Genomic DNA, 230,686 nt, shown 5'->3' with positions numbered 1-230,686 from the left:
TTATTGTCAGCCGGGTGCTGCAGGGGGGTAAATTCCAGGATATCGTGATCCCGGGGCACAACTATAAGCCCGCCCGGATGCTGCCCGGTAGTTCTTCTTACTCCGGTTATACCGGCAGCCAAGCGTTCAACCTCTGAGTTTTTGAGCGTAATCTGTTTTTCTTCGGCATATTTTTTTACAAAACCGAATGCAGTTCGCTCCGCAATGGTGGAAATGGTACCGGCCCGGAATACATTCTCGCTCCCGAATAATTCTTCAACATACTGGTGGGCGTGACTCTGGTAATCCCCGGAAAAGTTCAAATCGATATCCGGTACCTTGTCACCCTCAAAGCCCAGGAAGGTTTCGAAGGGTATGTCAAAACCTTCATTATGCATAAGGCTGCCGCAGATCGGACAGTTCTTGCGCTCCAGGTCGGCCCCGCATCCCACTGATGCATCGGCGACGATTTCGCTATGCTTGCAGGATGGACAAAGGTAATGGGGCGGGAGCGGATTAACCTCGGTTATACCAGTGAGATAAGCCACCACCGAAGAGCCCACCGAGCCTCTTGACCCTACCAGATATCCGTCCTGGTTGGACTTTTTGACCAGTTTATGGGCGATAAGGTAAAGAACGCTGAATCCGTGCCGGGTAATAGAATCAAGCTCCCGCTCAATTCTGGCTCTTATCCGGGTCGGCATTTCCTCCCCATACCGGTCATGAGCCCCTTCCCAGGTCAGTTTTATGATATCTTCTTCGGCCGAATCAATTTTAGGCGGGTAAAAGCCTTCCGGAACGGGTTGAATCGTTTCCACCATTTCATTAATCAGGGCGGGATTATCGATAACCACTTTGCGGGCATCAACTGCTCCCAGGTAAGAATACTCCTCCAGCATTTCGCCGGTAGTCTTGAAATACAGGGGGGCTTGGGCTTCGGCATCCTGATAGCCCTGTCCGGACTGAATTATCCTGCGGTAGACCTCATCCTGGGGATCCAAAAAATGCACATCGCCGGTGGCTACCACCGGTTTGTCAAGTTTCTTTCCCAGTTCGACAATACGCCGGTTCAGCTGCCGCAGTTCTTCCTGGCCTTTAACCCGGCCTTCCCGGATGAGAAATTCGTTATTGGCCAGGGGCTGGATTTCAAGATAATCATAAAACCGGGCGATTCTCTCCAACTCCTCTTCACTGCCTCCATTAACCAGCGCCCGATATAATTCTCCGGCTTCACAGGCCGAACCCAGGAGTATCCCTTCCCGCTTCTCTTCCAATACCCGGCGGGGAATGCGGGGCTGGCGGTAATAATAATCCAGATAGGATACGCTCACCAGACCGTACAGATTCTTCAGACCAATCCGGTTGCGGGCTAATAATACAATATGGTGGGGGGTCTCTTTTTTATCATCTTCAATCAGGTAGCCTTCCACTCCATATATTATTTTGATATTGTGTTTTTGCGCTGCCTGATAAGCCTCCGGAAAAGCCTGGATGCAGCCGTGATCAGTTAGCGCAATGGCCGGGTGTTTCCAATCGGCAGCCCTTCTGACCAGAGCGGTAATATCACATAAGCCGTCCATGGCGCTCATCTTGGTGTGGGCATGCAATTCGATTCTTTTGTGCTCGCAATCATCGTTTCGAGTTTTTTTCTCCGCGATTTGATAGTTATCCAAAAACAGAACCAGTTCATGGGCTATATCATCATAACGCAGGCTTCCGCCAACTCTGATGGCATCGCCCACATTTATCCGGTCATCTTCCAGGTTATCCAGAAATGTTTTTATTAGTAGAGTATCGGTATAATCGGTCAAATAGTAAGTAACGACATATCTGTCGCCCCGAATACTGCTTATCTCTTTATTCCAGACCTCCCCTTCCGCCACCAGGTTCTTCAATCCTTCCTGCACCTCGCCCAGCGGTACAGCTTTCTGCTGGTCAAGGTCTAAACGGTGCCTTTCCCTTTTCCCTGACGGCCGGGGCGCACGACTGTAGTCCCTTATTTCCAGGACCTCCGCTTTAGTCCCGCTAATGGTGAGCTCAACCGGGAGTTGTTCCTGATTGCCGGTGGCCAGAGCTCGTACCAGCACCCGCAGGCTGTATTGTTCCAGGAGCCAGTCGGCCAGATGATTGCACACCTCATGTTCGATCAGATAGTTAAAGGTTTCTTCGTCTTCAGCTATAAGATCCAGGCGTTCATCTTTGATCATCCACTCAATCCGCTCGGCGATTTGCTCCTGGTTGAAAAAAGAGGAGTTTATCTCCTCCTTCCTGGCGGCAACAATTTCATTTATTTTATGGGCGGGCTCAGCCAGCAGGGGAACTATTTCCAGGTGATCCAGATAGGTTATGCGCTCATGCAATTCCTTGGCGGTTTGGCGTACGCTCCCTGCGTTAAGAGTATCACTGACCCCGACATATATAAACCAGGCTTTACTGCTGGAATGGACCTCAATTCTGTGTATCCTTGCTTGCTGCCATACAGCCAGCGGCTCCTTCCCGGTAATTTCCCGGTAAAAGGAAGCAAACTCACGCTTCAATTACAAATCCTCCCTAATGATTGCAGCATTTTTAATTCAGCCGGTCGATGCTGCGGAGTCCTTTCATTTCTGAAAGTTCGTCAATTACCTGGGATATCTTCATTCCGCTGGGGATTTCCATTAATAATTCTACTTCCAGGTCGTCTGAATTTTCCACCCGGTTTAGCTGAATGTTTTTTATCAAAACTCCCATGTCACCCAGAATGGAACCAATGGTTCCAACCTGCCCGGGCCGATCCTCCACCACCATAACTAGGCCCTTGTATTCCCGCATGCCGGTAAACAACTGCTCAAACTTGATAAAGTAAATAAGAACAAACAGTATAAGAATAGTCGTAGATACGGCTGGTATGTATAACCCGGCGCCAACCGCCAGACCTATGCAGGCTACCACCCATAAACCGGCGGCAGTAGTCAGTCCCCTTACGGAAGCTCCTTCCCGCATAATGGTTCCCGCCCCCAGGAAACCGATGCCGCTGACCACCTGAGCCGCAATTCTGCCCGGATCTGCATTCACGGTCTGATAATACTGCAAGTAGATATCAATAGATACGATCATGGCCAGGGCTGAGCCTACGCAAACCAGGGTGTAGGTACGCAAACCGGCAGGGCGGTTCAGGCTCTCCCGCTCCAGCCCTATCATCCCCCCCAGTATACAGGCCAAAACCAGCTTGAATATTATCTCATATATTGACATATTATTCCTTCACATCCACCCTCGTTTTTATCCCCTGATGATTTTAAGCACCTTTTCCCTTACCAGGTCTATATCTGTAAGTTCAACCTCTTTTTCCCATCTTTTCTTCACTTCGACCTTGTTTTCCTGCAAGGCTTTGGGACCAATCGTTATCCTCACCGGTATGCCAATAAGGTCGGCATCCTTAAACTTGACTCCCGCCCTTTCATCCCGGTCATCAATTAATACCTCCAGTCCATCCTCCTGCAGAAGCTGGTAGATGGATTGGGCAGCTTGCATTTGCTCTTCATTTTTACTGTTTACCGGCACGACTATTACATGATAAGGAGCTATGGGAATCGGCCATATTATACCATTTTCATCATAGTTCTGCTCCACTGCGGCCGCCATGGTTCTGGAAACACCTATGCCGTAACAACCCATTACAAAAGGACGCGCCTGGCCGCTTGGGTCTAAAAAAGTGCCCCCCATGGCCTCTGAATACTTGACCCCCAGTTTAAATATATGTCCTACCTCAATACCCCGAACCATATTCAGCTTTCCATCGCATACCGGGCAGGGATCACCGGCCACCGCATTCCTGATATCAAGAACGGCTTCCGGGACAAAATCTCTTCCCATATTGACGTTCTTAAAATGATAGTCATCTTCATTGGCGCCACAGGCGAAGTTATGCATAGCAGCTATTTCCAAATCAGCATAGATTTTAACATTCATACCCACCGGCCCCAGTGAACCAAAGCCTGCGCCAGACAACGCTTTTACCGCCGCTTCATCTGCCATCAGCAGTTCGTTGCATCCCAGGGCGTTTTTGAGCTTGATTTCGTTCAGCTCCCGATCACCCCTGATTAACGCTGCAACGAGTTCCCCGTCAGCACTGTACATCAGGGTTTTTACCTGCTCTCCTGAGGGGATGCCAAGAAAATCGGCAATATCCTGAATGGTGCGCTGTCCCGGGGTATGAACTTTTTCCATTGCCAGCAGGGCAGCCTTTGCTGCTCCCCCGGCACTGCAGATTGCCTTTTCAACATTGGCGGCGTAATCGCAGCTATCGCAGTAGACAATTTCCGATTCACCCGTTTCCGCCAGCACCATAAATTCATGACTTTCATTGCCGCCAATGGCGCCGCTGTCGGCTTCCACCACCCGGTAACGCAGACCCATCCTCTGAAATATCTGATTATAGGCATAGTACATCTTGTGATAGGATTTATCCAACCCCTCGTAATCGCTATCAAAGGAATAAAGATCCTTCATAATGAATTCCCGCCCCCGCATCAAACCAAAGCGAGGCCTTATCTCATCCCGATACTTGTTCTGGATTTGATACAGCAGCAGGGGTAAATCCCGGTAGGAGTGGATGTCGCCATCCACCAGGGCTGTAATTATCTCCTCATGGGTTGGTCCCAGAGCAAAATTTCTCTTATGGCGATCCTGAAGGCGAAACATTTCTTCGCCGTAAACCTCCCAGCGCCCCGACCTTTGCCATAATTCGGCCGGCTGGACGATAGGCATTAGCACTTCCTGCCCCCCGGCCCGATCCATTTCTTCCCGTACTATGCTTTCAATCTTTCTTATTACTCTATAGGCAAGGGGGAGGTAGGTGTATACCCCGCCGGATGCCTTACGAATAAATCCAGCCCGCAGCAACAGCTGGTGGCTGATTATCTCGGCTTCACTGGGAATTTCCCTTAAAGTCGGATAAAACAACTCCGAAGACTTCAAATCAGTCTCCCTCCTTAATTTCGGTTAGTTTCTCTATTTCTTCAAGCAGTGCTTCTACCAGCATTTCCTCCGGCACTTTCTTGATGATCTCCCCATGTTTAAAGAGCAAACCGGTTCCTCTCCCCCCGGCAATACCCAAATCGGCTTCCCGGGCCTCTCCCGGGCCATTGACTACACACCCCATTACGGCAATTCTCATAGGCTTATCCAGATGCCGGATCTGCCGGTCGACTTCTTCCGCCGTCTTTATCAAATCAATTTCACAACGCCCGCAGGTAGGACAGGAGATAAGCTCTGCCCCCCGTTCCCGCAGGCCCAGACTGCGTAATATTTCGTAGGCCGCCCAGACTTCATCCACCGGGTCAGCCGTAAGAGATACCCGTATGGTATCTCCTATGCCTTCACTGAGCAGCATGCCGATTCCCATAGCGGACTTTATCAAGGCCCGCTCCCGGGTGCCAGCCTCAGTAATGCCGACATGGAGCGGGTAATCGATTCGTTCCGCCATCATGCGGTAAGCTTCAACCGATAGTGTTACCGATGAAGCTTTGAGAGAAACCTTTATCAGCCCAAAGCCCATGTCTTCCAGGATATGAATATTATCCTGCGCACTCTCAACCATGGCTTCCGCGCAGACCCCGCCGTAACGGGAAAGAAGCCTCTTATCCAGGGATCCTGCGTTAACCCCTATCCTTATCGGTATCTGCCTTTCCCGGCAGCTCTTGACCACTTCCCGCACCTTCCAGGCTTCGCCTATGTTGCCGGGATTGATGCGTAAACCATCTGCACCGGAAGCAATACTCTGCAGAGCCAGGCGGTAATCGAAATGGATATCAGCAACAAGCGGTATATCAATCCGTTCCTTAATAGCTCCTATCGCCCGGGCCGCTTGCTGATCAATAACCGCCACCCGCACCAGCTCGCAGCCGGCTTTCTCCAGCAATCGTATCTGCTTTGCGGTAGAATCAATATCACGGGTATCGGTATTGGTCATGGACTGCACTATCACCGGATTATCCCCGCCTATAGCAACGTTTCCTATCCTTACTACCCTGCTTTTCCTCCCCATAAGCACTATCCCTTTATCAGCCTAACGATATCATTGAAGGTCACCAGTACCATAAGCGAAATCAGGAACAGGAATCCCAGCCAATGAATAAAACCTTCCCGTTCCGGTTCCAGTGGTTTCCTCCTGATCGCTTCCACCAGGGCAAAGACAATCCGGCTTCCATCCAGGGCCGGGATCGGCAAAAGATTCAAGACCCCCAGATTTATACTTAGAAAAGCAGTAAAACTGAGCAGCAACACTATACCTACCTGGGCCGCTTCCCCTATCATTTTGGTGATACCTACCGGACCGGCCAAATCACCTACCGAAGCTCCGCCGCTGAACAGCATCCCCAGTGATGATAACAGCAAAACCGTCAGCTCGTAAGTCTGCTGAAAACCAATTTTGATTGCATTTATTACTCCCTGTTTATCATAGGTCATAGCACCCATAACCCCGATGCTGGCTTTGCTGGTCTGCTCATTCTTCACCGGGTTGATGTCAAGGTTCACTGTCCGTCCGTCACGTTTTACCTGAAAATGCAGGGTTTGACCTGCTTTTGCACTTGCTATCCCGGCTGTAAGCTCATCCCAGCTGGCTATCGGCTTCCGGTCTATTGCCAGAACCAGGTCATTCGCCTTAAGTCCTGCCTTTTCAGCCGGCGTACCGGCTACCACCTGGCCGATCAAAGGCTGTTCCGAAGGGTGGGGTATTCCCACCACCGAGTAGACATAGACAAATATCAAAAGCGCCATAACAAAATTCATGAACGGCCCGGCAAATGCGACCCCCATCTTCTCCCACGGTTTACGGTTGTTGTAGCCTTCAGGGTCATTGGCATCACCCGGTTCCTCCCCGGCCATGCGGACATACCCGCCGAGCGGTATAATCCGCACCGAAAAATCGGTGCCGTGCTTTTTCCAGCCAAACAGGCGCGGGCCAAAGCCGATAGAAAACTCCCATACCGGTATACCGATTTTACGTGCCGCCATGAAATGGCCCCATTCGTGTACCAGAATGAGAACAGCTATAATCAACAGAGTTATAAGAATTGTCACGCCGGTATTCACTCTTTATCCTCCTTGCCATGTTAATTAAAACATACTCCTTCGGTCGCTATTAAGGGAGTCAGACTACCCTGATTAGCACAAACTGTATTAATGTTTGTGCCCATCGGTATGCCTCTGAATGTTTACAACCAAAAATCCTTTATGGGGAAATTGGTGTTCCCTTAGCAATACCCTCCCTTTTCAGCACTGATTTGTCTTCTTCACCTGGAAAATCCGTGTATGCTGTGATTTCTTATCACTTCTCACCGGTTAAGGTTACCATACTGAGACAGGTTTCCCGCGCCCAGGTATCTGCCGCAAAGATTGTATCCAGGCCGGGTTCCGGGACCACATTGTGCCGGTTCATGGTTTTTTCCACCAGTATGGGTATATCCGTAAACTTTATTTTATTACTCAGGAAACTGCTTACCGCTATTTCATTGGCGGCATTCAAAACCACCGGCATGGTTCCTCCCAACCTGCCGGCTTCATAGGCCAGGCTTAGACTGGGAAATAAAGAATCATCCACCCGAGAAAAGTGTATACTTTTTAGACCGGCAAAATCAAGGCCACGGGCTGGAGACTCCAATCTCCGGGGCCAGGTTAAGGCATATTGGATGGGAATCCGCATATCGGCTGCGCCCAGGTGGGCCAGGAAAGAACCGTCGACCAGTTCCACCATGGAGTGAATGACACTTTCCCTTTGCACCAGTACCTCGATCCGGTCATAATCTACCGCAAATAAATGATGGGCCTCAATAACCTCCAGTCCCTTATTCATCAGGCTGGCGGAATCGATAGTAATTTTAGGCCCCATAGACCAGTTAGGGTGTTTTAATGCCATGCCAACGGTAACCGCTTCCAGTTCCTGCCGGGAAAAATCACGGAAGGGTCCTCCGGAAGCGGTGAGCCATATTCTTTGCAGGAAGCTCTCTTCTCCCTGCAAGCACTGATATATGGCGGAATGCTCACTGTCTACCGGGATTATATCCACTTGCTCCTGCCGGGCCATCTTCATTACAATATCACCAGCCGCCACCAGAGTCTCCTTGTTAGCCAGAGCAACACGCTTGCGGGCTTTTATGGCCGCCAGGGTAGGCCTTATTCCTACTGCCCCGCTTACTGCTACCACAACGGTGTCAGCCTCCGGCAATGAACTGAGCTCAATCATGCCAGCCAGGCCAGCCGATATCTGACACTTACCGGCTATTCTCTCTTTCAGCTCCCGGTAAGCGGCAGGGTCGGAAACTGCAACCGCTGCCGGCCTATATCTATTGACCTGTTCTTCCAGCTGGGCTGCTTCGTCGCGGGCGGCAAGGGCAATTACCCGAAAGCGCTCCGGATGTTTATCCACCACTTCCAGTGCCTGCCGCCCAATGGAACCGGTCGAACCCAGTATTACTATATTATTTATCATTTCGCTTTCTAAATCTTCTTTCAATCCCGTTTCCTCCATCCCAGGCCATCAAAGATGCCCACCCGGTAACAGGCCATTACAATGACCACCAGCACCGGGCCCATTATCATTCCTATAATTCCTCCCAACTGCAAACCGGCATAAAGCGATATCAGGGTAGCCAAGGGATGCAGTCCGATATTGTCCCCCACAATTTTAGGTTCCAGGAACTGCCTGACTACCGAGATTAGAACATATACTATCAACAGGCTTATGGCCAAACGGGTATTACCGGTAATGAAATGCCAGGTAATCCAGGGTACAAATATAGTCCCCGGACCCAGAACCGGCAAAATGTCGCATATCCCAACTATAATGCCGATGGTCAGGATATAGTCCAGCTGCAGGACTTTTAAGGAAACAATGGTAATAATGGCAGTAATAGTTATAAGTATGCTATAGGCCTTGAGGAAACCAATCAACGCCCGAAATAATTCGGTAATGACTTTTATGGTCTTGGACTGCGCCGTTCCCGGGATAAAACGCATCGAAAAATTCACCAGGGCTTTACGATCCTTGGTGATAAAGAAGGTAGCAACCGTAGCAATCATCAGGAATATTAAGGCTCCCGGCAGCATGGTCAGAGTTTGCACCAGGGCATTGATGCTGCTGTCCAGCAAAGTTTGCAGGGTTTGCAGGCTCCTTCCAAGGTTTTCCTGTATGGCCGTCTCCACTTGCGGCGGCAGGTTCAAACGCAAATAAAATAATTCAAAGTCACTGAAGGTTGCAATAACCCGGCTTATTATTTGGTCGGAATAATGCACCACCTGAGGATACAGCCGGGACAGTTCCTTTATTATTACCGATATTATGGCCGATATCAGGTATATAAATCCTCCTACCACCAGAATCAGGCTGATAACCACAGCCCAGGCTCTCTTTATTTTAGCTTCATTCTCAAAGAATTTTACAACCGGTTCTATAATTAAGGCGATTACCAGCGCCAGAATAAAGGGAAGGAAAATTATGGGCAGATAGGACAGTATTTTACCCAAAATAGGGAAAACGTAAGTAAACAGCAGGTATATAGCAACCAGCGCCATAACCAGTATTGACAGACGGATTAATCTTTTGAGGCTTTTTTGCAATTCGGGATCCATTTCTTTCCCCCGTTTCCTTAAAAAATTTATGCGGGTTTCGCGATTTATTTTGAATCTCGCCGCTCTTCTCAATAGATGATGTAAAGGGCATAATAATAGACCAGCGGAACTACCAGTAGAAAACTGTCAAAGCGATCCAGGACCCCGCCATGGCCGGGAAGGATCTTCCCGGTATCCTTGACCTGAAAATACCTTTTCGCCCCGGAAATAAATAAATCTCCCAGTTGAGCCATTATACTCGCGCCCACCCCTAATGCTAAAGCATATGCAGTATTAACCTCAGCCATATCTGTTATCGGGAAAAAGGCCAGCGCCACTGCCGCAGCAAGGGCCAGTCCTCCCGCAGCCCCTTCCCAGGTTTTGTTAGGGCTCAGAGCCGGCATCATTTTATGCTTTCCCCATAATTTACCGGCGCAATAGGCTCCCGTATCGCTGGCCCAGGTGAGAAGCAACGCCAGCAGCATAATAAGAAAGGGCTGGGGCAGGGTAACCACATCAATGGTATAGCTTAGCAATAGACCGATGTAGGCAGCTCCAAACAGGCTGACGGATAAATTCATGATATTCAATAACGGATATTTTAAGATAGTGATAATCACCGCCAATACCAGAATAGCGAATATGCCCGGATAAAGATAGGGGGCGGGTTTAAAAAGGAGCAGCAAGATTAACAGTATTCCTGGCGTAAATAGTGGTTTTATCTCAATGTTAGCCATCATACGGGCATATTCATAAAAAGCCAGCAATGCCACCAGACCAAAAAACGCCTTCCAGTATAGTCCTCCCCCATAGAGTACGCCCAGCAGGATCGGAATACCAATAATCGCCGTAACCACCCTGGCTTTAAACACCTTCACTACCCTCTTCCAGTGTACTTAGAGCTCCAAATCTCCTGTCTCGCTGCTGATAGTCCGCTATGGCGCTAAGAAAATCCTCCCGGCTGAAATCGGGCCATAGGCGGTCGGTAACCCAGATTTCAGTATAGGCCAGCTGCCAGAGAAGGAAGTTGCTTAAACGCATCTCCCCGGCGGTTCTTATTAAGAGGTCGGGGTCGGGTAATCCAGCGGTATATAGTAATTCGGCCATGCTGTCTTCGTTTATGGTATCGGGTGACATCTCACCCTTTGCGATTTTAGCCGCTAATTTTTTAACCGCATCAGTTATCTCGGTTCGGGAACCATAATTAAGGGCGATGTTAAAGACCAGTCCCCCATTCTCCCGGGTGGTTAGCAAAGCCTGTTCGATTTCATCCCGGCATTCCCGGTTTAAAACCGTATAATCTCCGATAACATTAATTCGAACCTGGTTTTCATGGAGCTCCGCCAACTCTTTATGGAGAAATTCCACCAGCAGTTTCATCAGGTATTGGACTTCATTTTCCGGCCTTTTCCAATTTTCAGTGGAAAAGGCATAAACGGTAAGAACCGGGATTTTCAGCTCGTCACAGGCTTTAACCACCCTTTTTAGAGCCGCCATGCCCGCACGGTGACCCATGGTACGCGGCATCAGCCGCCGTCTCGCCCATCTGCCGTTGCCATCCATAATAATGGCGACATGACGGGGAAGAGTATTACTATCTTTTAATCCGCCTTTTTTCTTTAGCAAGATAGCCCTTCTCTCACTAAATTACAAAACCCCCCGGACAGGGGGTATTTTGTAATAATTATAACCATACTCAGTTTTTATTTAAACTCAAAAAAGCTAGACTTCCATAATATCTTTTTCTTTGGTCTGCATGATGGCATCTATGTCCTTGATATATTTGTCGGTTAATTTTTGAATGTCGTCCATGCCCTTCTTACTTTCATCCTCGGAAACCAGTTTCTCTTTCTCACTGGATTTAAGCAAATCATTCCCCTCACGACGGATGTTTCGCACTGCTACCCGGGCTTCCTCAGCTCTTTTCTTCACTACTTTGACCAGATCCTTCCTTCTTTCTTCGGTAAGCTGAGGAATAGCGATGCGCACAACGTTACCATCGTTGTTAGGGTTGACCCCCAGATCTGATTTCATAATAGCCTTTTCAATATTGGCCATGCTCCCTTTATCCCAGGGCTGAATCACCAGCAGCCTGGCTTCCGGTACAGTAATATTAGCCAACTGATTGAGCGGGGTCGGTTCGCCATAGTAGTCCACCATAATCTTTTCCACCATGGCCGGGTTAGCTCTTCCTGCCCGTAAACCTGCCAGATCCCGGGTAAAATGTTCAATGGTTTTTTTCATCCGCTCTTCCGCATCACTCAAGATATCCTTTATCATTGCCTTACCTCCCCTACGTAGGTACCAATGTTTTCGCCCATAACTGCCCGCAATATATTGCCGTCCTCCATCAAGTTAAACACAATAATAGGGATTTTGTTGTCCATACATAAAGAAGCCGCTGTGGAATCCATAACCCCCAGTCCCTTGTTAAGAACATCTATATATTCAAGAAAGCTGAATTTCTTGGCATCAGGGTTCTTAACCGGGTCCGAGTCATAAACCCCGTCAACCTTTTTAGCCATAAGAATAACCTCGGCTTCGATTTCAGCCGACCTTAAAGCAGCGGCCGTATCAGTAGAAAAATAAGGATTTCCGGTTCCAGCCGCGAATATGACCACCCGGCCTTTCTCCAGGTGGCGGATAGCTCTCCTTCTTATGTAGGGCTCAGCAATTTCTTTCATTTCTATGGCCGTCATGACTCTGACCCCCAGGTTCTGTTTTTCCAGGGCATCCTGCAAAGCCAGAGCATTTATTTCCGTCGCCAGCATTCCCATGTAATCTGCAGTGGCCCGATCCATGCCCTGGGCACTACCAGCTACTCCCCGCCAGATATTACCTCCACCTACTACAATAGCGACTTCGACCCCTTTGGCTACAACATCCACTACCTGCCCGGCAATAGATACCAGGGTTTTGGGGTCTATACCATAGCCACTGCTACCTGCCAGCGCCTCTCCGCTAAGTTTCAGCACAATTCTCTTATACCTGGGGTTCTGCAAGCGATTTCCTCCTTGCCGTCACCATAATTACGGTGTTATTAACCACAATGAAGCTGCGTTTATTCTTTTATCTGGGCCATAACCTCAGCCGCAAAGTCACACTGTTCCTTCTCTATGCCTTCACCCAATTCGTAGCGCACAAATCTTCTGATGTTAATATTTTCACCGATTCTGGCTATATTTTCGTGAATCAGTTCCTGCACGGTCCTGTCCGGGTCTTTAATATACGGTTGCTCCAGCAAGCAGCGCTCTTTGTAGAATTTATCCAGGCGGCCTTCCACCATTTTGTCGACCACCTTTTCCGGTTTGCCTTCCTCCAGCGCCTGGGCTCTTAATACTTCCTTTTCATGTTCAATAACACTGGCAGAAACTTCTTCCCGGCTGATAAACTCAGGATTGGAAGCGGCAATTTGCATTGCAATATCATAGGCCAATTGTTTGAATTCCTGTGTTTTACCCACGAAATCAGTTTCGCAGTTCACCTCTACCAGGACCCCTATCCGGCCGCCGCCATGGATATAGGATATAACCACGCCTTCGCTGGCTACCCGGCCCGCTTTTTTGGCCGCTTTGGCCAATCCCTTGGTGCGCAATTCGTCTATGGCTTTCTCAATATCACCATTGGTAGCTACCAGTGCTTTTTTGCAATCCATCATACCGACACCGGTTCTCTCACGCAGTTCTTTTACCATTTCAGCAGTAACCACTGATTTAAACCTCCTAAATTATTTTTATTCATAGAAAAGGGGTGTCATCAGGAAAACATCTCCGATTACACCCCTTGTTTTGTTAAGCTGTAACCTGTTCTCCCTGTTTTCCTTCCAGCACAGCATCCGCAATCTTAGACGATATTAGCTTAACCGCTCTTATAGCATCATCGTTTCCCGGTATAACGTAATCTATTTCATCCGGGTCACAGTTGGTATCAACGATAGCCACCACCGGAATATTGAGTTTTCTGGCTTCCGCTACGGCTATCTTCTCCTTGCGCGGGTCAACTACAAAAACGGCCCCCGGAAGCTTATCCATGTCCTTGATGCCCCCCAGGAATCTTTCCAGTCTTTCCCGCTCGTTGAGCAGACGCGCCACCTCTTTCTTGGTCAGTACTTCAAAGGCTCCCTCGTTCTCCATTTTCTCCAGTTCTTTAAGGCGAAATACCCTTTTGCGGATAGTTTTATAATTGGTAAGCATACCTCCCAGCCAGCGCTGGTTTACAAAGTACATCCCGCATCTGGTGGCTTCATCCCTAATTGTTTCCTGAGCCTGTTTTTTGGTACCGACAAAGAGAACGCCTTTGCCATCTGCAACCACTGATTTGATAAATTCGTAGGCATCGTCAAACTTCTTGACGGTTTGCTGGAGATCGATAATATAGATACCGTTTCTCTCCATATAAATATAGGTGGCCATCTTGGGGTTCCACCTGCGGGTCTGGTGTCCGAAATGTACCCCTGCTTCCAGGAGCTGTTTCATAGTAATTACTGACACCGATATCCCTCCTTTCAGTTTTAATCCTCCGCAGTTTCATCCTGTCTGAAAGCTGAAGTCAGCACTGTTCAGAAAGTCAAGCTGCGTGTGTAATTACCAAGTGATAATATAGCATAAATTTACCTGGTTTTGCAAGCCAGCCGGGAATCATCTCAAAAAAAAACCTGAAGTAATAACCTCCGGTTTTTTTACGCTCTTTTTTTGTTTAACAGGTTAAGTATCAAACCGACTTCACCCTGCCCCCGATTCAGAAGCTTGGCAATCGCTTTAACGGAATATCCCTGATCCGCTAATGTTTTAACCGCCAGATAAGGGTGCGCCTCTTGCAAAGCTTCTATCCGGACTTCCGCTTCCTGATAATTATCTGAAGCTGATCCATGGTCACAGCTTTCAGCTGCATCCGTAACCCCGGGCTCTATAATCATCTGATTATTATCCCGGGACTCTAACCGGATATCCGGTGTTCCCGTCCGAAGCATGAGCCGCTCCTGGATTTGCGCCGCTGTATTTTCATCTACTGTATTCAGGGGACTATTATAGGCATGACCCATAGCCTGCAGCTTGGCCAGGAGTTCTTTGCTGTTTATGCCCAGGGCCCGGGCAAGCTCATAAATCCTTATTTTCCCCGATCCTCTTTCACTATCTTCGGCCGGAGACGGATTAAGCTCTTCAATGGTTTCTCCTGGGCCGGTTCCAGCCATTCTGCTGTCAATACTATTCACGATTTCCCGGGAGATATCCAGACTCTTCTCCAGCATGGAGTTTAAATCATCCCTGACCATGCGGGCCTCAGATATGGCGCCTTTTAATTCCTGGAAACTATTGGTCAAACCTTCCCTTCTAACCAGAACGCAGGCGGCCAAAGCCAGGATAATAATTCCCAGAATGATTGCTGCCGTTATCTTTATCACCTACCTTCGTGAAGTCCAGCGCGCAGGTTATGGCTGCAGCATTACATCCGCCCCACCAGCTAGACAATAATGTCCAGTTTACTGCCGCTCCCGCTTGGAGCAGGATTTGTCTTGTCTCCCGGTTCTTCATGGTCTTTCTTGCCGCCCCGGTACCTTTTTTGGGATTGTTTCTCTTTTTCCTCTTTTTCATCAACCTTTTTATGCCGGCTTTCCCCTGGCTTATTAACGGTTTTACTATATCTATCCGTTTCCTGATTGATATTTTTGATAAATTCTTCCTGCCGGTGGTTGTTCCCGATCTGCTGTGCCTGCTGTATCTTTGCCACATCGCCTACTTTTTGAACCAGGACCTGCATATCAATGCTTTTGATGGTCATAACGGTCTTCCCTTCATTTTAACGCAGCGACGTCAACCTCACTTCTCCCTGATCCAGTATAAACTCGGAATATTTTATAGGGTCATTTACTATATAAATGGACTGGCCGATACTGATGCGAACACCCGGATATACCACTTCCAGTACCCTAACTTTAGCTGCCTGGGTTTTTTGGAATTCGTTCTCTAAAAACACTATTCTCTCGGTGATCTGCTCCAGTTCCTGGCGTAAGCTTTTAAGGCTGTCCAGCATCTTGATTAATTCCATTTTCTTTTTCTCGCTCAGATGCTCCGGAGATATCCCACTCTTCTGAAAAACCTGCAGGTTATGGTTGATGGTATCCATCGTCTTTTTTTTGTCATTCTTCACCCGGTTTAACATCTGATATTCATCTCGCAGGTGAGGGTTTACTCCAACCTCAACTATGGTCTGGGTAGCAAGCTGGGAGCCAATGACCTTGGCCTCAACTTCCCTCCCGGCCTGTATAGTGCCGCCTACAATAAGGGCCTTGCGGTCACTTACTTTTATGCTTCCACCCGCTTTTATATAGGATTGCATTACGGCTTCCCTGATTATTACATCCCGCCCCGCATCCAGCCTGGAGTTTTCAACAAAATGAGCATAGATGCTTTCTTCCGCTTTGACCAGGGTCTTCATACATCCGGTAATCCCGCCTTTTACCATGATGCTTCCCCGGGCCGCAACCTCGGCCGCCTCAATAAAACCTCTGATTTCAATATCACCACCGGACCTGACCTTAAATCCTGAGTTTACACTGCCATTTATAGAGATATTCCCGACAAAATCGATATCACCGGTAGAGTAATCCACATCCCCGGAAACAGTAAGCACGGGATTGACGGTTACTTTATGGTCAACTACGGTAACATGACCATCTATGGTAGCATACAGATTAAGCTCATCTTCGTCCGCCACCGTATTACTGCCTCGGGGCAATCTGATATCCTTGCCTTTTTTAGGCGGCAGTTCCATCCCCAACACACTGGTACCAGGAATTCCATCATCACCAGGTATCTTTTCTACCAGCAGCTGGCCCATTTTAACATTATGGATCAAGCCCAGGTCATGGTAGTTTACACTGCCCTTTTCATCAATCTTGGGTCCCCTCCGTTCCGAGGGGAGGGGGAATTTGTAAATGATTTTGGCATCCTTGCCGTTTACTGCCGGCTTGCCTTCAGCCACCAATATCTTGTAACCCCAGTTCTTTTCTTCCAGCGCTTCTTTAAGGTAATCTTCATTGACGCCGTATACAACCTGCTTATCAGCCAGAGCTTTAGTTACCGTTTCCAATGTACATTGATTTCCACCCTCGGTCGGAGGCACTATCTCCACATATGCCTTCAATAAATCCTTATCAATGAAAACATTGGCTTTGCTATCGATACTGAAGTTGTTGTCAGCCATATTATACCCCCTTATATAACCAGGTTTTTTTTCTTGCTCAAGCTTCCTCTTAACCTTAGAATAGCCTTGGTATGTAATTGCGATATCCGGGATTCGGATAAGCCAAGCACCATGCCTATTTCCTTTAAGGTTAGTCCTTCATAGTAATACAAATGTACAACTGTTTTTTCCTTTTCCGGAAGTCTTTTAATCGACCTGGTCAGTAAATCTTTGACTTCCCCCAATTCCAGTAGCTCCAGGGCATCGCTGGCATTATGGTCTTCCAGAAGATCCACTATGCGCTTTTTTTTATCATCACCATCATCACCTGGAATGAAGTCATCTAAAGATATTATCGTATTAGCCGCAACTTCCCTTAATAGAACCGAGAATTCATCAATATTGATACCCAGTTCCCGGGCTACTTCCGCATCAGTTGCCGCCCGCCCCAGCTTGCTTTCCAGCGCAGTATAGGTTTTTTCCAATTCCTTGCTTTTTTGCCTTACCGATACCGGCACCCAATCCATAGCCCGGAGCCCGTCAATCATGGCCCCTCTAATCCGGGTTATGGCATAGGTTTCAAACTTGATATTACGCTTATGGTCAAATTTTTCTATGGCATCTATCAGGCCTTCAATTCCGTAAGAAATCAATTCATCAACTTCAACCAGCGAAGAAAGGTTTATTGCCAATCGATTGGCAACATATTTTACCAGATGGGCATAGTGGATGATTAAATCATCCCGGGCTTCAATATCGTTTTTTTCCTTGTATTGAACCCAGATAACACCCATATCCGTTTTCATTAAATGATTCTCTCCCCATGTCCTATGGTTCTGACCAGCAAGTCGCCGGTTTCCGGGTCAAATGTAATGGTACGGCCGTAGTTGCCTCCGGTATCTCGGGCTAAAAGAGGAATTCGATGTTTTTGCAAATTCTCCTCCACCGCAACAGCATTGCGTTCCCCGATTTTCATGATGTCGCTTTCTCCGGAGAACTTGAACATCTGAGCCCCTCCGGCTATTTTTGCCTGTAAGCGGCTGCGATTAGCCCCGCTCTTTATCATCATATCCAGAACCAAATCAATTGCGGTGTCAGCAAATTTCGCCTTGTTTTCCGGGTTTTTAGCCTGCACGCTGGACGGCAGCATAATATGCGCCAGGCTACCCAGTTTTATGGCTTTGTCATATATGCAAATACCGATACACGAACCCAGACCTGCTGTCATAAGTTTATCCGGCGCCGTAGTCATCTTCAAATCTGCCATGCCCACCTGAATTATCTTAGCCATCAGTAACTCACCCCAAGCGCCTTTAGAATTGTATTCAGAGAGCCCGGTTCAGGAAGAAGAAAGAAATGTCCTACCACCTCGTCTTCATCCTTGGTAAACTCGGTTTCAAGCAGCAGCACATGATCTGCAATCTCCCCGAATTGAGCCAGTATGGCATTAAGAATGGCTCCCGCCATATCTATCCCCAGGGCTGGTACCGACGGGACAAATTTCAACTGGGTAAACATGGACATGGCATTAAGATAGGTAGCGGACAGAATGTTTCCCAATTCCATCATGGCCGACATCTCTATTTCATCGAGATTATTAATATCGGTTGCTCCATTGGGGCGAAGCAAAAGCATGTCTATCAAAAAACCCGCTTTTTCTGCCGAAAGTATGAACAGAATACTGTTAGGCGCCGGGCCGGTGACATTAAAATATATGCCTACCACATGGGCATCAGCCCCACCCAAAAGATCAGGTACCTCGGTAAAGGGAAGAATACTTACCCGGGGTACAGTCATATCAATTTTAGTCTGAACCATTTGGGCCAATGCGGTGGCCGCATTCCCTGCGCCAATGTTTCCTATTTCCCTTAAAGCGTCAATCTGTAAACCGGATAATTGGGTAAAGTCTTCCACTTGGTTTCACCTGCCTAATTTTTTTACGACTCCAGAATCTTTAATAAATCCAATAGGATAAGAAGTCGGTCATTTACTTTGGCAATACCCTGTATATGCTCGGCATTTATAGAACTATAAACCTTAGCTGTTTCTTCAATGTCTGCTTTAACCAGGCGAAGCACTTCCGAGACTTCGTCGACTATTATCCCCGCTTTGAGATCATCAAACTGGAAAACGACTATACGTTTATCCTCTTCCTTGCCCGCAGGCTGGAGATTAAATTTCTTATGCAGGTTGATGATGGGGATTATATTGCCCCTTAGATTAACCACCCCTTCTATATGGTTCTCCGCTCTGGGAACCCGGGTAATATTTAACAGACGATTAATCTCCTGAACATTCAGGATATCTACTGCATATTCTTCTTTTCCCAGATTAAACGCAACTACCTGGATTTCTTCATCCTGGCTGTATGAGCCCTGGAAACGCATATTTGCCGTCTCCTCCATAGATACACCTCCTTAAAAAAGCGTAGTTATATCAAGTATTAGTCTTACATTGCCATCGCCGGCCACAATAGCCCCTGCCAGACCTGGAATCCCGGTTAGTAATCTGCCCAGAGATTTGATCACTATTTCCTGCTGTCCTATCAGGCTGTCCACTACCAGACCGATCTGCCGTTCGGCCTTACGCACTACCACCACATACATCTCTTCAGCCGCGGCAGAGCCCTTTGTATCAAGCAGATGCGCCAACCGGTAGAGGGGCAATACACTCCCGCGCAGCATTATAACTTCCTGGCTCTGCACCATTTTAATATCGCCAGCCGTTATCATGGTGGTCTCATCCACCGAACTCAGGGGAACAGCATATATTTCATCCCGCACCGATACCATCAGGGCTTGGATAATAGCCAAGGTTAATGGTAATTTGATGCGAAAACGGGTACCCGAGCCCGGTTTGGAGTCGACAAAGATTTCTCCGCTGAGGGACTCAATTTTAGTTTTTACAACGTCCAGCCCTACTCCCCGTCCTGAAACATCAGTAACATTACTGGCTGTGCTGAAGCCGGGGCTGAATAGCAATTCAATGGCCTCTTCCCGGCTTAGCTGGTCTGCTTCTCTGGCGGCAAGCATTCCTTTTTCTACTGCCTTTTCTATTACCCGGGCAGTGTCTATGCCGGCCCCGTCATCTTCAACCTCAATATAAACGTTATTGCCCTCATGCCGGGCTCGAAGCATAACCGTCCCCTTGGAATTCTTGCCATTTTTTATCCTTTCCTGGGATGATTCCAATCCATGATCTATGGCATTGCGCAGAAGATGAACCAGAGGATCTCCAATTTCGTCGATAACCGTGCGATCAAGTTCCGTTTCCTTTCCCTCTATGAGGAAGTCGACTTCCTTGTTTAAATCACGGGCCAGATCTCTGACCATACGGGGAAAACGGTTAAACACCTGTTCAATGGGAACCATGCGTACTTTCATCACTACCGCTTGTAAGTCAGTACTGATACGGTCTATCTGTTCAATGGTCTCGTTCAGTTCATTGATTTTACGGCTGAAACCAATCTGCTCCAACCGACCTTTATGCATAACCAGTTCGCCTACCAGATTCATGAGGTTATCCAAACGGTCTATATCGACCCTTACCGTTTGTTTCACCTTATGGGTACGGGGATTATCAGCAGTATCGGCGGAAGATTGAGGTTGGCTGCCGGTATTGCCCGGTATCTGTTTCCCCTGCCCGGCAGTTATAGAGTCAACATTAATTTCCCGGATTCTCAGTACACTTATTTCGGAAATACCGCTCAGGCGTTTTTCCAGTATCTCAGCTGTGATTCTGGTAATAAGAAAGATTTCAAAATTACTGTCGAATTTGCCCTCATCCAGATCCTGGGCACTGGGAAGAGATTTGATTATTTCTCCATCCTCTTCCACCGCTTTAAATACCATAAAAGCCCGAACCGATTTCATCAAACAGCCCTGGTCCACAGCTATTTTCACATTAAATATAGTGAATCCCCTGCTGACAGCTTCTTTGAGAACCGTAATATCGTATTCATTGAAAGTAAACGATTCCTGGTAATCGTCGGCATCTTTCCCCAATCGGGCTGGTAATGTCAATTCTTGTTCCACCGCGGCAGCCGCTTCATCATAATTACCGGTTTTAATGTTTTCCAGGACAGCAATAAGGTCGCTGTTATCCATGGCTCCCGAACCTTTAGATTCAATACTGTCGATCATAAACTGTATCCGGTCAAAGCACTTAAATATGACATCTACCACGTTGGAATCAACTGCCAGGATACCTTCCTTTAAATCAGAAAGTACATTTTCCATATGATGGGTAAGATCAGCCAGATCATCAAACCCCATGGTCGACGACATGCCTTTAAGGGTATGGGCAGCTCGAAATATTTCATTAAGAGCAGCAATATTTCCCGAATCCTTTTCCAGTTCCAGCAAGCGCTGGTTCAGACTCTCCAGATGTTCTTTGCTTTCCTCCAAAAAAACGTCCAGATACTGGGACATATCCATCTTCATTGTACTAACCACCTCCTAAAATTTATCGTTTCTGATTAATTGCACTAGGATTTTACAGCATCTTTAAGATTTCCTCGCTAATACCATGAAGGGGTACGATTTTATCAACCACACCTGTTTCTATGGCCGCTTTGGGCATGCCATACACGATGCAGGTGGAGGGATCTTCAGCAATAATGCGAGCCCCCCTGGCTTTTAATTGTATTACTCCAAGAGCTCCATCATGACCCATTCCGGTCATAATTACACCTACCATGTGGGACCAGAATTTTTCGGCAGCTGACTCCAGCAACACATCAACGGCAGGTCGGAGCCCGCCCCGGGGGGGAGACTGTTCCAGACTTATGTATAGTTCTTTAACCGCTTTTTCCAGGCCCTTATTACTAAGCGCCATATGGTAATCGCCCGGTGCTATGTACACGCACCCCGGCACAATTTTTTCACCTTGCTCAGCTTCTTTTACCTTTATTGCCGACAAAGAATCCAGACGCTCGGCCAGAGATCTGGTAAACCCCGGCGGCATGTGCTGGACAACCAGAACGGCGGCGTCGATTTCAGCCGGCAAACGGGGAATGACCTGATATAACGCTTTTGGCCCCCCGGTGGAGGTCCCGATTAAAACCAATTTGCTCAGGGCTTTGTCTCCGGGAAAATATTTGGCGCCCGTGCTTTTACCGAGCACTGGAATCTCCGGGCTACTATTAAAATTCATTAACTTTCGTCTGGTACCTGCAACGGCAATTATTTTTTTTACGATATCTTCACTTACCTGTTCAATATCAAGTGAAATCTGCCCGGACGGTTTGGCAATAAAGTCTACCGCTCCCAGTTGCAGCGCCCGCAGAGTCTGCTCGGCTCCTTTCCGGGTCAGGCTGCTGAGCATTATAACCGGTACCGGTGTTTCCCTCATTATGCTTTGCAGCGCAGTAAGCCCATCCATTTCCGGCATTTCGATATCCATGGTCACCACGTCAGGCTGTAATTCTTTTACCCTATTAACGGCATCCCTGCCATCCCGGGCTTTGGCAATAACCTCCATTTCCGGGGAGCTATTGATAATATCGGTAATCATTTTACGCATAAAAGCGGAGTCATCCACTACCAGAACCTTGATTTTAGCCACTGAATACCTCCTTCCTTAGAGGATTCCTTTCTGTATCCACTCACGCTGTTTTTCAAATATAAACCTGAAGATTCTATCTCTTTGGGATTCGCTGATATCATCGTATTCAATTGCAACCCGAACCGAATTTTTCTCGTGCTTGCCCCTTTCAAAAACCCTGATGGCATGGGCCTGGCTGAAGAAAGATTCTTTGTCGGAAAGCTGCAGTTCCATCTCTATTTTCTGCCCGGCTTTTATATCCGCCTGGGTAGAAAACAATATTCCCCCAGCACTGATATCAATGGTCATCCCTTCTTCAATCGGACCCCGGTTATCTCCATCGACAACCCGGAAACGCACAGATAAGTTAACCTCCAGTCTTACGAATTCACGCTTCTGGTTAACGCTGATAAATCGTTCCGGCTTATCAATTATCAGATAGGGGATAGGTTCCCTTCTTCGCCCCGCTATCTTGGTGAAAAAACCAAAAGTGCCGTTTTTTTGGCGTAAAATAATCTTGATTTCCTCACCCAGGCGCATGGGTAGGAGAGCTCCCTTGCGCATCGGCATCGATATGTATATATATTTTTCCTTGATTTCTTCGATTCTGCTGGGTAAGTATTCAGTTTTTTCATCCTGGTTTACTTCTATCTCAATGAGCTGGTTTATTTTTAAATCCTTGACCTTCACAGCTTACTCCCCCCTTAACGGCTATTGCATCAAACCCATAATCTTCTTAAAAAAATGTTTAATTCCGCTATTGTTAACAACTGCGCTCCCACCCGCATCATTGGCCCTTATCAGATTAGCGGCAATGGAATTGATGTTGCGGGCCGCCACACTACGGGGAAATATCTCTATAAATGCCTGTTGGCGCCTGATACCTTCCCCCACCATGGGCTCATTGATTACATGCCCCAGGATATTAATCTTGAGGTTCAGAAAGCGCTCACATACCAGTTTAAATTTCTCTGCCACCAAGACCCCCTCGGTGCTGTCGGCTGCGCGATTTACCACCAGGTAAAGGACTTTGTCCTCAGATTTTTTCGCAACTGCTTTTATCATCCCGTAGGCATCAGTCATGGAAGTGGGCTCCGGGGTGGTGATAAAAATCACATCGTCGGCCGACAGTAAAAATGATAAGACATTGCTTGATATGCCCGCGCCGGTATCAATAATCATGTAGTCGAAATCTCCATCCAATTTGCCCAGCTCTACCATTATCCTTTTTAAGTCGATTTCCCCCAAATCGGCCAATTCAGCAATACCCGAGCCCCCGGGAATAATACTCAAACCACCGGGTCCGGCGATAATGATATCTTTTAAACTTTTCTTCCCTTGTATCATATGGTGGATATTGTATTTAGGAACCAGACCCAGCATTATATCTATGTTAGCCAGCCCCATATCGGCATCCATCAGTAAAATCCTTTTACCCCGGAGGCACAGGCACAAGGCAATGTTAAGAGCCAGGGTGCTTTTGCCTACCCCGCCTTTGCCGCTGCTGATCACAACTACCCGGGTGCGTTTAAGCTCACGGGTCATCTCCCGCTCAATTTGCTGTTTAACATCCAGAGCCATTTGCCTTAGCTTGTCTGCCTGATCGTTCATAGGGCTTCATCCCTTCTTAAGAGCATCTGGGCTAAACGCAGCGAATCCGGTATTTCTATATCATCAGGAACGTTTTGTCCCGTAGTAAAATAGGCCAGAGGTTTTTTGATCTCATGCAGCGCGTTCAATATGGGGCCATAATTACAGGTCTCGTCCAATTTGGTAAATATTATTTTATCCACCCCAATATTCTGGAACCTTTTATAAATGTTGATTAAATCATTGCTGTCCGTGGTAACACTTAAAACCAGAATAGTCTCGTCGGGTCTGGCGGCATTGGTAAACTCTTGCAGTTCTTGCATTTGTTCCGCATTGTAGGGACTGCGTCCGGCGGTATCGACAAAAATAATATCCTTTTGCCGGTACTGTTCTACGGCCAGCAGGAGATCCTCCGGCGTAAATACCACGCTTATAGGAATACCGATTATTTCGGCAAAAGTCCTTAATTGTTCAGCCGCCGACACCCGGTAGGTATCCAGAGTAATGAGGGCAACGTTTTTACCTTCTGCAAAGGTGAGATTAGCTGCCAGCTTGGCAATAGTAGTAGTCTTGCCCACCCCGGTAGGCCCTACCAGAAATACTATCATTCCTTTGCGCTCCGGACTAAGCTTGATCGGCTTTATCTGATGTATGGATTCCTGCAGGGTATGCAGACAAACATCCCGGGCCCAGCTGCCATCACTGAACCCATCTTTAGGAAGTCTGGAAGCAACATGGTTGACTACATTCAAAGCGATATCACGGTCAACATTGTTATGCACCAGCGTTTCATAGAAATGCTGCACCTGTTCCGGCATACCTTTAATAACCTCGACTTCATACATCCGGGATTTAATATCCGTCATCAGGTTCTTCATTTTCTGCAGTTCCAGCAGTACTTCATCTTCCCTGCCGGTGTTCTCGCCGGAACTTGCCGCCAGTGAGCCGTAAGGGTTTTCTGTAACCGCCGCTGATTCAGTTTTGGCTGCTGCCGGAGGTAAAGGCATATTGGTCCTGGCCCGGTCGGTATTAACCTGCAGGTTGTCGTCCACCACCACCGTTATTTCAACCCGGGGGGGATAAAGCAGACCCAGAATCCCGCCTTTTTTTATCTGCCGGGTATGTAATATAATCGCATCCCGGCCCATCTCTTCCTTGGCTCTCTGGATAGCGGTCTTAAAATCTTTGGCCACATATTTTTTGATCTTCACGATGACACCATCCCTATAACCTCAACATTAATATTGGAGTCAATCTCGTTATAAGACAGTACAACCAGGTTAGAGATAAAGCGCTCTATCAGGCGTTTAAAATAAAGCCTTAAAATGGGGGCGCAGATTACTACCGGGGTAATCCCCCTTTGACTCCAATCCTCGTATTGCTTGGCAAGCTTGTCTATCATACCCTGGGCAACATCCGGGTCCAAGGCCAGGTAGGAGCCAAACTCGCTGTGTTGAATGGACTCGCGCAGTCTCTCTTCCAGGGACGGATCCAGAGTCAGCACGCTGATGGTTTGCTTATCCCCGCCATACTGTTTGCTGATTTGCCTTTTTAAAGCCTGGCGTACATATTCGGTCAAAACATCGGCATCTTTAGTTATTTTGGCGTAATCAGCCAGGGTCTCCATAATAGTAATCATATCCCGGATGGAAATCTGTTCCTTCAGCAAATTGGCCAAAACCCGCTGCAAATCTCCCAGTGACATAGGATCAGGTATTAATTCATCCACCACCGCTGAATTATGTTCCTTGATAAAGTTGATGATGTTTTGTATTTCCTGCCTTCCCAGTAATTCATGAGCATGGGACTTTATTATCGAGGTGAGGTGGGTAGCCAGTACGGAAGCAGGGTCAACCACGGTATAACCCTTCATTTCCGCCCGCTCCTTATCGGCCGTATCTATCCACCGTGCCGGTAGATTGAATGCAGGTTCCAAGGTGTCTACCCCCATTATCTCGTCGTCATTTTCAATTTCCGGCCCGATGGCGAGATAATTGTCCAGCATCAATTCTCCGGCCGCTATCTCGGTTCCCTTAATCTTTATTAAATAAGCGCTGGGTTTAAGCTGCATATTGTCCCTTATGCGTACCGGGGGGACAATAAAACCCATTTCCACCGCGCATTGCCTTCTGATCATAATAATCCGGTCCAGCAAATCACCTCCCTGCTCCGAGTCTACCAGGGGGATAAGGGCGTAACCCAGCTCCATCTCCATCTTCTCCACCTGCAGTAATTCTACTACGTTTTCCGGCTTCTTAATTTCCTCTGCCTCCACTACTTCTTCCATATCATCTACCTCCTCCGTTGGGGGGGCAGAGGTTCTGGAAGTGAAAAACAGCAATCCAAAGAAAGCTGCCAGCGAATACATGGGCAGGCGGGGCAAGCCGATAGTTCCCAGAACCAGCAGGATAAGGGCAGCCAATCCGAGGGCTTTCGGGTAGGAGAATACCTGCAAGGTAAGTTCATGACCCAGGCTGGACTTGGACGCACTCCGGGTAACAACTATACCGGTGGCAGTGGAAATCAGTAATGCCGGTATCTGGGTAACCAGTCCATCCCCCACCGTCAGTATGGTATAAACCTGCATGGCTTCATTCATGGGCATACCCATCTGCGCCATCCCAATAACGAAGCCGCCAATAATATTAATAATTATAATAATGATGCCGGCTATCGCATCACCCTTGACAAACTTGCTGGCGCCATCCATGGCCCCGTAGAAATCAGCTTCCCTTTGGATTTTCTGTCTCCGCTCCCGGGCGGCCTGCTCATTTATCAATCCCGCATTAAGGTCGGCATCGATTGCCATCTGCTTGCCCGGCATGGCATCCAGGGTAAAGCGGGCCGCTACTTCAGATACCCTTTCCGCTCCCTTGGTAATTACGATAAACTGTATTACCACCAGGATTAAAAATATAACCAGCCCTACAACCGTATTGCCCCCCACCACAAATGAGCCAAAAGACTCAATCACCTGGCCGGCATCGGCATAGAGCAGTATTAAACGGGTTGAGGATATGTTAAGCGAAAGCCGAAACAGGGTCATAACCAGTAAAAGAGCCGGAAAAACCGAAAATTCCAGGGGATCAGTATTAAACATGGATACCATTAATATGACCAGGGCAAAACTGATATTAAAGGTCAGCAGCACGTCCAGCAAAGCCGGTTTCAATGGTATAATCATCATCATAACAATGCTGACCACCAGAAGAGCTATAACTATATCACTGTGCGCCATCAGCCTGTTTAATAAACCGGACCTTTCTTCCATTTCCTGTCCTCCCGCCTACATAACCTTCTTTTTTTGTTTATAGACAAAGGCCAGCACTTCGGCTACGGCCTGGTAAAGTTCTTCGGGGATCACATCTCCGATATCCGTGCTGTAGTATAAGGTTCTGGCCAGCAGGGGATTTTCCACAATGACTACCTCATTTTCCCGGGCTATCTCTTTGATTTTAAGCGCCACAAAATCCTGTCCCCGGGCCACAACCACCGGAGCCTCCATCTCTTTGTAGGTATATCTTAAGGCCACCGCAAAGTGCGTAGGATTGGTTATAACCACATCTGCCTGCGGTACTTCAGCCATCATTCTGCGCATGGCAAACTCCCTTTGAATTTGCCTTTGCTTGGACTTGACCAGAGGATCTCCCTCGGTCTGCTTGTATTCCTGTTTAACATCATATTTGGACATCTTTAGTGATTTTTCATATTCATACCACTGATAAAGATAGTCCACTATCCCTATAATTAAAAAGACCAGCCCGACTTTCAATGCCATTTCAAAAATCATGACACTTAAAACCTTGATACTGAAGGCCAGCTCCATATCTACAAAGCGGGGGAATACATAAAAATACTTCCTTAAAACCGAATACACTATATATCCGGTGACTATAACCTTAAATAAAGCCTTGGCCAGTTCTACCAGAGCCCTTTTGGAGAATACCCGCTTAAAGCCCTCAATCGGGTTCAAACGCTCCAGTTTGGGGGTCAGGGCTTCGGCACTGAAGATAAAGCCCACCTGCAGATACGTTATCAGCAAAGCGGCTACAAAGGTTGCCAGTAAAACCGGCAACAGGACCTTGCCCATGAGCAGGAGCACCTCAATAAACATGGCATAAATATATTCATTGCTAAAATCATGGAGAGTTCGGTCCAGAATATATAAAGATGTAAAATTTTCCAGGCTTTTAATCATGTAAGTCATGCTTGCATAGAGAACCACGGTTCCTACCAGCAAAATAACCGCTGAATTCAGGTCGGCGCTCTTAAACACCTGGCCTTTTTTACGGGCTTCTTCGCGGCGCCGGGGGGTAGCCTGCTCGGTCTTTTCGCCGGTGTCTCCATCACCGGCGAAAAGCTGCAAATCAAATATGTAGTTTTTGATTAGCTCGTCCTGCATAAAGTCACATTCCCATTAATCTCAGGAGTTGATCCAGGTATTCAAAAAAACGGGCAAAAAGCTGGTTGAACACCCAGATATAAATCGGCATCATTATCAATAAAGAACCCAGCCCCACCAGTATCTTCAGGGGCAGGCCCACAATAAACACATTCATTTGGGGAACGGTTCGGGCCACAAAGCCCATGGCAATGTCAGCAGTCATAATAGCGATAATTATGGGCGCCGAAATCTTTACGGCTATAATAAACATATAAACGCTTACCTGGATTATTAAATCGGTTACCTTACCGTTCAAACTCAAACCCAGGACCGGAATGACCTTATAGCTTTGAACCAGAGCCTGGAACAGGTAATGGTGGCCGTCAATAGCCAGGTACAGCAACAGCGCCACCGTCTGGGTCAGGTTTCCCATCAGAGGGATTTGGGTACCCGACTGAGGGTCAACCACATTGACAATGCCGAATCCCATCTGCATATCCATGATCTGTCCGGCCAACTGTATGGCGCCAAAGACCATGTAGGCAACAAATCCAATAGTGTATCCTATCAGGATCTCGACCGCCAGGGCGGCAATAAAATAAGCCGGACTGGTAATCTCCTGCGCATAGGCAACAGGAACAAAATAAGCCATCATAGCTGCCAGGGCCACAATAACCAGAATCTTTACCCTGACCGGCATCATACGGCTGCTAAGTATGGGAGCACTTAAAAATAGTCCCGATATTCTGCTTATCAGCAGTAAAAAACCCTCCAGCGCAAAAGGCATAAGCTGCTACCACCTGTCCTACATAGCTAAGAACTGAGGAATACTGGCATAAAGGCTCTGGGTAAAGTCAGTCAGAATATTGAGCATCCAGGGGCCAAAAATAACCGCAACCAGCAGCACAATAACAATCTTAGGAACAAAGACCAGGGTCATTTCCTGGATTTGGGTAGTTGCCTGCAAAATACTTATCAGCAATCCTACCAGTAGAGCCGCACCCAGAATGGGGGCCGAGATTAAAATCACTGTAAATACCGCTTCATTTGCTATCCCCATAACTATGTTTTCGTACAAAGCAATAACTCCTCTCTATTTGAAACTGAGTATTAGTGATTGAATCACCAGATTCCAGCCATCTACCAGCACAAATAAAAGAATCTTGAACGGCAGTGAAATCATCATGGGAGGCAGCATCATCATACCCATTGACATCAAAGCGCTGGCCACCACCATATCAATAACCAGAAAAGGCACAAATATGACAAAACCAATCTGAAAAGCGGTTTTCAGTTCACTGATTACAAACGACGGTATAAGAACATAGTTGGGAATATCATCGAAGTTGCGTGGCCGTTTCATCTCTGACATTTTTACAAACAAGGCCAGATCCTTTTCCCGGGTTTGCTGAAACATAAACTCTCTTAAGGGCTGCATACCTTTTTGAAAAGCGGCTTCTTGGGTAATTTTGCCTTTAAAATAAGGCTGCAGGGCCTGATGATTGACTTCTTGAAAAGTAGGCGCCATAACAAAAAAAGTAAGGAATAGAGCCAGTCCTATCAGTACCTGATTAGGAGGCATCTGCTGGGTAGCCAGAGAAGTTCTGATGAAGCCCAGTACGACAATAATCCTGATAAAGGACGTGACCATGACCAGTATAGCTGGAGCCAGTGCCAGTACGGTAAGGAGTATTACCAGCTGCAGGGCAGTTGATAGATTCTGGGGATTATTACCGGCCTGGTCGCCTATCTGCAGGTTAATATCGGGTATTTGCAAAGGCTCGGCAAATGCAGGAGAAACCAATACAGCTGCCAATACCATAACCAGCATCAGCACCAGGACAAAACGGTATGTAAAGGTAATTGCGGGTTTATACATGGTCATCACTTCTTCTGGAGCCGCCCCCGGTATCCTGGGTACCCCGGTATGATATTTCGTCCAGCCTCCTGGCCTGTTGCTCTATGAGGGTATGGAAATTATCAGGAACTTTTTCCACCGATTTACGCGGTTTTAAAATACCGGCAACTACCTCTTTCCAGTTGTTCCATGCCAATGCAGTTTCGGTATCAACTACCGTAATATTGCTTCGGCTTATTTCTTCCAGCAGCTTCGGGTTGTCAACCTCAAACAGTACCGAGATATTGTGGTCGGTAACACCAATGGCATAAACTTTTTCACCGGCTTCACAGAGTACAATACCTCGATTTTGCCCCAGCATAACTTCATCAACCACATGAATCCAGGTACCTTGGAGCCTGGCACTTGCTTTTTTACCAAAAAGACGGATAATCGACCAAGCCGCCCCTATGATTAATGCCAATATAAATATCAGTTTGACAAAGTTGAAAAACAGGTTCGGAGCCTTGGCCTTTTCCACCTTCTGACTATCAATAGCCTTCTCCACTGCATTGAAGTCTTCAACCGCCAGAACATTTACCGCCAAAATTGATATAAGTACCAGAGTTATGATTAAAATGCTTATATACCTGTGTCTGACAGAAAGCATGGGCTTCACATCCACTTAGTTAATCTATGGCTTTACTTACAGCTTCGATGACCCGCTCAGGCTGAAAGGGTTTGACAATAAAATCTTTGGCGCCTGCCTGGATGGCATCAATAACCATGGCCTGTTGTCCCATGGCACTGCACATAATAATTTTGGCAGCGGCATCGAAGGATTTGATTTCCCGAACGGCTGCAATACCATCCATATCCGGCATAGTAATATCCATAGTAACCAGGTCGGGCTTCAGGTCTTTATATTTTTCTACCGCAACTGCGCCGTTCTCTGCTTCGCCGACCACATCGTAGCCGTTTTTGCTTAAGATATCCTTAATCATCATCCGCATAAACGCAGCATCATCAACTATTAGAACCGTCTTTCCCATCGTTGACCTCCTCACATCCTATTGTAATCTGTTCATCCTATCCATAGGGCTTATAATCGTAGTTATGCGAATACCGTAGCTCTCATCAATTACTACTACCTCACCTTTAGCAATCAGTTTACCGTTGACCAGCATATCTACCGGTTCTCCGGCCAGTTTATCAAGCTGTATTATCGCTCCCTGGTGCAGTTCCAGTATCTCTTTGATGGTTTTGCGGGTTTTGCCCAGTTCTACCGCTATGTCCAGAGGTACATCCATAATCAGACCGATATTGTTGGGCCCGCTTCCTGAATCACTCTCCCTCAGCGGTGCAAACTGTACCGGCTGTACCGTATACGGAGCACCTTTTTTTATTCCTGAAGAGCCGTCATTATAAGCATTGCCGCTCCAATTATCAACCGGTGCTGGTTCAGGCTGATTGCCAGGATGGGCAAACGGCTGGGGTGCAGCAACCGTCTCCATCGGCGGCGGAGCAGACTGTACCGGAGCGGTTTCTACCACCGCTTCCAGTCCCGATTCCTCAATGGTATTACCCATTAGGGCATTAATCATGTTTTTAACTGCTTCCATGGGAATTATCTGCATGATTTCGCTGTTGATCAAATGCTCGATTTCCATTTTGAATTTAATTCTGGCCATTTCCTCATATTGGCTGGAAAACTCAAAATTCTCTTTACCAAAATCCATAATGGTCAGCCGGGGTGGAGCAATATCAATCCTGCGATTAAACATGGAGGATAAACTGGTGGTAGCCGACCCCATCATTTGATTCATGGCCTCCCCCACCGCACTGAGTTCCAGTTCACTGAGGGTATTGCTGCCCGCCTGGCCGTCCCCGCCCATCATCAGATCGGCAATGATGCAGGCATCCTCCTCCTTGATCACCAGAATATTGGAACCATACAGACCTTCGGTATACTCAACCTCAACCACTACGTAAGGCAAGGGATAATCATCCTGCAGCTGTTTGCTGGTGGTTATGGAGACGTCCGGGGTAGTAATGGCCACCTTTTTACGCAATAAAGTGGACAAGGTAGTAGCAGCCGTACCCATGCTGATGTTGCCAATCTCCCCCAGAGCATCTTTTTCAAAATCACTCAGGCCTATCCCGGAATCAGCTTGGGGTTCAGTTGAGTTCCCTCCCTTTAACAGGGCATCTATTTCCTCCTGGGATAGAATTCCATCACTCATCTTCATTTCCCTCCTCTACTATATGGGAAACCTGAATCGACATCCGGTTTTCTAACACTCCTGGCTTGCCAAGAAACTTGGCCCGCTGTCCTATAACCACTTCCAGGTCTTTTTTGATACTTCTATCCAGTTGTACCACGTCCCCAATATTAAGCTCCAGCAATTCCTTAACGGTTATAGTGGTAGTACCGAGAATAACCTTTACCGGAACCCTGGTGTTCTCCAGCTTATGCCGGATATTATCTATGTTCTCCTGAGTTGCCTTCTGGCTGCTGGAAGAATAATAATAATGCACACTCAATTTGTCGAGTATAGGCTCCAGAACCAGAAAGGGAATGCAAATATTTACCATGCCCAGAACATCGGCCATCTGGGTCTCCAGCGAAACTATCATCATAATCTCGGTGGGAGAAACCAGTTGGGTAAACTGCGGGTTGGTCTCCACCCGTTCCAGGGAAGGTTCCAATTCAATGATACTGCCCCATGGTTCCTGGAGATAATCCAGCATTCTCTGAGCTATTCTTTCAATAACCGTTTGCTCTATTTCGGTCAGAGCTCTGATCTTGGGAGGAGCATAGCCCGGTCCGCCCAGAAGGCGATCTAAAAAGGCAAAACCCAGGTTAGGGTTAATTTCCATAATAGCACTGCCTTCCAGTGGATAAAAGGAAAAAATATTCAATATGGTCGGATTGGGTATAGAGCGAATAAACTCTTCATAGGTCAGCTGCTCCACTGATAAAACTTCCATCTGAACCGGCGCCCGCAGTTGAGCAGACAGATAAGTTGCCAGGGAGCGGGCATAGTTTTCATAGATAACCTGCAAAGTATGTATCTGATCTTTGGAAAACTTGTTGGGCCGCCGAAAATCGTAGACCTTGACTTTCTTCCGGGTCTGTTCCTCTTTCAGCTCATTGGCGTCAACCGAGCCGCTGCTCAGAGCGGATAGGAGCGCATCTATTTCCGATTGTGACAGTACCTCACTCATTATAACCCTCCCTTCAGGTTATAATTATTGCATTATAAAGTCGGTAAAGTAAACGTTTTTTACCAACTCTCCTCCGATTTTGGCATTGATGTCGAGCTTGATTTGAGCCTTGAGATTATTGCGGTTACGCACATCCAGATCAGCCAGGCTCTGAGATGCCAGAATGCCTAAAATGCTGTCCTTGATTACCGGCATGTACTTAGTTATAGTCTCTTGCGCCTTTTTGTCGTCAGCCGATACTTCAACCGTGACCTTGACCTTTAAAAAACGGGTACTTCCAGCCGCATTGATATTGGTAGTAAATTCTCCCACCTCAACCAGATTTCCCGAAAGCAATTCCTGCTGTTTTTTATTGGTCTCAGGCACCAATGGTGCAATAAGGCTTCTCATTACAAAATATGTAACGCCCATGGCAACTAGAAATAATAATAAGCCTATCAGTATAATGCGAAAATCAAAGCCTGGTTTTTCCTTAATCTCGGTGCCCTTTTCATCTGCCAACTGCATTCCCCCCTTTTACACTATGCTTTTAAATTGGTACAGGTTCTTTTGCGAAATTTTATGATATCCTCCCGGATCTTATTGACCGGTTCCCTTACTACCAGCTTTTTGCCGGTGGTCAGGGTGACAATCGTATCCGGGGTTTCCTCCATTATTTCAATCAGGTCAATGTTAAGTACTATCCTTTCTCCATTCAGCCGGGTAAGGTAAACCACTCTGCCACCTCTTATTCAACCCCGGGGGCATGATCCCCCGGGGAATGCAGTTTATTATCTCTTCAGATTGACCAGTTCCTGCAACATCTCATCTGATGTGGTGATAATGCGGGAATTGGCCTGGAATCCCCTCTGGGTCACTATCATATCGGTAAATTCCTCCGATAAATCCACATTGGACATCTCCAGGCTGCTGGGCATAATCTTGCCCAGTCCCTGAGAACCCGGTGCACCGATATGAGCATCTCCTGAGTTGCTCGATACGGCAAACAAAGTGCCGCCTATCTGCTGCAGGCCGGAGGGATTTTCAAAGGATGCAACGGCGACTTTTGCCAAATCCCGATTTTGGCCATTATCATATATACCCGTAATGGTGCCATCGATACCCACGGAATAACTGGTGAGACTGCCCTGGGCATAACCGTCCTGGCTGCTGGCCCAGGCTGATGATTCCCCTGCCCGCTGGGTAAGCCCGGCAAAATCAATGGTACAGCTTATATTGGCAGTTCCATTGCCCGGTGGCGGTATCTGGCGGTTGATATTATAATCGAATTTAGCCAGCTTAGGGTCTTTAATATTCCCCATATTATCGAATGGAATATTATATACCCGTAGAACCTTATCCCCGGTGCCGGCAACTGCTCCGGTCGCCATATCCATTGCTCCAAAATCGGTATTGGCCAGATAACCAGCCTGTTTGTCAAACAGCGGGTCGGTAGAGATATCGCAGGCCCAGCGGGTAACCGGGTCAGCCACCGGAGTTACACCGGGAGCGGAACCGGGCGTTATTTCATATTTAAAGAAACGGTAATGAACGGTTACCTTATTGCCCTGGGAGTCATAAACATCCTTGGAACCGGAAACCACATTCTCCGGGTAGCCGGCCGCCAGCCCCTGCGTGGCCGTAAGCACACTGCCCGCGCAGCCTCCTGCATTGGCAATTACCAACTGATCAACATTGGTTCCGGCTAAAGCGGTATTAAACTCAATGCTGTATTCTCCACCTGATGTCGGTGGGGGGCCGCCTGCCGGTGCTGTCGTCTGGGTTACGGTCACGTTGCCCTTTAAGGCCGGGATTGTATCAATCGCAGTCTGAATATCGGCCAGGGAAGCATTATAAGCGATCGGCGCGGTAGTAAAACCGCCGTAGCTTAAAGTAAACGTACCGCTACCGGAGGTGGTAAGATTGAGAGTCTGAATCTCATTCCTGGGGATTACCGTCGTAGGCTCCTGTCCTTCAGTAATGGCGACTATAGCAGCCGTACCGCCATCATACGGCGCTCCTCCGGTGGTAATAGTCAGCGCCGGCAGGTCCATGGCTGACAATACTCCCTGGAATTTAATATCATATCTCTGTCTCACAGCATCCCAGGTAACCGCTACGTTGCCGGAGCCGATATTGGGCAGAGCTTCAAGAGCGGCCTGGATGTTGCCCGCAGTGGTGGCAGCATCAGCGCCGACCGCAATATTACTTGTCGTATATCCATCAAAAGTAAGGGTGAAAGCTCCCCCTGCCGTTCCCCCGTAAGGAATTGCGCTGAAGGTCAAGGCCTGCCATTCATTGCGGGCGGGGACAAAACCCAGCCCGGAATCCAGATTGCCGGTAAACATCATTTTCGTGGTAGCCTTGGCGTTCAGACTTTTATAAGCCGATATGTCTATGCTGACCGGGTCGCCGTTGGTGCTGAGATCCCAGGTCGACGCATTAGCCAGCCAGCCCTGTACCTTATAGCCATTGGCTGTCTCCAGGTTGCCCTGCTTGTCAAAATCAAAAGCCCCGGCCCGGGTATAGTATCGGTTACTGCCGTCGTTGACTACAAAGTAACCATTACCGTCAATAGCCATATCGGTCAGCTTGGCAGTGCTGCTGGTAGGCGATCCGGTATGAATCTGGTCGATGCTGGACAGCGCCATACCCAGCCCCACCCCCATGGGGTTGGTTCCGCCCCGGGAACCATCCGGGCTCGAAGCTCCCCTGATATTCTGGTAGAGCACGTCTTTAAAGACTACCCGGCTCTTTTTAAACCCGGCGGTATTAACATTGGCAATGTTGTTTCCTATAACATCCATTCTGGTCTGGTGGTTCCGCAAACCCGAAACCCCAGAATACATGGAACGCATCATCTTTTACATGACCTCCTTTACCTGTAGGTATTTGGTAATTTATCCGGATGCTTCCGTCATTCCGCATCCCAAGGCTTCCTGCTAAGAGGTCCAGCCCTATACAATAACGGCGCTGTCGATATTGGTAAAGACATTCTCTTTGAGATTTTGTTCATCTACAGCAGTAATTACGGTGTTGTTCCTGATGCTTACCACCAGGGCTAAATTATCCATCAGAATCAGAGAATCCCTGGCGCCCTTCTCCCGCGCTTTGCCCACCGCATTTTCCAACCGAGCCAGTTCCTCTTCTCCCAGTTCGATATTACGGGACTGCAATCTCTGCCGGGCATGCTGGGAGAATTTCAGTTCACCCTGGAGTTTTTTCTCCAGCACTTGCCCGAATGAGGCCTTTTTAGCATCCGGGGTAGCGGGAGTATTGGTTTTGGTGGCAGGAGCCAGCGGTTGAATGACCTGCTGGGGGAAATAGACCTTATTATTCACCTGCTCCACCTTCCTCCGGGGTAATCAGAGTCAGCAAATCATCCAGCCGGTCTACCAGCTGGTCTAGCTGCTTATTATCAGAAACAACCGGACTGCCTATTCCGGACAGGTACTTCATGTCGACCTCTTTGCCATTGATAACGCAATAAGCGGTGCCGTTCTTAAACACTACCGAACTGACTACGCCTTTTAATAGTTTGGCTTCGCTCGCGTCGGGGTCCTGATAGCTGATTTCCCGTCCTATCAGATTGGTAGACTGCTGTATCATGAGAGCAGGGATTAAAAAGTCATTTATACTGGCGGCCAGCTTTTCAAATCCGGTATTCAGATTTTTCATCTGTTCCAGGGAACTGAAGTTGGCCATCTGGGAAATGAATTCCCTGTCTTTCATGGGTTCCAGAGGATCCTGGTATTGCAGTTCGGTTATCAACAGTTTCAGAAAGTCATCCTTATCCAGTATCGTTTTGGAAACCGGGGTCGTGGCTTTAGCCGCAGCCGTTTCCCGCAGCCAGGGGACCGTTTCGGTTACTATGTCTGCCATCAATTTCACCTCCTTAAACCAAAAAGCTGAGTTTGCCGTTTTCGTTAAATCCGGTTTCGTTTTCAGCCATTACGGCAGAAATCATCTCTTCAGGGTATATAGCCTCATCGTAGTTATCCCCCGGGTAGGCTTCACCTTGATGCCGTCCGGGTGACTGGCCTTCCTGCCATAAATACTGACGGCTGCCTTCGGAACCGTCAAACATACCTCCGTTATTCAGAGCCACATTGACTTCAGCCCGGTCCACCCGGAGTCCTTGCGCTTCCAGATTTTGCCTGAGGGTAGGCATATTATTCTCCAGCAAATGCCTGACCTGTTGATTTTCGGCGATAAAGCGGGCGGTTACAACTCCCTCTTCCACCATGACCTTTATGGTCAGTCGGCCTAAAAATTCCGGCTTCAGGTCTATCTTGAGCTCTGATAACTTATGACTAAACAAGAGTTCCGCCTTTTGTACCACCTGAGCCATTATTTCCCTGGCGCTGGGTAAATTCCTGCTGCTTTCCCCTCCCGGGGCGGCTGTTTTTAAGCCGTCCGCGCTATTGCGGGCAAGTTCACTTATAAACCCTTTGCCTTCGTCGCCGGCAGCTTGAGCCTTGCCCTCTGCAGCCGTTTGGGGTTCCGAACTCAGGCGCCTGCCATTAAGTCGATGGGACTCAAAGTCTATCAGTTTTTTGACATCAGTGGCAGGAACCGTTCTGCTACTGGCAGCAGCCCCCCTGTCCGCATGCGTTTTTTCCTCTGACCCGGAATCTGGCGCTGCCTTGGATTTTATCCTTTGGTCTGACCATAGCTCCTTAACCCATTGTTTGATCTCTGGTGCTTCTTTTGCCGCTTTGTCTCCGGCCGATACGGTCTGCCCCAACCTGACTTCCTGCTTCGCTTCTCCCTCTGATCTGCTGTGATCTTTGGCCAGCTCATCCTTCAGGGCTGGTTCAGCTTCCTTCCCACTACTGCTGATTGCCGGGGTTGCTGGCGTATTGTCTTCTGAAAACACTAAACCGCTTTTCCCGTCAACAACTGTGATTTCCTGACCCGCCCCTGCAGGGGTTGGCGCCGTGCCAATTTGCGGTTCCCTGGCAGCGGCAGGCGAAATATCGCTATCGCTGTTTGGCGGTCGCACCTGATCTTCGAGCACGGGTTTGCCGTCAATTGTGGCTAAGGATGCATCCCAATCCCCTGCCGGAGCCGTACCGGACGCAGCGGGCAAAACCATATCCCCTTCCTCTGCCACCGGTGCCTCAGACACAAACATTACGCTCTTTACCGGGTTTTCAGCATGCGCATCGTCAGTAGAGACTGCCTCGGGATTAAGGGCTGATTGCCCGCCCTCCTGTTCAGGTAACGCTGCCTGACGGGCGGTAGGGAAAAGTTGAACGAATAGCTCCGCAACAGGTAGGGCCTCTGCTTCTCCCGTCCCCCTGTCATCTCCCCGGGCAGCGCTATTGCATTCCGTGCTGGCGCCGGATTCCTGCGGGTTGGTTCCGGCCAATCCTCTGGAATCAGGTTCATACTTTTTACTTCCCCCGGCGGCAATCGTTTCTGTCCCGTCATCGGTCTTAACCTCGTTTGAACCCGGTTTCCATGAGTTATTGCCGGGATTGTCCGCAATTATATCTTTTCCGGGCTGGCATTTCGGTCTCTGGCTCATTTGTTTTAATTGTTTGTAGAAACTGCCGCTGCTGTTATTGCCAGGTAAACGTTTTTCTGCCGGACTTGCCTTTTCTTTGGCTCCTGCAGCAATCATTGCCGGCATGTTTATGCTTGTCACTGGTTCACCTCCTTTCGTTCCCTATTATTTATAAGATGAAGGCTACGAATCGGTAACCAGCATCTTTTTGGTTAGTGCGGCGGCTTTGTCCCGATCCATTTTCTGCAGCATCTCTGCCACCACATCCTTAGGCATCTCATTAAAAATGCCGATAATATCTTCATCTTTCAGTCGGGACAGGATATCAGCCGCATCTTTGCTTTTCATTTCTATGAAATAGCCTGCCATATCCTTATAAGCCCCCTGTTTGTCGCTTCTGGTGGTCTTAAGATTTAATATCTCTTCGTTTAGCCGCGCTACTTCAGCTTTTAGCTGATCACCATCATCTTCGCTGGTTTTAAACCCCTTCTCCATATCATTGAGCTGGTTCTGCAGTTTTTTCATTTCCTCCTGTTTTTCCGTAATCGTATTCTTGAGGCTGGCGTTTTCCTTTTTCGCCTTCTCAAGTTCAATTATCTCCGGCGGAATCTTCTCCTTTCCTTCAATTAACAGATTATTGACAACAGGAATGTAGGATATAAAATTAGGGGGTTCAAGTATTTTAAAATACAGCAACGCGAAACCGGCTCCAGCCAGCAAAATGATAGTCAACAATGCAATAAAAAATATCTTCAAGACCTTTTTCATCAAAAATACCCCTATAAGTCAGCCAGTCAAAGGCTTTTTCTATGATGAGCCGCACCCGCCACCTCATCAATGTGTTTTTGTTCTTCCAGCAGGAATTCATGCAAATACCGACGCCATGCTTTGTCCTTCAGTTTTTCCAGAGTACTGGTCTCGCGCATCCTTTCCATCAGCACCAGCCTGGCCTCTTCCACTTTTTGCTCGGCTAGGACCAGATTATCTTCGGCGGCTTTAATCTCCTGCTTTAGTACCGGTATGTATTGCCGGTTGATCACAATTCTGGGGAATTGACCCTGACGGCCGTTAAGTTCACGTATGGAATCTTCCACCGACTGAAAACGGTTCTCCAGCAGCTCCAGTTCCTGCACAATCTGATTCCGCTTTAAAATCCGCCTCTGCATCTCTTCACGCACCACCTGCTCCTGCCGTTGACAAATATCCAGTTTGGTCTGCAGCCTGAAATGAAAAGCCTTCATGAAACCTCCTATGCTTCAAGACTCTGAATATACTGTTTTTTTCAATAAGGAACAAGAGCGATCTTAATATCATTAAATGTAACCATTACTGCACCCCGAAAGGGTATTTTGATCCAAGATTTACATCTCACGAAATACTTTCATGCAATGCTGCCAGTGTATCCGCAAAAGCGGCTTGTTCATAGATGCCTTGGCGGAGAAAACCATGGCATCGGTCTATAAGTGCCATAGCCTCGTCTATTCGTGGATTGGACCCTTTTTTATAGGCTCCGATATCAATCAGGTCCCGGGCCTCCTCATAGGTGGCGAGGATGCTCCTGAAACGGTTGGCATCCGCCATGTGCTCAGGGGACGCCACATCAATCATTACCCGGCTTATACTCTGACTTACATCAACCGCCGGATAGAGATTAAGGGCAGCCAAATTTCGGTTCAGGGCAATATGCCCATCCACTATACCCCGTACTGCATCGGTTACCGGTTCGTTAAGGTCGTCACCTTCTACCAGAACCGAGTATAGGCCGGTTATACTACCCTTTTCGGCAGTACCCGACCGCTCCAGTAATTTGGGCAGCAGGGCGAATACGGAAGGGGTATAGCCCCGGGTAGCCGGAGGCTCACCTATCGCCAGACCCACTTCCCGCTGAGCCAGAGCAAATCTGGTCAGAGAATCCATCAAAAGCAAAACATCCATACCTTGATCCCGAAAATACTCGGCTATACTGGTAGCCACAAAAGCTCCTTTCAGCCTGATCAGTGCCGGTTGGTCAGAAGTTGCAACTACCACTACCGACCGGGCCAGTCCCTCCGGGCCCAGATCCTTTTCCAGGAAATCGCGCACTTCACGTCCGCGTTCTCCTATAAGGGCAATAACGTTGATATCTGCTTCCGTATTACGGGCGATCATACCTATCAGGGTGCTCTTCCCCACCCCGCTCCCCGCCAGGATTCCCATGCGCTGACCCTTGCCAACTGTAATTAAGCCGTCAATCACCTTGATGCCCACCGGCAGCTCGCTGGTGATGCGCTGCCGCTTAAGCGGATTAGGCGGGGTATTTGCTACCGGATAGGTCAGCTCTGATTTTATGCGCCCCTTATCGTCAATTATTTCCCCCAGGCCGTTTAAAACCCGGCCTCTCAGTTCCATTCCCACCTGCACCCTCAGGGTAGTGCCGGTGGCCAGCAACTCGCTGCCCGGGCCCACCCCTTCCAGATTTCCCAATGGCATAAGCAGAATTTTCTTGTCTTTGAATCCTACCACTTCAACCGGTATCAATTGCCCTCCGGCATAGTTAGTCTTGACATAACAAAGCTCCCCCAGCCTGACCCGGGGACCGGTTGCTTCCAGGGTAAGTCCGATAGCCTGCGATATTCTGCCTTTGAGCTGGCAGGTTGAGGCCTTCTCCAGTACATTCATATATTTTTCCAACTGCAAACCGGGGTGTTCAATATTCATCTGCAGTCACTTCCTGAACAGCATTCAGTACGCTTGCGGTTCTGGTCTCCAGTTGTGCGTCTACTGAACCGGCATCACTTTCCAATAAGCATCCCCCCGCACTAACCCGATCATCACCTTTGAGCCCTATGCTTAGGTTGTTACTTCCAATATCGGTCAAACTGCCGTGGTTCATTACTTCTAAAACGCTTTCCATGTCACGGGGATTTACATAGACGGTAACGTTCTCCGGTCTATCCAGATAGTCTATGGCTTCCTGCACCACATTAACAATTATACCGGGATTGGTTTGCAGTTCACCGGCTATCACCTTTTTAGCAACGGCTATGACCAGACGGACCATATCGGTTTCACTGGAACGGAATAGTTTTATCTTGGTCTGCCGGGCTTCCTCCAGTATTTCCTGACTCTGCCGCATGGCCATCTGACGGTCGGCTTCAATTTCTTCGTGAGCCCTTCTAAGACCCTCTTCATATGCCTCTTTCAGCGTCTGCTGTCTGATTCGGGCTGCCTCTTCCGCAGCCTGCGCTTTAATAACTTCAGCCTCTTCCCGCGCGTTGCTGATAATATCACGGGATTCATCCCGGGCTTTCTGCAGTAGCTCCATAACCATCTGTTCGGTCTCAGCCAGGATACTTGAGCTTTCCTTTTTTACCCGCTCCAGTTCCTGTTGCTCGATATCCAACAGGTTTATACTGTTATCGTCAGTCACCAGCGCTAATTCGTTCTCACTTTCTTCTTCTGTGCCGATTAACTCAGTCAGGTCTATAACGATAGGTGGAGAAAGCAACATTTCGGCATTTTTTATTACCCTAGACAATTACCTCATCTCCTCCCCCGCGCGCAACCACGATTTCACCGGTTTCCTCCAGTCTCCTGATAATATTGACGATACGCTGCTGCGCTTCCTCAACATCACGCAACCTGACCGGCCCCATGAATTCTATATCTTCCTTCAGCATATCGGAAGCCCGGCTGGACATATTGCCGAATATCTTCTGGGACACTTCGTTGCTGGAGCCCTTGAGAGCCAGAGCCAGATCCTGGGATTCGACTTCTCTTAAGACCCGCTGTACCGAACGGTCGTCAATCATGACAATATCTTCGAATACAAACATTAGTTTCTTGATTTCCTCGGCCAACTCCGGATCCTGAACCTCCAGAGCCTCCATTATGGTCTTTTCCGTCCCCCTATCCACCCGGTTGATAATCTCTACTACCGATTTGATGCCGCCGGCAGCAGTAAGTTCCTGGGGAACAATAGAAGATAATTTGCGTTCCAGAACCCTTTCCACTTCTTTAATAACCTCAGGCGAAGTAGTATCCATTATGGCTATCCGCTTGGCCACCTCGGCCTGGCGGTCAGGCGGCAGGGCAGAAAGTATGGTGGAAGATTTCTCCGGTTCCAGATAAGCCAGTATCAGGGCAATGGTTTGAGGATGCTCGGATTGAATAAAGTTTAACAACTGGGCCGGTTCCGTCTTGCGCATAAAATCAAAGGGGCGCACCTGCAGAGAAGCGGAAATGCGGCCGATAATTTCCACCGTTTTTTCTTCTCCATAAGCCCTTTCCAGAACTTCTTTGGCGTAGGAAATCCCTCCCTGACCAATAAACTGACTGGCCAGAGCCATTTCATAGAATTCCCGAAAAATTTCATCTATCTTATCTTTTGAAACCTGGCGTACATTGGCTATCTCCAACGTAATCTGCTCTATCTCTTCTTCGTTTAGGTGTTTAAATATCTGGGCCGATTTCTCCGGGCCCAGGAAAATAAAGAAGTTAGCGGCCTTTTGCTTCCCGCTCAAGCCTTTTTTGGTGGTTGCCACCATTGTCACCTCACATCTTCAAGTAACCATACTTTGATTACCTGTGCAGCATTTTCCGGGTTCTCATCTATTAGTTTATCGACTTCCAGCCTTATCCTTTGCCTTTCCTTTTCTTCCGGGGTCAGGTTCTGGTCAATGATATCGGCAATATTTATGCTTTCTTCAACAATAGCTTCAAAGCCGTCAGGCTCTTCCGGTTCCAGTTCAAGCGTTTTCCGCCCTCTGCGTTTTATCAGCAGCCAGATCAGAGCAACCAGCAACATGGCCAGCAAGGCCATAACCCAAGGAGCGTAGGGAGCAGCTGCAAACCTCTGCAGGGCTCCCTGGGGGCCCGCTTCAGGTTCCGGTTCGGTATAGAAATCTATAAAGGCTACTGAGATATTGTCCTGTAAGCGAACATTTTCGTTCGCGCGATTCTCCCTTAACCCACAGGCAGTAGCGACTATACTCCTTACTTTCTCAATTTTTTCCCCTTCATTCTCACCGATATTGGCATTTTCGGTGCCAGCTCTATTGACGAAAACCGAAACGGTCAGATAGTCGTATTGGACATCCCCCAGCGAAAAGCGAGTCATCGTCTGAGTTTTATTGATATCATAATTAACCGTTTTTTCGCTTTTATCCCAGCTCGAGGTTCCCCCTTCGGTGTTTACCTGTTCATATTGGGGTATATTATTATCGGTACCAGGAATCCCGGGTTGAGTGGTTTTGGTCTCTGTTCCCGAATCTTTTTTAACATGCTCGCTAACCACAAAGGGCCCGTCGGGGTCATGGGTATAATGTTCATCCACCTGTTCTTTATTATCAAAGTTTAATTCAGCATTCACCCTGACCACGGCATTATCCTTGCCCAAAACTTTATCCAGCATGGTTTGGATAGCCTCTTCTTTTTCTTTTTCAAACTCCCTTTTCATGGTCAGTTGCATTTTGACTACCTCGCCGACGTTGGCAACATCAACCGGAAGGTCGTCGGATACCAGGTTGCCGTTCTGGTCGACAATAACCACATTTTCAGGTTTGAGGTTTTTTACACTGTTGGCCACCAGATTGGTTATAGCTTGAACTTCTTTCGGGGTCAGCTTTTTGTCATCCCGGGTATTTATCACCACCGAGGCTTTGGTTTCCTGCTCATTATCTGAAAACAGTGATTCTTCAGGCAGAGCCAGATTTACTTTGGCTGCCTTGATTTTTTCCAGGCTCTGTATACTCTTGGCCAGTTCACCCTGTAGGGCTGCCTGATATTTGACCTTTTTATCAGTCTGAGTCTCGCCAAAACTGCTTTCTTGGAATAATTCAAAGCCGGATTCGCCCCGGGGAATATTCTCCCCCGCCAATCTTAGCCGGGTAGAATCCTTAACCTCGGGAGGTACCATGATGGTGGCACCCTTGTCCTCCAGCTTGAATTTGATTTTCATTTCATTCAGTTTTTCTACCACCGCAGCAGCGTCTTTATCATCAAGTTCGGTGTAAAGTACCTGATAAGGCTCCTGTCTTCCGACATTAGCCGCCATAACCGCAATTGCCGCCAGGACGAGCAATATGACTCCGGCAAATAACACCTTCTGGTTCAAGCTCAGGTTGCTCCAGGTGTTTTTAAGCATCTCTCCCCGTTGCTTGACATTATCAACAAAACTTCCCATTGTCTAACTCCTCAGCGTCAAGTTACATTTGCATGCGCATTATTTCCTGATAGGCTTCTACTATTTTGTTCCGAACCTCAATGGTGAGCTGTAAAGCAAGATTTGCCTTTTCGTATGCAATCATGGTGTTGTGTAGATAACCCTCTTCACCTAAAGCCAGCTTTTGAGCGCTCGCTGCCGCTTCCTTTTGCAGGTTGTCTACTTCTTGAAGTGCATCGTTAAGGTAAGAAATAAAGTTGGTTTTATTACTGTCGGCTTTTTCCGAGCCGGAAGTAAGACTTTGGTTAAAGTCAGGTTTAAGCCCTGTGATAGTGCTATTTTCCCCGATTCCTACTGTCACCGCTACCTTCCCTACCTTCCAATATCCAGGGCTCTCATGGCCATGCTCTTACTCGCTTCGATTACCTTAGCGTTAGCCTCGTAAGCCCGGGTCGCGGAAATCATGTTTATCATCTCTTCAACTATGTTGACATTGGGATAATTTACATATCCCTGTTCATCGGCATCAGGATGGGAAGGGTCATAAACCCTTCTTAAAGGAGCCTCATTTTCACTTATCTGTCTTATTTCCTTTACCCTTACGCCAGAACCCATGGCTTCAATTTGTTGCTCCAGCATGTTATCGAAACTATTGCCGGCGGTTCTGGGAGTGCGGGCCTCAAAAACCACCACCTGCCTGCGATAAGGTCCGGCTCCATTTTGAACCCGGGTGGTTTCTACATTGGCCATATTATTGGCTATGGTATCCATACGCAAGCGCTGGGCGGTTAGCCCGGAGGCACTGATATCGATAGTATCCAGAAATCGCATGGTTTACCCCCTTCCGGTTATTGCCATTCTCAGCAGACGAATCTCGTTGCTCATACTCTGACCCAGGGCATCGTAAAACACCTTGTTTTTAGCCATTTTGGCTGTTTCCACATCGATATCGACGTTATTCTCGTCATTGCGGTAGCTTAAATCATTCATGATCCTTATTTCTGGCTCTAATTGATTATACGCCTGTGATTCCATAATTTGCATGTGCCGTGAATCAGTTATCTTTAGTTTATCATGAATTTCATCTTTTTCTAGGACTTTTTGTATGTTTTCTTCGAAAATTACTTCCCGGCGCTTAAATCCGGGAGTGCTGACATTGGCTATATTATCGGCGATAACCCTATTCCTGACGCTCGCCGTATCTAAACCCTTATTGAGCAAAAATTGGGCTGGGGAATCAAAAATTTTTTCCAGCAAAATATCACCCCTAGCAAGATTTTCCCTTATCTTTTCTACCTAAGCTGCCAATATTCCTTCAATCCGAACAAATTTTATAAAATTTTCTGTTATTTTTGCCATAAAAAACAACCGGTCTTTGCCGGTTGTCGACAACCCATTAAATGGGGCATGAAGCTACCGTTGAAAGACAGAGCCTTTAAAATTTAAAACAAAATCAGCTAAAGCGATAAAAATATTTAATAGCAGCAGACCCGGCATCGTAGATATCTGTGATTGCTCTATCCTAATTACATTTCGGCTATTTCCTGAGTTCCTCGAACAGATAGTCATTCAGAACTTTTATGTAAGTGCCTTTCATCCCCAGCGACCTGGATTCAATCACCCCGGCACTTTCGAATTTTCTGAGCGCGCTTACTATCACCGACCTGGTTATCCCTACCTTATCGGCTATGCGGCTGGCTACCAGCAGCCCTTCCTTGCTGTCCAGCTCGGCAATAATGTGCTCTATCGCTTCTTTTTCGGAATAGGAAAGGGTTGCCAGGGCTATCTGCACCGAAGCTTTTTTGCGCGCCTCTTCTTCTATCCTTTCCGACCTCATGCGCATTATTTCATTGGCTACTACTATGGCTCCGTATTCAGCCAGAACAATATCCTCATCACAGAATTGCTGGTTGCGCCTCACCAAAATAAGGGTGCCGATACGCCTGGCTCCGCCAAATACAGGGGTAATGGACCAAATGCGACGCGAACAGTCGCAATCATTACTGTTTATGTTGAAGACACACTTGCGTCCTTCTTCCAGGACAATATTGGTTTTGGTTTCCTGGATGCTTATTAATTCCTGGTTGAAGCTTTCGGGAAAACGCTCGGCATGACTCATCAGATACTCTACCTGGGTGCAATTGGCGCCTTCGGTAAAGGCATACCCCCCTATCTGGCCCCTCCTGCCCACTATGAAGACACTGCATTCCAGATTTTTCGCCAGAACATCGGCAATCTCATAAAAATCGACCGGATTGCCCCCTATTTTTTGCAGTATCTTATTGATTGCTCTTGACCTTTCCAGTAATGATTTCTGCACCTTTCTGCCCCCCTAGAGAATATATCTGCTAAGATCGTCATCGTCTACGATCTTCTTCAGTCTTTCTGCCACATAACTGCTGTCAATGACTATCTCCCGGCCCTGCATGTAGGGAGCGTCGAACAAAAGATCCTCCAGAACTTTTTCCATTACCGTATGCAGGCGCCGGGCGCCGATATTTTCAGTTCTGGTATTTACCTCATAGGCTATGGCAGCAATGTAATCTATAGATTCATTATCAAAGCTGATGGTTACCCCTTCGGTGCTTAAAAGAGCGCAGTATTGCTTGATTAGGGAGTTATGGGGTTCAACCAGTATCCTTTTTAAATCGTCGCGGCCTAAACCTTCCAGCTCTACTCTGATGGGGAATCGGCCCTGCAATTCCGGAATCAGGTCGGAGGGTTTGCTGACATGAAAAGCTCCCGCAGCTATAAACAGAATGTGGTCGGTCTTCACCGGTCCATATTTAGTAACTACGGTCGAGCCTTCTACTATGGGAAGAATGTCTCTCTGTACCCCCCCACGGGAAACATCCGGCCCGTAAGCCCCTTCCCGGCTGGTTATCTTATCAATCTCGTCCAGGAATATTATTCCGCCTTCCTCGGTTTTGCGGATAGCCTCCCGGTATACCTCATCCATGTCAATCAAGCGCTGGGCTTCCTCAAAGGTTAATATCTTCCGGGCTTCCTCCACAGTCACCTTGCGTTTTTTCTTGTTTTTAGGCAGCATCTGGCCGAACATATCCTGCAGGTTGATACCCATCTCTTCCACTCCGGAACCGGAGATTATTTCCATGAAGGAAGTGTTTTTCTCCTCCACTTCTATTTCAATAACCTGCTTATCCAGTTCATAACGGGATACCTTTTGCTTGATTATCTCCCGTTTTTCTTCAACGCTTCGGGTTTTCTGTTCCAACTCCTCTTCATTTTCTTCATTTTCAGCCGCAGGCCCCAACAGAAACTCGAGCGGATTCCTGGCAGCCCGGCTTTTTTTCCGGGGCAAGGGTAGTATAAAATCAACTATGCGCTCTTCGGCCAGCTCTCTGGCCTTATCCTCAACCACCTGCATTTTCTCCTGTTTTACCATCCGTATCGATGTTTGCAGGAGATCCCTGACCATGGAATCAACATCCCGTCCCACATAGCCCACTTCGGTAAACTTACTGGCCTCCACTTTGATAAAGGGAGCATTGACCAAACGGGCCAGGCGCCGGGCTATCTCAGTCTTGCCAACACCGGTGGAACCAATCATGATAATATTTTTAGGATAGATTTCTTCCCGGATTTCTTCGGGCAGGTTCTTCCTGCGGTAACGGTTTCTGAGGGCAATAGCCACCGCCTTTTTAGCCTTTTGCTGTCCCACTATATACTTATCCAGCTCTTCAACAACTTCCCGGGGGGTCAGATTTTCCAATGCGCTTCGCTCCTTCGCAGGATATTAGTCAATTACCTCAACATTAATATGCTCATTGGTATAGATACATATCTCGGCTGCAATCTTCATTGACTCCAGGGCGATTTCCCCGGCGTCCAAATCGGTGTGGCGAGCCAGAGCCCGAGCGGCAGCCAGGGCATAGGCTCCTCCCGAACCGATAGCCGTAATTCCGTCATCAGGTTCAATTACCTCGCCATTACCGGAGATTATAAACATTTTTTCTTTATCAGCTACTATGAGCAAGGCCTCTAATTTTCTTAATACCCGGTCAGACCGCCATTCCCTCGCTATTTCAACCGAAGCTCGGGTTAGGTTGCCCCCGGCCTGTTTAAGTTTTTCTTCAAATTTGGCGAAAAGGGTAAAGGCGTCAGCTACCGCTCCGGCAAAACCGGCAATCACCTTACCATCGTAGAGACGCCGGGTTTTATTGGCGTTGCTTTTCATAATTGTGTTCTGCCCAAAAGTCACCTGCCCATCGCCGGCTATGGCGGTATGGTCACCCTTCTTTACGGCTATAATGGTCGTTCCTTTAAACATGCAATTACCTCCGTGGATGGGTTTCATTATGGATATTTTTTATATTTTCCCGGGTTAAATGGGTATATATCTGGGTGGTGGAAAGTTTCACGTGACCTAGCAGCTCCTGAACGGAGCGCAGGTCGGCGCCGTTGTTAAGAAGGTGAGTAGCGAAAGAATGGCGCAGCATATGGGGATTAACTTTCTGATTTAAAGCTACCTCTTCCACATATTTGTTGAGTATGTTTCTTACACTTCGTTCAGAAAGGCGCTGGCCATATTTATTCAAAAACAGCGCGCTAACAGCCTCCCGGGACTTGCGGGCAAAACCGCCCCGGGCTCCGTTAATATACGCTTTCAGAGCCTCCCGGGCTTTACTGCCCAGAGGAGTAATCCTCTCCTTGTTGCCCTTGCCTTTCACTTTAACCATGGCATTGGCCAGATCCATGTCTTTCAAATCGATTCCCACCAATTCACTGACCCGTAATCCGGTGGCATAAAGGGTTTCCAGTATTGCCCGGTCCCGCTTTCCCGCATTCGATGTCAAATCCGGAGCTAACAACAGGGCTTCTATCTCAACCGGATAGAGAAAGCGGGGCAGTTTTTTGTCCTGTTTGGGAGTGGCGACAGCGGCAATAGGGTTGCCCGGCAAAATGTTTTCCCGGCACAGGTACCTGACAAATGAGCGCAAAGATGCCAGTTTTCTGGCCATGGTGGAACGGCTTAACCCGCGTTGTTGCAGGTGCGCCAGATATTCTCTTACCAGTCTGTGGTTGAAAAACTCAGCAGTGATTTCTTCCCGGGGGGTTTTGTACTGATCAGCAATAAAATCGAAAAACTGGCATAGATCGGTGCGGTAACTCACCAGGGTCAGGCTGGATGCACTTTTTTCAACCCGCATATGGTCCAGGAAACCATCAATATGTTGAAATAACATAATTCTCCTGCATCCTATCTTTTTTAAGGCAATGCTAGCATAAGGTAAATACTTTTACAACTGTTTCAGAAACAATTCTGAAAATTTATCCATTTCCTCCAACGACCTTCTTACATAAGCAGCGTATCTGGCTTTCTTATCCCGTACCGACGCCGCCAAGGGAGGGAGCAAGCCAAAATTGGCATTTACCGGCTGAAAGCTGTTCGGATCGGATTGGGTTATAAATTGCAGGAGCGCACCTATCATGGTCGCCGAAGATAAAACTGCCGGGCTCTTGCCTTCCATTATTCTTAGGGCATTGATGGCAGCAACGATGCCGGTAGCCGCTGACTCCATATAGCCTTCAACCCCGCTGATCTGCCCGGCAAAAAGGATCCTTTCATCCGGTTTAAACTGCAAGGTCGGCATTAATACCGCCGGGCTGTTGATATAGGTGTTGCGGTGCATCACTCCATAGCGGACAAACTCGGCCTTTTCCAAACCTGGTATGAGGCGGAAAATCCGGTCCTGCTCCCCCCAGCGCAAGCGGGTTTGGAAGCCAACCAGACCGTATATCCGTCCCCCTGCATCCTCCTGCCGCAATTGCACCACCGCATAAGGCCTGGGTTTTTCTCCTCCGGGATTAAGGCCCACCGGGCGCATAGGGCCAAACCGCAGAGTATCTTGTCCCCGGCGGGCTATCACCTCCACCGGCATGCAACTATCGAAAAAAAGCTTGCGGTCAATACTGTGACCTTCTTTAGTATCTGCATTGACCAGTTCCCGATAAAATCTTTCGTATTCTTCCCGGCTCATCGGACAGTTGTAATAGTCGTCGCTCCCTTTGCCATAGCGCGATGCCTTGAATAGCTTGCTTTTATCAAGACTTTCAGCAGTAACGCTGGGGGCTATGGCATCATAAAAATAGAGGTGCTCCTCTCCGGTGAGCCTCTGCAATTCCCGGCTGAAACTCTCCGAAGTGAGAGGCCCGGTAGCTATAATCGAAATGCCGCCAAGCGGAATCCGGCTGATTTCTTCTCTCACCACCTCAATCAAAGGGTGAGCCAGAATCCGGTCCGTTACTGCGGATGCAAATAAATCCCGGTCGACCGCCAGGGCTGAACCGGCAGGCACCCTGGTTTCATCGGCGCATTCCAACAACAGAGAGCCCAGGGCCCGCATTTCTCGTTTGAGCAAGCCCTGAGCACTATCTTCCAGATCGGATTTTAAGGAATTGCTGCATACCAGCTCGGCCAGTTGCGAGGTTCGGTGGACAGGGGTGGTCTGCACCGGTCTCATTTCATAGAGCCTTACTTTCTGCCCCCTGCAGGCTATATGATAGGCGGCTTCACACCCGGCCAGACCACCGCCTATAACATTAACCCATTGCTGCGAACTCAGAGTCTCATCTCCTTACTGTATTTGCATTCGGGGTTGTGGCAGACGGCTGCGCTGTCTTTGCTGCGGTTCTGTTTTTCCACCAGTATGTCCCCGCAAGCCGGGCATTTTTCGCCGGTAGGTTTGTTCCAGGAGCGGAACTCACAGTTGGGATAGTTGCTGCAGCCGAAGAAGCGCCTTCCCTTCTTGCTCTTAAGAGCAACAATCGCACCACCGCAGAGGGGACACTCCACTCCCACTTCTTCATTAAAGGATTCGGTATGGCGGCAGTCAGGAAAACCTGAACAGGCCATAAATTTGCCGAAACGGCCATGCTTAATCAGCATCGGTTTGCCGCATTCCGGGCAGTCCTTGCCTGCTTCTTCATCCTTGATTTCTACCTTTTGCACCAGAGCCGACGCCTTCTCCAAATCTTCGGCAAAGGGGCGATAAAAACTATCAACTGCTTGCTTCCAGTTCAGTTCGCCCTCCTCTATCATATCCAGATTCTCTTCCATGCGGGCGGTAAACTCAACATCCACAATCCCCGCAAAATGTTCCTTAAGTAAATCAACCACGATAAATCCCAGCTCTGTAGGCACGAACTGCTTGTTTTCCCGTTCCACATAGTTCCTTTTTAGGATAGTGTCAATTATAGGGGCATAAGTACTGGGCCGGCCAATATTTTTTTCCTCCAGCAATTTAACCAGACTGGCTTCACCAAAACGCGGAGGCGGCTGGGTAAAATGCTGCTCCGGTTTTAGGGCGCGCAATTCCAGTTGGTCTCCTTTCTCCAGTTCGGGTATATAATTTTTACCCTCTTCCTCCTCGCTGTCGTTGTAGACCTTCTTATATCCGGCGAATTTTAACTGGGAACTGCTGGCCCGCAAACCGTATTGGCCTGCACTTATCTCCACACTTACGGTATCAAATACCGCCGCCGTCATCTGGCTGGCCAGAAACCGTTCCCAAATCAGTTTATATAAGCGGTACTGGTCCCGGCTTAAAAATTCCTTAATGCTTTCCGGGGAACGGGAGGCTGAGGTGGGTCGAATGGCTTCGTGGGCATCCTGAGCCCCCTGTTTGCTTTTATACTCGTTGGCAACAGCGGGCGCAAATTGAGCGCCGTAGTGAGCACGAATATAATCAATAGCCTCTGTCTGGGCCACGCTCGCTACCCGGGTGGAATCAGTCCTGAGATAGGTAATAAGGCCTATGGTTCCTTCCTTGCCAATCTCCAAACCTTCGTAGAGCTCCTGGGCTACCTTCATGGTGCGTTTGGAGTAGAAATTAAGCCGACGGGCAGCTTCCTGCTGCAGGGTGCTGGTTATAAAGGGCGGAGAAGCTTTTTTGCGTTTCTCCTTTTTTTCAACCCTATTTACCATTAATCGGGCTTGTTGTATATTTTTTACTATCTCGTCTTTTTCGGCTGCAGACCCTATTTCGATTTTCTGGTCGCCCTTACTGGTCACCCGGGCTGCAAAATCTTTACCTTGGCCATTTCTCAGAACTGCTTCTATCGTCCAGTATTCCTCGGGAACGAAATTTCTGATTTCCTCTTCCCGTTCACAGATCAAGCGAATCACGACGGATTGCACCCTTCCGGCCGAAAGCCCTTTACGGACCTTGCTCCAGAGCAGCGGGCTCAGATTATATCCCACCAGCCGATCCATGACTCTCCTCGCTTGCTGGGCATTGACCCGATCCAAATCTACCGGCCGCGAATTCCTAATCGCATTCTTGACCGCATCCCGGGTGATCTCGTTGAATTCTATACGACATTTTTCTTCCGGAGCCAATTTTATGGCATTCTGAAGATGCCAGGCAATGGCTTCACCTTCCCGGTCAGGGTCAGTTGCCAGCAAAACCCGCGAAGCCTTCTGGGCTTCCTCCTTGATCTCTTTTAAGAGACTGCCTTTGCCCCGTATGGTTATATATTGGGGGTCAAAATTATTTTCCAAATCAATTCCCAGCTTACTCTTGGGCAAATCCTTAATATGACCAACCGAAGCCTTTATTTTGTAGCCTTTACCCAGAAACTTGCCTATGGTTTTAGCCTTTGCAGCAGACTCAACTATTACCAGGGTAGTTGCCGCCAAAAATATCACCTCTCCACAAATTGTGTTGTATTTAGATTCTCACATAATAATTACCCGGTAAGGATTTAATTATACCTTCCATCTCAAGTTTCAGCAAAAGTGTGCTCAATCTGCCTATATCCAAGCCGGTAGCTTCAAGCACTTCATCGAAATGCAGAGAATTGGGCTCCAGCAGATCCAGTATCTGTTTTTCGCTGTCATCCAGCCAGACCAGCCGCCCCTGCTCCGCTTTCCTCTGCGTACGATTGATATCATAATATTCTTCGAGAACATCTTCAATACCTGTTATAAGTTTGGCCCCCTGTTTAATTAAATTATTGGGCCCGGCGCTGGTTTTACTGTTGATCGGCCCCGGAAGGGCAAACACATCTTTTCCCTGCTCCAGAGCAAAATCAGCCGTTATAAGGGCACCGCTTTTCTCTTTAGCCTCAATCACCAATACTCCTTTGCTCAGCCCGGAAATTATGCGGTTGCGCAGGGGAAAATTATGCGGTTCAGGGGCGGTATGGAGAGGGAACTCGCTTATGACTGCTCCTGAAGCTATTATATCCTGATAGAGTCCCCGGTTTTCCGACGGGTAGATTACATTGGGGCCGCTTCCCAGAACAGCTATGGTCCTGCCGGATTCCAGCGCCCCCCGATGGGCCTCACTGTCAATTCCCCGCGCCAGGCCGCTTACTATCACCATCCCGGCAGCAGCTAACTCTCTAGCCAGTTTCTGCGCCGTAGTTTTTCCATAGAGAGTAGCAGCCCGGGAGCCGACTATAGCCAGACAGGGCTGGTCGGTAATCCCCAGATCCCCCCGGTAGTAAAGGACATAGGGCGGGTTGCTTATATGCTTTAATTTCTGGGGATAGAGAGGTTCGTTCCAGCATACTATCCGGATATCATGGGACTCATATGCTTCCAGCAAGCGCTCGGGGGAAACCCTTCTTTGCTCCAGAATCGCATCAATCACGGCGGTATCGATAAACGAAGCATGCAAGACACTCCGATCAGCCTGGTAAAAAGACTGGAAACTGCCGAAAGCTTCTTCTATCTTATGCAGGCTTCTGCTGCCTAAACCCGGTAGGGAGTGAAGATTGCAGACAATAGCTTTTTCCAACCTGTCCATGTTCATACATCCATTCTTTCTTAAGGTGTTTTGGATAACCCGATATACCAGGAAGAACTGGGATAAAGCAAATGCAGCTTGGCTGCCATGCTGCATTTTTTCGTGCCGTATAAGCATAGCGGCATCTTCAGATAGGGGATTCCACCTGCTTAAGACCGGCGCCGGCAGGTTTAATTTCAGGGCGACCTCAGCCCCAATACTTTATTCGGGACTCCTGCCGATAGTCTGACCTACAGTCATTGATAACACAAAACCGGTTGGCAGGCAAGGATAAAAAGTTTTTATTTACATTTGTGTTATCTTTTACTATTTATTTTTGCTCACACATATACCGGTATCTTAACTGGATTAAAGAAGTGGTGGGAAATTTTTCGTTTCTAAGCTCAATTAAACCCGGGAAAGATAAACAAAACAATTTTATATTTTTGTGAAAGGGGTGAAATCATGTTATCAGGTATGATGGACTATAAGAACTCCATAAGTAAAAAATTACTGAATCAGGATAAAGTGGATCCGGGAACCTTCAGTTTCCTGGAACCCGGATGGTGGGCACTTCATGCAACTGCCATTACAGCCGTATATATACTGGGCACCATGACGGCTAAAAAATCACGGGAGCAGATGTAAAGGGGATTAAATGATATTATACAGTATTGAGCCTATACGGGATTTGAACAACCGGTTAAGAATACCCACCACCAGTCATTATATCGACGACGATGATACCTATGAAGATGTTTGGCTGCCGATTGGTGACGATAAAGAAGCCGATATAAGCAGTCTTATTCAGCAACAGAGGTTATACCGCGATTAATAGGAAAATAGACGCAGATCCATGCAGACTCATTATTATAAAAGAGACGCGGAACTCGCGGAATCTTGGAAAATACGCGGAATTTATTAAAGTTTTCTTCCGCATTCTTTCCTCTAAATTCCCTGAATTCCGCGTCGAAAACCGTGGATGCAGGGGTCCGGGCTATGGGGCTTTGCAGTTGCGGTTATCCGTATTGAAACACCCGCATACAGCGGTCTCCGAAAATATCATGCACTCTTATAGCTACAGCCCCCGATTCCCGGCGGGGAATCAGCACGCTGGCCGAAGTCGGCAACGATTCGTCCCATTTCATTTTATCCCGCATAATCTGCAACTGAGAGCGGAAAATATCGCCGCGGTAATCAGGATCCAGTTCCCAGAACTGGATTTGGGTTTGAAAAGAAGTCCCCAGGCCAGTCTTTTGGTCCGGAGTATACGAGATTATATCGACATCAATCCTGGAGTACTCATTATTATGAACCTGGTTGTTAAACTTCACCTCAAGGCTGTTATGGCTAAACCGTGATTCTACCCGGTTTAGCACATGCCAAACAAACGGCCGGGAATTTATCCGCACCATCCGTTGGATGGAAATGCTGGTTGCCAGCGGACTATAGTCACAGGCTAGCCATTGGCGGTTTAGTTTTTCACAGGCGGCGGCCGTGGTGCCTGAACCGGAATAAAAGTCGGCTACCAGGCTATGCGGATGGGAAGCGGTAGAGATCAATCTTTCTAGCAGAGCTTCCGGTTTCTGGGTAGGGAACTTAAGATTTTCATAAGCGGTAGGACTCAATATTTTATTGATATCAATCCACCAATCCTGCATTAACGCCCCCTCCCGATGCAAACGATATTTGCCTCCTTTGACCCTGGTTAATCCTCTTTCTACCGTTCCTTTGCTGTACGGGCGACGCTGAGGATTAAAAATGTAGTCCGCGCTTTTGCCATACCAGAATATAAGATCATGTTTGCGGTGGAAATGACGCTTGCTGCCACTGCCTCCGCCATAACACCATACTATTTCGTTAATAAAATTACGGGAGCCAAAGATTTCGTCCAGGATAATTTTCACATAGTGGCTTACATGCCAGTCAAGATGCACAAAGATGCTTCCCCGGGGACTTAGCAGTTCTTTCATTAACTTAATGCGGGTGTATAGTTCATCCAAATAATTATCCAGATTTTCCTCACCCTCATCTACAAACGCCAGACGCTCCAGATTTTGGTATCTGTCTTTATCTCCGAGCTTAATCTTGGAAGAATATTTTTTGCGGCTTAAATAAGGGGGGTCAATATATATAAGATCAATCTGCTCCCGATAGCCTTCCCCTACCAGCAGCTGCAGAGCCTCCAGATTATCTCCCTGGATTAATCTTCCCCGGAAGTTGGCCTGTCCTGCGGCAGCCGATGCGAATGGATGAGGGAAAAGCTCCCCGCCTTGGTGGGGGTGGGCAAATATGTACTGCTGTTCTATATTTATAGATTCAGGCCGGTCCGGTTTTTCCTGCTGCTTATTTTCCCAGACCAGGCTTACCCGATGCTGTTTTTCCATAGCTTGCAATTCTCCCGCTAATATAATTCCCTACCAATCTTAACACAAAAAAGCCCTGCACTAACAGGGCTGCCATAATCATAGAGGGCGGTTGCTCGCGTCGGTTGTCTAATAATGACTGACTACTAATGAACCAGTGAATTCATGCGCACCAGATTATCTGCGGTAAAGGCCTGCTCAAGGGAATAGAAATGGGTAGTCACAGGTATCAACAGGGTCAAAATCACTCCGACCAGCAGCATAATAATTAACTTACGCCCCATATTGAAGCCTCCCTTCCGCAATTTCTGCGCCTACATTTAGATATACTTTTTCAATTGCTTTAAAGCTGCCTTCTCCAGCCTGGAAACCTGAGCCTGGGAAATCCCGATTTCATCCGCGACTTCCATTTGGGTCTTGCCGGCAAAGAAACGGAGACTGACTATGTGTTTTTCCCTTTCGCCCAATTTTTTCATGGCTTCTTTTATAGCTATCTCTTCCAGCCATAACTGATCCGTGTTTTTATCGTCACTGATTTGATCCATCACCAGTATCGGGTCGCCGCCATCATTGTAAATGGGTTCAAATAAAGAAACCGGTTCCTGTATGGCATCCAGGGCAAATACCACTTCTTCCCGGGGGACATCAAGGTATTCAGCTATTTGCATTACCGTAGGTTCGGCTGAATTATCCGATATCAGCTTTTCCCTTACTTGCAGAGCCTTGTAGGCTATGTCTCTTAACGACCGGGATACCCTTACCGCATTATTATCCCGCAGATACCTCCTTATTTCGCCAATGATCATAGGAACGGCATAAGTTGAGAATCTGACGTTCTGGCTGAGATCAAAGTTGTCTATGGATTTAATGAGCCCGATACATCCGACCTGGAACAAATCGTCAACATACTCGCCCCGGTTGCTGAACCTCTGGATAACACTTAATACCAGCCTCAGATTACCCTGAATCAGCTTGTCACGTGCTTCCGTTTCGCCCGCTTGCATAGCTTTGAAAAGGGTGCGCATTTCATCGTTTTTCAGCACTGGAAGTCTGGAGGTATTGACGCCGCAGATTTCTACTTTGTTAATCACCGCTTCACCCCTTCCCCGGTATTTAAATCTTTTTCAAATTATTTACTAATCGCGCTAATATTATTCGAATTATTCAATCTTGCGGATTTCTCTCTGCAGGCGTTTCAGTATGCGCTTTTCCAGGCGTGATATATAGGACTGGGATATACCCAGAATGTCGGCAACTTCTTTCTGAGTCTTTTCGCCCGCGTCGCCCAATCCAAAACGGAGCTGAATTATGGTTTTTTCCCGGGCGCTAAGCTTATGCATTGCCTGCCAGAGCAGGCTTTTTTCCACTTCCCCTTCTATTTTTTTATAAATCATGTCGCTTTCGGTTCCCAGAACATCTGAAAGCAGAAGCTCGTTGCCATCCCAATCAACATTTAACGGTTCATCCAGGGAAACTTCCACCCGGTTTTTTAGATTCCGGCGCAAATACATCAGTATTTCATTTTCTATGCAACGGGAAGCATAGGTGGCCAGTTTGATATTTTTCCTGGGTTCAAAGGTGTTGACCGCCTTAATCAATCCAATCGTCCCAATTGAAACTAAATCCTCTATGTTTATCCCGGTATTTTCGAATTTTTTAGCTATGTATACTACCAGCCGCAGGTTATGCTCAATGAGAGTCGATTTTACTGCCATGTCTCCCTCGGCCAATTTACTGATTAAATCGAATTCCTCTTTTTCACGCAAAGGCGGCGGCAGAACCTCGGTTGATCCAATATAGTGAATCAGCTGGGGTAATCTCTTTCTTAAATAGAACTGCAATAGATACAGCCGCCAACTCTCCAGCCTGGCGATTAATCCCATAACCCATCCTCCTATCCGTTGTTCATAATTTCAGATGGAATCAGCATCTGGTAGCTTCCGTCCCGGCTCAGTTTCTCCCGATAAATGCCCACCACCACATTATTGTGCGCCACATCGCTTTTACCCGTGTCAACCAGTACGGTATCAGCCCGGATCCCAACTAAAATACCATTTCTTCTCCCGATTGAGCTGAACGGTATAATCCGCAAGCGATTAGCCCAACTGCTGCGGCTCAGACCGTCCAGCATATCGTTCTCGTTCTGGCAAATATCCAAAACCTGCTTAAAGTCTTCCGGCAAACAATTACGGATTAATTCGTATTCAGCCACTACCACCGGCCGGTTGGTCAGCGGGTCTCTTAAGCCATTGCCGGTATCCAGAAACCCCTTTCCATTACAGCTTCTGGTTCCAAACCGCAGTTCCACCCCAAATTTTAATAAGTCGGGCACAATCCTTTTAAGCAGGTGTTTTTCCCCGTAAATACCCAGTAAAACGGCAAACCCGGCGCCTGCCGCCAACCATAGATAGGAAAATTCGAATCCCTGCTCCGGGGCGGTGGCTAAATAGGAGACAGCTATAGTAGCTCCGGCAGCAGCAAAACTTATGGCATAAAAATAGAGTAAAGCCCTTTTAAACTGCCGCCAGTTTTTGGGCGCCAGACCCAAAACCAAAATTATACAGGAAAACAATATCTTGGCCGGGAGACTGTACCACACCGCCATGGAAGGAAAAAGATAGATTACGGAATATATTGCACCCAGTAGTGAAGCGACGGTCAGCCTGGAGATAATAATTTTAGTTCCGGCCAGTCTGGCTGTAGCCCAGAGTATGATAAAATCCATAATCAGGTTTATTACAAATGTTAAATCGCCGTAAACCTTTGGCCCATCCACCCTATCACCATACTTATGTTTTATTAACCAGGAAATGGTTAAACCCTGACCATAATTCCGCCAGTCCAATTTTATGAAACCGAGGGAGCATTCATGACTTCCAAATTATACCACCAGTCTTGACGGGAATTTGTCTTAATAAGGACAGGGAAAAGGTTAAATTACTCCTAAATGTCCTGTATAAAGCTACTAAAATAAAAAAACCGGGAAACATTATATCTCCCGGTCAGCTATGGATGCTTAATTTTATCTTATCTTCGTCTCAGGAACGGCGGTATGTCCAAATCGCCTTTGTCCAGGAAGGAAGGCGGAGAATCCATTCCCCGCCGCTGAGTATGGGTATGGGTTTCGTTCAGCGGCTGACTTCTGGGGGCGCTGAACCCGGTAGCAATAACCGTGACTCTGACCTCATCATCCAGGCTTTCATCAATATTGGCCCCGAATATGATATTGGCCTCCATGTCGGCAGCCTGGTGAATTATCTCGGCCGCCTCGTTGATTTCAAACAGGGTAAGGTTATTGCCTCCGCTGATGTTAAACAGCACGCCTTTGGCACCTTCGATAGACGTTTCCAACAACGGGCTGGAGATGGCCATGCGAGCCGCCTCAGCGGCACGATTTTCACCACTGGCCATGCCTATCCCCATCAAGGCGGATCCGGTGTTTTGCATTATGGTCTGCACGTCGGCAAAATCGCAATTAATTACTCCAGGTACGGCAATAAGGTCAGAGATGCCTTGCACCCCCTGGCGCAAAATGTCGTCAGCTATTTTAAAAGCATCATTAAATCCGGTATGTTTGTCAACCACCTGTAATAAACGATCATTAGGGATGGTTATCAGGCTATCAACTTCGTCTCTTAAGGCTTGGATACCGTTATCAGCCTGCTGGTTACGCTTACGTCCTTCAAAACTAAAAGGCCGGGTTACCACCCCTACGGTGAGTGCTCCTACCTCTCGGGCTATCCGGGCTATGACCGGTGCACCTCCGGTTCCGGTGCCGCCGCCCATGCCGGCTGTAACAAATATCATATCGGCTCCCTGCAGGGCCCGCTTTATCTCATCCGCAGTTTCCTCTGCCGCTTTTTTGCCGATATCGGGATCAGCGCCGGCCCCTAACCCCTTAGTGAGTTTTTCCCCCACCTGAATCTTTTTCTCTGCCTTGGAAAGATATAGGGCTTGAGCATCAGTGTTAACGGCTACAAATTCGACCCCTTTGAGACCGGCCTCAATCATGCGGTTTATGGCATTATTACCTCCGCCGCCTACACCTATTACCTTGATATCAGCAAACTGCTGCATTTCCACATCGAAATCTAACGGCATTCCGAAACCTCCTCTGCCTTAACTGAATAGATCTTTTAACCAGTAATTCACTTTTTGCACTATACCTGATAACGCCTTATCCTCATGATTTACTGCCCCTTTATATTGGGCAGCGTAGATAACACCTCCAAGAACGGCAGCATACTGCGGCCGATTCAACTCTGTCGGCAGGCCCTGTATATTTTCGGGCATCCCCAGCCGAACCGGAATACCTAGGTATTCTTCCATAACATCGGCTGTTCCCGCCAGTTCAGCTCCGCCCCCGGTAAGGATCATCCCCCCCGGAACACTTTCCAGCGAACCGTATCGCTTAATCTCTGCATATATCATTTCGGCCATCTCAATGATCCTGGCATTGATAATTTCTGCTATAACTTGCTGGGAGACCTGTTTGACTTCTTTGCCTTGAACATTTTTAATGGCTACCATTTTATCGCCGCTTATCAGTCCGGGGCTGGCTACCCCATACTCTTCTTTTACCCTGATAGCTTCTTCAATCGAGGTTTTTAAAACTATCGCCAGATCCCGGGTTATATATTCATCACCCAGCGGCAACACCGAGGAATGAAGTATGCTGCCGCTCTGAAACAGTGTTACCTCCGTTGTTCCTGCTCCCAGGTCTATCAAGACCGCTCCCATTTCTTTCTCGGCTGGAAGAAGAACAGATTCGCTTACCAGCAGCGGGTTATAAACCAGCTTATCTACCTCCAGGTTGATCCTGGCGGTACTGCGCTGCATATTCTGGATAGCGGCGGCGGCAGCAGTTATTATAGTAATTTCCGCCTCCAACCTGCTTCCCACCATGCCCACCGGGTCTTTTACGCCGTCATATCCGTCTACTATGTATTGTCTCTCGATGGTTTGCATGATAATTTTATCGGGCGGCAGAGTTATGTTGCAGGCTGACTGCAAAACCCTTTCTTTATCGTCGCGGGTAATCTCATAACCGGGATTACCGACCGCTACTACGGCGCGGTTATTGACTGCGTTTATACTGGCACCGGAAAAGCCCAGAAGAGCACTATATATTTCTACTCCGGTCAATCTTTCCAGCTCGTTCAAACAGTTGTCAATGGCTTTTGCAGTTCCTTCTATATCAACTATATTGCCTTTTTTTAAACCGGAGGAGCCTACTTGGGTGATTCCCAGGATACTGACAACCTGACCCAGGGCAACTTCCGCCAGGGCCGCTTTTATAGTGCTGGTTCCGATATCCAGACCGGCCACCATATTTCTTTTTCTAATCCTCACGCACCCCTTACAATATCTCCTACATAAAAATACCACAAAGCCAGCGTTATTCCTTTAAAAATCATATAATTTTGTTTAGTACTTTTTCACTAGATATCGACGTATTATAGCTAAATTCTGGAATATGCGGGCTCCAAAAACCACCACCGCGGCCAGGTATAATTCAACTCCCAGCTTGTCCCCGATATAGGCCAGCCCGGCGGCTAAAAGGGTATTCACAAAAAAACCGCTGACAAAAATCGTATTATCAAAACCATCGTCCATATAAGCCCGAATGCCTCCAAATACCGAGTCCAGAGCTGCTAAGATAGCTATCGACATGTACTTGGCAAGTATCACGGGTAGCAGAACCGGCATTTGAAAGCCAATAGCCAGGCCTATTAACAAACAGAATATTATAAGTAACCACATATCCTTAATCCGCCTTCTCTTTGTCTGATGGTAGCCCGCTGTATTCCAATCTGATGGCACCGCTGTACGGTGGTATCTGTACCTTTTCTGCTTTCTGCATTTGGATCTGGTAACCCCATTGTTTCATAATACCCAGCCATCCACCTTTAATGGTCATACCGCTCTCCAGCATGTCCGGATTACCGGTGGCTTTAATCACAAAGGGTGGACCGATGCGCCTGGTGTTTACCAGAATCAGGGTGGAAGCGCACCTTATCTCCGACATGGCGGTAATCCGCTGGTCATTAATGGATATGGCCTCAGCTCCGCTGGCCTTGAGATCATTTACCAGGGTTTGCAGGTCGGTATCATGCACTATATAACTGTTGGGATCTTCGCCGGCCTGCATAATGCGCGGGATATCATTGACCGTCAGAATAATCCCCGGACCTTCTACCGCCGTCAAACCCGCCATCATATTGGATTTCTGCAATTCACCTTGTAAATCTGCCATAGCCTGGTCATTTTTACGGACATTGCTGAGCTTTTCCCGTAAAGATACGACTTCTTCCGCCAGCGCATCGCGTTCCTGAGTTACGGTATCTAATTTCTGGGCGACATCCTCAACCCGGGCAGGTAAATTAGCGTCATTGCTGCTGGCGGTGGTTTTAAACTGAATAGCCAGCATTATACCCAATACCAGGCTAACTATCGCAATCGATATCTGTGCATTTTTGCTGCGCATTAATAATCACCCCTATGTTTTCTGCTCCTGCGCTTGCATTGTGGTTTTAACTACCGGTTGTCCTTTAAAACGCAAATCCACGTAGTCCAGAGCATCGTTGCCCTTTTCCTGCATGTCTTGCTCCAGGCCCAGCATTTGTTTAAAATAAGCCGCCTTTTCTTCCGTACGGTCCGCCTTGCCCCACCTTATCTCGGTACCGCAGTTGGTAAAGATTAAAATTTCTTTTTCCTGGTTCCGGTAGTGCATTTGCGATATTTCTTTTTGTTGTTTGGGTTCAAGCGCATCCCATATCTTTCGGGCTAATTTTACTCCGGTTTCATCGACAACCTGTCCCAAGGTAACATACTCCGGTACTTTATCCATCGTTATCACCGGATAGTCGGTCATAGAAAAATAATTGAGTTTATCTATACATATGCCCTCCTCATCAACACAGAGCAGGCTCCCCTGATAGGGGATCAGCGCCCAGATCTTTCTTTCTTGCACTTGTATTTCTATTTCCCTGGGCAGATGCCTTATTATTATACTACTCTTAATCAGCGGATGGATTTCAATTGCCTGACAAGAAAGTTTTTCATTAATAATAAAAACATTCATTCCCGTAGAAAGGCCTGATAGCTTTATGACCTCGTTTTGAGAAACATTATGCAGGCCGCTTACGTAGATTTTATCAATCGCAAAAAAAGAACTATGTAGAAAAAGATAGGCGCAAACAAGGATGAGCAAAATAAATACGGAAACCCTGAAAAATCTGCCAGGTCTGCCTTGACTCATAATACTCTCCTAAATCCGAAAAGAACTGTGATGATTATAGCAGAATTCTTAATGAAAATCATTATTATTGCTTATTATTAGACTCTGGTAGGAAATAAGGGACTGAAGGTTCTAGTCCTTCAGTCCCTTATTGATCTCTGCGCCTATCTCCCTGAGCTTGCAATCGAACCTTTCGTAGCCCCGGTAGATATGTTCCACCCGGATTATGGTTGTTTCTCCTTCGGCAAATAAACCGGCCAATACCAGCGCAGCTCCGGCTCTTAAATCGGTTGCTTCCACCAGGGCGCCTTCCAAACGCTTTTTCCCCTTAATTATAGCTACACGGCCTTCCACTTTAATATCCGCACTCATACGCCGAAGCTCCTGGACATGCATGTAGCGGTTCTCGAATATGGTCTCGACTATTATACTGGTTCCCGCTACCGTTGATAGAAGCGCCATCATCTGGGGCTGCATGTCGGTTGGAAATCCAGGATAAGGCATGGTTTTAATATCCGTCGGCTTGATGTCGTGATTACCTATCACCCGGATACCGGAACTCCATGATATTATCTCAATGCCTATCTCCCGGAGTTTGGCTATAAGCGGTTGAATATGTTCCAGTACCACGTTCTCAATATGGACATCGCCTCTGGTAATGGCAGCGGCTGTCATAAAGGTACCCGCCTCAATCCGGTCCGGAATTACTTTGTGCTCAACCCCTCCCAGATTATTTACACCCTCGATCCTGATGGTATCAAGGCCGGCGCCCCTTACTTTAGCCCCCATACGGTTGAGGAAATTCTGTAAATCCACTATCTCCGGCTCCCGAGCCGAGTTCCTGATCATAGTAGTTCCGGGAGTCATACTGGCAGCCATCATGATGTTTTCTGTTGCCCCCACACTGGGAAAATCCAGCAGTATCTCCCGGCCGGCCAAGGCCGACCCTTTGCCTTCCATGAAACCGTATTCATCGTTTATCTCATAGCCCAGATTTTTAAAGCCTTTGACATGCAAATCCATCGGTCTGCTGCCAATAGCACAACCTCCCGGGTAAGCTACCCGGGCGTGATGGAATCGCGCCAGTAAAGCTCCCATAACCAGATTGGAGGCCCTCATCTTGCGCGAAATATACTCCGGCACTTCCACCGAGTTTATGCTGCGGCTGTCTATTATAAGGACATCGTTCTCTCTTCGTACTTTGGCCCCCAGTATCGTTAGCACTTCAGACATAACATTTATGTCTTCGAGGTCAGGAACACCTGACAGGACGACTTCCCCTGAAGATAATAAGCTGGCTGCCATAATAGGAAGCGTAGCATTTTTCGACCCGCTGATTTTAACCTGCCCTTTAAGAGGTTTTTTGCCTCTTACCGCTAAGGTTTCCAAGTAAACACCTCCGCCGGGATTAAGCCTGCGGTATAACTTCCGGTAGTCTCTGCATCAGATTAATACCCAATCTCCATATGTCGCCTGCACCCATAGTAATTATAAGATCATGGTTTTGGACAAATTGAAGGATAAAATCCTCTATCTCCCCCAGGGATGATAAATACTCCGCATTACATCCGGCATTTATCGCCGCTTCATAAACCACCCGGCCCGTAATTCCGTTTATAGGTTTTTCACCTGCCGGATAAATATCGGTCACTATGACCTTATCCACACCGGCTAAAGCCTCTCCCAGCTGCCGGCCCAGCATTTGGGTCCGCGAAAAGCGGTGGGGCTGAAAGACGGTTAAAATGCGGCCTTCATGATGGTAATTGTGGGCTGCTGCAATAGTAGCCTTGATTTCGGTAGGATGATGAGCATAATCATCAACTATGCGAATATTGCCAACCTGCCCTATCAACTCAAATCTGCGCTTGGCCCCTTTAAAGCTTTTCAAAGCCCTGGCCGCCTTATCGAAATCGAGGCCAATCTCATTGGCGGCGGCCAAAGCTGCCAGGGCATTCAGGGAATTATGTTTTCCAGGTATAGACAGCAATACCTGCCCCAGGCGCATCCCCTGGTGATAAACTGCAAATTGTGAACCTGTGCCTGCGGCCTGCCAGTCCTGCATATAATAGTCGCAGTCGGTTTTTTCGCCATAGCTTATCACCCGGCTTCGGGTATGGGCTTTAATTCCTGCTACACCACTGTCGCCTGCATAGAGCAGGGCAAAGCCTTCCGGCTTAACCTCATCAATAAAGAGTTTAAAGGCTTTGCGGATGTTTTCCAGGGATTTGTAATAGTCCAGGTGGTCATCCTCAATGTTGGTAACCACAGCTATATAAGGTTTGAGATCCAAAAAGGATGCATCACTCTCATCGGCTTCTATAATTGAGTACTCGGCCGTGCCCAACCTGGCCCCCAGGTTATTCTCCTGCATCTCTCCGCCTAAAATAAAAGTGGGATCCAGACAGCAACTGTGAAGAGCCGTATATAACATAGATGTAGTGGTGGTTTTGCCATGCGCCCCGGCAACTGCTATAGCTTTGCCGTCATTTACAATATGAGCCAGCATTTGTCCCCGCTTCAAAACCGGAATGTTCCTTTCCCGGGCCAGCCTAACTTCACTGTTGTCCTGGGGAATTGCTGAAGAAACGACCAGCAAATCAACTCCTTCCTTGAGGTTGGATGAAGAGTGACCCCGGTAAATTTCAATACCCATTTCCTCTAGTTTTCGAGTTGTGTTATTACACTGTAAATCAGAGCCGCTTACCCGGTGACCCTGCTCTACCAGTATGGTTGCTATGTTGCTCATGCCGGCTCCGGCAATTCCCACCATGTGAATCCGCTGCTTTGATTTGGTGGTCACTTCCTCATCTCCTTCTCCTGTGTTTGCATTACACTGTATAGTATGCACAATTAACAAAAGTGGTTACACAACTATGACTTGTCCAGGAAATCCAGGGCAAAACTCATAAGAAAAAACCGCACTGATTGACACCGTTCTGATCAGCACCGACTGGAGCCCAAATTGTAACCGCAAATCTGTGTAAACCAGTGGTTTTCCTGATCCCGGCATCCTTATCAAGGACTCACCTTCCGTGGGTTAACTCAATACAATATCCGCTATGTCTTTAAGCGCATCGGGTCTTGCTTCCCGGCGTATATTGCTGCTCATTTCCTTCAGCCCGGCTTGATCAGACTTTAATTCACTTACTTTCTGATAAAGAGTATCCCCATCTAAAAACTCATCAATAACCATGGCTGCTGCGTTTTTGTTCAGGAGGGCCCGGGCATTCATTTCCTGGTGGTTTTCGGCTGCATAGGGATAAGGTACAAGAATGGCAGGCAAGCCTACTATCGCCAGTTCACACAAAGTACTGGCGCCAGCCCGGCAGAGAGCCAGGTCGGCTGAAGCCAAGGCCAGGTTAATATTATCCATATACGGTAGCAGCTGCAGCTTGCACCGAAAAGAGTCAATATTAACCTTATCGGCTAAAGCGGTTCTTATCTCCCGGTAACCGCTTTCACCGGTCAACCATATAATCTGTATATCCTCCTTCCGCAGTCTTTCCATGGCATCAAGCATAGCTCGGTTAATGCTATAGGCTCCGCGACTGCCGCCGAAAACCAGCAGGGTAAACTTTCCCTCCATGAGTTCCAACTCCTGCCTTGCCCTGCGGGCGTTGACCCCGATCATGTCTTTTCGCACCGGCAAACCGGTAACCTTAATTGACTTGGCTTTTAGATGCTTTTCGGCCTCGGGAAAAGTAAGCATAACGCAATCGACCCTCCGGGCCAGGCTGCGATTAGCCAGACCCGGAAGGGCATTTTGCTCATGGATATAGGTTTTGCCGTCTAAAAAAGTTGCCGCCAGTACTACCGGGAAGGAAACGTACCCTCCGGTACCTATTACTATGTCGGGTTTGAAGTCCCGCACCACTTCCCAGCCCTGGAAAAAACTGCGGGGCAATTTACTTAATGAACTTGATGCTTTAATTAAAGATGAGCGGTTTATGCCGCTGATATCAATGGTTTGAAAATCAAATCCCGCCCGGGGTACTATGGCGCTTTCCATGCCCCCCTTAGTGCCGACATAGAGTATGGCAGCATCCGGCATCCGCTCTCTTATTTCCTGAGCTATAGCTAAAGCGGGATAAATATGACCTCCAGTCCCGCCGCCGCTGATAATTATTCTCATAGCCAATTCCCTTCCAGCAATATTATTAGGAGCTATATCTGGATATATTAAGCAGTAATCCAACCCCAGCCATAGTCAGCAATAATGACGAGCCCCCATAGCTGATAAAGGGCAGGGTTATCCCTGTAACTGGAAGCGCCCCGGATACTACTCCGATATTGATGAAGGCCTGAAATACAATCATAATTGTTATCCCTGCCGCCAGTATACTGCCAAAAGTATCCGGGGCATTGATAGCAATTTTAAAGCCTCGCCAGGCAAAGAGAAGGAAAAGGGCGAGAACCAGAAGAGCGCCCATAAAACCAAGTTCTTCCCCCAGGATAGCAAATATAAAATCGGTATGCTGTTCGGGCAGGTAGAAAAACTTCTGCCTGCTTCTTCCCAGCCCCATGCCAAACAGACCTCCAGAGCCAAGGGCATACAGCGATTGAATCACCTGGAATCCCTGATCACTAGGGTATTTCCAGGGGTCTAAAAAAGCCAGAAAGCGCTCAGCCCGGTAAGGCGCAACATATATTGCCAGAGCTACAGCACCTGCTCCGGTCACGGCCAGAGCACCCATATGCGACCATTTGGCCCCTGCGATCAGCAGCATACAAAAAACCGTTCCCGCCACCACAAACGAGGTTCCCAGGTCAGGCTGCTTCATTATTAAAGCGCAGACAAAAGCCATTATCAGCAGATATGGCAGTACCCCGTTCTTAAAAGATTTTATCTTGTCCAGGTTTTGCTCCATTACCTTGGCCATAAACATTACCATGGCCAGCTTAACCATTTCAGAAGGGGTAAAGGTCAGGGCGCCTACCCCCAGCCATCGGGTAGACCCTTTGGCGCCGATACCCAGCGGGGTAAGAACAAGTACCAAACATATCAAGGCTATTATCATCGCCGGAAAGGCTAAATCCTTCAACCGATAATAATTGATTCTCATAATTACTATCATTGTTACCAAGCCTATAGCAGCCCATATCAATTGGCGTTTAAAAAAATGATAGGCATTATGGTATTCCAGATTGGCGGTTACCGCGCTGGAGCTAAAGACCATGATCAGTCCCACGCCAACCAGAGCCAGTGTGGTAATAAATAAAATAAAATCCGGCGGCCCTTTTTTCAGCCTCAAAACCTTATCCTCCTTGGCATAATTAAATTCAGATTATGCATGTAGGGAAGGAACAACGACGTTTTTGCCAAATACAGCCTAGAGCACGAAGCATTTCGCCAGTAATCCATAACTATAGTCAACCCTTTTTCATGGCCGAAACGATTTCGCAAAACAGATCTCCCCGGTGTTCATAGCTTTCAAACATATCCCAGCTGGCACAGGCGGGTGACAGCAATACTACATCCCCGGCTGTTGCCAGCCGCCGGGCTGTTTCTACCGCCGTGTTAAAATCATTTACCTCATGTATATTCTTAAAACCGGCCTCCATGACTGCCTTCTTTATCTCTTCCCGCGCTTCCCCCAGCAACACCAGTTCTTTTACTTTGGTATTCACAAATCTGGCAAATTCATAGAAGTCGGAACCCTTGCTCCTTCCTCCGGCCAGGAGGACAATGGGTTCGGTAAAAGATTCCAGAGCCTTTATAGCCGATTCCGGGTTGGTAGCCTTGGAATCGTTTACATAGAGCACCCCATCCACAACCCCCACCTCCTCAATCCGGTGCCGGACGGCGGCAAAAGTTTTCAGGGTTTCCCGTATGGATTCCGTTTTAGCACCGGCAATTGCAGCAACCGCCACCGCACAAAGGATATTTTCCAGGTTATGCTTGCCCCGCAGAGAAACTTCGTCTACCGAACATATCGTCTTGGCCTGCTGGTCAAAAGCAAAATAAATCAGGTCATCCCTGACAAAGGCCCCTTCTTTTAAAACCCGCTCCGTGGAAAAGTAAACTATCCGGGCCGGGCACAGCTCTGCCATTTTCCTGATATAGGCATCTTCATAATTTAAAACGGCATAATCATCCCTGTTTTGCCGGACGAATATTTTAGATTTGGCTTCCATGTAACCCTGCATGGTCTTATGGCGGTCCAGATGGTCAGGGGTTATATTTAACAGAGCGGATATACGGGGCCTGAATCTGAAGGTGGTCTCTAATTGAAAGCTGGAGGCCTCTACCACAATCACCCCGGCGGACATGCCGTCAACCAGGGTGCTGAGCGGGATACCGATATTCCCCCCAGCCAGCGCCATCTGACCATCATGGGCTAAAATAGCCTGCAACAAAGAAACGACTGTAGTCTTGCCGTTAGTGCCGCTGATGGCATACATTTCAACTGCAGAGGATTTCAAAAGATAAGCCAATTCCAACTCACTTATTATTGGGAGGTTAACCTTGCGGGCTGTTTTCAGGGGTTCTATATCCAGCGGTACACCCGGACTGGCAATCAGCATATCATAATCTTTACGGCTTACCGGTGGATAACCCCCGGTATATATTTCTATCCCCAGTTCAGCCAGTTCCTGCAGACTTTCTCCCAGCTCAGCGCCGGTCTTGCGGTCGCAGGCCGTCAGCAGCGCTCCTCTTTTAACCAGGACCTTGGCGGCAGCGGTCCCGCTCCGGGCTATTCCTACTATTAAAATCCTTTTTCCTGCAAACTCCAATCCATTTACACTTCCTATCTAATTCCAATCCCTTTAAAGGCCAGCAGGCCTAAAACCACAAAAGCCAGGGAGGCCAGGGAAAATACCTTGACTACTTTAGTCTCCGGCCAGCCCTTCAATTCAAAGTGGTGATGCAAGGGACTCATAAGGAATACTCTTTTACCGGTGGTCTGGAATGATATTACCTGTATAATCACACTCAAGGCCTCTATCACATAGACCCCGCCCAGAATAAGCAGAGCCACTTCCGAACGGGTTATGGCAGCTATTGCCGCCATAGCCCCGCCCAGAGCCATAGACCCGGTATCACCCATGAATACACGCGCCGGATAATGATTGAATATTAAAAAGCCGACACAGGCGCCCACCAGGGCAGCGCAAAAAACCCCAAGCTGGTAATGCGATGTCATGAGGCAAATCAAGACAAAGGCCAGGGCTACGAAAAAAGTAACCCCGGAAGCCAGACCGTCCAAACCATCGGTTAGATTCACCGCATTGGATGTGGCAATAAGAACCAGGATAAGAAACGGGACATATATGTATCCCAAATCGATAACGGTACCGCTAAAGGGAATAATTATCTCCGTCCCCCGGTGGAAATAGTAAATCAGCAAAATCCCAAACAGAAGGCCGATTAAAAGCTGGAGCAGCAGTTTTTCCCGCGCTCTCAAGCCCAGTGACCGCTTAAGCACCACCTTGATATAATCGTCCCAGAAGCCTATGCCCCCGAAAGCTGTCATTACTAATACGGCAGCCAGGACTTCGGCATTACTGCCTGCCATGATGAAGGCAGCAAGCATTACCGCCGTAATAATGATTATTCCCCCCATGGTTGGCGTTCCCGCCTTGGCATAATGCCTCTGGGGGCCTTCCTCCCTGATGTTCTGCCCAACTTTGAGCCGCTGCAAAAACGGAATCATAAACGGCCCCATCAAAGCGGAAACCACTACTGCAATTACTGCCGCTATTAAAATGCTTATTACGTATCCCTGCACCAGGCTACCTCCCCGGACTGATTATTGTCTTCTCTAACTCATCGACCATAGTTTCCAATTGCATGCCACGAGAAGCCTTAAAGAGCATAATCCAGCTGTTATCAACTCTGGTCTGCAGATATTGCATGCCCTCCGCTTTGGTTTTAAAATAGTGCACCTGATTGGGATCCATCCCTGCTGCAATTGCGCCCCGAGCTATATCCCTTGCCTTTTCCCCTACTGCAACCAGCAGGTCCACTCCCGCCGCGTGTGCCTTTTGACCCACAATTAAATGGCCTTCCTCTTCCAATTTGCCCAGTTCATACATATCTCCCAAAACAGCGGCATACTTACCGGGACGGGCCAATTGCCGGCCGGTTTCGAGGGCTGCCGCCATAGAAACCGGGTTGGCGTTATAAGTATCGTTAATGATAACTCCTCCGGCTTCAAGGCTGATGATATGTAAACGGTTGCCACTGGGCCGGTAATCACGCAGACTGCTTCTTATAGATGCAAAGTCTATGCCCAGGAGACTGGAAAGAGCAGCGGCAGATACCACGTTTAAAGCTAATCCGGCGGCAGGAAGAGGGAAAAATAGTTCTTCCCCCATGCCGTCAGGCAGCCGCATCCGGATCTGCATGCCTGAACCCGCAATTCTGCATTCCCGGGCCTGAAAGTCACACTCTTTATTATAACCAAAGGTATATAACGGGCAAGGGTACTCTGACGCCGCTTCCACCAGCAGTTTATGGTCGCCGTTGATTAAAGCGAAACCATCTGCGGGTATTGCCGCCAGCACCTCACATTTTGCCCGGGCTATATTCTCCATGCTCCCCAGCGTCTCCAGGTGCACCGGCTCGATATTGCTTATTAAAGCAAAACTCGGCCGGGCAATGGCTGCCAGCCGCCGTATCTCTCCCAAACCCCGCATGCCCATCTCTACCACCGCAGCCTGATAACTATCATCCATCTGCAACAAGGTCAGGGGAAGGCCGATATCATTGTTAAAATTTCCTTCGGTTTTGAGGGTTTTCCAGGTAGAAGAGAGGCAGGAGGCAATCAATTCTTTGGTGGTGGTTTTACCTACACTGCCGGTAACCGCTATCACAGGCAGTTTGAACTGCATACGGTAGGAGGCAGCCAAATCCTGCAAGGCCTGCAGAGTGTCATCTACCAGAATAACGGCTGCGTCATCAGGGACGAACCCAAGATCAGCCGGTTTTCGGGATACAACCGCTGCTCGGGCGCCTTTATCCAAAGCCTGGAGGACAAATTCATGTCCATCGAACCTATCCCCCTTAAGAGCGATAAAGAGCGACCCCGGTTGCATGCTGCGGGAGTCGGTAGTGATAGCAGTTATAATACCTTTATCATTTCCGTATATAATCTTCCCACCAATACTACGGGAAACAAATTCGAGATTTACCTGCACTACTTGCCCAATCCTTTCAAAATTTCAATAGCCACCTTTTTATCATCAAAATCAAGCATTTTATCTTTTATCAACTGGTAAGTTTCATGCCCCTTGCCGGCGATTATTATCAGGTCTCCTTTCCGGGCCAGATAAATAGCATGCCGTATAGCTTCCCGGCGGTCACTGATAATGGCATAGCGCGAATCTTTAACTTTGTCCAGTCCCGGCACAATGTCGTCAATTATAGCTTCCGGGTCTTCACTGCGCGGGTTATCTGACGTAACTACACAAAAATCGCTGTAACTAGCAGCAACCTCTCCCATCAGAGGTCTTTTGCCGCGATCCCGATCCCCGCCGCAGCCAAAGACCGTTATCAATCGGCTCTCAGTCAACTCGCGACCGGTGCGCAGGATATTTTCCAGCCCATCCGGAGTATGGGCATAGTCGACTACCATGGTAAAGTCCTGTCCCGCATCCACCTGCTCAAACCTGCCCGGTACCCCCTCTACCTTTTGCAATGCTTTCTTTATAATATCGGGGCTGACGCCTTCAGCTAATGCAACCGCAACAGCCGCCAGAGCATTATACACGCTGAATAAGCCGATAAGTTTCATTTTTATATTAAAAGTCCGGTCCTGATAGCAAACCGTGAAACTGCTCCCTTTGAGGCTGTTCTTTACATTTATTGCTTTTACATCACTTTCATAATTTATAGCATATGTTATAATCGGTGTTTTTGCCGCCCGGATGAAATCCCGAGCATAACCGTCATCTGCATTTACTACGGCCAGGTTCCCCTCTTGGGGGGGTATCATGGCAAAAAGTCTCTGTTTAGCCGCCATGTAATTTTCCATGCTGTCATGGTAATCCAAATGATCTTGAGTAAGGTTGGTGAAAACCGCAACATTGAAGTCTATTTCGCTTACCCGGTAAAGGGCAAGGGCATGAGAAGACACTTCCATGACCGCATAACGAGCTCCACTGTCCAGACCGGTTCTCATAAAGCCTTCAATTTCCAGGGCTTCGGGAGTGGTACGGCCAAAATCCACGGTCTTGTTATCGACCTGAGCATATAAAGTTCCCATTATGCTTGTCTTTAAGCCTGCCTCTTGCAAAATGGCTCGAATCAAATGAGTGGTAGTGGTTTTACCGTTGGTTCCGGTTACCCCTATTACCCGTAAATCGTGGGTCGGCCGGCCATAAAAATTGGCCGCTGCAACTGATAGGGCCTGCCGGCTATCGGCAGTTTTAATAATGGTCAGGTCTTTGGGAAAATCGATCTCTCTCTCTGTCAGGACTGCCGCGGCTCCGTTTTTTACTGCCTGTTCAATATAGAGGTGTCCGTCAGTTTTGAAGCCACTGATACAAATAAAAAGGCAACCCGGTTTAACCCGGCGTGAATCATAGGCTATGCCGCTGATATCCACCTCAGGGTCGCCGGTAATGATACTATACTGGATTCCCCTCAGCAATGCATCTAATAGCAAACGCTTCTCCTCCCTTCAGCATTTTATCCCCCAACATGACCTTTGCCGCCAACTGAAGGCTTATTCCCCCACCGGTTGAAACTTTACTTTAATGCTTGAACCTCGGCTTACAACCTTCCCGGCGCCAGGGGACTGTTCATAGGCTAGGCCATACCCCTCGGGAATAAGATGCAGACCCAAATCAGAGAGAATTTTAGCTACTTCCCGCATAGATTTCCCCTGTAAATCAGGTATGGTCACTTCGCCATCTTTATCTCCCTTGTCAAAGGGAGACAGGGATATTATTACCTGTGTATTTTTCTGTACCCTGGTTCTTGGTTTAGGGGTCTGCTGCCATACAATATTACCGTCACCGCTAACCTTTGCTTTCAGTCCCCGGCTGTTTAAAACAGAAAGCGCTTCTGCCAAAGGTAAGTTTACCACATCGGGAACCAAAACATTTTCTGCTTTCTCTAGCGTTTTGCCATTCTCTGCCGGTTTATACATAGGTACTTCCAGATAATGAAGTGCGTCCTGCATAATATTTTTAAATACCGGGGCAGCTACCCAACCGCCATAATAAGGATACCCCTTCGGCGCATCAACTATAACCAGGCAGACCAGACGGGGGTCGACTACCGGTGCAAAACCAACAAATGATGCAATATACTCACTTTTCATGTAGCGGCCATCAGCGCCTACTTTTTGCGCGGTTCCGGTTTTCCCCCCCACCCGGTATCCTTCTACGTAAGCATTTTTTCCGGTACCGTTTACGACTTCGCCTTCCAGTATCAAACATAATTGCTGGGCCGTATTCTCCGATATGACCCGTCTAACAACGACCGGATCATATTTCTTGACCACGTTCCCTTTATTGTCTATGACCTGCTTCACCAGATGAGGCTTCATCAGCTTTCCATCATTAGCCACCGCCGCTACGGCTGATGCAAGCTGTATCGGAGTAACCGCATTAGCCTGCCCCATAGCCATAGTGGCCAGGTCAATCTGTTTGGCACGCTGTTCAGGCACTAATATCCCTTCGGCTTCTCCCGGCAAATCTATGCCCGTCAATTTGCCAAAGCCAAAAGCATTAATATAGTGGTAGTATTTTTCCAGCCCTATATCCAGTCCTACCTGAACGAAGCCGACGTTGCACGAATTTTCTACTATCTGGGCGAAAGTTTGGCTGCCATGAGCCTTGCCATTAGCACAGTTAATAGTTTCCTTGCCCACTTTTATATGCCCGGGACAGAAAAAGCGGCTTTGGGCATCAACTACTTTTTCCTCCATAGCCATAGCCGCAGTAACTATTTTCATGGTAGAACCGGGCTCATAAGCATCATTTATAGCAAAGTTCCTGCGGTTGGAAGCCGGGTATTTACCAAAATCATTGGGGTCGAAAGTAGGGCGGGAAGCCATTGCCATAATCTCTCCGGTCTTGGGATCCATTACAATTACCGCCGCCGCCTTGGCCTGGCGTTCCTTAAAAACCTTATCCAGTTCCCTCTCGGCAATATATTGTATAGTCTCATCAATGGTCAGAATAAGATTAGCCCCGTCAACCGGACTGATGTATTTATGCGTAGCTTCAGGTATCGGCCGGTTGGCCGCATCCTTTTCCACCACAATCCGGCCTTTAGTTCCCCCCACCAGTTCATCGTAGTAATGGTCTATCCCTTCCAACCCGGTATTATCCACTCCCGATATACCCAACACATGGCTGCAGAATATGCCATTGGGATATTGCCGGTGGCTTTCCTCGGTGAGCCGGATTCCGGGCAAATCCATTTCCCTTATTTTTTGGGCTTGCTCAGGCTTTATCTGCCGTTTAATCCATACAAATGAAGTCCTTTTGGTCAAGGTTTTCAACATTTTTTCCTCGTCCATATCCAGCAGAGCAGCCAGCTTACGGGCTATCTCCTCATGCCGCTCGGAAGCTACAACCTCGGCCGGGTAAGCGCATACGGAGTCTGCACTGACCGATATCGCCAATTCATTACCTTTACGGTCGTAAATAATCCCTCGTTTGGAGGCCACCGGCTCATCCCGCATACGATTCTGCTCCGCCCGGGCGGAAAGCTCTGCTCCCCTGACGAATTGAACCCAAAAAACTCTGCCGCCCAGCAAAAAAATACCCAGCGTAAATAAGAAAAAAAGCGTTGCTATACGCTTTCTTACCAGCAAACTCGTAGTTTGCATATAATGCACCTCATTTTTGCTTAAATTACCTTTTTTCTGCCAGCAGCATCAAATTGCTATACAGTTTTTGCAGTGACCGTTCACCAATGCTTTTGTTCTCCATTTTATCAACAGTTGTCTTCTGGTCTGCAATCTGAACCTTTTCCGGTCGGGAAGCCGTAACCGCTATAGCCCTGTTGGAATCCAACTTGCACATTCCCAGCTGCTTGGTTGCCACCAGTTCTATTCTATCCAGGGAAACCTGCTCTGCTATCTTGAACTCCAGCATATGGTTGGCATCCTGCAGCTTGGCAATATCTTTTTCCAAATGCACCATCTGATACCCCATATTAGAGACGGTTACACAAATATAAACCAGTATAATTGCATAGGCAAATCCTGCCATACCCACCTTAATCAGAGTTCTTTTTCCGGGGTTAGACTTTTTGTATACCCTTCTAACTTTCCCCGGCGATTGCGCCTGACCGGCAGAATAGTCGTAACTATAGTCAAACTCGGCCTTGCGAGCCTGGCTCACCTGTACCATATTATTCTTCCTCCCCTGATATTAGAACTATAACTTCTCCGCTACCCTAAGTTTCGCACTTCGTGCCCGGGGGTTGCTATTACACTCCTCCTCCCCCGGCAGTACCGGTTTGCGGGTCAATACTTTCAGATCGGCATGGTGACCACAGGTACATACCGGAAAACCCGGAGGGCAAATGCACTCCCTGGCCTTTTCCTGCATAAACTGCTTAACTATTCTGTCTTCCAGAGAATGAAAGGTAATTATACATAACCTGCCTCCAGTAAACAGGTGGTCAAGGGCAGCGGGCAAGATTTCCTCCAGGGCATCCAGTTCCCTATTGACGGCAATCCTTAAGGCCTGAAAACTACGTCGCGCCGGGTGTTTTTCCCGGCTGTAGCGGGCAGGAACCGATGATTTTATAATATTCACCAGTTCAAGAGTAGTGCCTATCTCTTTTTCCCGGCGGTACTTTACGATGGAACGGGCTATGCCCCTGGCATATCTTTCTTCGCCATACCTATATAGGATTTTGCTTAGCTCCTCTTCACTGTACTGATTTATGATATCTCTGGCGTTCAGAGCCTGGTCGGTATCCATCCTCATATCCAGGGGAGCATCCTCATGATAACTGAAACCACGCGCCGCAGTATCCAATTGCATTGAGGAAACCCCCAAATCAAGCATTATGCCATGTACTTTATCAATGCCTAACTCTTTTAATATTCGCGATAAATGGCGGAAATCCTCGCGTACAAAAGCAATTTTGGGGAAATCCACCTTTTGTCTGGTTGCTGCAAGCGTTTCCCAATCCTTATCAATGGCAATTATATGTGCCTTACCGCCTGCAGACCGGATCAATTGAGTCAGATGTCCGCCCCCGCCCAGGGTACAGTCTACATAAATCCCATTAGGATCAGTCAATAAATAGTCTATGGTCTCATGCAACAGAACCGGTTGGTGCAAGCTTCATTTCCTCCTAAATGCCTAGATCCACCAGGCTCTCAGCTATTTCTTCGTAGGATGATTCCGCATCCGAAGTATATTCTCCCCATCTGTCTGCGGACCAAATCTCAATTCTGCTGCCAACTCCAATTATGATAAGTTCTTTATCTATAGCGGCATATTCCCTCAGATTAAGCGGAATGAGTGTTCTCCCCTGGCGGTCGATTTCCAATTCCGAAGCGCCTGAAAAGAAAAAACGCGCAAAAGACCGTACATCTGCCCGGGTAAACGGCAATGACCTTAATTTTTCTTCTATGATTCCCCATTCTTCCATAGGATAAAGGAAAATACAATCATCCAGGCCCTTGGTGGCAACAAACTTATCCCCCAGCTGCTCACGGAATTTTGAAGGAACTGTTATTCTCCCCTTTGAATCAAGGGAATGTTGATATTCTCCAAGAAACATCCTTCTCCACCCCGTTAATTTTTTTGGGATTGCTCTCCACTTTCACCCACTTCACACCACTTTATTCTACCCGTTCCTACCGGTTCCCTTCTTTGTGAAAATTGTAACATTTAGACCTTTTTCAGCATTTTCTGCTTCATAATCCATTTAAACCCCTTAAAATTAACGATTTCCCTCTTTATGATGATTATCAGCCCTTTTAAAAAATGAATCCCTGGTCCCAGATATCCTGTGACCTATAAAGCAATTGCCTGCAGCTGAAATCAGGAACCTAGGTCATGCTTGCAGGATTATATGTCGGATGAGATTTAAGTTGTTATCTTAACACCCAGATAGGATTACTATATATCCAGGGATGAAAACGGTGTTTGTCTTTTAGATGTGCTTCTATGCGATATATGCCCGGTTCAATTCGGGTAAAACGGTGCTGTTTTCCCATACTGACCTTCATGCGGTGTCCGTTGGCTATCAGAACAACTTTAGATTCGCCCGGAGTCTTTACGTCAATGTATAATCCGGGGCGGTATTTTACCCGGCTTCCCACAGGCCAGTTCCGGGATTCGTGGCGCAGTTCAAACCTGAAGCCATCACTTCTTCGATAGTAGTCACAAGCAATCCAGGAGTGTCCATTGCCCAAGGCCTGGTAAATCGTATGCTTATCAGCGGCCGGCTCGCCGGAAAGCTCTCTACCGCACAGGACATGCATATTGATTAGCTTAAAACACAGTTCATATGGTGAAACCGTAATACTCCACCTTCCCAGCCTGGTCTTTATTCCGTGCGCATCTGAGCCCCCATAAGCAAATACCTTCTTCCCTTCCAGTTGCAGCTGGTCAAGTTTCTTTAAGGCTTGAAAACTGGGCGGGCTTAATCCTGCGGCCGGATTCAGGAGCAGGCATATGCCTTTCCGGATACCGGTAAATGCATCCCGGTACTGCGAAAGATAGTTCCATACCTCGATTCCCTGAAAACCATCAACATCCCAGTCCTTCCACTGGAAAGTGCGTCCGTCCTGATAACAAGGCGAGCCTTTTTCAAAGGGGTGGGCAATAATGCCAATGCCTTTTTGCCGGTTGACTTCATCGATAACCTGCTGCGGGTCATTATCGTTATTTGCCACCGTTTCCTTTACTCCTAAGGCCAGGTAATGGTTAAAATCCCCATTTACCTCCATTCCTATTAAAACCAGTACACCGTTGTGATACCCCTCCTCGCCGTTGGACATCCCCTCCAGGGTAGAATGATCGGTAATTACGATAAAATCCAGTCCGGTCCGAGAAGCAGGCGCTGCTATTTCCCCAATACTTCCTCCCCCATCCGAATAGCGGGAGTGTATGTGAATATTACCCGTATATTCAAACATCTTGTTCTCTCCTCAATCGATTTCTGACTCGCATACTATAACTTTATCGGAGCACTGTCTATATTATACCTCCGGGAATTAATAAACCCGGGGCATAAGCCCCGGGTAAAGGTTAAGTATTGAACCAACATTATAAGCAATCTCGGCACATTTCCTGCAGACAAGATCGGCTATCAGAGAGATTTATTAGCTGACTACCTTTATGGTGAATGTCTTTTCACCTTTGTCAAATTTAATAGTCAAGGTCAGCGTGGTATTGTCAGGAACTGCAGTGATAGGTATCGGCAGTAAATCGGTCAGCTGAGTCTTAATCGTTAATACCCCGGTACCGTCGCCATTATCCTTAACCGTATAATGTTTGCCTTCTACCGGGCTAATAGTCAGTGCACCAGCCATGGCCGATCCCTTGATCTCAGTTATTTTAGTTGCGCTGCCCCAAGTAATATTAACGGGAATGTCGGCGGTTTTATTCTTGTTAAAATCACTGGCAGCGGGGCTGATGGCCAGCTCAGCAGCAGGCTTCGGCTCTTCTTTTTTAGGTTCTTCTTTCTTGGGTTCTTCCTTCTTAGGCTCCGGTGCTGCCGCAGCGTCACCCAGAATTACGGTACGGGTATCATTGTTCCAGTCAACTTTGACTCCCAAGGCATCTCCGACGGCTCTTACCGGCAAGTAGGTGCGGTCATTGTATATAATCGGATACAGAGCAGAGCCATCAGCATCTTTTGGGGCCCAGGCCTTTCCTTTTACGGTAAATTGAATATCGGTGGCCAGGTTGGCAGAAATCTGTTGTACTACCGGGGCCGCTACCACACCGGCGCTGAATGCAAACAGCATTACTACAGCAAGCATTACTATCCATTTTCTCTTCATTACTGTATTCCTCCATTCATTTTTTAAGCATGTTCAGCCGGAGCTTCAAAGGCCTGTTTGGGTGCTCTCCCAATCGCTGCAAACAGGATTAAAGCTACGACGGCTACAACCAGTCCATACTTCATTGCATTTGCTTCTTGGCTGACCTCAGGGGTCTGGAATATATAAGCTACCGTTCCGGTTGCCCCTGCGGGTTTGCCCAGGAAGGTATCGGCCTGGCTGGCATTTTCCTCCAGAACCGAGACTATTGCCGGGATCGATTCGAACGTTGCCAGACCACCACTGATAGCCTCTTTGGCGGCACCGGCCCCGGAGCCGATTTTCCCTGACCCTTCCTGCAATTTGGCTATCCCCGGTATCATCTGTCCGTCTATAGTCCCCTGCATATAGGATAGAGCATAAAGAACGGTACCTGGTTTCCCATTGACCACTACTTTGGCAGGCACCCCATTCTTATCCACCGGACCCATTCCCAATTCCATCATAGCCAGACCGCCTTCAACTTTTTCCAAGGCGGCCAGGGTTGAGGCACTTCCTTCTTCCAGGGCTTTTACACTGGCTGGATAAGGCATGGAACCAGTCGATGTCGTTATGCTGCCGCCATCTTTGAAGACCCTTATGTTACTGGCGAGACGGTTAAGCTTGGGTTCGATGCTGTCGCTGATAATCTTTTGCTGCGGCGCCGGGACCTGACTCTTTAAATAAGCGACATCGTTCATTATACTTGTGCTGGCATCAGGCTCCTGAACAGCATCACCGCTTTTGCCAACGCTCTGTTCCAACAGGTTGAGCACTACCGCTTGCAATTTGTAGGCCGGTAAAGCCCGTTCCTGTACTCCTGCCTTAAGCATTCCTACCGCGTCTTTCACTCCAGGCTTATTGCCGCCGGCATCCGCGCCGGTATTGGCATTATAAGTGGCAGGGTTAAAAGCAGGATTAGCTATGCCAAATCTGACCATCTTCACTTTGTCAATCAGGGCGCCCAGGCCACTGCTGAGTTGCCCCATGCCGTCTTTAACCGCCGCTAGGCCAAACAGTATGGTGGCATCCTTTTCTCTAGCCCCTACGCCATTCTGAATCTGGTCAAATCCGTCATAGAGTTTGAGGAAACTTTCATGTATGGTCGGTATATTATCGATTTCAGAGGTAATAGGCACTATGGGTATAACCGCAATTTTAAAGCTGGGCAGCGCCATATTCTTACCGTCCGCTTCCAGAACCGCATACTGCTTGGCCGGATATTTGGGCGGTACCAGAGGAACGCTCCAGGTAACCTGAGTAATACCCTTTACGTTGACTATAACCCCCTGGGGTGACTCTCCGGCTACACCGGGAGCCTTGATGTTGGAGAATTTACGGTTGTCAAATTCCCAACCCGACAGGGAAACTACATAAGGTGTATAAACAGTGGTCGCCTTTTTGGCCAGGTTTCCTTTGGAATCCTGGTATTCTACCTCCCGGTCTACTCCGGTGGTATTTTCCAGGCCGCAGACAATCTTCAGATGACCGCTTTTACCATAGATCTGTGATGGTTGAACTTTTTTACCATCCAGGTAATAATCAACCTGAACCCTGACCGGCATTTTTATCCTCGGTATTTCTTTCTTGTCGATATTGGCCAGATAGTATAAATCCTCGTATGAGCTTCCAGTTTGTGGCGAAGTTTTAACGCTTAGGCTATTGTCCTTCTGGCCGATCTTTACTGTGCTGTAAAGGTTTCTTACCGAAGAAACGGCATATTTTTTACCATCTTCTATGGTTGAAACGCCCCCGCCGATAATGTGCAGATTGTTTAGCACCTGAATATTGTCTATTTGCCCGTTGTCTCCCAGTTGGGTTACTACCAGTTCGTTGTCTTGAATGGCCCCTGAGCTGCCTTGCCCGTAGACACCGGCTACCGGTGCTAAAACCAGCATCAACACCGTCAAAAGGATTATAAAGTGTCTAAATCTACTGCGTTTCAACAAATCTTATCCCCCCTTTCCCCTAGTTACTGATTTACTGCCATGGCAATCTTTATCACCAGCAGCGACATAAAGAGGCCCAGCAGCAAAGATACGCTAACCCCTACAGCGGCCGGCAAGGCCAGGGATGCCATAGCTGGAGCATTGGTAGTATAGGTGCCAAATACTGCTGCCAGATATGCCGCCCACCCCAGGAACATGGCGTCTATTCGCATACCTGCTGTTGATATCAAAATCAGCAGGAAAAGCGACACCCCCGAAATTATAGCGACAAAGAGTAGATTGTCTGGCGGCAAGGGCATTTTCGCCGCTAAAATTATCATGCCGGCCAGCGCCACTACCACCCCTATCAAAATGGCGATAGCGGTTTTCAGATAGTCCCCGAAAGGTCCCAGAACTGTAAACATAGCCATCGATACCGCCGCCATATAGAATGCACTGGCCCCCAGATAATCTTGTAAAAGAACGAATATTGCGAAAAATATTGCTACAAGGAGACCGAGACCAACAGCCTTTTTCATGGTTTCACCTCCTTTTTGTTTCAATTTTTCGAAAATTGCAGGGATTAAGACAGGTCTGCTGGTGAGAATACATGTAGGAAATCCAAAATGAAGTGTTGTCACAGATAAGATGTAACAATTGGAGTGTTTATCAAAATTAATTATGAAGAACAAATACTCTCCAATACCGGGAATGAAGTATCTGGAGTGCCTTGTTCAAGGCACTCCAGTCCCATTACAGCTCATACAGCTGTTTCTCATCAATAAATTTTATCCCCTTTTCTTTAAAAGTATTACAGGCTTTTTCCAAGTCCTCAACCTTAAAAACTACCAGGGCATCTTTTTCCGAGGTACCCAGAAAAGCATATAAATACTCAATATTGAGGTCGGACTCTGCCATCTGCTCCAATACTGCTGCCAACCCTCCGGGAGAATCAGGAACCTGAACCGCAACCACTTCGGTCTCGCTAACGGTAAAATCAGCTTCCTTTAATATGCGATAAGCCTTGCCCGGGTCATTAACAATAATACGCAGAATGCCAAAATCGGATGTATCGGCAATGGAGAGGGCCCTGATGTTTATTCCGGCATCCCCGAGCACCCGGGTAACATGGGAGAGACGGCCTGCCTTGTTCTCCAGAAAAACTGATATCTGCTTGGCCATTTTGTCTGCCTCCTTTAAATATTTCTTCGGTCAATAACTCTCTTTGCCTTGCCTTCGCTTCTTTGTATAGACTTGGGCTCAACCAAACGGATTTTCGCGTTGATGCCCAGTGCGCTCTCCATTTCTTTCCCGATTACGGCACCCAATTCCTCCAATTTTCTGACTTCATCACTGAAAAGTTTTTCCGATACCTCGACCTGTACTTCAAGCTGGTCCAGATTGCCCTTGCGCTCTACAATGAGCAGGTAATGAGGTTCTACTCCAGGTATGTTTAGCAGGACACTTTCCACCATGGACGGGAAAACATTTACTCCCCGGATGATAACCATATCATCCGAGCGTCCCAGAACCTTGCGCATTCTGGTGTGAGTCCTTCCGCAATCACAAATATTGCGGTCAAGTGCAGTCAAATCACGAGTGCGATAACGTATTATAGGCAGAGCTTCTTTGCTGATGGTAGTTATAACCAGTTCGCCCTGGCTGCCGTCATCCAATACTTTTTCACTGAGAGGGTCTATTACCTCGGCAATAAAATGGTCTTCGGCTATGTGCAGACCTTGTTTGCAAGCACATTCTATGGCCACTCCCGGGCCTATTACCTCGCTTAGACCGTAAATATCATAGGCTTTGATTTTTAGCTTGTTCTCGATTTCCCGGCGCATGTTCTCCGACCAGGGTTCGGCCCCGAATATTCCGGCTTTAAGTTTGAGATCGGCAGGTTCAATCCCCATTTCCTGCATTATTTCATACATAAACAAGACATAAGACGGAGTACAGGTCAACTCGGTGGTCCCAAAATCCTGCATCAGCATTATCTGCCTTTTGGTATTGCCGCCGGAACTGGGTATTACTGAAGCCCCTATTTTTTCGGCTCCATAGTGAACCCCCAATCCCCCGGTGAAGAGGCCGTAACCATAAGCATTTTGAATTACGGAGTAGCGGGTGGCTCCCGCACTGGTAAGAGCCCGGGCCATTAATTCGGACCAAGTGTCAATGTCCTTTTTGGAATAACCTACTACGGTCGGTTTTCCGGTAGTACCTGATGAGGAATGAATTCTGACTACCTCACTCATGGGAAGAGCGAACAACCCGAAAGGGTAATTGTCGCGCAGATCCTGCTTGGTGGTAAAAGGCAGTTTCTCCAAATCCTCCAGGCATTTGATGTCATCAGGCCGAATTCCCGCCTGATCCATTTTCGCTTTATAGGCAGGGACAAAAGCATATACCCGGTACACCGTTTCCTTCAGCCTTCTCAGCTGCAATTCCCTCAGTTGTTCACGAGGCATACACTCTTTCTCTTTATCCCAGTAAGACATTCATTCTACCTCCTTCAGTATTTTTCCTGCAAGTGAGTCAAATATTTACAAAAATTTAAAATCGGGCATTCCTGGCAACGGGGTTTGCTCTTTTTGCAATACCCGGCCCCCAATCCCACCAGAAGGGCATGATATTCATTGTAGATATATAAGTCGGGGGGAACGTTATCCTCCATAAACTCCTGCATCTCCTGATAGGATACAGCCTCGCCGGTCAATCCCAGACGATGAAAAATCCTTTTGGTATAGGCATCAACCACAAAAGTCAACTTATCCCCGGCATAGAGCAGAATAGAATCTGCCGTCTCCGGCCCGATGCCCCATACCGCCAAAAGTTCTTCCCGTAATTTAGGCAATGGTTCTTGAAACATAAGGTCAAGGTCGCCATCATATTTGTCAGCTATATAGGCCATAATGGCTTTTAGCTTTTTGGCCTTCTGCCGATGGTATAGGGCAGGTTTGATATGGCCGGCCAGAATCTCCAGGTCGATATCCAAAAGGGCGTCAATATCTATGAGCCGGGCAGATTTTAGATTATCGATGGCTCTTTTTACGTTTCTCCAGGCTACCGCCTGGGTGAGGACAGCCCCGATTATAATCTCCAGTCGTGAATCTCCCGGCCACCATCCCCGCGGGCCAAAGTGTTCCAGCATTGCTTCATAGATTTGTCCAAGAGTGTTCCGGTTTGGCTGCATAAAACACCCTCCCCCCTTACTGCGCCAGCAGATCGTTAATAACTACTGAGGCCAGAAGCATACCGGCGCTGGCAGGAACGGTAACTATACTGCCCAGTTCCCCGGATTCGCCCGGTGCCGGTTTAAGCGGCGGTTCAACCGAAAACACCACCTTGAATCCAGTATAAATTTCCTCTTTATGCAGTTCCCTTCTCAACCGGCGTGCCAGCGGACAGACACTGGTATCTTTAATATCGGCAACTCTTAAGAGCAGGGGATTGAGCCTGCGAGCTGCACCCATCGAGCTTATCACCGGGATGTTTTTTTCCAGGCAGGATTTAATCAGATGGACCTTATCGGGCAGGGAGTCAATCGCGTCGATTACATAGTCAAGCCTTGGGGAAAGAATTTCTTCGCTGCTTCCGCTGTTAAAGGCTGCGATATGTTTATTGATTATCAATGAAGGGTTTATATCCGTCAAACGGGCAGCTACCACATCAGCCTTATACCTGCCCAGGGTGGAATGCAGAGCGGGAAGCTGGCGGTTAATATTGCTGGCTTCAATCCGGTCGTAATCAACTATGACCATGGTTCCTGCCCCGCACCGGGCGATAGCCTCGGCCGCATAGGAACCCACTCCGCCCAGACCGATGACCGCAATTGAACTTTCCTGTAGTTTTTCCAATCCGGCACTACCCAGTAATGCTTCCGTCCGTCTAAAAGCCTCTTTCATCAAGCATGCCCTTCATTAATAGTTGTTTTTACAAACAGAAACCCCACCGAGCCGTGGCGCCGTAGTTTAAACCTGCATCGCAGGTGGGTGCCCTCCTCCGTGATTAATGTTTCCCACTAACATATGTGGGTTTACAGCCTCACGCAGAGCCAGGCTCCCTGGTTTTTGGTGTTGGCAAAAACTTAACGGCAATTCACACGTACACAGCAGGGATTAACTTTAAAAGCTTTACTTTTGCTAACTTGAATATAGCACAGATTAAACGCTTCTTCAAGAAAGTGATATACACCACTATGCACCATTTCTGGCACTTATGCTACTTTTCTCTGATCCTGAGCGCGAGTTCCCGCAGCTGTTTGGGGCTTACCCCGGAAGGAGCTTCAGTCATGGGACAGGATGCACTCTGGGTCTTGGGGAAGGCCATAACGTCACGAATGCTCTGGCGGTCGGCCATTATCATCAGCAGACGGTCAATACCGAAGGCTATTCCCCCATGGGGAGGGGTTCCATATTGGAAGGCTTCCAATAAGTAGCCGAATTTATCTTCCGCTTCTTCCGGGCCGATATTAAGCAGGGAGAACATTTTTTCCTGCCAATCCCGGCGGTGTATCCTGATGCTTCCACCGCCGACTTCGGTTCCGTTAAGAATCAGGTCATAGGCCCTAGCCTTGACTCCTCCGGGATTGGTGTCGAGCAAATCATAATCCTTTACCTGGGGAGAGGTAAAGGGATGGTGTACCGCTACGTAACGCTTCTCTTCCTGATCATATTCGAGCAGGGGGAAGTCCACCACCCAGGCAAAGTACAAAATATTATCATCGATCAGGTTAAGCCGTTTTCCCAACTCCAGGCGTAAATTACCCAACACCCGGGCTGCTACCTCAGGCTGGTCAGCAGCAAAGAGCAGGAGGTCTCCAGGCTGGGCATCCAAGGCAGCCAGCAATTCCTGCATCTTTTCCGCGCTGAAAAACTTGGCAATGGGTGATTTCAGTTCATTTTCAGCCACTACTATCCAGGCCATACCCCGGGCTCCGTTCTGTACCGCTATTTTGCCCAGATCGTCAATCTCCCGGCGGGTAAAGGAAGCACAGGTTTTGGCATTGATAGCGCGCACCACTCCGCCGGCCTGAACGGCGGCCGAGAAAACCTTGAAGTCCACTCCTTTGACTATTTCGGTTATATCCTGAATTTCCAGGCCAAAGCGCAGATCCGGCTTGTCGCTGCCGTATTTCTTCATAGCTTCATCATAGGCTATGCGGGGAAAGGGGATATTGACCCGGCGGCCGATCCCCTGGCTGAATATGTCCTGCACCAGTTGTTCCACCAGAGTGAAGATATCTTCCTCGTCTATAAACGACATTTCCATATCCAGTTGGGTAAATTCCGGCTGGCGGTCGGCTCTTAAATCTTCATCCCGGAAACAGCGCGCAATCTGGAAATATTTTTCCATGCCTGCGACCATCAGCAACTGCTTGAATATCTGGGGCGACTGCGGCAGGGCATAGAACTGCCCCGGGTGTACCCGGCTGGGAACCAGGTAATCCCTGGCGCCTTCGGGAGAGCTTTTGGTCAGCATGGGGGTCTCAATCTCCAGGAAGCCGTTTTTATCCAAAAAATCACGCATTAATTTAATAACCCGGTGGCGCAGAATGAGATTATCCCGCATTTCGGGGCGGCGCAAATCCAGGTAGCGATACTTGAGCCTCAGGGTTTCATCCACATCGATATCGTTTTCAATATAAAAGGGAGGGGTTCGGGCGGTACTCAAAACTTCCATTTTATCCGCATATACTTCAACTTTACCGGTTTTCAGGCTGGGATTTTCGGTTTCCTGCGGCCGGCGGCAGACCTTTCCCTTTACTCCTACCACATATTCACTGCGCACCTGTTCGGCCAGGTGGAAGGCTTCCCGGTCAACCTCAGGGCTGAATACTATCTGGATTAAGCCGGACCGGTCCCGCAGGTCAATAAATATCAGCCCGCCGTGATCCCTCCTGCTGTTGATCCAGCCGTTGAGTATGATCTCTTCCCCTACATTCTGTATGTCAAGTTCTGTTGCCCTATGAGTTCTCTTCATCTGCCCGCATCCTCCTCTAAGCTGTCGCCAATCTGTGCTTTACCGAATTGATGATGTCCTGACCGCCAATCTTAGCCTGCTCTTTGCCCCGCATATCTCTAAGGGTATAAAATCCTTTTGCTATTTCCTCTTCACCGATAATTATAGCCAATCGGGCTCCCAGCTTATCCGCATATTTCATCTGTGCCCGCCCGCTTCGTCCCATGTAATCCTTCTCCGCCCTGATGCCGGCCAGGCGCAAGCGGGTCAGCAATTCCAGCGCCTGCTGCTCATAAGCGTCATTCATTATAGAAATAAAAACATCGGTCTTGCTTTCGTTAGCCTCTCCGCCGGCCAGGGTATCGACGGCCAGCAGCAAGCGCTCTATGCCCATGGCAAAACCTATCCCCGGCAGATCGGGGCCACCGCATTCTGCTACCAGACCGTTATACCTTCCCCCTCCGCCGACGGCACTTTGAGCGCCGATACCCGGGATGTGAATCTCGAAGGCGGTATTGGTATAGTAATCCAATCCCCGCACCAGGTTATCATCATGCTGGAAGACAATATGGCTGGCCTTTAAAGCTTCTTTTACCGTCGCATAATGCCGGGCACAATCATGGCAGAGGTGCTCAAAAAGGGTGGGATAACCGGCTATGGCCCGGTGACAGGCATCCTCCTTGCAATCCAGCACCCGCAAAGGATTCTGCTCATATCTGGTCTGGCAATCAGAACACAGCTTATCCTTTACCGGAGCTATATGTTCGACGAGTTTTTTCCGGTATACCTCCCGGCATCGGGGGCAGGCAACGGAATTGATATGGAGTTCGTAGTCATTTAAACCCAGACGCTTTAATACCTCCACCAAAAGGATAATAACCTCAGCGTCAAGGTAGGGGTTGTTGCTGCCAAAGGCTTCCACCCCGAACTGATGGAACTGCCGGTACCTTCCGGTTTGAGGACGATCATAGCGAAACATCGGTCCTATGTAATACCATTTAGCCGGCAGTATCCCGCTGTAAATGCTGTGCTCAATCAAAGCCCGGGCACAGGAGGCAGTGTTCTCCGGTCTCAAGGTGAGACTGCGGGAAGACTTGTCCCTAAAGGTATACATCTCTTTGGTCACTATGTCGGTACTGGTCCCGACCCCGCGCTCAAATAATTCGGTATGCTCAAAAATAGGCGTCCGTATTTCCCGATAGCCGAAGTTTTCAGCGGTTTCCTTCAGTATCGCTTCCACGTGTTGCCATTTTCCGGTATCAGGCGGCAGAATATCATATGTACCCCGAGGGGCTTTAATCTGCATGGTTTCTCCTCTTATTCCACCGGAAGCCGGTACCGGGCTTCCGGAAATTAGTACTTGAATAATTCTAAGGTAAGGCCTTAAGCTTGTCAACTTTACGCCGGATGAGGGTTTCCACGTTCTCTACATAGCTGTCGGGATTCCTCGGATTGTACAGAGAACTGAGTGACCAATCCCCGGGATTAACAAATTTACTGGCGCCACCTCCTCCCAGCCCGACTATGGTCTGCCTTTCCTCCATCATCTGGATATTGTATAAACACAGGTGCCCTTTAAGGGAGTAGCCGGTATTTTCCATACTGGCCCGCATATATTTCTGCCGGTACAGATAATAAGGCAGATATCCGGCCTGCCGAAAAACGGCGGCAAAGCAGTCCACTCCCTGCCGGACTTCTTCCACCCTTTGGGCGCTGTCAACCGCTTTGCCCATCTCGGCCATCCGGGAGCCGCGTTTTATAGCCAGAGTATGGACGGTAATATTTTCAGGATGCAAAAGTAAAATTTTTTCTGCTGTGTACATGTTTTCCCGGAGGGTTTCCCCGGGAAATCCCACGATAAGGTCCATATTAATATTTTTAATCCCTGCTTCTCGAGCCCATTCTACCGATCGCACCACTCCTTCCCTATTATGATTCCTTCCTATCTGCAACAGGGTGAAATCATTCATGCTTTGAGGATTGATACAGACCCGATCCACCCCCAGCTTCTCCAGCTGCCGCAGTTTAGCCGGGTTCAGGGTATCGGGTCTGCCCGCCTCTACCGTAATCTCTACCGTTGCCGAGGAAATATACCTATGGTAGAGCAGTTCGAACAGCCTGCTCATATCCTCCGTAGAGAGCACGGTAGGGGTGCCTCCTCCCAGATATATGGATTGCACCTTAAAGCCCAGGTTATTAATCAGAAGGCCGATTGCCTCCATCTCTTTTCTCAGGGCGGCCAGAAATGGCACTAACTCGCTACGGTAGTTGTGCAGCACCGCCCCGCTGAAGGAACAGTAATTACACCTGCCAGGGCAATAGGGTATGCCAATATATATGCTGACCAGCCTGCGAGCGCTCTCCGGGTCCAGCAGACAAGGCCTTTCATTGCCGGCCACTTCCACCAGCAAATCAGCTTTTTCCCTTTGCAGCCGGTATTCATGTTCAAGCCGGCTCACTATATCCTGTTTTTGCATCCCCTGATCCAAAAAGCGGTGAATCAGCTTTACCGGCCGCATTCCCGTCAGAATACCGTAGCTATTGACCGGCTGCCCCAGGTGTTTTTCCAGCAATCGCAGCATAAAAGTACGAGCCCGTTTTTTAATTTCATTTCTGCGCCCATCTTCGCCCATCTCCAGCTCAAAGCCCTGCTGCTCAGCAGTCGCCCGGGTACCTTCTTTTATGCTTCCCTGGACTGATACAATATGAGTACGCTCTTTCAGGTTAACCGCTATTTCCATATCAGCTGGCCCGGTATTATCCCGCACCAAGGCGGCATCAGGATAGGCCATGCGAATCAGTTCATGCAATGCATCGTACAGGTATTCCGGCTGGTAACTAAAATAAATAATCATTCTTAACCTCCAATTTACCGTCTGCTTCTGTCGGAAGGGCTTTAAGGTATGAGCCCAGGTATTTTATATAGCGGCATAGTGGCTCCATTTCCTCAAGCACCGGCTGCAGATCTTCCCCGGCAGGAGTATCCGCTTCGATGTAAAAATTATAACCGGCCCGCGCATTCCGGCCGGGATAGGATTCAATTTTGCTAAGATTCAGATTCCTGCGGGCGAAGATTCCCAGAACCTCATATAAGGCGCCTGCTCTGTCCGCCAGGGAAAAGATGATACTGCTTTTATCCCCTTTAGTTTCTCCTTTTTCCCGGGCAATGTGAATAAATCGAGTAACATTATCTTCACCGGCGATATCCGGGCATATTATCTTCAGGCCGTAAATCATGGCCGTCTGGCTGTTGCCTATGGAAACCGCTTTTCTGGTTTCCTGGCGCAGCATCGCAGCCGCTCTGCTGGTACTGGCGCAGATTTCAGTTCGCACCGCGGACAGATGCCGGGCAATAAAAGCTTGACACTGGAGGAGAGCGATCGGCTGGGTAATCAACCACTCAATTTCGTCCAGACTGTATTGTTTGCAGGCCATCAGGTCCTGTCTTATAGTAAGATTCATTTCCCCCCGTATTCTGATCCGGCTCTCCTGCAGACACTGTATGGTTTCTTTGATCGAACCGGCCAGGGAGTTTTCTAACGGCACCAGGGCTTCTTCTACCGCACCGCTGCCTACCAGCGCAAAAACCTGGCTGATAGTGGCGGCCACTACCATGTCATCCCGCTTCCCCCAGTAGCCGCAAGCGGCTTCCTCACTGAAGGTTCCTCTGGGACCCAGTACAGCGCAAGCCATCAGCGTACTCCCCTTCCCACCGCCCGGGCAACCGGTTCGATCGCCCGCATTAATTGGCTGAACCCTTTAGGAGTGAGGGACTGCTCCCCGTCTGACAGGGCTTTTTCCGGATGGGGATGGACTTCCACCATAATACCGTCAGCCCCGGCGGCGATAGCAGCCTTGGCCATAGGGGTAACCAGGCTGCGCACCCCGGTGGCATGGCTGGGGTCAACCAATACCGGCAGGTGGGACAGTTCCTTAACCAGTGCCACTGCAGACAAATCCAGGGTGTTGCGGGTCCAGGGCTCAGCGGACCGAATCCCCCGCTCACACAATATTACCTGGTTGTTACCTCCGGTCAGAATATATTCGGCCGCCAGCAGCCACTCTTCAATGGTGGCCGCCAATCCCCGCTTCAATACTACGGGTTTATCTACTTTTCCCAACTTACGGAGCAGGGCAAAATTATGCATATTCCTGGCTCCAATCTGGATTATATCCGTATACTCGGCTACCAATTCAATATCTTCGCTATCCATTAATTCTGTAATTACCGGCATGTTCATGTCTTCACCCACCCGGGCCAGAATCTTCAGACCCTCTTCACCCAGTCCCTGAAAGCTGTAGGGCGAAGTGCGGGGTTTATACGCTCCCCCTCTTAAAAAAGCCGCTCCACACCCTCTGACCTTGAAAGCGGTTTCTTTTAATATTTCCTCGCTTTCAACCGCACATGGCCCGGCTACCACTGCCAATTGCTCTCCTCCGATAATGCATCCCCTGACTTTTATTCGGCTGACTTCCTCCTGGTTTTTTCTTGCCACCAGCATTTCGCCGCCTTCGCGACTGGCTAATTTAATCATGCCAACACCTCCTGATAAAAAATAAACCCCTCATCCCTATTGGGACGAGAGGTTGCTGAAAACTTCCCGCGGTACCACCCAGTTTACCTTGCAGTCGCTTGATAAGGATACAGGCTTAAAACCCATCATCCATAAAAAAAGCTTCACATCCCTATGGGACGAGAAGCTTGTTGCTTACCCGCGGTACCACCCAAATTGCCTTATCAGGCCCGCTTGATAAAAAGATACAGGTTTATCCGATATCCCCTCCCTTTTAACGGTGGGAGTTCCGCCGCGACCTACTTGCATTCGTTTCAGCCGGGTGCTCCAAAGTGAACTTCATCGGGCTTCGTTATAGAGATGCTTACAGCCGGTGGCATCTCCTCTCTGCATAACTCCGCGCAACTACTTTACTTTTTCATGGCATTTGAAATATTGCGTAAATATTAGCATAAAACTTAACTAAAGTAAAGCCGATTTTATAGAAAGGGATTGTTTTGCCTTTCAAATCCGATGCTGGTGGCGGGACCATGACCGGGATATACCACTACCTCATCGTCATAGCAGAGCAATTTTTCCTTGATATTGGTTATAAGCTCCTTGTATGAGCCTCCCGGGAAATCAGTGCGTCCGATGGAGCCGTAGAAAAGAGCATCCCCGGAAAAGATTATATCCCCCGTCTTGAGCGCTATGCTTCCGGGGCTGTGCCCAGGCACTTCAATGACTTCCAGCTCCACCGTATTGCCGACCTTAATGATATCCCCTTCTTTTATGAACTTATCGGCTGGAGGGCTGGTCACCTTTCCGCCCATCAGAAACGAAAAGTTGGACACCGCATTGGTTAGCATCTTGGCATCCTTCTGGTGAATCATGATCTTAGCTCCGGTTATTTCCTGCAATCCCTGGTTGCCCCCGATATGGTCGATATGACCATGGGTGTTGATAATATAAATTGCCTTAAGGCCTTCTTCGTCCAGCAGCCGCTTGATACCCTTAGGGTTGCCGCCGGGATCTATTACGGCTGCCTCTTTAGTTTCTTCGCAGCCGACAATATAACAATTTACCCCCATATTGCTTATTTCCAGACCTTTTAAAATCATTCTTCAATAACCTCCTTATCAAAACAGCTTCTCACTATCCAGCAAGATGGTACAGGGCCCGTCATTATCTATTTCCACCATCATATCGGCGCCGAATTCACCGGTTTGAACCTCTATTCCGGCCTGGGTAAACAGCCTGGCCGAATATTCAAACAGGGGTAAGGCCAGCTCAGGCAACTCCGCATCAGAAAAACTGGGGCGTCTTCCTTTACGGGCATCTCCGCAAAGAGTAAACTGACTGACCAGCAATACCTCCCCGGCAATACCCAAAAGGGATAGGTTCATTTTATCATTTTCATCCGGGAAAATCCTTAAATTTATTATTTTATCGATAATATAGTCGGCATCCCTGGTATTGTCACCCTTTTTTATGCCCAGCAGAACCATCAATCCTCTGCCAATCCGGGCTATCTCTTTTTCTTCAGCCATTACCCGGCTGCCGGTAGTTCTTTGCACAACCGCCCGCATTTACTGTTCACTCCTGATTTCCCCCGGCATAGTCCGTCTGACCTCCAGGATATCCTGAATCTGTTGAATACGCTGAATTACAGCCTGAAGCTGGGTAATATCCTTAATCTCCAATTTAAAGTTCATAACCGCCAGCTGGTTTCTGGTTACCCGTGAAAATACTGAGTTGATCTGGATTCTGGTATCGGCAATAACGTTCATAACATCGGTAGTCAGCCGGGGCCGGTCAAAAGCCTTGACTTCGAGCTCCACGATGTAGGTGCCCCGGTTGTCAGCCCATTCTACTTCTATTATCCGGTCCTTTTCCTGGCGCAGATAATTCTGCAGATTAGGGCAATCCTCACGATGCACCGAAACCCCTCTGCCCCTGGTGATATAGCCCAGCACCTCGTCCCCGGGCAGGGGATTGCAGCAATGGGCCAGACGGATAGCGACACCATCCACGCCCCTGATCCTGAGAGCACTGGTCTCCTTATCCAGGGCTGCACCTGGTTTGGTATTGACCGGAATACTGAGGATGTCTTCCACCTGGGCATCCTGGAAATACATCTCTTTAAGCCGGGTTATTACCTGATGGGCACTGATGGCTCCATCCCCAAGAGCGGCATAGAGGTCATCGACCGATAAAAAGCTGAAGCGTTTGGCTACTTCCTGCAAGCGGTCTTCCTTAAGAAACTCCTTGATGTTCAGGTGCTTCTTCTTTAGCTCCTTCTCCAGCAAATCATGGCCTTTGATTATATTTTCTTCCCGTTTTTCTTTCTTGAACCACTGCTTAATTCTGCTTTTGGCGGAAGAGGTTTTGACAAAGTTCAGCCAGTCCCGCGAGGGCCCGGGAGAGTTCTTGGAGGTAATAATCTCGACAATATCCCCATTCCCCAACGGGTAATCCAGGGGGACTATGCGGCCGTTAACCCGGGCGCCGGTACACTTATGCCCTACCTCGGTATGCACCCGATAGGCAAAGTCAACCGGGCAGGCCCCTTTGGGCAATTCTACTACCGCCCCCTTAGGAGTGAAAACAAATACGGTATCATCAAAGAGGTCAATCCTTAACGACTCCATAAATTCCCTGGTGTCTTTGATATCCTGCTGCCATTCCAGTATCTGTCTCAACCAGGACAGCTTTTCATCAAACTTCTTTTCTTTGGGGCTGCTGCCTTCCTTATAGCGCCAGTGGGCAGCTATTCCATATTCGGCCGTACGATGCATATCCCAGGTGCGGATCTGCACTTCAAACGGTTCCCCGCCTTTTCCCAGCAGGGTAGTATGCAGCGACTGATACATATTGGGCTTGGGGGTGGCGACATAGTCTTTGAAACGCCCGGGCAGCGGTTTCCACATGGTATGAATTATCCCCAGCACCCCATAACATTCCCTGATTTCGCTCACAATAACCCGGATAGCTATTTTGTCATAGATTTCATCTATGTCCTTCTGCTGTTTGACCATTTTTTTATATATACTGTAGATGTTTTTGGGTCGGCCCGCGATATCCGCTCCTATACCTATTTGTTCCAGACCCGTTTTAATCTGTTCTATAATTTCATGGACGTAGTCTTCTCTTTCCTTGCGCTTGCGCTTAAGCCTCTTAGCTATCTCATAGTACATTTCGGAATCCAGATAAGCAAAAGCCAAATCCTCAAGTTCCCATTTGAATTTGAAGACCCCCAGCCGGTGAGCCAGGGGAGCAAAAATCTCCAGGGTTTCCTTGGCGATTTCTTTTTGCTTGCGTTCATTCTGGTAGTTGAGGGTTCTCATATTATGCAAGCGGTCGGCCAGTTTAATGAGTATAACCCTGATATCCCGAGCCATGGCAATAAACATTTTACGCAGGTTTTCGGCCTGCGCATCTTCGCGGGAAGCGAAGTCCAATCGATTTAATTTGGTCACCCCATCCACCAATAGGGCGATTTCCTCCCCGAAATCATTTAATATATTTACATAGGTAAAACTGGTATCCTCCACCACATCATGAAGCAGGGCGGCACAAAGCGACGGGGCGTCCAGTTCGATTTCGGTCAGTATCAGGGCAACTTCCACCGGGTGGATTATATAGGGCTCGCCCGATATCCTTTTTTGCCCGGTATGCGCCATGCGCGCATAGTTGTACGCCTGTTCAATAAGCTCAAAATCTGCATCCGCATCGTATCGTTTTACTTTTTCAATTATCAATTGTACTGCAGGAACCATCGTACTCACCACGATAACATATTATTCAATTCCCTCTCCCAGCGGCTGAATTCCTTCTTCTCCACCTGACCTTCCAGATAATAGAGCGAATTTCTCAGATTAACCGCGGAATTATCGGACTTGACAAACTTTATTGCCATAATACTACCTTTTTTCGTGAAGTCGCACAAGCCCAGATCTGCTATGCTGTCAAGAACTCCCATGAGGTCCGCCGGTTTGAAATCTTTTTGCAGATAAGCCCCGACCGCAGAGCTTAATTGGTCGATACCCGCTGTCAGCGGGCGATATTGCCTGGTCTTGAAATAGCTCCAGGCTCCTTTAAGGAGTTCTATACCGGGATAGCGGCGCTCCAGGTATCGGCGGTTAAACTGCAGATCATGGCGCGCAAAAAGAATTGTGGCCTCCCTATCCTCCCCCGCTGCCAGCTGATTCATCACCATCTGGGCTTCGTAAAGGCTATAGGGGGCATCCGCAAAAAAAACGTCGGTATCGTCCAGCCCGGCTACGCCAGTATGAGCTCCATCAGATATCAGTATTCCCCCCGATTGCATAAAACACCGGCGTATAGCCTTTCTTTGCCGAATATCGTTTATTCCTGCTTCCACATTTAACCTGTCCCTGTCTGCAAAAGCCTGTAGGGTGGTATTACGGTTGGCATACAGGAACACGCGGCGTGCAGGATCAAAATCTGCCTTTCCGGTTACAATCCTGGGTTTGCTGTCTTTTTGCAGGCTGATTATGTTGCAGTCTTTATAATATTCCTGCATTTCCCGGGTTGGCTGATCCGGGTAAAAGGTAAATACGCAGCTTAATTTTTCCGGCGGGCGGCAGTTTCTGCGATAATAATGATCAAAAGCTGTCGTTACCAGAAATAATCGATTCCGGCCCTGGGCAAGCTCATTCATAAGATTGCGCCTTTCCCGACGATTTATGTGGCCGTGAACTTCCTTTAAAGCCGCCCGGCGTAAAAAGCTTAAAAACATCGGTTTATGCTTGACCAGGCTTCGGTAGGTGGGAAAGATAAAAAGCACCGGCCGTCCCGCATAGACCTCGGCAATACTTTTATGGATGGCCTTCAGCAGCCCCCGTCCATACTCATTGACCGCCCCCTTATCGTCCGGCCAGCAGCTGCTCTTCATATCACTTAATTTTAGCTGCACCCTTTTTATCCCTCGGAACTCATTTTTCTCCGGTTCAAATAATATATCCTGCAAACAGGTATCCAGAGGGTGCTTTATCAAATCGGAACGGTTAAAGGCAATAATATCGACTCCCCCCGGCCCCAAACGAGCACGGAAATGCTCATTTTGCCTGCCCAGCAGGACGGCCGCATCCACCTCAACTCCCCTGATTACAAAGCGGGGTGAGGGGTTGCCCTCACCAAAGGGTTCCAGTTTTTCAAGCTCTTGCAGCAGACTATCGTTTATCTCATCCGGATCCAGCTCCGCATCCGCCAGTGTCCGGGCCGTTAATTCCTCCCTGCTAGTGTTATCTTTTACCCACCGTTCCAGGGCCTGGCGAAAGCTGTCAAAGCTGGCTCTGTTTATACCTAATCCGGCAGCCGCCTGATGCCCTCCAAACTGAAGCAGATGAGAACTGCAGGCGGATAGCGCCCGGTAGATGTTTAACCCCGGAAGGCTGCGGCATGACCCCCGTCCCTGCTCCCCTTCCCAACTGATCATTATGACCGGACGCCGGTATTTTTCACATAGACGGGAAGCTACTATGCCGGTAACTCCTTGGTGCCAGCCTTCACCTCCCAGTACCAGTACCGGATTCTCGTCCAGGTTAACCTCTCTTTCCACTTGCTGCAGAGCTTCCTTGTGCACGGTTTCCTCAATTATTTTCCGTTCATTATTGAGACTGCATAGCAGTACAGCTAGCTCCCTGGCTTGTTCTGCATTTTGGTTCAGCAGCAGTTCCACGCTGCTGCGGGCGCTCTGCAGACGTCCGGCTGAATTCAGGCGCGGAGCCAGGACAAACCCAACATGCCAGGAAGAGAGTTTTTTGCCCGTGAGCCCGCTTTCCTTGAGCAGGGCTTGCAATCCGTCATTAACAGTTCCAGGCAATCTTAGCAGGCCGTATTTAACCAGAATCCGATTTTCACCCTTTAATGGCACCACATCGGCTACGGTGGCCAGAGCAGCCAGTTCCAGCCAACCGGAATCTTTATCCAGCGCCCAGTCGGGACACAGAGCCTGGCAGAGCTTAAACACCACCCCGGCTCCGCATAAATCCTCCAGTTCTTTAGGGTTATCCAGTTTAGGGTTTATAACTGCCAATGCCGGAGGCAGTTGGGCTGCAGGGGTATGATGATCGCTGATTATAACGTCCATTCCCAGGTTATGAGCTGTTTGGGCCTCGGACACCGAGGTTATGCCGCAGTCTACGGTAATTAAAAGTTTAAAGCCCTGACCGGCAATCTTTTCCACCGCCGGCCGGTTAAGTCCATAGCCTTCCCTGAACCGGTCGGGAACATAATATTCCGCTATAGCTCCCAGCCTTTCCAGAGCTTGTTTAAGCATTGCCATGCTGCATATGCCGTCAACATCGTAATCACCATATATGGCTATCCTTTCACCTTGCTCAATGGCCTGCCTGATTCGGGCCAAGGCCGGCTCCATGCCGGTTAAACGGAATGGGCTCTGTAAATCATCCAGTCCGGCATTAAGAAAATAGTGCGCCTCTTCGCAGGTGTCAATTCCCCTTTGCAGCAAAAGCTCCGCCATCAGGGGGCTCAGGCCCAGCTTTTGGCTCAGGATCCGGGCCAGCTGGTAGTCACAGGTTTTTATTTCCCATATTCTTGCATCATCCATTTTATTTTCAGCTCTTTCGACCAGATTGTCTTCCCTTATATTTCCGCCTTATATTGTACGATAAATCCAACATTTCTGCTCAGCAAACTTATAAACTGGGATTAATAAAACCATAATCACAGTCACAATCTTTCCAGAAAAAACAAAAGCTCGCCCCCTGATATATGGGACGGGAGGGAGCGAAAGCCTATGAAATCGACGCGTCCTTTGTCATTGCGCTGCCGGGCTACGCCGGGCAGCACCAAAGTCTATTATTTTATCGTCTATTACCCCGCCTTTCCTTAAATGGTTTCTTATGCTCAACATTTTTCTGTCTGTCTCTTCCAAAATGTCAATATAGCGTTTTTCCTCCTCGGATAATATTATGACTTTGCTGATTCCCCCGTTTTTTACAACCAGCCTTTTGCCTCCCATAAGCGCCAAAACAGGGTCGTGGGTGGAAATTATAACCAGTTTTTCTTCCTTAACCAATAATTCAATGGCATTTCTTCTATCTATGCCGGCATTTTCTATTTCATCAATAAGCACGATAGGGGATAGACTTAAGAGAGCGGTGTCCGCTATCATCAAGGCACGGGATTGTCCTCCGCTTAATTGCGTCAGAGGAGTATCCTGGTCAAACTTCTCTCCCGCTAAATCATTGGCACAGCTTACTATTTCTTGAACAATTATTTCTACGTGGTCAATCATTCTACTTTCTGCATGCAGCTCGATAAAATCCCGAACCGAAAGATCCATCACAAAATTCATATTCTGTGACAATTGAGCCACCAGTTTGTTCTCAATAGAAAGCCTCCGATTTTTATCCGGCACCTCTCCGTTGAGCAAAATCCGTCTATTGGTAGGGGTATCTCTTTGCGCCAGGCATTCTATATCAGCCAAAAGCCTGCTTTTCCCTGAGCCTGTCGGCCCTACTACCGATATCACCTCTCCTACCTTTAATTCGAGGTTGATGTTTTCAGCATTTCCAGACTTGTCATTTCCTCCTATTATCGTTATCGATTCGACTATGTTGCGGGATGTCTCTTTTAATTTTTCCATTTTATTAATAAAAGCCAGGAAGTTAACTATTAACTGTTCTCTGGCAAGACCGGCATCTTCCAGCAGTTCGTGGTTTATATCCAAATCCCTTAAGGCACGGTTGGCATCAATATCGTTTATGCCAATGGATATGAAAAAATCTCTGGCATAGGGATATTTTGCCAATATTTTTCCCAGCTTAAATGAAGCCAGATCTTCCTTTTCCAATATTTTACCCCTTCCGTAACTAGAGCTTTATTTTCCTTATGTTGCCGGTCTGATACCTTTCTCCTATTCTTATCTCTCCCGTGCAATAGGAACACACTGCCGCAGGCATCGAGAATCTTAGTTTTTTATCTTCAACGCTTTCATACTCATTGGCTTCTTTCAGGCGCAGGCTCAAATCATAGGCCCCCTGACCGGTAATGCCATTTATGAAAATTATAGAAGCCCTGGGGTTGGATTGTTTTACTCTAAATGCAAACACTTCCCGCTCGGCCTGAGATACTATATCCCCTTTGGTTATTGCCACAATATCCGCCAGTCTTAACATAGGCCCGATTTTTTTGGGAGTATTTATACCGGACAGGTTATCTATAACGCATATTGCCAAAACACCTCTTATATGCGGAGAACAGCGGTTGCATAAGCCGGCGCTTTCGCTTATGAGCATATCCAGGTTTTCGCTGACCCCCCACTTGACACAATCCTCTATATTGGTCATGTAGTAATGGTCCGGGCAAATATTGCCGGAAAGGCCGACTTTGACTTTTACCCCTATTTTATGGTACAGCTCGTCATCATAAGTTGATAAACTGTCAAATTTAACTACGCCTATCTCCAGGTTGTCCTTTTTTAGGTACTCCAAGGCTTTTGTTATAACTGAAGTCTTTCCTGATGAGGGCGGCCCGGAAACCGTAACGATTTTCAACTATTACACTTCCTTACGGCTTTTTTTATCCCAGGCTTTGTGAAATTCTTCGTGCAGTTTTTCCCCCAGAGCCGGAATGTTGTTTGACCTTATATAATCCCAGCCCAACCATTTCAGCTTGGTTCCCTGGGGAATTTTACTTTCAATACTGGTATTGAATACGGCGGCATTTATATCGGCACACATTTGTCCGTAGCCGTTTAGCAAGAGATCAATGAGGTAATCCAGCTCACCCGCTTTATCTTTCTTGACCAGAAAAGCGATGGGAATTATCAATGCCCCGTCTTCGGGGAAAACTATGGAAACATCCTTGTTTTCACAAAGCCCGGCAAAGGTCAGCGGCATATAGTATATAGCACCTGCTTCCCTGCTGTCGGTGCCTGCCAGCCTAGCTGCTTTGGCGGCGTGTTGGATTCCTTTTACATTACGGGCTAGCTGTTGCATGCTTTCCAGGCCAAATTCTTTGTAGAAATAATATAAAGGATATTCGAATATTCCTTTGGAGTCATCCCCAAACGCGATTATGCTATTCTCATAGATGGGATCAAGTAAATCTTCCCATTTTCGGGGATTGGGCAAATCCCCCAGTTTTTTCTCATCTATTAAGAAAACCATTGCCAGTCCGGCATTCAGCGTGTAACTATCGTCCAGGCATTCCTGCAGATTCATCTGTTCTACATCCAGCATACTGGTAAAATACCCTCGGCTTACATATTTGTCTATGAAACGCTTGTCATATATTTCATCAAAAGACATGGACATTATAATATCCGGCAATGCATCAATACTCTCTGTGTCATGGAAATTTTCAAATTCATGCGGCGCATGACAACCATCTACAATAAATACATTGGGAGTCTCTCCGGTCGTCTTTTGGCGCGCCTTCAAAATCCCGGTCAATTCTTCCTTAAAATGCTCGCTGACCGCACATGCCGTTTTTACCAGCAGATTCACCGGTAAATCCGGATTGTAAAAATCGTATTGCAGCCCCTCCATTTGGCATCCATTGTTAATTCTTGCGTTTATCATGCTCGTAAACAGCTTTACATTTATCCCTTTTACTATTAAAGCCGTCCGCAGCATGGTATCCTTTCCCAACGAGCTAACCAGCTCTTCCGCAGAATTAAAATTAAATCCGCTCTCCCAAAACGCTTCATATAATTCAGGGTAGTTGTTCAAAATATCACCGATCGTATCTTCGGCAACTATCATCTTCATTTAATGCACCCCTTTTCCAAAAATCAGACATCCATTCAGGCTCTTTACCGGCTATATTAAAACGGCGTGCGCCCCGACTATCTTAAGGCCAGGGCGTTATTGGTGAGTTCTTCGAAATCCTTATCTGATAAATCATAGGAATAGAAGGTTTTATAAAATTCTTTGGTCTCTTTTTTAATGTCATAATTGAATTCTTCCGGATAAGTTAAATTACCCAGCCATTTTATTCCCAATATACGAGCTACTGATGGCGGCTGCCCGAACCAACTGAATGGGGCGCATGGTATTTCGTATATTTGTCCATTCTTTACCGCTTCCAAATTATTAAGGGCGCTGTTTCCTAATATCTTGTCCCGCAAAGATGCTGTTTCCCCTTCTCCTCCCCGGGCTGCCGCCTTATTAGCTATTATTATATCCGGGTTCCATTTTATCAATTGCTCCATTGATAACCGGGAATTCTGGTAAGGACTCCCCCCCTTGGTACCGGCAATGTTTTTCCCTCCCACTATGTCAATGAGTTCTGCATGCAGATTCCCTGCGGCATATGTCATTAAACCGTCTTCACCACAGGCATAATACATCCTGGCTTTTTTCTCTTCCGGTATTTCGGCAGCTATTTGTTCAGCTTCATTAAGGGTTTTTTGGCAGTACTCACCTAATTTTTGCGCCTTTTCCTCTTCTCCTAGCAACTTGCCCAGGAATTTATAGGCCGCCGGCGCGCTCTTAAGGTTTCCGTCTACCATAATAACCGGTATTCCCAACCTTTTCTGGGCCTCATCCACTTTAGTTTTCCAGGAATCATCTATAAAACCGGCATATATTATTACATCCGGAGCCAGCTTTAATATATCTTCCTCATTGGCCGTATCACCCATGATATAAGTACCTAACACAGGTAAATTGCGGTACTCCTCTGCTGTATACTTCTTCTCCAAATCTGATAATTTAAAATTCTTGGCTGCAAGTAGGTCCGGGTTAATTGTATACAACAGGACAGTCCCAATAGGAACTGCCGAATATATTTTCTTAATCTCTTTCGGAACAACTACCTCCCGCCCTGCCATGTCAGTTACCGTAAGGGTAGTAATTTCCGGTTCAGAACTGGTTTGGCCAGCCTTTTCAGTACTGGAACAGCCTGCTATCCCGGTGACTATTAACATAATTGATAAAATAATTGAAACAGCTCTATGGGTAAAATGCTTCTTAGCCATATAAAAACGGCCCCCTTTCATTGCAATTAAAAAATATTTAAAGAAAAACAATGTCACGGCGCCACCCCCAACGAGTTCAGACCGAAAACCCCTGATCTGCAAATACCAGAGGCTTGGGAGACTTATACCCCGGAAGCGTCAAACCGTGCATTTCCTAAACGAACCTGATGGTATCTTTTTACCGGCTCACAGTAAAACACCCGTAGAAAAGCATGGAACTTTATGTTTGTTTCAGTATGTTATGGTTGGTTTTTGTTTGTCAGCTTAATAATAAGATACCATTAATAGTTCATTTTTGTGGTTTATTATTTAATTCTATGGCAATAAAGATAATCCTGCTAAAAATCCAAAGATATTCTTATAAAATACTAAAGAATTACAAAATATGACCTTTAGGAAGAAAAAGTCTGTCCCCAAGCCAGGAAAGGCTTCTGTTCTTTTATATTTTTGCCATAATAATCCTGGGAGGAATGCGGTACAGCTAACATATATAAGTAGAAATAATTGTTGGAAGGTGAAACAGATGCCGAAAATCAGGAACTTATTTCCGGGCGGTAATACCTGTTATGGGTTTTATTCATTTTACGATTATATGGTATCGCCCGCGGTCGAACGTAAAATAATCCTCAAAGGCGGACCCGGGGTAGGGAAATCTTCGTTCATGAAGAAAATGGGCGAAGACTTCCTGGCCCAGGGTTATGATATTGAGTATCACTGGTGTTCATCCGATAACGAATCCCTGGATGGAGCAGTCATTGGCAAGCAGCAGATCTGCATTCTGGACGGTACTGCTCCTCATGTAGTAGATCCCCGTTTCCCGGGAGCGGTAGACGAGATAATAAATCTGGGCAATTACTGGCACCAGAAGGCTATAAGAAAAAACCGCCCGGCTATAATCGAACTGACCCAGATTATCAGCCGCTGTTTCAAACGGGCCTACCAGCGCCTGGAGGAGAGTAAAATAGCGTGGGAGGAGTGGGAATCCTACTATCTGGAAGCCCGCGATAATGAGGCCGCTAATCGCAATATCCTGGCTTTGGCCCGGGACCTTGTTTCCGGCCTAGGTGATGACCGGCAGAATATCAGGCACCTTTTTGCCGCAGCTATAACCCCCGGGGGTGTGGTCAGCAAAATTGACAGTCTTATCGATAACGGTTATTCCCTGTTCGCAGTGAAAGGAAACCCGGGCACCGGAATTAAAGAGTTGTTCACCTATACCTGGCAAACCATGAATCTGAGCGCGGCTGAGGCCGAATTTTATCATAATCCGTTTGACCCGAACAGCATTGATATTATCGTACTTCCTTCATCCAGGTCGGTTTTGATAGACGTATCCGGCCACCTGTTTGATTATGCAGCTTTGCTCCCCGGTATCAGGCAACGCCGCTTCCTGGATTTCGACCAACTGGTGCGCAAATCTGTAATCGATGCTCATGAAAAATATATCGTTTCCGCCCGGGAGCGCTTTCACAGCGGCATAAGGGATGCAATAGGCTTTATCCGCCAAGCCAAGGAATACCATGACGAACTGGAATCGTATTATGTTCCGGCTATGGATTTTGACGCTATGGAAGCAATGCGTCAGGAACTCTGCCAACAGCTTCTGCAGACCCTGGGGCGGTAAAACGACAGAGAACGGCTGTTCTATCAGCTTTATGCCCCACTACTTGAGCAATAACGCCCTTACGGCATAACCTTTTTTACCCTGCTCCGGTTCGATATCCAGTAACAGAGGGATTTTCCCTCTGTTTTTCATGTTTGCCCGTGGGACGGGCCAGCAGAGCCCATGAAGAACAGCCAACACTGCAGCCCGGTCTGGATTCGATGCTGCGATTTTTTCACTCCACCGCCGCCTTGATCTCCTGCAGACTGTCTAAAAATGATGCTGCCGACACCGGCATGGGTATATATCCAGCGCCCGGGTAATGAGTCTGGATATTATTACGACATGCGAAGAAAGTTATGATCTCTGCGTTTTGCCTGACTTGCTCAATGAGAAGAAATTGGATATCCTATTGCGAATCCTTTCCGCAGAAGAGTTTAAGCAAAGGCTTAATACGGACAGGCGGATATAATACTGATTTAACCGGCAAAATCATTTTTGAAAATTGCCTATAATTTTTGTTTATGTCTCTCATAAATAATCATAATATGAGACTTGGGTGTGTAGTTTTGCAAGGATTTTTATACCATGATGTCGAAGTTACTGGAAGTTACTGATTGTAATAATTAGAGAGAGTGTCAAAACACTCGAGGGGAGGAAGAGATTGGTGATTAGTGTAACTCGACGTGGCTTTCTTAAGCTTTCAGGTCTTTCCATAGCCGTTGTGGCCAGTGGCCTGGGATTAGACCTTGAAGCAACAGCAGCCCAGGGGTACGCATTAAAGCTTGAGGGATGTGAAAGGATACCTAGTATCTGTCACTTCTGTTCGGGTGGATGCGGTTTGCTCCTGCATGTTAAAGATGGCAAGCTGGTTCACCTCGAAGGGAACCCGGATAACCCGATTAATGAAGGAGGACTTTGTCCCAAGGCAGCCAGTCTGGAACAAGTCGCCTATTCGTCGGATCGTCCCAAATCACCGCTGTATCGCGCACCAGGAGCTGATAATTGGACGGAAATCTCCTGGGATGAGGCCATTGAGCGTATTGCCAAGAAGGTCGTTGAGGTTCGGGACAAAACCTGGAAGAAGACTGATGAGATAACCACTAAAACCGGGGAGAAAAAAATCGTTCCGGCCAACCGGGCCGAAGGAATCGCCATGATAGGATCGGCTGAGGTTGATAATGAAGAATCTTATCTGCTATCCAAGTTTGCCCGACTGATCGGTACACCGTTTCATGAACACCAGGCCCGTATCTGACACGCGCCCACGGTGGCTAGTTTGTCACCTTCGTTTGGCCGCGGTGCTATGACCAACTCCTGGCAGGATATGATGAATTCTGAATGCTTCCTGATTGCCGGCAGCAACTGTGCCGAAAACCATCCCATCGCCATGAAATGGGTAAACCGCGCCAAGGCAAAGGGCGCCAAGATAATTGTGGTCGACCCCCGTTTTACCCGTACCGCGGCAAAGGCTGACATATTTGCTCAGATTCGTCCGGGAACCGACATTGCCTATCTGGGGGCCATGATTAATTATATAATTGAGCAGAAGCTTTACGATGAATTCTATGTTTTAAACTTCACCAATGCACTTTATAAGATTAGCAAGGATTTCAAATTCGACGACGGTCTTTTCTCCGGGTTCGATGCCGAAAAGAAGAAATACGATTATACAACCTGGTCATATCAGCTCGATGCTGAAAATAAGCCGATAAAAGCTGCTAGTCTGGATGATCCGGACTGCGTATTCCAAAAAATCAAAGCCCACTATTCCAGATATACCTTTGACGTGGCAGCAAAAATCACCGGTATCCCCGCTGATAAGATTAAGCTGATCGCCGATACCTTTGCCGCAGCCAAACCGGGCAATATCTTCTATGCCTTGGGCATGACCCAGCATACCACCGGTGTTCAAGGTATTCGCTGTTATGCTATTATCCAGTTGCTGCTGGGCAACGTAGGCAAAGCCGGCGGCGGCATCCAGGCCCTGCGCGGTGAGCCCAATGTTCAGGGCTCTACCGATATGGCCAACCTCAATGCGAACCTGCCGGGATATATTCCTTATCCCACCAATGCACAGGTAACATTACACGATTTTGCGGTTAAAAACGGTAACACTCAGCTAAAACCAATGGTTGCGCTGCTCAAAGCCTGGTTCGGTAAAAACGCCACCGCCGAGAATGATTACGGCTATGGATGGCTGCCCAAGAACGACCCCAACAATATGCCGATCCAGCCCCAGTTCTTTAACTGGATGGAAAAGGGCCAGTTCAAGATGCTCTTAAACTGGGGCTCCAACTCCACCGTTTCCATACCGGACAGAAAGATGGTAGCCAGAGGCCTTTCCAAATTAGAAATGCTGGTTGTAGCCGACATATTTGAGGTTGAAACTGCCCAGTTCTGGCGGGAACCAGGCCTCAATCCCAAGGAAATCCAGACCGAGGTTGTCTTCTTGCCGGCGGCTTTCGTTTATGAAAAAGCCGGGACCATGACTAACTCTTCCCGCCTGGTGCAGTGGAAGGAGAGAGCTCTTAAGCCGCTTAATGACTGCTTACCTGACCTGGATATGATAGATTTTATATTTAAGAAGGTACGCGAGCTTTATGCCGGAAGCAACGACCCCAAGGATGAGCCGATTCTGAAGGCCAATTGGGACTATGGCCATGAACCCAGCCCCTTGAAGGTCTTGCAGGAACTCAATGGTTATAACGACAACACCGGACAGCTTACCGCCAGCATAGGAGAATACCTGAATGCACCGATTGGTACGGTTTCCACCGGGTGCTGGATATATGCCGGGGTAACTCCTCCGGGTAAAAACCTGGCTGACCGTCGGGATGACTCCGACCCCACCGGCCTGGGCCTGAACCGGGATTATGCTTTTGCCTGGCCGGGAAACATCCGCGTTCTTTACAACCGGGCTTCCTGTGATGCCAATGGTCAGCCCGTTGATCCCAAACGCAAATTGATCTGGTGGGATGCTGCTGCAGGAGTCTGGACCGGAGTTGACGGCCCGGATGTAGTGGACAAAGCCAAAGGACCTAATACCCCCGAAGGAAAGATTGCTTTCAAACAAGCTGCTGAAGGTGTAGGCCGCTTGTTTGCGGCCAGTTATACCAGTGGTTTACCGGTCACCGGGGTTCCGACCGAAAGTGTTGCTGCTATCCCTGTGCGCGGAGCCGGAATGACGGTTGACGGACCGATGCCTGAATTCTATGAACCTATTGAAAGCCCGACTGCTAATATGTTGCATCCCAAGGTGCAGAGCAATCCCTGTGCCAAGATCGTTTCCACTGAGTTTGGCGATCCCAAGGATTATCCCTATGTTCTTACTACCTATGGTGTCTGCGAGCACTTCTGCGCCGGCGGCATTACTCGAAACATTCCCTATCTGAATGAGATTATGCCCGAACCCTTTGCAGAAATCAGCAAAAACCTGGGTAAAAAGCTGGGCATCAAAGACGGGGACAAAGTCGAGATATCCTCAATTCGCGGTAAGCTGACGGTGCGCGCCCTGGTTACCGATCGTCTCCAAACCCTGAAGATAAACGGGAAGGATACGGAAACCATCGGCATGCCCTGGAGCTGGGGCTTTGCCAGCATAAATCCCGGCCCCAGTACGAATAATGTGACAATGAATGCATGTGATCCGGGAGCAGGAACTCCCGAGTATAAATGCTGCCTTGTCAACGCAAGGAGGGCTTAACAATGACGACAAAAAAAATGGTTTTTGTTGATACTTCATTATGTACTGGCTGCAAAGCCTGCTCAGTAGCTTGCAAAGCCTGGAACGATCTCGAGGCTGAGAAGAACCAGTTGATTACGAGCTATCAGGCGCAAGCAGGGACTACGCACAATACCTGGACCTATATCAGTATGCATGAGAAGTATGAGAACGGCAAAATGGAATGGCTGATGTTCAAACACCAGTGCTACCATTGCGAAGATCCTTCTTGTATGAAGGCTTGTCCGGTTGAAGCGATTTATAAGACGGAATCGGGATATACTCTGATTGATCATGATAAATGCATTGGTTGCGGATATTGTGTAGCTAACTGCCCCTGGAGTGTTCCCAAGACAGATCCAAATCTGAAAAAGACCTTTAAATGCACGGGGTGCATTGACCGGATCGAGAATGGTCTTCAACCAGCATGCGTTTATACTTGTCAAACAGGTGCACTACACTTCGGCGAGCGTGACGAAATGATACAATTAGCCAACACTCGCCTGGAAGGGATCAAAAAAGACCATCCGAAGGCACAGCTGTATGGTGATAAGGCCATGGGCGGGACCACTTATCTCTATCTGCTGTTAGAGGATCCGGCATTTTATGGATTGCCGGAAAACCCTACTACTTCGGCATCGTTGGTTGTCTGGAAGGATTGGGTACAGCCGTACGGCATCTGGCTGATTCCCTTGGCCCTGGCCGCTTCGGCGGGCAGCTTCTTCTCCACCAGGATAATCAATAACTTAAGCAAGTCGAAAGGAGGGGACATTCATGGATAAAGAACGCATTGTACGTTTCAGCGGCAGTGCCCGATTTGCGCATTGGGGTCACACAGTAACCTTCCTAGTCTTGCTGTTTACTGGCCTGATCCTTTTTACCCCAGCGTTGGGGAATGTTTTGGCCCCCATATTTGGAGGTCATGTCAATGCCAGCTTGATTCACAAGATCATGGCGGTGGGTTTTACGGTTATACCGCTGATTGCTCTGGCTATCAATTTCAAAGGGTTTATCGAATGGTGGAAAGATGTCTTTTCCTTTGGAACGAACGATATCAAGTTCCTCATGAAGTTCCCGCTGGAATTCTTCGGTTTCAAAGTGGAAATACCGCCGCAAACCAAGTTTAACGGTGGTGAAAAGATGAACTCTGTAATAACCACCACTTCCTGTGTATTTTTGGCTTTAAGCGGTTATGTCATGTGGTTCAAGGCTGCCTTTCCACCGGTTTTAGTCCAGTGGGCTTACCCGATCCACGGTATATGTATGATCCTGGCCACCTGCATGGTGTGCATGCACGCCTACCTGGGTTCTTTCCATCCAGGTTCCGGCGAGTCCTTCTGGGGTATGTGGAATGGTACGGTACGGTCCGACTGGGCGGCTCACCATCATGCAAAGTGGTATGAAAAGGTAAGCAAGTCTTAGAACGGAATGATATAAAGGAGAAATTTTAGATGGTTGCAAAAAGAGGCAAATTGGTCACAACAGAAGATAACGGAACCATTGAACAAGCTTTTCAAAAGTACAACCTTTTGAAACAGGAAGTCGTTCATTGGCAGCAAGAACGTGGCGCATATTGGCTCAAGATGCTTAGTCTGGCTGAAAGCCCTCCATATTTGCCTATCCGGGATTTGCCACTGGAAGCGATTATCGAGCTTTGGCAAAGACTGAATAGCCTTGCCAATGTAGAAATCTCGGATACAGAACTTAAACAAATGTGGCAGGATTTTTGCGAAAGCCAAAGTCTGCAAAACGTAATAGACGAACAAATGTCTACCCGTTTTCAAATGGCAGTGCGCGGTGTGGCACAACTTGCTGCCAGAGTGGTTAATGACAAAGCTGCGCAAGGTTTGGTTTCCCTAGATTTTTCCCGTAATAGTGCAGTTTGCCCGGTTTGTGGTGAAATTGCCTCACTGGCGGTGGTAACACCACCCGATGGAAAAAGAATGATGCACTGCAGCTCCTGTGGCTTTGAATGGATGGTTAAACGCATTATCTGTTTGCACTGCGGAAGTGAAGATGCAAAGCAGCATATTTATCTCAAGAATGAGGCCTTTCCCGGTATTGATATGGTAGTGTGTCAACTCTGTGGACAGTACTTCAAAGAGATAGATGCGCGTGAATTGCATGTGCAAGATTATATGTGGGAAGATTTAAGAACTCTACCGTTGAATTTTGCAGCCGAACGCTGGTTATCAGAACATGCGATAAAGGATAATCAGATTCATTAGGGAATAACTTCCGGGGTAAACATCATAGAGAGGGGGTGCCATACAGGTACCCCCTTTATACTGGTTTAATATAGTTTCGCTTTCACTATATCTCCTGTTTCCCCCTGTCCGGCCTGGAGGTCCAGGATTAAGGGATTATTTCTGACATTATTATTATTTCTGCTTACAGGTCGGGCATAAACGCACCCCTGTTCAATGATCATTTCCCCCCTATACAGGCTTCGGTCCGGCTTAATGTTTTTTATCGGACTTCCAAGTTGTATGTCAAACCATTCCCGTGCAGAAAATAGATCTCCTTTCAATCTTAGCAGGGCCGGCTTAATTAAAGCTTCGAATAATAACCCTGCCGAAGAAGTGTTGCCAGATAAATTGTACAAGATTTTGCCATTAAAAAGTGCGGCGCATGTTCTCTTGCCGGGAATAATATTTATGCCTCTGAAAAGAAGTCTGGCGTTTAAATGCTCAAACGCGCAATAAACCAAATCGCAAACTCCGTTGCCAGTCCCTCCACTGATTATTACCATGTCAGAAATAAGTGCTGCCTTCTCAATCCCATTTACAATTGCCTGCAGATCATCTTCAATAATTGAATCCGCTGATAACGGCATGGCGCCGACACGTACTATTTTGCCGGATATTAGGCTTCGATTGCTGTCATATATTTGTCCGGTTCTGATAGGAGCCCCGGGTAAAAGCAATTCGCTTCCGGTGTTAATAACCGATATGCGGGGAATTTTATGAACCAGGATTTTTTCGATACCGCAGGTAGCTATTCTTTCCACAATCTCTGCTTCTAGAACCTGCCCTTGGGCAGCTACCTTATCTCCTGCCCTTAATTCGTGGCCTGTTCTTTGGATATTCTCACCCTGCTCCCAGACCCCGCAGGCAACGATAAAATTTCCATCAGTTTTTACGTCTTCCTGCTTTACAACCGCAGCGCAGCCTTCGGGAAGCAAGGCGCCAGTCATTATTCTATATGTTTCCCCGGTTCTGATCTGCTTGCTTTCTATGGAACCTGCTTTGATGGTACCAGTTACCTGTAAAGGCAGCGGGCGGCCAGTTTTTAGTTTTTCCATATCAGCCTCGCCAATTGCGTAACCATCCATTAAAGAACGATCAAAATGAGGTACATCGATGAAGCTTACTATATTTTCAGCGGTCACCCTCATGAAGGCATCATCAATATGTACGTACTCGCTGCCAAGTGGTTGAATATTTTCACAGCTGATAGAAACAGCTTCTTCTAAACTCTTATATACAGCCAATTTATTCTCGCCTCTTTATTTGCACTGTCTAATATTTCTGGTATCTGCTGGGCCGTAAACATTAAGAATCGGCTTGCTGTTAATGCTTATTACGAGGGTTGCCCCTTTATTTGGTAGCTACAGCCGTAATTGGGCCCCAAATACCGTTTCTGCATAATCCGCCTTATAATTTATTCAATACGCCAGGGGATCCTTCCTTCCAGTTTATTATAATTATAAACGTTGTTCATGCCTGATATAAAACAACTGGGAATCAACCCAGCCTGTTAAAAGAATTAGCCAATATAACTACACGTCCATACTTACAAACATTATCAAAGACCTTTATAAACCAAAATAACCCAAGATAAAATTTGCAATCTCCTTCTGCTGGCTAAAAGCAAAACAGGGTGTCGGACCTTCAAGGGGGAAATCTGCGACCCGGGCCACTACATTATCTATATTCAAGATAGAGGTGCTGATTTCTTTCCTCAGTACCTCTATCTTGGGAAAGGCTTCGGTTTTAAAACCCTCACTTATGACAAGGTCAACATCCTTACTTATCTGACGGTAAACAGTCTCCAGCTTAACATTGTTTTCTCGGCGGTAGAGCAGCGATAATCCCGGTGAGACGGCGCAAACCAGGCTGGCTCCGGCCTGAAACAGGCGGTCCGAGTCCCGTTCCCCGGTTAAATCCAGCCCACTGCTGGCATGTTTTACCACTGCAGTTTTAATTCCCTGCCGCTCCAGTATAGAGACTATGGCAGCAAGCAAGGTGGTCTTTCCCGAGTTATGCTTGCCTACAAATGAGATAATTGGTGCCATATCATCGCTCCACCTTTGCTATATATTTAGGTATCTTTATATATCCCTTAAAGCCTTCAGATAGAGCGCCTAGGGGGCCTGGCGGATTCAAGCTCAATATCGATCATAAAATTGATCGCGTAATTTTTCCTTTATTTCCCCACCAAGCGCAGGGCGCATTCCTTTACTTTGGCCAGGACTTCTTCTTCGTCGAAAGCCTTTATCACCCGATCTTCCATGAGGATATTGCCGTCTACTATCACTGTTTCCACATCTGCCGCCTGGGCTGAATAAACGATATTGGATATCGGGTCATAGACCGGCAGCATATTAGGCTCTTTCAGGCCCATGATGATCATATCCGCCTTGTAGCCCGGCTTTAGCTGTCCAATCTCATTGTCCAGCCCCAGTGCCCGGGCTCCGTTGGCGGTAGCCATTTGCAGGGCCTGCCGGGCCGGAATCACGGTGGAATCCATCAGGTGTACCTTCTGCAGAAAGGAAGCGCTGCGCATTTCCTGCAGCATATCCAGATTGTTGTTGCTGGATGCCCCGTCGGTACCCAGAGCCACTGTTATCCCGGCATTAAGCATCTGCCGTATAGGAGCGATGCCGCTGGCCAGTTTCATATTGCTCTCAGGATTGTGCGCTACTCCCACCTGTTTCGCCGCCAGTATTTCTATATCTTCAGCATTGACGTGAACACAGTGGGCCGCCAGAACCTGGCGTTCGAACAGCCCCAGTTTATCCAGATGAGCTACCGGGGTATTGCCGTATATCCTCATAATGTCCTCCAGTTCAACCCTGGTTTCAGCTATATGTATATGCAGGCCTACCCCCAGTTCATCACTCAGCTGCATAACCCGCTCCAGGTAGTCGGGCGGACAGGTATAGGGAGCATGGGGCCCCAGTCTGCAAGTAATGCGCCCCTTGCAGGCGCCGTGCCATTTTTCCACCATATCCCGGCTTTCGCCAAAGGCTATTTCATTCTCCGGTCCTACTCCAACCATACCCCGGGATAGTACAGCTCTGATACCGCTGTCTTCCACCGCCCGGGCTGCAGCATCCATGAAGAAATACATGTCGGCAAAACATACTGTGCCTGATTTCAGCATCTCGCTTATGGCCAGCATGGTTCCCCAGTAGACATCATCAGCACTTAGCTTTGCCTCCAGCGGCCATATCTTGTTTTCCAGCCAATCCATCAGGGGCATGTCGTCGGCATAGCCCCGCAGCAGGGTCATGGCAGCATGGGTATGGCTGTTGACCAAACCGGGCAAAACCACCCGGTCTTGCCCGTCAATGATCCGGTCATATTTTCCGGCAGGGGCAGGGCCTTGCCCCATTTCCTTTATGAATTGCCCCTCTATCATGAGGTAACCGTTTTCAATATAAGCCTCCTCACCCGTCGGTATTAAGCCGATATGGTCCAATAGAATCCTCACTTTTTAAAGCCCCCTTTTTATAACTCCTCCGCAGGAGAGTAATTATTTATTTTGCCCGTAGCTTTTAAAGTTCTGGTTCAGGATAGCCGTATCCTCCTTTGACAGGGCATGTATCGGCCCCAGGGTACTGGCGCGCAGGGCGATCATGGCGGTTTTTTCGACGATGTAACATACCTTCAAGGCTTCGGCCATATCTTTCCCCACTGCCACCAGCCCATGGTTGGCCAGCAGAACTGACTTCCTATCGGTACCCAGAGCTTGTATCACGTTATCCGCCAACGCCTGCGTACCGCAATGGGCATAGGCTGCTGATTCGATTTCATGGCCTACTATCTGGGCGGTCTCTTCCAGGATGACCGGAATGTTGCGGCGGGCCACGGCAAAAGCCACCGCATAAGGGCTGTGCACATGCACCACGGCATTGACATCGGGCCGCTGCCGGTAGATTCCCAGGTGCATGGGAGTTTCAACCGAAGGGCGGTACGCTCCTTCCACCACCTTGCCGGTGAAATCAAGCAGCACCATGTCCTGCGGTTCAAGCAGGCTGTAATCCATCCCGCTGGGGGTTATAAGCATAAGTTCCCGGTTATCTGCTCTGACACTGACGTTGCCCCAGGTGCCGGTAACCATGCCGGATTTATATATTTCCCGGGCGCAGTTTAGAACTGATTCTCTCTCTGGCTGGCACTGCATCTATTCCCACTCCCCTGATATTTATTTAAGGTTTCAAGATAAGGCGGTCTTAACACCCCTTTTTCCGTAATTATTCCGCTGATCAGATGCTGGGGAGTTATATCAAAAGCAGGGTTAAATACATCTGCCCCGGGAACCGTAAATTGAGCTCCCCGATACTGACGGATTTCATCCCCTGACCGCTCTTCAACCGGTATATCGCTTCCCGCCCTGGTCTGCAAATCCAGGGTCGAGAGCGGAGCTGCCACATAGAACGGAAGGCGGTGGTAAGCGGCCAGAACAGCCAGGCCATAAGTGCCGATTTTATTGGCGGTATCGCCATTGGCAGCAATACGATCGGCGCCGACTATGACCGCATCAACCTGCCCCAGCTGCATAACATAGGCGGCCATGTTGTCGCATATCAACGTCACCGGGATCCTGTCCTCCGCCAATTCCCAGACCGTAAGACGGGCTCCCTGTAACACCGGCCGGGTTTCGCAGGCCCATACCCGGTTGATTTTACTCCGGCGGGCTGCGGCCCGGATAACTCCCAGGGCCGTGCCGTAACCGCAGGTTGCCAGGGCTCCGGCATTGCAAATGGTCATTATGCGCGAACCCGCTGCCAGAAGCTCCTGGCCATTTTCCCCCAGGGCCTGATTGGCCGCAACGTCTTCGGCAAACATCTTGGAGGCTTCATCCTTGAGCAGTTTCCCGATTTGCTCCCGGCTGCCGTTATTATATGCCTCTTTAAAGACCCGCTCCATTCGTTCCAAGGCCCAGAAGAGATTAACCGCCGTAGGTCGGGTGGAAGCCAGTTGCGCTCTGGCTCTTTCAAAATGCTCGGGCATTGTGCCCTGGCTGTTTTCATAAGCAGCCAAGGCCATGGCCAGGCCAAAGGCAGCAGTAACTCCGATAAGCGGTGCCCCCCGAACCTTTAAGTTTTTAATGGCCCCGGCCACATCGGCAATAGTACGGCACCTTACATATTCCACCTTGTCCGGCAGCAAGCTCTGATCCAGTATCACTATCCCATCATTATCAAAATCAAGTGTTTTTATCATTTCATTACCCCGGGTTCATTTAAGATCTTGCGGCAGTCACATGAGTCTTGGGTTTCATCAGCCAGAATATATTTTAGACTGCCCATAAGTACACGTTGCACCCCGGTTATATTCCGTTTCATCATATCCACCACTTCACTGTGGGTTAATATCCCGGGGGAAATGCCGGCGGCAAAATTGGTGACAATGGAGATGTTGGCATAGCACATACCCAGCTCCCGGGCCAGGCAAACTTCGGGGACGCTGGTCATCCCTATCAAGTGCCCCCCGAGCTGCTTGAACATGGCAATCTCGGCCGCCGTCTCGAAGCGCGGCCCTTCCGTACAGACATAAACTCCGCCATTCTGTACTTTGATCCCCTGGTCACAGCCGCCTTGAACCATCGCCTGGCGCAAACGTGAACAATACGGTATAGTCATGTCGCAATGAACCACCCCCATTTCTCCGCCCTCATAAAAAGTGTTCCTGCGGGTACGGGTGAAGTCTAAAAACTGGTCGGCAAGTATATAGCTGCCGGGTTTAAAATCAAAATGCAGGGAACCTACGGCTGCAGTAGCCATGATGTTCTTGACCCCCAGCATATGTAACGCCATGATATTAGCCCGGTAATTTATCAGATGGGGAGGAATGCTGTGACTGCCCCCGTGGCGGGGAATAAAGGCAATCTCTTTACCTTCATAGGTTCCGGTCATTACGGTTGCTGTGCCGTACGGGGTTTCTTGCCCAATCTCTCTGGTATTGTCCAGGAGTTCCGGGTCATATACCCCGGTACCTCCAATTATGGCTGTGGTTAGCATGTGATTACCTCCTGTTTAAACTTTATTCTTCGAAAAGGGCGGCGGTAAAAATCGCTGCCGAGAAATCACGCAGGTCTTCCATCGATTCTCCCAGTCCCACCAGCTTTACCGGCAGCTTCAGCTCCTGGGCGATAGCCAGGACTATACCTCCTTTGGCGGTTCCATCCAGCTTGGTCAATATGATGCCGCTGACTCCGGTGGCTTCTTCAAATATACGAGCCTGGCTTATCGCATTTTGCCCGGTGGTCGCATCCAGCACCAGTAATACTTCATGGGGGGCTTCAGGTATTTCCCGTTCGATTATCTTCCTGATCTTGCCTATTTCCTTCATCAGGTTGGCCTTATTATGCAGGCGGCCGGCAGTATCGATAATCAGCACATCGGCCTTGCGAGCCCGGGCCGCATTTAAGGCATCGTAAACTACCGCCCCCGGGTCAGAGCCTTCCTGGTGTTTTATTATTTCTACCCCGGTCCTGTCAGCCCATATTTGCAACTGGTCAATAGCCGCTGCCCGGAAGGTATCCCCTGCCGCCAGAACAATTTTCTTGTTTTCTTTCTTAAAGCGATAGGCCATCTTGGCAATCGAGGTGGTCTTGCCGGCGCCATTAACCCCTACCACCAGAATTACCGTCATTCCTCCGCTGTTCATAACCAGGGAACTGTTATGGGCTTCCAGCATAGTTTTGACTTCGTCCCGGATCAAGGCCATTACTTCGGAGCTGTCGCTTATCTTCTTTTTGCGGGCACTCTCCCGTACCCTTGATACCAGTTCCACTGAAGTGGCAACGCCTACATCAGCTTCTATCAAGACTTCCTCCAATTCCTCCCAGAAGTCCTCATCCAGCTTCTTATTGCTTCTGACCAGGGTTGTTATCTTGTCGCTGATGTTATTTCGGGTCTTGCTCAAACCGTGTTTAAATTTGGCAAAAAGACCTGACTGATCTTTCTTCTTATGCGCTTTATAATTTTCAGGAGCCGTCTCGTCACCCGCCTGTTCCCTTCGCTCCTGCAGAAGCGGTGGGGATAACTCTTTTTTATCCGGGGCAGCCTCTTCATCGGCAGAGGATGTATCTACGGGGCTGGTATCCTCCTCTGCCCTGTACTGATCTATCTGCTTTTTGCTTTTAAACCTATCAAATAAAGCCATTGCACCATCCCGCTTTCCCTATTTTTTTATCTTAACCAGCCAGACTTTCTGCTTCCTGCAGGTCGAGGGTCAATATGGAGGATACGCCTTTCTCCGGCATGGTTACCCCATAGATATTGCCTCCGACTTCTATAGTTGCCTGGCGGTGGGTTATAACTATAAACTGCATCTGGGCTGCCATCCCCTGTAAAAAAAGAGCGAATCTGGTTAGATTAATCTCATCCAGGGAAGCGTCAATCTCATCCAGTAAACAGAAGGGTGCCGGTTTCAGGCGCAGTAATGAGAATATGAAGGCAATACAGGTTAAAGCCCGCTCACCGCCTGACAACAGGCCCAACAGCTGGGTTCGTTTACCCGGGAGTTTTACCTCTATGTCCACCCCTGCCTCCAGTCGCTCTTTCCCATTCTCCATCCGTAAACAGGCATCGCCGCCGGCAAATATTTCCTTAAAGGTGCGGTTGAAACTTTCATTAGCCATCTGTAAAAAATGAGAAAAATTTTTCAGCATCAGTTTCTCGGTCTCACCCAGCAGGCTGTGCAGAGATTCCCGGGCCTGAAGCATATCACGGTATTGCTTGTCGAGGAAGTCGAACCGCTCCTGAATTTCATCATATTCACGAATGGATTCGGGGTCAACCGGCCCCACCTGCTCTAATTCGGCCTGCAGTTGCTCGATGCGCAGTTTGCCCTCTTTTATTTCGGTGTAGCCCGGTACCTCTGCCTCCAAGTCAATTTCATCATGAAACTTCTCTTTCCACTTTATATTGAGGGCTGACAATTCCGTTTCCAATCGAGCTACGGCAAGCTCAAGGCTGCGGCACTGTCTTTCCAATTCGCTCAGCTGTTCCCTTCCCGGCAGCAAATCGCGGCGCAGCTTGCGGATATTTACATTGCGTTCCTCTTCAATAATTTTAAGCTGAGCTATTTCCTCGGTCAGAGATGCAACCGCCGCCTTGCCTTCCTCCATTTTCCGCTTCAATTCCTCCACCCGCAGCTCTTCCCGTCGGTTTTGAACTACCATCTGCTCACCCAGCTGTTTGGCTTCCTCGGCCGACTGCTGGTAGGATTGCTGCACCTGTTCAAACTGAAGCGTGTTTTTCTTTATATTGTCCAATTCTCGTTTTTTCATTGCCAGTTGCTCTTGCTGGGAAGAAAGTCTCTCCCGGCGAACTTCCAGATTCCTTTGCTGGAGATCCAGTTGTTCCCTCAGTTCTTCCAAAAGGGCGGCGGCCTTTTCACTCTCCCCATGCATCCCCCCCAATTTTTCCTGCATCCCGGCAATATCGCTCTGCAGCTTGATTATTTGCTGTTCCAGCTCCCTGGCTTCCCGCTGGAAGCTTTCCGTCAGCTCGGAACCCTCACTGATACTTGCGGAGATTCCCTTAATTTGCTTTTCCCTTATGTCCAACGCCATGCTGTTCTCCAGCCTTTTTTGTCTTACCGCGTTTATTTCCGTGGCAGATTGATCCATTTCACCCTGCAGGGCTATCAGCTCTTTTTGTCTGCGGCTTTGAGCCCGGTTGTTTTCATCCTGCTGTTTGAGCAAACGCTTCTCTTCTCCCCGGCGTATAAGCGGGCTGTTGCCATGGGACGAAGGCTTGACTCCCCCGCTGACCGCGCCGCTCACATTGACCAGATCGCCTTCCAGACTAACGATGCGCAGTGGATAGTTAATACTTTTAAATATACCAATCGCGGTATTCATATCCTCTACTATCAACACCCGGCCCAGCAGGTATTCCATTGCCACCCGGTAGCGGGAATCAAAACCTACCACCCGGGAAGCCAGACCCACTACCCCCTGCTGGCACTCCACCTGCTGTACAATTTTTTCGGCTGCCGGCTGGGCTTTCAGGACGTCCAGAGGAAGAAATGTAACCCGGCCCAGCTTATTGGCCTTTAAAAACTCAATCGCCTGACGGGCGTGTTCCACCGTGTCGGTAACGATATTTTCCAGCCCCCGGCCCACCGCTATCTCTATCGCCAATTCCATTCCCGGGGGAACGTCCATGAATTCTCCCGGTATCCCCATTATTCCATGCAGGCTTCCAGCCGTCCCCGCTTTCATAAGTGCTTTAATCGCACCCGAATAACCGCTCAGATTCCGGGACATTTCCTTCAGCCCCTGCAGGCTGTTATTAATTTTTATTCCTTCCTGATTTAGTCTGGCATAGTCCGCCTCGGCCTTTTGATATCCTGCCTGCAGTCCTTTTCTATGCTCTTCCCTTTCCGCCAGCTGCCGGTCATTATCTGCCAGCGAGATTCTATAACTGGTGATCTGGTTTTGCAATGCTTCATAATCACGGTTATGCTGCCTGATTTTATTCTTATACTCATCCAGTCTGATCAGCAGCCGCTCTTTTTTTTCCCCCAGTTTTTTAAGCTGTTCCTCACGCTCACTTATTCGGTTTTTCAGGCGGCTTTCTTCCTGCATCTGGTCAAAAACCCGGGTCTTGCCCTGGGCAAATAAATCCCGGTTTATATGTAATTCCTGCTCCAGTTCGGTGATTTCCTGCTGCAGGCGTTCACAATCCCCGGTCCGCTGCCGGTAGTCTGCTTCCTGGTGGTGATAATCCTGATGCTTTAAGGTTAAATCCTGTCTGAGCCGGGTCAGCATATCATTGTATTTGATTTCATCGGCCCGGCATTGCTCCATACGATCCTGCCGGTTTTTAATCCTTTCGGAACAGAGCTTAAGCTCCCCCTGCAGCGAATTCAGCTCGTTTTGAGCCCGGTACGCCTGGGTCTGCTTGCTGTTCAGCTGTTGCTGCTGGGTCTGCAGCCTCTGTTCTTCCTCTTCCAGTCGGTGCTCCTGCCCGGAGAGGCTCTGCTGCAATAATGAACTCTCATTCTGGTACTGCAGCAGCCCATCCTTTTTACGCTGTAAATCCTGATCAGCCTTCAAAATTTCAGCCGATAGGACCTTCTTTTCCAGTTGCCGGTATTCCCGATTTAGCTGCAGATAAAGCCGGGCTTTGTCTGCTTTATGGCGCAGTTCTTCCCTGCGCTCCCTGACCTCGGTTATGATATCACCCAGGCGCAGCAGGTCATTACCGGTGTTTTCCAATCGGTGTTTAACCTCATCTCTTTGCTGGCGGTATTTTATTATACCGGAGGCTTCTTCCAATATCAGCCGTCTGTCCAGAGCCTGACCGTTCAATACCTGCTCCAATTCGCCCTGGCTGATTATCGAATAACCCTTTTTACCCAAACCGGTACCGGTAAACAAATCGCTGATATCCTTCATGCGTACCCGGGCCTTGTTGATATAAAATTCACTCTCTCCGCTGCGGAAAACCTTGCGGCTGAGGGTTATCTCGCTATAATCAAGGGGCAACAGCTGATCGCTGTTATCCAGTTCTATTTCCACCTGGGCCATCCCCAGGGCTTTTTTCACATCGGTTCCGTTAAATATTACATCTTCGCTTTTGTATCCCCGCAGGTGACGGATATTGGCTTCCCCCAGCACCCAGCGGATAGCGTCCACAACATTGCTTTTACCGCAGCCGTTGGGGCCGACTATTATGTTTATTCCCGGTCTCAAATTGATTTCCGTGCTGTCGGCAAAAGATTTGAAACCCTTGATCTCCAGTCGCTTGAGATACACCGTTTTCCTCCCTGCTAGTTAACTACCCGGACGTCTCCGGTACTTATGCGTGTCCGGCCACCCTGGTTCTCTATTATTAAATTTCCCATTTCGTCAATATCACTATTTATGCCGTGAATCTTTTTTGGCCCTTGAATAACCTCTATTTCTTTACCCAGATGCATACAGAGGGATTTGAACTCCAGCCGAATACCGGCAAAGCCGGAGTGCAAAAATTCGCGGTAATACCGATTAAGCTCTTTTAGTACCGATATTAGCATATCATTAGCGGCTATCGCCTTGCCACCCTCTTCCATCAAAGAAGTGGCATCCAGGGCAACACGCCCGGGAAAGTCCCCCTGTTTTATATTAAGATTAAGACCGATGCCCACAATAAGATAATCAGCACTGTCAATTTCGCCGCTCATCTCCAAGAGGATGCCGGCTATCTTTTTATCCCGATAATATACGTCATTGGGCCATTTGATACATACCGGCCCCAGGTTATCTAGGCTCCTGGCCAGAGCTACCGCAAATGTCAGTGACAGCAAAGCAATCTGGGACATAGCCAGATCCGGGTGCAACAAAAAGGAGAACCACAGCCCTCCGGCAGGTGATTCCCATCTGCGCCCCCGGCGCCCCTTTCCTTGCTCCTGCTTTCCCGCCACATAAACCGTACCTTCTTCTATGGCCTGGTCTTTCAGACTGCGCTTAAGGGCTTCGCTGCTGGAATCCAATCGGGGATAATAGAGAATCTCGCGGCCAATCAGCTGCCCGGCAAGACCGGCTTTAACCGTTTCAGGCATTATTGCCCCTTTATCGTTAAGCCGGTAACCTTTGCCGCTGACACCGTTGATCTCATAGCCTTCTGCTTTCAAAGCCTCAATATGCTTCCATACCGCTACCCGGCTGATTCCCAGCCGCCCAGCCAATTCACTTCCGCTGATATAAATGTCCCGGTTTTCTAAAAGTTCTTTTAATATCTTTTGCCGCATAAGCATGTCCTTCTCATAAAAATCAATAATATATGTATTATACACCGGACTTTTAATACCTTTTCGCAAAAACCTATATAAAACCCGCAATTGCTCAAAAAAAAGCCAGAGTATGTTATTCTCTGGTGTAATATATGCGATTAAGTGTCGATTGGAGTAAATCATCCCCGACTCTTTACAGATAAAAATTCTTTCCTGGTCAAGGTAAAAACCGGGTTTGAGTCAGTTGCCGAAGCAACCGCGACGGTATCGCGGGCTAAATCGGGATGAGCTTTTACCTTCAGGCTTTCCAGTTGAAACCGGTTCTTCAGAAATAACAGGCTGCTTTTTCTGTGGCCCGTCATTTTGGATATGTCCTTTTCATGAACCATCAGCGCCAGTTCAGGTTTTAGCCCGGCTTTTTCTCTATAATCATATATAGCCATGCCGGCCTGCTCCTTGAACACTTCCTGTTCTACCAGCTCCCCGAAAGACGGATGAAAAGGACCCGCCACTACGGTGCCGGGGCTGCGTAATTCTTCTCCCGGCTGCAGCCCCATACGGATAACATCGATGCCATGCTGCTGAAAAACAAGAAACATGTCCTTGCAGATGGCAATCGCCTCCGGAAGGCTCAAAGGCACATATTTATGTTCATAAAACAGACGCTCCAGCGGGGTATCGGCTATAACCAAAGTGGGATATATCCGTACCAGGTCGGGATTCAAGGCGGCTGCCTGACGGGCGCTGCCCAGATCACGTTCATAATTATCCCCCGGCAGCCCTGTCATCAACTGCAGCCCCAGTTTAAAACCCAGGCTCTTTATATGATGACTGGCTTTAAAAACATCGTCACGGCTGTAGCCGCGGCCGGATGCTTTTAAAACCTCATCACATAGCGACTGTGCTCCCAGTTCAATAGTCTTCACTCCATAGCTGCCCAGGAAGTTCAGGATACCGTCATCGATATAATCCGGGCGGGTAGATATGCGGATACTGCCGATCCTGCCGCTTTTGAGGTAAGGCTGTACGGCTGCCAGATATTTCTTTTGCAATTCGTGGTCAATGGCGGTAAAGCTTCCGCCAAAAAAGGCTATCTCGGTGTTCCCGCCATCGTCAGCAATAGTGGACAGGTGCTCGTCAATGATAGCGGTAAGGCCGCTTACAGCCGGTACTCCCTGGGACGAAGCAATCTTGTTCTGATTACAGAATATGCATTTAAAAGGGCAGCCCAGGTGGGGTATAAACAAAGGAATATTATAATGTCGTGGCACTGTATTTTCCCTTGCCGATGTTTTCTACCATAGCCCGGTCTCTCAGCACCTTACCGGCGGCATTCTGCTCCGCTTCCTTTTTGCTTTTGCCCTCACCCGTAGCCAGAAGCTGATCCTGAAAATATACCCCGGCGATAAAGCTTTTGCAGTGGGCCGGGCCGCTTTCTTCGATGATGGTATAGTGCACATTTTCCTTGTTTTTTCCCTGTACCAGTTCCTGCAGCCGTGATTTGTAGTCATAGTAGTTGCCCCTGGCGCCTTCAACTATATAATCCTCCAAGTGTTTCAGAATAAAGTCCCTGGCCTTGCTATACCCCTGATCCAGATATATCGCACCTATAACCGCTTCCACCGTATCTGCCAATATAGATTTTCGCTTCCTCCCTCCCGACATTTCTTCGCCTTTTCCCAGCAGTACATATTTGCCCAGATTAATTTTCCCCGCCACATTCAGCAGCGATTTCTCACAAACCACCCTGGCCCTGATTTTGGTCAATTCACCCTCAGCCTTGTCCTGGTAATTATTATACAGATACTCGGCAACCACAAAGCTTAATACCGCATCCCCCAGAAATTCGAGCCGCTGATTATTATGGGCAGAATTCTTTTCCTGGGCATAGGAAGGGTGAGTCAATGCCATAGCCAACTGGTCGGGATTGTTAAACTCGAGCTGGTTATCACTTATAAAGTTGCGGGCGGCGGTTTTCTCAGGACTCATTTTGTGCCTGCTTAAGATACTCATACAAGGCTTTTACCAGTGAACCCATGGTAGGATACTCTTCCAAGTCCTCTTCGGGAAACTCGACGTCATAAATGTCCTCCAGCGCCATTATCATTTCCACAATGTCAATGGAATCGGCATTAATGTCTTCGAATTTAGTATCCATATCAATATTTTCCAGCTCGATTTCCAGTTGCTCGGCCAGAATCTTTCTGGCCTGGGCATAAAATTCCTGCATTACCAGTACCTCCAGTATTTTAATTGATTATATTATACACCTGGTTAAGAGGCTAGATGCCTGCTATGTTAAGATTTTCAGCTTAACTCTGCAGTTCCTGCAACTGCTGGGCAACAATATTATTATTGATGCACTCGGCTGCAATTGCAAGCCCGGCACAAACCGCTTCCCTTCTGGAACTGCCATGACAGACGATACTGATGCCGTTAACCCCCAGCAGCGGGGCCCCCCCTATCCGGGTGTAATCAAGCCGGGCAAAGGCTGATGGTATGGCACCCAGTTCCTGCTTTACGCCCGCAGCCAGGTAGATGGCCATGCCTTCCATCGCCTTAAGCAATATGTTGCCGGTAAAACCATCGCATACTATTACATCACTGCGATCATTAAACAGGTCGCGGCCTTCCAGGTTGCCTATAAAATTTATATTCTTTTGCTGACGCAGGAGCTCGTAGGTCTGGGTGGTAAGATTATTCCCCTTGCCCTCTTCCTCCCCATTATTAAGCAGGGCAACCCGGGGATTTTCTATGTTAAGCACTCCCTTGGCATAAGCCCGTCCCAACCGGGCAAACTGTACCAGCTGCATCGGCCGGCAATCCACATTGGCTCCAACATCTATCAGTAAGGTCGGATGTGCTCCCCGGCTTGGAATGGCAGCAACAATCGGCGGCCTTTCAACACCTTCCATCCGTCCCAGAATGAATATGGCGGCAGCCATTTGAGCGCCGGTACTGCCGCAGGAGACTACAGCATCGGCCCGCCCTTCCTTGACCAGTTGGGTGGCCACTACTATGGAAGCATCTTTTTTTCTGCGCAGCGCCGTTGCCGGTGATTCGTCCATTTCTATCACCTGGCCGGCGTTTACCATCATAAGCCTCTGACTATCGTAGCTGTAGCCGGAAAGCTCTGCTTCCATCATATCCTGCTTGCCCACCAGTATAACCTGACCGGTATTATTCTCATCAAGCCATTTAAGCGCACCAGCCAGCAGCTCTTTAGGTGCGTTGTCTCCTCCCATAAGGTCTAAAGCTATTTTCATGCCCGAAACCTCCTCATAATAAACAAAAAGTAAGCTACCAGTCTGTTGTCAAAGACTTTATACCTTACTTTTTGACGAGTTTTTATAGAATTACATAACGTTTTTGCCCTTATAGAACCCACAATTTAAGCATGCCCGGTGAGGCATCTTCAGTTCGTGACACTGAGGGCATTCAACCAGACCCGGTTTTTCAAGCTTGGCCCATTCGGAGCGGCGCTTGTTCTTCCGAGCGTGAGATTGTCTTCTTTTAGGAACTCCCACTATGTAACCTCCTTCCCTGCCTTGAGATTTTTAAGTTTATCCCATCTGGGATCGGTATTCTCATACAGGCACTGGCACTGAGCCATGTTCCGGTTAATACCACACTGCTGGCAAATCCCTTTACAATTAGGACTGCAAAGGGGTGTCAGGGGGATTTCAGAAAAAATCAATCCTTCCACGTACGGCTGTATTTCAACCTCATCCGAGCTGAAAAATACAACGTCTTCGTCCCGGAAGTATTCCGCCTGATACTTGGATTCCACCAGGTTAAGCTGAAACTGGGCAACCACCGGATAATAAAAACTTTCCAGACAGCGGGAACACTGCAACTCCAAAGCTGTTTTCACCTGGCCGTGAGCCCGGTAATGCTTGCCCGACTTTTCCACCAGTCCTTTCACCTCGAGGTTCTCCCGGTATTCGCCCCCCGATTCCTCCAGATACCCATCGCTGCCCGGGGTATCGAAATAAAACTCCTGGCTGTCCCGGGAGCCAAGCCTTTGCCTTTCCAGGTTGATTTTCATATTTATCACCCCATAAAAACACCAGATTAATTATAGTCTGCCCTTCTTAGCATTGTCAACCGGAGGCTGTGATAACCACCCTTTGCAGCAGAAAAAATAAACAGAGGCGGGAAGAATCCCCGCCTCCTGAATAATTACTTTTACTTGGAAAGCCGATAAGTGTCGCGGGCAATAACCAGTTCTTCGTTGGTGGGAATAACAAAGATTTTGATCTTGGAGTCGGCGGCAGCTACATCAACCTCTTTACCCCGTACTTTGTTCTTTTCAACATCCATCTTGATACCCAGATAGTCCAGGTCTTTACAGATGTTTTCCCTGATATCAATAGCATTTTCACCTACGCCGGCGGTGAATACCAGACAGTCGCAGCCGTTTAATTTGGCCATATAGTTGCCAATGTAACCCTTGACCCGGTTGTAATACACGTCCAGAGCAATCTGGGCTCTCTGGTTGCCGGAAGCAGCAGCTTCGAGAATATCTCTCAGGTCATTGGATACACCGGACAATCCCAGCATACCGGATTTCTTGTTGAAATAATTGTTGGCTTCGGCGGTGCTTAAGCCCAGTTTCTCCATCAGGAAGAATACAATGGCGGGGTCAATGTCGCCGGAGCGGGTTCCCATAACCAGACCTTCCAACGGGGTAAAGCCCATGGTAGTATCAATAACCTTGCCGTCCTTGATGGCGGCCATACTGGCGCCGTTGCCCAGGTGCAGGGTTATGATTTTGCACTGGTCAAAGGGCTTGCCCAGCATATCAGCAGCCCGGTGGGATACATAGAAATGAGAGGTTCCGTGGAAGCCATATCTTCTTACCCGGAATTTTTCATAGACTTCATAGGGTAAAGCATACAGGAAATTGGACGGTTCCATAGTCTGATGGAAAGCGGTGTCAAAAACAGCCACATGTTTTACATTGGGCATCAGTTCCTGACAGGCTTCGATTCCCATCATATTGGGGGGATTGTGCAGGGGAGCAATGTCGAAGCAATCCTTGATAACCTTTTTAACCCGGTCATCAATTACAACCGATTCGGCAAACTCTTCTCCGCCATGAACCACGCGGTGGCCTACCGCCCCGATTTCGTCCATGCTCTTGATGCAACCGTATTCTTCATTGACCAGAACCTCAAGCACCAGTTTCATACCTGCGGTGTGGTCAGGCAAATCCTTCTTAATCAATACCTTGTCCTTACCAATGGGTTTATGCTCCAGGGTAGTACCGGGGATACCCACGCGGTCAACCAGACCGACAGCCAGGACGCTTTCATCGGTCATATCAACGACCTGATACTTGATAGATGAACTACCCGCATTTACAACCAGAACCTTCATTTAATCAATTACCTCCTTATTTTCTTAAAATATTAAGGTACAGATCCCCCCACCTTAAGCTTAAGCTCTTACTGCGGTCATGGCTACTACGTTAACTATATCCTCTACACTGCAACCGCGGGAAAGGTCATTGACCGGCTTGGCAATGCCTTGCAGAATCGGGCCGATAGCTTCAGCTTTACCGAGTCTCTGAGCAATTTTGTATCCGATATTGCCCGAGTTGATATCCGGGAATATCAAAACGTTGCACTGTCCGGCGACGTCACTGCCCGGGGCTTTGGAAGCGCCCACCTTGGGCACTATAGCGGCGTCAAACTGGAATTCTCCGTCGATTTTTAATTCGGGATATTTTTCTTTGGCTATAGCAGTAGCCTGGGTTACTTTATCCACCATGGCATGGCTGGCACTACCCTTGGTGGAAAAGGACAGCATTCCGATATGGGGTTCTTCGATTCCGCACAGATCGGTAGCGGTAGCGACGGAGGCTTTAGCAAATGCAGCCAGTTCTTCAGCGGTGGGGTCGATAGTTACGGCACAGTCAGCAAACACGAAGGTGCCGTTAGCTCCAAACTCACAGTCGGGTACGATAACGATAAATGCACCGGATACCGCAGTTATTCCCGGAGCAGTCTTAATAATCTGCAGTGCCGGTCTAAGCACATTTCCGGTGGTATTCTCGGCGCCGGCGACTTCTCCGTCGGCTTTACCCATTTTAACCATCATGGACGCAAAAAATAGCGGATCCAGCATGGTTTTTTTAGCCTTGTCCAGGTCGACTCCTTTACTTTTACGCATTTCATAAAACGCCTGTACAAAATCATCAAAGAAGGGGGCTCGCGCTGGATTAATGATTTCCGCACCGGTTAAATCAGCGCCAATCTTACCGGCCATTCCTTTAATTTCACTTTCATCGCCCAAGAGAATGGGGGTGGCTATTTTCTGGTCTATTATGCCTTTAATAGCCTGCAGGGTTCTTTCCTCGGTACCTTCGGGCAAAACGATGGTTTTACCCAATTTAGAAGCTTTCTCTCTAATTTCTGCTAACAGACTCATCCTTCTACCTCCCGTTTCTTTATAACAGTTTACTTTGCTTTGCTCAGGCCGCAATTCTCTAGTTAATTCTAGCATAAATAGAATATTTAGTGGTAATATTTATCAAATCACATTTTTAATTAAAAGGAGTTTACCATGGCTATTATAGGCATCGTGGCTGAGTACAATCCTTTTCACAACGGTCACCTGCACCTGATTACCGAGGCAAAACGGACGGATAGTTCCTCTCCCGTCGTCTGTGTGATGAGCGGCAATTTTCTGCAACGGGGCGAACCGGCTATCTGCAACAAATGGGCTCGGGCTGAAATGGCCTTGAAGTCCGGCGCAGACCTGGTCATAGAGCTTCCCTTTTGCTTTTCGGTCAGAAGCGCATACTATTTTGCACAAGGTGCACTTAAACTATTGCAGCGCAGCGGCGTAATCACACACCTGGCCTTCGGGGCTGAAAGCGACAGCCTGCAGGCATTAAACTCCATAACGGAAATACTTGCGGCTGAACCGGCAGCCTACTCCAAGCTGGTCAAAAAGAACCTGGCCGGCGGCAAAAGTTTTCCCCTCGCCCGCTCACAAGCTTTGCAGCAATACCTGGGTAAGCGTTCTGCCGAGCTGCAAGCTGTTTTATCCGGTCCCAACAACATCCTGGCTATAGAATACCTTCGCGTCATCAAGGAGGAATCCCTGGCCTTGGTCCCTATCCTGATAAAGCGCATAGGCTCCGGTTACCACGATACCAACTTGTCACCCTTTGCCAGCGCCACCGCCATCCGGAATCATCTGCTCACCAATCACGGCCTGAATGATCTTGGTGGTTCAATGCCTCAGGCTGGCCTTAAGATACTGGAAAGAGAGATTTCTCTCGGACGCTGCCCAGTATCATTAGACCCACTGGAAAGAGCTGTTCTGGTTAAACTCAGGACTATGTCTTTACAGGATCTTAGAGCCATCTACGAAATCAGTGAAGGCCTGGAATCCCGTTTCAAAGAAGCCGCCGGCTGCTCGGGCACCCTGAATCAGCTTCTGGAATCCGTAAAGTCCAAACGTTACAGCTTTACAAGAATCAAGCGTACTCTGATGTACATACTTTTTCAACTTACCCATGAACAAATATTAAGTTTTGATCAGCATGGCCCAATGTACTTACATATTCTAGGTTTTTCGGCAAAAGGACAGAAAATCCTTCAAGAAATTAAAAATAAATCAGAACTTCCGATCTTCAGCCGGGGTAAAGACATGAAAAAAGCCCGGGACGAGAATCCCGGGAGCAGCTTGCGCGATATGATTGATCTGGAAGTACGGGCAACTGATGTTTACACCCTGCTCTACCCGGAGCCGTCAGAGCGGCAGGCCGGAAAAGATTTTACTACGTCGCCGATAATTGTATATTAATAGTTTCCGCTGGCACCCAATCAGATTGTAAGCTTATTGCTTTCACACACAGCCAATTTCACTTCCTGTTTTTATGAAGGGTTTATCTCCCCCGCTGAACCTCCGCACTTCTTTACGTTTTTTTTACTCGAACGTCATCTTTCTTTTCCCCTTTTTTACACTGAACCGATTTATCATTGCAGACAGGAAGATTTTAAAGCCAGAGCGGTTTAACCCCGTTTAAGGCGGTTATTAAAATCCTTCCAGTAGCAGAAAGCGAGAGGTGATGGATTATGGATTTGGTTATTAGTGGCCTTGTAGGTTTGGGACTACTGGTATTTTTGTTCTATTGCTTGATGAAGGCGGAGGAGCTGTGATGAAAATTATCGATATTATGCAAATGCTTGTCTTCCTGCTGGTGCTGATGGCCCTGGCCGTTCCGTTGGGAAGCTATATAGCCCGGGTTTTCAATGGAGAAAAAAATTTTCTGGATAGTATTATGGGCCCGTTGGAAAACATTTTATACCGACTCAGCGGGGTAGATGCCACAAAAGAGATGGATTGGCGGCAGTACGCCAAGGCCCTAATCTTGTTTAATTTTTTCGGTATGCTCTTGCTTTTCCTGATACAGATGCTGCAGGCTTGGCTCCCCTTTAATCCTCAGAGTTTTTCCGGGGTAAATTGGGATTTGGCTCTTAATACTGCCATCAGCTTTATGACCAACACAAACTGGCAGGCCTACGCAGGGGAGAGCACCCTGAGCTATTTCACTCAAATGGCCGGCTTGACGGTGCAAAATTTTCTGTCTGCAGCCACCGGTATGGCGGTGGCGGTGGCTCTAATAAGAGGCTTAACCCGGCGCAGCGCCGTAACCATCGGTAATTTCTGGGCGGATATGACCCGCTCGGCCACCCGGATATTATTGCCTGCCTGCTTTGTATTGGCTTTTGTCCTGGTTTCGCAGGGAGTTATTCAGAACCTTCATCCCTACCCAACTGTACAGACCCTGGAGGGCGGAAGCCAGGTACTGGCGCTGGGGCCGGTTGCTTCACAGGAAATCATTAAAATGTTGGGAACTAATGGTGGCGGGTTTTTCAACACCAACTCGGCCCATCCTTTTGAAAATCCCAATGGCATAACCAATTTTTTGGAAATGCTGGCCATTTTGATTATTCCGACCGCCCTGCCTTTTACTTTCGGGCACATGAGCGGTGATAAAAGACAAGGAAGAACTTTATTTGCCGCTATGCTGCTGCTTTTTGTTCTGGCTCTGGGGGTCTGCTACTGGAGCGAGACAAGCGGCAATCCCCAAATAAGCGCTCTGGGCATACAGGGGGCTTCAGCCCTGGAAGGTAAAGAACTGCGTTTCGGGGTAGGCAGTTCATCCCTGTTTGCAACGGTGACTACCGCTGTTTCATGCGGGGCCGTGAATTCCATGCATGACAGCTTCACTCCGCTGGGTGGGATGATGCCGCTGTTACTTATAATGCTGGGTGAAATTGCTTTCGGGGGCGTAGGGGCTGGCTTATACGGAATGCTGGTTTTCGTAATCATTACGGTTTTTATTATCGGCCTAATGGTGGGGAGAACCCCGGAATACCTGGGTAAGAAGGTCGAGTCCCGGGAAATGAAAATGGTTACCCTGGCGGTGCTGATCCCGGCAGCTTCAATCTTGCTGGGCAGTGCAGCAGCCGCAGCAGTCCCGGCAGGAACCAGTTCATTATTGAATGCCGGGCCGCACGGTTTAAGCGAGATACTCTATGCTTTTGCCTCCTGTACGGGTAACAACGGCAGTGCCTTTGCCGGGCTAAATGCCAATACCCTGTTTTATAATTTAATGCTCAGTGCGGCTTTGCTGGCAGGCAGATTCGGGATTATACTGCCGGCTCTGGCGATAGCCGGCAGCATGGCGGGCAAAAAGGCGGCGCCCGCAGGCCCGGGAACCGTTTCCACCAGTGGCGGCCTGTTTGTCGGCCTGCTGGTAGCTACGGTTATTATTGTAGGCGCCTTGACTTATTTTCCAGCTCTGGCCCTGGGGCCCGTTGCAGAGCATCTGATAATGCTGGGCGTATAAGGCATAAGGAGGAAATTACAGAATGGCAATTATCCGAGGGACATCTCACCGGAAACGTAAAGAGCAACCTCTTGGCGCAGCTATTTTAAAGCAAGCGCTAGGGGAAGCAATTAAAAAACTCGATCCTCGCCTGCTGTGGCGTAATCCGGTTATGCTCGTGGTGGCGACCGGGGCTCTTTTAACTACTGTCTTTGTTTTACGGGACGCATTGACAGGACAATACAACAGTATCGGGCTCAATTCGCAAATAGCCCTCTGGCTCTGGATTACCGTTCTTTTCGCCAATTTTGCCGAAGCGGCAGCCGAAGGAAGAGGCAAGGCCCAGGCAGCCGAGCTGCGCAATACCCGTACGGCAACTATCGCCCAAAAAGTGTCCGGTTCCATTCTTTTAAAAATACCGGCAGCAGAGTTGGCCAAGGGGGACCTGGTTAAGGTCGAGGCCGGGAACATCATTCCCGGCGACGGCGAAGTGGTGGAAGGAATCGCTTCCGTGGATGAAAGCGCCGTTACCGGCGAATCAGCTCCGGTAATCCGGGAGTCGGGCGGGGATCGCAGTTCAGTTACCGGAGGAACCAAGGTGCTCTCGGATTGGATTATCGTAAAGATTACGGCTGATCCGGGAGAAACTTTCCTGGATAAGATGATCCATCTGGTAGAAGCCGCCCAACGTCAGAAAACCCCCAACGAAATCGCCTTAACGATCCTACTGACAGGCTTGACCATTATCTTTTTGATAGCTGTGAGCACGCTGGAATCCTTTGCCCTCTATTCCAGAGCCGCCGTATCTGTACCGGTGCTTGCTGCCCTGCTGGTCTGCTTGATTCCTACCACTATCGGAGGACTGCTGAGTGCCATCGGCATTGCCGGTATGAACCGGCTTTTCCAGCACAATGTACTGGCTATGTCGGGTCGAGCCGTTGAGGCGGCCGGGGACGTCGATGTCCTGCTTATGGATAAAACCGGCACTATCACTTTGGGTAACCGTATGGCTGTGGAATTTATCCCCGCTCCGGGAATAAGTGCCCGGGCATTGGCAGATGCTGCCCAACTGTCATCACTGGCGGACGAAACCCCTGAAGGGAGGAGCATAGTAGTCCTGGCTAAAAATCAGTACGGTTTAAGGGAACGGGACATTATAGCAATGGGCGCCCAATTTATACCTTTTTCCGCCCATACCCGCATGAGCGGAGTAAAATTAGAAGGTCGCGAAATCTGGAAGGGAGCCGTTGATGCTATTAAAGGCTACCTGCAATCCCAGGGCAAGGAACTAACCCCTGAAATCGGTAATATTGCCAACGGTATTGCCCAGAGAGGCGCTACCCCGCTGGTGGTGGTAGAAAACCAACAGGCTCTGGGCGTCATTAACCTAAAAGATGTGGTAAAGGGCGGTATAAAGGAGCGTTTTGCCCGGCTGCGGCGCATGGGCATCAAGACCATCATGATTACCGGTGATAACCCGTTAACCGCAGCCGCTATCGCTGCCGAAGCCGGAGTAGATGACTTCCTGGCTGAAGCCACTCCTGAGACCAAGCTGCAATTAATCAGGAAACATCAAGCTATGGGACACCTGGTAGCCATGACCGGAGACGGAACCAATGATGCCCCGGCATTGGCCCAGGCCGATGTGGGGGTAGCTATGAACAGCGGTACCCAGGCAGCTAAAGAGGCCAGCAATATGGTGGACCTTGACAACAACCCCACCAAATTGATTGAAATTGTTGAGATCGGCAAACAGCTGCTTATAACCCGCGGCTCACTGACAACCTTTAGTATTGCCAATGATGTAGCCAAGTATTTTGCCATCATTCCGGCTATTTTTGCCGGCACCTATCCCCAATTGGGCCGGTTGAACATAATGAATCTGACCACTCCCCAGAGTGCTATTCTGTCAGCGGTAATATTCAATGCCCTCATTATTATTGCGCTGATTCCCCTGGCTCTGCAAGGAATTGGTTATCGGTCTCTAGGCGCTGACGCCATTTTGAAACGCAACCTTCTGATCTATGGACTGGGTGGGTTAGTAATACCTTTCATCGGCATTAAACTAATAGATCTTGTCCTGGGTATGCTGGGTATGGCTTAAACCAATAGTATTTCGGGAAAGGAAGACTTAAGACCATGAGCAAAGTAATCAAGAACTCATTTTTGATGATAGTTATAATGACGCTTCTATTGGGAATCATCTACCCCCTGCTGGTAACCGGAATTGCCCAAATGCTGTTTCCCCGCCAGGCCAACGGCTCAATTATCTATCATAAGGGTAAGGCGGTAGGCTCGGAACTGATTGGGCAACCGTTTAGCCGTCCCGGATACTTTCATGGCCGCCCCTCGGCGGCCGGGGGCGGCTATGACGCTGCAGCTTCATCAGGCTCTAATTTGGGCCCCACCAACCCGGAGCTTTTGTATAGGATTGCCCAGCAGGAAAAGATGGTTCGCAGCGAGAATAAGCTTGCTGAAAATCAGAAGATACCTGCAGATATCCTGACTGCTTCGGGCAGCGGTTTGGACCCCCATATCAGCCCCCAGGCAGCCTACCTGCAATGTGAACGGGTGGCTGCAGCCAGAAAAGTACCTGGGGATAAGGTTAAGGCGGTGCTGGTCAAGCAGATAGAAAGCAGGGAATATGGAATACTGGGTGAGCCGAGGGTAAATGTATTGCAGCTCAACCTGGCACTGGATAAAGAAATCAGGTAAAAGGGATGGTATACATTGAACAATAAACGAATCGATCCGGATGCCCTGCTGGCCAGCCTAAAAACCGAGGGCCAGGGCCGATTGACCGTATTTCTGGGCGCGGCGGCCGGGGTCGGCAAGACCTATGCCATGCTGGAAGCAGCCCGGGAGCGCGTCAGTGAAGGTACGGATGTTGTCATAGGCTGGGTGGAAACGCACGGCCGTAAGGAGACCGAAGCCCTGCTTCAAGGCCTGGAGATTTTGCCTCCCCGGCCGATGGACTACCGGGGCAAGCATTTTCAGGAACTGGATCTGGACGCCGTGCTGGCCCGCAGGCCGGATATAGTCCTGATCGACGAATTGGCTCATACCAATATTCCAGGTTCCCGCCACATCAAGCGCTGTCAGGATGTGGAAGAAGTCCTGGCTGCAGGCATTGACGTCTATACTACGGTCAATATCCAGCACCTGGCAAGCATGAATGATATTGTAGCCCGGATAACCGGTATATCCGTACATGAAACCGTACCTGATACGGTATTGAAGCAAGCGGAAATACAATTGATTGATATTCCCACCGAAGAATTGCTGCAGAGACTGCATGAAGGCAAAGTGTATGTTCCTGATCAGGTAGCCGAAGCGGTAAAAAATTTCTTCCGGGCCGGCAATATAAATGCCTTACGCGAAATGTCCCTGCGCTTTACTGCGCAAATGGTGGATTCACAGATGGAAACCTACATGCGGGCTCATGCCATTGAAGGCCCCTGGCCGGCCGGGGAAAGGGTAATGGTCTGCATCAGTTCCAGCCCTTTTGCTGCCAAATTGATTAGGGTCGGCCACCGTATGGCAACGCGATTGAAAGCTGAATTGCTGGTGGTTTATGTGGAAACCCCGGAATCTGGCAGCAGCAGTACGGCCAGGGATCGTTTGTTTGCCAACCTGCGTTTGGCGGAAGAACTGGGCGGAGAGATAATAAATACCAGTGGAACCGATATTGCTGCCGAACTGCTTAAAATTGCTTTATCCCGCAATGTGACCCAGGTAGTTATCGGTAAGCCGCTGCGCTCGAGGTTTATGGAATTATTGCGAGGTTCAGTAGTGGATAAAGTCATCCGCCGCAGCGAGGGTTTCAGTATCCATGTCATACCGGGTCAGGCTGTTCAGGATAGTGACGGCGGCAATTGGCTGCCGGAAAAGACCGGGAATATCTTCCGTCTTCTCCCCTACCTGAAGGCAGCTTTAATGATAGGGCTTACTACCGGAATAATAAAGCCGTTTATTGAGCAATTGGGATTGGTAAACGCAGCTATGATCTATCTTTTGCCGGTATTGTACAGTGCAGTCAAATGCCGGCGCAGGGTGGCCCTTACCGCTGCCGTATGTGCCACCCTGGCTCTGGATTATTTCTATATTCCGCCGCAGCTTAGTTTGTCAGTGGCTGATCTGAGATATCTCTTAAGCTTCTTCATTTTTATGCTGGTCGCCTGGGTTACCAGTACCATGGCCTCCCGCTTACGTCGGCAAATCGACCATGCCCACCAACGAGAGGCCATGATAGGCGCATTATACAGCCTGAGCAGGGAAATCGGAGCCGCTGATGGAATAGATGAGGTGATGAGCACAGCGATCAAAAAAATTACCGAAGTAACCGGAGGTAAGGTTGTTATACTGATGCCGGATGACGGGAAGCTGGAACTGCGAGCCAGCAGTCCAACCTTATCCAAGGATAATTTGGCAGACAATGAAAGGGCCGTAGCAAGCTGGGTGTTGGAACATGGCAAAACGGCTGGTAAGGGTACCGAAACCCTGACAGGGGCTGATTTACTATACTTACCCCTTAATATTGAAGGCGGCGCTATTGGTGTCCTGGGTATCAAAGCTGCTGAAAGCGAAGACAAGTTGCTCCGGGAAAGGAAACGGTTCCTGGAGGCGCTGGCTAATCTGACGGCTGCGGCCATTAACCGCATCCAACTGGCCGAACAGACACGGATAGCCCAGCTTACGGCAGAATCGGAACGCCTCCGTACCGCCCTTTTTAACTCGCTTTCGCATGATTTGCGAACTCCGCTAACCTCAATTATTGCTGCCGTTACCGGCCTTCTGGAAGAGGAAGATATATATGATGCCCAGGCCAGGCGCGCCCTCCTGGAGAATATCCGTTACGGAGCCCTGCGCATGCACCGGCTGATCAACAATCTCCTTGACATGGCCAGACTAAAAGGCGGTTTCCTGCAATTAAACAAGGAATGGTGTGATATCCAGGATATCATCGGGGTAGCAGTGCGGCGAGCAGGATCCTTGCCACCATTTCATTGCAGCATAGAGCTTGAACCGGGATTGCCCTTGATAGAGGTCGATTTTGTCCTGATCGAGCAAGTATTGGTTAATATTCTTGATAATGCAGTTAAATACGGGGGGATTGATGCTGCCATCCATATAATGGCCGGTCAACATAAGGGAGAGCTAAAGGTAGCTGTTATTGACCAGGGGCCGGGCATACCTGAAAACGAGCTGGAGCAGGTTTTCCATCCCTTCTATCGTTTGCAGACTTCCGGGGATGTCAGCGGAACCGGCCTGGGTCTGGCTATCTGTCAAAACATTATCGAGGCCCATGGGGGACGCATACGTGCCCGCAATAATTCACCCCGGGGAGCAGTTCTGGAATTCTTCCTGCCCATGACTGGTACGGAAAACAATAAGGTGGTGCAAGATGACACAGGAAAATGAAATGGAAACCGGGGGGGCGCGAATACTTATTATAGATGATGAGGAACAGATGCGCCGATTATTGCATGTGGCTTTACAAGCGCACAATTACATTACCGAACTGGCTGCCAGCGGAGCTGAAGGCTTGCGTCAGACCACGCTTTTCCGCCCCGATCTGCTCCTGCTGGATATGAGCCTTCCCGATATGGATGGCCTGGAACTGGTAAAAAATATCAGGGGCTGGTCCCAGGTCCCCATTATAATCTTGTCCGTGCGGGAAGCTGAGCAGGACAAAATCGCCGCCCTGGATGCCGGAGCGGACGATTATGTTACCAAGCCATTCAGTATGGGCGAACTGCTGGCTCGTATGCGTACTGCCCTGCGTCATTCTGCCCCAAGCGACAGTGAACCGCTACTCCAGTTCGATGATCTGCAAATAGATTTTGCCCGCCGTCAGGTTAGAGTAGGGGGAAAAGAAATCAGATTGACTCCTACCGAATACGATTTACTGAAGATACTTGCCGCTAACGCAGGCAAGGTGCTGACCCATCGGCAACTCCTGCGCATGATATGGGGTCCTGGCTATGAAAAGGAGACTCATTACCTGCGGGTTTATGTACGTCAGCTGCGGCATAAAATTGAAAACGACTCCAGCCGTCCCCGGCATATAATAACCGAACCCGGAGTCGGTTTTCGATTGCTTTAGCCACCGGTATAGGGGGCTGAAAACAGAGCATTTTTTCTATATCTCTTGGGCGACTTGATTGAGTTCGTGCATAAGGCTGGTTAATTCCTGAATCTGGGCACTAACCTGCTGACTTACCGCTGCCTGCTCTTCGCTGGCTTTAAGGGTTGTCTGCGAACTGGTAGTTGCAACCGTTATGGACTGGTTTACACTTTCAACCAGCGATTTTATTTGGGATGCTGTTTCTTTGGAGGAATCTGACAGTTTCCTGATTTCATCGGCTACCACGCCAAACCCCTTGCCCGCATCGCCAGCCCTGGCGGCTTCAATCGCAGCATTAAGGCCAAGCATTTTGGTTTGGTCAGCGATATTCTTTATTTCTTCAAGTATCTTGATTATTTGATCAGCATTATTTTGAATAGAAATTATATTCTGGTGCAGGTTTTGCTGGCTATTGCTGATATTGCTTGCAGCGGTAGCGTTTTCTTCAATGGCGGCAGATATTTCAATCATACTTTGTTGATAACTCTGCGAGAGCTTCTGTAAAACGAAGGCATTTTGCCGCGATATTGCTACTGCATAAGTACCGGCAATTTTGTCCGGTTCATCATCATCAAAAGCGGGCGCAGTTATGACTTTTACCGCGGTCCCGTAATGACTGTCGTCAAGGTCAAAGGCACTTACGGTCCGGTTTTTAATTGTGGTGTCGGAACCCAGGCCACGGCCGAAATTATTGCCTACCTGTACACCGCCCAGTTTAAATTTGGTATCATCAAGATAGGTGAATTTTTCCAGGTCAGTTGTAACAAAGGCTAAATCCCAGGGAATAACCCTTGCCATGGCTTGCGCTATTTGAGGGAAGTTATCCAGAATCCAACTGCTCATGCTCAAATGCCTCCTTTAATTATTGCAGGTTCCAGTTTGCGCTTATTTCTGCACTAATATCCGGAAAAAAGCAAGGTCGAGTGCATCACCTAAGCTGACTTGCTGACCACTGGATATTATTGTACCAAATGAATCAGATAAAGTGTATTATTTTTCGACATTTTTCGCGGAATGCTGCACTACATATTGTTATTAATATATTCCTCTGCCGGTTCCTGACGGTTTGATGAAAGGCGGAAGGAAGCGAAATACTATCTTTAGCCACTTGAGTCCCCTTGTATCAAGTTCTAATCATCGCCATATCTGCTTATCTTCTCCCTTATCTCCTCCAATTTTTCTTCTGCCGCCTGCCGGCCCAGTTCAATCAATTCCTGTGATTTTTCAAAATCGCGGGAGGCGAATCCGCTCACAGCAGGTTGGATAAGGATATCTGCCTTATCGTATATCAAATCGAATTGTTTCTTCTGCATTATATCTATAGCAGTCAGAATTACATCCATGGTATTGTTTACACTGACTATCCGGCCGTCACCAAAGGTAACGTCCACCGCGATAACGATGTCCGCACCCCGGTCACGGGCTACTTCCACCGGCAGCCGGTCCACCACGGCGCCATCCACCAGGATCATCCCGTCACGCTTTATCGGATGAAAGATTCCCGGGATGGAGATGCTGGCCCGAACTGCTTCCGTAATTGAACCCTCCTCCAATACTACTTCCTGCCCTGATAGCAGGTCAGTGGCCACTACCAGCAACGGAATACAGGTATCCTGAAATTCCTTGCGTTTGGTCAGCAGATTGAGCAACTCCATTATTTTCTTGCCGGAGATAAAGCCCATGCGCGGGAGCTGTACGTCATAAAACAGCCTGGCGTCCAGATTGCTGACCATGCGGCCCAGCATTTTCATATCCGCTCCACAGGCGTATATCCCTCCTACCATTGCTCCCATGCTGCTCCCCACAATAAAATCAAAGGGAATATTATTTTCCTGGAATACCTGTAATATCCCAATATGGGCCAACCCACGGGCGCTTCCCGCACCCAGCACCAGGGCAATCCGAGGCCGGTATCCCATGCTGCCACCTCCGGTAATAGGTATTGTTCTTCTAAACCCCAGATCTAAAAACATATATTGGAGTAAGGAGTCAGGGGTGACGTTAGGTGTGATTGCTTGCGCCCCTCATGCCTTGCTCACCATGCCTCTCGAATTGGGGTTGTTTATATTGGGTAACTATTCCCGAATCTTTTTCCTCATTATAATATTAATTCTAACCGCTTTCATGATTATTAGCCCGCAAGAAACGGTAACTGCTGCCGGGATGGGCTGTAAACTCTGGTTTTCAATTCTCTTGCCGGCTTTGCTGCCCTTTTTTATCGTAGCCGAGCTTATGGTCAGCCTGGGTTTTGTCAGCTTTATAGGCGTTATCCTGGAGCCGGTTATGAGGCCCATTTTCCGCTTGCCCGGCTGCAGTTCTCTGGTAGTGGTGATGGGTTTTGCTTCCGGATTCCCTATCGGCGCTGTCCTGAGCCGTAAATTATATGACGAGAACCTGCTGACTGCTGACGAAACCGAAAGGCTGGTCTCTTTCACCAATAATTCCAGTCCCCTTTTCATACTGGGAGCCATAGGGGTAGGCATGTTCGCCTCTCCTATAACGGGATACCTGCTGGCCTTTTCCCATTATCTGTCCAACATCCTGCTGGGCATTATCTGGCGGTTTCGTGCCTCTCCCTCCAGCAGTTGCATAACCCGGCACAAGCAGTCCCGGTTGGTCGAGGCCTGGCAAGCTTTCCTGCAATACCATAACCCTCGGGGTATTGGGGCCTTGATGAGTGATGCCATAAAAAACAGCCTGAACAACATTTTCGCTATTGCAGGCTTTGTTATAATATTTTCGGTTTTAACCCGTATGCTGGCTGTTTGGGGAGCAATGGATGCCGTAGCCGCCATGCTCTCCTGTATGTTTAATTTCCTGTCCCTTCCTTATCAGGTGGCCTATGGTCTCGGTATGGGCATGTTCGAAATTACCCTGGGTACCCGGACAGTAGTCCTAGCCGCCCAGGCCGACTTCGTTTATAAGCTGCTGGCAGTCAGTGCCATCCTGGCCTTTAGCGGTTTCTCCATTATTGCGCAAGTTATGGGCGTTATGGCAGGTACACCGGTACGTTTATCCTTTTATATCCTTTCCCGCCTTATTCAAGTCATTCTATCGTTAACCATCACCATCGTTACCTATAAAGCCGTCATCGCTCCCCGCTCGGCCATCGGGGCTTTCACCATCCCTTACTATAAAGCCCTGTATTCCTTTGATGCCTGGCATGTTTCCCTCTCCTGTCTGGTCATCGGTTTGATTTTAATTGGGCTGATGATGTTGGTAAGCCTCTGTTGGCAAAATCAATAATCCTCCGCCTGGGATTCCCTTATTTCATCTTTCCCCCGGCTGATAGCCTCCAGGCCTTTTTTTAACACAATTTCCATATGGGTGAGAACCCCGTCCGCATATTCGTTGGCATCACGGCGAATCTCCCGTGCCATCTCTTCGGCCTTGGCTACTATTTCCTCTCCCATTTGCATCGCGTTACGGGTTATCTCATTATCATCCACCATTTGTGCTACCTGATGACGCGACTGTTCCACATAATCATCTGCCTGAGCACAGGCTTCCTTGACGATGCGTTCTTTTTCGCTCATGATCAGACGGGCTGTCTCCAGTTCTTCAGGCAGGATAGCCCTAATGCGGTCTACCCTATCCAGGAACCGGTAACTCTCAATTACAACCTTGCCACTGGAAAGAGGCACCTTTTTGCTGTCTTTTATCATAAGCTCGAGTTCATCCAGTATCCGGTAAATTTCCATCATTATCCGACTACCTCCTTAGAGTACATTTAGGTATTAAAAATATTTTAGCCTGGGAGCCGAACTGCCAGCTCCTTCAGGTTTATTTGCCAGCTCAGATTAAACGGTAGTAATGCAGAGTCGATTCCCCATAGTTGTTTACTCGATATTCTTGAAGCGATTTTAATTTAAGGGGCAGAATCATCCTCCTGGGACTGCGTATTATGAGGCTTCCATCCGGCGCCAGCAAAGACGTTCTGTCCAGCGTTTCCAGAAGAGGGCCGAAGATAGCCTCCACAGTAAATGGAGGGTCAGCGTATATATAATCAAACTTCGTTTTCCGCCTGGCTAGTATCTCCACAGCCCGAAAAACATCGTTGCGGTATAATTCAAATCCCTGGGTAAAACCGCAGTTATTCAAATTATCCCTTATAACTCGAACTGCGTTATGGCTATTGTCGATAAATACTACCTGCCGGGCTCCCCGGCTTAAGGCTTCTATTCCCACACTGCCGCTGCCGGCAAATAAATCCAGCAGGCTGGCACCGCCTATGCCGCTCCCCAGCACATTGAAAAGAGCCTCTTTAATCATGTCGGTTATAGGCCGGGTATCCGTTCCTCGAGGGGCCTGCAGGCGTTTCCCCCGGGCTGTTCCTGATATTACACGCACAGTTCTTCTCCTCTGTCATATATTCGCCGATTTTCGGCCGGCCCCTTTTTTGCTAGAATCATTTTATCATAGAAAATTTTTTTTAGTATGGTGTATATTATCTCTCCCGCTGGGTAATGATATAAGTACCAGAGAGAATCTGGTAACAAACCCTCCCCAACAACTTTACAAAATTCTCCTCTCCCCAAATGGCGACTTAACAGTCGCCATTTTTTATGTATAAATAGGATACGGTAAACGGATAATAAATCCAAAGGAGGTTTAATTTCATGCTGCTGAAAGACTTTAATACTTACGTAGATATGGCGATTGAAGCCCGCGACTTGGTTCGAGGCGCTGCCAATCAGGAAATACCCGGAGTCAAAGAAGACGTTGAGCAATTGGAACATATCAAAGTCACTACTATTACTGTTCTTAACCAAGCCGGAGCCGACCAGTTGGGCCGCCCTATAGGCACCTATGTCACCATTGAATCACCGCCGCTGAAGATAAATGACCCTTATGTCCGGGATGAAATAATTCAAACCATGGAAAAAAGCATGCACGCTATGATCGGGGATTATCTTAAACCTCAGGATACAGTGCTTCTGGTCGGACTGGGCAACTGGAGAGCGGTTGCTGATGCCCTGGGGCCAAAATTTATTGAATACAGCCCTATTACCCGGCATTATCACAGTTATGCCCCGGATGCCCTGGTTCAGGGTATGAGACCCATTTGCGGCATAGCTCCCGGAGTGCTGGGAATTACCGGCCTGGAAACCTTTGAAGTGATCAAGGGTATTGTAGAAAAGGTCAAACCGGCCTTGCTGGTAGTAGTCGATGCCCTGGCAGCCCAAAATGTTGAACGCATAGGAACCAGCGTGCAGATGTCCAATACCGGTATTCAGCCAGGCTCAGGCGTAGGCAATGCCCGCCACGCTATCAGGCAGGAGGATCTAGGAGTTCCGGTTATAGCAATTGGCTGCCCTACCATAGTAAGCGCCGCCGTTATTGCCAATGAAGCGGTGAAAAAATTCTGCTTGAACAGCGGCGCCTCATATAACGAAAACGCCTCATTAAATTCCATCAAGGAAATACTGAGCCCATTTGGCGGGAGTATGGGAGTTACCCCCAAGGAAATAGATGAAATAATTGAAAACAGCGCCCGAATCATCTCCATGGGCGTAGCTCGTTCCCTTTTCCCCGGCATCTCCGAGGAGCAACTGGTATTGTATGCAACTTAAACGGCTGCGCTATTCTGCGGTCAACCTGGTGACCATAAAGGTAGCTGTTCCAAAGGCCACCAGTTGGCCGGTGCCATCTTTGATTTCACCTTTGCCGACAATAATTTTTTTACCTTTCTGGATAACCTCTCCTTCCGCATACAGTATCCCTTTATTTACGGAACGCAGGTAATTCAACTTCATTTCCACCGTTGATGCCCCTTCATTTTCGTCCAGTTTTTGATTGAGAGCTACTGCAATGGCGGAATCCAAAAGACCTGCAAAAACCCCTCCGTGAACATTGCCGTAGATCTGCAGCAGGTCATCCGTTATTTCCAGGACAACTCTGATCTTTCCGTCACTGCCTTCGACGGCTTTCATACCCATATGCTGCCAATAAGAACCGGCTGCTAATTTCGCAATCTGAACCACTATCCATAATCTCCATAATTATAATTATGTTTATATCATAAGCCTTTATCAGATTCCGATAAACCTATAAATTGGGGGGAAATCACCGACCAGGCATAATCGCTCAAATTGAAAACAAGCGGATATATAAAATCCGCTTGTTAACGATAGTATGATTAGAGTTCAGGTAATATTAGTACTGCTGATTCTGCTGCTTGATGGAACTCAGGTCTTGAGTCATGCTCAGTCCCTGACCCTGTCCACCGGCTGCTCTCTGCTGGTAATCATAGATCATTTTCTTGACCATCTGTCCACCTATGCTTCCAGCCTGGCGGGAAGTGAGGTCACCATTGTAACCCTGTTTCAGGTTTACGCCTACTTCCTGAGCCGATTCAAATTTGAACTGATCCATAGCTGCTCTGGCCTGAGGAACCAAAATCTGATTGCTGTTGGTTGCCATTTAAAATTCACCTCCTTCACCTGGTCTAGTCTTATTTTTTCCCTCTCCAAGCCTAATATGCTAGAAGTATTTTCAAGACTTTTTAAATTTTTTCTTGCCATCCTTGGATTTATCCGGCGCAGCAATACCGCATTCCTGTGCTACTTCAAATTTAAGCCGGTCAACATGGTTACCCTTTTTCTCCTTACCTTTCATAGTTCGCAACCCCCTAAGCTCTAAATAAAAATACTGCGAAAAATCCTTCCGCAGTATTATCATTTATAATTTTGAGTTGATTTATTTAAACAGATTTATACAATTAATTAGGTGCTACCTGATTGGATTTATTAAATTTTAAATTTATATACTTTTCTATTGTCATATCGGTATGGCAGGACATTAACTCCCGGGACAGCTGCCTGCTTATCTCCACCAGCTTCAGGTCTTTGCTTAAATTAGCCACTTTCAGACCGTCCAGCCCATGTTGTCTCACTCCCCAGAACTCACCCGGCCCCCGTATCTTCAAGTCTTCTTCCGCCAGTTGAAACCCATCCGCAGTTCTTTCTATAGCCCGGAGCCTCTCCACAGCTTCATCAGTTTTGGGATTGGCAATCAAAAAGCAATAGGATTGCATCTGTCCCCGGCCTACCCGCCCCCGCAGCTGATGCAGCTGGGAAAGGCCAAAGCGTTCTGCCTGTTCGATAACCATGATAGCAGCATTGGGAATGTCTACCCCAACTTCAATCACACTGGTGGAAACCAGGATCTGAATCTGACCCTGTTTAAACATCCGCATCGCCATTTCCTTATCCGCCGGTTTCAAGCGCCCGTGAATGAGTCCTACGTTTAAGCCCGGAAACAGGCGGGTATTTAATTCCTCATAAAGTGATACTGCTGCTTGCAGGTCCTGCTTTTCCGATTCTTCTACCAGGGGACAGACCACATAGGCTTGAGCCCCTCTGGTTAGCTGCTCCTGAACATAATGATAGACCTTGAGGCGATCCTCCGGCTTCACCACCCGGGTTTTAACCGCTTTGCGGCCCGGCGGCAACTGATCTATAACTGAAAGGCTCAGATCGCCATATACGGTTAAAGCCAGAGTCCTGGGGATTGGGGTGGCAGTCATGACCAAAACGTCAGGAGCCGTGCCTTTACGGCTCAAGGCTGCCCTTTGCCGCACTCCAAAGCGGTGTTGTTCATCTATGACCACCAGCCCCAGGGAGTCAAACACTATATCGGCTTGAATCAGGGCATGGGTGCCGACCAGAATATCTATCTCCCCGTTTTTAACTCCTTCCAGTATTAAACGGCGCTCACCGGCGGGAGTTCCGCCGGTGAGGCGGGCAACCACCACTCCCTGTGCGCTGAAGATGTTGTCCATAGTCAGGTAATGCTGCTCCGCCAGAATCTCGGTAGGAGCCATAATGGCAGCCTGAAAACCACTGGCCGCCGCTTTAGCCATGGCCAGAGCCGCCACTACCGTTTTACCTGCCCCGACATCACCTTGAAGCAGGCGGTTCATGGGGCAGGGCGCTTCCATATCCGCAAATATCTCCCTCACAACCCGCCGTTGAGCCGGGGTAAGCTTAAAGGAAAGACGGTCTGTTATTTTACCCACCAGTTCACTTTTTTCCTTATGTACTACATAGCCTTCCGCTGCTGCCCGCTTTTCGGCCTTTCCAATCTGGAGTTGAAACAGCAGCAATTCCTCCATTGCCAGCCGCCTTCTGGCCTGCCGGTATGACTCCCTGGTCTCAGGGAAGTGGATATTATTGAAGGCATAGCCTATCGAGCAGAGCTTATACTTCTGCTTTAACTCCTCGCTCAATATCTCGGGATAAAAGCCTATATATTCCCTTAAGCTGGTGAGGGTAAGGCTGCGCAGCAATTTCTGACTGAGGCCTTCAGTTAGACCGTATACGGGCAGTATTTGAAAATGGGGATCGTCATCTGCGATTACTTCGTATTCGCTTACCTGCAGTTGGACGCCATCATAAGATAACCTGACCCTACCGGTCAGAAAGACCTCCTGGCCGGATTTTATGACTCCTTTCATAAAGGGCTGGTTGAACCAAACCGCTGTAGCCGTTCCCGACTGATCCTGTACCAGAGCCTTAAAAATAATCATGCCGCCACGGCTGCGGCTGGTTGCAGTGACACCGACCTTTCCCCTGATACTTGCCGGTTGGCCGTTCTGCAAACAGGAAATGGGAGTGGTATTGCTCCGGTTAAAATATGCCCTGGGAATATTCCATAACAGGTCAAAAACAGAATCCAGGCCCAAACGGTGTAATTGCTTGCTTCTTCTGGGCCCTACTCCCTTAATATACTGCAGGTCATGTAAGAGCCTGTCCATAATAACCTCCCCGGATATTCAAAAAGGCAGAAAATACTTGATTTTCTGCCTTTAATACCAGCAACAGCAGCCGGTTTTTACTCTACCGATACCAGGTAGCTATAATGGGGTTGACCACCATAGTGGTATTCCACATCGCAATCAGGGTAGTGTTCTACTACGATGTCCCTGACCCTGCCGGCATCGTCCTCATCAGTTTCATCACCATAGAAAAAGGTAATCAGGCTGCTATCCTCGGTCACCATTAACTCCAGCAGCTTCAGCAGAGCATCTTCCGGAGTGCTGCTGGTGACCGTAATCTCATCACCTAAGATACCAATGATATCGCCTTCGGCTATAGTCAGTCCGTTTATGGTTGAATTCCTTACCGCATAAGTTACTTCAGCGTATTCAACCTGTTCCATCTCTTCTATCATGGCGGCGGCAATTTCCGCTATCTCTCCTGCCGGGTCATAGGCTATCAGCGCGGTAATGGCCTGCATCACAGATTTACTTGGAACCACCGTCGCCTGTTTAGCACAAAGTTCCACCACCTGGCGCGCTGCCATAATTATATTGCTGTTATTGGGAAAAATTATGACCGACTCGGCATTAACCTTATTGCAGGCGTTTAAGAGGTCTTCGGTACTGGGATTCATAGTCTGTCCGCCTTCAACCACCTCATCCACGCCCAGGCTTTTCAATACCTCTATAATCCCCTCGCCTACACCTACCGCAACCAGGCCCAGTTTTTTGGCCGGGCCGGCATTTACCGCCCGGGGGGCGTTATCCCAGTTGTTAATATGCTCATGAACCTCTTCCAGCATATTATTCACCTTGATATCGCTTAATTGTCCCCATTGCAGACAGGTCTCGAGCACCTTGCCGGGGTGGTTGGAATGAATATGAACCTTAACCAGTTCCTCGTCTCCAACTACCAGCATGGAGTCTCCCAACGGCCGGAGGTGGTCCTTGATATCATCCACTGCCATGCTTCTGCCCTTAATCAGAACCTCGGTGCAATACTGAAACTCGAGCTTAATATCCTCTTTGTTCACTCTGTCTCCAGCCACTGGAGCCATCTTTTCCCGATAATCGCTTAATTCTATCTCCTTTTCCTGAGCCAGCCCTTCTACAACGCCCTCCAGGAAGTATATCAGCCCTTGTCCCCCCGCATCCACCACTCCCGCCTCTTTCAAAATAGGCAGCAAAGACGGAGTCTTTTCCAGCGTGCCGTAACCAGTAGCTATTCCAGCCAACAGGGTGGCAACAATATCGCTATCCTTGCGCGCTTCGTTTTCACAGGCCAATGCTATCTCTCGTATTACCGTGAGTATAGTGCCCTCTACCGGCTTCATAACTGCCTCATAGGCAGTCTGCGATCCTGACTTGAGGGCCAATGCCAGATCCAGTGCACCGGCTTTTTGTTTTCCCTCCAGCGTACGGGCGAAACCTCGAAAAATCTGGGAGAGAATAACTCCGGAATTGCCCCGGGCTCCCATCAAAGATCCCATCGAAACAGCTCTGGCCACCTTACTGAGAGGCTGATTAAGGTTTTTTTCGCCTTCTTTTACGGCCGATAACAGGGTCAGATACATATTGGTTCCGGTATCGCCATCAGGCACCGGGAACACATTCAGCAGATCCACCCTATCCCGATTATGTTCAAGTTTGATGCAGCCTGCTTTAATGCTTCTGACCAGATCATTCCCATCAATATAGACCAAACTCAAAATGCATTATCCTCCCCTATTTCTCTCCTAGAACCCTTACTCCTTTGACATTGACATTAACATTAGCAACATTGAGGCCGGCATTATTGTTCAAGAAATAGGTCACCTTCTGCATCACATTGTAGGCCACTTCCTTGATCTTCACACCATATCCGACTATAACATATACATCCACAATTAGTCCATCCTCGGAGCTTCGTACTGAAACGCCCTTACGGATGGATTCAATACCCAGTATACTGCTGAGGCCTGATTGGATATCCTGAGCCACCATCCCTACCAGTCCATAGCAGTCCATAGCTGCCAGACCGGCCAGGGTTTCCACCACTTCTTTTTCCACTGTGATATTTCCCAGCTCATTTGTTTTTATATTGTACATAATCTTTCCCTCCTGTTAATAAAATTGTTTATTCTACACGCTAATATTTATTCCTGCTTCTTGCCCTTTGCCGGTCGTTCTGGTAAAATATTTAAGTGCACTTGATTGAGAGGGGGCAGAGTTAATGGCAAAATGTGAAATCTGCGGGAAAAGCGTAGCCTTTGGCAAAAAATACAGCCACTCCCATATAAGAACTAACCGTCAATGGAAGCCAAATGTACAGCGGGTTAAGGTAATAGCTAACGGGACTCCCAAAAAGATGTACGTTTGCAGCCGGTGCCTGCGGTCAGGTAAAGTTCAAAGGGCAATATAACTAACCCGGGCCTTAGATAAAAATCTAAGGCTTTTGTTTTTTCAATTCTTCGATCTCCGCCCAATCATAATGATAGACTTCACCGCAAAAGTTGCATGATACCTCCAGCCTGCCTGTCTGTTCTGCCGTTTCCGCTAATTCTTCCCGGGAAAGATTAGCCAGTATAGCCGCCAACCGCTCTCGGTCACAGGTACAGCGGAAAGCCAGAGGACTTTGGCCGATGATATCGTAGCCCATATCACCCATCAAAATCTTCAAAACCGACTCCAGGTCTTGACTCCGGGCCATAACATCACTGATACTGTTCAGGCTCAGGATATTGTTTTCCAAGCTTTCCAGAACAGCATCTTGTGCACCTGGCATGGCCTGTACTATCAGGCCTCCAGCCGCTTTGACGCTGAGATCGGTGTCCACCAGCACCCCCAGGGCAACCAGCGAAGGAATCTGCTCCGACAGCAGGAAGTAGCTGGTCAGGTCTTCCGCGATTTCCCCGCTTACCAGGTTTACCCTGCCTATAAAGGGTTGCTTCATTCCTGTGTCCCTGATGACTTCCAGATAGCCCTCACGCCCTACCAGTTCCCCTACCGCCAATTTTCCCGGATGACGGGACGGCAAATCGGCCTGCGGGTTGGAAATAAAGGCGCGGCCATTGCCATGCGAGTCAACCGTCGCCACAATAGCCCCCCCTATTCCCTCCCCGTTGATTCTTAAGGTAAGGGTATCCGATTCGTTTTTTAAATCACTGCCCATAAGGAGGGCGGCAGTTAAAACCCGCCCCAGAGCAGCCGAAGCGGTTGCTGAGGTGTCATGCCGGCGATGGGCTTCCTCTGCCAGAGCAGTGGTGTGAGCTATAGTAATTCTCACCGTTTTATCTTTATCTATGGCCTTGAGCAAATAATCTTTCGTAATCATACCGTGTACCTTTCTATCTGTTTCTCTAGTAATTATACCCAGAAATCCGCCAGTTTCAAAATAGAATCCTGCTTTTGAAAACAAATACTAAATATTGAGGCAGAAATGACAAAATATCTTATAATTATAAAACAGGAATTGATTTAGGCTGCAGCGGCTTAAATCCGCAGGCGGCGGTAATTAATAAATACTATACCAGCGCGTACAACCTGAAACGGTTCCCGTTGCATTCAAGATATTATAACGATTGGAGGAGCTTTGGCATGCCCATCTATGAGTTCGAAGGCAAGCGTCCGGCGATAGGAAAAGACTGTTTTGTTCACCCGCAGGCGGTAATAATCGGTGAAGTGGAACTGGGCGAGCGCTGCTACGTTGGTGCAGGAGCAGTGATCAGGGGTGATTACGGAAAAATCGTTATCGGCAGCGGCACTAATATCCAGGAGAACTGTATTATTCACTCTGAACCGGAAACTATAGCCATAATCGAGGAGAACAGCCTTATAGGGCATAGTGCCATAGTTCACGGCCCCTGCCTGGTGCAGCAAAATGTCACCGTCGGCATGGGCTCCATAATATCTTCCGGCTGTGAGCTGGAGAGCGATAGCCTTCTGGCCGCAGGCAGCGTGCTTCCTCCCGGCCGCACGGTACCTAAAGCCAAGATAGCTATGGGTAATCCTGCCCGGGTAGTCAAAGATCTGGACGAGCAAAATAGAATTTATAACCAGATCGGGGTGAAATTATACCAGGATTTAGCACTGCGCTGTATTCACGATTTAAAACTGGTCACAGAATAATTAGCGCTTGATTATCCTTAACTTGCAGGATAGAGACTGTTGTTGGCTGTTATGCGGTTTGGCCCGCCATTGGCGCATAATACCATCAGACAGTTACTCCCAGCATCTTTATGGTTTATAAAACATTTGCCGGAACAATAACTGCTCAGCTTAAATTATCCCATGCACAGTAAAAATAACCGGTTTGTCCCATTTAGGCTTCTTGCTTACAATTAGGCCATATTTGGTTTGCTGCCTTGCTAAACTGCTATTAATGCCTGACCAGTTTATGCCAGAAACAAAAAACAGTTTAGAAAGGAGTCTTTAATGCTAAGCAAGAAGATTATTTTTCCCCTTCTAATGGTAATGTTGCTCTTTACAGGACTAATACTAGTAAACGCCCAGCAAGCTGTAGCTGCAGATCCTAATCTGTCCATAGGTTCTCGGGGGAATGTTGTGGTACAAGTACAGCAAGCCCTCAATTCTAAAGGCTACTGGTGTGGAAATGCCGACGGCATTTTCGGTTCCCAAACATATTCTGCGGTAATCAGATTCCAGCGTGATGCCGGATTGGGCGTAGATGGCATCGTAGGACCCCAAACCCAAAAGGCTTTAGGTTTGCGCTTAGGCTCTCCTGCCTATGTTCCGTCTCGCGGAACCAGAACCATTTCATTGGTAGCAACCGGATATTGCCCCTGCGCAAAATGCAACTACCCTTATGGCGGACAGCCTTCTTACCTCGGATATCCGTTAAGGAAAGGTATAGCCGCGGTAGACCCTCGGGTAATTCCCATGGGCAGCAGGCTGTATATTGAAGGCTATGGTAGCGCTATAGCAGCCGATCAGGGTAATGCTATTAAAGGGAACAGGATTGACCTCTGCTTCTCTACCCACCAACAGGCACTAAACTGGGGAATCAGAAAAGTACGGGTGACTGTCTATTAGTAAAAAACGGGACTACCCTATTGGTAGTCCCACTTTTTACAGATTCAGCTGCCTCCGCTTTTCTTCCAGCCCCTTCTTTACGACCTCCGGAACCAGTCCATTTATATCCCCTCCCAGCAGGGCGGCTTCTTTGATGATACTGGAGCTTACGAAAATATATTTGCTGTCCGACATTACAAAAATGGTATCTAATCCCGGCATAAGCTTTTTATTTATCATTGCCATGTGCATTTCATACTCAAAATCAGCTACCGTCCTCAAGCCTCTGATAATGGCGCAGGCATTTTTCTCACTAAGATAATTTGCCAGCAGGCCGCTGAAGCATTCAACTTCAATATTAACCAGGTGTTTGCTGCTTTCTCGAATCAATGCTACCCGCTCGTCGAGTGTAAATAGCGCCTTTTTACTTACGTTGTGTACTACGGCGACTATTATTTTATCAAAGATTTTGCTGGTTTTCTCCAAGATGTCTATATGACCATTGGTAACCGGGTCAAAACTCCCCGGATAGACTGCCAGCCGCACCTACACTCCCCCTTTGCCAAGTCCTCTATTAGAAAGTACTTTTCTATTCCCATCTCATATTTCCCTGCCAGAACTCCTAATTTCATTATAAATAAGAAAACGGGATTACTCCCGTTTTCTAGTATAGGGCTAATTACCTCTTTTTAGTACTCGTAATTGAAGATGTCACCGCGCTTCAGGCAGTTGGCAATGGTCAGCCTCTGAATTTCATTGGTGCCTTCATAGATTTGGGTGATCTTGGCATCACGCATCATTCTTTCTACCGGATAGTCACGGGTATAGCCGTAACCGCCCAGTACCTGCACCGCTTCAGTGGTTACCTGCATGGCCACATCTCCAGCAAAACATTTGGCAAATGCCCCCTGCTTCTGGTAGGAGAGGCCGGCATCTTCCCTCCAGGCCACTTCATAAACCAGGTTTCTGGCAGCCTGAACCTTCATAGCCATATCGGCCAGTTTGAAAGATACCCCCTGGTTGGCAAAGACCGGTTTGCCGAACTGCTGCCGCTCCAGAGCAAAGGCTAAGGCATGACGGAAAGCTCCTTCGGCAATTCCCAGAGCCTGGGCAGCTATCCCTACGCGACCGCCGTTGAGGACCTGCATGGTCTGCTTGAAGCCGTCGCCTTCATTGCCAATCAGGTTTTCGGCAGGTACCCTGCAATCCTCAAATACCAATTCGTAGGTAGCCGAAGAGCGGATACCCATTTTCTTTTCCTTCTTGCCGAAGGTAAAGCCGGGAGTTCCTTTTTCCACTACGATATAACTGCTGTTGCCGTGCTTCTGGTCTTTGCTTCCGGTACGGACCAGGTTGACATAGATGTCGGCATAGTAGCCGTTGGTGATAAATATCTTGGTGCCATTCAGTATATAGGAATTACCATCTTTGACTGCGGTCATCGCCGTAGCGCCTACGTCAGAACCTGCTCCCGGCTCGGTCAGGCCCAGAGCTCCCAGGCTTTCACCTGATGCCAGCCGGGGCAGCCATTTCTGTTTCTGCTCTTCATTGGCCAGATGCAATATGGGCCAAGTGCACAACGAAGTATGAGCTGACAGGGTTACGCCCATGGAGGCACAATTACGGGATATTTCCTCGACGGCCATGGCATACACCAAGGCGCCGGCATTGGTGCCGTCATATTCTTCCGGTACAATCAAGCCGGCCAAGCCCAGTTCGGCCATTTTTCTCCAGCATTCCTCATCAAACTGTTCCTTCTCATCCCGCTCTTCCGCTCCGGGGGCTACAACCTCATCCGAAAAATCGGCAAAGGTTCTTTTGAACATTCTCTGTTCGTCGCTTAAGCCAAAGTCCACCAATACTCCCTCCAATATATCTCTCTATTTGATGTTTTTTGACGCCAACCCTCGGGTATTGCCGGTTTATGTCAATGCTTAATAGAGACTATACTGCCTTGGGTAATTTATATCAACCCATTTTTAGATAAAATTCCTTTATCTAGTTATTACAGTTTCTAATAAAATATATTCGTGCTCTGCCCTTTCCCGGCTAGATTCTCTCTACAATCAAGGCAGTTCCCATACCGCCGCCTATGCACAGGGTAGCCAGGCCGTACCTGGATTCGCGCTTCTGCATTTCATACAGGAGAGTGACCAGTATTCTGGCGCCGGAAGCCCCGATCGGATGGCCTATGGCGATAGCGCCGCCGTTGACGTTGACTTTATCCATTTTGTTCGCCCAGCCCAATTCCCGGGCTACGGCTATGGATTGCGCCGCAAAGGCTTCGTTGGCTTCAATCAGGTCCAGGTCGTCCACGGTCAGTCCGGCTTTCTCCAAAGCTTTGCGGGTAGCCGGTACCGGCCCTACTCCCATGATTTTGGGGTCAACTCCGCCGGAAGCGTAGCTTATTACTCTGGCCATGGGCTTGATACCCAGTTCATCAGCTTTTTCTTTGGACATAACGATTACGGCGGCGGCACTGTCGTTGATACCGGAGGCATTGCCCGCGGTTACACTGCCGTCTTTTTTGAAGGCCGGCTTCAGTCCGCCCATTTTGTCCAGGGTAGACTGGCGCGGATGTTCATCCGTGTCGAATACCAGGTCGCCTTTTTTGCCGGGAATGACTACCGGTACTATTTCATCTTTGAATCTGCCGGAAGCAATGGCGGCGGCAGCTCTTTCCTGGCTCTGGAAACCGAACTGATCCTGTTCTTCCCGGGTAATGCCGTAAAGGTCATTGACGTTTTCAGCGGTAATTCCCATGTGATAGCCATTGAAGGCTTCCCACAGCCCGTCTTTGATCATAACGTCGACCAGGGTGCCGTTGTTCATGCGATAGCCGTAGCGGGCTTTGTCCAGGGCAAAAGGAGCGGCGCTCATGTTTTCCATGCCGCCCGCCAGGACGATATCGGCATCGCCGGCTTTTATCACCTGGGCCGCCAGGCTGACGGCTCTTAAGCCGGAACCGCAAACTTTGTTGATGGTGAATGCGGTTGTTTCCTGAGGAATACCGGCATGGATCATAGCCTGCCGGGCAACGTTCTGACCCTGGGCGGCCTGGAGAACACAGCCGAATATTACCTCATCCACCTGCTCGCCTTTAATCCCAGCCCGCTTCAGGGCTTCGGCCATAACTACCTTACCCAGGTTCACTACCGGGGTATCCTTAAGGGCTCCGCCAAATGTACCTACCGGGGTTCTGCAAGCTCCAACCAGCACAACTTCTCTTGACATTAATCCACTACCCCCTAAACCTTAATATATTATATTAAAACCTCCAGGCTCTAAAATGAGCTCAGACACCTTAACCCCCTTCCTCATAAAATATTTCTTTTGCTCTAATAAACTAACCTAATTCTATTAGAAAATCAACAATTCATTCTATAAAAAAGGGAACCCTTGAGCAGGGTTCCCTTTTTATGGTTGGTTGTTATTCCATAGCCTTCCAAAGTATTTCGGCAACATCAAACACTTTGGTCTGTTCTTCTTTTTCTGCTGCTTTTACTCCGTCAGATATCATGGTAAGGCAGAAAGGACAGTTGGTTACTATCATTTCTGGCTCGGGAACCAGCAGTTGGTCAGTTCTGGTATCATTGATACGTTTGTAGCCTTCTACTGCTTCTTCCTCCAGCCACATGCGTCCGCCGCCGGCACCACAGCAGAAACCAAAATTCTTGCCTTTTTCAATCTCAACTACATTGCATCCTGCCGTCTTAAGAACCGTTCTGGGCTGCTCATATACGTTGTTATGGCGTCCCAGGAAGCAGGAATCATGATAAGTTATCTTGGCAGCCAAGGATTTATTGGCTTTAAGCTTACCTTCGGCTATTAACTTGGCCAAAATTTCAGTATAGTGGTAAACTTCGAAGTTTCCACCCATTTGCGGATATTCGTTTTTCAGGGCAGTGTAACCATGGGGGCAAACGACTATGATCTTCTTGACGCCATAGTTATTAAAGGACTCCAGATTCTGCTGCACCAAGGTCTGATAAAGGTACTCGTTGCCTAATCTTCTAGCCGAGTCTCCGCAGCAGTACTCCTCGGTGCCCAGATAACCAAAGCTTACCCCGGCCTTATCAAGCAGTCTGACCAGCGCTTCGCCAACCTTCTTATATCTGTCATCAAAGGATACTGCACAACCGGCATAAAGCAGATATTCAAATTCTTTGCCGTCTTCCGGTAAGAGGTTTACCATTTCTCTAACGCCTCTTTCCGTCAACCACCCGGCGCGATTAGCCCAACCTACCCCCCAGGGATTGTAATTGCGCTCCATATTAGTAAAGGCCATCTGGGCTTCACCCAGCATATCGCCCTGCCACATAACCAGGTTACGGCGCATTTCGATTATTTTGGGAATGTGCTCTATAAACATGGGGCAATGTTCCATACATGCCCGGCAGTTGGTGCAATCCCATATAACGTCAGTAGTAACAATATCATAAATCAGGCTGGCTTCCATGGGATTGGTGGCCTCTGCTTCTTCCGTCATCGCCATTTCTTCCACCTCAGCCGCTCCACCGGCTTTAGCCTCTAAGAGATACGGAGCTTTGGCATCCAGGTGATTTTTCATGGCCTGAATAAGGGTGACTTTAGGATTGAGATGTTTACCGGTGTTAAATGCGGGACAGTTCTCCTGACACCTTCCGCAACGGATACAGGCATCCAGGTCAAGCAGATCCTTCCAGCCAAATTCTTCGATGTTCTCTACCCCAAACGAAGTAGCTTCCTCAATATTGTATACCATACGGCAGGCGGACGGTTCGAGATCGCGGAAAGCATAGTTCAGCATGCTGGCAAAAATATGCCACAGCTTGGTAAAAGGGACAAGGGCTATAAAAGCGAATGCAATAGCCATGTGGAACCACCAGAGAATACGGTGCCACATTAGAGCGGAATCGACGGTCATACCGCCAAAAAGGCTAGCAAAGAGCCAGCCTATAGGAGATGCCAGCTGTTCGTAGGCAATCTGATCCAGGGTGGCTGACATTTGGATTTGAGCAGATATTCTTAAACCTTCAATAAAGTAACCGGTAAGCAGAATAACGAATATCAACAGAATCATCCAACCGTCTTCAGCCCGGGTATCATTGAGACGCTCCGGTTTCTGTATATATCTGATTGCTGCCAGAACCAGGATACCAATCAGGGCTAACAAGCCAAGTATATCAACTACAGCTGAAAAGCCGATATAGGAAGACCCTTCGATATGCGGCCAGCCCAACCAGAAATGGGAAGCATCCACACCCGCTGCCAAGGCCAATACCAGGAATCCCCAAAACAGGAAGGCGTGCATCCAACCGGCCAATGGCTTACGAATAACTCTGGCCTGAGCAAAGCTGAAAACCAACCAGGAGACAATACGGGCACCAGCCTTGTCATTTCGATGCAACTCTCCCTTGGCCAGATACCATACCCTCGCCCTCTTATAAAAACCGTAAAGAAAAATTCCTATGGGGATAAACATTAAAATATAAATAAGCCATTCGTAGGGAACATTGGCCCCGACTACCCGCATCGGGACATCATAGCCGCCTTGTAATTTTTCAAAGCCAAAAATCATCGATTCATTCCCTCCTCAAAAACACAACCAGGTAATTTACTGGATATACATAAGTATACCCAGTAAACACCATTCCCGACGGAGGCCAACTACTTCTTCAGTTCAGCAACCAGAAGAGGAACAACCTTGAACAAGTCGCCGACAACGCCAAAATCGGATACGTTAAATATAGGAGCTTCGGTATCAGTGTTAACCGCAGCTATAAACTTGGAGGAAGACATGCCCGCCAGATGCTGGATAGCTCCGGAAATACCGCAAGCAACATAGAGGTTGGGGTTAACTACCTTGCCGGTTTGCCCTACCTGGAGTTCATGTCCCAGCCAGCCGGAATCAATGGAGGCACGTGATCCGCCGACTGCAGCTCCTAGCAGGTCAGCGAATTCTTCGACAATTTTGATTCCTTCGGGGCCTTTGCATCCGCGGCCGCCGGATACCACAACTTCAGCTTCGGTCAGTTCCGGACGAGCTGAAACCGTGGGCTTGAATTCTTTGACTACCTGATAAACATCGCCTGCACTGGCGGCAACAGCGGGTTCTACCACTGCACCGGCACCGGCACCTTCGGCTACGCCGAATACGCCCGGGCGAATAGTTGCCAGTATAGGACTGGTTGTAACTTCTGCCTTGGCCAAGGCTTTACCAGCGTAAATAGCCCTTGTGAATACGCCCTTGCCCGCACTGATTTCAGCGGCAATAACGTCAGTTGCCAATCCTGCTTCCAATTTCTGAGCCAGGCGGGAAGCAAAATCCCTGCCGTTAAAGCTGTGGGCAAACAGAACTGCGTTGGGCTTAAACTCATTTATCATAGCCACCATCTGGGCTACATAGGCGCCCGTATTATAATCTGCAAATATGTCGCCTTCGACAACGTATACTTTATCCGCACCGAATTTGGCAAATTCCGGAGCCAGGCCTTTAACACCCTTACCGAAAACAACGGCACTTACTTCATCACCGTATTTCTTAGCTTCTGTGAGCATTTCGAATGTTACTTTACGGATATTCCCATCTCTTTGTTCTACAAATACCCATGTTCCTGCCATCGATTACCCTCCTTATATAATAAGTAAAAACTTATTCATAATTATTTTATTTCTATTTTAACAACGTTCTTCATCCAGTCGGCCAGCTTGGCAGCAGCTACATCGGGGTCTTCTTCGATCTTGATGCCGGCTTGTTTTGCTGCCGGTAAAGAATACTCAACTATGGTTACTTTATTGTCAGCCGCAGCAGCAGCAACTGTAGCCACCGGTTTTTTCTTGGCCTGCATGATACCCTTCATGGAAGGATAACGGGGTTCGTTCCAGCTTACCTGACTGGATATTACTGCAGGCAGGCTAACTTCGGTTATTTGAGTTCCGCCATCAGCTTCACTGGCGGCAACAGCCTTGCCGCCGGCGATATCCAGGCTGGTTATAACGTTTACATGAGGTAAGCCAAGGATTTCTGCGATGCGGGTGGGAACCTGGGAAGAGCCGTCATCAGCAGCGACATGGCCTGCCAGTACCAGATCCGGATTCTCGTCTTTGATAGCAGCGGCCAAGGCAACTGCCCGGGCATATTCATCGGCACCTGTGTCCTGAGTAACCAGTATGCCCCTGTCTGCGCCCATGGCAAGAGCGGTGCGGATGGCGTCCATAGCCTTGTCAGAACCAGCGGAAACAACCACTATTTCCTTGGCTACGCCCTTTTCCTTCAACTGGATAGCACCTTCAACTGCTACTTCGTCATAAGGATTAATAATCAGATTAATACCAGCGTCGGCGATTTTGCCATCCTTTAATTCAATTTTGGCCTCTGTGTCAAATGTTTGCTTAACACATACTAGAACCTTCAAGTTCATTCCTCCTTTTCAACTAATAGTTTTTAACTGTGCTTAAACTGAAAAAGATAACCCACCGAGAAGCAAAACTAGCTCTCTCCATCACCCCCATGATCAAGATCTATATATTTTTGCCCACGGCAACATTACCGCCAGGGTTAAAAATATAATTAAAAGTTCAAAAAAAATAGGCATATCAATAATAACGTTCGATGTTGATGTGTTTTTTCCTGCTTTTTTAAGTTAAATGATAAAGATTTTGTTAATTTCGTATCAATCCTATATTTTTTGATAGAAAAACGTGGCAATCGACTGTAAGCCCAGTTCCCGGGCTTGAAATATCTGTTCCGTACTCCCGATGAAGAGAACCCCCCCGGGACGCAGGGCATCGCAAAATTTCCGATACAGCCTCTGCTTGCTCTCCTCAGTGAAATATATTACCACATTGCGGCACAGTATGAGGTCAAAAGCTCGTCCGAAGCTGTCTTTAAGCAAATCCTGCTGCTGAAACCGAACCATTTTTTTAAGATTGTCCTTAATGCGGTAAAAGCTGCCCTCCGGTACAAAGTATTTCTCCAGGTAACTAGATGGCAACGATTGCACTGCCTTACCGGAATAAATGCCCAGAGCCGCCTTCTCCAGCACTTCATTATCGATATCCGTGGCCAGGATAGGGTCGCTTAAATCAATATGGCTTTCACTGCACATCATAGCCAGTGAATAAGCTTCTTCACCCGTCGAACAACCGGCGCTCCAGATTCTCAATTTTTTATTGTCTTTAAGCAGAACCGGGGTAATCTGCTTCTCCATTATCTCCCAATGATTGGTATTACGAAAAAACTCTGATACATTGATGGTTATATGGTCTAAAAATTTCCGATATACTTCTCGATTACTGCCTAACAGGTCGATAAAACTCTTATAATCACCCGCATTCACAGTGCGCATAAAACTATTGATACGCCTCTCCATCTGCGGTCTTTTATATGATTTCAGGTCGATTTTACTGAGAGTTTCAAATTTACGTATAAATAAATCCCAGTCATTTTCCAAGCAAAATCCCCCCCGGAGGCATTTGTAAAATAATTAGGAGAAGGTGTTCAGCACCGTCTTTAGATAATCCTCTCCAAAGCCCGGTTAACTGCAGCTACGGTTTTCTCTATATCGTCCAAATCATGGGCACACGATAGGAAGCTAACTTCAAACTGAGCCGGGGGCAGGTATACGCCCTCTTTTAGCAATTCACGGTAGAATTCCGCATATTTTCGGGTGTCGCAGTTCATTACCGTTTCATAGCAGTGAACCTCTTCATTGGTAAAGAAAACACAAAACATCGAGCCCAGCCGGTTTACGCTGTAATAAAGATCATGGTCCTCAAAAGCGCTTTTTACCTGGGTGGTCAGGACATAAGTCATTACTTCCAGGCGGTCGTACCAGTCGCTGTCCTTAAGTATGCGCAGAGTGGCAGCTCCGGCAGCCATGGCCAGAGGATTTCCGGAAAGGGTTCCCGCCTGGTACACGTCTCCGCTGGGAGCTACCCGCTCCATAATATCTTTCCGGCCGCCATAAGCCCCGACCGGTAATCCCCCCCCGATTATTTTGCCCAGGGTGGTCAGATCGGGAGCTATATTGCAGTAGTTCTGGAACCCGCCATAGCAAAGACGAAAACCGCTTATTACTTCATCAAATATTAACAGACTGCCATTAAATTCAGTAATGCTGCGCAATCCTTTTAGAAATTCCCCATCAGGAAGCACCAGCCCCATATTGCCGGCAATGGGCTCAACGATTACCGCAGCTATATCCCGGCCCCACTCTTTAAACAGTTTTTTAACCGACTCCAGGTCATTGTACCGGGCAATCAGGGTATCCTGCACAACCGCCTCCGGAACGCCCGGACTGCTGGGAACACCTGCAGTCAAAAGACCGGAACCGGCCTTAAGCAAAAAAGCATCGGCATGTCCGTGGTAGCAGCCCTCAAACTTGATTATCTTATTTCTTCCGGTATAGGCGCGTGCCAGCCTGACGGCGCTCATGGTGGCCTCGGTTCCGGAATTAACCATACGTATTCTCTCTATTGACGGCATGGCTTTGGTTATAAGCTCGGCCAGCTCGAGTTCCCCTTCACAGGGAGCCCCGTAACTGGTTCCCCGTTGTGCGGCCTGGCATATGGCCTCTATTACTTCAGGATGACTATGGCCCAGAATTAAAGGGCCCCATGAACCTACATAATCGATATATTCATTTCCGTCTGCATCATAGATTTTAGAGCCTTTTCCAGCTTTGATAAACACCGGATTCATGCCTACCGCCTTGAAGGCCCTGACCGGACTGTTTACCCCGCCTGGTATTAAGCACTGAGCCCTGGCAAACAGCTGTTCAGATTTTTCCCTCGCCATTTTTTATTTCTCCTTATAATCGGTATTTACCCGCAATTTTAAATATACCTAAAATACGTTGCCTAACCCTTAACGTCCGAAGGGTACGACCCGTAAAAAGGCCCTCTGCTTTCTTTCGGTGCGGAATACAGGAAATGCAAGGAACGCGGAATTATAATTCATATTCCATACTAACTTTTTTCAGTTCCCGGACACTCCTGATAATAATATAATCCTTAACGCCTGTCTGCCAAGCCATATCTTCCACCAGTCTTTCCATCTGCTCGTCGCTGCCGGCATGTATCATGGTGAAAAAGTTGTATCCGAATTCCTCGGGCACATCCCTCAGATAGCAGTGACTTGCCTGATCATAGGAAGCCATTATCATTCCTACCTGGTCGGCGTCCTCCGCTTCGACTTTCCAGGCCACCATGGCATTGGCGGTAAAACCAGCCCGGTAATGAGCCAGTATGGTGGCAAATCGTCTTATTATACCACGTTCCTGCCAGTGCCTGATACGGGTAATTATTTCATCCTCGCTTAAATTAAGACTTTGCGCCAGGGATAAAAAAGGACGGGGCTCCAGCGGAATATCACCCTGAATAAAATTAATTATCTCTCGATCCAGGTCACTAATCTTCATGGCTATCTCCCATATTTAAGCTTACTTTAATCTTGTACGGTTTTAATGTCGGCATGGAAAGAACCTTAACCCCGGTAGATTTCTCAATATCATATATAGTGGTCATTGCCTCTTCATATGAGGAGACAGTCAAAGTAAACCAGACATTATACCGATGATCACGCACATAGTTATGAGTTACGCCCTTCCGGGCGTTTATCACCCCGGCTACTTCATCTATACGTTCGGCTTCAACCTTACAGGCGCAAAGGGTAGAATAATAACCCATTCGGCGCGAATCCAAGATAGCGCCGGTCCGCCTGATAACCCCATCTTTTTTCATGCGCCGAATACGCTCTAATACCTCAGTCTCGCCGATGTTCAACCTTTCAGCCAAATCCAGGTAGGGACGGGGGCTAAGAGGAAAATCGTTTTGCATAATATCGAGAAGCTTGCAATCCAACCTATCCAGACTATCCATGACCTTCACATCCTTTAGGCCGGTAAAGGCACCATTCGTCTTCAGCCATATAATCACCGCCGCTGTAATAATAGGCTCGGGCCCGGCATCCCCCGCAGCGATCGTTATAATCACAAGCCCCGCATTTGCCTTTATATTCAGTGGTGCGCAACTCCTTCAGCAGAGTGTTTTCATGCCAAATTACATCAAAGGGCTCGTCTTTAACATTACCCAGGCGAATATCCATATAGGCACAAGGCTGAACATCCCCCCGGGGACTTACGATACAATAGCTGATACCTGCCAGACATCCGCGGGAAAAACGCACCGGTATCCCTTTTTTATCTGCCACCCGCATAAACTGGGGGGCGCAGGTAGGTTTTATTTCAATATCGACCTGCTTCTGCTTCTCCATCAAACGGGCGATAGTCTTTTCATATTCCGCCACCTTCAAGGCCTCATCCTCTATATTTACTGCTCGTCCGGTCGGTACCAGGAAAAAGATATGATGCGCCATGGCGCCAATCTCCACCGCAAAGTCGGTAATACTCTCCAGTTCATTAACATTCCAGTCCATAACGGTGGTATGGATCTGAAACGGGACACCTGCAGCTCTAAGGTTTTCCATACCCTTCAAGGTAAGTTCATAAGCCCGATCCAGCTTGCGGAAGGAATCATTTTTTCCTGCATCCAGGCTGTCCAGACTCACCCCGGCAGCCATAAAGCCTGCCTTTTTCAGCTTGGCCGCCGCTTCGGGACTGATCAGGGTACCATTGGTTCCCAGTACCGCCCTTAGGCCCTGTTGGGCGGCATAGGCCCCGAGTTCGTAAATATCCTCCCGCATAAGAGGCTCTCCGCCGCTAAAAATCATAATGCGGAAGCCGGCTTTTTTAATTTCCCGGATAAGCTTTTTGGCCTGCCCGGTATTCAGTTCGTCCGCCAGCCGGGCACCGGCTTCCCGGTAGCAATGGTCGCAAAACATATTGCATTGATTGGTTGTATTCCATGATACCAGCATACTATCGACTCCTATTCTGCGGTTCCCCGGACCATACTCCCGGAAATCTCTTCTTCCCTCAGATAACACGCCGGATCTTCCGCCCAGAGGTCGCCATAAACAGCTCGTGCCCTTATCCGGCAGCCTGAACACAGGCTTTTGAAATCACAGGCGCCACATTTCCCCTTGACGTGTTTTTCTTTTACCCGCAGCTTTATCATCAGTTCATCATCCGAAGTCCAGATCTGACTAAACGGTTTTTCCCGAACATTGCCTACCGTATAGTCCTGCCAGAACTGGCAGGGGTGGACATTACCCTGGGGATCGACATTGGCGAATTTGGTTCCGGCTGAGCAGCCGCCGTGCATCTGCAGAAGCCGGATGATTTCGTCGGCCCGTTCCGGCTGATGCTTTTTAATATAGTTATACAGGTAAATGCCGTCGGCGTGATTGTCGGTGGTCAGAATTTCCACTTCAACTCCACGGCGGTAAAGTTCTATGGTCTTGCGGCTGACCATTTCCAGAATGGCTCTTTTCTCTTCCCGATCGGTATCAAGCTCCGCCATTTGTTCTCCCCTTCCCGCATACACCAGGTGATACATACAAAAGCGGGGTATGGATTCTCTCTCAATAATATTAAATATCTCCGGCAAGTCGGCCTGATTCAATTTGTTGACGGTAAAGCGTATACCCGTCTTAACCCCATTTTTCATGCAGGCTTTAACACCCTTTAACGCATCCGCAAAGGCTCCGGGGCGATTCCTGAAATCATCATGGGTAGCAGGGGCTCCATCGATACTGATGCCTACATATTGAAATCCGGCCTGCTTAATCTTTAGAGCCATATCGTCATCAATGAGAGTGCCGTTACTGGATATAACGGGGCGCAAACCCAGCTCGGCAGCCAATCCGCCTAATTCCATAATATCCTTGCGGATCAGGGGTTCACCGCCGGAAAAAAGCAATACCGGCGCTTTCATGGCAGCCAGGTCTTTAATAAATATTATGGCCTCTTCCGTCGTTAATTCGTTTCTGTACTGCTGATCCTCGGCATTGATATAGCAATGCTTGCAGCGCAGGTTGCAGCGGTTGGTTACATTCCATACCACCAGCGGGCGATTGCTGTCTGAAAACTGGAGCAGCTGCGGCGGCAGATTTTGCTGACCGCTGTATTTTATAACATCAGAGACGGTTGCCGTACCGCATAGTAATTTAGTACACCCAATCATATTTTATAAACCTCCCTCTCCCTGGTAAATTATCTATTACGGCTGTCATCTATAATTGCTGTCAGGAGGCCATTGATAGTATATTCCCGGGCTGTAACATCCACCTTAAAGCCGTGGGATTTGGCCGTCTCCGCCGTAACTGGCCCTATACAGGCAACCCTGGTCTTGTTATTCAGGCTTAAAACTTTATCCTTCCCCACCATTCTAACAAAATTACTGACCGTTGACGAACTGGTAAAAGTTAAGTAATCTATCCCGTCCTCAATTATTTCGGTCATTCTGGTCTTGCCTATCCGCATATCAGGTACAGACTCATAGAGTATAACTTCATTTACATGAACCCCCCACTGCCGGAGAGTCTCCGGCAATATTCTTCTGGCCCCCCGGGCACGCGGTAAAAGTACCCATTGCCCCTTTTTGACTTTGTTTCCCAGTTCCTTCAGTATGCCTTCAGCCCTGTATTCCTCCGGCACCAGGTCTACTTTGAGGCCTTTGTCCTGCAGGCTGTCTCTGGTGGCCGGGCCAATAGCGCAGAGGTTAATGCCGTGCAAGAAGCGAATATCGATGTCTTCATTTTTCATCTGCGCAAAGAATAGGTCGACAGCATTAACACTGGTAAATATAATCCAATCGTAGCTGTCCAGATGCTGATAAGCGTTGTGCAGGCCGCTGAGGTCTTCCTCCGCCTTAATAATTATGGAAGGAAACTCGATAGCCTCTCCTCCCAGTTCATTTATTTCTTCCACCAGTCGGCTGGCCTGCGCCCTCGCCCTGGTAACCACTATTCTTTTGCCCCAGAGGGGCTTGTACTCCAGCCACTTCAGTTCAGGACGCAGTTTTACTACATCGCCTACAACAATAACGGCCGGCGGCTTAAACGAAGCCTCCCTTGCCTTGATGTTTATATCTTCGAGCGTACCGGTCAGCACCTGTTGCGACGGAAGCGTCCCCCATCTGACCAGAGCTACCGGAGTGCTGCCGCTCCTACCGTTTGCTGTCAGTTGCCGGCAGATGAATTCAAGATTCTCCACACCCATCAGGAAAACCAGAGTGCCTGTACCCTGCGCGAGTTCCTTCCATTTAATTGAGCTGACCTCTTTATCCGGCTTCTCGTGACCGGTTATGATAGCCAGGCTGGAGGCAGCATCACGATGGGTAACCGGAATACCGGCATAGGCCGGTACCGCAATAGCGGAACTGATTCCCGGTACCACTTCAAAATCATATCCACGTTCCCTTATATAAAGGGCTTCTTCCCCCCCCCGGCCGAAAAGAAAGGGATCTCCCCCTTTAAGCCGTGCAACTATCTTGCCTTGGGCTGCTTTTTCGACCAGCAAAGCATTGATCTCATCCTGGGAAAGAGCATGTTTGCCAGCGATTTTCCCCACATAAATATATTCCGCTTCAGGATTGCCCAACGCCAGTATGCTGTCGCTCACCAAGCGGTCATAGATAATGACTTCAGCCTTTTCCAGTATTTTTTTCCCTTTCAGGGTAAACAGCCCGGGATCACCCGGTCCGGCTCCCACTAGATATACCAAAGCTTTTTTCCTCATTATCCTACTCTCCCGTATTCCGGATATCAGCCAGAACCTTGGCCGCACCCATTTGCAGTAATTCCAAAGCCAGTTGTTCCCCCACCAGCGAGGCTTGGTCGCAGCTGCCCCTTTTGCTGCCGCGAAATACCTGGCGGCCATCGAGAGAAGCTACCAGCCCTTCAATGAGAATGTGGTCTTTCCGAATTTCGGCATAACAGCCGATCGGCACCTGACAGCCGCCTTCCAGTACCCGTAAAAACGATCTTTCCGCCCGGGTAGCCAGAAACGTCTTATCGTGATTAATCATTTTTAGAAGCTGAAGCTTATCACTGTCTTCTTCCCTGGCTTCGACGGCTATGGCTCCCTGCCCGACCGCTGGCAATACTATGTCGCGGGGTAAAAAATCGCTTATAAGCCCTTCAAAGCCCAATCTTTTTACTCCGGCATAAGCCAGGACTATGCCGTCCAGTTTCTCTTCCTGCATTTTCCGGATACGGGTTTCCACATTACCCCGCATGTCCACCAGTTTTACATCGGGTCGCGCCCTTCTTATCTGGGCTATGCGCCGCAGGCTGGAAGTGCCTATAACAGCACCCGCAGGCAAATTTTCAAAGCTGAGACCTTCGCGCGCCAGCAAAACATCCCCGGGATTTTCCCTTTCCAGGACGGCGCCCAGACAAAGGCCATTACCCAGTGCAGAAGGTAAATCCTTCATACTGTGTACAGCCATATCGATTGAACCGTCAAGCAGTTCTTTTTCAATTTCCTTGGTAAACAGGCCCTTGTCTCCTATGCGCGAGAGGGATACATCCAGAATCTTATCCCCGGTGGTCCTGATGGTTTTAATGTCAACTCTCAGCCCGTGACATACCCTCTTAAGCTGAGCAGCCACATATTCTGTCTGCCGCAGGGCCAGCTTGCTACCCCTGCTCCCCAATATCAGATGTGCCATATTTATTCAGCTCCTCTACATCGATTTGCAGACCAAAAAGGTTTTTAACCACTTCTGCATATAAGTGCCCCTGACTGCTGCCCGCCATTTCTTTCAGGTTTATCATCGGAGAATGCAGAAGCTGGTTAATAATCGTGTTGGCCATGGAGCTGATAACTCTTTCTTCCTGTTCGGATATTTTTCCCAATCGATTAAAAGCTCTCCTGAGCTCTTTTTGCTTAATATCTTCACCACGGGCCTTTAAAGCCTTTATGACCGGAACCACATATAAACTGTCGAGCCATTGGTTGAAGCCGCTTATCTCTGCAGCAATAATCCGTTCGGCTTGACGAATAGATTTTTGTTTTTCCAGATGGTTAGCATCAACCACGTTCTGCAAATCATCAATGTCATACATAAACACACCGTCGATATCTTTTAAACCCGGGTCAATATCCCGTGGTACGGCGATATCAATCATGATTATCTTTCTTCCCTGCCGCGCTTGCAGCACCGGTCGGCAATTATCCTCACGAACCACATAATGGCTGGCAGCGGTACAGCTGATAACAATATCAGCCTCGTTCAACTCCGAAGCCAGAAGGTCAAAGCGAACTGCGCGGCCATTAAAAGCACTGGCCATAGCCAGAGCCTTGTCATAAGACCGGTTCGATACTATTACCGTTCGGATCCCGTTTTCCATCAAACACTGGGTAGTAAGTTCACTCATTTCACCGGCGCCAATCACCATTACCGTTTTCCCCTGTAAATCACCCAGTATCTGCCGGGCCAGTTCAACGGCAGTAAAGGGGACTGATAAGGGGCGCTGGTCGATTCTGGTTTCAGTTCTGACCTTCTTGCCGATGTAAATGGCTTTCAGAAATAAGGAGTTGAGCACCCCATCGGAAGCATGAGCTTGAACCGATGCCTGATAGGCATCTTTCACCTGGCCCAAAATCTGGGCTTCTCCCAGAATCATGGAGTCCAGGCCGGCTGTGACCCGAAACAGATGTGATATGGCTTGATAGCAATTGGGCTGATAAAGGTATTGCTCTAATTCTTGATTAGTCATCCCGCTGTAACCTGACATAAACTGTCTTAAAACCTTCATACCGCTTTCAATATCGCGGGAAGTTGCATATATTTCGGTACGGTTGCAGGTGGCGAGTATTACCGTTCCTTCGATTTCAGCCTGATCTTTAAAATACGCATAAGCATGGTCAAGACTAGTTCCACAAAAAGCAAACCTCTCCCGTATGCTTACTGGAGCCGTCCTGTGATTTAGTCCCGCCAGGAGGACATACATTCTTCCATCCGCTCCTTTACTCTCTCTCCATCCCCCAATTTCAGCAAATCCAGAATATCGGAATCCACTAGGGCTTGAAATACCTTCTTGCGCGTTTCTATATCAGGGATAACCTGCTTTATATAGTCGCGCTGTTCCCCCAAGATATCTACAAATTGCCCATATTCTTCACCAATAAGCTCTTCCAGTTGCTCCCGCAGTTTCCTGGCGAACATGGGGCTTTTGCCTTCAGTGGAAATCCCCACTACCAGTGAATTTCTCCGGACCACAGCCGGTACATAAAAATCGCAATTAGGCGGGTCATCAACCGCATTTACCAGAATTCCCCGTTGCCGGCATTGCTCGACAATCCCCCTATTAACCAGGACATCATTGGTGGCCACAAAAACCAAAAAAACATGGTCCAGATCGCTGTCAATAAACTCCCTGGCCTGCCAATCAATTAAGCCCTGATTGAACCACCGGCGCATGTTCTCTCCAGCTTCCGGACTAATTACCATGATATTGGCATCATAGCTGAATAAATTCTCTACCTTGCGCTCTGCTACCTGGCCCCCGCCTATCACCAGGCAATTTTTTCCGGCCAGATTGATGAATATCGGAAATAAGTGCACCATCTTTTCACCCTGCCCATTACTGTTAAAAAAAGGTCTGAACCCAGACCGGTTATTTATCCTTTTTTTCCTCCAGTTCATCAAATTCTTCTTCTTTGGCCTTCCTGAAATTCTGCAGGGCTTTGCCCAGAGATTGTCCCACCTGCGGCAGTTTTCCAGGACCTACTATTATTAACACTATGACCAGAATCAAAATTAGCTCCCAGGGGCCGAAATTTCCAATTAACCCAAACAAGATTTTCCCTCCTTTATTTAACATGACAACAGCAATTACCCGCCCTCAATTTACCCATTCTTTAGTGTAATTATGACAAAAAGCAATTGCTTTGTAAAGGACAAGCCAGATGCCCCAAATTCAGGAACAATGCGCTTTTCAATCACCGACTTCGTCGGGTTCAACCCTCACCTTCCTAGGTTTGGCAAACTTGGACACCCATATGCTAATCTCATAGAGCAGGTAAACCGGACCTGCCATCAGCATCTGCGAAATCGGATCCGGCCCCGGGGTGAGCGCTGCAGCCAACACAACAATAACCAGCAGGGCATACTTGCGATTGCGGGCCATCGCTTCGTAGCGTACAATTCCCAGCTTGCTCAGGAAAAAGACCACCACCGGCAACTCGAAAACCAGACCGAAGGGAATCGTAAATGCCAGTACAAATGAAACATACTGGTCAACTTTGAACATAGTGTCCAGATTTTCGCCGGCAATATATATGAAGAAATTTAAAACCAGCCTTAAGATCCCAAAATAGGCGAACAGGACTCCAACCGTAAACAGCCCTACTGCCAGCGGTATGAATATATAGACATACTTTCTTTCCGAAGGATACAGGGCCGGCTTCAAGAATCGCCATAGGGCCCAGACGACTATAGGAAATGCCAGAACAAAACCGCAATAAAATGACAGCTTGAGCTTGACAAAAAAGGCCTCGGTTACTCCGGTTACAATCAAGCTTTCATTTAAAGAGCGCAGAGGTAAAGTGATAACGGCTAAAATCTGTTCGCTATAGTAGAAGCAGAAAATTGCTGCGATAATAATTGCTGTCGCCCCTATTATGAGGGATGACCGCAATGCTTCCAGATGTTCGATTATGGTCTGTTTATCTTCTGCTGACAAATCGCTTAAAGCCACGTTTTATCACCTTTTTCTTAAAATTCTCGAGCCAAAACAAAATCGGCCAGATCATACAGGGTTTGTTTTACGGGTGCATCCGGGAGCAAGTCCAGTTGTTTTTGAGCTTTGAAAGCAAAATGCTGGGTAACCGAATAAGCATAATCGACGCCGTCGGAACCGCTAACAATCTCAATAATGCGCAGGGCATCCTTTATGCAGGCTTCCGGCGAAGACAGCAGCCGTGCCAATTCTTTCCGCCGGGGGTCATATCTCAAGGCATATAACGAAGGCAGGGTAATCACCCCTTGTCGTATATCACTGCCCGTAGGCTTTCCCAGCATCTTCTCATCGGCAACGATATCTAAAATATCATCCGTTATCTGGAAACCCATACCCAGATAATAACCGTATTTTCTCAGAGCCATAATTTCAGGGGCGGGAGCATTGGAAATCATCGCCCCCAACTCGCAGCTTACTGATATCAATAAGGCGGTCTTGCGTTCGATTCGGCGCAGATAGTTCTTCAGACCAAGATTGACATTATAGCAGCTCAGCATCTGTATAATTTCGCCTTCACAGATCTTCATGCTGGCCCGGGCCAAAACATCCAGCAAATCACTGCGCTGATAAGCAGATATCAATGAGAGCGCCCGGGCAAAAATATAGTTGCCGGCATATATGGATACCCGGTTTCCCCACGCGCTCTTTACGGTTTCCGTACCCCGGCGTATGGATGAATCGTCAATTACGTCATCATGAACCAAAGTCGCCATGTGGATTAATTCCAGGGCTACGGCAGCGGGAATCACCTCGTCCAACTCGTCCTGGTAGAGCTTGGCCGCCAGCAGGGCAAACGCTGGTCTTAACCTCTTCCCCCCGGCCTTAATCAAATGTACTGCAGCCTGGTTCATAAGATTTAGGGAACTATCAAGATTTCCAGCCAGGCAGGACTCGACCGTGGCCAGCTCTTTTTCAATCGGTTGAAAAAATTTCAGCTCAGGCATATATCTCTCCTCAGAGGCGCAATTAATTCTATTATAAAATCAAATGGGACAGATTCCAACAATATCTGTGTCTTAACGGTAACGTTCAAACAGGTGGTTTTCAACCTGAAATAAATCCAAAACCTTGCCTACCATAAAAGCAACCATATCATCCAGGTCTGCAGGCCGGTGATAGAAAGCTGGCATGGCCGGAACTATCTGCACGCCTATCTCTGACAGCGCCAGCATATTGCGCAGGTGTATAGTATTCAGGGGCGTCTCCCGGGGAACCAGAACCAGTTGTCTCCGTTCCTTGAGCATTACATCGGCTGCCCGGGTTATTAAATTAGCGGCGCTGCCTTGAGCAATCGCGGACAAGGTAGACATGCTGCAGGGCATAACCAGCATCCCGTCGCTGATAAATGAACCGCTGGCTACCGGGGCTGCAATATTGGTATTATCATAGTAGGACAGATTATCTCCGGGAATATGGCGGCGGAAAACCTGCTCCCGCCCGGGAGTGAAGTCCCAGCCTAATTCCTGGTCAAGCACGATGCAGGCAGCATCGCTGGCTATCAGGTGGACTTCGAAATCCCTTAACAGCAGCTCCCGGGCCATGCGAACCCCATATATCACGCCGCTGGCTCCGGTTATAGCCAGAATCAATCTCTTCAACAGCTTATCCCCCTGTGAAATTAATAACTTCCTGCTTGCGCCCGCTACCCTTCGCAGCCTCAGCCTGCAATCACGTACAGCAACGGGTAGATTCAGCCTCCTGTCCCGCCGCTGCCAGGAAGCTCTGGAGTATCAATGTGGTAGATTAATTCTAAATTATTGTTATAGTGTTTCCTGCTTCATAGAAAAATGTCCATAAGGGTGGCAATAAAAATCAGGATTCCCACATAGCGGTTTATTCTAAAGGAGGCAAAGTTTACCCGGCTCAAATCTCCCGGTTTTACAATCAGGTGCTCATAAATCAAAACCATTCCGGCCAACAGCACGCCAGCATAATAGAAAAATCCCAGTTCAAGGATTATACCGGCCATAACTAAGAAAACAACGGTACAGGCATGAAATCCGGCGGAAAAGGCCAAGGCCCCCCTTTCTCCAAAACGGGCGGGAATGGAATAAAGCTGGTGCTCCCGGTCAAACTCAATATCCTGACAGGCATACATGGCATCAAAGCCTGCAATCCAACAGGCAACCGCCAGGCCTAAAACCAGGGGCTGCAGGTCGAAGGTTCCGCTTATGGCAAACCAGGCGCCTATCGGCCCGATGCCAATAGCCAGTCCTAGAATAAGGTGGCACCACCAGGTAAACCGCTTGGTATACGAGTATACCCATAAAATCACAACTGCCAGCGGCGCCAGTTTAAAACAAAGGGGATTGAGCTCTGCCGCAGAATAAAAAAGCAGGGCCAGTGAAAGCAAAACCATAACCCATACCTTGTTAAGAGCAAGCTTCCCCGAAGGCAGCACCCAGTTGGAAGTACGGGGGTTGGCCCGGTCTATCTCCAGGTCTATCAAACGGTTAAGGCACAGCGCGGCTGTCCTTGCCCCTACCATAGCCAGAGTAATCCAGACCAGCTGGGAGACAGCGGGCATCCCTTTGACGGCCAGAAATGCCCCCAGATAAGCGAAAGGGAGCCCGAACAGCGTATGGCCAAAATCCACCATGTCCAAAACATATCTGATTCTAGTCAATGCCGTAATCACTCCATTTTTGATCCACCAGAGCAATTATTTCCTCGCTCATCCTGATATCTTCCGGCCATTCCCGGTTATGCCCCTCCGCCGGCCATTTTTTAGTAGCATCAATGCCCATCTTGGAGCCATAGAAAGGAAGCGGGGCCGAATGATCCAGCACATCCAGCGGGCCTTCCACTATCATGGTATCACGGCGAGGATCGACGTTATTAAATACCTTCCACATCACCTCGGAAACATTCTGTACGTTAACACCTTCATCCACCACCACAATGAACTTGGCAAACATCATCTGTCCCATTCCCCATAGAGAACTCATTACCTTGCGGGCATGACCGGGGAAAGCCTTTTTTATGGAAACCAGTACACAGTTATGGAAGACCCCCTCCATGGGCAAATGCATGTCCACCACTTCGGGAAGCTGAAATTTCAGCAGCGGCAGAAATATGCGCTCGGTAGCCAGAGCCATATAGCAGTCCTCCTGCGGCGGCTTACCTACGATTGTAGCCGGATAGATGGCATTTTTACGGTGGGTAATACACTTAACATGAAAAACCGGATACTCATCCGCCAGCGAGTAATAGCCGGTGTGATCTCCAAAGGGCCCTTCGATTCTCCGCTCCACCGGATCGACATAGCCTTCCAGCACTATTTCCGCATCTGCCGGCACTTCCAGATCTACGGTCCGGCAACGCACCAGGTCGACCGGTTTTCGGCGCAGGAACCCTGCAAATATAAGTTCGTCAATATCCTTGGGCAAAGGAGCAGTTGCGGCATAGGTTATAGCCGGGTCCCCGCCCAAAGCCACCGCCACTTCCGTAGCCCGGCCCCGGCTGGCATTTTTTCGATAATTAGATGCGCCGTCGTGGTGCATATGCCAGTGCATGCCGGTGGTCCGGCGGTCAAAAACCTGCAGCCGGTACATGCCCACATTTCTCTTGCCGTTTTCCGGGTCTTTGCTGTATACCTGAGGCAAAGTTATAAACCTCCCGGCATCACCGGGCCAGCACTTCAGTACCGGTATTTTGTCCAAGGAAGGATTATCATCCACTACTTCCTGGCAGGATCCGTTTTTGGCCATTCGGGGCATAAATGAAGACAGTTGGGCCAGGCGGGGTAAAATCTTTACTTTATCCAGCATTGACTGGGGTGCATTGTCGGCAATCTGAAGTATATCGATAATCTCTGCGGCTATATCATCTAATCGTTCCACCCGCAAACTCATGGCCATACGTTTTTCACTGCCAAAAGCATTCATCAGCACGGGCATGCTTGAACCCCTGACATTTTCAAACAATAACGCCGGTCCGTGCTTTTTGCTTACCCGATCGGTGATCTCCGCTATTTCCAGCTCGGAATCCACTTCTGCGTTGATTCTTCTGAGCTCGCCTTCCTTTTCCAGCCTTTGCACAAACTCATGCAAATCCTTATAAGCCATTTTTCACTCCCCCAAAACAGCGATTGAAATTATAGATGTTTACCCTGCGGGTACTTCTGATGCCCGCTGTATTACGGCTAAGATTGCGGTTTCTATCATCGTTCAACGTTTCGGCCACTGTATCGCGGTTTCAACGTTTGTTTTCCTGCTAATCTCCTTGTGGCCGGAGGCCATAACTCCAAGGCATACGCAGCCGCGTACGAAAATAGCAGGCAGAAACTTTATTGCTAAATAATTAGGGAAAACATCTGTTTTCCCCACCGGTGGATTATTTCTTTTGGCTGCCTGCTGATGTATCAAACCACGGCAAATTCTCCCAGGTCGCAGAAATGACAATGCAAATCCCGGATAGCCCTTTCCAGATTACTGTTGGCAATATTATCACGTTGGTTCAGTTTTATAAAAAGCTTCTCGCATTCATGAACATGGAACTGAGCCTGCTGTTTTAAAGACGGGTCTTGTCCCAGTTCAACCGACATGCCGAAATGAAAACCCATATTATGATATACCTTGCAGGTCTCACGGTCATAGCCTGCCAACTGGGCGGCAGTCAAAAAGGCAGTTGCATAAAACGGCGCCCTGGTTTTTTCCGCCACCTCTTCACAACTCCCGTTTAATTTATGCTTGACCAGCATTCCCTGGTTGACCTCAGCAATCATTTGGGTAAAATCGTCCACCTGGCTGTCAGCCCTGGTGTCAACCAGCGCTTTTAAAACATAGCCAAATAAATAATCGCCGATCAAAATGCTGAACTGTAACTCCTGGTCATGCTGCTGCCCTTCCTCATCGTCCTTAACCAAGGCGTGGATGCGGTGGGCCAGATAGCAGTTGCGGAAAATGTTGGACATAGCTATCGACAGCTGCCGATTATGTCCGGTGTATTTATATATGCTCATAACCACAGGGGGAAGAATAGTCCAGGTAAAATCATTCTTCAGCCTATTGACATAATTATCGATATTATCCCACCAGGGTAGAAGGCTATGCTTGAAAACCTGTTCCAGATCAGCCAGTTCAGCTTTCAAGTCCCTGGTAAAAATGAGATTCATTAGCAAAGCTGCCCCCCTCACCTAATCTTAGAGCCTATACTATCATTCTACAGAATAATGACGGTTCCTGCTCGAGAAACTTTTTTCCTTAATCCTTTGCATAATTCAGGCAGCTATGAAAAAGGCGTCAATCTCTGGTAAATATATAGAAGTGCAGATATTAAAGTGCTTTATTAAAATATTAGGTACGATAATAAATTCCACAGCATTTAAATTATAGTCACAATTGTGCAGTCAAGACAAGTAGTAATAAATAAAGCAAGGCCTTACTTGCATTTTCCAACAAATAAGGCCCACTAACCAACACTGTATTGCATTTTAAAGCGTCTTCGGTCTACTAAAATAGTATCCCTCCTAAATATTTGCCACCAAGCGCTCCTCCTGGTCTTGTATAATTCCCCTCTTTATTTCGGATGCACTCACATAATTCGCACCGAACATATGTTCCAGATACTTGCAGGCATCCCAGGGATCTACTTTTTCACCGCAGGTAAACACATCTACGGCGGCATATCCCAATTCCGGCCAGGTGTGAATTGCCAGGTGAGATTCTGATATCACAACTACTCCGCTTACTCCTTGAGGGCTAAACTTGTGAAACACAAACTCCCTAATTTCTGCTCCAGCCTCCAAAGCGGCATTGACCATGATATCCTCAACTTTTTCGATATCATTCAATACCTCGAATCGACAGCCATACAATTCGGCTAACACATGTCGCCCTAAAGACTGCAATAAATGCGCCTCCCTTCAAATTTTAGATATAATCCCAAACCTCCCTTACCCAAAAAGATACATGTAGAATTTTAGCATATTTCTGTTACATGTCAATGATTTATAATACAATCCATATTAGAAAAGCAGCGCAGCATAGATCGCATTATTGCGATTTAAAACCTGCCGGTTAAACTATAATATATACTTATGCAGGAAAGATTATCATGGTAATAGAAATTAATATCCTATTTCAATCAGGAGGAAATTCCATTTATGAATAAATTGCGATGCATACTGGCGCTACTTTTAATTAACCTGGCATTGTTTTGCCTGGTCCCCCCTTTTCCGGCAATGGGACAGAGTGGGCATCAGGATGAAAAAAAGGTTGTAATTCTTATTTCCGACTACATAGGTACCGGCGATCTTATCAATTCCCATACCCCCAACCTGGACGGTCTTCTGTCCCAAAGCGGGTCAGGATTAATGAATATCCGTTCCAAAAACAGGTATCCTTCCAGTTCCTATATGTCCCTGGCAACAGGTGCACGGGTGGGTACTATTGAAAATGCCGGATTGTCTTATAATAGTACTGAGGGAGTTGATTTCGTATTCGGCCTGTTGGATAATTCAACGGCTTCATCCCTGAATGCCGCTAACCTTTTCTCTCTTTTCACGGCGGCCAAGCCGCCTGATGAGGGGGTTGTCAATCTCTTTATCGAACCTGCCAGGAAGTACGCCAGCAGTTATAACCCACCTTACCAGGTTGGCAGCATGGGTTGGGAAGCTCGCGAATTAGGTTACCGCTTAGCGGTACTGGGGAATTCCGATACCCATCAGCTGGTCAACCGCAATTCGGTTATACTGGCTATGGATGAAAAAGGCATCGTTCCCCAGGGCAATGTCAGCCAGGATCTGCTGGAGGTTAACCCGTCCAGCCCCGGGGGCCTGCAAAGCAACCATGACCAGATTATAGACAATATGCAGCGCCTGCTGGCAGTCGCCGATATACTCGTTATGGACCTGGGAGATACCAGCAGAGTGGAAACGAACCGGGAAAACACCTCTGATTATATAGTGGTGGAGCAACGTAAAAATGCGGTGGAAAGAAATGACCTTCTGCTGGGCAGGATAATCAACAGTATAAATATGGAAAAAACTATGCTGATCATACTTTCTCCCAACCCCAATAAAGAGATGCTGGCTGCAGGCAATTTTGGCCTTACCCCAGCCATCATATACACCCCGGGGTCAGAACCAGGCTTGCTGACCTCCGCTACTACCCGTCGTCCCGGCCTGGTCAGTAACGCTGACCTCAAACCCACGGTATTTTCCTTTCTGGAGCATAATTACCCTGTCCGCGGAATAAGTACTATCAAATCAGACAACAGCCTGCAAAAACTTGATCAGCAGGTAAACCTGTTTACTCAATTACGGGTAAGCCGCAATCCGCTGCATTATATGTTCATGTTTTTTGCGGTGCTGGGAATCGCAGTCGGAGCCCTGGCCTTCATTGCCGGCCGCAAAGAATTCTTCCGCCATGTAAATTATACGGTATATTGCGCCTTAAGTATGCCTCTGGTATTCTTGTTCATCAGCTTTAGCCAATATTTTTCACTAGGGTGGGTTATGCTGCTCAGTTTCGGCTCAGCTATGCTAATGGCAGCTCTGGTGCACTTCTTATTTAAGGACCCGTTTGATGCCTTGCTGTTTCTTACCTTAACTACCGCCATACTGCTGGCATTCGATTCATTTACCGGCTCCAGATTGATGCTGGTATCGCCCCTGGGCTCCGATGCTATTGCCGGGGGACGCTTTTACGGAATTGGGAATGATTATATGGGAATACTGTTGGCCTGTACTATAATATCCTCTTTACTGCTGCTGGATAAGCTGAAACATTTGTCACTTAAGCCTTCACACCAGGCATTAATGGGATTATTGCCGTTAATCGTGGTCAGTGTCGCCATCGGTCACCCCAGTTTCGGTACTAACATGGGTGGATTTATAACGGCAGTAGTAAGCATGGGCTTCTTCTACGTTATAGTCAGAGGTCATAAAATTTCGCTCTTTAAAATCTTATTAATCCTTTTTCTGGCTATAATGGCCGTATTCGCCGTAGCCCAACTGGATGCTCTGCTTAATCCTACCCCGTCCCATGCCGGCAAAGCTATAAGCAGTTTCCATTCCGGGGGTGGCCTGGCCGTTCTGCTGGCGATGATAAAAACCAAACTGGGAATACTGGGAAGCACTATTTATCACTCCATTTGGAGCTTGATTCTGCTATTGCTCATTGCCGCCCTGATTATGTTAAAACACAAGCGCCCCAACCTCATGTTGCAACTTTCGGTACATGACAAGGTCATAAGTCAGACTGTCAAAATACTGCTTATCGCTGCCGTTACTGTTTTTTTGGTAAATGATACTGGTGTTATCGCTGCCGCAATTATTGTATTATACCTGCTGGATAGTCTCTGGCTCACCCTAAGCCGGAGCAGTTATCAAGGACGGTGGTAGAAAACCATGTATAAAAAGCTGCTGGCAACCCTGGGAATATTGCTTCTGCTCCTTGCCTGCCCCGATTCCATCCAGGCCCAAACTGACAAAGAGCAGCCGCATCAGCGCGTCATCATCTATATGATTGATAAACTGAATTTGAGCGATCTTGACCCTGATATTACCCCCCATCTCTGGTACATGCAGAGTAAAGGCGGATTGGGGCTGCTTAACACTCTGAGTGCGGGGGAGAGAACCAGCAAGAATGTTCCCTGCACCATATCGGCTGGGAAACTGGCCGTGGGCAGCTTTAATGCCGACCTTAATTTTAAGGCCGCCGAGGTAGTAAACTACGAAAGGGCCGGCGATGTGTTTTTTCGTAATACCGGTTTTTTACCTGCCGACCATAATGTGGTGGTAAGCAGTATCGAGGTAATTAAAAAGAACAATGAAAAACGGGGGCTGGGCCAGCCAGGAAAGCTGGGTGATGAACTGCATGCTATGGGACTTAAAACCGCTGTAATCGGGAATGCCGATTTACCCGGACATTATTCCCGCAGCGGGGCTTTAATAGTTATGGACTCAAACGGCATAGTGGATAATGGGCTGGTCGGCAGAGAAATGGTCAGGAAATCCAAAAACTTCCCTCAATCCAGTAATTACGATAAGATACTGGAGGCTTTCCGCCAATTTCAAGCCTACGATCTTATTTTAATCCAGTTTGGAGATCTGGCCCGATTGGATAATGTAGGCAGCATGTACTCCGGTCAGCAGTTGCAGGTGGAAAGAAAGAACCGGCTTATTCAAATTGATGCCTGCATCAGCCAATTACAGAAAGAGCTCGATAGCAGGGATGCGGTATACGTTATAAGCCCGACCCCGTCATATGATGCCGCGCTGCAGGGTGAACTCCTGACCCCCATTATTATAGACCAGCCAGGGGCAAAAGGAGTTTTAACCAGTTACTCCACCCGCCGCGAAGGCATAGTTTCAAGCATCAGCCTGAAAAACTCAATCTTGCATTACTTTAACCCCGCTGTCCTGGACACTATTTATGCTAGTCCGGCTAACAGCATAATTGACAGCCTTAAACACATAAATCAGCGGGTAGCATTTGAATACCTTAACCAGGCCTGGATGGTTACCGTTCACGTTGCCCTGATATTTCTCCTGCTGCTTGTGGCTCTGGCAGCACGCTTAAAGAACATCTACCCTGAAATTGCTGAATTCCTGATTTTATTTGCGGTGGCCATGCCTCTAAGCCTGTTGCTCATGGGTAATTTTGATGTGTTCAGCCGCTGGCTCTTCCTGCTTATTTCACTGGGGTTAAACCTGTCTCTCAGCCTTTTTTGCCTGCTTGCCTCCCGGATGGGTAAAACCAGTGCCCTGGGCATACTGCTGCTTTTGACCATAGGCACCATTGCCTTGGATCTAGTCTTTGATTTGGGCATGCTCAAACAATCAATACTTAGTTACCGTATTATGAGCGGCTCGCGCTACTATGGCCTGGGCAACGAATACATGGGCGTATTAATCGGATCTACCATAGCCTTATCTGCCCTGGTATTACAGCAAGCCTATTCCAAGCGCAGGCTGTTTATAGTGGCCCTACTATTCAGCCTGGTTGTATTCTTGATTGCCTATCCCCTCTTTGGCATCAATGTAGGGGGAAGCATAACCGCTTGTATAGGTCTGGGATATACCTATATGCATTATTCCAAGCATAAAGTAAACCTTACCAAGGTATTCTGGCTGGTTTGCGGCACTATTGTTTTGGTATCGATTATGGCGGTAATAGATTTAAAACAGCCCCTGGAGATACAATCCCATCTGGGGCGAAATGTAAGTCTGATTAGGGACGGAGGATTCAGCGAAATTTTGAATATAATCAGCCGGAAAGTACAGATGCAGTTACGGGTTATCAATTATAGTGTTTGGGGTTGGGTTTTGCTTTTATTGGTGCTGGTTTTTTCCTATTTCGTGTTTCGCCCGGCCAGCATTATAAAACGGGTTAAGGAACAGCTGCCGGTTATATATAGCAGCCTGCAGGGAATAATAGTGGCAGCCATCATAGCCATCATCTTTAATGATTCCGGTATAACAGCTGCCGCTGTACTAGCCCTCTATTTCATTGCCTTGTATCTTAAATATCTACTCCGATGAATGCCCCTATTCCAGGCCGTTCAATATATTCTTTATCCCGTGCATAAACTCCTTCTGGTTGCCTTCGCCCAGTAAATCATATAAATGAACATTAAATTCCTTACCTATGCTAACTAAATCGTCGGCTATGGCCTCACCTTTTTCGGTAATAAAAACCCTTATGGCCCTGCGGTCTTCAGGGTCAAGCTGACGCTCCACCAGTTTGTCTTTTTCCAGTTTATCCACCAAAACCGTCATAGAGGAACTGTCAATCAGGGTACGATGACCAATCTCTTTTAAAGTTATGCCGTTTTCGTCGTAAAGACAGGTAAGAACAAACATCTGGGGTATGCTTATGCCATAAGGCTCCAACTGGGCACTCAAGTGTTTGTCGATTTTTTTCATTGCCGCCCGCATGCTAAAACACAAAAAGGTATAAAAGTCAGTCATCCTCTGAAACTCCTTTGCTTGAATTGCAATGGCCCGATTTAAGCCATGAATATTTTATTTTAGTATTATACCATATTATAATTTATAAACTGAAATCCGCAACTCAAATTAAAAATTGCATGATTCCAAACTTGAATTACAGGTCGTACATATGGTATTTTAGAATATATTGCATGGAAATACAATGATGAGGATTAGTAGCTCGATTGGATAGTTGCAGAGAGCCGGGCAGGTGGAAACCGGTACTGAAGATTGAGTGAATGGGCCTTTAAGTAGCAGGCTGAAATGGGTTGACCAGATTAGGCCGGGCCGGCATTCCCCCGTTACCGGGAAAAGCGCAGCCAGCGCCTGTCGAGCGGACCGTTTGGTCAATAAGGGTGGCACCGCGGAAGCCCCGTCCCTTTAGCGGCAGGGGCTTTTTTATTTTGCGGCAGCGGAGGCAGCCGTGGTTTAACATAAATTATAAGTATTAGAAAGGATGAGTGTTATGCCTGAGGGCAAGAAGAGGATCTTGACCGGAGACCGACCTACCGGGAGCCTGCACCTGGGTCATTATGTGGGCAGCCTGGCCAACCGGGTCAAACTGCAGGAAGAATATGAGAGCTATATTATTATTGCCGATGTCCAGGCCCTTACCACCCACTGGGAAAAAGATGATAACCTGAAACGGGACGTATTTCAGATTACCGGCGATTATCTGGCCGCAGGAATTGATCCCGGTCTGTCGACCATTTTTATTCAGAGCATGATCCCGGAAATACATGAATTGACCATGTATTATTCCATGTTCACATCGGTAAACGTTTTGCGCCATAACCCTACGGTAAAGACAGAAGCCGCCCAGCACGGGTTCAGCGATATGACTTACGGTTTTTTGGGGTATCCGGTAAGCCAGGCGGCCGATATCAGTATATTCAAGGCTCATCTGGTGCCGGTAGGGGAAGACCAGATTCCCCATATTGAATTGGCCCGCAAAATAGTACGCCGTTTCAACGACCTCTATAAACCGGTGCTGGTGGAGCCGGAGGTTCTGGTAGGGGATGTGCCGCGGCTGATAGGGCTGGATGGTAAGGCCAAGATGAGCAAAAGTTTAAATAACGCTATATTTTTAGCCGACACTGCCGACGAGGTATGGCAAAAAATCCGTAATGCCGTAACCGACCCGGCCCGTATCCATAAAACTGACCCGGGGCACCCTGAAGTCTGCACGGTCTATGAATACCACCGGGTCTTTAATCCCGAAGAAGCCGGGGAAATCGAAGACGATTGCCGTCATGGCCATATAGGCTGCGTAAACTGCAAAAAGAAACTGAGCGGAAAAATCAACCAGCTGCTGGAACCCATGCGGGAGAGAAGGGAAAAATACGATTATGAAGCCATCCGGGAAATATTGCTGGAAGGAACCAAAAAAGCCCACCGCGTTGCCTTGGATACGATGGCGGAAGTGCGGGAAGCCATGGGCATCAATTACCTTGACTAAAGTAATTTACCCCCGGCCAAGGCCGGGGGTAGCGCCTTATTTATCTTTATATTTATCCGGCAGCCAGCTATTGACCAATTCCGGGTTCTGCTCCACCCACTTCCGGGCCGCCTCTTCACTGTTCCCCATATCCTCGGCCAGCCCCATGGCCGAAGCCAGATCCTCCGGGCTCCAGGCAAAGTTGTCAAACAGGGTATAAGCATCGGGCATGTCTTCCTTCAGGCCTTTTCTCACTATAGTATTAATGGTTTCAGCTTCACCGTAATCCTTCTTGGGGTCATCCAGATACTTGAGGTCCCAGCGGGCAAACTTCCAGTGCGGAGTCCAGCCGGTTACGACTACCCATTTATTATTATCAACAGCCTGTTTCAGTGAAGCTATCATGGTGCCTTCACTGCCTTCGACCAGTTCATACTCCAGGTTATAGTCTTTCAGCGCCGCTTCAGTAGCCTTCATAATGCCGGCGCCGGAATCAATGCCGATTATTTTCCCGTCAAATTTATCCTTTACCGAATTCAGGTCGGCAATGGAATCAACAGCAACATAATCCGGTACTACCAGACCGATTTTAGCCCCTTCCATACTCGGTCCCAAATCCTCCACCTGGTCTTTAACCTGCTTCATGTATTCACCATGAGTTAACGGCAGCCAGGCCGTAAAAACGGCATCGCCTTTTTTATTGGCCAGGCCTTCATACATGGCTGCAGCCGTAACATCCATTATTTCTACATCGTAACCCATCTTGTCTTCCAGGATAACTTTCATGACATGGGTTTCGGCGCTGGCACAGGCCCATTGTACGTAGAGAAGCTTAACCTGCTTGTTTTCCTTATCGGCCTGCTTACCGCCGCCGCTGCCACAACCGGCAATGCTTACGACGGCAAACGCCGTCAGTACTGCCAGAGTGATAATAGATACGGTTCTTTTTTTCATCTTACCTTCTCCTTCCCCGTTGTTTTACCCAGGTTCTGGGTTATACGGTCAAGTATTATCGCCAGAATGACTATGGCTACACCTGCTTCAAACCCCATTCCCATTTTAAGCTGCTGAATGGCTGTCCATACCACACCCCCCAGTCCTTTGGCGCCGATCATGGCGGCTACCACCACCATTGACAGTGAAAGCATGATGCATTGGTTGATCCCCGCCAATATATTGGCTCGCGCCAGAGGTAATTCTATCTTGAACAACATCTGCCAAAAAGTTGAGCCGAAGGACTTCCCCAATTCCTCCAGTTCTTCCGGAACCTGTTTTAAACCTAACTCGGTAAGTCTTATGACCGGAGGCATGGAGAAAACGATAGTGGTCAATACGGCCGGAACTACCCCCAGCCCAAAGAAGGGAATGGCAGGCAGGAGGTATACAAATGCGGGCAGAGTCTGCATAAAATCCAGTACGGGAGCAATAATCCGGTGGGCGGTCCTATTCTTGGCCGCCAGTATCCCCAGCGGAATTCCTATCGATATACACAGAGCTACCGCGCCGATTACCAGAGCCAGGGTTTCCATCGATACTTTCCATAGCCCGATATTGTATATGAACATCAAACCCAATAAAGCAAACAAGGCTATTTTCTTATTGACCAGCCACCAGGCCAACAGGCTGAAAACAATAATCAGCAATTCCGGAGGCAGGCTTATTAAAAAACCCTGCAGCCCCTTGATCAACTCTTCCATTCCGGTGGCAAACGCCTGGGTTGACTCCCCCCATTCCGCCTGCAGGTAATCAATAGAGCGATCCGTCCATTCCGCCAGCGGTATACGCGGAATGCTGTCCATAAGGCTACTCACTGGTTTCCCTCCTTTCCCCGGCCAGACCGGCTATCACTGACCCTCTCACCAGTACTCCTTTCAGGCTGCCGGCCTCGTCAACTACCGCTACCGGCACCTTGGTGCGAGCCAGTACTTCCAGCAGTTCACATAATGGAGTGTCAGGCAAAGCTACGGGACCATCCTTGTTTATAATCATATCTAATTCTCTGATTCCCTGATGCGCAATCCGGGAAGCATCATCCGCATTGACATAACCCAGCAGCTTGCCCCCACGGTCGGTAACAAACAAGGACGACATCCCGAATCTTTCCATAATGTGTAAAGCGGTCATGGGGCCGTCTTTGGGATAAACCACATTCCGGGCCCTCACCATTACCGATGCTGCGGTCAAAGCCCTGGAGTAGTTGACGTTTTCGACAAAACGGGCCACATATTCGGTGGCGGGAGATAATAATATATCCTCCGGCTGTCCCATCTGAACAATTGTACCATCCTTCATCAGGGCAATCCGGTCCCCTATCTTAAGGGCTTCATCCAAATCATGGGTAATAAAGACAATGGTCTTCTGCAGTTTTTTTTGGATCTCCAGCAATTCATCCTGCATTTCCTGTCTGATCAAAGGATCCAGGGCACTGAAAGGCTCATCCAGCAATAAAATATCCGGGTCGGTAGCCAGAGCCCGGGCTATCCCCACTCGTTGCTGCATACCGCCGCTGAGGCCGGCCGGATAAGAGTCCTCCCAGCCTTTAAGCCCTACCATTTCAATGGCCTGCAGTGACCTTTGCTCGCGTTCAGCCCGTGCTATTCCCTGTATCTCCAGGCCGTAACCAACATTGCCGAGGACGGTACGATGAGGTAAGAGTGCAAAACGCTGAAAGACCATACCCATCTTCTTGCGGCGCAGTTCTTCAAGCGAGTGCCTGGACATTCCCGTAAGCTCATGACCATCGATAAAGATTTTGCCGGCCGTGGCACTAATCAAACCGTTAAGGCAACGTAATAAGGTCGACTTGCCACTGCCTGAAAGCCCCATAATCACAAAGCTTTCCCCCGGTTCAATGTGAAAACTGACATCCCTGATTCCTACCACCTGGCGGGTTTTTCTTTTAATCGTGTTATTATCCTGACCCTGTTGCAGAAGTTTAAGCGCCTTGTTTGCATCTGCGCCATAAATCTTGGTTAGATGTTCTACCTTGATTATTTCCACAAATAATCCCCCCTTTACTGATTAGGCAAGCAGCAGGCAGGCAATAGACCAGTGTGCGGCCATTCCCGGAAGCGAAGCCTTCAAGCAATCGCAGGACAGCATCTGCAGAAAATCGAACCGGGATTTTCCCATCGTATTTTAAGATATGGCAATAGAGGTCTGGTGCTGATAAAAACCAACATTCAGCCTTAAGCAGGCAACACTATATGGCATATTAAAACGAGAGGATTCATGATCGTAGGGATAACCTTCGGAGGTGAAAATAATTTGAAGAAGGTAAATATATCCCCATTCTCCCCTTTCTGCTGCTTACGGGGTTAGCTGCCGGATTCGGGTCCAGGGCGACCCTACCAGTTTGATCTGGATTCACCCCAATAAACGGTTCCCCCGCTCCTGGTAATACCAGGATTAAGCCTGAGAATGGCAATCGCCGTTCCATAGGAGTATATAATTGTTTATTTATTAAGTATAACCTTGAGAGTCCTTTTTCTCAAACCGCGAAAAAAAGTCTATTTTGTTCTGATATATCCTCAGAAGCAGTAAGGCTCATATTAATGGCATTCTCCTTGATATAACCGGTTTTCCTGTCATGCCTGTAATCAATTGCCGGTGAAGAACCGGGTTATTCTCTCCCCCAAGTCGAACAGGTCCAGGGCCAAAGCCAGTATTATAGCCATAACCAGCATACCCAGGAGGTTGTATCTTAATCTCTGCTGTTCGATTCTCCTGCGCTCGGCTTCACCTTGCACCCGGTCTCTTTTCCTCCGGGAATAATACTTGTACCCCATACCTTTACCTCCATTAATCCTTGTACCGCAGCTTTATTGTATATTATAAATCTATAAATATTTTTTCCACGCTCCAGGGTGAATACTATTTTAAGATGAGAACTGTTTTTTTTGCTGTTAATAATGTAGAATTTAATACTAATAGTGCATTAAGGAGTGGATAAACATGCAGGATATCCCGGCATTCCAACTCAAGTTCCTGGGACAGGAGGAGCACTTGCTGCTGCCCAATGTCACATCTATCAAAGTAGTCCAGCACCTGTATGACGTTTTGTTTCAATATGCAATAACTCCGGCAGAAGAAGAAAAGCTGCAATCGTTCATAGGATTAATGGAAGCCCATATCAAAAGTAAACCCCGAGCGCCGTTTTCCATGCCTGTATCGAACCTGGCCTTTCTGGACGAAGGTCTGCAGGAGTTGAAATTACTTAATTGGATGCAGCTCAAGGCTTCGGTATTTGAAATCATTCCTGACGGTAATGATGACGACGGACTGGAAAAAATCCTGGAATTATTGGAGTCTGTATGTACCTTTAACCGCCAGGAGCAAAGCAACCTTATCTATGTCTATCCCCAAGGGTTAACTGTTTATTGATCACCTGCGGGTGATTAATATAAATATAAAGCAAGGAGGCAATCAGGATGAGCTTAAAAGGTTCCAAAACTGAAGAAAACCTGTGGACAGCGTTCTCAGGTGAATCCCAGGCGCGCAACAAGTATACTTACTTTGCCAGTCAGGCGGACAAGGAAGGATTCAAGCAAATTGCCGCCATATTTACCGAGACCGCCGATAACGAGAAAGAACATGCCAAACGGCTCTTTAAGTTAGCGCTCGGAGGTTCTGTCCCTCCAACCGTCGAAAATCTTCTCAGTGCAGCCGAAGGTGAAAATGAAGAACATACCAGTATGTACCCTGAATTTGAAAAAATCGCCCGTGAAGAAGGTTTTAATGAAATCGCCGACATATTTAAGGAAATTGCCGAAGTAGAAGAAGAACATGAAAAACGGTTTAGAAAACTGCTGCAAAATATCAAGGATGGCGCCGTTTTCAAAAAGGATAAGCCCGTCAAATGGAAGTGCCGTAACTGCGGTTATGTACATGAAGGTACGGAAGCCCCGGATCGCTGCCCGGCCTGTGATCACCCCCAGAGCTATTACGAAGTAATGGCCGAGAATTACTAGGAAAAAGCGTCTGCCCGATCAGGCAGACGCTTTTATATATTAATAGGCCAGCAGGGCCTCACGCAGTATTTTGGCCCCCAGTATGGAAGTATTATCTCCCTTTTCATATGGTGGAGAAATCTCCACCATATCGAAACCCACAACCTTAAGCTCACCCAAACGATGCAAGGCCTGCAGCAATTCCCGGCTTGATATGCCGCCAGCCTCCGGAGTTCCGGTGCCCGGTGCAAAAGCCGGGTCCAAAATATCGATGTCGAGGCTCAGGTAAACGGGGCGGCCGCCTATCTTATCCATAACTTCATCCACCGCACCCAGCAAGCTGTCCAGGTACAGATTGGTCCTGGATGCGGCAAACTTGAGCTCATCCCGGGTGGCGGAGCGAATACCCAACTGGTAAAGGTTCCTGTCTCCTATCTCCTCCACCACATGGCGCATAACCGTAGCATGGGACAGGGTCTCACCCAGGTAATCAGTACGCAAATCGGCATGGGCGTCCATCTGTATCACTACCAGATCAGAATATTGCTGGTGGTAAGCTTTTATCAAGGGCAGTGACACCAGATGCTCCCCGCCAACAGCAAACACCTTTTTCCTATCTTTGACCAGACCCCGGCTTACCTCCTCGATACGCCGCAGGCTTTCACCTACATTGCCGAAGGGTATGATTATATCCCCGGCATCATAAAAACAAATCTCCTCCAGGGATTTATCCTGGTAGATACTATACTCTTCCACACTTTCTGATACTTCGCGCACCCGGTAGGGTGCCAGCCTGGTGCCCGGCCGGAAGCTGGTGGTGGCATCCATGGGTATGCCTATGATAACTTTGGCGGACTGCTCATAGTCCCTGCTGCTGGCCATAAAACTGGCCTTTTCCTCTAACAGTTCTCTAAAATCCCCGCCCATAATCTACTTATCTCCTATGAGGTTTCGGACAAAAGCCGGCAGCTTAAAGGCAGCTTGGTGAATTTCCGATGTATAGTATTTATACTCCAATTTACCGGTACAAAACGGCACTTCCGGGTCGTAGCGCTTAGAGCCCACCGTAAAGCTCCACAGGCCGCTGGGGTAGGTGGGGACGGCAGCTAAATACAGCTTGGTAATGGGAAAAGATTGCTTAATTCCACCATAGGCCATTTTAATCACATCTCCATTAAAAAACGGGGATTCGCTCTGCACCACTAACATGCCGTCATCCTTTAAGGCTTTGGCAACGCTGGCGTAAAAGGCAGGAGAAAACAGCTCCTGGGCTGGCCCTACGGGCTCGGTTGAATCTACTATGACTACATCAAAGGTATCAGCATGCTCCTTGATAAACTGAATACCGTCAGCCACGATAAGCTGAGCCTTGGTGGCGCTAAAAGAACAGGAATGATCCGGGAAAAAATCCCGGGATGCCTGAATTACCCGTTCATCTATTTCCGCGAGAGTACCACATTCAACCGCAGGGTGGCGTACCACCTCTCTTAAGGCGCCGCCGTCCCCTCCCCCGATGACCAGAACATTCTTGGGCCGAGGGTGAGCGTTAAGGGCAATCATGGTTATCATCTCATGGTAGACAAACTCGTCCTTTTCGGTGGTCTGTACCATACCGTCCAGAAGCAGCATTCTGCCGAATTGTTCCGTGTTTACAACACAGAGGTGTTGAAAGGGAGTCTGTTCAACCCGTAAAGTTTCTGTGGTCTTGCAGCTAAACCCCAAAACAGGGGTTTGATATTCAGTTACCCATAGTTCCAATCCTGTTTTCCTCCTCGTTCGCTAGTAGATTAATACCATAGAGGTACGGCAGCAAAGGCACAACCTATCCTTCTGACAGTATGCTCGGTTGCAGCCACTTTAATCTCGTCCAATTCCAGGTTTCTGATCCGAAACGCCTCTTCCACCATTTTTCTTACCCGGGCCTCAGCTTCATCGGCCCCGCACCGGCCTTCATACTCCATGATGACGCCAAAACTATTCTGCTTGATGCCGACTGCTACGGCAGCGGAAATAACTTCGCCGGGAACCGTGCTTATAATAGTGCCGTAAGCGATGGGCAAGAGAGACCCAGGGGGTATTGCCAGACCAGGTTCATATTCACAGCCTGGAGGTAAAATACTGCTTACTTTCAAAAGATTTGTATTTCCAACCCGGGCGTTCAATAAAGCCCCATCAAACGCGGTAAGCTCGGTTTCTCCTTCAGCCGAAGCAGCGGTAAGAAAATACTTTTTCGGTAACGGTAACAAGGGTATACACCTCCGGAGATTATTTTTTTACAGACAACAGATACATTATATACAAATGATTAGTAAAATAAAACATAATTCCAGCTTGGCTGCCAAATAAACTACAACCGGGTAAAAGTGCCGAGGAAAGAGAATCAGAGGTGTTGTATAATCGGGGATAAGCGGAGGGTTGTCAAAGGGTTGCGCAAATCCGGAAAGCAGGAGGAGAATGCAGAATACGGCGGGATAGGCGGTCGACCAGCAGCGTTCCATATAATTCCGCAATATGAGTTCGCAGCAACATCTCCCGGCCATGTGATTCCGCTAAACGACCGGCCTTAACGGTGGGTTGAAGCGGAGCATCGCAGCCCCGCAAATCGCGCCCGCCCCAAGCGCATCATCGTCCTCGGAGGGAGTTGTGCCTGTCAGACCGGTTGCCAACGGATCTGAATGCAAAGCTTCTTCCCAGATTTACACAGCCCTGTCAGGCATGATATTAGATTTTTCCAGGCTCCTCCAGTTTCTTTACATATTCCAGAAAATTATTGACTGATTTCCGCCGGGATTTCTGCCGGGGATAAATAACATAAAAATTTCTTTTCACCAGGGGGTCACTGATTTTTATACTGCGAATTCTGCGATAAGAATCAGCTTTTTTAACTGCCCAGCGCGAAACTATAGACACTCCCATCCCGGCTTCAATACTGGCCAGAACTGCCTCCGTGCTTCCCGCCTCGATATAGACATTCAAGTCTTCCCGTTTAATACCGTGGGCTGTCAAGAGGTCTTCAACCGCCTTGCGGGTACCCGAGCCTTTTTCCCGGAATATCCAGCGCTCATTGAGAAGACTGTCCAGAGTAATTTCAGATAGCCGGGCTAGTTTGTGGTTTTCGGGCAATACTACCACCAGTTCGTCTTCCAACCATTCAAAGCCTTCTATCTTGCGATTATTTATCCATCCACCCACGATGCCGACATCCAATTCCCGCTCCGCCAGCCGCGCGAAAATTTTTTCGGTGTCGGCAATATCTATACTGATGCTTACATTCGGGTACTTTTCCTTAAATCTTTTTATCAACTGAGGCAAAATATATTCCCCGGGGATGCTGCTGGCTCCCAGACATAGACTGCCCCTGCGGCTTTCGGAGACTTCTTCCATCGCCTTGTTGGTTTTATCCATGGCCTTGATAATATCCCGGGCACAATAATACAGGGTCTCTCCAGCCTCGGTAGTCTTAAGCCGACGCCCGGAGCGCTCCAGCAGCAATACTCCATAGGTGTCTTCCAGAGCCTGAATCTGTTTGGTAACCGCCGGCTGGGAAAGTCCGAACTCCTCGGCAGTCTTGGAAAGGTTCTGGGTTTCTACCACCTTCACATAGGTCTTAAAAAGATTTAAGTTCATTATTAGTGCCCACCCCTCTTATTTTTACCTGAGGAAACCTTCCAGTATAGTATCAATAGCCTCCTTTTCCGTCAGCCCCAGCGACATCAATTTGATCAATTGCTCACCGGCTATTTTGCCGATAGCAGCCTCATGGGTTAAAACCGCCTCGGCATTTTCAGCTATAAGCTCGGGTATCGACTGGATTTTAGCCCGGTCCATTATAATGGCATCGCATTCGACGTGACCCACGCATTCGCTTCTGCCCGCCATGGCTGCCTTAAAAATCTGCAATGAATCATCACGCCCTACCGACCGGGATAGAATCTGCCCACTGGCTCCCCGGCCTTCTATGTTTAACTTAATGTCCGATTCCGCTTTTTGCGTCCCATGGGTCATAAGCCTTTCGACGATTTTCAGGTTAGCCTTGTCCCCTATATGGGCAATTGTGGTGCGGACGGTATCATCTACCCCCTTGATCTGCACCATTTCCATTTCAGCCACGGCGCCAGTCTCCAGAATAATCTTGGTGGTGGGATTCAAAATCCTTTTTCCTTCCCCGTTTCCTTCGCCGTAATGTTTTTCCACGTACTTCATACGGGCGCCTTTTTTAACAATTATTTCGTGTATGCCATCATGACCGGAATCGCTATGGCTGTCATTATGAATGCCGCAACCCGCGATAATGGTAATATCAGCGCCTTCACCGACGATAAAGGTATTGTAAACCTGGTCGTGAAAACCAGACCTGGTTACTATTACCGGTACATGCACCGTTTCATTGCGGGTGCCCGGTTTTATTTCCACCAGTAAACCGTTATTGGCGGAATTGGGACCAACAAAAATATTGGGGGAAGACTGGCGCACAACCGGCTTGCCATCTTTTCTGATGTTTACAGCTCCCCGGGGTATGGCTTTAATATCACTTATAGTATTTAATAGCTGCATATCTACTGCTTTAAAGTTCATAGCATACTTCTCCCCTGCACTGGTCTTTCATTTTACACTGGATATCATCCCTGATTAACGGCCATATTTCCTGGGCCGACCCTTTTAATTTTATTGCCCCTTCTTCAAGAACGATAATCTCGTCACATATAGGCAATACATTCTCGTGGTGGGTGATAATTATAGCTGTCGACCGAGGGTTATTCTGATATTTTTGCACAATCAGGCTGATAAGCCGCTGAACCGTCCATAAGTCAACCCCGGCTTCAGGTTCGTCAAAAATACTGATAATACCTTCCCGGGCCAGTACCTGGGCAATTTCTATCCGTTTTATCTCGCCCCCGCTTAAGCCCGGTCCCAGGTCACGCTCCAGGTAATCCTCGGGACAAAGACCCACGTCACGCATTTTTATCCTTAAACCCAATCCGTCAATTCCAGGCCGGGCAATTTTTATCAAATCGGATACGTTTAGGCCCTTAAACCGGGGAGGCTGTTGGAAAGCATAGGTAATACCCCGCCGGGCGCGCTCAGTGACACCCAGTTCGCTTATATCTTCTCCATCCAGATAAATATGCCCGCTGCTCTGCCGATAGATTCCCATTATAATTTTGGCCAGGGTAGTCTTCCCTCCGCCGTTAGGGCCAGTTATGGCATAGAGTTTGCCGGGTTCAAAATCGATATTGATATTATGAATAATATCCCGGCGCGAACCATTTGTATTATCAACCGTCATGACCAAATTTTCTAGTTTCAGCATTATTCTACCTCCATTTTTCAGGCTGACAGTTATTCTTGAGATTTATTTTAGCATAACCAGGAGTTATGTACTAATGTCATTGCTCCAGAAAAGATAAATATCATTCTTTCTATTACTTTTTAAGCCAAGAAGCTACTCATTTTTCTGTTTCTCAGGTGCAGGCATTACTTCTACGGCAGAAGCAATTTCCCGCCCCAGGGCTAAACGAGTGTTCCCGATCGCAACGGTCAGGGGACCCCTGAAGGGATGGCTGGCCAACAAGGTGATATTGCTTCCCGGGGTAATTCCCATCGCCAGCAGGCGGTTGCGGGCCGCTTCGCCTTTGTTAATGCCGATTATGGTAGCTTGCTGGCCTGGAAGTAAATCTTTAATCGTCATAATTCCACTCCTTAGACCGGTAAAAGGATATTGAGCAGTATTCCTACCGTACATGAGGTAGCCAATCCCATTCCGATTATTTTAATTAAACCCCGGGCGCCGATTTCGCGGACTATCATTACCATAGCCGGAAGACAGGGTAGGGAAAGGCTTATCATGGCGATAGCTATAGTTGCTTCCCGGGAAGTCAAAGTCAGATGCAGCAGAATCAAGGGAGCGAGATAACGCTGGAATATAGTTATCAATACTGCTACCAGAGCCTCGCTCGGTATACCAAACAAAAAATGGCTTATCCCCTCGAATGAATGCAGGTTCTCCAGAATGCCGGATTCGATTAAGGCCCTTACCGCTATACTCATTACTAACAGTAAAGGCAAAACCTCGGTAAAGAAGCCAGCAAAGCGTATTTTAACCTTGTTCAGCAGATTAGTCCATCGGGGGACTCTTAAGGGGGGCAGTTCACAGACAAACAGTTTCTCCTGGGGCAGCAAACGATTAAGGATTAATCCCAGCGCAATCAGGGTAACCAGCATGACGGCTACTATGACCGCCGGAGAAACATTGAAGGCTGAGATAACTGAAGCCACGATACCCAGGGTTGCGGCACAGGGTATAACAATGGAAAGCAGGGTGATGACAATAAAGCGCTCCCGCTCCCGGGTCATCATTCTGCTGGCTACTACGGCCGGGGTACGGCAGCCAAACCCAAGGGAAAGGGGGATGACCGCTTCACCGGAGATACCTACCAAGCTTCCCAGGCGGGCAAAAGCCACCGAATATCTGGGCAGCAGGCCGGTATCCTCTAGAAAGGCCATGATGACAGAAACCATCAGCATGGCCGGCATAACTATGGTAAAAGGGATGAGCAATCCCTCCGGTACAGCCCGGGACATAATATTTTGAACCATTCCCGACGGTATAACAGCGCGGATAGATGCTTCTATATAGTTGTTCAGAGGCAGCAGAACGGTGGTCAAAGGGCCTTCAGCCCATTGAATAGATTTCAGCAGCAGGACAAAACCCAGATATCCCAGCAGCAGAAGAATCAGTATACCGGGGAAGGGCTTATCAACTATAGTCTGTATTTTATTCAGCCCGTCCGACTGCTTTTTATTTACCACCGTGGCAGTCATATCACTTATAACCCTGGCTTTATCTGAGCGCCGTATCATAGCGGCTTCACAATCACCCGCTGTACAGGCCTTGCACCCTGAACAATGCCTATCATCAGGTCTTTCCGCCCTTATCCTGCAGGTATCGCCTGACCGGGCAAGGTTTGTTGCCCCTGTCCCATATCCTTCAATCGCCTTCTTCAACTCTTCCCGGCTTCCGGCATCATAAACCGAGAACTCCACCACCGGGCAATTCAGCAGGCTTGCCAGAGCCCCGCTGTCGATCTCAAGTCCCATACTCTCGATCTGATCAATCTGGTTGAGGGCTACTACAACCGGAAGTGACAGTTCCAGCAGTTCGAGCGTTAAGGGCAGGTTCTGTTCCAAACGGCTGGCGTCGACTACGTTAATAATCAGCTCAACGCTTTCTTCCTGCAGCAGTTTTTTTACTTGTTCCGCAGCCTGGTCGACTGTATAGAGGGAGTATATTCCTGGTGTATCATAAACGGTAAATTCCCTGCCTCTCAGATACAATCTCGCCTTGCTTGTTTCCATCGAAGTTCCGGCATAGTTGGAAACAATGCTCTGCGAACCGGTCAGACGGTTGAAAATCGCGCTTTTACCGGTATTAGGCAGGCCTATAAGAACAATTGCCATATTGTTTCTCCCATCCAGATATTGATAATCATTATCATTACAAGTTTAAAAAAATTTACCTTTTCCTAAGGCATGACGGACAATACGCATAAAATTTCAACTCATGGTCAATAACCTGATATCCCTGGTTCTCCAGCTGCTGCTCTAAAATACTGAGAATATCGTCCTTCAATTCGGTAATTCGGCCACATTCCAGGCAAATAACATGATGATGCTGATGTATGCCTTCATCTGACAATTCATAGCGATAGCACCCTTCATCGAACCAGGTTTTGTAAAGGATCTCAATGCTGGCCAGCTTCTCCAGAGTCCGGTAAACGGTGGCAATCCCAATATTCGGCACTATCTTGCGGGCTTCGGCCAGCACCTCTTCTGCACTGAGATGCTTGCCCCGGTTATCCATCATAACTTCAAGGATAGCCGAACGCTGCCCGGTTATACGGTAATTGCTGTCTCTCAATTTATCTTTGATTTTGTCCATATCCGTCTCCTGAATATGATAATGGTTATTAAATTTCATTTTAGCAATAACCGTAAAAGAATGCCAGGACAATTCCCGGCATTCTTTTACACCGCTATTTTCTTAAATCCTTTACTTCCGCCTTTTTATTCAAACTGTTAAGGTAGTCTCCGTAAGCCTTATCTTTTTTCTGATTTTCCAAATCGGCCACAACCGAGTTCTTTACTTCTTCAAAGGGATGCACTTTGCTTTCCACCTTATCGCCAGCCTTGATTAAATGATATCCGGCCTCACTTTTAACTGGTTCCCGGGTAATTTCCCCCGGCTGTAATTTCAAAGCCGCCTCTTTGAATTCCGTAACATAATTGCTGTTTTCATTAATTGGGCCCAGATCGCCTCCCCTTTCCTTGCTGGGGCAGGTGGAATACTGCTTGGCCAGTTCTGCAAAATCGCTTCCCGCTTTTAGCTGAGCCAGGATGTCAAGGGCTTCTTTTTCTGTTGCTACCAGGATATGCGCTACCTGCATCCCACCTGGTTCGGTATACTGGCCGATATTATCCTGGTAATACTTTTGGGCCTCTGCTTCGCTTGCACTGATTTTGGCGGTAACCTTGTCCCTGATCTTCCAGTAGAGAATCTGGGTTTTCATTTCCTGGCGAAAATAGTTTTCCTCCATACCGCTATCTGCGAGGAAGGTTTTAATATCCTGATCCTTTAGAGCCTCGTCAACTTCGCTGTCTTTTATATTGATTTTCTGCTTTTCGGCCTCCTGCCAAAGTAATTTCTGTAAAACCATTTCCTTATATGACTGTTCTGCCAATTTAGATATGGTTTCCTTGTCTTTGACAGCATCCAGTTTTCCCGTTCCCAGAACCTGTTTTTCATAAGTAAATTTTAACAGCTTCAGGTGCTGGTCAAATTCAGTTTGGGTAATTTTATCACCGTTCACCTCGGCAATAACTTTGGACTGAGCCTGGCTGCCAGGTTTGCAGCCTGCCACTAACAAGCCTAACAGTAGCAATGCTACCAGGAAATATCGTTTTTTCATTCATGTTCTCCTTCCGTATTACTGCTTGCAATTATAACACAATTCCGCTGGCTACGGTGAAACTCGTCAATACCTGTTTTTACAAAAAAAGGAGCCCCTCGGGGCTCGCTTATTCTTATAGTAAATACTGTAGCTTCAGGGTCAGTACGAAATTTATAGTTTAAAATGCGACCTGCTTAATCGGGGTTGAAGCAGGTCTTTCGCAGTAAACCCAACGATTTATTATACTATTCCTTGAGCCATCATGGCATCTGCCACTTTGGTAAAGCCCGCGATATTGGCCCCGGCTACCAGATTGCCTTCCAGTCCATATTCCTTGGCCGCTTCACTGGCCTTGCGGTAAATATCGGCCATGATATCCTTTAGTTTGGCATCAACTTCCTCGAAGCTCCAGGAATACCTCATACTGTTCTGGGACATTTCCAATCCCGAAACTGCTACTCCTCCGGCATTAACTGCCTTAGCGGGGCCAAACAGCACCTGGCGGCTTAAAAATATCTCCGCCGCTTCTGCCGTACAGGGCATATTGGCTGCTTCAGCCACGCAGATACAGCCGTTGGCTACAAGCTGCCGGGCATCGTCCAGGCAAAGCTCGTTTTGAGTAGCGGTCGGTACCGCAATATCACAGGGCACCTCCCAGGGAGATTTGCCTTCCACCCACCTGAACCCAAATTGTTCGGCATAAGCACGGGCCGGACGCCGATAAACACACCATAGGTCCATCAGGAATTCCAGCTTTTCGCCTTTTATTCCTTCAGGATCAAAAACATAGCCATATTCATCACCGATAGTGACTACTTTACCGCCAAGCTGGTTGGCCTTTTCGATAAAATAAGTACCGACATTGCCATAGCCGGAAATGGTGATGGTCTTCCCCTGGATACTTTCTCCCCGGGATTTTAACATTTCCTCAATAAAGTATACGGTACCATAACCAGTAGCTTCCGGCCGGGCCAGACTTCCGCCCCAGCTTCTCCCTTTGCCGGTAAGAACACCTTCAAAATTATTTACTATTCTCTTGTACTGTCCAAAAAGATAGCCTATCTCCCGTCCTCCGACACCAATATCCCCGGCCGGGACATCGGTATCAGGGCCTATATGGCGATATAGTTCAGTCATAAAACTCTGGCAAAAACGCATTACTTCACCATCCGATTTTCCCCGGGGGTCAAAATCACTGCCTCCCTTGGCCCCCCCCATAGGGAGACCGGTAAGCGAATTTTTAAAAGTCTGTTCAAAACCAAGGAACTTGATTATACCGAGGTTAACTGAAGGATGGAAACGCAAGCCGCCTTTATATGGGCCTATGGCACTGTTAAACTGTACTCTGAACCCCCGGTTGACTTGAACCTCTCCGCTGTCATCAACCCACGGAACCCGGAAAATCACTTGTCGCTCCGGCTCCACTATCCTTTCCAGCACCCCGCTGGTTATATACTCGGGATGCCTGTCAATAACCGGCTGCAAAGATTCCAGCACCTCGTGCACAGCCTGGTGAAATTCAGGCTCGCCGGGATTGCGCTTGATTACCCGCCCCATCAGTTCATTTACATAAGACATGTTTACTCCCCCTTTGGAATACTACCTAACCATTAATCCAGCTATTCCAAATTATAATTTCCTGCTTTTCTTCCTGTAAATAGTTTTATCCCGGGTATATTGTATGCATCTCCCGGTCTGTGTCTGCGGAACAAGGGACAGATCGCCCTCCCTGTATAAGAAAGAGCCCCTGTCCCCTTAGTCTTTTGCTTTTACTTAAAACCAGCCTCGACTGCTTTTTGAATAATCTCCAGCACATCATTAAACATCTGGATAAAAGAGCTTTCAGCAGTGAAGAACTCTTCCATCTCCTTTATCTGGCTAGCCTCAGCAAACAGCCTGCTGATCTCAAAGATAACATCGGCATCCGCCTCTTGCCCCAGAATTTGAGCCCGATTTACCTCCATCTGCTGGTTGCGTATCTTCACTATCATTTCCTGATGCTCAGGGTTGTTTTCCACTCCGCCCTTGGCTGCCACATACCTTTTATATACCTCATGGCCGGTTATGGCGCGGGCCAATTCTTGAGCTTTATCATAGGGATTAACCAGGTCTGCCATTATTAACACTTCCTTAACAATAATCCATTTAAACTTAACAACTAATTACACCCGGGTCAAGCAACTGCTTGACCCGGGCAATCATCTCTATTTCACAGGCGGCATTCAAAGGCAGCGAGTTGACCCCCACCGCTGCCCGGGCATGGCGGCCTTTTTCACCCAATATTTTTTCCAGCAGCTGGGATGCTCCGTTAAGAACATCGGCCTGCCGGTAAAAATCCTCCCGGCATTGAATATAGCCTGTTATCTTGACAATCTGTAACAGGGATTCCCACTCCCCGATATAGGCTTTAAGAACCGCCAGGCAGTTGATGGCTGCCAGTTCCGCAGCTTTCATTCCCTGCTCCATATTTATTTCCTGGCCTAATCGTCCGGTGTACACTACTTTATCATTCTGACGGGGCAATTGCCCGGAAACGAACATGAGATCCCCGGCCTGCACGGCTGGAAGATACGCTGCCAAAGGTTTGGCCACCTCCGGTATTACTATTCCCAGTTCCTGCAGTCGGCTCGATACGCTCATCTGTGAACTTCCTCCTAACAATTAACAATCCCTTTAAATACCGCCACGAGAAATACGGCATAAAACAGTCCCCCAGCCATTAAAATCGGAGCACTGATATGTTTGTGTATGCGTAACTGAGTAAACATAATCAAGGCGGACAGCAAAGCCAAAACAGCCGAGAACAGCGCTCCAGCGGTTAACTGCCAGTCAGTTAAAAATATTCCCAGGGCGGGAATCAGCGAGCTCTGAAAAACCATGGCTCCAGTGATGTTTCCCAGGGCCAGAGTATCCTTTTCCCGGGATATCCAGATAACGCTGTTGAATTTTTCCGGCAGTTCTGTAGCTATCGGAGTTACTATCAATGCCAATACAAAGGCAGGAACGCCGTAGGTAACAGCTACCACCTTTACCGATTCCACAAACAGGTTGGCGCCAAAGATAATAAGCGCCAGGGCTACTATGATTTGAACCGCAATTCGGTGCAGGGCAGCCTGGCGGCGGTCGAAATAGCAGGGCGGCATTTCCGAATCAGATTCGATATCCCGTTCCTCGCGAAACATGGTGCGTACATAAACAACATATGATATTACCATAATGACAGCAACAGCTAGTTGTAAGGTTCGAAGCCCGGGAGGAATCATACCCGCCAGAATAGCCACGGCAAAGATGATCATGAAAAACAACAGGTCCCGGGACATGGTGGAATAATCCGCTACTACCTTCATGCCGTGCATGCGTCGGCGGCGGAATATTATTACTGCCAGACCGGTTACAAACATGGCCAGGGTGGATAGCATGAGAGGAGCACCAAGAATGGCCCCGATGCCGATATCACGCCCCTCGCTGCCCTGGCCGCCAAAAAGAATAGCAATGATGGGGATTATGGTTTCCGGCAGAGCTGTGCCCACTGCTGCCAGCACACTTCCTACTGCTCCTTCGGACAGGTTGAGCTTTTTACCCAGCCATTCGACTCCATTAACAAAGAGTTCTGCTGCTAATAGTATAATTCCCAGACTGGCTACAAGTATGGCAATACTCTTCATTCTCTGCTCTCCTTTAGTATCTTATTTTAACGCCATTAACTTAACCTGCCGCTGTTCAAGCATGGCTATGCTCTTAAAGCCGGCACCGATCAGCCTCCGGTGAGCTTCTGCCAGTCCTTCGCCCAGCTGCGAGGGGTGGTGCGCATCGGAACCCAGGGTCACGGCTATTTCCTTGGCAAAAACCAGGTCGATAATCTCCGGGGCGGGATATATTTCCTTTACCGGCTTACGCAGGCCGGCACTATTAATTTCTATTACCATGTCCGCAGCTTTAATACTGTTTAATAGAGGTTCAACATAATGCTCTACGGTATGCTCCCGGGGACGGTGGCCCCAGATTTTTATCAAGTCCAAATGTCCCACCACGTCAAATAAACCGGATTTAATTGCCCTATGTACCAGGTTAAAATAACTGCGGTAAATCTGGTCGATGTCTTTTCCGGTAAAAAGATGGGAAAAATCAGGGTGGTCGAATCCCCAGCCTTCTATAAAGTGGATCGAGCCGATAAGGTAGTCAAAATCATACTGCCGGCTTATTTCCCTGATATGCTCTTCCCGGCCGGGAATATAATCCACTTCTAAACCCAGCCTGATATTTATATCCGGGAATTCTTCCCGCAGCTGCTGAAGTACTGCGGTATCTATCCGGGAGAGGTATTCATCATGTTCACTAAAGCCTAACTCCAGTATTCCCTGCTCCCGGGCCGCTACAGCGAAGGTCTTGAGCCAGTCATAGGTATATCGGTACTCCCCGTGGGCCAGGGCATGGATGTGGTAATCCTGTAACATGGATATAAATATCCTCCATTCTGGGTTTTAATATCGGCAAAGCCTTCCGCTTGACACCTGGTACCCGGACAGGACTTCTAAACAATTCTAAATTATTTTACAGCAAAGCTCAAATCATCATCATACAATTTTCTCCCTCAAATCGAAAGAGCAAGGGCCGTTTATCCCTTGCTCCCGCCGCATGATTTTTTAAGTTTATACGTAACAGGCCAAACCCCCGTCGACCAGAAAGATATTCCCGGTCAGCCAGGATGATTCCTCCGAGGCAAAGAATATAACGGCGCCGTTCATATCTTCGGGATATCCCACCCGTTTCATAGGAAACAAGCGGTTGAGTTTATCCATCTTGCCTGCGGCCGCCAAACGGTCTATTTCTCCCTGCATCATAGGGGTAACAATATGTGAAGGGCAAAGACAGTTCACCCGTATAGTCGGGCCCAGGTCTGCCGCCATAGCCCGGGTAAGATTTACCACCCCGCCTTTCATGGCACAATAAGCGGTAGATTGAAACGCGCCCAGAGTGCCCAATATCGAAGCAATATTGATAATACTGCCCCCGCCGCTCTCCTGGATAAAGGGAACCAGCACTTGCGATACCTCGAAAACACTGCGCAGGTCAACGCGATACATCTGGTCAAACTCATCCATAGTGGTCTCCAGAAATGGCTTGCGCATCGCTGAACCCGCATTGTTCACCAGAATATCCAAACGTCCCCATTCGCTTTTAACCAGGGCGCGCATTTTTTCGATATCAGCCCGAACGGTTACATCGCCTGGACATGCCAAGGCCGTTCCGCCATTTTGCTTTATCTCCGCCACCGTCTCCTCCAGAGGCTGAGAACGCCGCCCCGCAACCAGAACCCGAGCCCCGTTTTCCGCCAGGGCTATCGCCGCCCCTTTGCCTATCCCGGTGCCTCCGCCGGTAACTACCGCAACTTTTTCTTCTAATCTCATCAGCCAAAACCCCCCTCAATATCATTCACAAACCATTTACAGCAATATCTAACCAATAATTCTCCAGGTATAACCAAAATTCCTTTCTATTCCGTACTTTTAAGTCTTGTAAAAAACCATTATAACGCCGGGGAGGAACTATCCCGGGAAGACGCGGCGCAATATGGATAAAAAGAGATAAAGGCGGGGGAAAGCGTTGCAGCCCTTTATTTCCGATCCGAGAGAAGCATTATTCACAAGGTCGGCACCGTATCATAACAGGAGAGCGGGCTTTTGCCAACATAAGTTATCCCCGCAGGGGGGAAACATTGCGGCTACAGCTTCCGCTCTCTCCACATAAGTTTTTCACAACTCTTTTAGAAATTAAGGTTATGCAGAAACTTTTCCTGGAAACCGGGATGGTGGGCAAGCTCTATACACTCAATCTTGCCTTGCAGAATCCTGGCCTCGCGACGCTTGGCATCTGAGAGCAGGGCCAGCACGGCTCCTTGAGCAGCAGTATTGCCAATGTTTATAATCTTGCTGGGTTCCACCGGGGGCAGCATTTTTACCAGGATGGCGTTTTCCGGATTAATATAGTTGCCAAAGGCACCGGCTATATATACCTTTTCCAGTTGCCTGCAGTCCAGTCCCGCTTTTTCCATGAGGATATCGATAGCCGTACGTAAAGCGGCTTTGGCCAGCTGCAGTTGTCTGATATCCTCCTGGTTTAAAACCAGGGGAGGACCTGATTCTGTCTTAAGCAGCACGATTTCCAGACCTCGTTCACTTTCCCTGATTTGAAGCCGGTCGACGGCTTCCGGTGTTATAATCCCTTTTTCATCTGTATATCCCAGCTTTAACAGAACAGCCATTAGGTCAATAACAGCTGAACCGCAAATACCACGCGCTACCTGAGCGCCGGGGATATGAAAATGCAGACGGCCTTCATCATCTGCATCCACCCGGTCTACCACTCCTGTGCCAGCCCGGGCGCCACTGCTGATTCCTCCGCCTTCAAAGGCAGGTCCGGCAGCAGCCGATGCTGCCCAGAGCCGGCCGCGATGGCAAAGAACAATCTCGCCATTGGTGCCGATATCAATAAACATCCAGGCTGCCGAAGGCTTTACCTCCAGAGTCAATAAACCGGCTATGGTGTCAGCACCCACAAATCCACCTGCCTGGGGCAGAATATAGACCCGGGTATCTCCGTCAGCTATCAGGCCCAGTTCTGCGGCTCCCAAATCCAGTTCATCAATTACAACTCCGCTATAGGGTGCCACCGCAAAACCGGATGGATTTATGCCCAGCAGAAAATGCAGCATAACCGGATTCGCTGCCACCGCATATTCATAGAGGTCAGAAGAACTTAGCGCTGCCTCCTGGAGTAATTCCTCCACGATTGTATTTATACTGTTCAGTAAAACCTGACGCATTTTGCCTAAACCATCAGGATTCTCCAGGCAATAACTTATCCGGGAGATGACATCGGCTCCATAAACCCGCTGCATATTGGTTCCGGAAGCCATAGCCGCCACTTTTCCATCCTGCAGGTCGACGAGAGCTGCAAAGAGGCTGGTACTGCCGATGTCCAAGGCAATACCGTAAGCACTTTTCTTTTCCCGTCCGATATGTTTTACCGTCCGCTGTTCCCATTCCAGAGCCCATAATTCCAGGGTCGGACGTCCAACCCGATCCAGGCTGGACAATTCATTCCAGTTTTTGCTGCTCAGCCGGATCTGCTTTCCGTTAAGGGCCTGTTTAAGCCTTCGCTGGATAGGAATGGGACTATCCTTATCCAGCCCCGGGATATAGATTTTACGCAGATTTACTCTGGGGCTGGACTGGTACTGATGCCGTTCCTTAAAAAGCTTATCCTTGGCATCGGAACCGAAGTCGCCGTAATCCAGGTAAACGGTGATAGACTCATCCACATTACAATAACAGGCCAGTCTCTCCCCGCTCTTAATCTCTTCCGCCAGCAGATACCCCCGCTCATTATCGCTCTGCTCGCTTACCCGTCCCTCAATCCGTACCTTGCACCGGCCGCAGGTTCCCATGCCGCTGCATGAACCCGCAACATCTATGCCATGGGCGGCCATACTGCGCCAAAGGTTCACACCGGGGAAAGTCCAATACTCGTCATCGGTTCCGTCAGGATAGACCAGTCTGATTCTCACCTTATCAGGCATCTGATCACCAGCCCTTCCCGGCAGTTATTCTATGGGGATGGGTATAAATATTGAACCTGTCGCCTCTGGCAAAACCAAGCACCGTAATTCCCGACTGCCGGGCTATCGTTTGGGCCAAACTGGTTACCGCCGCCCGGGAAACAACTATCTTAACCCTCATAAGCACCAGCTTTTGAATTATTTCATGACTTATCCGCCCGCTGCTGAGAAATATCTTATCCGCACAATCGAGGTCTTTTAACAGGCAGTATCCATATAGTTTATCTACGGCATTATGCCGGCCGATATCCTCACGGCTTATAATTATCCCTTCCGGCGTAGCCAGGCTCATAATGTGCACCCCGCCTGTTTGCTTGTGTAAATCTGAACTGTCAAGATGTTTCCGCATCAACTCAGTCAGTCTGTCCGCCGGGCAGGAGATGTCGGCAAGGTTGCTTGACCCGGCATCACTTTTGAGCCCGGATCGGGGGCTGAGATTCAGATGTATGGTATCGCCGTCAAATTCTATGCCCTTAATCTCCTCCCCCCTGGAAATCAGACCCTCCATCGCCAGATGTCCGGTCAGCAATTCTTCCAGGTGGGAAGGGGTACAGCAAATGCTCTGGTAATGGGCATTATTAATATTAACATTGAAGCACTGCTCGTTTATTATCAATTCCCGGTATTCCTCAATCCCCTTTTCGGGTGAGTATCGGTGGATTAAGCGGTATATTGCTTCCTGAGCCAAAACAACCCTACCTCCAAATCGTTTATTTAAGAATATGCGGCTTCAGCCGAGAAATATAAAAAGGCGGCCAGTGGCCGCCTTTTTGCCCATTAGGTTTATTCGGGTTTGGTTTCTGCCATAAGAGCAAACGCAAATATAAAAACCCATATCATTGATGCCAGAAACGCAACCAAAGCTCCGTTCACATCCCCGCTGTGAGCCAACTGTTTGTTGCCTATGGAGTACATAACATTAAAAACTACCAATCCCACTCCGGTCAGGATAAAGATAATCTTTTTAAATCCTCCCGACAGCTGGAATTTTTTTGCCCAGCCGCAAAACTTTAGGAATATAAAAATCCCCAGTAATACCATCAAGAAGGTAAATAGCGGATTGCCCCATATTCCTGGCGCACTAGCTCCCGATGAGCCAAATACTGCTAACACTTGTTTCCCCCCCCTCTCTCCTTCCTTATTAAAAGCTATTGTATTACTTTACTTCTAATACAACAAGGAAAGCAAATACCGATGAGTGCAACGAATTCCCCAATTCCCTGTCCTTTCAAGTAGATATTCTCTATATGCAACGCATTTCCTTCTTTAAAAAAGATAATTTTTGATAAAAATTGTTTAAATCCCGCAAAGCTTTACAAATACATTAATATAAATTATAATAGTTTCTGCTTTAAAAGAAAATAAAGTAAGTAAATCAGATAGTCGCAGGCTTTTGGGCTTGAGGAAAGTCGGAGCTCCGCAGGGCAGGGTGCTGGATAACGTCCAGTGGGGGCGACCCCAAGGAAAGTGCCACAGAAACAAACCGCCGCAAACGGAGATCAGAGGCCGGAGGTCAGAAGCAGGATCTGCTCTTCTGGATTCTGGTCTCCGTTTACGGTAAGGGTGGAAAGGTGAGGTAAGGGCTCACCAGCATTTAGGCGACTAAATGGCTCGGCAAACCCCACCCGGAGCAAGACCTAATAGGGGAATAATGAAGTAGCCCGCTTCTTTCCCGGGTTGGTCGCTAGAGGTGCCAGGCGACTGGCATCCCAGATAGATGACTATCAAATACAGAACTCCGCTTACAGATTTACTTACTTCGTTCAATAAGAACCGCCGCTCAGGCGGTTTTTTTGTTGTCCGACTTGTGTTAAACTGTTGTTGTAATATAAGGCAATAATTATATTTTGTGCCATAATGTTACACAAAATTCAAGGCAGGTATTTACGGATGAAAATAAATGACCATCAGATGCTCTATATTTTGCAGCATATGATAGAGAACCCCTACATGGGTGTGGTTTATATCGATACCAGTTGCCGGATACTGCTGGTTAACCAGACCTTTGCCGATATTCTGCAGGTCCGGAAAGAGAACTTGATAGGCAGGCACGTCAACGAGGTAATCCCCCGCTCACGCCTCCCCCATACCGTTAAAAGCGGTGAAACCAACCTCTGTGAGCTCTGCACGGTAAACCATAAGGAAGTAATATCCATGCGGGTGCCCATATTTAATGACGGTGAAATAGTAGGGGCGATGGCTAAAACCCTTTTCCTCGACATGGAGGCCGCCCAGATAATGATTAAGCATATGCACGAACTGCACAATGTCAATCCCCAGCAAAAAAACGGGAAGTATTGCAGCAAATACACCCTGGACGATATTATCGGCCAGACTCAAAATATAATGCGGATTAAGACTCTCTGCGCCCAGATAGCCAACAACATATCCAACGTATTGATTATTGGCGAAAGCGGAACCGGTAAAGAGTTGTTTGCGCATGCCATACACAGCAGCGGCTATCGCAGGAACTATCCCTTTATCCGTATAAACTGCGCCTGTATCCCGGAAAATCTGCTGGAATCGGAATTATTTGGTTACGAGGAAGGTTCCTTTACCGGTGCTAAAAAGGGTGGTAAAATCGGTAAATTGGAGCTAGCCCATGGGGGAACTGTATTTCTGGATGAAATCGGGGAATTACCTTTGATGATGCAGGCCAAACTTCTAAGTTTCCTTCAGGAAAGGGAATTTGAACGTATCGGCGGTAACGAACTGATCAAAACTGATGTTCGGGTTATTGCAGCTACCAATAACAATCTAGTGGAGGCGGTAGCTCAGGGGACTTTTCGCGAGGACCTTTACTATCGTCTAAATGTGGTATCAATTTTGATCCCTCCCCTGCAAAGCAGAATCGAAGATTTGGAACTGCTGGTAGACCACTTTATCGATAAAATCAATCACAAGTTAGGAACATTTATAAGCGGGGTTGATGATGATTCTTTAACGCTTTTAAAAGCTTACGACTGGCCGGGCAATATAAGGGAACTGGAAAATCTAGTGGAACGCGCTATTAATCTCGCCGACCTGGACGGTCAGAAAATAATCCAACCCGAGTACCTGCCTGCCTTAAACATCCGCCAATCTTCCAACCGGCGGACTTCCCTCAACCAGGCCGTGGAAGACCTGGAATACCAGATGATTAGCAATACCTTGAAGGATAATGATTATAACAAAGCTATGACTGCCCGGCTGCTTGATATCCATCCGTCGGTCTTATACAGGAAATTGAAAAAATACCACATCAGCTAATTATTGCATTTGTGCACCAGACCTAACAGCTATTATTAGGCGTTAATAAACTTGTCCGCCCCAATCTTACGGTCTTGGGCTGTAATGATATTATAAATTTGGAAAATTTCGAACTTATGAATGGCTATATGCAATGGAAATAAGAATAATTTGCATTTGTGCAAGCAGTTCATGAATATTTGCAATAAAACATGAACCCAGCGTTTTATTTTGCGAACCTGGTCTCTCAAAAAAGGATACAGGTTTTTCGCTTTTTATGGCATTTATAATCCATTATCGCAAATCATTACCTTTTTTTGTTTATTCTCCAATCGCAGCTATAACCAAAGCGGCCTTATTTCCGAAATTACAAACCCAAGAAGAAGTTGGCATAAATTTTGCTTATAGTTGCTTATAGTTACTGCATGTGTAGGGAGGAATCCTTGGGGGGGTGGTACTATACTCTATCGCTATTAGGGTTTTGGAGTCCTATTCAGTATCCAATAATCAATTATATTGTCCTTAAGGACTTAAATGTTTTGAGAAAGGGGCGTTTTAATGAGGGAAGTAGTAATAGTAAGTGCTTGCCGTACTGCCATAGGCAAATTCCTGGGCAGCCTTAAAGATGTACCGGCCAAGGAGTTGGCGATTACCGTGGGAAAAGCTGCTGTAACAAGGGCAGGTATCCCAGCAGACCTGGTTGATGAAATAGTAATGGGCGAAGTGTATCCCCATATGCAGGGTTCACTGCCAGCCCGCCAGGTAGGGCTGGCCGTAGGATTACCGGTCAGAAGCAATGCCTGTAATGTTAACCAGAACTGTGCTTCTGGTATGCGGGCTCTGGACATTGCCTGTACCAACATAATGGTCGGCAAGTCTGACATAGCTCTGGTAGTCGGGGTTGAGAATATGAGCGCGGCCCCCTATATGATACCCAAAGGAAGATCAGGATACCGGATGGGACCCGGTACTATTGAAGATGCCATGCTGCATGACGGTCTGATTGACGGCCTGGTTCCCGGTCACATGGGCTTGACTGCGGAAAATGTAGCTGAGAAATACGGTATCACTCGTCTCGAATGCGATGAGCTGGCACTTATGAGTCACCAGCGGGCAACTCGGGCCGTTAAGGAAGGTACCTTCAAGCGTGAAATTATCCCGGTAGAAATTAAAACTAAAAAAGGCGTTACCTACTATGAAACCGATGAACACATGATCCCCGACGCCAACCTTGAAGCCATGGGCAAGCTGCCCTCCGCCTTCAAAAAAGGCGGAGTTGTAACTGCCGCCAATGCCTCCGGTATAAATGATGCTGCGGCTGCAGTAGTTGTTATGTCCAAGGACAAGGCAGCCGAACTGGGAGTTAAGCCATTGATGAAAATGATAAATATTGTGGCCGAAGGGGTTGCCCCGGAAGTCATGGGTCTGGGTCCGGCAGTTGCTGTCCCCAAGGGTCTTAAACAGGCCGGTCTGAAATTTGAAGATATAGATTACTGGGAAATCAACGAAGCCTTCGCAGCACAATTCCTGGGTGTCGGACGGATGCTCAAGCAGGATTCAGGCATCGAGCTGGATATGGAAAAATGCAATCTCAACGGTTCCGGAATAGCTCTGGGCCACCCGGTAGGCTGTACTGCTCTTCGTATAGTGGTATCCCTGTATTATGAACTGGAAAGACAGGGCAAAACTACCGGCGGGGCATCACTTTGCGTCGGTACCGGACCCGCTCTGGCATCGCTCTGGACCAGAGACATATAGTTGATAGCCTGCTTAACGCTTCCTGCAGGACGGCCGGTATGATACGTTAGAGAGAAAACATTTAAGGGAAGATTTTATGCCCTTCTAAGGAAGCAGTATCATATTTAAAGAATTGGAGGGAATACAATGTCAGCTAATTTCGCTTATTTAAACACCAGGGATCTGGAATTCATTATTCAAGAATGGCTGCCTACAGAACAGGTCTTTAATTATGACCAGTTTAAAGATTACTATTCCAAAGATGATGTCAAAGCTTTTCTGGCTCCGATACTTAAAATGGCCAAAGAAGTGGTTGAACCCACTAACGAGGATGGCGACAAGAACCCGGTCAAGCTGGTGGATGGCAAGGTCATACTCCCCAAGAGCTTTGGGCCTTTGTTCCACAAGCTGCAATCGGAAGGCTGGGGGACCAGCAATATTGACAAATCAGAAGACGCCATGATCATGCCTCATGTTTTAAACGCCGCCGTTACCGAATTGCTCTGCGCGGCCAATCCGGTATTCTATCCCTATATCCTGTTGACCAGCGGTGCCGCCGACCTTATTCAGAGTTTTGCCGATGAAGACCTGAAGCAGGTGTTCCTGCCCAAAATGATGGATGGAACCTGGGCGGGCACCATGTGTTTGACTGAACCCAGTGCGGGCTCTGATGTGGGCGACATCCTGTCCAAGGCCTATCCCACTGATGACCCTCGCATCTTTAATATTAAAGGGCAGAAGATCTTTATTACCGGCGGCGACAATGATTTTACCGATAATATCATCCACCTTTACCTGGCCCGGGTGGAGGGTGCTAAAGCCGGTACCAGCGGTATCTCCCTGTTTATCGTACCCAAATACTGGGTTAACGAAGACGGCAGCCTGAGTGATAATGATGTGGTTACCACCGGGGTAGAGCATAAGCTGGGTCAGTATGCCTCCTGTACCGCTGCGCTTTCATTTGGTGATAACGCCAGCTGCCGGGGCTGGCTGCTGGGCAAGAGCCCGTTGGAGAACGATGGCAGAGGGGAAGGCATGGCCCAGATGTTCCAGATGATGAACCTGGCCCGGATGGAAACCGGCCACATGGCTCATTGCTGCATCGCCAACGCCTTCTATAATGCCCGCGATTATGCCAAAGACAGGGTGCAGGGACGCCCCTTCACCAATCCCCGCGGCGAACGGGTCGCCATTATCAACCACGAGGATATCCGGCGCACCCTGATTATGGGCAAAGCTCATATGGAAGCCACCCGCGCCATGCTGATGAAAGCCCTGTTTAATTTCGATATTCGTGAACATGACCCTAGTCCGGAAGAAAGACAAAAAGCCCAAACTTACGTGGAAATTGTGACTCCGTTATGCAAGGCTTATCCCAGTGACGAAGGCTGGTGGCTCTGTGGCGAAGCTATTCAGGCCTATGGCGGCTACGGCTTCTGTGAAGAATATCCGGTAGCTCAAATTGCCCGTGATATAAAGATTTACTCCATCTGGGAAGGCACCAACTTCATCCAGTCTCTGGACTTGATCGGCCGTAAGATGGGCATGGCCAAGGGGGCTGCCTTTGCAGCCTTCATTCAGGAAATCAAAGACTTCTTCGCTGCCAATAAGGATACTGCAGGTCTGGAGAAGGAATTCCATAACCTGGGGCGGGCTCTGGAAGCCTATGACAGTATCCTGGGTACCCTGGTCAGCTGGAAGGGCAGTAATCCTTCCCTGATTCCAACCTATTCCCGCCGGGTTTTAACTGCCACTTCCCAGCTGCATGCCGGTCATCTGCTGCTGGATCAGGCCCTGATTTGCCTGAAGAAAATGGCTGAAATAGGTCCCGAACATTACGATTACAAGTTCTACAAAGGCAAAGTGGAAGCCACCCGCTGGTATCTAAGAAACGTGGTGCCTAATATCTGGTGTATGGCCGATATTATTGCTGATGCCGATACTTCGGCTTTGGATATCGACCTGGAGTCCTTTGACTATTAAGTAATGTTATAAGTGCCGCTGGCGGAAGCATGTGCTTCCGCCAGGCATGAAATATTTCCCGCATATTTTATATGCAAACTTCCACCCAATAATTCCCCTGTCAAAGAAGAAGTGCCTGTCACTTCTTCTTTGATTTTTGACCGCAAAAAATAAGGAGATATACCGGCAGTATACCTCCTTATGATTTTTGTTTTAGCTATTTCGCTTTTTTGCCGCCTTTACCCTTTTTCGGACCTTTGGTGGCAGGCTTTACTGCAACAGCTTCCTTGAGGGATTTACCAGGTTTGAATGCCGGAACTTTGGTAGCAGGAACTTTAATTTCTTCCCCCGTTGCCGGACTGATGACTTTTCTTTCTTTCCGGTCACGCACTTCAAAGCTACCAAAGCCGATAATTTGAACCTTGTCGCCATTTGCCAGTGCCTGTTGGATGGTCTCTACCAGTGCATCAAGCGCTTTAGCAGCATCCTTCTGAGTGACCTCGGCCTTTTCCGCCAAAGATTTAACAAGTTCCGATTTGTTCACGACTAGTCCTCCCTTAAAAAATTTATTAACCATAATTTACATTCCCCATAAAAAGGGCAATTCCTGCTACTAAACAAAAAATTTTTTAGATTTCTTATAAATTTTCAATTTAGTAGGTAGTTTATATTTTTCCAGTTTCGATCAACTTTATGCACTGAACCCCTATTTTCAGGCTCTTAGTAATAAAAAAGCTTAATAAATGCGGCAATACTGCTAATCAATAACTTCCAATATAGAAATGCTGCGGTCAGTAGCCAGGTTGTAGAAGGTGTCCCCCACCATCACGATTGGCCGAGTAGGTTGAGATGGATCAACGTAAATCACCACCCCTATTTCATCATTGGAAAGCAGTACTTCATTGCCGACATAGAAACTGGTGATTTTATCGTAAAATACCTTGGATATGCTGGGGTTAAGTTTACCGAAAGACTCCTGCCAGAGTATTTCGGCTGCCGTGTAAGGCGACCTCTTGCTGGAATAAACCCGGGTAGAGGTTACGGCATCGTATACATCGGCAACTGCAACCACCGACACACAGAGATTTTTGCTGTAACCCCTGGTCCCCATGGGATAACCCGAACCATCCGCCCGCTCGTGATGCATCAGAGCTGCATTGGCAACATTGCTGCTTATCCAGTCATACTGGGTCAAAAGATTATAGCCCATCAGAGTATGTTTCTTTATCTCCTCATATTCACTATCGGACAACTTGGCCGGTTTATTTAATATGTCATCATCTATAAATACCTTACCGATATCGTGTAATAACCCAGCTTCGCCTAATTCCTTTATGGCCTCCGGATCACATTTAAGCCAGCGCCCCATCAATATACAGAGCAAGGCTACGTTAACCGAATGGGTGAAGAGATAGTCATCCTTTTCCTTCATCAACCGCATCTGGCGAAACAAGTCGCCGGCATCAAAAACCTGCTCCAGCAATAAATCGGTTATATCCTCGAAATCCAGCGGCTTGCCCAGCTTGGCTTCCAGCATAAATGATCTGACTACCCCCAGGGAGTCGCTATAGACATCTTCAAATCGCTTCCCCGATTTAACCCTGGTCTCGGCGTCCATGATAAAAACATCATCAATATTGCGACTGCGGAGATTGTCCAGGTGTTCCCTGGTGACCATAGTCCCTCTGGGCAAAAGCAGTTTGGAATCATAGGTAAATATGTCTTTTCCCAGGGTTACGCCGGGCTTTAAGCTGTTAACCTTTATTTTAAGCATCGCTTGTACCCTTTCTAAAATTACTCTACTCATTGGCTATTCTACAAATAGCAATTATTTTCCTTTTAGCTTTAATAATTTTAGACATCTTTTATGCAGGCCGGAGAATGGCACTGAATCAATTCCACCGCTAATTGCTTATCCTCCAGAAAATCGTACAGCAAGGGAACTACAATCGCCTCGGTCCCATGGTGGCCGGCATCTATGACCGCCAATCCTGAAGCTTCGGCTTCTTTAGCTTCATGGTATTTCAGGTCGCCGGTGACCAGCACATCTATATTACGGCCCCGGAGATGCCCCATCAGGCTGGCGCCTGACCCGCTTATTACGGCAACATTATTTACCATACTGTCCAGCTCCCCGACTACTCGCAGTGATTGTAATCCCAGCCCGGCTTTTACCTGGAGAACGTAATCCCGCAGGCTGGTCTTCTGCAGCAAATGTCCTTTGCGCCCCGGGCTGAACACCCTTCCCTGGTTTTCCAACCGATAGAGATCATAGGCTACCTCTTCATAGGGGTGAGCTTCCTGCATGGCGGTTAGAACCCGGCCAATATCGCGCTCGTAAATTATTGTCTCCAGGCGGAACTCATCCGTCTCTTCCAGTATGCCGCTTTCACCGATATAGGGGTTGCTGTCCGGTCCGGGACGAAAAGTACCGGTACCCCGGGTACGAAAGCTGCAATCCGAATACTGACCGATAAAACCGCCTCCAGCCGTACAGATAGCTTCCCTGACTGCTTCTCCGTGGGTTACAGGTACAAATACCACCAGCTTGAACAAGGCTTCCCGGTAAGCCGGATACAGCGGCTCTATACCCAGCAGACCCAGACGTTCCGCCAGCAACTGGTTAAGGCCCTGCTGGGCAGTATCGAGATTGGTATGGGCAGTATAAAGAGTAATACCGGCCATAACCATCTTTTGTATCATCCTGCCCCCCGGTGATGCATAATTAATATTCTTCATCGGACGGAAAAAGAAAGGGTGATGGGTAATGATCATATCGACCCGATTATCCACCGCCTGTTGTAATGCAAACTCATCCAGATCAAGTGCAATCAGCAGACGGCCTACTTCTTTATCAGCGCTGCCTATCTGCAAACCGCTGTTATCCCAACTTTCAGCCAGATATAAGGGAAATGCCTCCTCCATAATAGCCATGATGTCTTTAGCCCGGACTGCCATCAAGTATCGCCTCCAGTTCTAGTATTTTGCCCCGGTATTCATCTACCGCAATATCCCGGTCACCGCCGGCCTGCATTAAACCGTGGCAGGCCGCCCGGTACCTGCTCAGGCAGGATTTCAGGTAACGTGACCTATAGGCCGTTTCCCTGCGCAGCAGCAAGGGCCCGACATCGATTTCCAGAGGGGTCAGGCGATAGGGAATGTCCCCCGGGCCGGCACTCAAGGCCACAAACAGGCGGCCATTCTCATCAATCAGCCTCTCTTCCAGTATCGGCCAGCCCCGCCCGGAAAGTTCCCGGCGCAGGGCTCCGGCCCGACTCATAGGCTGAAAAACAAACCTTTTAAAGCTGCAGGCCTTACTGTAATCTGCAGAGAGGATTTCCGCCATCGCTTCCCCTCCCAGACCGGCTATAACCACATTTACCGCTTCACCGGAACCAAGCACGGCCAAGCCGTCGCCCCGGCGTATTTTTATCAGCCCCCGGCAGGGGCTGTCCGCGACTCCGGCCAGTAAACGCTGGTAAGGGCCATCGCCCAGCTCGGTGGCAATAACCTGCGGTGCCATTTTATGTTCTACCAAAAATCGGGCCAGTCCCCCGTGGTCTGCGCCTATGTCGGCGGTTACCCCGCCCTTTATTATCATTTCGGCAAGCGCCAGGAGACGCCGGGATAACAATATCATAACCATCCTCTCGTTATGTATTTTAATATTATATTAAATTATTATCTGCGAACAAGGTAATTTAAAAACCCCGGCCTAGTACTAGACCGGGGTTATATATAGCTGTTTATTCTATTTTACAACCGGCAGGTCTTTTACACTTAAAGCCAGCTCCTCATCGGAAAACTCGATATCATCGGTTTCACCTGCCAGAAACTTATCATAGGAATAGAGATCCAGGTTGCCATGTCCGCTGAGGTTGAAGACAATGGTGCGGGGAACTCCATCTTCTTTGGCTTTTAGAGCTTCGTCGATGGCTACCCGGATAGCATGGGCTGATTCCGGTGCCGGCACAATACTTTCGGTACGGGCAAAAAGCATGGCAGCTTCAAAGGTCGGGTTCTGTTTTACCGCCCGGGCTTCAATCAGCCCATCATGATACAACTGACTGACCAAAGGTGACTCTCCGTGGTATCTTAGACCGCCGGCATGGATTCCCGAGGGTACAAATCCATGTCCCAGGGTATACATCTTCAGGGCCGGGGTAAGACCTGCCACATCGCCGTAATCATAAGCAAATACGCCTTTAGTAAGAGTGGGACAGGCTGCTGGCTCTACTCCCACCAGACGGATGCTTTTGCCGGCCAGTTTATCCGGTATGAAGGGGAAGGCGATGCCGGCGAAATTGCTGCCTCCGCCACAGCAGCCGATGATAACATCGGGATAATCGTCAACCATTTCCAGCTGCAGCTTTACTTCCTGTCCGATTACACTCTGGTGCAGACAGACATGATTCAAAACACTTCCCAGGGAGTAGTTGGTATCATCCCTGGATACTGCGTCTTCCACCGCTTCACTGATAGCCATTCCCAAACTTCCCGGGGTATCGGGGTTCTTTTCCAGGGCCTGGCGTCCGGCAGCAGTCAGACTGCTGGGACTGGCAACACAGGTGGCGCCATATAGCTCCATGATCGAACGCCGATAAGGCTTCTGGTAATAGCTCACTTTCACCATGTATACCATAGCCTCCAGGCCAAACAGCTTGCAGGCCAGGGACAATGCAGTTCCCCATTGTCCGGCCCCGGTCTCGGTACTAATCCGCTTGATGCCCTGAACCTTGTTGAAAAATACCTGGGGCAAGGCTGAGTTAAATTTATGGCTGCCCACGGGGCTAATGCCCTCATATTTGTAGTAAATACGGCAGTTGGTGTCCAGAGCCTTTTCCAGGCTGCGGGCCCGAAACAAGGGTGAAGGCCGGTATTGCTTGTAAAGTTCCCGTACCTCCTTCGGTATCTCTATAAACCTTTCGATCGATACTTCCTGGGCAATAAGTTCCCGGGCAAATATAGGCTCCAAATCAGCCGGGCTTAATGGCTGCATAGTCTGGGGATTTAAACCAGGAGCAAGGGGATTGGGCATATCTGCCTGGACATTATACCAGAATTTCGGAATCCTATCCTCCGGCAGAATGATTTTGGTGAGCTCGGCTCTACTCATCTCAGCTAATCTCTCCTCTCGTATTTGATTAAGTATTTAAAATTTAGTTTAGCACAGGATAATAGGCATCGCAAGTGCCGCGACCTTGATTATGCACAGGTCTATATATAAATATCTACAAGGCTTCCTTTTGAGGTCACCCTGTTCTTTATCAGTCCTGATAAATCTTTGACCAGCAGGGAACATAATAGTATAATGCTGGCAAGACAGAGGGGAGCCGGAACGGTCCGGCTGAGAGTGGACGGCAGTCCTGACCCTTGAACCTGATCTGGGTAATGCCAGCGTAGGGACAAGAGTTACTCGAACCGAAAGCTGCTCTTTTCTGTGCGATAAGAAGCAGCTGTTTTTTTTAAGGAAGGGGGATTCCTTTGCCCAATGCCAACTTAAGCCTGCAGATCCTGCCTCTGGTGGCGGAAGACCAGGTATATGCAGTGGTGGATAAAGTTATTGCCGCCATTCAGGCCAGCGGCCTGAAGTACGTGGTAGGCCCTCTGGAGACCACTATGGAGGGAGATCTGGAACAGATGCTGAATCTGGTCAGGAAAGCCCAGGATATTTGTGTAGAAGCCGGCGCCGGCCGTATAGTCTCAATCATAAAAATCGATTATAGCCCGAACGGAGTATCCATTGATGAAAAACTCAGCCAATATCGGCCATAAAGTAGCCCCCTGGCTGGCCTTCCTGCTCCTGCTCCTGATATGGGAACTGGGGGTGAGGGCATATAACCTGCCCGGATACGTTCTGGCCAGCCCGGGCAAAGTTCTGGCTACCATTACTGACATATACCCGGCACTTTGCTTTCATGGCAGCATGACACTGCTGGAGGCGGTTACCGGTTTCATCCTGGCCATTATTATAGCCTTTGTCATGGCATTCCTGCTGGATACCTGCGTATGGTTAAACCGGGCGGTCTATCCCCTCCTGATAATATCCCAGACCATACCCCTGATCGTACTGGCGGTACTGTTCACCATCTGGTTCGGATTCGGCTTGCTGCCGAAAATACTGGTGGTCATACTGGTTTGTTTTTTCCCGGTGGTTATCAGCTTCAGCAACGGACTGCGTAAGGTTGACCCGGATCAGTTGAACCTGTTCCGCTCCATGGGGGCCAGCCGCCTGAAAACCTTTGCCATGGTCAAACTTCCGGCAGCTATGCCGGCATTCTTTTCCGGTATCAGGATATCAGCCACCTACAGTATTATGGCTGCCGTAATAGCTGAATGGCTGGGGTCAAACCGGGGATTGGGATACTATATGACCCTGCAGCAAAAACAGTTTGCTATTGACCGGGTGCTGGCTGCGGTGGTGATAATCTGTCTTTTAAGCCTGCTGCTGGTCAAGCTGATCGATTTGGGCGAATACCTTCTGGTGCCGTGGAACAGGTCGTATTTCAATTCCCTGCCTGGGGAAGATTACAGCAAAAAGGAGAATTCAGCATGAGAAAAATAACGGCATTGCTTATAATTATAGGTCTATTGTCAATACCCCTGGCCGGTTGTAATCAAACCCCTCAACCGGCTCCGAATGAAAAACTGACTAAAGTTACGGTTCTGCTGGACTGGCTGCCTAACACCAACCATACCGGGCTTTACGTGGCTCAAGACAAGGGTTATTTTAAAGCCGAAGGTCTGGAGGCAGAGCTTCTGCAACCGGGTGAAGGAGGCACCGCCCAATTACTGGCCGCCGGAAAGGGTGATTTCGGCATCAGTTATCAGGAGGAAGTAACGGTAGCCCGCTCGGAAGACATCCCGGTAGTAGCCCTGGCCGCTGTAATTCAGCACAATACTTCCGGTTTTGCTTCTCCGGTGGAAAGGGGGATTAAGAATCCCGGTGATTTTGCCGGTAAAACTTACGGGGGCTGGGGTTCACCGGCAGAAACGGCCATGATCAGGGCATTAATGACCAAGTACGGGGCTGATTTCAGTCAGGTCAAAATGGTGAATATCGGTTCCGCCGATTTCTTTACCAGCATGCATAAAGGCATTGATTTTTCCTGGATTTACTGGGGCTGGACCGGGATCGAGGCTGAACAGCGGGACATGAAGCTCAATTTCATCAAACTACGGGATGAAAACGACTCCCTGGACTTCTACACCCCGGTCATAATAGCCAGTGAGACAAAACTCCGGGATAATCCGGAATTGGCTCAAAAATTCCTGCGGGCCTGCAGCAAGGGTTATGAGTTTGCCATCAAGAATCCGGAGGAGGCCGGAAGGATACTGCTTAACAACGTTCCGGAACTGGATCAAAACCTGGTCAGGGCCAGCCAGAAGTACCTGGCCCGGGAATATCAGGCTGATGCCCCGCGCTGGGGCGGGATGAAGCAGGAAGTCTGGAAAAAGTACGCTGATTTTATGTTTGAGAACGAGCTGATAAAAAAGAACATTGACCCGGAGAAAGCCTTTACCAATAAATACTTGCCCTAAATTATGGGTCTGTAGAATATTAATTCTGGTCTTGGGAGAGATGGACTTGGCCAAATTAGAAGTTGTAAATGTAAGCAAAACCCTGGAGAGGCTTCATACCCTGGATAACGTCAGCATAGAACTCCGGGAGCGGGAGTTCGTAGTTATTCTGGGGCCCAGCGGCTGCGGTAAAAGCACCCTGTTAAATATTATCGCCGGCTTAATCAAACCCGATCAGGGGGGCGTCTGCATTGATGGCGAGGATTGGAGCGGGCGCACCGCCAGGGTAAGCTATATGCAGCAAAAAGACCTTCTCCTGCCCTGGAAGAATATCCTGGATAATGTGTCCATCCCCCTGCTTTTAAAAGGCGTCAATAAGAATCAAGCCCGGGATACGGCCCGGCACTACCTGCAGGATTTCGGCCTGCAGGATTTTGCCGCTTATTACCCCCGGCAGCTCTCGGGCGGCATGAGACAAAGGGCGGCATTGCTAAGGACCTATCTTTTTGCCAGCGACATTTTGCTCCTGGACGAGCCCTTTGCCGCCCTTGACGCTATTACCCGGCACAAAATGCAGATCTGGTTAAAAGATTTGCGCAAACGCTACCAGCCCTCGATTCTTTTTGTAACCCATGATATCGGTGAGGCTTTGCAACTGGCAGATCGAATCTATGTTCTCTCTGCCCGCCCGGCATATATCAAGCTGGAAATTGACCTGGCTGCTACCTCAACCAGAGATGAAAAGGAGCGACTGCGGGAAAGGATTTTAACCCTGCTGGAAGAGGAAGCTGAAATCCGGTGAATCCTCGCCTAAAGTCCTCAACTTTCGCAGTTCGGCACACCGGGGTAATATCCGTATTGGCAATATTTCTACACCACCTGCAGCTTTTCAGAACTGTCGTTTAACGAGCTTTCCCACTTCTTGCAGCGATCGCCCCAGTAGGCCAGCACCTGTGAACCTCGTTTGATGCAGACTACTTCGCAGAGATTGGGACAGCCCTTGCATTCGCGGCTGCTTGACTTGAACTCGCCCTCCATAATAAAATCCTCCCCGCGGAATTTACCCGGCGCTTGACTCTGCCCCGCCTGTTCCTGAGCCAGCATGGCGGCGCCAATGGCGCCCATAACTTCATAGGGTCCGGGCACATGGACGGGACAATCCAATACCCTTTCAAACGCTTTTCTGATACCGGCGTTGGCGGCCACTCCGCCCTGAAACACAACCGGTTCCCGGATCTTTTTGCCCTTGGCCACATTATTCAGATAATTTCTCACCAGAGCCTCGCAAAGCCCCATGATAATATCCCCTACCGGGTAACCCATCTGCTGCTTGTGAATCATATCCGATTCCGCAAACACGCCGCAGCGGCCTGCTATACGAACTGCCTGGCGTGAGCCCAGGGCATGTTCTCCAAAATTCTCGATAGCTATATTTAATCTGGCGGCCTGCTGATCCAGAAATGAACCGGTACCCGCAGCGCAGACGGTATTCATGGCAAAATCCTGCACTATCCCATCCTTAAGGATGATTATTTTGGAATCCTGACCTCCGATTTCGATTATGGTGCGGACCCCGGGAAATATTGCTGACGCCGCTACCGCATGAGCTGTTATTTCATTTTTTACCACATCCGCCCCCAGCAAAACCTCAGCCAGGTGGCGGCCGCTGCCGGTGGTCCCCACTCCCCTGATATCAAGGGTTCCGCCATGTTGTTTTTTGATCCGGGCAAAGCCTTCTTTAATAGCATTGACCGGGTTCCCCAGAGTACGTAAATAAACCTTCTCCCGGATATTGCCGTATTGGTCCATGAGTACAAAGTTGCTGCTGACCGACCCGATATCGACTCCAAGAAACTGCTGCAATGTTACATCCTCCTGTCAATAAGAAAATAACCGCTCTCTACGAGGAAAGCCCTCCGGGGATCGCTGCTAAATACTTGCGTTTGCCGGGCGGTCAACGCTCCTGAACGGCTGACACGACTTTCTCTGCAGCATATCCAGGAAGGCCTCCAGGCGGGTATAAATTCCCGCCTGGCCGGAATGTTCATCAAAATACATGCTCATACAAGGAATACCTTCAATTTCGCTGACCTTTCCCAGCACCGACTGCGCTACTATTTCCGGCATACAGGTAAGGGGTCCGATCTGCACTACGCCGTCATATTTTTTTCGGGCAAAATCCACGGTATAACCGACTGTTTCCTGTCCATGGCCACCTACCCAGTAATTGAGATAGGGACTGGCACAGTTTATTATTTCACCATGCCGGGAACGCTTAATCCATCCCCCCAGCAGATGGTCATTGACCCATTCACTCATATAGATGGAACATGTAACCTCGGCATTTAACCTTCCCATGTAGCGGGCCAGATAGTAGTTGGCGGCCGGTTCCAGTATGGTATATATCTCCCCTACCAGACCTATACGTAAAATCGGCTTCCCATGCCCGGGCTGATCCTGCAGCTTTTTCAAGTACTGATTAGCAAGGCGGTAAACCGCTTCCCGGTCACCGGCCCGGTCGATTTGCTCCAGGCCTTCATCAAAGATTTTTTCTGCCCGCTCTTTATTGGCTGCCCGGGGCAGGTGATATTCGAGCTGTTTTTCCAATTTTTCTACCGCATTAAGCTTATACCAGGCAAATTTAATGGCTTTAAGGGCTTCCCAGAAGGTTACGTTTTCCCCCAGGGCTTTTAACTGTTTAAGTAAATCGGAAAGACGTGAATCCGGTGCTTCCAGGATAATCATTCTAAAATCATAATCCAGGCTCTGCAGAATATCCCTTTCCACCTGGGCATAATAGCCGAAACGGCAAGGCCCCCAGCCTCCAGCCATGACAATGGTATCCGCACCGGCTTCGATGGCTTCGATGAAGTTCCCCATATTAATCTTTAAAGGCAGGCAAGCAAACTCAGGCGAGTATTTCACTCCCAGTTCCATGGTTTTCTTGCTCACCGGCGGAGGGGGTATTACCTCCAATCTCAACCCCTTTAACAATGCCTTTATAGGAATATGGGCATTACCCATATGCGGAAAGGTTACCTTCACCACGCATCCTCCTTCTACGCAACATATCACAGAAGGCCTCCAGTCTGGTTACCAACCCGCCTTCACCACTATGTTCATCTATGGTCAACATCATAAACGGTTTATTGCGGACCTTTCTTTCAATGATTTCACCAATCAGAGAGTCCGGCCCACAGCCAAAGCAAGCCAGATATATAATTCCGTCTATTGCCGTACATTTATCCATATAGAGGGCGCTGCCCACTATTTTTCGTCCCAGAGTCCAGAAGACCCGCTTGGGTATGGTGGCAGCTTCGTTTTCCACAGCTTCCCGCTCCAACGATTCCGGAAAAAAGGTATTACACCCCATTTTTCTTAACCTGCCAATCAGATTCATGCTTATAAACTGATCATAGAGGGAATAGCCATGCCCCAGCACACCAATATTTAAATCACCGGTTAAAAAGCTGTTCACCTGTTTCCCCTCCCACAGGCGGATAGCTTCGGCCCTGGTATATCCCTCCCGAGCCAGTCTGGTACAGAAATGATTTTCCTGGCAGGCATGAATATGCGCCCGTCTGATCTTTTTTTTATCCTTGGTGAACAAACTTCCCACCCGTACAATATCCTGCTTAAGCCCACGGTCACTTCGGCTTACGTCAATGGTGAGGTCAATCAGCGGCGGCAATTCATCAAAGGCAGCCTTTACCATATCCGGAATACCCATAAATTTAGGGCATATATAGCTTTTGGGTTCAACGCTTACCAACCGCGGTATGAATATATAATCCAGGTTCTGCCGGCATAATTCCCGGACATGGCCAAAATAAACCTTTATCGGCAGACAGGTTTCATCTACGGCAAACTTTATGCCTTCATCCAGGGTTAGGCGGTTGCTTTCCGAAGACGATATCACCTCCGCCCCCAGGTCGGAAAAAAAAGTCTTCCATAAGGGATAGTAGTAGTAATAAAACAGGCCGTGCGGTATGCCTACCCTTTGCATTCCAGTTCCTCCTTCCAATCCGGCAATTACCCTTTAGGGTTAAAGATTACCGCAGCAATGTAGCCAAATATAATAGCGGCAGCTATTCCGGCCGCAGCAGCTTCAACCCCACCGCTAAAAGCTCCCAGCAAGCCCTTTTGTTCAACAGCCTTCAAGGTTCCTTGGGCCAGAAGGTGCCCAAACCCCGACAAAGGGATGGTAGCGCCGGCTCCACCGATATCGGCCAGAGGTTTGTAAAGTCCCAGGCCGCTAAGTAAGGCTCCGATACTGATATAACCCACCAGAATATGTCCCGGTGTGATACTGGGCTTGGTAAGGTCCATTACTATCTGTCCGATAAGACAGAGACTGCCACCAACCAAAAATGCCATCAGAAGTGACATAATAGAATTACCTCCAAGTTAATACTCAATGGCTACCGCGTGTGCTATGGCTGGGATCGTACTGCCCTGGAAGCTGGTAATAGGACTCATTAACGCACCGGTAGCTACCAGCAGCAGCTTTTTGATCTCAGCTTTGAACATCTTTTTCATGAGAGGCCCGCACAGCATGGAGGCAGCACAACCACACCCACTTCCCCCCGAGCCGATATCCTGTTTTTCATCATAGATTAAAACCCCGCAATCACTATAATTGGGCTGCGGCACTACCCCTTCCCGGACCAAAAGCTGTCCCAGTATAGCCATCCCCAGCTTTCCCAGATCACCCGTAATAACCAGGTCATAGTAGTCCGGCAGCCGCTTCAAATCCTGCAGATGCATCTTGACGGTATCCGCTGCGGCCGGAGCCATAGCACTGCCCATGTCATTAACATCGGTTTGTCCCATATCGATTACCCTGCCAATGGTAGCGCTGGTAATCCGGGGGCCCGACCCCGAAGCCTCCAGAATTACAGCCCCGGCAGCAGTAGCCGTCCATTGCGAACTGGGGGGCTTTTGCACCCCTTGCTCGGTCGGAAAGCGAAACTGCCTTTCCGCGGTATAATGATGGCTGCAGGCAGCGGCAACCACTCGCTCGTAAAATCCCCCATCCACCAGCATGGAGCCGATCAGTATAGCCTCAACCACGGTCGAGCAAGCCCCGTATAAGCCCAAAAAAGGGATACTGAGCTGGGCAGCGGCAAAATTGGAGGAAACCAGCTGATTTAACAGGTCACCTGCCAGCAACACTTCGGCATCCCGGGTATTAAGGCCGCTCTTGTTAAGAGCCAGCTCAACCGTCTGCTTGAGCATTTTGTTTTCGGCTTTTTCCCAGGTATCCTCACCCAACAGATAGTCAGGCATTATAAGGTCAAAATCATTCCCCCAGGGCCCCTCACCTTCCTTGGGACCAACTATGGAAGCCCAGGAGGAGAGAATCGGGGGGTTGTCAAAAACTACTGTCTGCATACCTCTTTTTTTAGATCCTGGCATTCATATCCCCCTTTTAAAAGCATGGCAACCCTTTCGCTGGACACTTTAACCCCGGATCGGCTTACCCCGCGCCCGCCCATGGCCGCAGGGCCATACCTCTTGGGGCAAGTGTCAAAGTTAAGGGGCCGGGTAGTTAAGCGTCAATTTTATAAAAAACTCTGCATCAGTCATAGGTTGTCAGCCTTCGTCCGCATCGATTGTCACATCAGCAGCAGCTTGATCAAACCGATTAAAGTAGAAACAGCGAACCCAAAGACCAGTGTAGGTCCGGCAACGCTGAAAATACGGGCGCCTACCCCAAAAATATAGCCTTCCCTTTTAAACTCTATAGCTGAGGCTACAATGGCATTGGAAAAACCGGTTATAGGCACAATGGAACCTGCCCCTGCTTTTTTTCCCAATTCATCGTAGACGCCAATCCCAGTAAATAGGGCTCCCAGAAATATCATAACCACCGAGGTGGCCGAACTGGCATCGGTCTGGCCCATTCCTCCTGCCTGCAGAGAATTAAGTATAATTTGTGCCAGGACACAGATCAATCCCCCTACAATAAAGGCCCAGACACAGTTTTTAAGCAGGGGTGGTTTCGGTTTAATCTGTTTGACCAAACTGTCATATTCATTTATTTCCGCCTGTCTTAACTCCTCTGCGTTTGGTGTTTCCGTTTCGTTCACCCCCCGTTAACATATTATTGACATTTCATGTTCTGTTTTATGCCTATTAAAAAGAAACAACACCTCTTAAAAGTCCTGTGGAACCATACCGGAACTAGCTATCGGATTATCACAAGACCTTCAAAAGATGTCGTTTCGCTGCCGGAGAATTACTCTACATAGGCTATCTTAATATTGGCTTTGTACTCAACGATCTTGTTGTTCTGGCAATCTGCAGTCCAATTGTAAACCTCCACACCGGTTATGTTGTTTAAACTGCCGGAAGCTTCCGTTACTGCGTTTTCTATAGCTTCCTGCCAGCTCTTACGGGACTCGCCTACGAATTCTGCGATTTTAACCTGCATTATCAATACCTCCTTGCAATTTTGCTTGTATTTTGAGCTTTGCCCCCCTTTTTTATTCAGCCTGCAGCCCACAACGCTTTACAGCAAAGGGACCGGATAGTTTTGTGTAGACTCCGGGCTAGCTGCGGGAGCCGATTCGTCCCCGTCCATTACCTAGTAGCGAGCAAAGCCTTAAGTTTGCACCGATTTCCTGATAGTGGAATAAGATATTGATGTCAGGGTTTATAAAGGGGTGATTAGCATGCCCCACTGTGAAAACGATAGCCCGGAGACAATTATGGTAGACGATACAACCTTTGAACTCTTGCCGTCAGAAAGCAATACCCATTATATCGGCATCTCACCCCAACAGATTATCAAGATTGAAAACCGCCGCCATGAAAATAAGCTGCGCACTTTGGACGAAGAAGTAGAAGTAATAAAATACCTTAATAACCAGGGCTGTAACAGTTGCCCCCATCTTTTAGCTTATGGAAAATTGGATGACGGCAGGCCTTATTTCATTGAGGAGAGGATACACCCCCAGGGTGAAGCTATACTGGCCGATATTCTGCTGGCCTTGTTTGAACAAAAGCAATTGGGGGTATATCAAGGAGATTTGCATCCCGGAAACATAATCTTTGACGGCAGGACCACCTATCTGATTGACTATGACCAGGCTATCATGAGCGAGGAAATTATAAATATGGGAGAAATCGAATTTCTGCACTGGATATCGCACCAGAAGATTCCGGCTTACGTATTAGAACGCGAGAAACTACATTCCGGTTACGATGACTTTATTCGCCTGCTATCCCGCTTGCCTCGCCACCTGTAAATCAGACGGCAGATTAAAATATGTGCGGCAGGCACATTTGTCAGGAGGGTCTCTAAATGAGTAATAATCCGATTATAAAGATTGCCAACAGATCTTACAGAGTTAATGCTCCCCAGCGCCAAAGCCAAAGTTTCCGGGGGGTATCGATTATAACCTGCACCAAGCGTCCGGCTTATCTGCAAAACATTTTAGGCAACTTTTTACGGCAGGATTTTACGCCCAAAGAATTGATTATCATAATCAATAACAATTCGATTGATCTGGGGCTCTGGAGAAGACAGACAGCAGAATATCCACAGGTAAGGGTGCTTCGGGTAGATGAAAAAATAGGCCAGGGTTCATGCCTCAACTATGCCGCCAATCAGGCTTCCTATGACTATGTAGCCAAATTTGATGATGACGATTATTACTCCCCCACTTACCTGTCCAACTCAGTAGCCGCACTGGAAAACAGCGGCGCGGGGTTGGTCGGCAAAGCCAGTTGGTTTCTGTATTTTGAAGGCAGCAGGACTTTAGCCCTTTTTGCCCCGGGTCGTGAAGACGCCTTTGTTGACAAAGTCACCGGGGCTACCATGTTAATCCGGAAAAACATCTTAAAACAGATCCGCTTTCGCAACCTGGATGCGGGCGAAGATGTTGAGTTTTGCCGGGACTGCATCAGAAATAATGTTCGTATCTATGCCACCGATCGTTATAATTTTGTTGGCATACGGCGCCTGAATATTGACTCTCATACCTGGCAGGACAGCGAAGAGCGAATTCTCGAGGATTGTATGATCATCGCCCGCACCGATGACTACCAGTCCATTGCCAGCCGGCCTTAATCCGGCTCAGAAACCGGGCGTCCTTTTTCATAATCAGTCTGCTGTAGCCGCGGTTCCGCTTGGCCATATTTCTGCCGCTTTCCGGTAAAGACAACTCGTCCCCCTTTTCCTCCCTTGGAACCCAGCCCCCCACTCAGACGGCAGCTTTTATAGCCTGTGCGGCTGCATTTTTCCATCAGCCTACCCTGCCGGATAAAAACTTATCCTCTGTTTGGCGGCCGAATTAGAGCTTAGCACCCGGCTGACTGGCTCACCGGCTGCCACTACCACCCTTTTTCTGCGAGTTGCCGGTTCTTCAACCAGGCCGGCAATAAGGGCAAAAAGATTGTACCTGTCCAGTACCAGATTCCTGGCCTGTATAATCCCGTCCAGTGAAGCTTCATAGCGCCGTTCCCGAATACAATCTTCGATTACCCTGATTGAGCCTTCCGCATCATCGATATCAATCCGGGTATTGGAACCAGCCGGAAAATAATCATCCACATTAGGGCAGCCGTGATAAATAGGGTAAGCCCCGGCCAGATAAGCATCTGCCAATTTTTCCGTCCAGTAATAGGGATAGACCGAATTTTCCAGCGCGATATGATATTTATAAGGGCTGACGGCATCCCACTTATCCTCCACCTCGCGTATACCACGCCCGAAAACATCAATATCCTCACCAAAATAAGCCTTAAGCCTTCTTACAAAATTCAGCCTTTTCTGGTGCCCCTCAGTAAAATCTTTACTGGAAGTGATAACCGACATCAGCTTACTCTTGGGCAAAGCATACGAATCCTTGAAATCATCGTAATCCCGATTAATAATACTGCGGCGGCTATCAACATCTATCAGCACCCTGCCCACATGCCAGCACAGCCCGGTTTGACTAAGTATTAGCCGGGGGTGGGGCATGTGAGCATGACAGGTCACTACCCGGGCGAATTGGTTCGCGTAGGCCGGGGGATAATCAGTTATACTGGGCGGTTCTCCGGTGATGAGGATAGTATTTTGGGGTGGGCAAAAGGCAGTCTCATGCTGCAGCACCCCGTTATATACCACCCAGTAATCGCAATCACTTATACCGCTATCGATAAAAAACTGACAGTTGCCCCAGATTCCACGCCGCCCTGGAGTCTGCCTGATTAACGGCTCATATGGGAAATCAGTACTTAATTTGACCCTGATCAAAACGAACCTCCTTAGCTTATTTTATATTGAACCCACTGCTCAAACCCGATTGGAATGTATGAATAGGGGAAGTCCCGGCGCCGGAGTGTTCATGCCTCCCAGCCACCGTAGCGCCCCGATTTTAAATACCAGTGATAAGTGTCCCGGATTCCCTGCCTTAAAGATATTCGAGGCTGCCACCCCAGTCGGGTCAATCTGCTGATGTCCAGCAGCTTGCGGGGCGTCCCGTCAGGCTTACCCTCATCATAGACGACCTTGCCGGCATAGCCTACAATAGCCTTTACCAGTTGTGCCAGATCAGCAATACTGATGTCTTTTCCCCAGCCGATATTTATAATCTCCGGTTCCCGGTAGTTGTTCATCAGGAAAACACAGGCCGATGCCAGATCATCTACATGCAAAAATTCCCGGCGTGGCTGTCCGCTGCCCCAGACCACTACCTCCTTAGCCCGCCCGGCATTAGCCTCATGAAATTTCCTAATCAGGGCAGGAAGAACATGGGAAGAATTCAAGTCAAAATTATCTCCCGGCCCATAGAGATTAGTGGGCATAACCGCAATAAAACTGCACCCATATTGCAGGCTGTAGGCCTGACACATCTTTATTCCGGCAATTTTGGCTATGGCATAGGCCTCATTGGTTTCCTCCAGTCCGCCGCTCAAAAGATACTCCTCCCTCAAGGGCTGGGGAGCGAGTGCAGGGTATATGCAGGAGGAGCCCAGGAATAACAGTTTTCTGACTCCATAACGATAGGCGGCATCAATGACATTGGTCTGTATCATCAG

The 230,686-nt window shown here is 48.2% G+C and carries 223 protein-coding genes, 2 other RNA genes, 2 riboswitches and 2 other annotated features (2 of these 229 cut by a window edge); of the genes, 34 read left to right on the top strand and 191 right to left on the bottom strand.

Translation table 11 applies throughout. From position 1 onward, the window contains the following. From ACU70B_RS06440 to dprA, 56 genes are all read right to left on the bottom strand, one after another. Window positions 1-2,516 carry the 5' portion of a PolC-type DNA polymerase III gene (locus tag ACU70B_RS06440; RefSeq protein WP_447185523.1) on the bottom strand. Its footprint begins 1,111 nt before the window's first position, so only the first 2,516 of its 3,627 coding nucleotides appear in the window; the start codon lies at window positions 2,514-2,516; its stop codon lies off the left edge, out of view. A 31-nt stretch (window positions 2,517-2,547) separates the two neighbouring features. Beyond that, the gene (locus tag ACU70B_RS06435; protein ID WP_447185522.1) at window positions 2,548-3,213 is read right to left on the bottom strand and encodes an MgtC/SapB family protein; all 666 of its coding nucleotides are present in this window, start codon (window positions 3,211-3,213) and stop codon (window positions 2,548-2,550) included. Between the two features lie 27 nt (window positions 3,214-3,240). After that, entirely contained in the window at window positions 3,241-4,938 is a 1,698-nt protein-coding gene (locus ACU70B_RS06430; RefSeq protein ID WP_447185521.1) for a proline--tRNA ligase, read from the bottom strand. 1 nt (window position 4,939) lies between these two features. Continuing rightward, on the bottom strand, window positions 4,940-6,007 hold the full coding sequence (gene ispG / locus ACU70B_RS06425) for a flavodoxin-dependent (E)-4-hydroxy-3-methylbut-2-enyl-diphosphate synthase (protein ID WP_447185520.1): 1,068 nt from the start codon (window positions 6,005-6,007) through the stop codon (window positions 4,940-4,942). A gap of 5 nt (window positions 6,008-6,012) precedes the next feature. Then, entirely contained in the window at window positions 6,013-7,056 is a 1,044-nt protein-coding gene (gene rseP / locus ACU70B_RS06420) for an RIP metalloprotease RseP (RefSeq protein ID WP_447185519.1), read from the bottom strand. Between the two features lie 235 nt (window positions 7,057-7,291). After that, the gene (locus tag ACU70B_RS06415; RefSeq protein ID WP_447185719.1) at window positions 7,292-8,452 is read right to left on the bottom strand and encodes a 1-deoxy-D-xylulose-5-phosphate reductoisomerase; all 1,161 of its coding nucleotides are present in this window, start codon (window positions 8,450-8,452) and stop codon (window positions 7,292-7,294) included. A 20-nt stretch (window positions 8,453-8,472) separates the two neighbouring features. After that, entirely contained in the window at window positions 8,473-9,591 is a 1,119-nt protein-coding gene (ytvI, locus tag ACU70B_RS06410) for a sporulation integral membrane protein YtvI (RefSeq protein ID WP_447185518.1), read from the bottom strand. Between the two features lie 68 nt (window positions 9,592-9,659). Beyond that, window positions 9,660-10,442, bottom strand: a complete 783-nt coding sequence (locus ACU70B_RS06405; RefSeq protein ID WP_447185517.1) for a phosphatidate cytidylyltransferase — start codon at window positions 10,440-10,442, stop codon at window positions 9,660-9,662. Next, on the bottom strand, window positions 10,435-11,199 hold the full coding sequence (gene uppS / locus ACU70B_RS06400; RefSeq protein ID WP_447185718.1) for an undecaprenyl pyrophosphate synthase: 765 nt from the start codon (window positions 11,197-11,199) through the stop codon (window positions 10,435-10,437). The genes ACU70B_RS06405 and uppS overlap by 8 nt, the downstream gene beginning before the upstream one ends. Window positions 11,200-11,292: 93 nt before the next feature. After that, window positions 11,293-11,850 carry a ribosome recycling factor gene (gene frr / locus ACU70B_RS06395; RefSeq protein WP_447185516.1) on the bottom strand — a complete coding sequence of 186 codons (558 nt, stop codon included), beginning with the start codon at window positions 11,848-11,850 and terminating at the stop codon, window positions 11,293-11,295. Then, window positions 11,847-12,572, bottom strand: a complete 726-nt coding sequence (gene pyrH, locus ACU70B_RS06390) for a UMP kinase (protein WP_447185515.1) — start codon at window positions 12,570-12,572, stop codon at window positions 11,847-11,849. The genes frr and pyrH overlap by 4 nt, the downstream gene beginning before the upstream one ends. A 59-nt stretch (window positions 12,573-12,631) precedes the next feature. Next, the gene (gene tsf / locus ACU70B_RS06385; RefSeq protein WP_447185514.1) at window positions 12,632-13,279 is read right to left on the bottom strand and encodes a translation elongation factor Ts; all 648 of its coding nucleotides are present in this window, start codon (window positions 13,277-13,279) and stop codon (window positions 12,632-12,634) included. 82 nt (window positions 13,280-13,361) lie between these two features. Next, window positions 13,362-14,060: a 30S ribosomal protein S2 gene (gene rpsB / locus ACU70B_RS06380; RefSeq protein ID WP_447185513.1), complete on the bottom strand. Its 699-nt coding sequence runs from the start codon at window positions 14,058-14,060 to the stop codon at window positions 13,362-13,364. Between the two features lie 188 nt (window positions 14,061-14,248). After that, window positions 14,249-14,971 (bottom strand): translation initiation factor IF-2 N-terminal domain-containing protein, encoded by a 723-nt coding sequence (locus ACU70B_RS06375; RefSeq protein ID WP_447185512.1) that lies wholly within the window; start codon window positions 14,969-14,971, stop codon window positions 14,249-14,251. 59 nt (window positions 14,972-15,030) lie between these two features. Further along, window positions 15,031-15,348 carry a hypothetical protein gene (locus ACU70B_RS06370; RefSeq protein WP_447185511.1) on the bottom strand — a complete coding sequence of 106 codons (318 nt, stop codon included), beginning with the start codon at window positions 15,346-15,348 and terminating at the stop codon, window positions 15,031-15,033. A gap of 18 nt (window positions 15,349-15,366) precedes the next feature. Further along, the gene (locus ACU70B_RS06365) at window positions 15,367-16,773 is read right to left on the bottom strand and encodes a flagellar assembly protein A (RefSeq protein WP_447185510.1); all 1,407 of its coding nucleotides are present in this window, start codon (window positions 16,771-16,773) and stop codon (window positions 15,367-15,369) included. 11 nt (window positions 16,774-16,784) lie between these two features. Beyond that, entirely contained in the window at window positions 16,785-17,558 is a 774-nt protein-coding gene (locus ACU70B_RS06360) for a FliA/WhiG family RNA polymerase sigma factor (RefSeq protein ID WP_447185509.1), read from the bottom strand. After that, the gene (locus tag ACU70B_RS06355; RefSeq protein WP_447185508.1) at window positions 17,558-18,043 is read right to left on the bottom strand and encodes a chemotaxis protein CheD; all 486 of its coding nucleotides are present in this window, start codon (window positions 18,041-18,043) and stop codon (window positions 17,558-17,560) included. The genes ACU70B_RS06360 and ACU70B_RS06355 overlap by 1 nt, the downstream gene beginning before the upstream one ends. Beyond that, window positions 18,043-18,666, bottom strand: a complete 624-nt coding sequence (locus ACU70B_RS06350; protein WP_447185507.1) for a chemotaxis protein CheC — start codon at window positions 18,664-18,666, stop codon at window positions 18,043-18,045. The genes ACU70B_RS06355 and ACU70B_RS06350 overlap by 1 nt, the downstream gene beginning before the upstream one ends. A 23-nt stretch (window positions 18,667-18,689) precedes the next feature. Then, entirely contained in the window at window positions 18,690-19,157 is a 468-nt protein-coding gene (locus tag ACU70B_RS06345) for a chemotaxis protein CheW (RefSeq protein WP_447185506.1), read from the bottom strand. A 12-nt stretch (window positions 19,158-19,169) separates the two neighbouring features. Next, complete coding sequence (locus ACU70B_RS06340; RefSeq protein WP_447185505.1) at window positions 19,170-21,194, bottom strand: chemotaxis protein CheA; 2,025 nt, start codon at window positions 21,192-21,194, stop codon at window positions 19,170-19,172. A 52-nt stretch (window positions 21,195-21,246) separates the two neighbouring features. Further along, the gene (locus ACU70B_RS06335) at window positions 21,247-22,317 is read right to left on the bottom strand and encodes a protein-glutamate methylesterase/protein-glutamine glutaminase (RefSeq protein WP_447185504.1); all 1,071 of its coding nucleotides are present in this window, start codon (window positions 22,315-22,317) and stop codon (window positions 21,247-21,249) included. Window positions 22,318-22,332: 15 nt separating this feature from the next. After that, complete coding sequence (locus ACU70B_RS06330) at window positions 22,333-22,986, bottom strand: flagellar brake protein (protein ID WP_447185503.1); 654 nt, start codon at window positions 22,984-22,986, stop codon at window positions 22,333-22,335. A 21-nt stretch (window positions 22,987-23,007) separates the two neighbouring features. Then, complete coding sequence (locus tag ACU70B_RS06325; protein WP_447185502.1) at window positions 23,008-23,907, bottom strand: MinD/ParA family protein; 900 nt, start codon at window positions 23,905-23,907, stop codon at window positions 23,008-23,010. Further along, window positions 23,904-25,097 carry a flagellar biosynthesis GTPase FlhF gene (gene flhF, locus ACU70B_RS06320; RefSeq protein WP_447185501.1) on the bottom strand — a complete coding sequence of 398 codons (1,194 nt, stop codon included), beginning with the start codon at window positions 25,095-25,097 and terminating at the stop codon, window positions 23,904-23,906. Before flhF ends, ACU70B_RS06325 begins: the two co-directional genes overlap by 4 nt. After that, window positions 25,094-27,157, bottom strand: coding sequence for a flagellar biosynthesis protein FlhA (flhA, locus tag ACU70B_RS06315; RefSeq protein ID WP_447185500.1), 2,064 nt, complete (start codon window positions 27,155-27,157; stop codon window positions 25,094-25,096). Before flhA ends, flhF begins: the two co-directional genes overlap by 4 nt. A gap of 15 nt (window positions 27,158-27,172) precedes the next feature. Continuing rightward, entirely contained in the window at window positions 27,173-28,288 is a 1,116-nt protein-coding gene (flhB, locus tag ACU70B_RS06310; protein ID WP_447185499.1) for a flagellar biosynthesis protein FlhB, read from the bottom strand. Between the two features lie 4 nt (window positions 28,289-28,292). After that, window positions 28,293-29,057 (bottom strand): flagellar biosynthetic protein FliR, encoded by a 765-nt coding sequence (gene fliR, locus ACU70B_RS06305; RefSeq protein ID WP_447185498.1) that lies wholly within the window; start codon window positions 29,055-29,057, stop codon window positions 28,293-28,295. A gap of 18 nt (window positions 29,058-29,075) precedes the next feature. Next, window positions 29,076-29,348, bottom strand: coding sequence for a flagellar biosynthesis protein FliQ (gene fliQ / locus ACU70B_RS06300; RefSeq protein ID WP_447185497.1), 273 nt, complete (start codon window positions 29,346-29,348; stop codon window positions 29,076-29,078). Between the two features lie 15 nt (window positions 29,349-29,363). After that, window positions 29,364-30,149 (bottom strand): flagellar type III secretion system pore protein FliP, encoded by a 786-nt coding sequence (fliP, locus tag ACU70B_RS06295; protein WP_447185496.1) that lies wholly within the window; start codon window positions 30,147-30,149, stop codon window positions 29,364-29,366. Then, window positions 30,142-30,777 (bottom strand): flagellar biosynthetic protein FliO, encoded by a 636-nt coding sequence (fliO, locus tag ACU70B_RS06290; protein WP_447185495.1) that lies wholly within the window; start codon window positions 30,775-30,777, stop codon window positions 30,142-30,144. The genes fliP and fliO overlap by 8 nt, the downstream gene beginning before the upstream one ends. A 19-nt stretch (window positions 30,778-30,796) precedes the next feature. Further along, window positions 30,797-31,159: a response regulator gene (locus ACU70B_RS06285; protein WP_447185494.1), complete on the bottom strand. Its 363-nt coding sequence runs from the start codon at window positions 31,157-31,159 to the stop codon at window positions 30,797-30,799. An 18-nt stretch (window positions 31,160-31,177) separates the two neighbouring features. Beyond that, on the bottom strand, window positions 31,178-32,350 hold the full coding sequence (fliY, locus tag ACU70B_RS06280) for a flagellar motor switch phosphatase FliY (RefSeq protein ID WP_447185493.1): 1,173 nt from the start codon (window positions 32,348-32,350) through the stop codon (window positions 31,178-31,180). After that, window positions 32,343-33,335, bottom strand: a complete 993-nt coding sequence (gene fliM / locus ACU70B_RS06275; protein WP_447185492.1) for a flagellar motor switch protein FliM — start codon at window positions 33,333-33,335, stop codon at window positions 32,343-32,345. The genes fliY and fliM overlap by 8 nt, the downstream gene beginning before the upstream one ends. A 24-nt stretch (window positions 33,336-33,359) precedes the next feature. Further along, window positions 33,360-33,842, bottom strand: coding sequence for a flagellar basal body-associated FliL family protein (locus ACU70B_RS06270; protein WP_447185491.1), 483 nt, complete (start codon window positions 33,840-33,842; stop codon window positions 33,360-33,362). A 14-nt stretch (window positions 33,843-33,856) separates the two neighbouring features. Then, window positions 33,857-34,051, bottom strand: coding sequence for a flagellar FlbD family protein (locus ACU70B_RS06265; RefSeq protein WP_447185490.1), 195 nt, complete (start codon window positions 34,049-34,051; stop codon window positions 33,857-33,859). 54 nt (window positions 34,052-34,105) lie between these two features. After that, window positions 34,106-36,175 (bottom strand): flagellar hook protein FlgE, encoded by a 2,070-nt coding sequence (locus ACU70B_RS06260; RefSeq protein ID WP_447185489.1) that lies wholly within the window; start codon window positions 36,173-36,175, stop codon window positions 34,106-34,108. Between the two features lie 96 nt (window positions 36,176-36,271). After that, on the bottom strand, window positions 36,272-36,655 hold the full coding sequence (locus ACU70B_RS06255) for a TIGR02530 family flagellar biosynthesis protein (RefSeq protein WP_447185488.1): 384 nt from the start codon (window positions 36,653-36,655) through the stop codon (window positions 36,272-36,274). Further along, entirely contained in the window at window positions 36,648-37,196 is a 549-nt protein-coding gene (locus ACU70B_RS06250) for a flagellar hook capping FlgD N-terminal domain-containing protein (protein WP_447185487.1), read from the bottom strand. The genes ACU70B_RS06255 and ACU70B_RS06250 overlap by 8 nt, the downstream gene beginning before the upstream one ends. A gap of 13 nt (window positions 37,197-37,209) precedes the next feature. Continuing rightward, entirely contained in the window at window positions 37,210-38,967 is a 1,758-nt protein-coding gene (locus ACU70B_RS06245) for a flagellar hook-length control protein FliK (RefSeq protein ID WP_447185486.1), read from the bottom strand. Between the two features lie 42 nt (window positions 38,968-39,009). Further along, on the bottom strand, window positions 39,010-39,594 hold the full coding sequence (locus ACU70B_RS06240; RefSeq protein ID WP_447185485.1) for a MotE family protein: 585 nt from the start codon (window positions 39,592-39,594) through the stop codon (window positions 39,010-39,012). Window positions 39,595-39,620: 26 nt separating this feature from the next. Further along, window positions 39,621-40,067 (bottom strand): flagellar export protein FliJ, encoded by a 447-nt coding sequence (locus tag ACU70B_RS06235; protein WP_447185484.1) that lies wholly within the window; start codon window positions 40,065-40,067, stop codon window positions 39,621-39,623. A 127-nt stretch (window positions 40,068-40,194) separates the two neighbouring features. Beyond that, entirely contained in the window at window positions 40,195-41,523 is a 1,329-nt protein-coding gene (gene fliI / locus ACU70B_RS06230; protein ID WP_447185483.1) for a flagellar protein export ATPase FliI, read from the bottom strand. Continuing rightward, window positions 41,513-42,343 carry a FliH/SctL family protein gene (locus ACU70B_RS06225; protein ID WP_447185482.1) on the bottom strand — a complete coding sequence of 277 codons (831 nt, stop codon included), beginning with the start codon at window positions 42,341-42,343 and terminating at the stop codon, window positions 41,513-41,515. Before ACU70B_RS06225 ends, fliI begins: the two co-directional genes overlap by 11 nt. Next, window positions 42,336-43,352 carry a flagellar motor switch protein FliG gene (fliG, locus tag ACU70B_RS06220; RefSeq protein ID WP_447185481.1) on the bottom strand — a complete coding sequence of 339 codons (1,017 nt, stop codon included), beginning with the start codon at window positions 43,350-43,352 and terminating at the stop codon, window positions 42,336-42,338. Before fliG ends, ACU70B_RS06225 begins: the two co-directional genes overlap by 8 nt. Window positions 43,353-43,354: 2 nt before the next feature. Further along, on the bottom strand, window positions 43,355-44,989 hold the full coding sequence (fliF, locus tag ACU70B_RS06215; protein ID WP_447185480.1) for a flagellar basal-body MS-ring/collar protein FliF: 1,635 nt from the start codon (window positions 44,987-44,989) through the stop codon (window positions 43,355-43,357). Between the two features lie 22 nt (window positions 44,990-45,011). Continuing rightward, window positions 45,012-45,329, bottom strand: coding sequence for a flagellar hook-basal body complex protein FliE (gene fliE, locus ACU70B_RS06210; RefSeq protein WP_447185479.1), 318 nt, complete (start codon window positions 45,327-45,329; stop codon window positions 45,012-45,014). Between the two features lie 11 nt (window positions 45,330-45,340). Beyond that, entirely contained in the window at window positions 45,341-45,799 is a 459-nt protein-coding gene (flgC, locus tag ACU70B_RS06205) for a flagellar basal body rod protein FlgC (RefSeq protein WP_447185478.1), read from the bottom strand. Between the two features lie 3 nt (window positions 45,800-45,802). After that, complete coding sequence (flgB, locus tag ACU70B_RS06200) at window positions 45,803-46,225, bottom strand: flagellar basal body rod protein FlgB (protein ID WP_447185477.1); 423 nt, start codon at window positions 46,223-46,225, stop codon at window positions 45,803-45,805. A 280-nt stretch (window positions 46,226-46,505) separates the two neighbouring features. Continuing rightward, complete coding sequence (gene codY, locus ACU70B_RS06195; protein WP_447185476.1) at window positions 46,506-47,288, bottom strand: GTP-sensing pleiotropic transcriptional regulator CodY; 783 nt, start codon at window positions 47,286-47,288, stop codon at window positions 46,506-46,508. Between the two features lie 12 nt (window positions 47,289-47,300). Further along, window positions 47,301-48,701, bottom strand: a complete 1,401-nt coding sequence (hslU, locus tag ACU70B_RS06190; RefSeq protein ID WP_447185475.1) for an ATP-dependent protease ATPase subunit HslU — start codon at window positions 48,699-48,701, stop codon at window positions 47,301-47,303. Window positions 48,702-48,725: 24 nt separating this feature from the next. Next, complete coding sequence (gene hslV / locus ACU70B_RS06185; protein WP_447185474.1) at window positions 48,726-49,259, bottom strand: ATP-dependent protease subunit HslV; 534 nt, start codon at window positions 49,257-49,259, stop codon at window positions 48,726-48,728. 4 nt (window positions 49,260-49,263) lie between these two features. Then, window positions 49,264-50,175 carry a tyrosine recombinase XerC gene (xerC, locus tag ACU70B_RS06180; RefSeq protein ID WP_447185473.1) on the bottom strand — a complete coding sequence of 304 codons (912 nt, stop codon included), beginning with the start codon at window positions 50,173-50,175 and terminating at the stop codon, window positions 49,264-49,266. A 54-nt stretch (window positions 50,176-50,229) separates the two neighbouring features. After that, a complete protein-coding gene (gene trmFO / locus ACU70B_RS06175; protein ID WP_447185717.1) occupies window positions 50,230-51,555 on the bottom strand; it encodes a methylenetetrahydrofolate--tRNA-(uracil(54)-C(5))-methyltransferase (FADH(2)-oxidizing) TrmFO in 1,326 nt (441 codons plus the stop codon). Next, window positions 51,552-53,630: a type I DNA topoisomerase gene (gene topA, locus ACU70B_RS06170; protein ID WP_447185472.1), complete on the bottom strand. Its 2,079-nt coding sequence runs from the start codon at window positions 53,628-53,630 to the stop codon at window positions 51,552-51,554. The genes trmFO and topA overlap by 4 nt, the downstream gene beginning before the upstream one ends. Window positions 53,631-53,661: 31 nt before the next feature. After that, a complete protein-coding gene (gene dprA, locus ACU70B_RS06165) occupies window positions 53,662-54,861 on the bottom strand; it encodes a DNA-processing protein DprA (protein WP_447185471.1) in 1,200 nt (399 codons plus the stop codon). A gap of 327 nt (window positions 54,862-55,188) precedes the next feature. Here dprA and ACU70B_RS06160 point away from each other — a divergent pair, with 327 nt between their 5' ends. Further along, window positions 55,189-55,371, top strand: coding sequence for a hypothetical protein (locus ACU70B_RS06160; protein WP_447185470.1), 183 nt, complete (start codon window positions 55,189-55,191; stop codon window positions 55,369-55,371). A gap of 10 nt (window positions 55,372-55,381) precedes the next feature. Continuing rightward, a complete protein-coding gene (locus ACU70B_RS06155; protein WP_447185469.1) occupies window positions 55,382-55,558 on the top strand; it encodes a hypothetical protein in 177 nt (58 codons plus the stop codon). Window positions 55,559-55,742: 184 nt separating this feature from the next. Here ACU70B_RS06155 and ACU70B_RS06150 read toward each other — a convergent pair whose 3' ends face one another. The 44 genes from ACU70B_RS06150 to ACU70B_RS05935 all read right to left on the bottom strand — a co-directional run bounded on the left by ACU70B_RS06150 (window position 55,743) and on the right by ACU70B_RS05935 (window position 104,641). After that, the gene (locus tag ACU70B_RS06150) at window positions 55,743-57,110 is read right to left on the bottom strand and encodes a DNA methyltransferase (RefSeq protein ID WP_447185468.1); all 1,368 of its coding nucleotides are present in this window, start codon (window positions 57,108-57,110) and stop codon (window positions 55,743-55,745) included. A gap of 125 nt (window positions 57,111-57,235) precedes the next feature. Beyond that, entirely contained in the window at window positions 57,236-57,373 is a 138-nt protein-coding gene (locus tag ACU70B_RS06145) for a hypothetical protein (RefSeq protein WP_447185467.1), read from the bottom strand. A gap of 36 nt (window positions 57,374-57,409) precedes the next feature. Further along, the gene (gene sigG, locus ACU70B_RS06140; RefSeq protein WP_447185466.1) at window positions 57,410-58,180 is read right to left on the bottom strand and encodes an RNA polymerase sporulation sigma factor SigG; all 771 of its coding nucleotides are present in this window, start codon (window positions 58,178-58,180) and stop codon (window positions 57,410-57,412) included. A 69-nt stretch (window positions 58,181-58,249) separates the two neighbouring features. Beyond that, the gene (sigE, locus tag ACU70B_RS06135) at window positions 58,250-58,972 is read right to left on the bottom strand and encodes an RNA polymerase sporulation sigma factor SigE (RefSeq protein WP_447185465.1); all 723 of its coding nucleotides are present in this window, start codon (window positions 58,970-58,972) and stop codon (window positions 58,250-58,252) included. A gap of 11 nt (window positions 58,973-58,983) precedes the next feature. Further along, window positions 58,984-59,865, bottom strand: coding sequence for a sigma-E processing peptidase SpoIIGA (gene spoIIGA, locus ACU70B_RS06130; RefSeq protein WP_447185464.1), 882 nt, complete (start codon window positions 59,863-59,865; stop codon window positions 58,984-58,986). A gap of 251 nt (window positions 59,866-60,116) precedes the next feature. Next, a complete protein-coding gene (gene ftsZ / locus ACU70B_RS06125; RefSeq protein WP_447185463.1) occupies window positions 60,117-61,190 on the bottom strand; it encodes a cell division protein FtsZ in 1,074 nt (357 codons plus the stop codon). A gap of 18 nt (window positions 61,191-61,208) precedes the next feature. Continuing rightward, the gene (gene ftsA / locus ACU70B_RS06120; RefSeq protein WP_447185462.1) at window positions 61,209-62,441 is read right to left on the bottom strand and encodes a cell division protein FtsA; all 1,233 of its coding nucleotides are present in this window, start codon (window positions 62,439-62,441) and stop codon (window positions 61,209-61,211) included. A gap of 75 nt (window positions 62,442-62,516) precedes the next feature. Further along, on the bottom strand, window positions 62,517-62,852 hold the full coding sequence (locus ACU70B_RS06115; RefSeq protein WP_447185461.1) for a small basic family protein: 336 nt from the start codon (window positions 62,850-62,852) through the stop codon (window positions 62,517-62,519). A 4-nt stretch (window positions 62,853-62,856) separates the two neighbouring features. Beyond that, window positions 62,857-63,576 (bottom strand): DUF881 domain-containing protein, encoded by a 720-nt coding sequence (locus ACU70B_RS06110; RefSeq protein WP_447185460.1) that lies wholly within the window; start codon window positions 63,574-63,576, stop codon window positions 62,857-62,859. Window positions 63,577-63,588: 12 nt separating this feature from the next. Next, window positions 63,589-64,350: a cell division protein FtsQ/DivIB gene (locus ACU70B_RS06105; protein ID WP_447185459.1), complete on the bottom strand. Its 762-nt coding sequence runs from the start codon at window positions 64,348-64,350 to the stop codon at window positions 63,589-63,591. Window positions 64,351-64,461: 111 nt separating this feature from the next. Next, complete coding sequence (gene murA / locus ACU70B_RS06100) at window positions 64,462-65,718, bottom strand: UDP-N-acetylglucosamine 1-carboxyvinyltransferase (protein ID WP_447185458.1); 1,257 nt, start codon at window positions 65,716-65,718, stop codon at window positions 64,462-64,464. A gap of 19 nt (window positions 65,719-65,737) precedes the next feature. Beyond that, on the bottom strand, window positions 65,738-67,129 hold the full coding sequence (gene murC / locus ACU70B_RS06095) for a UDP-N-acetylmuramate--L-alanine ligase (protein WP_447185457.1): 1,392 nt from the start codon (window positions 67,127-67,129) through the stop codon (window positions 65,738-65,740). A 237-nt stretch (window positions 67,130-67,366) separates the two neighbouring features. Beyond that, complete coding sequence (gene murG, locus ACU70B_RS06090) at window positions 67,367-68,461, bottom strand: undecaprenyldiphospho-muramoylpentapeptide beta-N-acetylglucosaminyltransferase (protein ID WP_447185456.1); 1,095 nt, start codon at window positions 68,459-68,461, stop codon at window positions 67,367-67,369. Window positions 68,462-68,486: 25 nt separating this feature from the next. Next, window positions 68,487-69,581, bottom strand: a complete 1,095-nt coding sequence (gene spoVE / locus ACU70B_RS06085; protein ID WP_447185455.1) for a stage V sporulation protein E — start codon at window positions 69,579-69,581, stop codon at window positions 68,487-68,489. Window positions 69,582-69,699: 118 nt separating this feature from the next. Continuing rightward, window positions 69,700-71,064: a UDP-N-acetylmuramoyl-L-alanine--D-glutamate ligase gene (murD, locus tag ACU70B_RS06080; protein WP_447185454.1), complete on the bottom strand. Its 1,365-nt coding sequence runs from the start codon at window positions 71,062-71,064 to the stop codon at window positions 69,700-69,702. A gap of 14 nt (window positions 71,065-71,078) precedes the next feature. Continuing rightward, a complete protein-coding gene (mraY, locus tag ACU70B_RS06075; protein WP_447185453.1) occupies window positions 71,079-72,059 on the bottom strand; it encodes a phospho-N-acetylmuramoyl-pentapeptide-transferase in 981 nt (326 codons plus the stop codon). Between the two features lie 4 nt (window positions 72,060-72,063). Next, window positions 72,064-73,470 (bottom strand): UDP-N-acetylmuramoyl-tripeptide--D-alanyl-D-alanine ligase, encoded by a 1,407-nt coding sequence (locus ACU70B_RS06070; protein ID WP_447185452.1) that lies wholly within the window; start codon window positions 73,468-73,470, stop codon window positions 72,064-72,066. Further along, window positions 73,470-74,939 (bottom strand): UDP-N-acetylmuramoyl-L-alanyl-D-glutamate--2,6-diaminopimelate ligase, encoded by a 1,470-nt coding sequence (locus ACU70B_RS06065; protein WP_447185451.1) that lies wholly within the window; start codon window positions 74,937-74,939, stop codon window positions 73,470-73,472. Before ACU70B_RS06065 ends, ACU70B_RS06070 begins: the two co-directional genes overlap by 1 nt. A gap of 60 nt (window positions 74,940-74,999) precedes the next feature. Beyond that, window positions 75,000-77,117 carry a stage V sporulation protein D gene (locus ACU70B_RS06060; protein WP_447185450.1) on the bottom strand — a complete coding sequence of 706 codons (2,118 nt, stop codon included), beginning with the start codon at window positions 77,115-77,117 and terminating at the stop codon, window positions 75,000-75,002. Window positions 77,118-77,142: 25 nt separating this feature from the next. Continuing rightward, window positions 77,143-77,643 carry a hypothetical protein gene (locus ACU70B_RS06055; RefSeq protein WP_447185449.1) on the bottom strand — a complete coding sequence of 167 codons (501 nt, stop codon included), beginning with the start codon at window positions 77,641-77,643 and terminating at the stop codon, window positions 77,143-77,145. Between the two features lie 27 nt (window positions 77,644-77,670). Further along, a complete protein-coding gene (rsmH, locus tag ACU70B_RS06050) occupies window positions 77,671-78,588 on the bottom strand; it encodes a 16S rRNA (cytosine(1402)-N(4))-methyltransferase RsmH (RefSeq protein ID WP_447185448.1) in 918 nt (305 codons plus the stop codon). Window positions 78,589-78,601: 13 nt separating this feature from the next. Then, window positions 78,602-79,033, bottom strand: coding sequence for a division/cell wall cluster transcriptional repressor MraZ (gene mraZ, locus ACU70B_RS06045; RefSeq protein WP_447185447.1), 432 nt, complete (start codon window positions 79,031-79,033; stop codon window positions 78,602-78,604). Between the two features lie 316 nt (window positions 79,034-79,349). After that, on the bottom strand, window positions 79,350-80,396 hold the full coding sequence (locus ACU70B_RS06040) for a CehA/McbA family metallohydrolase (protein WP_447185446.1): 1,047 nt from the start codon (window positions 80,394-80,396) through the stop codon (window positions 79,350-79,352). Between the two features lie 186 nt (window positions 80,397-80,582). Next, complete coding sequence (locus tag ACU70B_RS06035) at window positions 80,583-81,266, bottom strand: stalk domain-containing protein (protein WP_447185445.1); 684 nt, start codon at window positions 81,264-81,266, stop codon at window positions 80,583-80,585. Between the two features lie 23 nt (window positions 81,267-81,289). Next, the gene (locus ACU70B_RS06030) at window positions 81,290-83,233 is read right to left on the bottom strand and encodes a hypothetical protein (RefSeq protein ID WP_447185444.1); all 1,944 of its coding nucleotides are present in this window, start codon (window positions 83,231-83,233) and stop codon (window positions 81,290-81,292) included. A gap of 23 nt (window positions 83,234-83,256) precedes the next feature. Beyond that, window positions 83,257-83,751 (bottom strand): hypothetical protein, encoded by a 495-nt coding sequence (locus ACU70B_RS06025; RefSeq protein ID WP_447185443.1) that lies wholly within the window; start codon window positions 83,749-83,751, stop codon window positions 83,257-83,259. A 214-nt stretch (window positions 83,752-83,965) separates the two neighbouring features. Next, window positions 83,966-84,394 (bottom strand): ACT domain-containing protein, encoded by a 429-nt coding sequence (locus ACU70B_RS06020; protein ID WP_447185442.1) that lies wholly within the window; start codon window positions 84,392-84,394, stop codon window positions 83,966-83,968. A gap of 14 nt (window positions 84,395-84,408) precedes the next feature. Next, on the bottom strand, window positions 84,409-85,710 hold the full coding sequence (locus tag ACU70B_RS06015) for a phenylacetate--CoA ligase family protein (RefSeq protein WP_447185441.1): 1,302 nt from the start codon (window positions 85,708-85,710) through the stop codon (window positions 84,409-84,411). A gap of 14 nt (window positions 85,711-85,724) precedes the next feature. Beyond that, the gene (locus ACU70B_RS06010) at window positions 85,725-86,405 is read right to left on the bottom strand and encodes an endonuclease III domain-containing protein (RefSeq protein ID WP_447185440.1); all 681 of its coding nucleotides are present in this window, start codon (window positions 86,403-86,405) and stop codon (window positions 85,725-85,727) included. Window positions 86,406-86,421: 16 nt separating this feature from the next. Beyond that, window positions 86,422-87,117 (bottom strand): tRNA threonylcarbamoyladenosine dehydratase, encoded by a 696-nt coding sequence (locus tag ACU70B_RS06005; protein WP_447185439.1) that lies wholly within the window; start codon window positions 87,115-87,117, stop codon window positions 86,422-86,424. 36 nt (window positions 87,118-87,153) lie between these two features. Further along, window positions 87,154-87,333, bottom strand: a non-coding RNA gene (gene ssrS / locus ACU70B_RS06000) — 6S RNA. A 100-nt stretch (window positions 87,334-87,433) separates the two neighbouring features. Then, window positions 87,434-89,194 carry an aspartate--tRNA ligase gene (gene aspS, locus ACU70B_RS05995; protein ID WP_447185438.1) on the bottom strand — a complete coding sequence of 587 codons (1,761 nt, stop codon included), beginning with the start codon at window positions 89,192-89,194 and terminating at the stop codon, window positions 87,434-87,436. A 16-nt stretch (window positions 89,195-89,210) separates the two neighbouring features. Continuing rightward, a complete protein-coding gene (gene hisS, locus ACU70B_RS05990; RefSeq protein WP_447185437.1) occupies window positions 89,211-90,479 on the bottom strand; it encodes a histidine--tRNA ligase in 1,269 nt (422 codons plus the stop codon). 64 nt (window positions 90,480-90,543) lie between these two features. Further along, on the bottom strand, window positions 90,544-92,028 hold the full coding sequence (hemZ, locus tag ACU70B_RS05985; RefSeq protein ID WP_447185436.1) for a coproporphyrinogen dehydrogenase HemZ: 1,485 nt from the start codon (window positions 92,026-92,028) through the stop codon (window positions 90,544-90,546). Then, complete coding sequence (locus tag ACU70B_RS05980; RefSeq protein ID WP_447185435.1) at window positions 92,012-92,866, bottom strand: prephenate dehydratase; 855 nt, start codon at window positions 92,864-92,866, stop codon at window positions 92,012-92,014. Before ACU70B_RS05980 ends, hemZ begins: the two co-directional genes overlap by 17 nt. Beyond that, window positions 92,866-93,708 (bottom strand): 3-deoxy-7-phosphoheptulonate synthase, encoded by an 843-nt coding sequence (aroF, locus tag ACU70B_RS05975; protein WP_447185434.1) that lies wholly within the window; start codon window positions 93,706-93,708, stop codon window positions 92,866-92,868. Before aroF ends, ACU70B_RS05980 begins: the two co-directional genes overlap by 1 nt. A 151-nt stretch (window positions 93,709-93,859) precedes the next feature. Continuing rightward, window positions 93,860-94,118, bottom strand: a binding site (T-box leader). Window positions 94,119-94,166: 48 nt separating this feature from the next. Next, on the bottom strand, window positions 94,167-94,787 hold the full coding sequence (locus ACU70B_RS05970; protein WP_447185433.1) for an MBL fold metallo-hydrolase: 621 nt from the start codon (window positions 94,785-94,787) through the stop codon (window positions 94,167-94,169). Window positions 94,788-94,805: 18 nt separating this feature from the next. After that, window positions 94,806-95,255, bottom strand: coding sequence for a D-aminoacyl-tRNA deacylase (gene dtd, locus ACU70B_RS05965; protein ID WP_447185432.1), 450 nt, complete (start codon window positions 95,253-95,255; stop codon window positions 94,806-94,808). Continuing rightward, on the bottom strand, window positions 95,256-97,445 hold the full coding sequence (locus tag ACU70B_RS05960) for a RelA/SpoT family protein (protein WP_447185431.1): 2,190 nt from the start codon (window positions 97,443-97,445) through the stop codon (window positions 95,256-95,258). A gap of 5 nt (window positions 97,446-97,450) precedes the next feature. Further along, on the bottom strand, window positions 97,451-100,261 hold the full coding sequence (gene recJ / locus ACU70B_RS05955; protein ID WP_447185430.1) for a single-stranded-DNA-specific exonuclease RecJ: 2,811 nt from the start codon (window positions 100,259-100,261) through the stop codon (window positions 97,451-97,453). 210 nt (window positions 100,262-100,471) lie between these two features. After that, window positions 100,472-101,512, bottom strand: a complete 1,041-nt coding sequence (locus ACU70B_RS05950; RefSeq protein WP_447185716.1) for an ATP-binding cassette domain-containing protein — start codon at window positions 101,510-101,512, stop codon at window positions 100,472-100,474. 16 nt (window positions 101,513-101,528) lie between these two features. Further along, window positions 101,529-102,212: a GTP-binding protein gene (locus tag ACU70B_RS05945; RefSeq protein WP_447185429.1), complete on the bottom strand. Its 684-nt coding sequence runs from the start codon at window positions 102,210-102,212 to the stop codon at window positions 101,529-101,531. 3 nt (window positions 102,213-102,215) lie between these two features. Further along, complete coding sequence (locus ACU70B_RS05940) at window positions 102,216-103,430, bottom strand: ABC transporter substrate-binding protein (protein WP_447185428.1); 1,215 nt, start codon at window positions 103,428-103,430, stop codon at window positions 102,216-102,218. 77 nt (window positions 103,431-103,507) lie between these two features. Further along, the gene (locus tag ACU70B_RS05935) at window positions 103,508-104,641 is read right to left on the bottom strand and encodes an ABC transporter substrate-binding protein (protein ID WP_447185427.1); all 1,134 of its coding nucleotides are present in this window, start codon (window positions 104,639-104,641) and stop codon (window positions 103,508-103,510) included. Window positions 104,642-105,164: 523 nt separating this feature from the next. Between ACU70B_RS05935 and ACU70B_RS05930 the strand changes: the two genes are divergently transcribed. The 5 genes from ACU70B_RS05930 (at window position 105,165) to ACU70B_RS05910 (ending at window position 112,196) form a co-directional block, all read left to right on the top strand. After that, entirely contained in the window at window positions 105,165-106,265 is a 1,101-nt protein-coding gene (locus ACU70B_RS05930; RefSeq protein WP_447185426.1) for a PRK06851 family protein, read from the top strand. Window positions 106,266-106,914: 649 nt separating this feature from the next. Beyond that, entirely contained in the window at window positions 106,915-109,950 is a 3,036-nt protein-coding gene (fdnG, locus tag ACU70B_RS05925; protein ID WP_447185715.1) for a formate dehydrogenase-N subunit alpha, read from the top strand. Between the two features lie 2 nt (window positions 109,951-109,952). After that, complete coding sequence (locus ACU70B_RS05920; RefSeq protein WP_447185425.1) at window positions 109,953-110,750, top strand: 4Fe-4S dicluster domain-containing protein; 798 nt, start codon at window positions 109,953-109,955, stop codon at window positions 110,748-110,750. Then, window positions 110,743-111,390, top strand: a complete 648-nt coding sequence (locus tag ACU70B_RS05915) for a formate dehydrogenase subunit gamma (protein WP_447185424.1) — start codon at window positions 110,743-110,745, stop codon at window positions 111,388-111,390. Before ACU70B_RS05920 ends, ACU70B_RS05915 begins: the two co-directional genes overlap by 8 nt. 29 nt (window positions 111,391-111,419) lie before the next feature. Continuing rightward, entirely contained in the window at window positions 111,420-112,196 is a 777-nt protein-coding gene (locus tag ACU70B_RS05910; RefSeq protein WP_447185423.1) for a formate dehydrogenase accessory protein FdhE, read from the top strand. A 65-nt stretch (window positions 112,197-112,261) separates the two neighbouring features. On the opposite strand, the gene ACU70B_RS05905 is transcribed toward ACU70B_RS05910, so the two are convergent. The 17 genes from ACU70B_RS05905 to pta all read right to left on the bottom strand — a co-directional run bounded on the left by ACU70B_RS05905 (window position 112,262) and on the right by pta (window position 130,364). After that, window positions 112,262-113,461, bottom strand: a complete 1,200-nt coding sequence (locus tag ACU70B_RS05905) for a molybdopterin molybdotransferase MoeA (RefSeq protein WP_447185422.1) — start codon at window positions 113,459-113,461, stop codon at window positions 112,262-112,264. 324 nt (window positions 113,462-113,785) lie between these two features. Next, entirely contained in the window at window positions 113,786-114,265 is a 480-nt protein-coding gene (gene mobB, locus ACU70B_RS05900; RefSeq protein ID WP_447185421.1) for a molybdopterin-guanine dinucleotide biosynthesis protein B, read from the bottom strand. A 131-nt stretch (window positions 114,266-114,396) separates the two neighbouring features. After that, window positions 114,397-115,686 (bottom strand): amidohydrolase, encoded by a 1,290-nt coding sequence (locus tag ACU70B_RS05895; protein ID WP_447185420.1) that lies wholly within the window; start codon window positions 115,684-115,686, stop codon window positions 114,397-114,399. 42 nt (window positions 115,687-115,728) lie between these two features. Continuing rightward, window positions 115,729-116,379 (bottom strand): class II aldolase/adducin family protein, encoded by a 651-nt coding sequence (locus ACU70B_RS05890; protein WP_447185419.1) that lies wholly within the window; start codon window positions 116,377-116,379, stop codon window positions 115,729-115,731. Next, complete coding sequence (mtnA, locus tag ACU70B_RS05885) at window positions 116,346-117,419, bottom strand: S-methyl-5-thioribose-1-phosphate isomerase (protein ID WP_447185714.1); 1,074 nt, start codon at window positions 117,417-117,419, stop codon at window positions 116,346-116,348. The genes ACU70B_RS05890 and mtnA overlap by 34 nt, the downstream gene beginning before the upstream one ends. Then, window positions 117,419-118,219 (bottom strand): S-methyl-5'-thioadenosine phosphorylase, encoded by an 801-nt coding sequence (gene mtnP, locus ACU70B_RS05880; protein WP_447185418.1) that lies wholly within the window; start codon window positions 118,217-118,219, stop codon window positions 117,419-117,421. Before mtnP ends, mtnA begins: the two co-directional genes overlap by 1 nt. 22 nt (window positions 118,220-118,241) lie before the next feature. Continuing rightward, entirely contained in the window at window positions 118,242-119,366 is a 1,125-nt protein-coding gene (ftsY, locus tag ACU70B_RS05875) for a signal recognition particle-docking protein FtsY (protein ID WP_447185417.1), read from the bottom strand. 31 nt (window positions 119,367-119,397) lie between these two features. Beyond that, on the bottom strand, window positions 119,398-122,973 hold the full coding sequence (gene smc / locus ACU70B_RS05870; protein WP_447185416.1) for a chromosome segregation protein SMC: 3,576 nt from the start codon (window positions 122,971-122,973) through the stop codon (window positions 119,398-119,400). Window positions 122,974-122,987: 14 nt separating this feature from the next. Next, on the bottom strand, window positions 122,988-123,947 hold the full coding sequence (locus tag ACU70B_RS05865) for a biotin--[acetyl-CoA-carboxylase] ligase (RefSeq protein ID WP_447185415.1): 960 nt from the start codon (window positions 123,945-123,947) through the stop codon (window positions 122,988-122,990). 161 nt (window positions 123,948-124,108) lie between these two features. Continuing rightward, the gene (locus tag ACU70B_RS05860; protein WP_447185414.1) at window positions 124,109-125,200 is read right to left on the bottom strand and encodes an elongator complex protein 3; all 1,092 of its coding nucleotides are present in this window, start codon (window positions 125,198-125,200) and stop codon (window positions 124,109-124,111) included. Then, window positions 125,184-125,918, bottom strand: coding sequence for a ribonuclease III (rnc, locus tag ACU70B_RS05855; RefSeq protein WP_447185413.1), 735 nt, complete (start codon window positions 125,916-125,918; stop codon window positions 125,184-125,186). Before rnc ends, ACU70B_RS05860 begins: the two co-directional genes overlap by 17 nt. Next, on the bottom strand, window positions 125,908-126,159 hold the full coding sequence (locus ACU70B_RS05850) for an acyl carrier protein (RefSeq protein ID WP_447185412.1): 252 nt from the start codon (window positions 126,157-126,159) through the stop codon (window positions 125,908-125,910). Before ACU70B_RS05850 ends, rnc begins: the two co-directional genes overlap by 11 nt. Before the next feature lie 82 nt (window positions 126,160-126,241). Beyond that, window positions 126,242-127,195 carry a phosphate acyltransferase PlsX gene (gene plsX, locus ACU70B_RS05845; protein WP_447185411.1) on the bottom strand — a complete coding sequence of 318 codons (954 nt, stop codon included), beginning with the start codon at window positions 127,193-127,195 and terminating at the stop codon, window positions 126,242-126,244. Between the two features lie 90 nt (window positions 127,196-127,285). Next, complete coding sequence (gene rpmF / locus ACU70B_RS05840; protein WP_447185410.1) at window positions 127,286-127,456, bottom strand: 50S ribosomal protein L32; 171 nt, start codon at window positions 127,454-127,456, stop codon at window positions 127,286-127,288. After that, a complete protein-coding gene (locus ACU70B_RS05835) occupies window positions 127,456-127,977 on the bottom strand; it encodes a YceD family protein (RefSeq protein ID WP_447185409.1) in 522 nt (173 codons plus the stop codon). The genes rpmF and ACU70B_RS05835 overlap by 1 nt, the downstream gene beginning before the upstream one ends. Window positions 127,978-128,117: 140 nt before the next feature. Then, window positions 128,118-129,311, bottom strand: a complete 1,194-nt coding sequence (locus ACU70B_RS05830; protein ID WP_447185408.1) for an acetate/propionate family kinase — start codon at window positions 129,309-129,311, stop codon at window positions 128,118-128,120. A 60-nt stretch (window positions 129,312-129,371) separates the two neighbouring features. After that, window positions 129,372-130,364 (bottom strand): phosphate acetyltransferase, encoded by a 993-nt coding sequence (pta, locus tag ACU70B_RS05825; protein WP_447185407.1) that lies wholly within the window; start codon window positions 130,362-130,364, stop codon window positions 129,372-129,374. 135 nt (window positions 130,365-130,499) lie between these two features. On the opposite strand from pta, the gene ACU70B_RS05820 reads away from it, so the two are divergent. The 7 genes from ACU70B_RS05820 (at window position 130,500) to ACU70B_RS05790 (ending at window position 139,888) form a co-directional block, all read left to right on the top strand. Continuing rightward, entirely contained in the window at window positions 130,500-131,750 is a 1,251-nt protein-coding gene (locus ACU70B_RS05820) for a nucleotidyltransferase (RefSeq protein ID WP_447185406.1), read from the top strand. A 272-nt stretch (window positions 131,751-132,022) separates the two neighbouring features. After that, window positions 132,023-132,106: a potassium-transporting ATPase subunit F gene (locus ACU70B_RS05815; protein WP_447185713.1), complete on the top strand. Its 84-nt coding sequence runs from the start codon at window positions 132,023-132,025 to the stop codon at window positions 132,104-132,106. Beyond that, the gene (gene kdpA, locus ACU70B_RS05810; RefSeq protein ID WP_447185405.1) at window positions 132,106-133,803 is read left to right on the top strand and encodes a potassium-transporting ATPase subunit KdpA; all 1,698 of its coding nucleotides are present in this window, start codon (window positions 132,106-132,108) and stop codon (window positions 133,801-133,803) included. Before ACU70B_RS05815 ends, kdpA begins: the two co-directional genes overlap by 1 nt. Window positions 133,804-133,825: 22 nt before the next feature. Continuing rightward, window positions 133,826-135,886 carry a potassium-transporting ATPase subunit KdpB gene (gene kdpB / locus ACU70B_RS05805; RefSeq protein ID WP_447185404.1) on the top strand — a complete coding sequence of 687 codons (2,061 nt, stop codon included), beginning with the start codon at window positions 133,826-133,828 and terminating at the stop codon, window positions 135,884-135,886. A gap of 35 nt (window positions 135,887-135,921) precedes the next feature. Continuing rightward, window positions 135,922-136,497: a potassium-transporting ATPase subunit KdpC gene (kdpC, locus tag ACU70B_RS05800; RefSeq protein ID WP_447185403.1), complete on the top strand. Its 576-nt coding sequence runs from the start codon at window positions 135,922-135,924 to the stop codon at window positions 136,495-136,497. Between the two features lie 15 nt (window positions 136,498-136,512). Further along, entirely contained in the window at window positions 136,513-139,203 is a 2,691-nt protein-coding gene (locus ACU70B_RS05795) for an ATP-binding protein (RefSeq protein WP_447185402.1), read from the top strand. Then, window positions 139,187-139,888 carry a response regulator gene (locus tag ACU70B_RS05790; RefSeq protein WP_447185401.1) on the top strand — a complete coding sequence of 234 codons (702 nt, stop codon included), beginning with the start codon at window positions 139,187-139,189 and terminating at the stop codon, window positions 139,886-139,888. Before ACU70B_RS05795 ends, ACU70B_RS05790 begins: the two co-directional genes overlap by 17 nt. Before the next feature lie 36 nt (window positions 139,889-139,924). Here ACU70B_RS05790 and ACU70B_RS05785 read toward each other — a convergent pair whose 3' ends face one another. Further along, a complete protein-coding gene (locus tag ACU70B_RS05785; RefSeq protein ID WP_447185400.1) occupies window positions 139,925-140,752 on the bottom strand; it encodes a methyl-accepting chemotaxis protein in 828 nt (275 codons plus the stop codon). 287 nt (window positions 140,753-141,039) lie between these two features. Continuing rightward, on the bottom strand, window positions 141,040-141,828 hold the full coding sequence (locus ACU70B_RS05780) for a patatin-like phospholipase family protein (protein ID WP_447185399.1): 789 nt from the start codon (window positions 141,826-141,828) through the stop codon (window positions 141,040-141,042). 76 nt (window positions 141,829-141,904) lie between these two features. On the opposite strand from ACU70B_RS05780, the gene spoVV reads away from it, so the two are divergent. Then, complete coding sequence (spoVV, locus tag ACU70B_RS05775) at window positions 141,905-143,155, top strand: dipicolinic acid transporter SpoVV (protein WP_447185398.1); 1,251 nt, start codon at window positions 141,905-141,907, stop codon at window positions 143,153-143,155. Here the strand turns inward: spoVV and ACU70B_RS05770 are convergent. Beyond that, the gene (locus tag ACU70B_RS05770) at window positions 143,149-143,613 is read right to left on the bottom strand and encodes an ATPase (RefSeq protein ID WP_447185397.1); all 465 of its coding nucleotides are present in this window, start codon (window positions 143,611-143,613) and stop codon (window positions 143,149-143,151) included. The genes spoVV and ACU70B_RS05770 overlap by 7 nt on opposite strands. A 91-nt stretch (window positions 143,614-143,704) precedes the next feature. Beyond that, window positions 143,705-144,259 carry a 16S rRNA (guanine(966)-N(2))-methyltransferase RsmD gene (gene rsmD, locus ACU70B_RS05765; RefSeq protein WP_447185396.1) on the bottom strand — a complete coding sequence of 185 codons (555 nt, stop codon included), beginning with the start codon at window positions 144,257-144,259 and terminating at the stop codon, window positions 143,705-143,707. A gap of 269 nt (window positions 144,260-144,528) precedes the next feature. Between rsmD and gpr the strand changes: the two genes are divergently transcribed. Next, window positions 144,529-145,482 carry a GPR endopeptidase gene (gpr, locus tag ACU70B_RS05760; protein WP_447185395.1) on the top strand — a complete coding sequence of 318 codons (954 nt, stop codon included), beginning with the start codon at window positions 144,529-144,531 and terminating at the stop codon, window positions 145,480-145,482. A gap of 9 nt (window positions 145,483-145,491) precedes the next feature. Here the strand turns inward: gpr and ACU70B_RS05755 are convergent, their stop codons facing one another. The 6 genes from ACU70B_RS05755 to ACU70B_RS05730 all read right to left on the bottom strand — a co-directional run bounded on the left by ACU70B_RS05755 (window position 145,492) and on the right by ACU70B_RS05730 (window position 150,758). After that, window positions 145,492-145,893 (bottom strand): PaaI family thioesterase, encoded by a 402-nt coding sequence (locus ACU70B_RS05755; protein WP_447185394.1) that lies wholly within the window; start codon window positions 145,891-145,893, stop codon window positions 145,492-145,494. A 172-nt stretch (window positions 145,894-146,065) separates the two neighbouring features. Further along, the gene (locus ACU70B_RS05750) at window positions 146,066-146,332 is read right to left on the bottom strand and encodes an alpha/beta-type small acid-soluble spore protein (protein WP_447185393.1); all 267 of its coding nucleotides are present in this window, start codon (window positions 146,330-146,332) and stop codon (window positions 146,066-146,068) included. 72 nt (window positions 146,333-146,404) lie between these two features. After that, a complete protein-coding gene (locus tag ACU70B_RS05745) occupies window positions 146,405-146,527 on the bottom strand; it encodes a hypothetical protein (RefSeq protein ID WP_447185392.1) in 123 nt (40 codons plus the stop codon). 103 nt (window positions 146,528-146,630) lie between these two features. Continuing rightward, on the bottom strand, window positions 146,631-148,667 hold the full coding sequence (gene recG, locus ACU70B_RS05740; protein WP_447185391.1) for an ATP-dependent DNA helicase RecG: 2,037 nt from the start codon (window positions 148,665-148,667) through the stop codon (window positions 146,631-146,633). A 77-nt stretch (window positions 148,668-148,744) separates the two neighbouring features. Beyond that, window positions 148,745-150,379 carry a fatty acid kinase ATP-binding subunit FakA gene (gene fakA / locus ACU70B_RS05735; protein WP_447185390.1) on the bottom strand — a complete coding sequence of 545 codons (1,635 nt, stop codon included), beginning with the start codon at window positions 150,377-150,379 and terminating at the stop codon, window positions 148,745-148,747. Between the two features lie 16 nt (window positions 150,380-150,395). After that, window positions 150,396-150,758 (bottom strand): Asp23/Gls24 family envelope stress response protein, encoded by a 363-nt coding sequence (locus tag ACU70B_RS05730; protein ID WP_447185389.1) that lies wholly within the window; start codon window positions 150,756-150,758, stop codon window positions 150,396-150,398. Window positions 150,759-150,882: 124 nt separating this feature from the next. On the opposite strand from ACU70B_RS05730, the gene rpmB reads away from it, so the two are divergent. Further along, the gene (gene rpmB / locus ACU70B_RS05725; protein ID WP_447185388.1) at window positions 150,883-151,071 is read left to right on the top strand and encodes a 50S ribosomal protein L28; all 189 of its coding nucleotides are present in this window, start codon (window positions 150,883-150,885) and stop codon (window positions 151,069-151,071) included. A 24-nt stretch (window positions 151,072-151,095) separates the two neighbouring features. On the opposite strand, the gene hslO is transcribed toward rpmB, so the two are convergent. After that, entirely contained in the window at window positions 151,096-151,983 is an 888-nt protein-coding gene (gene hslO / locus ACU70B_RS05720) for an Hsp33 family molecular chaperone HslO (RefSeq protein ID WP_447185387.1), read from the bottom strand. Window positions 151,984-152,246: 263 nt separating this feature from the next. On the opposite strand from hslO, the gene ACU70B_RS05715 reads away from it, so the two are divergent. Then, window positions 152,247-152,777 (top strand): gamma carbonic anhydrase family protein, encoded by a 531-nt coding sequence (locus ACU70B_RS05715; RefSeq protein WP_447185386.1) that lies wholly within the window; start codon window positions 152,247-152,249, stop codon window positions 152,775-152,777. Between the two features lie 306 nt (window positions 152,778-153,083). Further along, a complete protein-coding gene (locus tag ACU70B_RS05710; protein ID WP_447185385.1) occupies window positions 153,084-153,701 on the top strand; it encodes a 3D domain-containing protein in 618 nt (205 codons plus the stop codon). Between the two features lie 36 nt (window positions 153,702-153,737). Here ACU70B_RS05710 and coaD read toward each other — a convergent pair whose 3' ends face one another. The 24 genes from coaD to speD form a co-directional block, all read right to left on the bottom strand. After that, window positions 153,738-154,226: a pantetheine-phosphate adenylyltransferase gene (gene coaD, locus ACU70B_RS05705; RefSeq protein WP_447185384.1), complete on the bottom strand. Its 489-nt coding sequence runs from the start codon at window positions 154,224-154,226 to the stop codon at window positions 153,738-153,740. 143 nt (window positions 154,227-154,369) lie between these two features. Then, entirely contained in the window at window positions 154,370-155,536 is a 1,167-nt protein-coding gene (locus ACU70B_RS05700) for an acyl-CoA dehydrogenase family protein (RefSeq protein ID WP_447185383.1), read from the bottom strand. A 193-nt stretch (window positions 155,537-155,729) separates the two neighbouring features. Beyond that, the gene (locus ACU70B_RS05695; RefSeq protein WP_447185382.1) at window positions 155,730-156,914 is read right to left on the bottom strand and encodes an acetyl-CoA C-acetyltransferase; all 1,185 of its coding nucleotides are present in this window, start codon (window positions 156,912-156,914) and stop codon (window positions 155,730-155,732) included. Between the two features lie 196 nt (window positions 156,915-157,110). After that, complete coding sequence (locus ACU70B_RS05690; RefSeq protein WP_447185381.1) at window positions 157,111-159,240, bottom strand: heterodisulfide reductase-related iron-sulfur binding cluster; 2,130 nt, start codon at window positions 159,238-159,240, stop codon at window positions 157,111-157,113. An 89-nt stretch (window positions 159,241-159,329) separates the two neighbouring features. Beyond that, window positions 159,330-160,283, bottom strand: a complete 954-nt coding sequence (locus tag ACU70B_RS05685) for an electron transfer flavoprotein subunit alpha/FixB family protein (RefSeq protein WP_447185380.1) — start codon at window positions 160,281-160,283, stop codon at window positions 159,330-159,332. Window positions 160,284-160,324: 41 nt separating this feature from the next. Then, window positions 160,325-161,083, bottom strand: coding sequence for an electron transfer flavoprotein subunit beta/FixA family protein (locus tag ACU70B_RS05680; RefSeq protein WP_447185379.1), 759 nt, complete (start codon window positions 161,081-161,083; stop codon window positions 160,325-160,327). 258 nt (window positions 161,084-161,341) lie between these two features. Next, a complete protein-coding gene (locus tag ACU70B_RS05675; RefSeq protein ID WP_447185378.1) occupies window positions 161,342-162,115 on the bottom strand; it encodes a CheR family methyltransferase in 774 nt (257 codons plus the stop codon). A 59-nt stretch (window positions 162,116-162,174) separates the two neighbouring features. Then, window positions 162,175-163,461: a glutamate-1-semialdehyde 2,1-aminomutase gene (gene hemL, locus ACU70B_RS05670; RefSeq protein WP_447185377.1), complete on the bottom strand. Its 1,287-nt coding sequence runs from the start codon at window positions 163,459-163,461 to the stop codon at window positions 162,175-162,177. A 151-nt stretch (window positions 163,462-163,612) separates the two neighbouring features. Further along, window positions 163,613-164,083, bottom strand: a complete 471-nt coding sequence (gene ahbB, locus ACU70B_RS05665) for a siroheme decarboxylase subunit beta (protein ID WP_447185376.1) — start codon at window positions 164,081-164,083, stop codon at window positions 163,613-163,615. Next, window positions 164,073-164,543: a siroheme decarboxylase subunit alpha gene (gene ahbA, locus ACU70B_RS05660; protein WP_447185375.1), complete on the bottom strand. Its 471-nt coding sequence runs from the start codon at window positions 164,541-164,543 to the stop codon at window positions 164,073-164,075. Before ahbA ends, ahbB begins: the two co-directional genes overlap by 11 nt. Beyond that, on the bottom strand, window positions 164,536-165,540 hold the full coding sequence (gene nirJ2, locus ACU70B_RS05655) for a putative heme d1 biosynthesis radical SAM protein NirJ2 (RefSeq protein WP_447185374.1): 1,005 nt from the start codon (window positions 165,538-165,540) through the stop codon (window positions 164,536-164,538). The genes ahbA and nirJ2 overlap by 8 nt, the downstream gene beginning before the upstream one ends. Before the next feature lie 11 nt (window positions 165,541-165,551). Then, a complete protein-coding gene (locus tag ACU70B_RS05650) occupies window positions 165,552-166,748 on the bottom strand; it encodes a radical SAM protein (RefSeq protein WP_447185373.1) in 1,197 nt (398 codons plus the stop codon). Window positions 166,749-166,777: 29 nt separating this feature from the next. Next, window positions 166,778-168,304 carry a uroporphyrinogen-III C-methyltransferase gene (gene cobA, locus ACU70B_RS05645; RefSeq protein WP_447185372.1) on the bottom strand — a complete coding sequence of 509 codons (1,527 nt, stop codon included), beginning with the start codon at window positions 168,302-168,304 and terminating at the stop codon, window positions 166,778-166,780. Between the two features lie 4 nt (window positions 168,305-168,308). After that, window positions 168,309-169,238, bottom strand: a complete 930-nt coding sequence (gene hemC / locus ACU70B_RS05640) for a hydroxymethylbilane synthase (RefSeq protein WP_447185371.1) — start codon at window positions 169,236-169,238, stop codon at window positions 168,309-168,311. After that, window positions 169,207-170,523, bottom strand: coding sequence for a glutamyl-tRNA reductase (gene hemA / locus ACU70B_RS05635; RefSeq protein WP_447185370.1), 1,317 nt, complete (start codon window positions 170,521-170,523; stop codon window positions 169,207-169,209). The genes hemC and hemA overlap by 32 nt, the downstream gene beginning before the upstream one ends. Beyond that, window positions 170,499-171,140: a precorrin-2 dehydrogenase/sirohydrochlorin ferrochelatase family protein gene (locus ACU70B_RS05630; RefSeq protein ID WP_447185369.1), complete on the bottom strand. Its 642-nt coding sequence runs from the start codon at window positions 171,138-171,140 to the stop codon at window positions 170,499-170,501. The genes hemA and ACU70B_RS05630 overlap by 25 nt, the downstream gene beginning before the upstream one ends. Window positions 171,141-171,189: 49 nt before the next feature. Next, window positions 171,190-171,372 (bottom strand): twin-arginine translocase TatA/TatE family subunit, encoded by a 183-nt coding sequence (gene tatA, locus ACU70B_RS05625; protein ID WP_447185368.1) that lies wholly within the window; start codon window positions 171,370-171,372, stop codon window positions 171,190-171,192. A 138-nt stretch (window positions 171,373-171,510) separates the two neighbouring features. Next, the gene (gene tatC, locus ACU70B_RS05620; RefSeq protein ID WP_447185367.1) at window positions 171,511-172,272 is read right to left on the bottom strand and encodes a twin-arginine translocase subunit TatC; all 762 of its coding nucleotides are present in this window, start codon (window positions 172,270-172,272) and stop codon (window positions 171,511-171,513) included. A gap of 17 nt (window positions 172,273-172,289) precedes the next feature. Then, window positions 172,290-173,258, bottom strand: coding sequence for a polyprenyl synthetase family protein (locus tag ACU70B_RS05615; protein ID WP_447185366.1), 969 nt, complete (start codon window positions 173,256-173,258; stop codon window positions 172,290-172,292). A 72-nt stretch (window positions 173,259-173,330) separates the two neighbouring features. Further along, window positions 173,331-173,912, bottom strand: coding sequence for a UbiX family flavin prenyltransferase (locus ACU70B_RS05610; protein WP_447185365.1), 582 nt, complete (start codon window positions 173,910-173,912; stop codon window positions 173,331-173,333). Between the two features lie 179 nt (window positions 173,913-174,091). Next, entirely contained in the window at window positions 174,092-174,940 is an 849-nt protein-coding gene (locus ACU70B_RS05605) for a UbiA-like polyprenyltransferase (protein ID WP_447185364.1), read from the bottom strand. Then, complete coding sequence (locus ACU70B_RS05600) at window positions 174,933-176,381, bottom strand: menaquinone biosynthesis decarboxylase (protein WP_447185363.1); 1,449 nt, start codon at window positions 176,379-176,381, stop codon at window positions 174,933-174,935. Before ACU70B_RS05600 ends, ACU70B_RS05605 begins: the two co-directional genes overlap by 8 nt. Window positions 176,382-176,677: 296 nt before the next feature. Then, entirely contained in the window at window positions 176,678-177,430 is a 753-nt protein-coding gene (locus ACU70B_RS05595) for a polyprenyl synthetase family protein (protein WP_447185362.1), read from the bottom strand. Window positions 177,431-177,784: 354 nt separating this feature from the next. Next, entirely contained in the window at window positions 177,785-178,165 is a 381-nt protein-coding gene (gene speD, locus ACU70B_RS05590) for an adenosylmethionine decarboxylase (RefSeq protein ID WP_447185361.1), read from the bottom strand. Window positions 178,166-178,420: 255 nt separating this feature from the next. Here speD and ACU70B_RS05585 point away from each other — a divergent pair, with 255 nt between their 5' ends. Further along, window positions 178,421-180,661 (top strand): alkaline phosphatase family protein, encoded by a 2,241-nt coding sequence (locus tag ACU70B_RS05585; RefSeq protein WP_447185360.1) that lies wholly within the window; start codon window positions 178,421-178,423, stop codon window positions 180,659-180,661. 6 nt (window positions 180,662-180,667) lie between these two features. Next, the gene (locus ACU70B_RS05580; protein ID WP_447185359.1) at window positions 180,668-182,803 is read left to right on the top strand and encodes a hypothetical protein; all 2,136 of its coding nucleotides are present in this window, start codon (window positions 180,668-180,670) and stop codon (window positions 182,801-182,803) included. Between the two features lie 6 nt (window positions 182,804-182,809). Here ACU70B_RS05580 and ACU70B_RS05575 read toward each other — a convergent pair whose 3' ends face one another. Then, window positions 182,810-183,232 (bottom strand): MarR family winged helix-turn-helix transcriptional regulator, encoded by a 423-nt coding sequence (locus ACU70B_RS05575; protein ID WP_447185358.1) that lies wholly within the window; start codon window positions 183,230-183,232, stop codon window positions 182,810-182,812. 175 nt (window positions 183,233-183,407) lie between these two features. Continuing rightward, window positions 183,408-183,637 (top strand) — a binding site (T-box leader). An 82-nt stretch (window positions 183,638-183,719) separates the two neighbouring features. On the opposite strand from ACU70B_RS05575, the gene trpS reads away from it, so the two are divergent. Beyond that, on the top strand, window positions 183,720-184,712 hold the full coding sequence (gene trpS / locus ACU70B_RS05570; protein WP_447185357.1) for a tryptophan--tRNA ligase: 993 nt from the start codon (window positions 183,720-183,722) through the stop codon (window positions 184,710-184,712). 36 nt (window positions 184,713-184,748) lie between these two features. Here the strand turns inward: trpS and ACU70B_RS05565 are convergent, their stop codons facing one another. The 4 genes from ACU70B_RS05565 to ACU70B_RS05550 form a co-directional block, all read right to left on the bottom strand. Then, complete coding sequence (locus ACU70B_RS05565) at window positions 184,749-185,645, bottom strand: glycine betaine ABC transporter substrate-binding protein (RefSeq protein ID WP_447185356.1); 897 nt, start codon at window positions 185,643-185,645, stop codon at window positions 184,749-184,751. Beyond that, on the bottom strand, window positions 185,642-186,502 hold the full coding sequence (locus ACU70B_RS05560; RefSeq protein ID WP_447185355.1) for an ABC transporter permease: 861 nt from the start codon (window positions 186,500-186,502) through the stop codon (window positions 185,642-185,644). The genes ACU70B_RS05565 and ACU70B_RS05560 overlap by 4 nt, the downstream gene beginning before the upstream one ends. Beyond that, a complete protein-coding gene (locus ACU70B_RS05555) occupies window positions 186,495-187,691 on the bottom strand; it encodes a quaternary amine ABC transporter ATP-binding protein (RefSeq protein ID WP_447185354.1) in 1,197 nt (398 codons plus the stop codon). Before ACU70B_RS05555 ends, ACU70B_RS05560 begins: the two co-directional genes overlap by 8 nt. 291 nt (window positions 187,692-187,982) lie before the next feature. Further along, window positions 187,983-188,116, bottom strand: a riboswitch (cyclic di-AMP (ydaO/yuaA leader). A 174-nt stretch (window positions 188,117-188,290) separates the two neighbouring features. Then, window positions 188,291-188,479, bottom strand: a complete 189-nt coding sequence (locus ACU70B_RS05550) for a hypothetical protein (protein ID WP_447185353.1) — start codon at window positions 188,477-188,479, stop codon at window positions 188,291-188,293. 166 nt (window positions 188,480-188,645) lie between these two features. Here ACU70B_RS05550 and ACU70B_RS05545 point away from each other — a divergent pair, with 166 nt between their 5' ends. Both ACU70B_RS05545 and rbr read left to right on the top strand, forming a co-directional pair. Then, window positions 188,646-189,074, top strand: coding sequence for a hypothetical protein (locus ACU70B_RS05545; protein WP_447185352.1), 429 nt, complete (start codon window positions 188,646-188,648; stop codon window positions 189,072-189,074). 47 nt (window positions 189,075-189,121) lie between these two features. Further along, entirely contained in the window at window positions 189,122-189,661 is a 540-nt protein-coding gene (rbr, locus tag ACU70B_RS05540) for a rubrerythrin (protein WP_447185351.1), read from the top strand. 39 nt (window positions 189,662-189,700) lie between these two features. On the opposite strand, the gene speB is transcribed toward rbr, so the two are convergent. The 19 genes from speB to ACU70B_RS05445 form a co-directional block, all read right to left on the bottom strand. Then, window positions 189,701-190,567 carry an agmatinase gene (gene speB, locus ACU70B_RS05535; RefSeq protein ID WP_447185350.1) on the bottom strand — a complete coding sequence of 289 codons (867 nt, stop codon included), beginning with the start codon at window positions 190,565-190,567 and terminating at the stop codon, window positions 189,701-189,703. 3 nt (window positions 190,568-190,570) lie between these two features. Next, window positions 190,571-191,398, bottom strand: coding sequence for a polyamine aminopropyltransferase (gene speE, locus ACU70B_RS05530; protein ID WP_447185349.1), 828 nt, complete (start codon window positions 191,396-191,398; stop codon window positions 190,571-190,573). 29 nt (window positions 191,399-191,427) lie between these two features. Beyond that, window positions 191,428-191,886 carry a pyruvoyl-dependent arginine decarboxylase gene (locus ACU70B_RS05525; protein WP_447185348.1) on the bottom strand — a complete coding sequence of 153 codons (459 nt, stop codon included), beginning with the start codon at window positions 191,884-191,886 and terminating at the stop codon, window positions 191,428-191,430. 475 nt (window positions 191,887-192,361) lie between these two features. Then, on the bottom strand, window positions 192,362-193,267 hold the full coding sequence (locus tag ACU70B_RS05520) for a selenium metabolism-associated LysR family transcriptional regulator (RefSeq protein ID WP_447185347.1): 906 nt from the start codon (window positions 193,265-193,267) through the stop codon (window positions 192,362-192,364). 24 nt (window positions 193,268-193,291) lie between these two features. Further along, window positions 193,292-194,215 carry a SufB/SufD family protein gene (locus tag ACU70B_RS05515; protein ID WP_447185346.1) on the bottom strand — a complete coding sequence of 308 codons (924 nt, stop codon included), beginning with the start codon at window positions 194,213-194,215 and terminating at the stop codon, window positions 193,292-193,294. Next, window positions 194,205-194,951, bottom strand: coding sequence for an ABC transporter ATP-binding protein (locus ACU70B_RS05510; protein ID WP_447185345.1), 747 nt, complete (start codon window positions 194,949-194,951; stop codon window positions 194,205-194,207). Before ACU70B_RS05510 ends, ACU70B_RS05515 begins: the two co-directional genes overlap by 11 nt. 132 nt (window positions 194,952-195,083) lie before the next feature. Next, entirely contained in the window at window positions 195,084-195,329 is a 246-nt protein-coding gene (locus tag ACU70B_RS05505; protein WP_447185344.1) for a FeoA family protein, read from the bottom strand. Between the two features lie 11 nt (window positions 195,330-195,340). Then, window positions 195,341-197,098 (bottom strand): FeoB small GTPase domain-containing protein, encoded by a 1,758-nt coding sequence (locus ACU70B_RS05500; RefSeq protein ID WP_447185343.1) that lies wholly within the window; start codon window positions 197,096-197,098, stop codon window positions 195,341-195,343. 55 nt (window positions 197,099-197,153) lie between these two features. Beyond that, the gene (locus ACU70B_RS05495; RefSeq protein WP_447185342.1) at window positions 197,154-197,579 is read right to left on the bottom strand and encodes a Fur family transcriptional regulator; all 426 of its coding nucleotides are present in this window, start codon (window positions 197,577-197,579) and stop codon (window positions 197,154-197,156) included. A gap of 94 nt (window positions 197,580-197,673) precedes the next feature. After that, entirely contained in the window at window positions 197,674-198,606 is a 933-nt protein-coding gene (locus ACU70B_RS05490; RefSeq protein ID WP_447185341.1) for a peptidylprolyl isomerase, read from the bottom strand. 222 nt (window positions 198,607-198,828) lie between these two features. Beyond that, window positions 198,829-200,166 carry an NADP-specific glutamate dehydrogenase gene (gene gdhA / locus ACU70B_RS05485; protein ID WP_447185340.1) on the bottom strand — a complete coding sequence of 446 codons (1,338 nt, stop codon included), beginning with the start codon at window positions 200,164-200,166 and terminating at the stop codon, window positions 198,829-198,831. A 191-nt stretch (window positions 200,167-200,357) separates the two neighbouring features. Next, window positions 200,358-200,705 (bottom strand): YlbF/YmcA family competence regulator, encoded by a 348-nt coding sequence (locus ACU70B_RS05480; RefSeq protein WP_447185339.1) that lies wholly within the window; start codon window positions 200,703-200,705, stop codon window positions 200,358-200,360. Between the two features lie 34 nt (window positions 200,706-200,739). Then, complete coding sequence (locus tag ACU70B_RS05475; protein ID WP_447185338.1) at window positions 200,740-201,228, bottom strand: RidA family protein; 489 nt, start codon at window positions 201,226-201,228, stop codon at window positions 200,740-200,742. A gap of 14 nt (window positions 201,229-201,242) precedes the next feature. Next, window positions 201,243-202,253: a sodium:calcium antiporter gene (locus ACU70B_RS05470; RefSeq protein ID WP_447185337.1), complete on the bottom strand. Its 1,011-nt coding sequence runs from the start codon at window positions 202,251-202,253 to the stop codon at window positions 201,243-201,245. Between the two features lie 21 nt (window positions 202,254-202,274). Beyond that, the gene (locus ACU70B_RS05465) at window positions 202,275-203,042 is read right to left on the bottom strand and encodes a histidinol-phosphatase HisJ family protein (RefSeq protein ID WP_447185336.1); all 768 of its coding nucleotides are present in this window, start codon (window positions 203,040-203,042) and stop codon (window positions 202,275-202,277) included. 195 nt (window positions 203,043-203,237) lie between these two features. Further along, window positions 203,238-203,996, bottom strand: coding sequence for an SDR family NAD(P)-dependent oxidoreductase (locus ACU70B_RS05460; RefSeq protein WP_447185335.1), 759 nt, complete (start codon window positions 203,994-203,996; stop codon window positions 203,238-203,240). Between the two features lie 356 nt (window positions 203,997-204,352). Further along, a complete protein-coding gene (locus ACU70B_RS05455; RefSeq protein WP_447185334.1) occupies window positions 204,353-206,167 on the bottom strand; it encodes an ASKHA domain-containing protein in 1,815 nt (604 codons plus the stop codon). A 4-nt stretch (window positions 206,168-206,171) separates the two neighbouring features. After that, a complete protein-coding gene (gene fdhD, locus ACU70B_RS05450; protein WP_447185333.1) occupies window positions 206,172-206,894 on the bottom strand; it encodes a formate dehydrogenase accessory sulfurtransferase FdhD in 723 nt (240 codons plus the stop codon). A 95-nt stretch (window positions 206,895-206,989) separates the two neighbouring features. Further along, window positions 206,990-207,319, bottom strand: a complete 330-nt coding sequence (locus tag ACU70B_RS05445) for a hypothetical protein (protein WP_447185332.1) — start codon at window positions 207,317-207,319, stop codon at window positions 206,990-206,992. Between the two features lie 254 nt (window positions 207,320-207,573). Between ACU70B_RS05445 and rnpB the strand changes: the two genes are divergently transcribed. The 4 genes from rnpB to ACU70B_RS05425 all read left to right on the top strand — a co-directional run bounded on the left by rnpB (window position 207,574) and on the right by ACU70B_RS05425 (window position 213,154). Then, an RNA gene (gene rnpB, locus ACU70B_RS05440) (RNase P RNA component class A) lies at window positions 207,574-207,967 on the top strand. 129 nt (window positions 207,968-208,096) lie between these two features. After that, window positions 208,097-209,455, top strand: a complete 1,359-nt coding sequence (locus ACU70B_RS05435; protein ID WP_447185331.1) for a sigma-54 interaction domain-containing protein — start codon at window positions 208,097-208,099, stop codon at window positions 209,453-209,455. 537 nt (window positions 209,456-209,992) lie between these two features. Continuing rightward, window positions 209,993-211,192 (top strand): thiolase family protein, encoded by a 1,200-nt coding sequence (locus tag ACU70B_RS05430; RefSeq protein ID WP_447185330.1) that lies wholly within the window; start codon window positions 209,993-209,995, stop codon window positions 211,190-211,192. Between the two features lie 126 nt (window positions 211,193-211,318). Then, window positions 211,319-213,154, top strand: coding sequence for an acyl-CoA dehydrogenase family protein (locus tag ACU70B_RS05425; RefSeq protein WP_447185329.1), 1,836 nt, complete (start codon window positions 211,319-211,321; stop codon window positions 213,152-213,154). A gap of 196 nt (window positions 213,155-213,350) precedes the next feature. Here ACU70B_RS05425 and hbs read toward each other — a convergent pair whose 3' ends face one another. The 5 genes from hbs to ACU70B_RS05400 all read right to left on the bottom strand — a co-directional run bounded on the left by hbs (window position 213,351) and on the right by ACU70B_RS05400 (window position 218,249). Further along, window positions 213,351-213,677 carry a non-specific DNA-binding protein Hbs gene (gene hbs / locus ACU70B_RS05420; RefSeq protein ID WP_447185328.1) on the bottom strand — a complete coding sequence of 109 codons (327 nt, stop codon included), beginning with the start codon at window positions 213,675-213,677 and terminating at the stop codon, window positions 213,351-213,353. A 213-nt stretch (window positions 213,678-213,890) separates the two neighbouring features. Next, a complete protein-coding gene (locus ACU70B_RS05415) occupies window positions 213,891-214,940 on the bottom strand; it encodes an HD-GYP domain-containing protein (protein WP_447185327.1) in 1,050 nt (349 codons plus the stop codon). Between the two features lie 47 nt (window positions 214,941-214,987). Beyond that, window positions 214,988-216,091, bottom strand: a complete 1,104-nt coding sequence (locus tag ACU70B_RS05410) for a Nif3-like dinuclear metal center hexameric protein (RefSeq protein ID WP_447185326.1) — start codon at window positions 216,089-216,091, stop codon at window positions 214,988-214,990. After that, window positions 216,075-216,773: a tRNA (adenine(22)-N(1))-methyltransferase gene (locus ACU70B_RS05405; protein ID WP_447185325.1), complete on the bottom strand. Its 699-nt coding sequence runs from the start codon at window positions 216,771-216,773 to the stop codon at window positions 216,075-216,077. The genes ACU70B_RS05410 and ACU70B_RS05405 overlap by 17 nt, the downstream gene beginning before the upstream one ends. 111 nt (window positions 216,774-216,884) lie before the next feature. Continuing rightward, window positions 216,885-218,249, bottom strand: coding sequence for a TrpB-like pyridoxal phosphate-dependent enzyme (locus tag ACU70B_RS05400; protein ID WP_447185324.1), 1,365 nt, complete (start codon window positions 218,247-218,249; stop codon window positions 216,885-216,887). 200 nt (window positions 218,250-218,449) lie between these two features. Next, window positions 218,450-218,556, top strand: a riboswitch (TPP riboswitch). 61 nt (window positions 218,557-218,617) lie between these two features. On the opposite strand from ACU70B_RS05400, the gene ACU70B_RS05395 reads away from it, so the two are divergent. From ACU70B_RS05395 to ACU70B_RS05380, 4 genes are read left to right on the top strand one after another with little or no spacing between them, the layout of a single operon-like run. Then, window positions 218,618-218,908, top strand: a complete 291-nt coding sequence (locus ACU70B_RS05395) for a thiamine-binding protein (RefSeq protein WP_447185323.1) — start codon at window positions 218,618-218,620, stop codon at window positions 218,906-218,908. Then, entirely contained in the window at window positions 218,880-219,689 is an 810-nt protein-coding gene (locus tag ACU70B_RS05390; RefSeq protein ID WP_447185322.1) for an ABC transporter permease, read from the top strand. The genes ACU70B_RS05395 and ACU70B_RS05390 overlap by 29 nt, the downstream gene beginning before the upstream one ends. Further along, window positions 219,686-220,675: an ABC transporter substrate-binding protein gene (locus ACU70B_RS05385; RefSeq protein WP_447185321.1), complete on the top strand. Its 990-nt coding sequence runs from the start codon at window positions 219,686-219,688 to the stop codon at window positions 220,673-220,675. The genes ACU70B_RS05390 and ACU70B_RS05385 overlap by 4 nt, the downstream gene beginning before the upstream one ends. 40 nt (window positions 220,676-220,715) lie before the next feature. Next, a complete protein-coding gene (locus ACU70B_RS05380) occupies window positions 220,716-221,456 on the top strand; it encodes an ABC transporter ATP-binding protein (protein ID WP_447185320.1) in 741 nt (246 codons plus the stop codon). Window positions 221,457-221,524: 68 nt separating this feature from the next. On the opposite strand, the gene ACU70B_RS05375 is transcribed toward ACU70B_RS05380, so the two are convergent. The 7 genes from ACU70B_RS05375 to ACU70B_RS05345 form a co-directional block, all read right to left on the bottom strand. Then, on the bottom strand, window positions 221,525-222,517 hold the full coding sequence (locus ACU70B_RS05375) for an acyl-CoA dehydratase activase (protein WP_447185319.1): 993 nt from the start codon (window positions 222,515-222,517) through the stop codon (window positions 221,525-221,527). Window positions 222,518-222,583: 66 nt separating this feature from the next. Further along, window positions 222,584-223,699 carry a 2-hydroxyacyl-CoA dehydratase gene (locus ACU70B_RS05370; protein WP_447185318.1) on the bottom strand — a complete coding sequence of 372 codons (1,116 nt, stop codon included), beginning with the start codon at window positions 223,697-223,699 and terminating at the stop codon, window positions 222,584-222,586. Then, the gene (locus ACU70B_RS05365) at window positions 223,671-224,660 is read right to left on the bottom strand and encodes an acyl-CoA dehydratase activase-related protein (protein ID WP_447185317.1); all 990 of its coding nucleotides are present in this window, start codon (window positions 224,658-224,660) and stop codon (window positions 223,671-223,673) included. The genes ACU70B_RS05370 and ACU70B_RS05365 overlap by 29 nt, the downstream gene beginning before the upstream one ends. A 26-nt stretch (window positions 224,661-224,686) precedes the next feature. Then, a complete protein-coding gene (spoVAE, locus tag ACU70B_RS05360) occupies window positions 224,687-225,043 on the bottom strand; it encodes a stage V sporulation protein AE (protein ID WP_447185316.1) in 357 nt (118 codons plus the stop codon). Between the two features lie 18 nt (window positions 225,044-225,061). Further along, a complete protein-coding gene (spoVAD, locus tag ACU70B_RS05355) occupies window positions 225,062-226,072 on the bottom strand; it encodes a stage V sporulation protein AD (RefSeq protein ID WP_447185315.1) in 1,011 nt (336 codons plus the stop codon). A gap of 200 nt (window positions 226,073-226,272) precedes the next feature. Continuing rightward, window positions 226,273-226,746: a stage V sporulation protein AC gene (gene spoVAC / locus ACU70B_RS05350; protein WP_447185314.1), complete on the bottom strand. Its 474-nt coding sequence runs from the start codon at window positions 226,744-226,746 to the stop codon at window positions 226,273-226,275. A 149-nt stretch (window positions 226,747-226,895) separates the two neighbouring features. Continuing rightward, a complete protein-coding gene (locus ACU70B_RS05345) occupies window positions 226,896-227,090 on the bottom strand; it encodes a dodecin family protein (protein WP_447185313.1) in 195 nt (64 codons plus the stop codon). Window positions 227,091-227,331: 241 nt separating this feature from the next. On the opposite strand from ACU70B_RS05345, the gene ACU70B_RS05340 reads away from it, so the two are divergent. Then, window positions 227,332-227,907, top strand: a complete 576-nt coding sequence (locus tag ACU70B_RS05340; protein ID WP_447185312.1) for a BUD32 family EKC/KEOPS complex subunit — start codon at window positions 227,332-227,334, stop codon at window positions 227,905-227,907. Window positions 227,908-227,963: 56 nt separating this feature from the next. Further along, entirely contained in the window at window positions 227,964-228,731 is a 768-nt protein-coding gene (locus ACU70B_RS05335) for a glycosyltransferase family 2 protein (protein WP_447185311.1), read from the top strand. On the opposite strand, the gene ACU70B_RS05330 is transcribed toward ACU70B_RS05335, so the two are convergent. From ACU70B_RS05330 to ACU70B_RS05320, 3 genes are all read right to left on the bottom strand, one after another. Continuing rightward, window positions 228,728-228,907, bottom strand: coding sequence for a hypothetical protein (locus ACU70B_RS05330; RefSeq protein ID WP_447185310.1), 180 nt, complete (start codon window positions 228,905-228,907; stop codon window positions 228,728-228,730). The genes ACU70B_RS05335 and ACU70B_RS05330 overlap by 4 nt on opposite strands. Before the next feature lie 4 nt (window positions 228,908-228,911). Further along, window positions 228,912-229,901 carry a glycosyltransferase family 10 domain-containing protein gene (locus ACU70B_RS05325; protein ID WP_447185309.1) on the bottom strand — a complete coding sequence of 330 codons (990 nt, stop codon included), beginning with the start codon at window positions 229,899-229,901 and terminating at the stop codon, window positions 228,912-228,914. An 89-nt stretch (window positions 229,902-229,990) separates the two neighbouring features. Beyond that, a protein-coding gene (locus ACU70B_RS05320; protein WP_447185308.1) for a GDP-L-fucose synthase family protein crosses the window boundary here: on the bottom strand, window positions 229,991-230,686 show its 3' portion. 252 nt of this gene lie beyond the right edge of the window; 696 of the gene's 948 nt are visible here — the last part of the coding sequence; its start codon lies off the right edge, out of view — the gene reads right to left on this strand; its stop codon occupies window positions 229,991-229,993.

The organism is Syntrophomonas curvata, assembly GCF_052976825.1.
The sequence above is the reverse complement of the archived record's forward strand: the minus strand, read 5'-3'. Positions and strand labels throughout refer to the sequence as shown.

What these genes read in the sequence shown, in the direction of transcription:
- ACU70B_RS06435 (WP_447185522.1), bottom strand. Translation starts at nt 3,213, where the DNA reads ATGTCAATATATGAGATAATATTCAAGCTGGTTTTGGCCTGTATACTG.
- ispG (WP_447185520.1), bottom strand. Translation starts at nt 6,007, where the DNA reads ATGGGGAGGAAAAGCAGGGTAGTAAGGATAGGAAACGTTGCTATAGGC.
- ACU70B_RS06415 (WP_447185719.1), bottom strand. Translation starts at nt 8,452, where the DNA reads ATGATAAATAATATAGTAATACTGGGTTCGACCGGTTCCATTGGGCGG.
- ytvI (WP_447185518.1), bottom strand. Translation starts at nt 9,591, where the DNA reads ATGGATCCCGAATTGCAAAAAAGCCTCAAAAGATTAATCCGTCTGTCA.
- frr (WP_447185516.1), bottom strand. Translation starts at nt 11,850, where the DNA reads ATGATAAAGGATATCTTGAGTGATGCGGAAGAGCGGATGAAAAAAACC.
- ACU70B_RS06370 (WP_447185511.1), bottom strand. Translation starts at nt 15,348, where the DNA reads ATGACCATCAAAAGCATTGATATGCAGGTCCTGGTTCAAAAAGTAGGC.
- ACU70B_RS06365 (WP_447185510.1), bottom strand. Translation starts at nt 16,773, where the DNA reads ATGGCTGACAACAACTTCAGTATCGATAGCAAAGCCAATGTTTTCATT.
- ACU70B_RS06360 (WP_447185509.1), bottom strand. Translation starts at nt 17,558, where the DNA reads ATGAAAACGGATATGGGTGTTATCTGGGTTCAATACAAGGAAAAAAAC.
- ACU70B_RS06355 (WP_447185508.1), bottom strand. Translation starts at nt 18,043, where the DNA reads ATGGCTAAGATAATTCAGGTGGGCATGGCAGATTTGAAGATGACTACG.
- ACU70B_RS06345 (WP_447185506.1), bottom strand. Translation starts at nt 19,157, where the DNA reads ATGGAGGAGACGGCAAATATGCGTTTCCAGGGCTCATACAGCCAGGAT.
- ACU70B_RS06340 (WP_447185505.1), bottom strand. Translation starts at nt 21,194, where the DNA reads ATGAAGATGGATATGTCCCAGTATCTGGACGTTTTTTTGGAGGAAAGC.
- ACU70B_RS06325 (WP_447185502.1), bottom strand. Translation starts at nt 23,907, where the DNA reads ATGAACGATCAGGCAGACAAGCTAAGGCAAATGGCTCTGGATGTTAAA.
- flhA (WP_447185500.1), bottom strand. Translation starts at nt 27,157, where the DNA reads ATGGAAGAAAGGTCCGGTTTATTAAACAGGCTGATGGCGCACAGTGAT.
- flhB (WP_447185499.1), bottom strand. Translation starts at nt 28,288, where the DNA reads ATGCAGGACGAGCTAATCAAAAACTACATATTTGATTTGCAGCTTTTC.
- fliR (WP_447185498.1), bottom strand. Translation starts at nt 29,057, where the DNA reads ATGCCTTTTGCGCTGGAGGGTTTTTTACTGCTGATAAGCAGAATATCG.
- fliP (WP_447185496.1), bottom strand. Translation starts at nt 30,149, where the DNA reads ATGTATAAACCCGCAATTACCTTTACATACCGTTTTGTCCTGGTGCTG.
- fliO (WP_447185495.1), bottom strand. Translation starts at nt 30,777, where the DNA reads ATGCTTTCTGTCAGACACAGGTATATAAGCATTTTAATCATAACTCTG.
- ACU70B_RS06285 (WP_447185494.1), bottom strand. Translation starts at nt 31,159, where the DNA reads ATGGGAAAGACGGTTCTAATAGTTGATGATGCTGCGTTTATGCGGATG.
- fliY (WP_447185493.1), bottom strand. Translation starts at nt 32,350, where the DNA reads ATGAGTGATGGAATTCTATCCCAGGAGGAAATAGATGCCCTGTTAAAG.
- fliM (WP_447185492.1), bottom strand. Translation starts at nt 33,335, where the DNA reads ATGAGTGAGGTACTGTCACAATCGGAAATAGATGCGCTCCTATCCGCT.
- ACU70B_RS06270 (WP_447185491.1), bottom strand. Translation starts at nt 33,842, where the DNA reads ATGCAGTTGGCAGATGAAAAGGGCACCGAGATTAAGGAAAAACCAGGC.
- ACU70B_RS06260 (WP_447185489.1), bottom strand. Translation starts at nt 36,175, where the DNA reads ATGATGCGTTCCATGTATTCTGGGGTTTCGGGTTTGCGGAACCACCAG.
- ACU70B_RS06250 (WP_447185487.1), bottom strand. Translation starts at nt 37,196, where the DNA reads ATGGCAGACATAGTAACCGAAACGGTCCCCTGGCTGCGGGAAACGGCT.
- ACU70B_RS06240 (WP_447185485.1), bottom strand. Translation starts at nt 39,594, where the DNA reads ATGAAAAAGGTCTTGAAGATATTTTTTATTGCATTGTTGACTATCATT.
- ACU70B_RS06235 (WP_447185484.1), bottom strand. Translation starts at nt 40,067, where the DNA reads ATGAAGGCTTTTCATTTCAGGCTGCAGACCAAACTGGATATTTGTCAA.
- fliI (WP_447185483.1), bottom strand. Translation starts at nt 41,523, where the DNA reads ATGAATATTGAACACCCCGGTTTGCAGTTGGAAAAATATATGAATGTA.
- fliG (WP_447185481.1), bottom strand. Translation starts at nt 43,352, where the DNA reads ATGGTGGCAACCACCAAAAAAGGCTTGAGCGGGAAGCAAAAGGCCGCT.
- fliF (WP_447185480.1), bottom strand. Translation starts at nt 44,989, where the DNA reads ATGGGAAGTTTTGTTGATAATGTCAAGCAACGGGGAGAGATGCTTAAA.
- flgC (WP_447185478.1), bottom strand. Translation starts at nt 45,799, where the DNA reads ATGCGATTTCTGGATACTATCGATATCAGTGCCTCCGGGCTAACCGCC.
- hslV (WP_447185474.1), bottom strand. Translation starts at nt 49,259, where the DNA reads ATGTTTAAAGGAACGACCATTATAGCCGTAAAGAAGGGTGACCATACC.
- xerC (WP_447185473.1), bottom strand. Translation starts at nt 50,175, where the DNA reads ATGTTATTTCAACATATTGATGGTTTCCTGGACCATATGCGGGTTGAA.
- dprA (WP_447185471.1), bottom strand. Translation starts at nt 54,861, where the DNA reads ATGCTTATACGGCACGAAAAAATGCAGCATGGCAGCCAAGCTGCATTT.
- ACU70B_RS06160 (WP_447185470.1), top strand. Translation starts at nt 55,189, where the DNA reads ATGTTATCAGGTATGATGGACTATAAGAACTCCATAAGTAAAAAATTA.
- ACU70B_RS06155 (WP_447185469.1), top strand. Translation starts at nt 55,382, where the DNA reads ATGATATTATACAGTATTGAGCCTATACGGGATTTGAACAACCGGTTA.
- ACU70B_RS06150 (WP_447185468.1), bottom strand. Translation starts at nt 57,110, where the DNA reads ATGGAAAAACAGCATCGGGTAAGCCTGGTCTGGGAAAATAAGCAGCAG.
- ACU70B_RS06145 (WP_447185467.1), bottom strand. Translation starts at nt 57,373, where the DNA reads ATGGGGCGTAAGTTAATTATTATGCTGCTGGTCGGAGTGATTTTGACC.
- sigE (WP_447185465.1), bottom strand. Translation starts at nt 58,972, where the DNA reads ATGGGATTAATCGCCAGGCTGGAGAGTTGGCGGCTGTATCTATTGCAG.
- ftsZ (WP_447185463.1), bottom strand. Translation starts at nt 61,190, where the DNA reads ATGCCGTTAGATTTCGATGTGGAAATGCAGCAGTTTGCTGATATCAAG.
- ACU70B_RS06115 (WP_447185461.1), bottom strand. Translation starts at nt 62,852, where the DNA reads ATGTGGTTACTTATAATATTCTGTTTGTTAATAGGCCTGGCTATTGGC.
- ACU70B_RS06110 (WP_447185460.1), bottom strand. Translation starts at nt 63,576, where the DNA reads ATGCGCAGCAAAAATGCACAGATATCGATTGCGATAGTTAGCCTGGTA.
- ACU70B_RS06105 (WP_447185459.1), bottom strand. Translation starts at nt 64,350, where the DNA reads ATGAGTCAAGGCAGACCTGGCAGATTTTTCAGGGTTTCCGTATTTATT.
- murG (WP_447185456.1), bottom strand. Translation starts at nt 68,461, where the DNA reads ATGAGAATAATTATCAGCGGCGGCGGGACTGGAGGTCATATTTATCCC.
- ACU70B_RS06060 (WP_447185450.1), bottom strand. Translation starts at nt 77,117, where the DNA reads ATGCAAACTACGAGTTTGCTGGTAAGAAAGCGTATAGCAACGCTTTTT.
- ACU70B_RS06055 (WP_447185449.1), bottom strand. Translation starts at nt 77,643, where the DNA reads ATGGTACAGGTGAGCCAGGCTCGCAAGGCCGAGTTTGACTATAGTTAC.
- mraZ (WP_447185447.1), bottom strand. Translation starts at nt 79,033, where the DNA reads ATGTTTCTTGGAGAATATCAACATTCCCTTGATTCAAAGGGGAGAATA.
- ACU70B_RS06040 (WP_447185446.1), bottom strand. Translation starts at nt 80,396, where the DNA reads ATGTTTGAATATACGGGTAATATTCACATACACTCCCGCTATTCGGAT.
- ACU70B_RS06035 (WP_447185445.1), bottom strand. Translation starts at nt 81,266, where the DNA reads ATGAAGAGAAAATGGATAGTAATGCTTGCTGTAGTAATGCTGTTTGCA.
- ACU70B_RS06025 (WP_447185443.1), bottom strand. Translation starts at nt 83,751, where the DNA reads ATGAAAAAGGCTGTTGGTCTCGGTCTCCTTGTAGCAATATTTTTCGCA.
- ACU70B_RS06020 (WP_447185442.1), bottom strand. Translation starts at nt 84,394, where the DNA reads ATGGCCAAGCAGATATCAGTTTTTCTGGAGAACAAGGCAGGCCGTCTC.
- ACU70B_RS06015 (WP_447185441.1), bottom strand. Translation starts at nt 85,710, where the DNA reads ATGTCTTACTGGGATAAAGAGAAAGAGTGTATGCCTCGTGAACAACTG.
- ACU70B_RS06010 (WP_447185440.1), bottom strand. Translation starts at nt 86,405, where the DNA reads ATGCAGCCAAACCGGAACACTCTTGGACAAATCTATGAAGCAATGCTG.
- ACU70B_RS06005 (WP_447185439.1), bottom strand. Translation starts at nt 87,117, where the DNA reads ATGAAAGAGGCTTTTAGACGGACGGAAGCATTACTGGGTAGTGCCGGA.
- aspS (WP_447185438.1), bottom strand. Translation starts at nt 89,194, where the DNA reads ATGAAGAGAACTCATAGGGCAACAGAACTTGACATACAGAATGTAGGG.
- hisS (WP_447185437.1), bottom strand. Translation starts at nt 90,479, where the DNA reads ATGCAGATTAAAGCCCCTCGGGGTACATATGATATTCTGCCGCCTGAT.
- hemZ (WP_447185436.1), bottom strand. Translation starts at nt 92,028, where the DNA reads ATGATTATTTATTTTAGTTACCAGCCGGAATACCTGTACGATGCATTG.
- ACU70B_RS05980 (WP_447185435.1), bottom strand. Translation starts at nt 92,866, where the DNA reads ATGGCTTGCGCTGTACTGGGTCCCAGAGGAACCTTCAGTGAGGAAGCC.
- aroF (WP_447185434.1), bottom strand. Translation starts at nt 93,708, where the DNA reads ATGATTAAATTAGCCAGTCGCGAAGGCGGCGAAATGCTGGTGGCAAGA.
- ACU70B_RS05970 (WP_447185433.1), bottom strand. Translation starts at nt 94,787, where the DNA reads ATGATTTTAAAAGGTCTGGAAATAAGCAATATGGGGGTAAATTGTTAT.
- dtd (WP_447185432.1), bottom strand. Translation starts at nt 95,255, where the DNA reads ATGCGGGCGGTTGTGCAAAGAACTACCGGCAGCCGGGTAATGGCTGAA.
- ACU70B_RS05960 (WP_447185431.1), bottom strand. Translation starts at nt 97,445, where the DNA reads ATGGTTCCTGCAGTACAATTGATAATTGAAAAAGTAAAACGATACGAT.
- recJ (WP_447185430.1), bottom strand. Translation starts at nt 100,261, where the DNA reads ATGGATGATGCAAGAATATGGGAAATAAAAACCTGTGACTACCAGCTG.
- ACU70B_RS05940 (WP_447185428.1), bottom strand. Translation starts at nt 103,430, where the DNA reads ATGAAGATGATAGTTGCCGAAGATACGATCGGTGATATTTTGAACAAC.
- ACU70B_RS05935 (WP_447185427.1), bottom strand. Translation starts at nt 104,641, where the DNA reads ATGGCTAAGAAGCATTTTACCCATAGAGCTGTTTCAATTATTTTATCA.
- ACU70B_RS05930 (WP_447185426.1), top strand. Translation starts at nt 105,165, where the DNA reads ATGCCGAAAATCAGGAACTTATTTCCGGGCGGTAATACCTGTTATGGG.
- ACU70B_RS05920 (WP_447185425.1), top strand. Translation starts at nt 109,953, where the DNA reads ATGACGACAAAAAAAATGGTTTTTGTTGATACTTCATTATGTACTGGC.
- ACU70B_RS05915 (WP_447185424.1), top strand. Translation starts at nt 110,743, where the DNA reads ATGGATAAAGAACGCATTGTACGTTTCAGCGGCAGTGCCCGATTTGCG.
- ACU70B_RS05910 (WP_447185423.1), top strand. Translation starts at nt 111,420, where the DNA reads ATGGTTGCAAAAAGAGGCAAATTGGTCACAACAGAAGATAACGGAACC.
- mobB (WP_447185421.1), bottom strand. Translation starts at nt 114,265, where the DNA reads ATGGCACCAATTATCTCATTTGTAGGCAAGCATAACTCGGGAAAGACC.
- ACU70B_RS05890 (WP_447185419.1), bottom strand. Translation starts at nt 116,379, where the DNA reads ATGCAGTGCCAGCCAGAGAGAGAATCAGTTCTAAACTGCGCCCGGGAA.
- mtnP (WP_447185418.1), bottom strand. Translation starts at nt 118,219, where the DNA reads ATGCTAACCACAGCCATAATTGGAGGTACCGGGGTATATGACCCGGAA.
- ftsY (WP_447185417.1), bottom strand. Translation starts at nt 119,366, where the DNA reads ATGGCTTTATTTGATAGGTTTAAAAGCAAAAAGCAGATAGATCAGTAC.
- ACU70B_RS05865 (WP_447185415.1), bottom strand. Translation starts at nt 123,947, where the DNA reads ATGCGGCAAAAGATATTAAAAGAACTTTTAGAAAACCGGGACATTTAT.
- rnc (WP_447185413.1), bottom strand. Translation starts at nt 125,918, where the DNA reads ATGAGTCCTGAGAAAACCGCCGCCCGCAACTTTATAAGTGATAACCAG.
- ACU70B_RS05850 (WP_447185412.1), bottom strand. Translation starts at nt 126,159, where the DNA reads ATGCAGGAATTTTATGCCCAGGCCAGAAAGATTCTGGCCGAGCAACTG.
- plsX (WP_447185411.1), bottom strand. Translation starts at nt 127,195, where the DNA reads ATGAAAATAGCTTTAGACCTTATGGGAGGAGACAACGCACCTAAAGAG.
- ACU70B_RS05835 (WP_447185409.1), bottom strand. Translation starts at nt 127,977, where the DNA reads ATGAAAATCAACCTGGAAAGGCAAAGGCTTGGCTCCCGGGACAGCCAG.
- ACU70B_RS05830 (WP_447185408.1), bottom strand. Translation starts at nt 129,311, where the DNA reads ATGAAGGTTCTGGTTGTAAATGCGGGTAGTTCATCTATCAAGTATCAG.
- pta (WP_447185407.1), bottom strand. Translation starts at nt 130,364, where the DNA reads ATGAGTCTGTTAGCAGAAATTAGAGAGAAAGCTTCTAAATTGGGTAAA.
- ACU70B_RS05820 (WP_447185406.1), top strand. Translation starts at nt 130,500, where the DNA reads ATGGCTATTATAGGCATCGTGGCTGAGTACAATCCTTTTCACAACGGT.
- ACU70B_RS05815 (WP_447185713.1), top strand. Translation starts at nt 132,023, where the DNA reads ATGGATTTGGTTATTAGTGGCCTTGTAGGTTTGGGACTACTGGTATTT.
- kdpA (WP_447185405.1), top strand. Translation starts at nt 132,106, where the DNA reads ATGAAAATTATCGATATTATGCAAATGCTTGTCTTCCTGCTGGTGCTG.
- kdpB (WP_447185404.1), top strand. Translation starts at nt 133,826, where the DNA reads ATGGCAATTATCCGAGGGACATCTCACCGGAAACGTAAAGAGCAACCT.
- kdpC (WP_447185403.1), top strand. Translation starts at nt 135,922, where the DNA reads ATGAGCAAAGTAATCAAGAACTCATTTTTGATGATAGTTATAATGACG.
- ACU70B_RS05790 (WP_447185401.1), top strand. Translation starts at nt 139,187, where the DNA reads ATGACACAGGAAAATGAAATGGAAACCGGGGGGGCGCGAATACTTATT.
- ACU70B_RS05785 (WP_447185400.1), bottom strand. Translation starts at nt 140,752, where the DNA reads ATGAGCAGTTGGATTCTGGATAACTTCCCTCAAATAGCGCAAGCCATG.
- ACU70B_RS05780 (WP_447185399.1), bottom strand. Translation starts at nt 141,828, where the DNA reads ATGGGATACCGGCCTCGGATTGCCCTGGTGCTGGGTGCGGGAAGCGCC.
- ACU70B_RS05770 (WP_447185397.1), bottom strand. Translation starts at nt 143,613, where the DNA reads ATGATGGAAATTTACCGGATACTGGATGAACTCGAGCTTATGATAAAA.
- gpr (WP_447185395.1), top strand. Translation starts at nt 144,529, where the DNA reads ATGCTGCTGAAAGACTTTAATACTTACGTAGATATGGCGATTGAAGCC.
- ACU70B_RS05750 (WP_447185393.1), bottom strand. Translation starts at nt 146,332, where the DNA reads ATGGCAACCAACAGCAATCAGATTTTGGTTCCTCAGGCCAGAGCAGCT.
- ACU70B_RS05745 (WP_447185392.1), bottom strand. Translation starts at nt 146,527, where the DNA reads ATGAAAGGTAAGGAGAAAAAGGGTAACCATGTTGACCGGCTTAAATTT.
- recG (WP_447185391.1), bottom strand. Translation starts at nt 148,667, where the DNA reads ATGGACAGGCTCTTACATGACCTGCAGTATATTAAGGGAGTAGGGCCC.
- ACU70B_RS05730 (WP_447185389.1), bottom strand. Translation starts at nt 150,758, where the DNA reads ATGTACAATATAAAAACAAATGAGCTGGGAAATATCACAGTGGAAAAA.
- rpmB (WP_447185388.1), top strand. Translation starts at nt 150,883, where the DNA reads ATGGCAAAATGTGAAATCTGCGGGAAAAGCGTAGCCTTTGGCAAAAAA.
- hslO (WP_447185387.1), bottom strand. Translation starts at nt 151,983, where the DNA reads ATGATTACGAAAGATTATTTGCTCAAGGCCATAGATAAAGATAAAACG.
- ACU70B_RS05715 (WP_447185386.1), top strand. Translation starts at nt 152,247, where the DNA reads ATGCCCATCTATGAGTTCGAAGGCAAGCGTCCGGCGATAGGAAAAGAC.
- ACU70B_RS05710 (WP_447185385.1), top strand. Translation starts at nt 153,084, where the DNA reads ATGCTAAGCAAGAAGATTATTTTTCCCCTTCTAATGGTAATGTTGCTC.
- ACU70B_RS05695 (WP_447185382.1), bottom strand. Translation starts at nt 156,914, where the DNA reads ATGTCAAGAGAAGTTGTGCTGGTTGGAGCTTGCAGAACCCCGGTAGGT.
- ACU70B_RS05690 (WP_447185381.1), bottom strand. Translation starts at nt 159,240, where the DNA reads ATGATTTTTGGCTTTGAAAAATTACAAGGCGGCTATGATGTCCCGATG.
- ACU70B_RS05685 (WP_447185380.1), bottom strand. Translation starts at nt 160,283, where the DNA reads ATGGCAGGAACATGGGTATTTGTAGAACAAAGAGATGGGAATATCCGT.
- ACU70B_RS05680 (WP_447185379.1), bottom strand. Translation starts at nt 161,083, where the DNA reads ATGAACTTGAAGGTTCTAGTATGTGTTAAGCAAACATTTGACACAGAG.
- hemL (WP_447185377.1), bottom strand. Translation starts at nt 163,461, where the DNA reads ATGGCGAGGGAAAAATCTGAACAGCTGTTTGCCAGGGCTCAGTGCTTA.
- ahbB (WP_447185376.1), bottom strand. Translation starts at nt 164,083, where the DNA reads ATGAAGATTAGTGACCTGGATCGAGAGATAATTAATTTTATTCAGGGT.
- ahbA (WP_447185375.1), bottom strand. Translation starts at nt 164,543, where the DNA reads ATGGATAGTCTGGATAGGTTGGATTGCAAGCTTCTCGATATTATGCAA.
- nirJ2 (WP_447185374.1), bottom strand. Translation starts at nt 165,540, where the DNA reads ATGCTGGTATCATGGAATACAACCAATCAATGCAATATGTTTTGCGAC.
- ACU70B_RS05650 (WP_447185373.1), bottom strand. Translation starts at nt 166,748, where the DNA reads ATGATTGGGTGTACTAAATTACTATGCGGTACGGCAACCGTCTCTGAT.
- cobA (WP_447185372.1), bottom strand. Translation starts at nt 168,304, where the DNA reads ATGAGGAAAAAAGCTTTGGTATATCTAGTGGGAGCCGGACCGGGTGAT.
- hemC (WP_447185371.1), bottom strand. Translation starts at nt 169,238, where the DNA reads ATGGCACATCTGATATTGGGGAGCAGGGGTAGCAAGCTGGCCCTGCGG.
- hemA (WP_447185370.1), bottom strand. Translation starts at nt 170,523, where the DNA reads ATGTATGTCCTCCTGGCGGGACTAAATCACAGGACGGCTCCAGTAAGC.
- ACU70B_RS05630 (WP_447185369.1), bottom strand. Translation starts at nt 171,140, where the DNA reads ATGGTGCACTTATTTCCGATATTCATCAATCTGGCCGGAAAAAATTGC.
- ACU70B_RS05615 (WP_447185366.1), bottom strand. Translation starts at nt 173,258, where the DNA reads ATGCCTGAGCTGAAATTTTTTCAACCGATTGAAAAAGAGCTGGCCACG.
- ACU70B_RS05600 (WP_447185363.1), bottom strand. Translation starts at nt 176,381, where the DNA reads ATGGCTTATAAGGATTTGCATGAGTTTGTGCAAAGGCTGGAAAAGGAA.
- ACU70B_RS05595 (WP_447185362.1), bottom strand. Translation starts at nt 177,430, where the DNA reads ATGAATCTCATTTTTACCAGGGACTTGAAAGCTGAACTGGCTGATCTG.
- ACU70B_RS05585 (WP_447185360.1), top strand. Translation starts at nt 178,421, where the DNA reads ATGAATAAATTGCGATGCATACTGGCGCTACTTTTAATTAACCTGGCA.
- ACU70B_RS05580 (WP_447185359.1), top strand. Translation starts at nt 180,668, where the DNA reads ATGTATAAAAAGCTGCTGGCAACCCTGGGAATATTGCTTCTGCTCCTT.
- ACU70B_RS05575 (WP_447185358.1), bottom strand. Translation starts at nt 183,232, where the DNA reads ATGACTGACTTTTATACCTTTTTGTGTTTTAGCATGCGGGCGGCAATG.
- trpS (WP_447185357.1), top strand. Translation starts at nt 183,720, where the DNA reads ATGCCTGAGGGCAAGAAGAGGATCTTGACCGGAGACCGACCTACCGGG.
- ACU70B_RS05565 (WP_447185356.1), bottom strand. Translation starts at nt 185,645, where the DNA reads ATGAAAAAAAGAACCGTATCTATTATCACTCTGGCAGTACTGACGGCG.
- ACU70B_RS05550 (WP_447185353.1), bottom strand. Translation starts at nt 188,479, where the DNA reads ATGGGGTACAAGTATTATTCCCGGAGGAAAAGAGACCGGGTGCAAGGT.
- ACU70B_RS05545 (WP_447185352.1), top strand. Translation starts at nt 188,646, where the DNA reads ATGCAGGATATCCCGGCATTCCAACTCAAGTTCCTGGGACAGGAGGAG.
- rbr (WP_447185351.1), top strand. Translation starts at nt 189,122, where the DNA reads ATGAGCTTAAAAGGTTCCAAAACTGAAGAAAACCTGTGGACAGCGTTC.
- speB (WP_447185350.1), bottom strand. Translation starts at nt 190,567, where the DNA reads ATGGGCGGGGATTTTAGAGAACTGTTAGAGGAAAAGGCCAGTTTTATG.
- ACU70B_RS05520 (WP_447185347.1), bottom strand. Translation starts at nt 193,267, where the DNA reads ATGAACTTAAATCTTTTTAAGACCTATGTGAAGGTGGTAGAAACCCAG.
- ACU70B_RS05515 (WP_447185346.1), bottom strand. Translation starts at nt 194,215, where the DNA reads ATGAACTTTAAAGCAGTAGATATGCAGCTATTAAATACTATAAGTGAT.
- ACU70B_RS05510 (WP_447185345.1), bottom strand. Translation starts at nt 194,951, where the DNA reads ATGCTGAAACTAGAAAATTTGGTCATGACGGTTGATAATACAAATGGT.
- ACU70B_RS05505 (WP_447185344.1), bottom strand. Translation starts at nt 195,329, where the DNA reads ATGACGATTAAAGATTTACTTCCAGGCCAGCAAGCTACCATAATCGGC.
- ACU70B_RS05500 (WP_447185343.1), bottom strand. Translation starts at nt 197,098, where the DNA reads ATGGCAATTGTTCTTATAGGCCTGCCTAATACCGGTAAAAGCGCGATT.
- ACU70B_RS05495 (WP_447185342.1), bottom strand. Translation starts at nt 197,579, where the DNA reads ATGGACAAAATCAAAGATAAATTGAGAGACAGCAATTACCGTATAACC.
- ACU70B_RS05490 (WP_447185341.1), bottom strand. Translation starts at nt 198,606, where the DNA reads ATGAAAAAACGATATTTCCTGGTAGCATTGCTACTGTTAGGCTTGTTA.
- gdhA (WP_447185340.1), bottom strand. Translation starts at nt 200,166, where the DNA reads ATGTCTTATGTAAATGAACTGATGGGGCGGGTAATCAAGCGCAATCCC.
- ACU70B_RS05480 (WP_447185339.1), bottom strand. Translation starts at nt 200,705, where the DNA reads ATGGCAGACCTGGTTAATCCCTATGATAAAGCTCAAGAATTGGCCCGC.
- ACU70B_RS05475 (WP_447185338.1), bottom strand. Translation starts at nt 201,228, where the DNA reads ATGAGCGTATCGAGCCGACTGCAGGAACTGGGAATAGTAATACCGGAG.
- ACU70B_RS05470 (WP_447185337.1), bottom strand. Translation starts at nt 202,253, where the DNA reads ATGAAGAGTATTGCCATACTTGTAGCCAGTCTGGGAATTATACTATTA.
- ACU70B_RS05465 (WP_447185336.1), bottom strand. Translation starts at nt 203,042, where the DNA reads ATGTTACAGGATTACCACATCCATGCCCTGGCCCACGGGGAGTACCGA.
- ACU70B_RS05460 (WP_447185335.1), bottom strand. Translation starts at nt 203,996, where the DNA reads ATGAGATTAGAAGAAAAAGTTGCGGTAGTTACCGGCGGAGGCACCGGG.
- ACU70B_RS05455 (WP_447185334.1), bottom strand. Translation starts at nt 206,167, where the DNA reads ATGCCTGATAAGGTGAGAATCAGACTGGTCTATCCTGACGGAACCGAT.
- ACU70B_RS05435 (WP_447185331.1), top strand. Translation starts at nt 208,097, where the DNA reads ATGAAAATAAATGACCATCAGATGCTCTATATTTTGCAGCATATGATA.
- ACU70B_RS05430 (WP_447185330.1), top strand. Translation starts at nt 209,993, where the DNA reads ATGAGGGAAGTAGTAATAGTAAGTGCTTGCCGTACTGCCATAGGCAAA.
- ACU70B_RS05425 (WP_447185329.1), top strand. Translation starts at nt 211,319, where the DNA reads ATGTCAGCTAATTTCGCTTATTTAAACACCAGGGATCTGGAATTCATT.
- ACU70B_RS05415 (WP_447185327.1), bottom strand. Translation starts at nt 214,940, where the DNA reads ATGAGTAGAGTAATTTTAGAAAGGGTACAAGCGATGCTTAAAATAAAG.
- ACU70B_RS05410 (WP_447185326.1), bottom strand. Translation starts at nt 216,091, where the DNA reads ATGGCAGTCCGGGCTAAAGACATCATGGCTATTATGGAGGAGGCATTT.
- ACU70B_RS05405 (WP_447185325.1), bottom strand. Translation starts at nt 216,773, where the DNA reads ATGATATTGTTATCCCGGCGTCTCCTGGCGCTTGCCGAAATGATAATA.
- ACU70B_RS05400 (WP_447185324.1), bottom strand. Translation starts at nt 218,249, where the DNA reads ATGAGTAGAGCCGAGCTCACCAAAATCATTCTGCCGGAGGATAGGATT.
- ACU70B_RS05390 (WP_447185322.1), top strand. Translation starts at nt 218,880, where the DNA reads ATGAAAAACTCAGCCAATATCGGCCATAAAGTAGCCCCCTGGCTGGCC.
- ACU70B_RS05385 (WP_447185321.1), top strand. Translation starts at nt 219,686, where the DNA reads ATGAGAAAAATAACGGCATTGCTTATAATTATAGGTCTATTGTCAATA.
- ACU70B_RS05380 (WP_447185320.1), top strand. Translation starts at nt 220,716, where the DNA reads ATGGACTTGGCCAAATTAGAAGTTGTAAATGTAAGCAAAACCCTGGAG.
- ACU70B_RS05365 (WP_447185317.1), bottom strand. Translation starts at nt 224,660, where the DNA reads ATGCAAAGGGTAGGCATACCGCACGGCCTGTTTTATTACTACTACTAT.
- spoVAE (WP_447185316.1), bottom strand. Translation starts at nt 225,043, where the DNA reads ATGTCACTTCTGATGGCATTTTTGGTTGGTGGCAGTCTCTGTCTTATC.
- spoVAD (WP_447185315.1), bottom strand. Translation starts at nt 226,072, where the DNA reads ATGCCAGGATCTAAAAAAAGAGGTATGCAGACAGTAGTTTTTGACAAC.
- ACU70B_RS05345 (WP_447185313.1), bottom strand. Translation starts at nt 227,090, where the DNA reads ATGCAGGTTAAAATCGCAGAATTCGTAGGCGAGTCCCGTAAGAGCTGG.
- ACU70B_RS05340 (WP_447185312.1), top strand. Translation starts at nt 227,332, where the DNA reads ATGCCCCACTGTGAAAACGATAGCCCGGAGACAATTATGGTAGACGAT.
- ACU70B_RS05335 (WP_447185311.1), top strand. Translation starts at nt 227,964, where the DNA reads ATGAGTAATAATCCGATTATAAAGATTGCCAACAGATCTTACAGAGTT.
- ACU70B_RS05330 (WP_447185310.1), bottom strand. Translation starts at nt 228,907, where the DNA reads ATGGAAAAATGCAGCCGCACAGGCTATAAAAGCTGCCGTCTGAGTGGG.